Annotated in this window: 181 protein-coding genes, 1 tRNA gene and 4 pseudogenes (1 of these 186 cut by a window edge); 104 read left to right on the top strand and 82 right to left on the bottom strand. The window is 68.6% G+C overall.

The window, feature by feature from the left end; genetic code table 11:
- The first annotated feature begins 123 nt into the window (after positions 1-123).
- Positions 124-1,563, top strand: coding sequence for an HNH endonuclease signature motif containing protein (locus tag C1737_RS07135; protein WP_102417583.1), 1,440 nt, complete (start codon positions 124-126; stop codon positions 1,561-1,563).
- Here C1737_RS07135 and C1737_RS07130 read toward each other — a convergent pair whose 3' ends face one another.
- Positions 1,564-2,250: an MspA family porin gene (locus C1737_RS07130; RefSeq protein WP_102417815.1), complete on the bottom strand. Its 687-nt coding sequence runs from the start codon at positions 2,248-2,250 to the stop codon at positions 1,564-1,566.
- Between the two features lie 210 nt (positions 2,251-2,460).
- Between C1737_RS07130 and C1737_RS07125 the strand changes: the two genes are divergently transcribed.
- The 3 genes from C1737_RS07125 to C1737_RS07115 all read left to right on the top strand — a co-directional run bounded on the left by C1737_RS07125 (position 2,461) and on the right by C1737_RS07115 (position 6,001).
- Positions 2,461-2,706 carry a hypothetical protein gene (locus tag C1737_RS07125; RefSeq protein ID WP_142393434.1) on the top strand — a complete coding sequence of 82 codons (246 nt, stop codon included), beginning with the start codon at positions 2,461-2,463 and terminating at the stop codon, positions 2,704-2,706.
- Positions 2,707-2,805: 99 nt separating this feature from the next.
- Complete coding sequence (locus C1737_RS07120) at positions 2,806-5,793, top strand: acyl-CoA synthetase (RefSeq protein ID WP_233214676.1); 2,988 nt, start codon at positions 2,806-2,808, stop codon at positions 5,791-5,793.
- A complete protein-coding gene (locus C1737_RS07115; RefSeq protein ID WP_067927535.1) occupies positions 5,786-6,001 on the top strand; it encodes a Trm112 family protein in 216 nt (71 codons plus the stop codon). The genes C1737_RS07120 and C1737_RS07115 overlap by 8 nt, the downstream gene beginning before the upstream one ends.
- Here the strand turns inward: C1737_RS07115 and C1737_RS07110 are convergent.
- The 4 genes from C1737_RS07110 to C1737_RS07095 are packed head-to-tail and all read right to left on the bottom strand — an operon-like array spanning position 5,967 to position 9,444.
- A complete protein-coding gene (locus C1737_RS07110; protein ID WP_102417814.1) occupies positions 5,967-6,602 on the bottom strand; it encodes a TetR/AcrR family transcriptional regulator in 636 nt (211 codons plus the stop codon). The genes C1737_RS07115 and C1737_RS07110 overlap by 35 nt on opposite strands.
- Positions 6,603-6,618: 16 nt before the next feature.
- Positions 6,619-7,437, bottom strand: coding sequence for an ABC transporter permease (locus tag C1737_RS07105; RefSeq protein ID WP_102417581.1), 819 nt, complete (start codon positions 7,435-7,437; stop codon positions 6,619-6,621).
- Positions 7,371-8,126, bottom strand: coding sequence for an ABC transporter ATP-binding protein (locus C1737_RS07100; protein ID WP_102417580.1), 756 nt, complete (start codon positions 8,124-8,126; stop codon positions 7,371-7,373). The genes C1737_RS07105 and C1737_RS07100 overlap by 67 nt, the downstream gene beginning before the upstream one ends.
- A 40-nt stretch (positions 8,127-8,166) precedes the next feature.
- Complete coding sequence (locus C1737_RS07095) at positions 8,167-9,444, bottom strand: ammonium transporter (RefSeq protein ID WP_068092864.1); 1,278 nt, start codon at positions 9,442-9,444, stop codon at positions 8,167-8,169.
- A gap of 71 nt (positions 9,445-9,515) precedes the next feature.
- Here C1737_RS07095 and C1737_RS07090 point away from each other — a divergent pair, with 71 nt between their 5' ends.
- Positions 9,516-10,127 (top strand): DNA-3-methyladenine glycosylase, encoded by a 612-nt coding sequence (locus tag C1737_RS07090; RefSeq protein WP_102417579.1) that lies wholly within the window; start codon positions 9,516-9,518, stop codon positions 10,125-10,127.
- On the opposite strand, the gene C1737_RS07085 is transcribed toward C1737_RS07090, so the two are convergent.
- Positions 10,124-11,077, bottom strand: coding sequence for a bile acid:sodium symporter family protein (locus C1737_RS07085; RefSeq protein ID WP_231980248.1), 954 nt, complete (start codon positions 11,075-11,077; stop codon positions 10,124-10,126). The two genes, C1737_RS07090 and C1737_RS07085, sit on opposite strands and share 4 nt — an antisense overlap.
- 52 nt (positions 11,078-11,129) lie before the next feature.
- On the opposite strand from C1737_RS07085, the gene tyrS reads away from it, so the two are divergent.
- A complete protein-coding gene (gene tyrS, locus C1737_RS07080) occupies positions 11,130-12,401 on the top strand; it encodes a tyrosine--tRNA ligase (protein WP_067927554.1) in 1,272 nt (423 codons plus the stop codon).
- A gap of 19 nt (positions 12,402-12,420) precedes the next feature.
- On the opposite strand, the gene C1737_RS07075 is transcribed toward tyrS, so the two are convergent.
- Complete coding sequence (locus C1737_RS07075) at positions 12,421-12,882, bottom strand: PaaI family thioesterase (RefSeq protein WP_102417578.1); 462 nt, start codon at positions 12,880-12,882, stop codon at positions 12,421-12,423.
- Between the two features lie 54 nt (positions 12,883-12,936).
- On the bottom strand, positions 12,937-13,887 hold the full coding sequence (locus C1737_RS07070) for an LLM class flavin-dependent oxidoreductase (protein ID WP_102417577.1): 951 nt from the start codon (positions 13,885-13,887) through the stop codon (positions 12,937-12,939).
- 84 nt (positions 13,888-13,971) lie between these two features.
- Between C1737_RS07070 and C1737_RS07065 the strand changes: the two genes are divergently transcribed.
- From C1737_RS07065 to xerD, 13 genes are all read left to right on the top strand, one after another.
- On the top strand, positions 13,972-14,802 hold the full coding sequence (locus C1737_RS07065; RefSeq protein ID WP_102417576.1) for a helix-turn-helix domain-containing protein: 831 nt from the start codon (positions 13,972-13,974) through the stop codon (positions 14,800-14,802).
- Between the two features lie 75 nt (positions 14,803-14,877).
- The gene (locus C1737_RS07060; RefSeq protein WP_304442219.1) at positions 14,878-15,252 is read left to right on the top strand and encodes a DUF732 domain-containing protein; all 375 of its coding nucleotides are present in this window, start codon (positions 14,878-14,880) and stop codon (positions 15,250-15,252) included.
- 28 nt (positions 15,253-15,280) lie between these two features.
- A complete protein-coding gene (locus C1737_RS07055; protein WP_082975040.1) occupies positions 15,281-16,063 on the top strand; it encodes a tetratricopeptide repeat protein in 783 nt (260 codons plus the stop codon).
- 1 nt (position 16,064) lies between these two features.
- Positions 16,065-17,066 (top strand): HAD-IIA family hydrolase, encoded by a 1,002-nt coding sequence (locus tag C1737_RS07050; protein ID WP_068092883.1) that lies wholly within the window; start codon positions 16,065-16,067, stop codon positions 17,064-17,066.
- Between the two features lie 12 nt (positions 17,067-17,078).
- The gene (locus C1737_RS07045; RefSeq protein ID WP_068092887.1) at positions 17,079-17,264 is read left to right on the top strand and encodes a hypothetical protein; all 186 of its coding nucleotides are present in this window, start codon (positions 17,079-17,081) and stop codon (positions 17,262-17,264) included.
- 8 nt (positions 17,265-17,272) lie between these two features.
- Positions 17,273-18,082, top strand: coding sequence for a TlyA family RNA methyltransferase (locus tag C1737_RS07040; RefSeq protein WP_102417574.1), 810 nt, complete (start codon positions 17,273-17,275; stop codon positions 18,080-18,082).
- Positions 18,079-19,002: an NAD kinase gene (locus C1737_RS07035; protein WP_068092889.1), complete on the top strand. Its 924-nt coding sequence runs from the start codon at positions 18,079-18,081 to the stop codon at positions 19,000-19,002. The genes C1737_RS07040 and C1737_RS07035 overlap by 4 nt, the downstream gene beginning before the upstream one ends.
- Positions 19,003-19,009: 7 nt before the next feature.
- Positions 19,010-20,767 (top strand): DNA repair protein RecN, encoded by a 1,758-nt coding sequence (gene recN, locus C1737_RS07030; protein WP_068092892.1) that lies wholly within the window; start codon positions 19,010-19,012, stop codon positions 20,765-20,767.
- A 183-nt stretch (positions 20,768-20,950) separates the two neighbouring features.
- Positions 20,951-22,132 (top strand): putative cytokinetic ring protein SteA, encoded by a 1,182-nt coding sequence (gene steA / locus C1737_RS07025; RefSeq protein WP_067924739.1) that lies wholly within the window; start codon positions 20,951-20,953, stop codon positions 22,130-22,132.
- 8 nt (positions 22,133-22,140) lie between these two features.
- Positions 22,141-23,085 carry a copper transporter gene (locus tag C1737_RS07020; protein ID WP_068092896.1) on the top strand — a complete coding sequence of 315 codons (945 nt, stop codon included), beginning with the start codon at positions 22,141-22,143 and terminating at the stop codon, positions 23,083-23,085.
- Between the two features lie 122 nt (positions 23,086-23,207).
- The gene (locus C1737_RS07015; RefSeq protein WP_102417573.1) at positions 23,208-24,959 is read left to right on the top strand and encodes a CTP synthase; all 1,752 of its coding nucleotides are present in this window, start codon (positions 23,208-23,210) and stop codon (positions 24,957-24,959) included.
- Positions 24,952-25,575 carry an NUDIX hydrolase gene (locus C1737_RS07010; RefSeq protein ID WP_102417572.1) on the top strand — a complete coding sequence of 208 codons (624 nt, stop codon included), beginning with the start codon at positions 24,952-24,954 and terminating at the stop codon, positions 25,573-25,575. The genes C1737_RS07015 and C1737_RS07010 overlap by 8 nt, the downstream gene beginning before the upstream one ends.
- Positions 25,572-26,516, top strand: a complete 945-nt coding sequence (gene xerD, locus C1737_RS07005) for a site-specific tyrosine recombinase XerD (RefSeq protein ID WP_102417571.1) — start codon at positions 25,572-25,574, stop codon at positions 26,514-26,516. The genes C1737_RS07010 and xerD overlap by 4 nt, the downstream gene beginning before the upstream one ends.
- A 13-nt stretch (positions 26,517-26,529) precedes the next feature.
- Here xerD and C1737_RS07000 read toward each other — a convergent pair whose 3' ends face one another.
- Positions 26,530-27,282: an O-methyltransferase gene (locus C1737_RS07000; protein ID WP_102417570.1), complete on the bottom strand. Its 753-nt coding sequence runs from the start codon at positions 27,280-27,282 to the stop codon at positions 26,530-26,532.
- Positions 27,283-27,605: 323 nt separating this feature from the next.
- Between C1737_RS07000 and C1737_RS06995 the strand changes: the two genes are divergently transcribed.
- Genes C1737_RS06995 through der form a run of 6 tightly spaced genes read left to right on the top strand, consistent with a single transcriptional unit; the run spans position 27,606 to position 32,793 of the window.
- Positions 27,606-28,469 (top strand): ParA family protein, encoded by an 864-nt coding sequence (locus tag C1737_RS06995; protein ID WP_067924742.1) that lies wholly within the window; start codon positions 27,606-27,608, stop codon positions 28,467-28,469.
- Positions 28,466-29,281 carry a segregation/condensation protein A gene (locus C1737_RS06990; RefSeq protein WP_102417568.1) on the top strand — a complete coding sequence of 272 codons (816 nt, stop codon included), beginning with the start codon at positions 28,466-28,468 and terminating at the stop codon, positions 29,279-29,281. The genes C1737_RS06995 and C1737_RS06990 overlap by 4 nt, the downstream gene beginning before the upstream one ends.
- Positions 29,281-29,976 carry an SMC-Scp complex subunit ScpB gene (scpB, locus tag C1737_RS06985; protein ID WP_102417567.1) on the top strand — a complete coding sequence of 232 codons (696 nt, stop codon included), beginning with the start codon at positions 29,281-29,283 and terminating at the stop codon, positions 29,974-29,976. The genes C1737_RS06990 and scpB overlap by 1 nt, the downstream gene beginning before the upstream one ends.
- Positions 29,976-30,719, top strand: coding sequence for a pseudouridine synthase (locus C1737_RS06980; RefSeq protein ID WP_068092906.1), 744 nt, complete (start codon positions 29,976-29,978; stop codon positions 30,717-30,719). Before scpB ends, C1737_RS06980 begins: the two co-directional genes overlap by 1 nt.
- A complete protein-coding gene (gene cmk, locus C1737_RS06975; protein ID WP_067924709.1) occupies positions 30,716-31,396 on the top strand; it encodes a (d)CMP kinase in 681 nt (226 codons plus the stop codon). The genes C1737_RS06980 and cmk overlap by 4 nt, the downstream gene beginning before the upstream one ends.
- Entirely contained in the window at positions 31,393-32,793 is a 1,401-nt protein-coding gene (gene der, locus C1737_RS06970) for a ribosome biogenesis GTPase Der (protein ID WP_102417566.1), read from the top strand. Before cmk ends, der begins: the two co-directional genes overlap by 4 nt.
- A gap of 167 nt (positions 32,794-32,960) precedes the next feature.
- Here der and C1737_RS06965 read toward each other — a convergent pair whose 3' ends face one another.
- The gene (locus C1737_RS06965; RefSeq protein WP_142393433.1) at positions 32,961-33,860 is read right to left on the bottom strand and encodes a sensor domain-containing protein; all 900 of its coding nucleotides are present in this window, start codon (positions 33,858-33,860) and stop codon (positions 32,961-32,963) included.
- Between the two features lie 19 nt (positions 33,861-33,879).
- The gene (locus tag C1737_RS06960; protein WP_102417564.1) at positions 33,880-34,584 is read right to left on the bottom strand and encodes a sensor domain-containing protein; all 705 of its coding nucleotides are present in this window, start codon (positions 34,582-34,584) and stop codon (positions 33,880-33,882) included.
- A gap of 423 nt (positions 34,585-35,007) precedes the next feature.
- On the opposite strand from C1737_RS06960, the gene C1737_RS06955 reads away from it, so the two are divergent.
- Positions 35,008-35,084, top strand: a tRNA-Pro gene (locus C1737_RS06955).
- Positions 35,085-35,180: 96 nt separating this feature from the next.
- Here C1737_RS06955 and C1737_RS06950 read toward each other — a convergent pair.
- Together C1737_RS06950 and C1737_RS26585 are read right to left on the bottom strand one after the other, a co-directional pair.
- Positions 35,181-35,318, bottom strand: coding sequence for a hypothetical protein (locus C1737_RS06950; RefSeq protein WP_233214674.1), 138 nt, complete (start codon positions 35,316-35,318; stop codon positions 35,181-35,183).
- A gap of 292 nt (positions 35,319-35,610) precedes the next feature.
- Entirely contained in the window at positions 35,611-35,895 is a 285-nt protein-coding gene (locus C1737_RS26585) for a hypothetical protein (protein ID WP_142393432.1), read from the bottom strand.
- A 737-nt stretch (positions 35,896-36,632) separates the two neighbouring features.
- Between C1737_RS26585 and C1737_RS26580 the strand changes: the two genes are divergently transcribed.
- The 3 genes from C1737_RS26580 (at position 36,633) to C1737_RS06935 (ending at position 41,648) form a co-directional block, all read left to right on the top strand.
- Complete coding sequence (locus C1737_RS26580) at positions 36,633-39,113, top strand: hypothetical protein (protein ID WP_142393431.1); 2,481 nt, start codon at positions 36,633-36,635, stop codon at positions 39,111-39,113.
- A 59-nt stretch (positions 39,114-39,172) separates the two neighbouring features.
- Positions 39,173-39,670, top strand: coding sequence for a hypothetical protein (locus C1737_RS06940; protein ID WP_102417562.1), 498 nt, complete (start codon positions 39,173-39,175; stop codon positions 39,668-39,670).
- A 571-nt stretch (positions 39,671-40,241) separates the two neighbouring features.
- Positions 40,242-41,648 (top strand): MFS transporter, encoded by a 1,407-nt coding sequence (locus C1737_RS06935; RefSeq protein WP_102417561.1) that lies wholly within the window; start codon positions 40,242-40,244, stop codon positions 41,646-41,648.
- Positions 41,649-41,702: 54 nt separating this feature from the next.
- Here C1737_RS06935 and C1737_RS06930 read toward each other — a convergent pair whose 3' ends face one another.
- A complete protein-coding gene (locus C1737_RS06930) occupies positions 41,703-42,050 on the bottom strand; it encodes a thioesterase family protein (RefSeq protein ID WP_102417560.1) in 348 nt (115 codons plus the stop codon).
- 344 nt (positions 42,051-42,394) lie between these two features.
- On the opposite strand from C1737_RS06930, the gene C1737_RS06925 reads away from it, so the two are divergent.
- Complete coding sequence (locus C1737_RS06925; protein ID WP_067919722.1) at positions 42,395-42,625, top strand: DUF6400 family protein; 231 nt, start codon at positions 42,395-42,397, stop codon at positions 42,623-42,625.
- A gap of 211 nt (positions 42,626-42,836) precedes the next feature.
- Here the strand turns inward: C1737_RS06925 and C1737_RS06915 are convergent, their stop codons facing one another.
- Entirely contained in the window at positions 42,837-43,262 is a 426-nt protein-coding gene (locus C1737_RS06915) for a DUF4189 domain-containing protein (RefSeq protein ID WP_102417558.1), read from the bottom strand.
- A gap of 257 nt (positions 43,263-43,519) precedes the next feature.
- On the opposite strand from C1737_RS06915, the gene C1737_RS06910 reads away from it, so the two are divergent.
- On the top strand, positions 43,520-44,422 hold the full coding sequence (locus C1737_RS06910) for an alpha/beta fold hydrolase (protein WP_102417812.1): 903 nt from the start codon (positions 43,520-43,522) through the stop codon (positions 44,420-44,422).
- 27 nt (positions 44,423-44,449) lie between these two features.
- Here the strand turns inward: C1737_RS06910 and C1737_RS26845 are convergent, their stop codons facing one another.
- Together C1737_RS26845 and C1737_RS06905 are read right to left on the bottom strand one after the other, a co-directional pair.
- Complete coding sequence (locus tag C1737_RS26845) at positions 44,450-44,605, bottom strand: hypothetical protein (protein WP_197509110.1); 156 nt, start codon at positions 44,603-44,605, stop codon at positions 44,450-44,452.
- A 14-nt stretch (positions 44,606-44,619) separates the two neighbouring features.
- The gene (locus C1737_RS06905) at positions 44,620-45,294 is read right to left on the bottom strand and encodes a DUF2510 domain-containing protein (RefSeq protein WP_102417557.1); all 675 of its coding nucleotides are present in this window, start codon (positions 45,292-45,294) and stop codon (positions 44,620-44,622) included.
- 143 nt (positions 45,295-45,437) lie between these two features.
- Between C1737_RS06905 and C1737_RS06900 the strand changes: the two genes are divergently transcribed.
- The 4 genes from C1737_RS06900 (at position 45,438) to C1737_RS06885 (ending at position 48,532) form a co-directional block, all read left to right on the top strand.
- Entirely contained in the window at positions 45,438-45,791 is a 354-nt protein-coding gene (locus tag C1737_RS06900; RefSeq protein ID WP_231980355.1) for a hypothetical protein, read from the top strand.
- Positions 45,792-45,874: 83 nt separating this feature from the next.
- Positions 45,875-46,654: a cutinase family protein gene (locus C1737_RS06895; RefSeq protein ID WP_102417556.1), complete on the top strand. Its 780-nt coding sequence runs from the start codon at positions 45,875-45,877 to the stop codon at positions 46,652-46,654.
- A 126-nt stretch (positions 46,655-46,780) separates the two neighbouring features.
- A complete protein-coding gene (locus C1737_RS06890) occupies positions 46,781-47,608 on the top strand; it encodes an oxaloacetate decarboxylase (protein ID WP_233214672.1) in 828 nt (275 codons plus the stop codon).
- Positions 47,609-47,812: 204 nt separating this feature from the next.
- A complete protein-coding gene (locus C1737_RS06885) occupies positions 47,813-48,532 on the top strand; it encodes a sensor domain-containing protein (protein WP_158243955.1) in 720 nt (239 codons plus the stop codon).
- A 549-nt stretch (positions 48,533-49,081) separates the two neighbouring features.
- Here C1737_RS06885 and C1737_RS06880 read toward each other — a convergent pair.
- The 3 genes from C1737_RS06880 to C1737_RS06870 form a co-directional block, all read right to left on the bottom strand.
- The gene (locus tag C1737_RS06880) at positions 49,082-49,675 is read right to left on the bottom strand and encodes a sensor domain-containing protein (protein ID WP_158243954.1); all 594 of its coding nucleotides are present in this window, start codon (positions 49,673-49,675) and stop codon (positions 49,082-49,084) included.
- A 223-nt stretch (positions 49,676-49,898) separates the two neighbouring features.
- A complete protein-coding gene (locus C1737_RS06875; protein WP_142393430.1) occupies positions 49,899-50,447 on the bottom strand; it encodes a hypothetical protein in 549 nt (182 codons plus the stop codon).
- 128 nt (positions 50,448-50,575) lie between these two features.
- On the bottom strand, positions 50,576-51,010 hold the full coding sequence (locus C1737_RS06870; RefSeq protein WP_067923991.1) for a DUF4383 domain-containing protein: 435 nt from the start codon (positions 51,008-51,010) through the stop codon (positions 50,576-50,578).
- Between the two features lie 520 nt (positions 51,011-51,530).
- On the opposite strand from C1737_RS06870, the gene C1737_RS06865 reads away from it, so the two are divergent.
- Positions 51,531-52,253 carry a sensor domain-containing protein gene (locus tag C1737_RS06865; RefSeq protein WP_158243953.1) on the top strand — a complete coding sequence of 241 codons (723 nt, stop codon included), beginning with the start codon at positions 51,531-51,533 and terminating at the stop codon, positions 52,251-52,253.
- 69 nt (positions 52,254-52,322) lie between these two features.
- Here C1737_RS06865 and C1737_RS06860 read toward each other — a convergent pair whose 3' ends face one another.
- Both C1737_RS06860 and C1737_RS06855 read right to left on the bottom strand, forming a co-directional pair.
- Positions 52,323-53,879, bottom strand: a complete 1,557-nt coding sequence (locus C1737_RS06860) for a succinic semialdehyde dehydrogenase (protein ID WP_102417551.1) — start codon at positions 53,877-53,879, stop codon at positions 52,323-52,325.
- 92 nt (positions 53,880-53,971) lie between these two features.
- Positions 53,972-54,763, bottom strand: a complete 792-nt coding sequence (locus tag C1737_RS06855) for a GAP family protein (RefSeq protein WP_102417550.1) — start codon at positions 54,761-54,763, stop codon at positions 53,972-53,974.
- A gap of 1,069 nt (positions 54,764-55,832) precedes the next feature.
- Here C1737_RS06855 and C1737_RS06850 point away from each other — a divergent pair.
- Together C1737_RS06850 and C1737_RS06845 are read left to right on the top strand one after the other, a co-directional pair.
- Entirely contained in the window at positions 55,833-56,054 is a 222-nt protein-coding gene (locus C1737_RS06850; protein ID WP_067916546.1) for an MbtH family protein, read from the top strand.
- Positions 56,055-56,106: 52 nt separating this feature from the next.
- Positions 56,107-87,374, top strand: a pseudogene (locus C1737_RS06845) (non-ribosomal peptide synthase/polyketide synthase).
- A gap of 18 nt (positions 87,375-87,392) precedes the next feature.
- On the opposite strand, the gene C1737_RS06840 reads toward C1737_RS06845, so the two are convergent.
- Complete coding sequence (locus C1737_RS06840; RefSeq protein WP_068095066.1) at positions 87,393-87,740, bottom strand: DUF732 domain-containing protein; 348 nt, start codon at positions 87,738-87,740, stop codon at positions 87,393-87,395.
- Positions 87,741-88,181: 441 nt separating this feature from the next.
- Between C1737_RS06840 and C1737_RS06835 the strand changes: the two genes are divergently transcribed.
- From C1737_RS06835 to C1737_RS06815, 5 genes are all read left to right on the top strand, one after another.
- Positions 88,182-89,987 (top strand): N-acetylglutaminylglutamine amidotransferase, encoded by a 1,806-nt coding sequence (locus tag C1737_RS06835; protein WP_067924473.1) that lies wholly within the window; start codon positions 88,182-88,184, stop codon positions 89,985-89,987.
- Entirely contained in the window at positions 89,984-91,777 is a 1,794-nt protein-coding gene (gene ngg / locus C1737_RS06830; protein ID WP_067924470.1) for an N-acetylglutaminylglutamine synthetase, read from the top strand. The genes C1737_RS06835 and ngg overlap by 4 nt, the downstream gene beginning before the upstream one ends.
- 55 nt (positions 91,778-91,832) lie before the next feature.
- Positions 91,833-93,317 (top strand): MFS transporter, encoded by a 1,485-nt coding sequence (locus C1737_RS06825; RefSeq protein WP_102417549.1) that lies wholly within the window; start codon positions 91,833-91,835, stop codon positions 93,315-93,317.
- A 113-nt stretch (positions 93,318-93,430) separates the two neighbouring features.
- Positions 93,431-93,925, top strand: a complete 495-nt coding sequence (locus C1737_RS06820; protein WP_102417548.1) for a hypothetical protein — start codon at positions 93,431-93,433, stop codon at positions 93,923-93,925.
- Positions 93,926-94,025: 100 nt separating this feature from the next.
- Positions 94,026-96,203 (top strand): glutamine synthetase III, encoded by a 2,178-nt coding sequence (locus C1737_RS06815; protein ID WP_067924454.1) that lies wholly within the window; start codon positions 94,026-94,028, stop codon positions 96,201-96,203.
- A gap of 3 nt (positions 96,204-96,206) precedes the next feature.
- Here C1737_RS06815 and C1737_RS06810 read toward each other — a convergent pair whose 3' ends face one another.
- Together C1737_RS06810 and C1737_RS06805 are read right to left on the bottom strand one after the other, a co-directional pair.
- Entirely contained in the window at positions 96,207-97,763 is a 1,557-nt protein-coding gene (locus C1737_RS06810; protein WP_102417547.1) for a serine/threonine-protein kinase, read from the bottom strand.
- 246 nt (positions 97,764-98,009) lie between these two features.
- Positions 98,010-99,077 carry an adenylate/guanylate cyclase domain-containing protein gene (locus tag C1737_RS06805; RefSeq protein ID WP_231980320.1) on the bottom strand — a complete coding sequence of 356 codons (1,068 nt, stop codon included), beginning with the start codon at positions 99,075-99,077 and terminating at the stop codon, positions 98,010-98,012.
- 304 nt (positions 99,078-99,381) lie between these two features.
- On the opposite strand from C1737_RS06805, the gene C1737_RS06800 reads away from it, so the two are divergent.
- Entirely contained in the window at positions 99,382-101,121 is a 1,740-nt protein-coding gene (locus tag C1737_RS06800) for a patatin-like phospholipase family protein (RefSeq protein WP_102417546.1), read from the top strand.
- A 4-nt stretch (positions 101,122-101,125) separates the two neighbouring features.
- Here the strand turns inward: C1737_RS06800 and C1737_RS06795 are convergent, their stop codons facing one another.
- On the bottom strand, positions 101,126-102,358 hold the full coding sequence (locus C1737_RS06795) for a sensor histidine kinase (RefSeq protein ID WP_142393429.1): 1,233 nt from the start codon (positions 102,356-102,358) through the stop codon (positions 101,126-101,128).
- 283 nt (positions 102,359-102,641) lie between these two features.
- Here C1737_RS06795 and C1737_RS06790 point away from each other — a divergent pair, with 283 nt between their 5' ends.
- Complete coding sequence (locus C1737_RS06790) at positions 102,642-104,105, top strand: adenylate/guanylate cyclase domain-containing response regulator (RefSeq protein ID WP_067924439.1); 1,464 nt, start codon at positions 102,642-102,644, stop codon at positions 104,103-104,105.
- Between the two features lie 22 nt (positions 104,106-104,127).
- Here the strand turns inward: C1737_RS06790 and C1737_RS06785 are convergent, their stop codons facing one another.
- From C1737_RS06785 to C1737_RS06740, 9 genes and pseudogenes are all read right to left on the bottom strand, one after another.
- On the bottom strand, positions 104,128-105,903 hold the full coding sequence (locus C1737_RS06785) for a serine/threonine protein kinase PknE (protein WP_102417545.1): 1,776 nt from the start codon (positions 105,901-105,903) through the stop codon (positions 104,128-104,130).
- 102 nt (positions 105,904-106,005) lie between these two features.
- Positions 106,006-106,347, bottom strand: coding sequence for a hypothetical protein (locus C1737_RS06780; protein WP_067924436.1), 342 nt, complete (start codon positions 106,345-106,347; stop codon positions 106,006-106,008).
- Positions 106,348-106,490: 143 nt separating this feature from the next.
- Positions 106,491-107,183, bottom strand: coding sequence for a pyrimidine reductase family protein (locus C1737_RS06775; protein ID WP_102417544.1), 693 nt, complete (start codon positions 107,181-107,183; stop codon positions 106,491-106,493).
- A gap of 2 nt (positions 107,184-107,185) precedes the next feature.
- Positions 107,186-107,683 (bottom strand): flavin reductase family protein, encoded by a 498-nt coding sequence (locus tag C1737_RS06770; RefSeq protein ID WP_102417543.1) that lies wholly within the window; start codon positions 107,681-107,683, stop codon positions 107,186-107,188.
- Positions 107,684-107,732: 49 nt separating this feature from the next.
- Positions 107,733-108,140, bottom strand: coding sequence for an ArsI/CadI family heavy metal resistance metalloenzyme (locus tag C1737_RS06765; RefSeq protein WP_067924407.1), 408 nt, complete (start codon positions 108,138-108,140; stop codon positions 107,733-107,735).
- A 26-nt stretch (positions 108,141-108,166) separates the two neighbouring features.
- A pseudogene (gene arsB / locus C1737_RS06755) lies at positions 108,167-109,667 on the bottom strand (ACR3 family arsenite efflux transporter).
- Positions 109,664-109,990 carry a helix-turn-helix transcriptional regulator gene (locus C1737_RS06750; protein WP_067924398.1) on the bottom strand — a complete coding sequence of 109 codons (327 nt, stop codon included), beginning with the start codon at positions 109,988-109,990 and terminating at the stop codon, positions 109,664-109,666. The pseudogene arsB and the gene C1737_RS06750 overlap by 4 nt, the downstream one beginning before the upstream one ends.
- Before the next feature lie 39 nt (positions 109,991-110,029).
- On the bottom strand, positions 110,030-110,524 hold the full coding sequence (locus tag C1737_RS06745; RefSeq protein WP_102417541.1) for a DoxX family protein: 495 nt from the start codon (positions 110,522-110,524) through the stop codon (positions 110,030-110,032).
- Positions 110,517-111,791: an APC family permease gene (locus C1737_RS06740; protein WP_068095106.1), complete on the bottom strand. Its 1,275-nt coding sequence runs from the start codon at positions 111,789-111,791 to the stop codon at positions 110,517-110,519. The genes C1737_RS06745 and C1737_RS06740 overlap by 8 nt, the downstream gene beginning before the upstream one ends.
- A 64-nt stretch (positions 111,792-111,855) precedes the next feature.
- Here C1737_RS06740 and C1737_RS27420 point away from each other — a divergent pair, with 64 nt between their 5' ends.
- Both C1737_RS27420 and C1737_RS06730 read left to right on the top strand, forming a co-directional pair.
- Positions 111,856-112,596, top strand: coding sequence for a metalloregulator ArsR/SmtB family transcription factor (locus C1737_RS27420; RefSeq protein ID WP_102417540.1), 741 nt, complete (start codon positions 111,856-111,858; stop codon positions 112,594-112,596).
- The gene (locus C1737_RS06730) at positions 112,596-114,068 is read left to right on the top strand and encodes a multicopper oxidase domain-containing protein (RefSeq protein ID WP_102417809.1); all 1,473 of its coding nucleotides are present in this window, start codon (positions 112,596-112,598) and stop codon (positions 114,066-114,068) included. The genes C1737_RS27420 and C1737_RS06730 overlap by 1 nt, the downstream gene beginning before the upstream one ends.
- 12 nt (positions 114,069-114,080) lie before the next feature.
- On the opposite strand, the gene C1737_RS06725 is transcribed toward C1737_RS06730, so the two are convergent.
- Positions 114,081-115,205, bottom strand: a complete 1,125-nt coding sequence (locus C1737_RS06725; protein ID WP_102417539.1) for an FAD-dependent oxidoreductase — start codon at positions 115,203-115,205, stop codon at positions 114,081-114,083.
- A 104-nt stretch (positions 115,206-115,309) separates the two neighbouring features.
- Here C1737_RS06725 and C1737_RS06720 point away from each other — a divergent pair, with 104 nt between their 5' ends.
- On the top strand, positions 115,310-116,167 hold the full coding sequence (locus tag C1737_RS06720) for a hypothetical protein (protein ID WP_197516350.1): 858 nt from the start codon (positions 115,310-115,312) through the stop codon (positions 116,165-116,167).
- 16 nt (positions 116,168-116,183) lie between these two features.
- Here the strand turns inward: C1737_RS06720 and C1737_RS06715 are convergent, their stop codons facing one another.
- A complete protein-coding gene (locus C1737_RS06715) occupies positions 116,184-117,887 on the bottom strand; it encodes a 3-ketosteroid-delta-1-dehydrogenase (RefSeq protein WP_199182788.1) in 1,704 nt (567 codons plus the stop codon).
- Positions 117,888-117,978: 91 nt separating this feature from the next.
- Here C1737_RS06715 and C1737_RS06710 point away from each other — a divergent pair, with 91 nt between their 5' ends.
- Together C1737_RS06710 and C1737_RS06705 are read left to right on the top strand one after the other, a co-directional pair.
- Positions 117,979-119,121 (top strand): Rieske 2Fe-2S domain-containing protein, encoded by a 1,143-nt coding sequence (locus tag C1737_RS06710; RefSeq protein ID WP_068098636.1) that lies wholly within the window; start codon positions 117,979-117,981, stop codon positions 119,119-119,121.
- The gene (locus tag C1737_RS06705; RefSeq protein WP_102417537.1) at positions 119,118-119,420 is read left to right on the top strand and encodes a ferredoxin; all 303 of its coding nucleotides are present in this window, start codon (positions 119,118-119,120) and stop codon (positions 119,418-119,420) included. The genes C1737_RS06710 and C1737_RS06705 overlap by 4 nt, the downstream gene beginning before the upstream one ends.
- On the opposite strand, the gene C1737_RS06700 is transcribed toward C1737_RS06705, so the two are convergent.
- The 4 genes from C1737_RS06700 to C1737_RS06685 all read right to left on the bottom strand — a co-directional run bounded on the left by C1737_RS06700 (position 119,404) and on the right by C1737_RS06685 (position 127,754).
- Positions 119,404-123,861 (bottom strand): HAD-IC family P-type ATPase, encoded by a 4,458-nt coding sequence (locus C1737_RS06700; RefSeq protein WP_102417536.1) that lies wholly within the window; start codon positions 123,859-123,861, stop codon positions 119,404-119,406. The genes C1737_RS06705 and C1737_RS06700 overlap by 17 nt on opposite strands.
- A gap of 315 nt (positions 123,862-124,176) precedes the next feature.
- Positions 124,177-125,643: an FAD-dependent oxidoreductase gene (locus C1737_RS06695; RefSeq protein WP_068095218.1), complete on the bottom strand. Its 1,467-nt coding sequence runs from the start codon at positions 125,641-125,643 to the stop codon at positions 124,177-124,179.
- Positions 125,640-126,548 carry a biphenyl-2,3-diol 1,2-dioxygenase gene (gene bphC, locus C1737_RS06690; protein WP_068095215.1) on the bottom strand — a complete coding sequence of 303 codons (909 nt, stop codon included), beginning with the start codon at positions 126,546-126,548 and terminating at the stop codon, positions 125,640-125,642. Before bphC ends, C1737_RS06695 begins: the two co-directional genes overlap by 4 nt.
- A gap of 9 nt (positions 126,549-126,557) precedes the next feature.
- Positions 126,558-127,754: an acyl-CoA dehydrogenase family protein gene (locus tag C1737_RS06685; protein WP_068095213.1), complete on the bottom strand. Its 1,197-nt coding sequence runs from the start codon at positions 127,752-127,754 to the stop codon at positions 126,558-126,560.
- Positions 127,755-127,824: 70 nt separating this feature from the next.
- On the opposite strand from C1737_RS06685, the gene C1737_RS06680 reads away from it, so the two are divergent.
- On the top strand, positions 127,825-128,295 hold the full coding sequence (locus tag C1737_RS06680) for a nuclear transport factor 2 family protein (RefSeq protein ID WP_068095237.1): 471 nt from the start codon (positions 127,825-127,827) through the stop codon (positions 128,293-128,295).
- Positions 128,296-128,431: 136 nt separating this feature from the next.
- Here the strand turns inward: C1737_RS06680 and C1737_RS06675 are convergent, their stop codons facing one another.
- The 4 genes from C1737_RS06675 to C1737_RS26700 form a co-directional block, all read right to left on the bottom strand.
- Complete coding sequence (locus C1737_RS06675) at positions 128,432-129,295, bottom strand: alpha/beta fold hydrolase (RefSeq protein WP_197516351.1); 864 nt, start codon at positions 129,293-129,295, stop codon at positions 128,432-128,434.
- Positions 129,296-129,352: 57 nt separating this feature from the next.
- The gene (locus tag C1737_RS06670; protein WP_067922660.1) at positions 129,353-130,741 is read right to left on the bottom strand and encodes a wax ester/triacylglycerol synthase family O-acyltransferase; all 1,389 of its coding nucleotides are present in this window, start codon (positions 130,739-130,741) and stop codon (positions 129,353-129,355) included.
- A 183-nt stretch (positions 130,742-130,924) separates the two neighbouring features.
- The gene (locus C1737_RS06665) at positions 130,925-131,359 is read right to left on the bottom strand and encodes a nuclear transport factor 2 family protein (protein ID WP_068095211.1); all 435 of its coding nucleotides are present in this window, start codon (positions 131,357-131,359) and stop codon (positions 130,925-130,927) included.
- A gap of 123 nt (positions 131,360-131,482) precedes the next feature.
- Positions 131,483-131,659 (bottom strand): hypothetical protein, encoded by a 177-nt coding sequence (locus C1737_RS26700; RefSeq protein WP_156751832.1) that lies wholly within the window; start codon positions 131,657-131,659, stop codon positions 131,483-131,485.
- 138 nt (positions 131,660-131,797) lie between these two features.
- On the opposite strand from C1737_RS26700, the gene C1737_RS06660 reads away from it, so the two are divergent.
- The 3 genes from C1737_RS06660 (at position 131,798) to C1737_RS06650 (ending at position 135,790) form a co-directional block, all read left to right on the top strand.
- Complete coding sequence (locus tag C1737_RS06660; protein ID WP_102417535.1) at positions 131,798-134,044, top strand: molybdopterin oxidoreductase family protein; 2,247 nt, start codon at positions 131,798-131,800, stop codon at positions 134,042-134,044.
- 124 nt (positions 134,045-134,168) lie between these two features.
- Positions 134,169-135,275, top strand: coding sequence for a type III polyketide synthase (locus tag C1737_RS06655; RefSeq protein ID WP_082972883.1), 1,107 nt, complete (start codon positions 134,169-134,171; stop codon positions 135,273-135,275).
- An 11-nt stretch (positions 135,276-135,286) separates the two neighbouring features.
- Positions 135,287-135,790: an isoprenylcysteine carboxyl methyltransferase family protein gene (locus tag C1737_RS06650; protein ID WP_067922650.1), complete on the top strand. Its 504-nt coding sequence runs from the start codon at positions 135,287-135,289 to the stop codon at positions 135,788-135,790.
- A gap of 12 nt (positions 135,791-135,802) precedes the next feature.
- Here C1737_RS06650 and C1737_RS06645 read toward each other — a convergent pair whose 3' ends face one another.
- Positions 135,803-136,648, bottom strand: coding sequence for an SDR family NAD(P)-dependent oxidoreductase (locus C1737_RS06645; protein ID WP_068095207.1), 846 nt, complete (start codon positions 136,646-136,648; stop codon positions 135,803-135,805).
- A 207-nt stretch (positions 136,649-136,855) separates the two neighbouring features.
- Between C1737_RS06645 and C1737_RS06640 the strand changes: the two genes are divergently transcribed.
- From C1737_RS06640 to C1737_RS06630, 3 genes are all read left to right on the top strand, one after another.
- Complete coding sequence (locus C1737_RS06640) at positions 136,856-137,893, top strand: alpha/beta hydrolase (RefSeq protein ID WP_068095205.1); 1,038 nt, start codon at positions 136,856-136,858, stop codon at positions 137,891-137,893.
- 321 nt (positions 137,894-138,214) lie between these two features.
- A complete protein-coding gene (locus C1737_RS06635; protein WP_082972882.1) occupies positions 138,215-140,908 on the top strand; it encodes an FHA domain-containing protein in 2,694 nt (897 codons plus the stop codon).
- 109 nt (positions 140,909-141,017) lie between these two features.
- Complete coding sequence (locus tag C1737_RS06630; protein WP_082972881.1) at positions 141,018-141,731, top strand: MIP/aquaporin family protein; 714 nt, start codon at positions 141,018-141,020, stop codon at positions 141,729-141,731.
- A 16-nt stretch (positions 141,732-141,747) separates the two neighbouring features.
- Here C1737_RS06630 and C1737_RS26840 read toward each other — a convergent pair whose 3' ends face one another.
- Complete coding sequence (locus C1737_RS26840; protein WP_197509197.1) at positions 141,748-141,912, bottom strand: hypothetical protein; 165 nt, start codon at positions 141,910-141,912, stop codon at positions 141,748-141,750.
- Between the two features lie 255 nt (positions 141,913-142,167).
- On the opposite strand from C1737_RS26840, the gene C1737_RS06625 reads away from it, so the two are divergent.
- The 9 genes and pseudogenes from C1737_RS06625 to fadD1 all read left to right on the top strand — a co-directional run bounded on the left by C1737_RS06625 (position 142,168) and on the right by fadD1 (position 150,955).
- Positions 142,168-143,358, top strand: coding sequence for an acyl-CoA dehydrogenase family protein (locus C1737_RS06625; protein WP_067922637.1), 1,191 nt, complete (start codon positions 142,168-142,170; stop codon positions 143,356-143,358).
- A 3-nt stretch (positions 143,359-143,361) separates the two neighbouring features.
- On the top strand, positions 143,362-144,474 hold the full coding sequence (locus C1737_RS06620; protein WP_068095201.1) for an acyl-CoA dehydrogenase family protein: 1,113 nt from the start codon (positions 143,362-143,364) through the stop codon (positions 144,472-144,474).
- Positions 144,471-144,971, top strand: coding sequence for a MaoC family dehydratase N-terminal domain-containing protein (locus C1737_RS06615; protein WP_068095199.1), 501 nt, complete (start codon positions 144,471-144,473; stop codon positions 144,969-144,971). The genes C1737_RS06620 and C1737_RS06615 overlap by 4 nt, the downstream gene beginning before the upstream one ends.
- 7 nt (positions 144,972-144,978) lie before the next feature.
- A complete protein-coding gene (locus tag C1737_RS06610; protein WP_067917404.1) occupies positions 144,979-145,434 on the top strand; it encodes a MaoC/PaaZ C-terminal domain-containing protein in 456 nt (151 codons plus the stop codon).
- Positions 145,431-146,630 (top strand): thiolase family protein, encoded by a 1,200-nt coding sequence (locus C1737_RS06605; RefSeq protein WP_068095197.1) that lies wholly within the window; start codon positions 145,431-145,433, stop codon positions 146,628-146,630. Before C1737_RS06610 ends, C1737_RS06605 begins: the two co-directional genes overlap by 4 nt.
- 44 nt (positions 146,631-146,674) lie before the next feature.
- Positions 146,675-146,767 (top strand): annotated as a pseudogene (locus C1737_RS06600) (acyl dehydratase); the annotation flags it as partial.
- A 29-nt stretch (positions 146,768-146,796) separates the two neighbouring features.
- Positions 146,797-147,753: an alpha/beta hydrolase gene (locus C1737_RS06595; protein WP_068095195.1), complete on the top strand. Its 957-nt coding sequence runs from the start codon at positions 146,797-146,799 to the stop codon at positions 147,751-147,753.
- A gap of 20 nt (positions 147,754-147,773) precedes the next feature.
- The gene (locus C1737_RS06590) at positions 147,774-149,369 is read left to right on the top strand and encodes an NAD(P)/FAD-dependent oxidoreductase (protein WP_068095229.1); all 1,596 of its coding nucleotides are present in this window, start codon (positions 147,774-147,776) and stop codon (positions 149,367-149,369) included.
- The gene (gene fadD1 / locus C1737_RS06585; protein WP_068095193.1) at positions 149,366-150,955 is read left to right on the top strand and encodes a fatty-acid--CoA ligase FadD1; all 1,590 of its coding nucleotides are present in this window, start codon (positions 149,366-149,368) and stop codon (positions 150,953-150,955) included. Before C1737_RS06590 ends, fadD1 begins: the two co-directional genes overlap by 4 nt.
- Here fadD1 and C1737_RS06580 read toward each other — a convergent pair.
- The gene (locus tag C1737_RS06580) at positions 150,931-151,806 is read right to left on the bottom strand and encodes a DMT family transporter (protein WP_068095191.1); all 876 of its coding nucleotides are present in this window, start codon (positions 151,804-151,806) and stop codon (positions 150,931-150,933) included. The genes fadD1 and C1737_RS06580 overlap by 25 nt on opposite strands.
- Before the next feature lie 263 nt (positions 151,807-152,069).
- Between C1737_RS06580 and C1737_RS06575 the strand changes: the two genes are divergently transcribed.
- The 5 genes from C1737_RS06575 to C1737_RS06555 all read left to right on the top strand — a co-directional run bounded on the left by C1737_RS06575 (position 152,070) and on the right by C1737_RS06555 (position 157,359).
- Positions 152,070-153,167, top strand: a complete 1,098-nt coding sequence (locus tag C1737_RS06575; RefSeq protein ID WP_068095227.1) for a ferredoxin reductase — start codon at positions 152,070-152,072, stop codon at positions 153,165-153,167.
- A 16-nt stretch (positions 153,168-153,183) separates the two neighbouring features.
- On the top strand, positions 153,184-154,590 hold the full coding sequence (locus tag C1737_RS06570; protein WP_068095189.1) for an acyl-CoA desaturase: 1,407 nt from the start codon (positions 153,184-153,186) through the stop codon (positions 154,588-154,590).
- 67 nt (positions 154,591-154,657) lie between these two features.
- A complete protein-coding gene (locus C1737_RS06565) occupies positions 154,658-155,398 on the top strand; it encodes an SDR family oxidoreductase (RefSeq protein ID WP_068095187.1) in 741 nt (246 codons plus the stop codon).
- A gap of 79 nt (positions 155,399-155,477) precedes the next feature.
- Positions 155,478-156,842 carry a molybdopterin-dependent oxidoreductase gene (locus tag C1737_RS06560; protein WP_231980331.1) on the top strand — a complete coding sequence of 455 codons (1,365 nt, stop codon included), beginning with the start codon at positions 155,478-155,480 and terminating at the stop codon, positions 156,840-156,842.
- Positions 156,835-157,359 (top strand): hypothetical protein, encoded by a 525-nt coding sequence (locus tag C1737_RS06555; protein WP_068095185.1) that lies wholly within the window; start codon positions 156,835-156,837, stop codon positions 157,357-157,359. Before C1737_RS06560 ends, C1737_RS06555 begins: the two co-directional genes overlap by 8 nt.
- Here C1737_RS06555 and C1737_RS06550 read toward each other — a convergent pair.
- A complete protein-coding gene (locus C1737_RS06550; protein ID WP_068095183.1) occupies positions 157,336-157,695 on the bottom strand; it encodes an SHOCT domain-containing protein in 360 nt (119 codons plus the stop codon). The genes C1737_RS06555 and C1737_RS06550 overlap by 24 nt on opposite strands.
- Positions 157,696-158,252: 557 nt before the next feature.
- Here C1737_RS06550 and C1737_RS06545 point away from each other — a divergent pair.
- From C1737_RS06545 to C1737_RS06530, 4 genes are read left to right on the top strand one after another with little or no spacing between them, the layout of a single operon-like run.
- Positions 158,253-159,860 carry a class I adenylate-forming enzyme family protein gene (locus C1737_RS06545; protein ID WP_068095179.1) on the top strand — a complete coding sequence of 536 codons (1,608 nt, stop codon included), beginning with the start codon at positions 158,253-158,255 and terminating at the stop codon, positions 159,858-159,860.
- The gene (locus tag C1737_RS06540; RefSeq protein ID WP_068095177.1) at positions 159,847-160,620 is read left to right on the top strand and encodes a class II aldolase/adducin family protein; all 774 of its coding nucleotides are present in this window, start codon (positions 159,847-159,849) and stop codon (positions 160,618-160,620) included. Before C1737_RS06545 ends, C1737_RS06540 begins: the two co-directional genes overlap by 14 nt.
- Positions 160,621-160,661: 41 nt before the next feature.
- Positions 160,662-161,930 carry an amidohydrolase family protein gene (locus C1737_RS06535; RefSeq protein ID WP_068095173.1) on the top strand — a complete coding sequence of 423 codons (1,269 nt, stop codon included), beginning with the start codon at positions 160,662-160,664 and terminating at the stop codon, positions 161,928-161,930.
- Positions 161,931-161,935: 5 nt separating this feature from the next.
- Positions 161,936-162,754: a class I SAM-dependent methyltransferase gene (locus C1737_RS06530; protein ID WP_068095171.1), complete on the top strand. Its 819-nt coding sequence runs from the start codon at positions 161,936-161,938 to the stop codon at positions 162,752-162,754.
- 4 nt (positions 162,755-162,758) lie between these two features.
- On the opposite strand, the gene C1737_RS06525 is transcribed toward C1737_RS06530, so the two are convergent.
- Positions 162,759-163,778, bottom strand: a complete 1,020-nt coding sequence (locus C1737_RS06525; protein ID WP_068095169.1) for a nitronate monooxygenase family protein — start codon at positions 163,776-163,778, stop codon at positions 162,759-162,761.
- Positions 163,779-163,889: 111 nt separating this feature from the next.
- Here C1737_RS06525 and C1737_RS06520 point away from each other — a divergent pair, with 111 nt between their 5' ends.
- Together C1737_RS06520 and C1737_RS06515 are read left to right on the top strand one after the other, a co-directional pair.
- A complete protein-coding gene (locus C1737_RS06520; RefSeq protein WP_068095223.1) occupies positions 163,890-165,491 on the top strand; it encodes an arylsulfatase in 1,602 nt (533 codons plus the stop codon).
- A 13-nt stretch (positions 165,492-165,504) separates the two neighbouring features.
- The gene (locus C1737_RS06515; RefSeq protein ID WP_082972879.1) at positions 165,505-166,788 is read left to right on the top strand and encodes an FAD-dependent oxidoreductase; all 1,284 of its coding nucleotides are present in this window, start codon (positions 165,505-165,507) and stop codon (positions 166,786-166,788) included.
- 469 nt (positions 166,789-167,257) lie between these two features.
- On the opposite strand, the gene C1737_RS06505 is transcribed toward C1737_RS06515, so the two are convergent.
- Positions 167,258-167,842 (bottom strand): preprotein translocase subunit SecD, encoded by a 585-nt coding sequence (locus tag C1737_RS06505; RefSeq protein ID WP_369804392.1) that lies wholly within the window; start codon positions 167,840-167,842, stop codon positions 167,258-167,260.
- Positions 167,843-168,017: 175 nt separating this feature from the next.
- Here C1737_RS06505 and C1737_RS06495 point away from each other — a divergent pair, with 175 nt between their 5' ends.
- From C1737_RS06495 to C1737_RS06465, 7 genes are all read left to right on the top strand, one after another.
- Complete coding sequence (locus C1737_RS06495) at positions 168,018-168,698, top strand: TetR/AcrR family transcriptional regulator (protein ID WP_068095165.1); 681 nt, start codon at positions 168,018-168,020, stop codon at positions 168,696-168,698.
- 205 nt (positions 168,699-168,903) lie between these two features.
- The gene (locus C1737_RS06490) at positions 168,904-170,109 is read left to right on the top strand and encodes a cytochrome P450 (RefSeq protein ID WP_068095163.1); all 1,206 of its coding nucleotides are present in this window, start codon (positions 168,904-168,906) and stop codon (positions 170,107-170,109) included.
- Positions 170,106-170,942, top strand: a complete 837-nt coding sequence (locus tag C1737_RS06485; protein ID WP_068095160.1) for a mycofactocin-coupled SDR family oxidoreductase — start codon at positions 170,106-170,108, stop codon at positions 170,940-170,942. Before C1737_RS06490 ends, C1737_RS06485 begins: the two co-directional genes overlap by 4 nt.
- Before the next feature lie 30 nt (positions 170,943-170,972).
- Positions 170,973-171,941: an enoyl-CoA hydratase/isomerase family protein gene (locus C1737_RS06480; RefSeq protein ID WP_102417807.1), complete on the top strand. Its 969-nt coding sequence runs from the start codon at positions 170,973-170,975 to the stop codon at positions 171,939-171,941.
- 18 nt (positions 171,942-171,959) lie between these two features.
- Positions 171,960-174,293, top strand: coding sequence for a CaiB/BaiF CoA-transferase family protein (locus C1737_RS06475; protein WP_068095158.1), 2,334 nt, complete (start codon positions 171,960-171,962; stop codon positions 174,291-174,293).
- A complete protein-coding gene (locus C1737_RS06470; protein WP_068095155.1) occupies positions 174,290-175,054 on the top strand; it encodes an SDR family NAD(P)-dependent oxidoreductase in 765 nt (254 codons plus the stop codon). Before C1737_RS06475 ends, C1737_RS06470 begins: the two co-directional genes overlap by 4 nt.
- Before the next feature lie 4 nt (positions 175,055-175,058).
- Positions 175,059-176,336, top strand: a complete 1,278-nt coding sequence (locus C1737_RS06465; protein ID WP_068095152.1) for a hypothetical protein — start codon at positions 175,059-175,061, stop codon at positions 176,334-176,336.
- A 1-nt stretch (position 176,337) separates the two neighbouring features.
- Here C1737_RS06465 and C1737_RS06460 read toward each other — a convergent pair.
- From C1737_RS06460 to C1737_RS06425, 8 genes and pseudogenes are all read right to left on the bottom strand, one after another.
- A pseudogene (locus C1737_RS06460) lies at positions 176,338-176,736 on the bottom strand (DUF222 domain-containing protein); the annotation flags it as partial.
- A gap of 83 nt (positions 176,737-176,819) precedes the next feature.
- A complete protein-coding gene (locus C1737_RS06455; RefSeq protein WP_068097618.1) occupies positions 176,820-177,920 on the bottom strand; it encodes an IS110 family transposase in 1,101 nt (366 codons plus the stop codon).
- Positions 177,921-177,975: 55 nt separating this feature from the next.
- Positions 177,976-179,124 carry a 13E12 repeat family protein gene (locus C1737_RS06450; protein ID WP_102417534.1) on the bottom strand — a complete coding sequence of 383 codons (1,149 nt, stop codon included), beginning with the start codon at positions 179,122-179,124 and terminating at the stop codon, positions 177,976-177,978.
- Between the two features lie 105 nt (positions 179,125-179,229).
- Entirely contained in the window at positions 179,230-180,354 is a 1,125-nt protein-coding gene (locus C1737_RS06445; RefSeq protein WP_068099263.1) for a Xaa-Pro peptidase family protein, read from the bottom strand.
- Complete coding sequence (locus tag C1737_RS06440) at positions 180,344-181,579, bottom strand: Xaa-Pro peptidase family protein (RefSeq protein ID WP_068099264.1); 1,236 nt, start codon at positions 181,577-181,579, stop codon at positions 180,344-180,346. The genes C1737_RS06445 and C1737_RS06440 overlap by 11 nt, the downstream gene beginning before the upstream one ends.
- Positions 181,576-182,757: an amidohydrolase family protein gene (locus C1737_RS06435; protein ID WP_068099265.1), complete on the bottom strand. Its 1,182-nt coding sequence runs from the start codon at positions 182,755-182,757 to the stop codon at positions 181,576-181,578. Before C1737_RS06435 ends, C1737_RS06440 begins: the two co-directional genes overlap by 4 nt.
- The gene (locus tag C1737_RS06430) at positions 182,751-183,974 is read right to left on the bottom strand and encodes a cytochrome P450 (RefSeq protein WP_068099266.1); all 1,224 of its coding nucleotides are present in this window, start codon (positions 183,972-183,974) and stop codon (positions 182,751-182,753) included. Before C1737_RS06430 ends, C1737_RS06435 begins: the two co-directional genes overlap by 7 nt.
- 37 nt (positions 183,975-184,011) lie before the next feature.
- The gene (locus C1737_RS06425) at positions 184,012-184,689 is read right to left on the bottom strand and encodes a TetR/AcrR family transcriptional regulator (protein WP_068099267.1); all 678 of its coding nucleotides are present in this window, start codon (positions 184,687-184,689) and stop codon (positions 184,012-184,014) included.
- 146 nt (positions 184,690-184,835) lie between these two features.
- Here C1737_RS06425 and C1737_RS06420 point away from each other — a divergent pair, with 146 nt between their 5' ends.
- Positions 184,836-185,312: a nitroreductase family deazaflavin-dependent oxidoreductase gene (locus C1737_RS06420; RefSeq protein WP_067917367.1), complete on the top strand. Its 477-nt coding sequence runs from the start codon at positions 184,836-184,838 to the stop codon at positions 185,310-185,312.
- 27 nt (positions 185,313-185,339) lie between these two features.
- On the opposite strand, the gene C1737_RS06415 is transcribed toward C1737_RS06420, so the two are convergent.
- From C1737_RS06415 to C1737_RS06405, 3 genes are all read right to left on the bottom strand, one after another.
- Entirely contained in the window at positions 185,340-185,834 is a 495-nt protein-coding gene (locus tag C1737_RS06415) for a DUF2231 domain-containing protein (protein WP_068099268.1), read from the bottom strand.
- A 35-nt stretch (positions 185,835-185,869) separates the two neighbouring features.
- Positions 185,870-186,493, bottom strand: a complete 624-nt coding sequence (locus C1737_RS06410; protein ID WP_102417533.1) for a hypothetical protein — start codon at positions 186,491-186,493, stop codon at positions 185,870-185,872.
- A 119-nt stretch (positions 186,494-186,612) separates the two neighbouring features.
- Entirely contained in the window at positions 186,613-187,437 is an 825-nt protein-coding gene (locus C1737_RS06405; protein ID WP_068095409.1) for a SigB/SigF/SigG family RNA polymerase sigma factor, read from the bottom strand.
- 662 nt (positions 187,438-188,099) lie between these two features.
- On the opposite strand from C1737_RS06405, the gene C1737_RS06400 reads away from it, so the two are divergent.
- The 3 genes from C1737_RS06400 (at position 188,100) to C1737_RS06390 (ending at position 190,369) form a co-directional block, all read left to right on the top strand.
- On the top strand, positions 188,100-188,999 hold the full coding sequence (locus tag C1737_RS06400; RefSeq protein WP_068095407.1) for an SDR family NAD(P)-dependent oxidoreductase: 900 nt from the start codon (positions 188,100-188,102) through the stop codon (positions 188,997-188,999).
- Positions 189,000-189,203: 204 nt separating this feature from the next.
- A complete protein-coding gene (locus C1737_RS06395) occupies positions 189,204-189,989 on the top strand; it encodes a heavy metal-binding domain-containing protein (protein ID WP_067917357.1) in 786 nt (261 codons plus the stop codon).
- A complete protein-coding gene (locus C1737_RS06390; RefSeq protein WP_067917355.1) occupies positions 189,989-190,369 on the top strand; it encodes a DUF5073 family protein in 381 nt (126 codons plus the stop codon). Before C1737_RS06395 ends, C1737_RS06390 begins: the two co-directional genes overlap by 1 nt.
- A gap of 20 nt (positions 190,370-190,389) precedes the next feature.
- On the opposite strand, the gene C1737_RS06385 is transcribed toward C1737_RS06390, so the two are convergent.
- The 3 genes from C1737_RS06385 to C1737_RS06375 form a co-directional block, all read right to left on the bottom strand.
- The gene (locus C1737_RS06385; RefSeq protein WP_369807506.1) at positions 190,390-191,052 is read right to left on the bottom strand and encodes a cutinase family protein; all 663 of its coding nucleotides are present in this window, start codon (positions 191,050-191,052) and stop codon (positions 190,390-190,392) included.
- 61 nt (positions 191,053-191,113) lie between these two features.
- Positions 191,114-191,584 (bottom strand): hypothetical protein, encoded by a 471-nt coding sequence (locus tag C1737_RS06380; protein WP_102417532.1) that lies wholly within the window; start codon positions 191,582-191,584, stop codon positions 191,114-191,116.
- A gap of 43 nt (positions 191,585-191,627) precedes the next feature.
- Positions 191,628-192,299, bottom strand: a complete 672-nt coding sequence (locus C1737_RS06375; protein ID WP_102417531.1) for a TetR/AcrR family transcriptional regulator — start codon at positions 192,297-192,299, stop codon at positions 191,628-191,630.
- Positions 192,300-192,450: 151 nt separating this feature from the next.
- On the opposite strand from C1737_RS06375, the gene C1737_RS06370 reads away from it, so the two are divergent.
- The gene (locus C1737_RS06370) at positions 192,451-194,217 is read left to right on the top strand and encodes an amidohydrolase family protein (RefSeq protein WP_102417530.1); all 1,767 of its coding nucleotides are present in this window, start codon (positions 192,451-192,453) and stop codon (positions 194,215-194,217) included.
- 18 nt (positions 194,218-194,235) lie between these two features.
- Here C1737_RS06370 and C1737_RS06365 read toward each other — a convergent pair whose 3' ends face one another.
- A complete protein-coding gene (locus C1737_RS06365) occupies positions 194,236-194,799 on the bottom strand; it encodes a TetR/AcrR family transcriptional regulator (protein WP_102417529.1) in 564 nt (187 codons plus the stop codon).
- A gap of 64 nt (positions 194,800-194,863) precedes the next feature.
- Between C1737_RS06365 and C1737_RS06360 the strand changes: the two genes are divergently transcribed.
- Positions 194,864-195,424: a bifunctional 2-polyprenyl-6-hydroxyphenol methylase/3-demethylubiquinol 3-O-methyltransferase UbiG gene (locus tag C1737_RS06360; protein ID WP_068095397.1), complete on the top strand. Its 561-nt coding sequence runs from the start codon at positions 194,864-194,866 to the stop codon at positions 195,422-195,424.
- A gap of 90 nt (positions 195,425-195,514) precedes the next feature.
- The gene (locus C1737_RS06355; RefSeq protein WP_102417528.1) at positions 195,515-196,360 is read left to right on the top strand and encodes an enoyl-CoA hydratase-related protein; all 846 of its coding nucleotides are present in this window, start codon (positions 195,515-195,517) and stop codon (positions 196,358-196,360) included.
- Here C1737_RS06355 and C1737_RS06350 read toward each other — a convergent pair.
- From C1737_RS06350 to C1737_RS06315, 8 genes are read right to left on the bottom strand one after another with little or no spacing between them, the layout of a single operon-like run.
- The gene (locus tag C1737_RS06350; RefSeq protein ID WP_102417527.1) at positions 196,357-198,054 is read right to left on the bottom strand and encodes an FAD-binding protein; all 1,698 of its coding nucleotides are present in this window, start codon (positions 198,052-198,054) and stop codon (positions 196,357-196,359) included. The genes C1737_RS06355 and C1737_RS06350 overlap by 4 nt on opposite strands.
- On the bottom strand, positions 198,051-199,403 hold the full coding sequence (locus tag C1737_RS06345; protein ID WP_102417806.1) for an SRPBCC family protein: 1,353 nt from the start codon (positions 199,401-199,403) through the stop codon (positions 198,051-198,053). Before C1737_RS06345 ends, C1737_RS06350 begins: the two co-directional genes overlap by 4 nt.
- Positions 199,404-199,446: 43 nt before the next feature.
- On the bottom strand, positions 199,447-200,985 hold the full coding sequence (locus C1737_RS06340; protein ID WP_102417526.1) for an acyl-CoA synthetase: 1,539 nt from the start codon (positions 200,983-200,985) through the stop codon (positions 199,447-199,449).
- A gap of 19 nt (positions 200,986-201,004) precedes the next feature.
- Positions 201,005-201,877 (bottom strand): enoyl-CoA hydratase/isomerase family protein, encoded by an 873-nt coding sequence (locus tag C1737_RS06335; RefSeq protein ID WP_067917337.1) that lies wholly within the window; start codon positions 201,875-201,877, stop codon positions 201,005-201,007.
- Between the two features lie 20 nt (positions 201,878-201,897).
- Entirely contained in the window at positions 201,898-202,134 is a 237-nt protein-coding gene (locus C1737_RS06330; RefSeq protein WP_102417525.1) for a lipoyl domain-containing protein, read from the bottom strand.
- Positions 202,127-203,125, bottom strand: a complete 999-nt coding sequence (locus C1737_RS06325) for an alpha-ketoacid dehydrogenase subunit beta (protein WP_102417524.1) — start codon at positions 203,123-203,125, stop codon at positions 202,127-202,129. The genes C1737_RS06330 and C1737_RS06325 overlap by 8 nt, the downstream gene beginning before the upstream one ends.
- Positions 203,126-203,127: 2 nt before the next feature.
- Entirely contained in the window at positions 203,128-204,111 is a 984-nt protein-coding gene (locus C1737_RS06320) for a thiamine pyrophosphate-dependent dehydrogenase E1 component subunit alpha (protein ID WP_102417805.1), read from the bottom strand.
- A 4-nt stretch (positions 204,112-204,115) separates the two neighbouring features.
- Positions 204,116-204,988 (bottom strand): mycofactocin-coupled SDR family oxidoreductase, encoded by an 873-nt coding sequence (locus C1737_RS06315; protein WP_067917331.1) that lies wholly within the window; start codon positions 204,986-204,988, stop codon positions 204,116-204,118.
- A 235-nt stretch (positions 204,989-205,223) separates the two neighbouring features.
- Here C1737_RS06315 and C1737_RS06310 point away from each other — a divergent pair, with 235 nt between their 5' ends.
- The 3 genes from C1737_RS06310 to C1737_RS06300 all read left to right on the top strand — a co-directional run bounded on the left by C1737_RS06310 (position 205,224) and on the right by C1737_RS06300 (position 208,469).
- Positions 205,224-206,456 carry a CaiB/BaiF CoA-transferase family protein gene (locus C1737_RS06310; RefSeq protein ID WP_102417523.1) on the top strand — a complete coding sequence of 411 codons (1,233 nt, stop codon included), beginning with the start codon at positions 205,224-205,226 and terminating at the stop codon, positions 206,454-206,456.
- A gap of 116 nt (positions 206,457-206,572) precedes the next feature.
- Positions 206,573-207,937, top strand: coding sequence for a wax ester/triacylglycerol synthase domain-containing protein (locus C1737_RS06305; RefSeq protein WP_102417522.1), 1,365 nt, complete (start codon positions 206,573-206,575; stop codon positions 207,935-207,937).
- 244 nt (positions 207,938-208,181) lie between these two features.
- The gene (locus tag C1737_RS06300; protein WP_102417521.1) at positions 208,182-208,469 is read left to right on the top strand and encodes an ANTAR domain-containing protein; all 288 of its coding nucleotides are present in this window, start codon (positions 208,182-208,184) and stop codon (positions 208,467-208,469) included.
- Between the two features lie 189 nt (positions 208,470-208,658).
- On the opposite strand, the gene C1737_RS06295 is transcribed toward C1737_RS06300, so the two are convergent.
- Positions 208,659-209,420 carry an IclR family transcriptional regulator gene (locus tag C1737_RS06295; RefSeq protein ID WP_102417520.1) on the bottom strand — a complete coding sequence of 254 codons (762 nt, stop codon included), beginning with the start codon at positions 209,418-209,420 and terminating at the stop codon, positions 208,659-208,661.
- 67 nt (positions 209,421-209,487) lie between these two features.
- On the opposite strand from C1737_RS06295, the gene C1737_RS06290 reads away from it, so the two are divergent.
- A complete protein-coding gene (locus tag C1737_RS06290) occupies positions 209,488-210,828 on the top strand; it encodes an FAD-binding oxidoreductase (protein ID WP_102417519.1) in 1,341 nt (446 codons plus the stop codon).
- On the top strand, positions 210,828-211,637 hold the full coding sequence (locus C1737_RS06285; RefSeq protein ID WP_068098804.1) for a DAPG hydrolase family protein: 810 nt from the start codon (positions 210,828-210,830) through the stop codon (positions 211,635-211,637). Before C1737_RS06290 ends, C1737_RS06285 begins: the two co-directional genes overlap by 1 nt.
- 42 nt (positions 211,638-211,679) lie before the next feature.
- On the opposite strand, the gene C1737_RS06280 is transcribed toward C1737_RS06285, so the two are convergent.
- Positions 211,680-213,446 (bottom strand): DUF4407 domain-containing protein, encoded by a 1,767-nt coding sequence (locus C1737_RS06280; RefSeq protein WP_068098812.1) that lies wholly within the window; start codon positions 213,444-213,446, stop codon positions 211,680-211,682.
- 198 nt (positions 213,447-213,644) lie between these two features.
- On the opposite strand from C1737_RS06280, the gene C1737_RS06275 reads away from it, so the two are divergent.
- Together C1737_RS06275 and C1737_RS06270 are read left to right on the top strand one after the other, a co-directional pair.
- A complete protein-coding gene (locus C1737_RS06275; protein ID WP_067917319.1) occupies positions 213,645-214,202 on the top strand; it encodes a hypothetical protein in 558 nt (185 codons plus the stop codon).
- A 120-nt stretch (positions 214,203-214,322) separates the two neighbouring features.
- Positions 214,323-214,751, top strand: coding sequence for an SRPBCC family protein (locus C1737_RS06270; RefSeq protein WP_068098803.1), 429 nt, complete (start codon positions 214,323-214,325; stop codon positions 214,749-214,751).
- Positions 214,752-214,770: 19 nt separating this feature from the next.
- On the opposite strand, the gene C1737_RS06265 is transcribed toward C1737_RS06270, so the two are convergent.
- From C1737_RS06265 to malQ, 5 genes are all read right to left on the bottom strand, one after another.
- Positions 214,771-215,052: a hypothetical protein gene (locus tag C1737_RS06265; RefSeq protein WP_068098811.1), complete on the bottom strand. Its 282-nt coding sequence runs from the start codon at positions 215,050-215,052 to the stop codon at positions 214,771-214,773.
- Positions 215,053-215,162: 110 nt separating this feature from the next.
- The gene (locus tag C1737_RS06260; protein ID WP_102417518.1) at positions 215,163-216,905 is read right to left on the bottom strand and encodes a molybdopterin-dependent oxidoreductase; all 1,743 of its coding nucleotides are present in this window, start codon (positions 216,903-216,905) and stop codon (positions 215,163-215,165) included.
- A 323-nt stretch (positions 216,906-217,228) separates the two neighbouring features.
- Positions 217,229-217,696: a nuclear transport factor 2 family protein gene (locus C1737_RS06255; RefSeq protein WP_067917409.1), complete on the bottom strand. Its 468-nt coding sequence runs from the start codon at positions 217,694-217,696 to the stop codon at positions 217,229-217,231.
- Between the two features lie 5 nt (positions 217,697-217,701).
- Positions 217,702-218,583 (bottom strand): LLM class F420-dependent oxidoreductase, encoded by an 882-nt coding sequence (locus tag C1737_RS06250; RefSeq protein WP_102417517.1) that lies wholly within the window; start codon positions 218,581-218,583, stop codon positions 217,702-217,704.
- A gap of 4 nt (positions 218,584-218,587) precedes the next feature.
- On the bottom strand, positions 218,588-220,750 hold the full coding sequence (gene malQ / locus C1737_RS06245; RefSeq protein ID WP_102417516.1) for a 4-alpha-glucanotransferase: 2,163 nt from the start codon (positions 220,748-220,750) through the stop codon (positions 218,588-218,590).
- Positions 220,751-221,182: 432 nt separating this feature from the next.
- Between malQ and eccB the strand changes: the two genes are divergently transcribed.
- Both eccB and eccCa read left to right on the top strand, forming a co-directional pair.
- Positions 221,183-222,700 carry a type VII secretion protein EccB gene (gene eccB, locus C1737_RS06240; protein WP_067917304.1) on the top strand — a complete coding sequence of 506 codons (1,518 nt, stop codon included), beginning with the start codon at positions 221,183-221,185 and terminating at the stop codon, positions 222,698-222,700.
- A complete protein-coding gene (gene eccCa, locus C1737_RS06235) occupies positions 222,697-226,866 on the top strand; it encodes a type VII secretion protein EccCa (protein ID WP_067917302.1) in 4,170 nt (1,389 codons plus the stop codon). Before eccB ends, eccCa begins: the two co-directional genes overlap by 4 nt.
- Positions 226,867-226,902: 36 nt before the next feature.
- Here eccCa and C1737_RS06230 read toward each other — a convergent pair whose 3' ends face one another.
- Entirely contained in the window at positions 226,903-228,075 is a 1,173-nt protein-coding gene (locus tag C1737_RS06230) for a cytochrome P450 (RefSeq protein WP_067917300.1), read from the bottom strand.
- A 193-nt stretch (positions 228,076-228,268) separates the two neighbouring features.
- Between C1737_RS06230 and C1737_RS06225 the strand changes: the two genes are divergently transcribed.
- The 4 genes from C1737_RS06225 to C1737_RS06210 all read left to right on the top strand — a co-directional run.
- Positions 228,269-228,463, top strand: coding sequence for a ferredoxin (locus C1737_RS06225; protein ID WP_067917298.1), 195 nt, complete (start codon positions 228,269-228,271; stop codon positions 228,461-228,463).
- A gap of 468 nt (positions 228,464-228,931) precedes the next feature.
- Positions 228,932-230,170 carry a PPE family protein gene (locus C1737_RS06220; RefSeq protein ID WP_068094556.1) on the top strand — a complete coding sequence of 413 codons (1,239 nt, stop codon included), beginning with the start codon at positions 228,932-228,934 and terminating at the stop codon, positions 230,168-230,170.
- Between the two features lie 167 nt (positions 230,171-230,337).
- Positions 230,338-230,637 carry a PE family protein gene (locus C1737_RS06215; RefSeq protein ID WP_068051758.1) on the top strand — a complete coding sequence of 100 codons (300 nt, stop codon included), beginning with the start codon at positions 230,338-230,340 and terminating at the stop codon, positions 230,635-230,637.
- 8 nt (positions 230,638-230,645) lie between these two features.
- A protein-coding gene (locus C1737_RS06210; protein WP_068094554.1) for a PPE family protein crosses the window boundary here: on the top strand, positions 230,646-230,686 show its 5' portion. It continues 1,180 nt past the right edge of the window; 41 of the gene's 1,221 nt are visible here — the first part of the coding sequence; its start codon is at positions 230,646-230,648; its stop codon lies off the right edge, out of view.

Raw genomic sequence — 230,686 nt, 5'->3', positions numbered from 1 at the left:
ACCCGGTTTGGTTAGGCGCAAACCGTCCGCGTTGGGCCGGCCTTGCGGCTGCGCAAAGTCCCGACTCGGGGGCCCGGCCGCCGCTCCGGCGACTTGTCACACCCACCCGCTACTATCGAAACTATGTTCGAATATGCCGACGCTTCGCGGTCGACGCCGGAGTCGGCCGCGCTGCTGGCCCGGGTGCGCGACGCGGGCCGCGCGGAGGCGCGGGCCGCCGCGGAACGCCTTGCGGCAGTGGGTGACTTGCTTGTCTTGCGATGCCGGGATTCGGGCGAGCGGCCGGACTGGGCCGCCGATGCGTGGGACGCGGTCGCCGCCCAAGTCGGTGCGGCGCTGGGATGCAGCCTGGCGATGGCGCATAGCTACCTGCACTATGCGATGGCGATGCGCGAGCGGCTACCCGAGGTCGGCAAGGCGTTCCAGGCCGGGGATATCGACTATCGCGCATTTCAGACGATCGTCTACCGCACCGACCTGGTCACCGACCCCGACGTCATGGCGCGCGTGGACGCGCGACTGGCGGCGTTGGTGTCGCGGCGCCCGTCGTTGACCCGACGCGGGCTGAGCGCGGCCGTGGATCGAGTGGTGGTGCTGGTGGACGCCGACGCGGTGCGCCGGGCCAAGGAGGCGGTCGCCGATCGGTTTGTGGATGTGCAAGACAACGAGTCGGGGACGGCGTGGGTGACCGGCAGCCTGTTCGGCGCCGACGGACATGCGCTGGATCGACGCCTCGGGGAAATGGCGCGCAGCGTGTGTGGCGCCGACCCACGCACCCCTCGACAGCGGCGGGCCGATGCGCTGGGCGCGCTGGCCGCCGGTGCGGACCGGTTGGGCTGTCAGTGTGGGACGCCGGAGTGTGCCGGTAGTGGGCGAAATCCGAGCGCGGTGGTGATCCATGTGGTGGCCGAGGCGGCCACGGTCGCCGGACGCGGCGCGGCGCCGGGGGTGTTGCCCGGCGTCGAGGGCCTAGTGCCGGCCGAGGTGGTCGCCGAGCTTGCCGGCTCGGCGAGGCTGGTGCCGGTGAGCGTCCCGACGCAGGCCGAACCGCGCTATACCCCCTCGACCCGGCTGGCGGACTTCGTCCGCTGCCGGGACCTGACGTGCCGGGCGCCGGGGTGCGACCGGCCGGCCGTCGACTGCGACATCGACCATACGATCCCGTACAACGACGGCGGGCCCACTCACGCGTCGAACCTGAAAGCCCTTTGCCGCCAACATCATTTGCTCAAAACGTTTTGGGGCTGGCGCGACGAGCAGTTGCCCGACGGCACCCTCATCTGGCGGCTGCCCGACGGACACACCTACGTCACCGCCCCGGGCAGCGCGCTGCTGTTTCCCAGCCTGTGCGCGCCCACCGGCGACCTGCCGGCCCCCGCCGCCGGCGCCGAGCGCTGCGGCGAGCGCACCGCGATGATGCCGCTGCGTAACAGGACTCGTGCGCAGAACCGGGCCCAGCGCGTCGCCACCGAACGCCACCACAACCGCCGAACCCGCCTGGCGAATCAAACCGCCCAGACCGGCCCGGCGCCACCCGCCGACGACGAACCCCCGCCCTTCTGATCACACGGTTTTGGTGACGCCGACGTAGGACAGCACCACGTCGGATTCGTCGGTCACTTGGGTCAGCGTTGCGTAGGACCGGATGAACGACTGACCCACGCACCCATCGATCTTGACGTGGAATCCGGTGACGATGACCCGCGGATTCGGGCCAGTGAACTCCTTCTTGGCCACCGGTACTTCGACTACGACACCGGGCTTGAGGCCCACGGTGATCAAGCCGTTCATCGGGGTGGTGACCAACGGCACCGGCGTCGGCGCACCGGTAAACACGCCCGCCAAGCCCAAGCCGGGGGTCACGCCGGCGTTGCCCCCGAGGGTGACGCCGTTGGATGTGCTCATGTCGATTCCGCAGCCGATCTCGTAACCCACCTCGAGGACGCCGCGAGGCTGTTCGAGCCCTTCCAGCGAACCGAAGAACGTTCCGCGGGCGAGATATTCGCGAGACGAGAGCGCCGTCGTCAGCGGCGCTATGGGAACTTGCGACTCGTCCTTGGCGCCCAGGGTCAAATCCCAGCCCTCGGGCGTCGTGTAGGTCACCGGATCGGACGACGGCACCCGCCCCTCGTCGGAGGGTCCCGCGGTGGCCGCGGCGTTCTCGGCGTCCAGATCGGCGGCCGCCGGGGGCGCCGAGATCACCGACAAGGCGACGCACAACGCGACGATCGCACCGCGACGGACGACCACGGATACCGGCCACACGTGCGACACCGTACGTACCGCCCGATCGCCGACGCGAAATTTGCTGCACGACTCGTCAAAGTCGTTGTGCGTTCGTAACCGTTATGGGATGCGGGGCTGGTCTGTGGGGCCGGAAATCAGGTACTCAATTCGTTTGCCGGAGCGGTAGAATCGTTGCCCTGGCCAACCCTTCCGGGAGCGACAGTGGGGAAGACGATGAGTAGCCGGGCGCGCGTTCGCGGACTGCTCGCCGCAGCGGCGGCCGGCATGGCGCTCACGGGCGGCGCCGGCATAGCGCATGCGGATTCCGACCCTGCGCTGCCACCGGGGCCGGGCATCATCAATCAACTCATCACGTCGACTCCGGCCCTGGCTCCCGATCCGGCCGACGAAGACGGTCCGTCGATGGGCTCGAACGCCGTCGGCATGTATTGCGAAAACCGATTCGCCCGGTGTCACTAGCCGCACGGTTGACCACCCGCGAGCAAATCACCTGGCCAGGCCCACCGACCCCGCTGGTGTGCCATGATGTCGGAGCTGTCAAGACATAGGGGAGCGGCCGTGGATCTCAACTTGTCGATCGTCACGCGACCGGTGGAGCGCCTGATAGCTACGGCGCAGAACGGGCTGGAAGTCGTCCGGCTGGGGGGCTTGGAGACGGGTAGCGTCCCGTCGCCATCGCAGATCGTCGAGAGCGTGACGATGTACAAGCTGCGGCGTTATTTCCCGCCCGACAACCGGCCGGACAAGCCGCCGGTGGGCCCGCCGGTGCTGATGGTGCACCCGATGATGATGTCGGCGGACATGTGGGACGTCACCCGCGAGGACGGCGCCGTCGGCATCCTGCACGCCAACGGGCTGGACCCCTGGGTCATCGACTTCGGCGAACCGGACAAGGTGGAAGGCGGCATGCGCCGCACCCTGGCCGATCACATCGTCGCGCTCAGCCAGGCCATCGACACCGTCAAGGGCGTCACCGGCCGCGACATCCATCTGGTCGGTTACTCGCAGGGCGGCATGTGGTGCTACCAGGTCGCCGCCTACCGGCGGTCGAAGAGCCTGGCCAGCATCGTCACCTTCGGCTCGCCGGTGGACACCCTGGCCGCCTTGCCGATGGGCATCCCGCCCAACTTCGCCGCGCCGGCCGCCAACTTCATGGCCGACCACGTCTTCAGCCGGCTGGCCATCCCGAGCTGGATGGCGCGCACCGGCTTTCAAATGCTCGATCCGCTCAAGACCGCCAAGGCGCGCGTCGACTTCGTCCGCCAGCTGCACGACCGCGAGGCGCTGCTGCCGCGCGAACAGCAGCGCAGGTTCCTTGAACGCGAGGGCTGGATCGCCTGGTCGGGCCCGGCGATCTCCGAACTGCTCAAGCAGTTCATCGCCCACAACCGCATGATGACGGGCGGCTTCGCCGTCAACGGGCAGATGGTCACGCTCACCGATATCACCTGCCCGGTGCTGGCCTTCGTCGGCGAGGTGGACGACATCGGGCAGCCGGCGTCGGTGCGCGGCATCAGACGCGCGGCGCCGGATGCCGAGGTCTACGAAAAGCGCATCCGCACAGGCCATTTCGGTTTGGTCGTCGGATCCAAGGCCGCGCAGCAGAGCTGGCCGACCGTCGCCGAATGGGTGAAGTGGCTGTCCACCGGCGGCGACAAACCGGACGGCATCGACCTGATGGCCGACCAGCCCGAGAAGCACACTGACAGCGGTGTCGCGTTGAGTTCCCGTCTGGCACACGGCATCGGCGAGGTTTCCGAGGCGGCGCTGGGCGTGGTGCGCGGTGCCGCCAACACGGTGGTCGCGGCCAACAAGTCGATGCGCACCCTGGCCGTCGAAACGGCCCGCACGCTGCCGCGCCTGGTCCGGCTGGGGCAGATCAACGACCACACGCGCATCTCGTTGGGCCGCATCATCGACGAGCAGGCGCACGACGCCCCGCAGGGCGAATTCCTGCTCTTCGACGGGCGCGTGCACACCTACGAGGCCGTCAACCGGCGCATCAACAACGTCGTCCGCGGCCTGATCGAGGTCGGGGTGCGCCAGGGCGACAGGGTCGGTGTCCTGATGGAGACGCGGCCCAGCGCGCTGGTCGCGATCGCCGCGCTGTCCCGGCTCGGTGCCGTCGCCGTGGTGATGCGACCGGACACCGACCTGGCCGCGTCGGTCCGGCTCGGGGGAGTGACCGAACTGCTGACCGACCCCACCAACCTGGAGGCGGTGCTGGCGTCGGACCGCCAGGGGTTGCGGCAGGTGCTGGTGCTGGGCGGCGGCGAGGCGCGGGATCTGCACCTGCCCGACGACAGCGACGTCATCGACATGGAACAGATCGACCCGGACGCCGTCGAGCTGCCCGGCTGGTACCGGCCCAACCCGGGACTGGCCCGCGACCTGGCGTTCATCGCGTTCAGCGCGGCCGGCGGCGAACTGGTGGCCAAGCAGATCACCAACTACCGCTGGGCGGTGTCGGCCTTCGGCACCGCCTCGACGGCCGCCCTGGACCGCCGGGACACCGTCTACTGCCTCACCCCGCTGCACCACGAGTCGGCGCTGCTGGTGAGCCTGGGCGGCGCGGTCGTCGGCGGCACCCGCATCGCGCTGTCCCGCGGCCTGGACCGCGACCGGTTCGTCCAAGAGGTGCGCCAGTACGGCGTCACGGTGGTGTCCTACACCTGGGCCATGCTCCGCGAGATCGTCGACGATCCCGCCTTCGTGCTGCACGGCAACCACCCGGTGCGGCTGTTCATCGGTTCGGGCATGCCGACCGGGCTGTGGGGCCGCGTCGTCGACGCCTTCGCGCCCGCCCACGTCGTCGAGTTCTTCGCCACCACCGACGGACAGGCGGTGCTGGCCAACGTGTCCGGCGCCAAGGTCGGCAGCAAGGGCCGCCCGCTGCCGGGCGCCGGGCGCATCGAGCTGGCCGCCTACGACGTCGAACACGACCTGATCCTGGAGAACGACCGCGGCTTCGTCCAGATCGCCGAGCCGAAACAAGTCGGGGTGCTGCTCGCCGCGTCCAACGGTCCGATCGACCCGACCGCGTCGGTCAAACGGGGCGTCTTCGCCGCCGGCGACACCTGGATCTCGACCGAGTACCTGTTCTACCGCGACGACGACGGCGACTATTGGCTGGCGGGCCGGCGCGGCTCGGTGGTCCACACCGCGCGCGGTCTCGTCTTCGACGAGCCGGTGAACAACGTGCTCGGCTGCGTCACCGGTGTCGATCTCGCGGTGACCTACAACGTGCCCGTGGGCGACCGCCAGGTCGCGGTCTCGGCGGTCACGCTGCTGCCGGGGGCCAGCATCACCGCGGCCGACCTGACCGACGCCGTGGCGAAGATCCCCATCGGCGTCGGCCCCGACATCGTCCAGGTGTGTCCGGAGATGACGTTGAGCGCGACCTATCGTCCGACCGTCAGCGCCCTGCGCGCGGCCGGAATTCCCAAGCCGGGCCGCCAGGTCTGGTACTTCGACGCCGAGGGCAACTTCTTCCGGAAGCTGACCCCGAGCGTGCGGTCCGAGCTGAGCGGGCGCGACCATGATTGACGATTCGCTGCTGGAAATCCTGGTGTGCCCGGCCGACCGTGGCCCGCTGCTGCTCGTGGATGACGAGTTCCTGTACAACCCGCGGCTGCGGCGCGCCTACCGGATCGAGGACGGCATCCCGGTGCTGCTGGTCGACGAGGCCCGCGACGTCGACGACGACGAGCACGCCCGGCTCATGGCACGAGCCCGTCCGGCAGATCCCCGGTGAGATAGCGCTGCAGGTTGGGCGCGATGGTCTGCGCGACCTGCTGGGCCGGCAGCGACGCGAACGGCTCCAGCTGCAGGATGTAGCGGGCCATCACGACGCCGACCAGCTGGGACGCGACGAACTGGACGCGGATGACCCCGCTGCCGGGCGGATTGTCAACGCGCGGGCCGACTTCCACCGCGATCACGTCCTCGATGAACGTGCGGAACAGGTTGACCTCCGAGCCGGCCAGGATGGACCGCAGCGTGGCGATGAACCCCGTGCCCAGGTCGGAATCCCACAGCGGCAACAACATCGACGGCAGCCGGTAACCGACTTCCTCGATCGGCACGTCGCGCAGCGGGCCGATGATGTCCATCGGGTCGATCGGGATGTGCACGGCCGCGGCGAACAGCTTCTCCTTGGTGCCGAAGTAGTGATGCACCAGCGCCGAGTCGACGCCCGCGGCCGCCGCCACCGCGCGGATCGAGGTATTGCCGATTCCATTGGTGGCGAACAATTCTCGGGCGCTGGCCAGGATGCGGTTGCGGGTGTCGGGGCTGCCGGCCGGCCGCCCGGGCCGCCTGCGGCCCTCATTGGCGGGCTTCGCCGCGCTTGCGATCGCCACTAGATCGCCACTACGCGGTCCGTCGCCGCAGCGTCGCGGCCGCCAGGCACAGCGACGCGAGCGCGAAACCCAGCACGACGACGATGTCGCGCACCGCGACGTAGGTCAGCTGCGGGTGCACCCCCACCTGTTGGAGTGCCTCCAGCGCGTAGCTGGCCGGCATCACGTCGCTGACCCACTGCAGCCAGTGCGCCATCAACGCCCGCGGCACGATGATGCCGGCCAGCAACAACTGCGGCACCATCACCAGCGGGATGAACTGCACCGCCTGAAACTCGGTGCGCGCGAAGGCGCTACACAGCAGGCCGAGGCCCACGCCGAGGACGGCGTTGACGATCGCGATCACGAACACCCACGCGGGGCTGCCGGCGGTGTCGAAGCCGAGCAGCCAGAACGACACGATGCACGCCAGGACGGCCTGCGCTGCGGCGGCCGTCGAGAAGGCGGTGCCGTAGGCCATCAGCAGGTCGAACCGGCGCAGGGGAGTGGTCAGGATGCGCTCCAGCGTGCCGGAGGCCCGTTCGCGCTGCATGGTGATCGCCGTGATGATGAACATCACGAACAGCGGGAACAGGCCCAGCAGGATCAGGCAGGCGTTGTTGAAGGGCGTCGGCGTGCCCGGCCGGTGCGGCTCGTTCTGCAGCATGTAGTACATCAGCGTGATCACCAGGACCGGCACGAACAGGATCATCGCGACGCTGCGGTGGTCGGCCGCCAGCTGGCGCAGGATCCTTGTCGTGGTGGCGGTATATCCCTTGAGCCCTAACCGGCCTGGCGCATGATGTTGCGCTTGATGATGGACAGAAACGCGTCCTCCAGTGACGTGCATCCGGTGTCCTCTCGTAGTCGGTCCGGTGTGGTGTGCGCGAGCAGGTGACCGTCCCGCATCAGCAGCAGGTCACCGCAGTGGTCGGCCTCGTCCATGACGTGGCTGGACACCAGCAGCGTGGTTCCGCCGCGGGCGAGGTCGGCGAACTGCTCCCAGAGATCCGCGCGCAGCACGGGGTCCAGGCCCACCGTCGGCTCGTCGAGCACGAGCAGCGCGGGCCGGCAGACCAGCGCGCACGCCAGCGAAACCCGGGTGCGCTGACCGCCGGAAAGGTTGGCGCAGAAGGCGGTTCGGTGATCGGCCAGCCCCACCCGCTCGATCGCCGCGTCGGCGGCCTGGCGGTCGAAACCGTACAGCGAGGCGAAATACCGGACGTTGTCGACCACGCGCAGGTCGTTGTAGATGGTCGGATCCTGCGGCAGGTACCCGACCCGGCGGTGCAGCGACGCCGACCCGGCCGGGTGGCCGAGCACGGTGACGGTTCCCGAGGTGACGATCTGGGTGCCGACGATGGACCGCATCAGGGTGGTCTTGCCGCAGCCGGACGGGCCGAGCAGGCCGGTGACGCTGCCGCGCGCGATCTGCACCGAGAAGTCGTGCAGGGCGGGGCGCTTACCGCGGATCACCCGCAGGTGATCGATGCGGACGGCCGGTTCGCTGATTAATTCATCACGTGATGAAGTCATCATGTGATGAATATTCGTCCTCTACCGAGGGCCTGTCAAGGGGTTACGGGGAGCGACCTTCGGAACCGGGGCGCCGCAGCGGCAGGTGGCCGTGCACGCCCTCGGCGTAGGCGGTCTCGGCGTGCTGCGTGAGGTCCACGCCGGTGGTCTCGTCCTCCGGACTGAGCCGGAATCCCATCACCCGGTCGATCACCTTCGCGAGCACGAACGACACCGTGAACGCATAGAGCGCGACCACGACGATCGCGAGCGCCTGCTTGCCCAGCTGGGAAAAGCCGCCCCCGTAGAACAGGCCCCGCGGGCCCGACGTCATGACCGCCGTAGCGAGTAGCCCGATCAACGACACCCCGACGACGCCGCCGACGAAGTGCACGCCGACCACGTCGAGCGAATCGTCATAGTTGAGGCGGAATTTCGCGCTGACCGCGAACGAGCACACGACGCCCGCCGCCAGCCCGACCACCGCCGCACCCAGCGTGTTGACGGTCCCGCACGACGGCGTGATCGCGACCAGCCCGGCCACCACGCCGGAGGCCGCACCGAACGTCGTGGGCCGGCCGTCGCGGATCTGTTCCACCGACAGCCAGCCCAGCATGCCCAGGCAGCCGGCGACGAGCGTGTTCAGGAAGATGGCCGCGGCGGTGCCGTTGGCCGCCAGGGCCGAGCCGGCGTTGAACCCGAACCAGCCGAACCACAGCAGCCCGACGCCGAGCAACACCAGCGGCAGGTTGTGCGGCCGCATGGCGTCCTTCTTGAAGCCGATGCGGGGCCCGAGCACCAGCGCCAGGGCCAGGGCCGAGGAACCGGACACGATCTCAACGACCAGGCCGCCCGCGTAGTCGAGCACGCCCAGCTTGGCCAGCCAGCCGCCGGGCCCCCACACCCAGTGCGCGACAACCGAATACACGACCACCGTCCACACCGGGACGAACACCATCCACGCGGCGAACTTCGCGCGGTCGGCGATCGCCCCGCTGACCAGGGCGGCCGTGATGATCGCGAACGTGACCTGGAACGTGGCGTACAGCAGCTCGGGAACCGCCCCGTGCGCGGTGTCCGGGGTGATGCCCAGCATCCCGATGTGCCTGAGGTTGCCGAGGAATCCGCTCGCCCCGTCCTCGGAGAACGCGATGGTGTAGCCGACCAGCAGCCACGCCACCGTGACCAGCGGGATGGAGATGAAGCTCATCATGATCATGTTGAGCACCCCGGTGGTGCGGACCATGCCGCCGTAGAAGACGGCCAGGCCGGGAGTCATCAGCAGCACCAGCGCGGTGCTGGCCAGCAGCCAGGCGGTGGCGGCGGGGTCGATCGGATGCATGACGTGTGCTCCTTCGCAGGTCCCAGGACACCGGGATACTGCCATGGCGGCGCGGTCGGTAGGTTCGGTGGGTGGCCGCACGTCAGCTGCTCGTCGACCCCGTCGCTGCTGCCCAACGGCTACTCGGCGCCACCCTCACCGGGCGGGGCGTCAGCGCCGTCATCGTCGAAGTGGAGGCCTACGGCGGCGTTCCCGACGGTCCCTGGCCGGACGCCGCGGCGCACTCCTATCGCGGCATCAGCGGACGCAACGCGGTGATGTTCGGTCCGCCCGGGCGGCTCTACACCTACCGCAGCCACGGGATCCACGTGTGCGCCAACGTCTCCTGCGGGCCGGACGGCACGGCCGCGGCGGTGTTGCTGCGCGCCGCGGCCCTCGAGGAGGGCACCGAGACCGCGCGCGCCCGGCGCGGCGAGCTGGTGCGCGGGGCCGCGCTCGCGCGGGGGCCGGGGAACCTGTGTTCGGCCCTGGGAATCACCATGGACGACAACGGCATCGACCTGTTCAGCCCGGCCAGCCCGGTGACCCTCGAACTCAACGAGCCGCTGACCGCCGCGTCGGGTCCGCGCGTCGGGGTCAGCCAAGCCGCCGACCGGCCGTGGCGATTCTGGCTCGCGGGCCGGCCGGAAGTCTCGGCGTACCGGCGCAGCCCGCGGGCACCCGCCCCCGGGACCAGCGACTAGACCGCGACGCGGACAGCCGTGCGGAAGGCGGGGTCCGCCCGCCGCGCGAGGAACACGAACGTCACGGCCAGCAGGGGCGCGACGGCGCTGTACAACGCGGCCGGCATGGCCATTTCGGTGCTGTTCAGCAACTGTGGGCTCAACGCGATGCCCATCGCCACGACGGCGTTGTGCATCCCGACCTCCAGGCTGACCGCCACGGCCTGGCGGGGAGCCAGCCGCATGAAGCGCGGCGCCAGGTAGCCGACCGTCAGGCTCACGGCGCAGAAGGTCACGACGGCCCCGCTCAGCGCGCCGAAGTGATGCCACAACGTCGTCCGCCCCCCGGCGACCGCGCCGAGCACGGCGACGACCAGCAACGCCAGCGCGATGATGCGGACCGGCCGCTGCAGCCGTTGGGCGAGTTCGGGGAAGCGGTGACGGAAGGCGACCCCGATCGCGATCGGGACGAGCACCAGGCCGAACACCGTGAAGAACTTGTCCACCTGGAGCGGGAGGAACCGGCCTTCGCCGAGGAACCAGGTCATCGACACCGCCAGAATCGCGGGCAGCGCGACGATCGACAGCACGGCGTTGATCGCGGTCAGCGTGAGGTTGAGCGCCAGGTCGCCGTTGAACAGGTGGCTCAGGATGCTCGACATCGTCCCGCCGGGGGTGGCGGCCATCAGCATGAGACCCACGGCCAGATGGGGCTCGAGGTGGAAGGCCTCGGCGATCGCCAGGCACAGGGCCGGCAGCAGCAGCGACTGGCAGATGAGCGCCACCGCGAGCGGTTTGCGCATCGTGGCGGCCCGTTTGAAGTCGGCGACCGTGAGCGTCAGCCCGAGGGCCAGCATCACCACCACGACGACCAGCGGCCAGTATCGGTTGTCCATCACGCTCCACGTCGTCGGTGCGCTCAGCGGGCAGGCGGTGACGCGGCGGTGCGCCGCTCGGTTAGCTTGCCTCATCCCGGTGCGCGTGGGCGAATCGTGGCCGCGGGACCGACTAAAGTCGGCGGCGATGTCTTCCGGGATCCTTGACGAGCTGGGCTGGCGCGGGCTGATCGCGCAGTCCACCGACCTCGACGCGCTGGCGGCCGAGGCGCAGCGCGGGCCGATGACGGTGTACGCCGGCTTCGACCCCACGGCGGCCAGCCTGCATGCGGGGCACCTGGTGCCGTTGCTGGCGCTGCGCCGGTTTCAGCGCGCCGGCCACCGCCCGATCGTGCTGGCCGGCGGGGCCACCGGCATGATCGGTGACCCGCGCGACGTCGGGGAGCGCACCCTCAACGAGGCGGACACCGTCGCCGAATGGACCGAGCGCATCCGGGGCCAGCTGGAGCGTTTCGTCGACTTCGACACGTCGCCGACGGGGGCCGTCGTCGTCAACAACCTGGACTGGACGGCCCCGTTGTCGGCCATCGAGTTCCTGCGCGACCTGGGCAAGCACTTCTCGGTCAACGTCATGCTGGACCGCGACACGATCCGGCGGCGGCTGGAGGGCGAGGGCATCTCCTACACGGAGTTCAGCTACATGCTGCTGCAGGCCAACGACTACGTCGAACTGCATCGCCGCTACGACTGCGCGCTGCAGATCGGCGGCTCCGACCAGTGGGGCAACATCATCGCCGGGGTCCGGCTGGTGCGCCAGAAGCTGGGCGCGACGGTGCACGCGCTCACCGTGCCGCTGGTGACGGCGGCCGACGGCACCAAGTTCGGCAAGTCGACCGGCGGCGGCAGCCTGTGGCTCGACCCGGCGATGACCACCCCGTACGCCTGGTACCAGTACTTCTTCAACACCGCCGACGCCGACGTGATCCGCTACCTGCGGTGGTTCACCTTCCTGTCGGCCGAGGAGTTGGCCGAGCTGGAACAGGCGACGGCCGAGCGCCCGCAGCAGCGGGCCGCACAGCGACGGCTGGCCCGCGAACTGACCGTCCTGGTGCACGGCGAGGCGGCCACCGAGGCGGTCGAGCACGCCAGCCGGGCGCTGTTCGGGCAGGGTGAACTGGACCGGCTGGACGAGGCGACGCTGGCGGCGGCGCTGCGCGAGGCGTCGGTCGCCGAGCTCAAACCCGGCGGCCCGGACGGGATCGTCGACCTGTTGGTGGCCAGCGGCCTGTCCGAGAGCCGCAAAGCCGCGCGCCGCACCCTGGGCGAGGGCGGCGTATCGGTCAACAACGTCCGCATCGACAGCGAGGAATGGGCTCCGCAGCCCTCGGATTTCCTGTACGGCCGGTGGCTGGTGTTGCGCCGCGGAAAGCGCACCGTCGCGGGGATCGAAAAGGCCTGACGCCGCAACGGCGACCGTGTCATGCCGTCGGCGTGATGGGTTGGCCAGGGTGGTCACGGTGACTTCCGCGACACGCCTCTTGATTGCCCAACACGGCCTGGGTCTGGGTGACTTGAGCGACTCGTTTGCCGCGATCGTCGCTCAAGTCGGTCTGGACGACGATGGTGCTGCGGCCGACGTGCAGCGGGTTGCATGTCGCGTGCACGATGCCGCCGCGTACCGCGCGGAAGAAGTTGGTCTTGGATTCGATGGTGGAGGTGCCCGCGCCTCGCGGCAGGTTGGCGACCGCGCACAAGGCGCCCACTGTGTCGGCGAAGGCCATGAGCGCCCCGCCGTGCAGAATGCCACCCGCGGTACACAAATGCTCGGCCCAGGCCATCGTGGCGGTGACTTCCTCGGCGGTCACCTTGCCAATGCCGATCTGAAGGGTGTCAGCGAACGGGAGCTGCGGTATGTCGGCAGTTCGATCCGAAGTGTTCATCCAGTCAGCTTTCACCCGGGCGTGAATGGTGGTCCAGGCGTGCCGGTGTCGCGGTCATCGGAGCGCCTCCTTCACGAACCGCAGCTGCTGCAGCTGCTCGACGAACCCGTCAGGACCGGGGACACCCGGGCGGCAGACGATGTGCCGAGCCCCGGCGTCGATGAAGCTCGCCAGCCGAGCGATGACGGCGTCGGGTGTACCCGCGGCGAAGGTCTGGATCTGCTCGACGATGTCGATGCCGAATCCATATGTGCTGGTGGCGAAGTCGTCCAGAGCGGCCCGACCACCATCGGCATCCTCCGTCACCAGGACGGTGACAAACAGCGCGGGCGTGACGGCGTCGGCCCCGCGGCCGGTGTCTTCGGCGGCGGCGCGCACCTCGCCCAGACCCGACCGATAACTCTCGGACACCGGCGGATAGGGGAGCCACCCGTCGTACATCCTGCCGGCACGGGCCCGGGCGCCCGATGTGTCGCCGGCCAGCCACACGGGCGGGCCGGACCCATCGAACGGCGTGATGCCGGCCGGGATTTCTTCGAGGTGCAGCACGGCACCGTGAAACGAGCTGGGCTCCTTGGTGTTCCAGAGCTGACGCCACAGCGCGACCGTGTCATCGAGGCGTGCGAACCGTCGACTCCACGGCACCTCCGAGGCGGCGTATTCGACCTCTGACAACCCCGGAAAGCCAGCGCCGACCGCCACGGTCAACCGTCCGCCCGACAACCGGTCGATAGAGGCGAGCACCTGCGCGGTCTGCACGGGCCGCCGGAGCGCTGGCTGCAAGGCCGCGGTGCCCAGGGTTATGCGATCGGTGACCGCGGCCGTGGCCGACAGAAACGTCAGCGCTTCGATGCGGGGCCGCACCAACGAGTCGTTTGCCCACACCGAGTCGAACCCCAGATCCTCGATTGCGCGGGCGAAGTCGAGGAGTCGGCGCAGGTCGGCGCCTGCCCAGGGCTCGGCGGCCAGGGGTGGCATGACACCGAACTGGAGTGGCTGACTCATACCGCGATCGTGTCGCCCGTAGGGATGGGCGGCAATTCCCTGCAAGGAATAGCGCCCAGAATCGTTCGCGGGTTGACTGTGTGCATGTCCACTGCGACGCCGGCGGACTTCGGCACGGTGCTCCGCGAATGGCGCAATCGGCGCCGGCTCAGCCAGGTCGACCTGGCGAACGACGCCGGCACCACCCAGCGGCACCTGAGCTTTCTGGAGCAGGGCCGATCGGCGCCCGGGCGCGACATCGTCAGCCGACTGGCCGACTCACTAAAGCTGACGCTGCGGCAACGCAACGCGCTGCTGTCGGCGGCGGGCTTCGCTCCGGCGTACCCGGAGTCACGCCCGGACGCGCCGCTCCTGCGGCCCGTGCGTGAGGCGCTGCAGCATGTTCTCGACGGCCACCTGCCGTATCCGGCGTTGGTGATGGACGGCTTCGGCGAGCTGGTTGCCGCCAACGCTGCTTTGGGGGTGCTGACCGACGGGGTGGCCGGGTCGCTGCTGGAGCCACCGGTCAACGTACTGCGTGTCGCGTTGCACCCGGAGGGTATGGCGCCGCGCATCGTGAATCTCGACGACTGGCGGCGCCACATTCTGCACGGCTTGCGCGAACGCGGCCCGCACCCGCGCATCGACGCGCTGACGGAGGAACTCGAGGGTTACGGCCTGCCGGCGCCGGGCGGGCGGCCGGTCGAATCGCTGGGCTTCGCGGTGCCGCTGCACCTGCGCTGCCCCGACGGTGACGTGCGGCTGGTCGCGACGATCGCGACCTTCGTCACGGCCCTCGACGTCAGCGTGTCGGAGCTGCGTCTGGAAGCGTTTCTGCCCGCCGACCCGCGGACCGCCGCCTCCCTCGCCCGCCGCCACGGCGGCCGTGTCAATCCGACAGCCCGGTCAACCATCGCGGGGATCGAAAAGGTTTAGGAACGCACCCGCAAAACGCGTTGGTGCGCAAATCTTTACCGCACCGTGTTGCGGCTGTGACCCGCATTGGCCAGGGTGGTCACGGTGATGTCCCTCAGGCGTGTGGAACGGGTCCTGCTGCGTGTCCTGGGGGTGGGTGCCTGCGTGGCCGGGATCGCCGCGCCCTTGGCCGCGCCCGTCCGTGCCGACATGCGGGGGAACGCGTTCCTGATGGCCCTGTCCAACGCCGGTATCACCTACCCGCACCCGGAGAGCGCCCTCGCGCTGGGTCAGTCGGTGTGCCCGATGCTGGTCATGCCGGGTCAGTCCTTCGACTCGGTCGCCGATCAGATGGCCAGCCGCAGCGGCCTGGGCTACGAGTCGGCCGGCCTGTTCACCATCGTTGCCGTCGCCAACTACTGCCCGGCGGTGATAGCGCCGTTGCTGCAGAACCGGCTCACGGCGTACTAGCGGTCGGCGCCCCCGTATCCTCGGCTGCGTGGTCGACGACAGGCAGCGGCAGCGGGGCGAACGGCGCCCGCGCCCATCCGGCGCGTGGTCGGGCCCGGGCCGCGCGCGCCCGGCCCAGCCGCAGAAGCCGGACGGCCCTCGCACGCCCGAGCCCGGGCCGCCGATACCGCCCGGCGTGGACGCCCGGCAGCTGGCGCCCGAGATCCGCGGTGAACTGAGCACCCTGGACCGCGCCACGGCCGACGCGGTGGCACGCCACCTGGTTGCCGCCGGCGAGCTCCTCGACGAAGACCCTGAGGCGGCGCTGAGCCACGCCCGCGCCGCCCGCGCCCGCTCCAGCAGGATCGCCGCGATTCGCGAGGCCGTCGGGATCGCCGCTTATCACTGCGGCGACTGGGCGCAGGCGCTGGCCGAATTGCGCGCCGCCCGCAGGATGGGCAGCAAGTCCAACCTGCTCGCGCTGATCGCGGATTGCGAACGCGGACTTGGCCGCCCGGAACGGGCGATCGAACTCGCCCGCGGGCCGGAGGCGGCCCGGCTGGAAGGCGACGACGCCGACGAGTTGCGCATCGTCGCCGCGGGCGCCCGCGCGGACCTCGGCCAGCTGGAGCAGGCGCTGACCGTGCTGTCCACGCCGCAACTGGACCCCACCCGCACGGGCTCGACGGCGGCGCGGCTGTTCTACGCCTACGCCGACACGCTGCTGGCGCTGGGCCGCAACGACGAAGCGCTGCAATGGTTCCTGCGGTCGGCGGCCGCCGATGTCGAAGGTGTCACCGACGCCGAAGACCGGGTCAGCGAGCTGGGCTGAGATGACAAGCGTTGCGCGCCAATACGATTGCCTGCTGCTTGACCTGGATGGGACGTTGTTCCGCGGCCGCCGGCCCACCGAAGGCGCGGTGCAGGCGCTGGCCGAGGTGCCAAGCCGCGCGTTCTTCGTCACCAACAACGCCTCGCGCAGCGCCGCCGAGGTCGCCGCGCACCTGACCGACCTCGGCTTCACCGCCACCGCCGACGACGTCGCCACCAGCGCCCAGAGCGCGGCCCGGCTGCTGGCCGAGCAGCTGCCGGCCGGTGCGCCGGTGCTCATCGTGGGCACCGACGCCCTGGCCGACGAGGTCGCGGCCGTCGGCCTGCGCCCGGTGCGCCGGTTCGACGACGAGCCCGTCGCGGTCGTGCAGGGACTGTCGATGACCATCGGCTGGCCGGACCTGGCCGAGGCCGCGCTGGCCATCCGGTCCGGAGCGCTGTGGGTGGCGGCGAATGTCGACCCCACGCTGCCCACCGAACGTGGCCTGCTGCCCGGCAACGGATCCATGGTCGCCGCGCTGCGCGCGGCCACCGGTGCCGAACCCCAAGTCGCGGGCAAGCCCGCGCCCGGATTGCTCACCGACGCGGCGGCCAGGGGCGACTTCCGCGCGCCGTTGGTGGTCGGCGACCGGTTGGACACCGACATCGAGGGCGCCAACGCGGCCAAGCTGCCCAGCCTGATGGTCCTCACCGGGGTCAGCTCCGCGCGCGACGCCGTATACGCCAAACCCGCCCACCGGCCCACCTACATCGGCCACGACCTGCGGGCGTTGCATCAGGACGGCGCGCGGCTGGCGGTCGGGCCCCAGCCGGGCTGGCGCGTCGACGTCGGCGAACGGGCGGTGACCGTCAGCGGCGACGGGGCCGACGACGGCGACGACCTGGCGGTCGTGCGCGCGGTCGCCGCCGCGGTATGGGCAGCCCCGTCGGACGGGCGGCCGATCGGCGTCGAGGCGGGCGACGCGCGCGCCCGCGAGGCGCTGCAGCGCTGGTCTCTGGACTAGCGTAGGAGCGCAATGACTATCGACCCTGAACAGATTCGCGCGGAGATCGACGCCCTGCTCGCCCGGCTGCCCGAGCCCGGGGGGCCGGAAAACCCCGGCAACGATCCGTCGCTCACCGAGCTCGAAGACATAGCGCGCCGCCTGTCCGAGGCGCACGACGTGCTGCTGGCCGCGCTGGAGTCGGCGGAGAAGGGCTGAGTGCGCGCATGTCTCGCCGCGCCCGCGTCGACGCCGAACTGGTTCGGCGCGGCCTTGCGCGATCGCGGCAACAGGCCGCGGAGTTGATCGGCGCCGGCCGGGTCTGCATCGACGGGCTGCCGGCCCGTAAGCCGGGCACCGCCGTCGCCCTCACCGCGGCCCTGACCGTCACCGACGACGGCGAACGGGGCTGGGTATCCCGCGGCGCGCACAAGCTGATCGGCGCGCTGGACGCCTTCGGGATCGACGTGACCGGCCGCCGCTGCCTGGACGCCGGGGCGTCGACGGGCGGGTTCACCGAGGTCCTGCTGGACCGGGGTGCCGCGGAAGTGGTCGCCGTGGACGTCGGCTACGGCCAGCTGGCGTGGTCGCTGCGGTGCGACCCGCGGGTCGTCGTCGTCGAGCGGACGAACGCCCGTGACCTGTCCCCGGAGGCGATCGGCGGGCCGGTCGACGTGGTCGTGGCCGACCTGTCGTTCATTTCGCTCGCCACCGTGTTGCCCGCGCTGGCTGGATGTGCTTCGGCCACTGCGGATATCGTTCCCATGGTGAAGCCGCAGTTCGAGGTTGGCCGGGGCCAGGTCGGCGCCGGCGGAGTGGTGCACGACGCCAACCTGCGCGCCGACGCCGTCGTGGGCGTGGCGAGGCGTGCCGGCGAGCTGGGCTGGCACACCGTCGGCGTCACCGCAAGCCCGCTGCCCGGCCCGTCGGGCAACGTCGAATACTTCCTTCGGCTGCGCGCCCAGGCCGATCGGGGATTGGCGGATGACGAGTTGGTGGCAGCGGTGCGGCGCGCGGTAGACGAGGGGCCGCAATGACCGAGCAGCGCACGGTGCTGATGGTCGTCCACACCGGCCGCGAAGAAGCCACCGAGACCGCGGCGCGGGTGCAGAAAGTGCTGAGCGACAACGACATTGCTCTTCGCGTCCTGTCCGCCGAGGCGGTCGACCGCGGCTCGCTGCAGGTGGCCCCCGACGACATCCGCGCGATGGGCGTCGAGATCCAGGTGGTCGACGCGGATCCGCACGCCGCCGACGGCTGCGAGCTGGTGCTGGTGCTCGGCGGCGACGGCACGTTCCTGCGCGCGGCCGAACTGGCCCGCAACGCCGGGATCCCGGTGCTGGGCGTCAACCTCGGCCGCATCGGCTTTCTGGCCGAGGCCGAGGCCGAGCACATCGACAGGGTGCTGGACCACGTCGTCGCCAAGGACTACCGGGTGGAGGACCGCCTGACGCTGGACGTGCTCGTGCGCTCGGGCGGTCGCGAGATCGAACACGGTTGGGCGCTCAACGAGGTCAGCCTGGAGAAGGGCCCGCGACTGGGCGTGCTGGGAGTGGTCGTCGAGATCGACGGGCGGCCGGTGTCGGCGTTCGGGTGCGACGGGGTGCTGGTGTCGACGCCCACCGGGTCCACCGCCTACGCCTTCTCCGCGGGCGGCCCGGTGCTGTGGCCGGACCTGGAGGCAATCCTGGTGGTACCCAACAACGCTCACGCGCTGTTCGGCCGGCCGATGGTCACCAGTCCCAACGCCACCATCGCCATCGAGATCGAGGCGGACGGGCACGACGCCCTGGTGTTCTGCGACGGCCGCCGGGAGATGCTGATCCCGGCGGGCAGCCGCATCGAGGTGAGACGCTGCGACACGCCGGTGAAATGGGCACGGCTGGACAGCGCCCCGTTCACCGACCGGCTGGTGCGCAAATTCCGGTTGCCGGTGACGGGTTGGCGCGGGAAGTAAACGGCGGGTGCTCACCGAAATACGCATCGAGTCGCTGGGCGCGATCAGCGCGGCGGTCGGCGAGTTCGACCGTGGCCTGACGGTGCTGACCGGCGAAACGGGCACCGGCAAGACCATGGTGGTGACCGGGCTGCACCTGCTCGGCGGTGCCCGCGCCGACGCCACCCGGGTGCGGTCGGGCGCCGACCGCGCGGTGGTCGAAGGCCGCTTCACCACAATGGATCTCGAGGATGCCGTGGTGGCGCAGCTGGACGAGATGCTGGACGCGTCGGGCGCGGAGCGCGACGAGGACGGCAGCGTGATCGCGCTGCGCTCGGTCAGCCGCGACGGGCCGTCGCGGGCCTATCTCGGCGGCCGCAGCGTGCCCGCCAAGTCGCTGGGCGACTTCACCACCGAGCTGCTCACCCTGCACGGGCAGAACGACCAGCTGCGCCTGATGCGGCCCGAGGAGCAGCGCGGCGCCCTGGACCGGTTCGCGAAGGCCGCCCCCGCGCTCGAGCGCTACCGCAAATTGCGCGACGCCTGGCTCACCGCGCGGAACGACCTCGCCGACCGCCGCAACCGCATGCGCGAACTCGCGCTGGAGTCCGACCGGCTCACCTTCGCGCTCAACGAGATTGACGCCGTCGACCCGCAACCGGGCGAGGACGACGCGTTGGTCGCCGACATCGTGCGGCTCTCCGAACTGGACACCCTGCGGGAGGCGGCGATCACCGCGCACGCCGCGCTCTCCGGGGCGCCCGACGACGCGGAGGCGTCCGGGCACAGCGCCGCCGACGGCCTGGGGCGCGCGAAGGCCGCCCTGGAGTCCACCGACGACGCAAAGCTGCGGGCGCTGGCCGGGCAGGTCGGCGAGGCGCTGACGGTGGTCGCCGACGCGGCCGGCGAACTGAGCGGCTTTCTGGACGAGCTGCCGGTCGACGCCAGCGCGCTGGAGGCCAAGCTGACCCGGCAAGCCGAACTGCGCACGCTGACCCGCAAGTACGCCGCGGACGTCGACGGGGTGCTCCAGTGGGCCCAGGAATCAAGGCAACGGCTGGCCCAACTCGACGTCTCCGAGGAGGGGCTGACGGCGCTGGCCGCCCGGGTCGACGAGCTCGCGCGTGAATTGGCCCAGGCCGCAGTCGATCTCAGCGGTATCCGGCGCAAGGCGGCCAAGCGACTGGCCAAGGAGGTCACCGCCGAGCTGTCCGGGCTGGCGATGGCCGACGCGCAGTTCAGCATCGACGTGCGCGACGACGTGGTCACCGACAAAGAGGATCCGGCGGCGCTCGCGCTGCCGACCGGCGAGTTGGCCCGGGCCGGCGCGGACGGCGTCGACCAGGTCGAATTCGGTTTCGCCGCGCACCGCGGGATGGACCAGCTGCCGCTGGCCAAGAGCGCCTCCGGCGGCGAGCTGTCCCGGGTGATGCTGGCGCTGGAGGTGGTGCTGGCGGCCTCGGCAGCGGGCACCACCATGGTGTTCGACGAGGTCGACGCCGGCGTCGGTGGCCGGGCCGCGGTGCAGATCGGGCGGCGGCTGGCGCGGTTGGCGCGCACGCATCAGGTCATCGTGGTCACGCACCTGCCGCAGGTCGCGGCGTACGCCGATGTGCATCTGGTGGTGCACGGCGCCGGCCCGAAGGGGACCAGCGTGGTGCGCCGGGTCATCGACGACGAGCGGGTCGCCGAATTGGCGCGCATGATGGCCGGCCTGGGCGAGTCCGACAGCGGTCGCGCCCATGCCCGCGAACTGCTCGACGCGGCCCAGCGCGACGAGATCTGATTCGAAGCGCCCGGGCCGAGCGTCGACTTGTCGTGGGCAGAACGGCTCATTTCGCACAACAAGTCGACATTCGAGACCATCTCGGCATCAGCTTGTGACTAATGGGACTCTAGATAACTTCTGAGGCTGATGTTACGGCGCGCCTCCACGCCTCATCCGGGCATCCCCGACAGAATCGCCCCCATGAAGATGTCAGGGCTGCTTACCCGTAACACCGCCCGGCCGGGCCTCGTCGGCACCGCGCGGGTGGACCGGAACATCGACCGTCTGCTGCGCAGGGTGTGCCCCGGCGACATCGTGGTGCTCGACGTCCTGGATCTGGACCGCATCACGGCGGACGCCCTGGTGGAGGCCGACATCGCCGCTGTCGTCAACGCCTCGCCCTCGGTGTCGGGCCGCTATCCCAACATGGGGCCGGAGGTGCTGGTCAACAACGGGGTCACCCTGATCGACGAGACCGGGCCCGACATCTTCAAGAAGGTCAAGGACGGCGCCAAGATCCGGCTCTACGAAGGCGGGGTGTACTCCGGCGACCGCAGGCTGGTCCGCGGCACCGAGCGCACCGACCACGACATCGCCGACTTGATGCGGGAAGCCAAGAGCGGGCTGTCCGCCCACCTGGAGGCCTTCGCGGGCAACACGATTGAGTTCATCAAGAGCGAGAGCCCGTTGTTGATCGACGGCATCGGCATCCCCGACATCGACGTCGACCTGCGCCGCCGGCACGTGGTCATCGTCGCCGACGAGCCGAGCGCCGAAGAGGACCTGAAGTCGCTCAAGCCGTTCATCAAGGAGTACCAACCGGTGCTGATCGGCGTCGACACCGGCGCGGATGTGTTGCGCAAGGCCGGGTATCGGCCCCAGATCATCGTCGGCGATCCCGACCAGATCAGTGCCGACGCCCTCAAGTGCGGCGCCCAGGTCGTGCTGCCCGCCGACGCCGACGGCCACGCACCCGGTTTGGAACGCATCCAGGACCTCGGCGTCGGGGCCATGACGTTCCCGGCCGCGGGCTCGGCGATCGACCTGGCCCTGCTGCTGGCCGATCATCACGGCGCCGCGTTGCTGGTGACCGCGGGCCACACCGCCAACATCGAGACGTTCTTCGACCGGACCCGCGCGCACAGCAACCCCTCGACGTTCTTGACCAGGCTTCGGGTGGGGGAGAAGGTGGTGGACGCCAAGGCCGTGGCCACCCTGTACCGCAACCACATCTCGGCGGGGGCCATCGCCCTGCTGGCGCTGACGATGCTGATCGCCGTCATCGTCGCGCTGTGGGTGTCACGCACCGATGGCGTGGTGCTGCACTGGATCACCGAGTACTGGAACCACTTTTCCCTCTGGGTCGCCCACCTAGTGTCCTAGGGTCGAAGATGATCTCGCTTCGCCAACACGCGTTATCGCTGGCCGCCGTCTTCCTGGCGTTGGCCGTGGGAGTCGTGCTCGGTTCCGGCTTCCTGTCCGACACCCTGCTGTCCAGCCTGCGTGACGAGAAGCGGGACCTGCACACCCAGATCAACGGGCTCAACGACCAGAAGAACGTGCTGAACGAAAAGCTCAGTGCCGCAAATAACTTCGACACACAACTGGTCGGCCGGATCGTGCATGACACGCTCGGCGGCAAGTCGGTGGTGCTGTTTCGCACCCCGGACGCCAAGGACGACGACGTGGCCGCGGTGTCGAAGTTCATCGGTCAGGCCGGCGGCGCGGTGACCGGAACCGTGTCGTTGACGAGTGAATTCGTCGAGGCCAACTCCGCGGAGAAGCTGCAGACCGTGGTGAACTCGTCGATCCTGCCGGCCGGCCAGCAGCTGAGCACCAAGCTCGTCGACCAGGGCTCGCAGGCCGGTGACCTGATGGGCATCGCCCTGCTCATCAACGCCAACCCCGCGGTCCCCCCCGTCGAGGAGGCCCAGCGCGACACCGTGCTGGCGGCGCTGCGCGACACGGGGTTCATCACGTATCAGCCGAGCGAGCACATGGGCGCGGCGAACGCCGCGCTGCTCGTCACCGGCGGCGCTCTGCCGCAGGACGCCGGTAATCGGGGTGTCAGCGTCGCCCGGTTCGCCGCCGCGTTGGCGCCGCACGGGTCGGGCACCCTGCTCGCCGGGCGGGACGGGTCGGCGACCGGCGGCGCGGCCGTCGCGGTGACGCGCGCCGACGCTCAGATGAACTCCGCGGTCAGCACCGTCGACAACGTCGACACCGCGCCGGGCCGCATCACCGCGGTGCTCGGTCTGCACGACCTGATCAACGGCGGTCATGCCGGGCAGTACGGCACCGGTCACGGCGCGACGTCGATCACGGTGCCCCAGTAGCGGGCGTGTTCGACGCGACACTCCGGTCGTGGGTGTTAGGGTGGGTTTCCGTGGGTCGGCAGGCCCTACTAGTTATTCGCTAGCAAAATTCGACGCCCTGCCCGTCTTCACGGAGGTCGCCTGTGCGAAAGCACCCGCAATCCGCCACCAAGCACCTCTTCGTCAGCGGGGGCGTCGCATCCTCGCTGGGCAAGGGTCTTACCGCGAGCAGCCTCGGTCAGCTGCTGACGGCCCGCGGGTTGTACGTGACGATGCAAAAGCTCGATCCGTACCTCAATGTGGACCCGGGCACGATGAACCCGTTCCAGCACGGCGAGGTGTTCGTCACCGAGGACGGTGCCGAGACCGACCTCGATGTCGGTCACTATGAACGGTTCCTGGATCGCGACCTGTCCGGCTCGGCGAATGTCACGACGGGACAAGTGTATTCGACCGTCATCGCCAAGGAGCGGCGCGGAGAATACCTCGGCGACACCGTGCAGGTGATCCCGCACATCACCGATGAGATCAAGCGCCGGATCATGGCGATGGCGCAGCCGGACGCCCAGGGCAACCGTCCCGACGTGGTGATCACCGAAATCGGCGGCACGGTCGGCGATATCGAGTCGCAGCCGTTCCTGGAGGCCGCGCGCCAGGTCCGCCACGACCTGGGGCGCGAGAACGTCTTCTTCCTGCACGTCTCGCTGGTGCCGTACCTGGCGCCCTCGGGTGAACTCAAGACCAAGCCCACCCAGCACTCGGTGGCCGCGCTGCGCAGCATCGGTATCACGCCGGACGCGCTGATCCTGCGCTGCGACCGGGACGTCCCCGAGGCGCTGAAGAACAAGATCGCGCTGATGTGTGACGTGGACATCGACGGCGTCATCTCCACGCCGGACGCGCCATCGATCTACGACATCCCGAAGCGGCTGCACCGCGAGGAACTCGACGCGTTCGTGGTGCGCCGGCTCAACCTGCCGTTCCGCGACGTCGACTGGACCGAGTGGGACGACCTGCTGCGCAGGGTGCACGAGCCGCACGAGACCGTGCGAATCGCCTTGGTGGGCAAGTATGTCGAGCTTTCCGACGCCTACCTTTCGGTCACCGAGGCGTTGCGCGCCGGCGGCTTCAAACACCACGCCAAAGTGGAGATGCAGTGGGTGGCGTCCGACGACTGCGAGACCGGGGCGGGCGCGGCGGCGGCGCTGGGCGACGTGCACGGGGTGCTGATCCCGGGCGGCTTCGGTATCCGCGGGATCGAGGGCAAGATCGGCGCCATCCGGTACGCGCGGGCGCGCGGGCTGCCGGTGCTGGGTCTGTGCCTCGGACTGCAATGCATCGTGATCGAGGCGGCGCGTTCGGCCGGGCTCACGCAGGCCAACTCCGCCGAATTCGACCCCGACACACCGGATCCCGTCATCTCCACGATGGCCGACCAGGTCGAGGCCGTGTCCGGTCAGGCAGACCTGGGTGGCACCATGCGGCTGGGCGCGTATCCCGCCGTGTTGCAAACGGATTCGGTCGTCGCACAGGCCTACGGCACCACCCAGGTGTCCGAGCGCCACCGGCACCGCTACGAGGTCAACAACAGCTATCGCGACAAGATCGCCGAGAGCGGGCTGCGGTTCTCCGGCACCTCGCCCGACGGGCATCTGGTGGAGTTCGTCGAATATCCGCCGGAGGTGCACCCGTTCATCGTCGGCACCCAGGCCCACCCCGAACTGAAGAGCCGGCCCACCCGGCCGCACCCGCTGTTCGTCGCGTTTGTCGGGGCGGCCATCGACTACCAGTCGGGCGAGCTGCTGCCGGTGGAGATCCCCGAGCACGCCTCCAACGGCAACCCGCAGCGGGACGGCGTCAGCCAGTCGCTACCCGAACCCGCGACCCGTGGCTGAGCACGTCTTCGAGACGGCGTCATCCGAAACGCTGTACACCGGAAAGATTTTCGCGCTGCGCAGTGATCGGGTGCGGATGCCCGGCGGTGCCACCGCGATTCGCGAAGTCGTCGAGCACTACGGGGCCGTTGCCATCGTGGCGTTGAACTCCGACAACGAAATCGCGATGGTCTACCAATACCGCCACGCCTTCGGCCGGCGGTTGTGGGAGCTTCCGGCCGGGCTGCTCGATGTGGTGGGGGAGCCGCCGCAGGAGACCGCGGTCCGTGAGCTCCAGGAGGAGGTCGGCCTGCAGGCCGGAACCTGGCAGGTGCTGGTCGACCTGAATTCCGCGCCGGGCTTCAGCGACGAGTCGGTACGGGTGTACCTGGCGACCGAGCTGACGGAGGCACCCCGGCCCGAGGCGCATCACGAGGAAGCCGACATGACGATGGGCTGGTTCTCCCTCGCCGACGCGGTGTGCGGGGTATTCAGTGGCGAGATCGTGAATTCCATTGCCATTGCCGGGATTCTGGCCGCCCACGCGGTGACCGAAGGCATCGCCGAGCCGCGGCCGGTGGACAGCCCGTGGCCCGACAAACCGACGGCGTTCGTCGCGCGAAAGGCCGCCCGATGACAACGGCGTTGACGCTCGACACCCAGCTGCAGGGCTACCTCGACCACCTCACCATCGAGCGGGGTGTCGCCGCCAACACGCTCAGCTCGTATCGCCGCGACCTGCGCCGCTACAGCAAGCACCTGTCGGACCGTGGAATTCACGACCTGGCCAAGGTCGGCGAGGACGACGTCAGCGAGTTCCTGGTCGCGTTGCGCCGCGGCGACCCGGACTCGGGGACCGCGGCGCTCTCGGCGGTGTCGGCGGCGCGGGCGCTGATCGCGGTGCGCGGCCTGCACCGGTTCGCCGCCGCCGAGGGGCTCGCCGAGCTGGACGTGGCGCGGGCGGTGCGCCCGCCGACGCCGGGACGCCGGCTCCCCAAGAGCCTGACCATCGACCAGGTGCTGGCGCTGCTGGAGGGCGCGGGCGGCGACAGCGCGTCCGACGGCCCGCTCACGCTGCGCAACCGGGCGCTGCTGGAGCTGCTGTACTCGACCGGGGCGCGCATCTCGGAGGCCGTCGGACTCGACGTGGACGACATCGACACCCGGGCCAGGTCGGTGCTGCTGCGTGGCAAGGGCGGCAAGCAGCGGCTGGTGCCCATCGGGCGGCCGGCCGTGCAGGCGCTGGACGCCTATCTGGTGCGCGGCCGCCCGGAGCTGGCCCGCCGCGGACGCGGGACGCCGGCCATCTTTCTCAACGTGCGCGGCGGGCGGTTGTCGCGGCAAAGCGCGTGGCAGGTGCTGCAGGACGCCGCCGAGCGCGCCGGGATCACGTCGGGGGTGTCGCCGCACATGCTGCGGCACTCGTTCGCGACGCACCTGCTCGAGGGCGGTGCCGACGTGCGGGTGGTGCAGGAGTTGCTGGGACACGCCTCGGTGACGACGACGCAGATCTACACGATGGTCACCGTGCACGCGCTGCGCGAGGTGTGGGCCGGCGCCCACCCGCGGGCCCGGTAGGGCGCGGCGGCCGTCAGCCCAGGTACTCGGACTCCAGCACCAGGTCGGACACCAGCGACTGGTACTCGAGGTGCGTCTTGTGCTCGACGGTGTTCCATTGCTTGCCCTGCTCGCGGCGCATGTACTCGCGGTACTTCGGGGCGCCGGGCACCCGCACGTTGTCGGCGACCACGACCGCGCCCGGGCGCAGCCAGCCGCGCGCCATGATGCTGTGCAGGTCGTCCAGGTAGGCGTCCTTGTCGTGGTCGAGGAACGCGAACTCGAGGGCACCGGAGGCGAACCCGTGTTCGTCGGCCAGCGCGTCCAGCGTGCGCCCGCCGTCACCGACCGTGCCGACCACGCAGGTCACGCGGTCGGCTACGCCGGCGTGCGCCCAGATCCGTCGCGCGTTGGCGGCGTTGGCCTCGGCGAGTTCGACGGAATACACCTTCGCGTTCGGGGCCGCCCGCGCGATGCGCAACGCGCCGTATCCCACGTAGGTGCCCAGCTCCAGCGCCACCGCCGGATTGGCGCGCCGCACCGCCGCGTCGAGGATCTGGCCCTTCTCGTCGCCGACGTTGATCAGCATCGACTTCTGGTAGGCGAACTTGTCGATGGTGGCCAGCACGTCGTCGATGTCGCCGGCCCTCGCGTTGCGCAGGACGTAGTCCACCGCGGCGGCCTCGCGCCCGTCGCCGATCTGGCCCGTCGTGGTGATGTTGCGCGCGCCCGTCGCCATCCGCCAGACCGACCATCGCAGCAGGGGAATCCGTCGCTTGAGGTCCATGACGACACAGTAGTTCGGACGGCCGACGGGTGGCGGCGCCGAGATTGCCACCACGGCCGTCGCGGCGCCGGAATCGCAACCCTCACGGCAATCTCGCTGCCACACCGCCGCCGCGATATCGCCCGCGATATCAAGTTTGAAACCCGCCCACCACCTCCCCGGTGATGCTGGTGTGACTGCTGTTAACGATCATCGTCGCCAAGCGCGCTACCAGCGCAAATCCGGCGAAATTGGCTGGTGAATTGCCTGCGGGTCGCCCGGCTTACGCCCGCGAACCCGTTAGACTTTCGGTCGATGTTCACCTCCCGAACACCCCCGCCATGATGACCGAGCAGCCGGATAGCGGCGTCGAGCTCGGTCTGACCGGGCGGCCGCCGCGGGCGATCCCGGAACCGCAGCCGCGCACCTCGCACGGCCCGGCCAAGGTCGTCGCGATGTGCAACCAGAAGGGTGGTGTCGGGAAGACCACGTCGACCATCAACCTGGGCGCCGCGCTCGCCGAATACGGCCGGCGGGTGCTGCTGGTGGACATGGATCCGCAGGGTGCGCTGTCCGCCGGGCTCGGCGTCCCGCACTACGAGCTGGAGAAGACCATCCACAACGTGCTGGTCGAGCCGCGGGTGTCGATCGACGACGTGCTGCTGCAGACCCGGGTCAAGTACATGGACCTGGTGCCCAGCAACATCGACCTGTCCGCCGCCGAAATCCAGCTGGTCAACGAGGTGGGCCGCGAACAGACCCTGGGCCGGGCGCTCCATCCCGTGCTGGATCGCTACGACTACGTCCTGATCGACTGCCAGCCGTCGCTCGGGTTGCTCACCGTGAACGGGCTGGCCTGCGCGGACGGCGTGGTCATCCCCACCGAATGCGAGTTCTTCTCGCTGCGTGGCCTGGCGCTGCTCACCGACACCGTCGACAAGGTGCGCGACCGGCTCAATCCGAAGCTGGAGATCAGCGGCATCCTGCTCACCCGGTACGACCCGCGCACGGTCAACTCCCGCGAGGTGATGGCCCGGGTGGTGGAACGGTTCGGCGACCTGGTGTTCGACACCGTGATCACCCGAACGGTCCGGTTCCCGGAGACCAGCGTGGCCGGCGAACCCATCACGACCTGGGCCCCGCGCTCGACGGGCGCCATCGCCTACCGCGCCCTGGCCCGCGAGTTCATCGACCGATTCGGCGCGTGACGGCCAGCGCAAACGGTGAGGCGCCACCCAAGAACGGTTTTCAAGTCCGCCTGACCAATTTCGAGGGTCCGTTCGATCTGCTGCTGCAGCTGATCTTCGCCCACCGCCTCGACGTCACCGAGGTCGCGCTGCATCAGGTCACCGACGACTTCATCGCCTACACCCGCGCGATCGGCTCCCAGCTGGACCTCGAGGAGACCACCGCGTTCCTGGTGGTCGCCGCGACCCTGCTCGACCTCAAGGCCGCCCGGCTGCTGCCGGCCGGACAGATCGACGACGAAGAGGACCTGGCGCTGCTGGAGGTGCGCGACCTGCTGTTCGCCCGGCTGCTGCAGTACCGCGCGTTCAAGCACGTCGCGGAGATGTTCGCCGAGCTGGAGGCCACCGCGCTGCGCAGCTACCCGCGCTCCGTATCGCTGGAGGACCGGTTCACCGAACTGCTGCCGGAGGTGATGCTGGGCGTCGACGCCGACCGGTTCGCCCAGATTGCCGCGATCGCGTTCAGCCCGCGCCCCGTGCCGACGGTGGCCCTCGGGCACCTGCACGAGGTGGCAGTCTCGGTGCCCGAGCAGGCCAAGAAGCTGCTGGCGATCCTCGAGGCGCGCGGCAGCGGCCGGTGGGCCACGTTCTCCGAGCTGGTCGCCGACTGCGAGGCGCCGATGGAGGTGGTCGGGCGCTTCCTGGCGTTGCTCGAGCTGTATCGGAGCCGGGCGGTAGCATTCGACCAGTCGGAGCCGCTTGGTGTGCTCCAGATTTCATGGACCGGGGAACGTCCGGCCAGCGAAGCCTTGCTAGAAGTGCGGGACGAATGATGAGCGAATCTGAGGCCGACGTCGATCTCGACGTGGGCATTCCGGACATCGCCGAGGCGGCGCCCATGGACGCCGCGGAACTCGGCTCCGTGCTGGAGGCCCTGCTGCTGGTGGTCGACAGCCCCGTCACCGCCGAGGCGCTGGGCGCGGCCACCGGGCAACCCGTCTACCGGGTCGCCTCCCGGCTGCAGCAGATGGCCGACGAACTCACCGAGCGCGACAGCGGGATCGACCTGCGCCAGACCAGCGAGGGCTGGCGGATGTACACCCGGGCGCGGTTCGCGCCGTACGTGGAGAAGCTGCTGCTGGACGGCGCGCGATCCAAGCTGACCCGCGCCGCGCTGGAGACCCTGGCCGTGGTGGCCTACCGCCAGCCGGTGACCCGGGCGCGGGTGAGCGCGGTCCGCGGCGTCAACGTGGACGCCGTGATGCGGACGCTGTTGGCCCGCGGCCTGATCACCGAGGCCGGGGTGGACGACGACACCGGCGCCGTGACCTTCGCGACCACCGACCTGTTCCTGGAGCGGTTGGGGCTGACGTCGCTGGCCGACCTGCCCGACATCGCCCCGCTGCTTCCCGACGTCGACACGATCGAGGACCTCAGCGAATCCCTGGACAGCGAGCCGCGTTTCATCAAACTCGCCGGCGGTCAGGCGCCCGACCAGGCGCTGACGTTCGACGTGGACCACGATTGATGGTCGAGACCGAGGGGATCCGCCTGCAAAAGGTGTTGTCGCAGGCCGGAATTGCGTCGCGGCGCGCCGCCGAGAAGATGATCATCGACGGCCGCGTCGAGGTCGACGGGCAGGTGGTGACCGAGTTGGGCACCCGCGTGGACCCCGATGCGTCGGAGATCCGGGTCGACGGCGCCCGGGTGGTGCTCGACGAGTCGCTGGTGTACCTGGCGCTGAACAAGCCGCGGGGCATGCACTCCACCATGTCGGACGACCGGGGCCGCCCGTGCATCGGCGACCTGGTGGAACGCAAGGTGCGCGGCAACAAGAACCTGTTCCATGTCGGGCGGCTGGACGCCGACACCGAGGGGCTCATCCTGCTGACCAACGATGGCGAACTGGCGCACCGGTTGATGCATCCCTCCCACGAGGTGCCCAAGACATACCTGGCAACGGTGACCGGGACGGTGCCGCGCGGCGTGGGAAAGACACTGAAGGCGGGAATCGAATTGGACGACGGCCCGGCGCGCGTCGACGAATTCGCCGTGGTGGACGCCATTCCGGGCAAGACGCTGGTGCGGGTGGTGTTGCACGAAGGGCGCAACCGCATCGTGCGCCGGCTGCTGGGCGCCGCCGGCTTCCCCGTGGAGTCGCTGGTGCGCACGGACATCGGGCCCGTGTCGCTCGGCAAGCAGCGGCCGGGCAGCATCCGCGCGCTGAGCCAGGGCGAGGTCGGGCAGCTCTACCGGGCGGTGGGCCTGTGAACGTCGTCGTCGCCATCGACGGGCCCGCTGGGACCGGGAAGTCCTCGGTGTCAAGGGGATTGGCGCGCGCGCTGGGTGCTCGCTACCTGGACACCGGGGCGATGTACCGGATGGTGACCCTGGCGGTGCTGCGCGCGGGCATCAGCCCGACAGACGACGAGGCCGTCGGCCGCATCGGGTCGACGGCGCAGCTGTCGGTGGACTATCACACCGATGGCGACCGTTACTTCCTTGCGGGGGAGGATGTTTCGGCCGAGATCCGCGGCGACGAGGTGACCCGTGCGGTCTCGGCGGTGTCGTCGGTCCCCGCCGTGCGCGCCCGCCTGGTCGGGCTGCAGCGTGAGATGGCCGAGGGGCCCGGCAGCGTCGTCGTCGAGGGTCGCGACATCGGCACCGTCGTTTTGCCCGACGCCCCCGTGAAGATCTTCCTGACCGCGTCGGCCGAAACCCGCGCGCGGCGCCGCAACGACCAGAACGTCGCGGCCGGCCTGACCGATGACTACGACGCGGTGCTGGCCGACGTCCGGCGCCGCGATCATCTGGACTCCACCCGGGCGGTGTCGCCACTGCGCGCCGCCGACGACGCGGTGGTTGTCGACACCAGCGAGATGACCGAGGCGCAGGTGATCGATCACCTGCTGGAACTGGTCGAGCAGCGAAGCGGGGCGGTGCGGTGACTTCCGACGGCACCTGGACCGACGAAAGCGATTGGGAATCGGTCGAATCCGAGCTCGACGAGCAGGCCGAGGCGGGCCCCGCGCCCGTCGTGGCGATCGTCGGGCGGCCCAACGTCGGCAAGTCGACGTTGGTGAACCGGATCCTGGGCCGGCGCGAGGCGGTGGTGCAGGACATTCCCGGCGTGACCCGCGACCGCGTGTCCTACGACGCGCTGTGGACCGGCCGCCGGTTCGTCGTGCAGGACACCGGGGGGTGGGAGCCCGACGCCAAGGGCCTGCAGCAGCTGGTGGCCGAGCAGGCGTCGGTGGCCATGCGCACCGCCGACGCGGTGATCCTGGTGGTCGACGCCACGGTCGGCGCCACCGCGGCCGACGAGGCCGCCGCCCGGATCCTGTTGCGCTCGGGCAAGCCGGTCTTCTTGGCCGCCAACAAGGTTGACAGCGAGAAGGGTGAGGCGGACGCGGCGGCGTTGTGGTCGCTGGGGCTCGGCGAGCCGCACGCCATCAGCGCGATCCACGGCCGCGGCGTCGCCGACCTGCTCGACGAGGTGCTGGCCGCGCTGCCGGAGGTGTCCGAAGCCGCGCCCACGCCGGGCGGCCCCCGGCGGGTGGCGCTGGTGGGCAAGCCGAACGTGGGCAAGAGCTCGCTGCTGAACAAGCTGGCCGGGGACGAGCGCTCGGTGGTGCACGACGTCGCCGGCACCACCGTGGACCCGGTGGACTCGCTCATCGAACTCGGCGGGAAGGTATGGCGGTTCGTCGATACCGCGGGTCTGCGCCGCAAGGTCGGTCAGGCCAGCGGGCACGAGTTCTATGCCTCGGTGCGCACGCACTCGGCGATCGACGCGGCCGAGGTGGTGGTGGTGCTGATCGACGCCTCCGAGCCGCTGACCGAACAGGACCAGCGCGTGCTGTCGATGGTCATCGAGGCTGGGCGGGCGCTGGTGCTGGCCTTCAACAAGTGGGATCTGGTGGACGAGGATCGGCGCGAGCTGCTGGAGCGCGAGATCGACCGCGAGCTGGTGCAGTTGCGCTGGGCGCAACGGGTCAACATCTCCGCCCGGACCGGTCGCGCTGTGCAGAAGCTGGTGCCCGCGATGGAGACTGCGTTGGCGTCGTGGGACACACGCATCCCGACGGGCCCGCTCAACGCGTGGCTGAAAGAGGTGGTGGCCGCGACGCCGCCGCCGGTCCGCGGGGGCAAGCAGCCGCGCATCCTGTTCGCCACCCAGGCCACCGCCCGGCCGCCCACGTTCGTGCTGTTCACCACCGGGTTCCTGGAGGCCGGCTACCGGCGCTTTCTGGAGCGGCGGCTGCGGGAGGCCTTCGGTTTCGAGGGTTCGCCGATCCGCATCAACGTGCGGGTGCGCGAAAAGCGTGGGGCTAAGCGGCGCTGAGCCTCCTGGCTTGGGCCTCCTCGGAACCAATCGGCGATTCACAAACTTGATAGCGCCGGCGATATCACTTCACCTCGGGCACGAGATCCCTAAGCGTGGGCGCCGCCGCTCGCTGCTCGGTGTTGGCACACCCGCGACCGCCGGTGCGGTCAATGCCGCTACGACGCCTACGAGGCCCGGGCGTCGATTTTCTTGTCGACTGCGTTCACGAACTGTGGAACCGCCGACCCCGACACGCTTCGTCCGCAGAGATCAAGGTCGATGACGACGTTGTTCCGGGCGCTGAGGGCGCGCTGGCAGTTCCAGCCCTGAGCCTCTTGAACCCCGTCCATCGCGAGGATGCCGCCGGCCCGCGACACCGATCCCGTCTTCCAAAACACGTTGCGGGGATCATCCTTGTTGACGTTTCGGGTGTTGAGCTCGCGATCGGCGCACCTCTGCCAGTCCGTCGCGGCGTTGCCGACGAAGTTGTTCGCAGAGTCCGCGTCCGGGAAGGACACGACCGCTTGAATTAACCGCCATCCCTTGGCGGGAGCGTCGCCAAGCTCCTGCGTCCGAACCGCAGTCCAACCGGTCTTCCCGTACGCCTTCTGCTCGGCCGCTTTCAACACACCCACGCAGTCCTCGTCAACGATGGGTGTGTCGGCCAGCTTGTCTTGAACCGGTTCGCCCGACAACGTTTCGGCGCCGACAGCGTGGGCGGCTTCCTCCGCAGTCAGCAGCACATCCGGGAGTGCGGAGGCGGCCACGGTGCCGCCGCCCGGGTGGGCCGGCTGGTACACGATGACCGCGACCAATAGCCCGACCGTCAGCATCGCGGCGGCGCCCGTCAGCCACCACCACCGGGCGACCGGCTCACCGAAACGGCGCGGGGTCGCCGCCTGGTTCGGCCAGACGGCGCCGGGGCCGGGCGGAGGCAGGTGTCCGGGCGCGCCCTGGTAACCGAATGGTGGCGCAAATCCCGGGCTTCCCGGTGGCGACGGTGGGGGACCGGCATAGGCCGGGGCGCCGGAAGTGCCTTCTTGCCTGCCTCCGGGGCCGCTGCCCCGGTCGCCCGGAACGCTCACGCCTTACCTCCTGGGCTGTTCACGAGGTGGGGATCCGGGAGGCGACTTTGTTGACGAGTTCGGGAGCTTGATCGCTGCCGCGGTAGTCGCACACCCTCATGTCGATCACCACGTTGCTGCGCGGCATCAAGGCACGCTGGCAGCCCCACCCCGTTCCTCCGGTCTTCTCCCAGGAGACCATCAGCGTGTTGTCGACGACCCTGGGGTCGGCGACGGCGATGGTGCCACCCTCGTGGCGGTTCACCAAAACCTCGGTTCGGGCGCAGTGATCCCACTTCCTCGTGAGGTCCTCGAAGACGGCGCCGGCGTCTTTCGCGGTCGGAAAGGCCACCAGCGACTGCAGGGTCAGCTTCACGTACACGTCACCCGGTCCGTGAAGTTCGGCCGACTGCGCGTCGATGAAGCGGGTGTCGCGATAGACCTGAGCCATGCCCGGGGCCCAGATGCCGGCACAGTCGGGCGGGTCGGCGGTATCCATGAACAGGCCATTGTTGCTCTGGTAGAGCGTCATTCCCTGCACGTGCAGGATGTCGCCGGCCTCGGCGGGACTCAACAGAAGGTTCTTCAGATCTTCCGGGTGGACCAGCCCCGGTGTCGTGGGCACCGAGAGCCCGGGCGGCTCGCGGTGTGATGCCGCCGCCGATGCACCCGAGGTCATCACACGGCTGATGAGGATGACGCCCAACACGGCCGAGGTGACCGTGAGAATGACCGTCGTGAGCATCAACCAGCGTTTGGCGCCAGGGGGCGGGGCTGGCCGCGGGCTTGGAGGCCACGGAGGCGGTGTGCCGGCCGCGCCCGGCTGGAAGCCGCTCCATGCGATCGGCTGTCCCGGCGCATAGGGAGCGCCGGGTGGGCCGACATGGTAGCCGCCCGGGGGCGGGAGCGGGGCATTCCCCTGATTCGCCGGCGGTTCACTCCCAGCCACGCGCCGGACCGTTCGCCATCATTGCGGTCGTCCCCCGAAAGTTTGTGGCGAGCACAGCCGCCCGCCTGCGTTCGTGAGCAGGATTCTAGATGGCGACGGGGATTGGCGTTTGCGGTTTCCTGCCCGGCAGGTATCGCCGGGTTGGTCGGAGGCCGCTTCGCTGTGTTCCGGGCTGTCTGCGGTAGGCTGTCGACCTGCTGCCGCCGATTCGGGCGGCACCGGGCTGTGGCGCAGTTTGGTAGCGCACTTGACTGGGGGTCAAGTGGTCGCAGGTTCAAATCCTGTCAGCCCGACCAGAGGAGTAGCAGGTGAGAGGCGGTTCGGGAGTGATCCGAGCCACCTTATTCATACCAGACGGGGGTATGGATAGCACCGCGGATAGCAACGACTGCTCAGTCCAGCAGACCGAGTCGACCGGCCAAGCCCTCGACTGCTGCCCGTGCGGTGTCATCGCTGGTGTGCCCGTAGATGTCGCCAGTAATCGCGACGGAGGAGTGTCCCAGCAGATCGGCCACTGCCTTGATGTGCATCCCGGACCCAAGTCAGACGACAGCCGCACTATTGACCCTGTTTGGTGAATACGGGTCACGCGGCTTGTGCCATCCAAGTGAGTCGGTGTTGGAAAGTCGACCGCTGAGATCATACCCGTAGCCGAGTAATGTCGGCGTCGGTTATAGAGCCCCGTTCGATCCACTCGACAACTGCGCGCTTGACAGCCGCCGGCTTGCGTCCAAACTCGAATTTAGTTAGTGAGACCGGATTGTCGCTGCAGTCCATATTCCTTTGAATTAGCCTTCAAAAGGCTATGCACTCAAAGGTTCGCTATGCTTCTGCTTCTCCTTCCCCTTCTCCTTCCTCGTCTTCTTCCCCTTCTCCCGGTTTAATTTCTTCGGGAATATCATCATGCGGACGTTCAGGGCCATCATCGGAAGGCCAAGAAGTCTGCTGGTTTGACGGTTCATACGGGTAAATTCCTGGCTCAGGCTCTGAGGGTGGGGAGATAGGCGGCTCGTACGGGACATGCGCTGTGGCAGGTTCGTTGCCGGAATCGACATCAAAATCTGATTCAGGTTCTGGAATTGGGGGGAATGGGGGTTCAAAAGCCATTTTGTGCTCCTTTCTGCGTTTAAGATAGCGCGTTGGCAGGGCGCGGCGCTACGGTCCAGAATCACACTGTCGATGAACAGCGCGCGGTCGAGACTCTGTCCGAAAAAAGAGATCACTGACACCTGTGCCACCGTTGTTGGTTGCCGTAGGCAAGGCTGCCGTCGGGGTTGACCGCTACGCTGCTCGGGGGAGCGTGGTTCAAAGGCGGCCGGGCACTTCGCTTCAAGAGGTGTCAACTATGTCCCGAGACAACTGCCAACTACGTCGTGAAGCCAGACACTGTCAGCCCGACAGATGAAAGGCCGCTTGACGTGCCGGTTTCTAGTTTTTCGACGGCATCGGTGCCGCCATCAAACCCGATGGGCATGCAGATGCGTCAGCGCGGCGCGAGTGTGCCGTGCGTCGTACGGCCGTAACTGCGGCACGCCGAGTTCTTGATCGCCGCCTGCCACATGATGAAGGGCGTTGACGGGTAATAGGGTTCGCCGGCCTCATTGCAGACCACCTCATTGCAGACCACGTAGCCAAGGCCCGCATAGTCGCCGCCCAAGGCTAGCTGTTCTCTGTGGCCGGACGCGTCTCGGCGGTGGTGTTCGCTCAGCAGCGCATCAGGTATGGACTTTTGGCACTAGCTGGCTGTTTTGTGGGCGGCGTAGCGTCGAATCAGGTTTTCTGCGTGACAGCAGGGCAATCCGAGCGAATGGGGGAAGTTAATGTCTACCAGGGATTACGCTAACTTGGATGACGATGTTTTGAAGGATCCTTTTCCCGATGAGTTTAATGCCCTTCGCATTGGCACGGCGATAAATGCAGATATGAATGAGCTCCTGCTCGACAGCGACGCGTTCGATATGGAAAAGCTGGCTCAAAATGGGTTCTTATTGTATGGCCCGAGTAAGTTAAAGAGTGAAGTACAAGGGGGCGGTGTCACCCAGGAGTCGCAAGACGCATGGGGGTGGAGTACGGCTGCGTCGCTTGGACTGAATCTCGGGATTGTCGGTGCCTCGGCGTCGTTTTACGTTAAACAGACTATGAACGCATGCAGGCGTTCGTCGGAAGTGACGATTGTCGGAAACCATAGCTATTCGCTCTCCATAGCGCTGAAACAAAAATATATTACCCCGAACGAATATCTTGCTTGTGCAACACAAGCGTTCCAGGACGCGATCAATAAAGTCTACGCCGCCGCCAAGACTCTGAAACCTGATGATCCTGATAGTTTCTCGGCGCTGGTTGCTGCGCTGACCGAGTTTTACGATCGTTTCGGCACGGGCTTCGTTGACGAGCTCGATCTGGCAGCCAGCGGGGTTTTCGAAGGTTCTTTGGTCAGGAGCAGTGATTACAAGGAGAGCAATTTCGATGTCGGTGGCGGTGTCGCGGTTTCCCTTCCTTTAATCAGTGGGGGGGCTGCCGCAGAGTTCTGCAGGACCCAAATGACTGCAATGGCCGCGGCGGATTTCGTATCGCGGGCTTATGGCCGTCCCGCAGAATGCGGGCCTGCAACATGGGCACAGCGAATGGCAGACGCCTTCACGACCGACGGCCTTCAAAAATGCGTCGACCCCGAGGTTTGGAACATACCCTGGGACAAACCGGTGGATGTGCCGAAGGTGCCGGAGAATGCCCCTATAGATATTTCTTCCCTTCGTTCTTCACTTTCCTTTGCTTCTTCGATGCCAGATTTACCGAAGATCCCCGAGGGGGTACTGGACAGTGCGATTAAAGAAATGCAGTACAGCAAGCTCGCGCCTGAGTACAAGACGCACCCAAATCCAGATGACAAAGAGAAGGAACAGGAATGTCAGGCCGAACTTGACACGCTGAAAAACTGGGCGAAGCTCACCGAGAAACAGATCAATGATCTGGCCGCACAACCTATTCCACTAAATCAGGCAGCGCCGCCGACCGTTCCGGCCGCCCGCGCGGTCCGCGCGAGTGTTATGGAGGAGAAACTCTTCGGTGATTATGCGCCCAGTGGCTACTCGTACAAGCCTTGGGGGGCTATTTTCCCCGAGCTGGAGCGCATAAGCAAGCTGTGTACAACCTCCCAAGTCGTGTTCGGCCACTCCCTGGTGTGGTTTTCGATCAGAGGTGTCTTCGCCCAGTACCTCGAGTACTGCGTCAACTACCCTGATGTGGTCGGAGACGGCCTGCATATCCGTGTCGCGGCTAATGTGTTCCGGCTCGCGCTGAACGCGGTGAGTGAATTTCTGACCGACTCGCTGAGAAATCGTCAAAATCCTCCTGATCTCACCTTCCTCCAACGCTTGGAAGGCACTCTGAAAAAGGAGCTCGATGATCGCGACTTCGGGATGTACGACCATTACCGGTTCTGGATCGATAATTACGAATGGCTCAAGAAAGTTCCCTTCGGCGTGGTGGCTGTCGTCGAGCGCGGCGGGCAGCACTTCTATCAGGAAAATCCCTGTCCGGGCTGTCCATTGGGCAAGGATGGAAGTGGATTCACTCCGACGGACAGCATTGCGCCAGCGGACTTGATAGATGGTAACGCCTATCGGCTGTATCCGATTATATCAACAGACTTTCACAGGAAACCGTACTTCGTTTGGGTCGGGGTGCCGTCCCGGCTCAAGGGCGACCATGGCCAAGCACTCACAAGGTCTAGTGAGAGATTGACTCTGGGTTTTCCCGCATGGCACAAGGATATTCCTGAGGATGAGGTCTTTGAAGAGACGGTCTTGCCCATGCTGATTCATCAGAGCAACGAGGGTGCCGAAGAGATCGCCAGGGCCGAGAATGATTTTCGTTTTTTCCCGCAGTTTTTGACAGAAAGATGGGAAAATCGCAAATCGCTCTATGGGATGAATCTCTATCCCCGCCTCGGTTCAGATGAAAATCTGCTACAGGAAGCGGGACGACTTGCGCACGAGGCAAGCCAATACGGCACTGTTCTGCCCGACAAGGATGAAACAACCGGTGAATACGGAAAGGTCTGGCGTTTACGTAAGCCGGAAGGGGCTTGGGCGGCTTATTTCCCCCCGCACGACGCGATGTTTTTCTGGGGACCCGCGGATGGGGCGGGGTGGGATCTCTTCGAGCGCTGCGAAATTCGCCTGGTCCCCATCAACTATGACGCAGTGAGGAATGCCGGGGTTGTTCAGTCCAGCGGGTTTGTTAAGTCCGGCGGAAGACCAATGTGGCTGGAGCCCCGGACCGACGAGTTATTGAACCGGTTGCACGCGCTCGCCGCGACATAAAGCCGCTGTTCTGGTTCGTATCTTATGCCGCGCGCTGAAATGCGAGAGGGAGATTAGTTATGGCCGACGTAGTTGCCCACGCCGCCTCCGACGGCGAGGCGGGGCCTCGTTTCGCGCGATGGGGCGCCGCCATGCTGGTGGTCGTAGATGTCGTAGTTGCGGCCGGCGCTCCACTGTGGGATCAATACTTCACGAAATCTGACGCGGCGCTGCAGGTTGGCGCTGCGGTTATTGCGGTCGCCACCTTCCTGGGCGTTTGGCTTCTGCAGCGCCACGCGGGAGCGGGCCGTAGTGATAGGAACTCGATGCGCGATGGCATTGCTGCCGCCTTCGTTGTCACCTATCTCGTCATTGCCGGTTGGGCCGCGTTCTTGATCACCTCGGAGGGCAGACATTTGTCGGCGTTGGCCGAAAACGTGGTCCCAAACTTCACGGTACTGACCGGCATCGTCATTGGCGGTTACTTCGGAGCAGACGCCGTTAAACAGGTCACCCTGATAAATGCACAGCGCCGCGACCAGGCGAGCGAAGTCGGCCGAGATAGCTCATCCGCCTGACCTATCGAATGCACCAACTGCCGTTCAGCGGTGGATCCAACGCAACAAAACCGTGCAAACGCTCACCATGTGGTTCGCGGTGCCGCGAGTTCGCCGTGTGGACGGTCTCTGTGCCGGCATCGAGCGGCATTGTGGCCGGCGAGGCCCACCACCGCGCTGGACGGGCTGGGCTTTCCTCGCTCGACGACCATCATGGCGGCCGACGCTGCGCTCCGCCGTCGTCAACGATCGCGTGCCAACGTCAGCGTGACCCGCTTGCGGATCAAGGCCCATACGCGGGAAAGGCCGGCCGCTCGTGAAAGCAACCCTCATCGTCGCGTGCCTTCCTGACCGCCGACCGACCGTATGGAACGACTCGCTCGGGCTTCTACACGAACGTAACGCGTTGCTGATTAACAAGTTTGGCTTATGGAAAAAGAATTGTCTTGTATCAATGGCGATTTCACCTGGGTTGTTGCGCCTGATGGGCTGAATTGGTTGTCAACTCACAGCTACTCGTGCGTCATCTCGGAGCTTTCGTGCTTAGCGTCGTCGTCGGCCGCTTTGATCACGGAATTTTGGGGGACTGTCGATGACCCGGGCGCAACGCATTTCGAATTGGGATCCCGAGGATCTCGCGGCTTGGGAGGCCGGCAATAAGAAGGTCGCTCGGCGGAACCTGATCTGGTCTGTGTTCGCGATGCACGTCGGCTACTCGGTCTGGTCGATCTGGTCGGTGATGGTGTTGTTCATGCCCAGCTCTGTGTACGGCCTTTCGCCGGCCGACAAGCTTCTGCTGGGTGCCACCGCAACGCTCGTCGGTGGCTGTCTGCGCATCCCGTACGCGGCGGGGGTGGCCAAGTTCGGCGGGCGCAACTGGATGGTGTGCTCTTCGCTGGTGCTGTTGATCCCGACGGTTGGCACGATTCTGTTGCTGGCCAACCCCGGTCGGCCGCTATGGATGTATCTGGTGTGTGCGGCGCTAACTGGCATGGGCGGCGGCAATTTCTCCGCGGCGATCGCCAACGTCAACGTCTTCTACCCCCAGCGACTCAAAGGCGCGGCACTGGGCATTGCCGGTGGCGGTGGGAACATCGGGGTGCCGATGATCCAGGTCATAGGTCTGGTAGTGCTCGCGACCGCCGGCAACCGGCAGCCCTATTGGGTATGCGCGATCTATTTGGTGCTGTTGTCACTGGCCGCCCTCGGGTCGGCACTGTTCCTGGACAACGTGGAGCTGCCCCGCGGTGAGCACAAACCCATGCGGGCGGCTCTGGTGCAGCGTGACACCTGGATCCTGGCGATGCTCTACGTCGCGACCTACGGCTCATTCATCGGATTTTCGTTCGCCTTCGGCCAGGTGCTGCAAATGAACTACATGGCCACCGGGCAAGGTGCGCTGCAGGCGTCATTGCATGCCGCCCGCGTCGCCTTTCTCGGACCGCTGCTCGCGTCGCTGGCCCGAATGTACGGCGGCAGGCTCTCCGACCGCCTCGGCGGAGGCGCCGTCACCCTGGGAGCCCTGTTTGCCATGATCGCTGCCATCGGCGCGCTGATCGAGGTCAGCGCGCACGCCGACAGTCGCTCCGGGCCCTTGAGCGTGGCCGCCATGACCGGTTACATCGTCGGGTTTATGGCACTTTTCGTCCTGTGCGGGATCGGCAACGGAGCCGTGTACAAGATGATCCCGGCGGTCTTCGAATCACGCAGCCACTCCATGAACGGCGCCGAGGCCGAACGTCGCCACTGGGCCCGTGCGATGTCCGGCGCCGCGATCGGAATCGTCTCCGCGGTCGGCACGCTCGGCGGTGTATTGATCAATCTGGCGCTCCGACAGTCCTATCTGACCACCGGTTCAGAAACGACGGCGTTCTGCTTTTTCTTGTTGTGCTATCTCGTTGGGTCAGTGCTGACGTGGTGGGTCTACGTGCGGCGCCCGTCTGCTGAGGCGAAACCGGAATTGTGCGAATTGTCGCTTGCCGAAACCGGTGGTTCTTAACTGCCGCGCGCGGTCACGGTCACTGACGCGTCGCGCTGGTGCGCGGCATCTCGGTCACCGGCCGAGAAACTTTTCCCGGTCAACTATTACGCGATCGATTTCACCTCGGGCGACAACCTGTCCTGAATCGTCAATCGCCTCCACTTCGAACGTCAGACGTCGCCCGTCGACCGGCGATACCGGCTCGGCGGTGACCTCTACGGTGCCGCCTACGTGGGTCGCGCGCCGGTGCTCGATGCGCACCGCGGTGCCAACGGTCGTCTGGCCGGGACCGGTGAACGGCGCAGCGGCCTGCACTGTGGCCGCTTCCAGCCACGCAATGAGCCGTGGTGTCGCGAGCACGGGCACATCGCCGCTGCCGACCTGCTCGGCGGTGTCGGCGTCGGTCACTTGGTAGCGCATCACTACACGCTAACGCGCCCGGGAATATCCCTTAATCCCCGGCATCCAACCCGGGTGGCCATCTCGACGATTGTCCGGGCGAAGCGCGTAAACATCGGTGCGAGAACGGAACAACTCGAAGATTGCGCAGGCATGCCGTGATCTGGAACCGGTCGCAGCGCAACGGGACAGCGCGTCATCGCCGCAACGCGTATGTCGGGAACGCAGCGCCGTAACCGGTGAGCCGGCACTCGGTCGAATGTGACGAACGTCAACGGGCCATAGTGATGGCCGTCATAGCTTGATCAGCGTAAATGAGGTCATCCTAACCAATCGTTTGTTTATCTAACGGCTGGGAGAGCGTGATGGCCGACCTTGAGTTTGCTCATGACCTGACCCTCGACGAGGCGCGTCGACGCAGCGCAGTGCTCGACGCGATAGGTGACGACTGGGACCCCGTCGCCGTGCTCGCCGAGGAACAGAAGGCCTACGACATGCTGTACTCCGACCTGGACGCCGAGCAGCAGCGGATCTACGACCAGCTGGTCCGCGCTGGCGTCCTCCCCCCACGGACGGTGGATCGTGTTACCGATTGATCCGACCGCCGACCGTAGCTGCCGCGCATGGCTGCCCTGCCCGCGCTGCGACCACCGCGCGGAATGTGGCGATTGCCGAAGCACGCGAAACTGCGACACGCACTGGCAATACCTGCTCAGCAACAAGGGGACGCTGGTGCACCTGCAGTGCTCCGATTGCGGCCATCTCTGGTCGACAGATACCCATCGCCGCACCGCCTGAGCGGCGTCGCTATTGCGTGGCCACGAACGAGAAGTTGCGAGCAGTCGCGACGAGCTCCGGGTCAACGACGCAGCGAGTGCCATCGACATTTGCCTGCCCTGACACCACCTTGGCCGCCGCCGCGGCACCGGCGGCATTGCGGGTGGGACCCCAGCCGCCGACCAAGCCCTGACCGTTATCCGACAGGGCGACACAGCCACCCCGACCCTCGGCGAGAACGCGGCAGTCGCTTGCGCCGTGCCTCTCGGCGCAATGACTGACCGCGTACGCCTCGACGTCACTCAGACTGGCGGCGCCGCCGCCGACCGTCACTTCGACGGCATGGGTGGAATCTGAACCCGCGATCACGATGTAGCCGCCCTGGGCTTGTGCCGGTGCGGCCAGTCCGACAGCACAGGCGGCAAGGATCACTGCGGACGCGAGAGGCTTGAACACATACTTCCTTTCACAGCGCGCTCGGGCAGAAGTGGCGCGGTACTCCTACGGTGCTCGCTCCCCGGGAGATCGGCTCACCGCTTAACAAAGCCTTGACACGCGTGTAGCAAATCTTCACCTTTGTGGCCCGCGGCCTATGGGGCGTGATGCGGCGCCACTCACCAATGGGTTCCGCCGATGTTTTGCTCTGGTGCATTCCCGGCCGTAAACGAGGCACCGTCGGGCGAACGCCCGCATCGCGAAGGATGATGAGCGTCATGGACGCTGAACTGAAACGCTGGCTGGACTCCGGCGAGCACTTCGACTACCTAGGCTTCGACATCTTCTACCGCGTGGAGGGCAGCGGCCCTCCGCTGTTGCTGATCCACGGGTATCCCTTCAATTCGTTTGACTGGGCGCGGATCTGGCCCACGCTGTCGCAACGGTTCACCGTCATTGCACCGGACATGATCGGCATGGGATTCTCCGAAAAACCGCTGGCCTACCAGTACTCGGTGGGTGACCACGCCGACATGCACGAAGCTTTGCTGGCCCACCTGAACATCTCCAACGCACACATCCTGGCCCACGACATAGGTGATTCGGTGGGCCAGGAATTGTTGGCTCGTCATGTGTTCGGTCAGCAAAGCTATGGCGCGCTGCGCATCGACTCGATCACCTGGCTCAACGGCGGAATGTTCGTCGAGGCCTACAAACCCAGGACGGCGCAGAAGCTGATGTCCGGCACCCCGTTGGGCGACGTCTTCAGCCATGTACAGAACAGCCCGGTGTCCCGTCGGCTGCTCGAGCCGACACTGCGCGAGATGTTCGGCCCGAACACCAAGCCGACCCGGCACATGATGGAGGTCTTCAATCAGATCTTGGACTACAACGACGGCCGCCGGGTGCTGCACAAGGTCGGCCGGTTCATCAACGATCGCTATACACACCGAAACCGGTGGGTGCGAGCCATGCGACAGACCGCGGTTCCCATGCGGTTGATCGACGGGCCGGTCGACCCCAACTCCGGTGCCCACATGGCGCGCCGCTATGCGGAGGTGATCCCCGAGCCGGACGTCGTCATGCTCGGCGACGACATCGGGCACTGGCCACAAATTGAGGCGCCCGACGCGGTGTTGACCCACTTCCTCAACCACATCGACCGCATCGGCACCAGCTGACCGACCGGTCGTCCGGCCGGTGGCGGGCTAGCCGTGATGCGGCGGTCGCTCCTCGCGCAGCCGACCCTCGTCCGACGCCGAGCGCATCTGCTCCTCGTCACCGAACCGCTCCACGTCCTCAGGCGTGATGCGTACCCGCGACGGCTTCGGCGCGGCCGGTGGGTGCTGCGGTTCGGTGGGCACGACGCGATTATGACCTACTGCTGAAAAGCCGGTAGGACGGTGCCGGAGTCGCGAATCTCCCAGATGCTGGCTTTGGTGATGCCGTCGAAGTTGATCTTGTTCAACGTTGCTCGCGAATACGTGAGGTCGATGGCGACGTGAGTCGCGGTGTTGCCGTACGGGTCGGTCATCGGGAACGTGCCCTGCACGTTCACTGCGGACGCGTCAGGATAGGTCGCTCTCGCGTACCTGAGGATGTCGATGGTGTCCATCCGGGCGCCGTCTCTGATCATCTGCTCGGTGTAGTTGTCGCGAATGGCGAATCGTGCGTCGACCACGTCGCCGTTCGGTCCCGGGGCAGTGGTGAAGGTGACTCCGTCCGGCTTCTTGGGGGCGGGCGGTGTCGAGGGTGGCGCCGCGGTCGGTGCCGACGATTCCGCCGTGACCGAATTGTTCGACGTGGCGTCTTTCGTGTGGTCGAAAGCCCAGGTCTTGCCAACGATGGCGAGCAGAACCATCGCGCTCAGCGCCGCCAGGGCCAGGGCCGCCTTTCCTTGCGGGCCCTTCTTCGGCGGTTCGGTGGAGAAGGCATACTCGCTGGTCCAGTTGAGACCATCGAAGTACCGTTGCAGCCCGTGGCCGACCCCGGACGGGTCGGGGTACCAGCCCGGCGCCGATTTAGGCGGCGGCGGCGCCTGTTCAGGTGGCATCAACCCATTTTCGTCGCGAACCAGACATCCCGGCTACCCGCAGTGCTGACCGCTCGAAACGGATCCCGTCCGGTGCGCCGTCATGCCCTCACCCTTTCAGTGCTCGCGATGAACGTGAGGTGGCTTTGGCGTGACGGTTGGGCGTGACGCCGGGCATTCGACGCGCCGGGGCGTCCGGTAACCGCTATGAAATTACGGTGAGCAACCACCACGTGAACCTGACCCAGCAGGAAAGCTCGTTGATCGGCGAGAGTCATCCCGAGGCGCTCGCTCGCATGGACGAGCAGTCGCTGAAGCAATTACAGAGCCGGCTCAGGCAAGCGCGCGAGAAGAACTTCAGCCTGTTGCGGCGTCAGGGCGCGGCTCGGGTGGAGGCCGAAGGCGCCCGCGGCTCCGCCCAGCCGGCCAACGAAAAGCGTGGCGAAAAGGTGGAAATCTTCGACGAGGCACTGGCTCGGGTGGGCGAGCGCCTCGGCGCCATCGGCGGCGATCAGTAGCAAACACGGAGCGACGGTCGATGCCGTCGTAAAATCACGAAAATTCGTGGTTTAGTAATGGCATGTGTTGGGCACACAGCGCCATGACCGCGCATCGTCATGTCCTCCTTTTCCTTGCTCCCGCGGTCGTCGGGGTGTCGGGCGTCAGCGCCTCGGTCTTCACTTCCACGATCCCGTTTGCCTCTGCCGCTCCGTGTCCGGACGTCCAGGTGGTGTTCGCCCGCGGCACCGATGACCCGCCGGGCCTTGGTCCGACCGGACAGGCGTTCATCGATTCCCTGCGGCCTCGCGTCGGCGCAAAATCGCTCGACGTATATCCGGTCGACTACCCCGCCACCCACGACTGGACGAACGCGGGCGAGGCGGGCGTCAGGGACGCGGGCGCTCATGTCGTTTCAATGGCGCACGACTGCCCCAATACCAAGATGGTGCTCGCCGGCTATTCCCAGGGTGCGGCCGTGATGGGCTTCGTCACCTCAGCTGCCGTACCGGCCGGGATCGATCCGGCGAGCGTGCCCAAACCGATGGATCCTGAGGTGGCCAACCACGTCTCGTCTGTCGTGCTCTTCGCATTGCCGAGTGACAAGGCGATGAACTTCTTTGGCGAGCCGCCGGTCGTCATCGGTCCGCTCTATCAGCCGAAGACCCTTCAGGTATGCGCCTCCGGGGACCCGATCTGCTCCGACGGGATGAATTTCGCCGCCCATGACACGTACTCGAGCAACACGGCAGCGATCGATCAGGGCGCGGCGTTCGCGGCCAGTCGTCTTGGTGGAGATTCCGGCGGGCCGGCGGGTGCCGGTCCGGGAGAGCCGACGACGACCGTCGGGTTCCCGTCTCCAAACGGAGGCTCTGCCGGTTAATCGGAGCTTGGCAACACCGCACGACCACGTGTCGTTCGAAAGCGTAGTAGCGCAAGGCATTTCGCATCGCGGATCGATCCGACGGCGACATGGCGAGCTGTTGGGCGGTGCGAGCATAATCGGTTTGTGGACTCAGACGGCGGTATCGGAGCACAGTTTCGCCGGCTACATCAAGAGGGGTGCTTTCTCATCCCGAACCCGTGGGACGCGGGATCCGCGATCGCTCTCGCAAATCTCGGCTTCCCGGCGCTGGCCACCACGAGCGCCGGGCTGTGCTTCGCGCGCGGTCTGCCGGACACGGTGACCGCGCTCTCCGTCGACGCGGCGCTGCAGAACATCGCCGAAATAGTCGCCGCGGTCAGCGTGCCCGTCAACGCGGACTTCCAGGCCGGCTATGCCGGCGGCGCCGACGACCTCGCGCGGAATGTGGCGCGCTGCGTGGACACCGGCGTGGCCGGGCTCTCCATCGAAGACGGCACGGGGATCGCCGAAGCGCCGCTCTTCGAGCTGGCCGAGGCCACCGATCGCGTCCGCGCCGCACGTTCGGCGATCGACGGCTCGGGGACCGACGTCGTGTTGACCGGCCGCGCCGAATGCTTCCTTTACGGCCACCCCGAGCCGCTCGCCGAGGCCATCACGCGGCTACAGGCTTACGCCGAGGCGGGAGCCGAGGTGCTGTTCGCTCCGGGGGTCCGTACCAAAGCGGACATCGCCACTCTCGTCGACGCCGTGCGGCCGTATCCGGTCAACGTACTGATGTCGGCGAACACTGGGATTACGGTGGCCGACCTCGCACAGCTGGGGGTGCGGCGGATCAGCGTCGGCTCGGCCTTCAGCCGGGTCGCGTGGGGTGCTTTCTTAGGCGCCGCGCGGAAATTGAAGGACGACGGGTCATTCGAGGGACTCGCCGGTGCCGCGAGCTTCGACGAGCTGAATGCGTTGTTCACCAAGTAGTGCGGTGCGATGCGCTAATTCATGACCGGCTGCTGGATGGCGGACGGCTCATCCAGTGCGCTATGCGGATCCGAGACGCGCGATCGTCGACTCGAGACAGACGCCAAGCAGCAAGCAAGTTGGGGAAATCGATCCGCGTTTCTCGCACTGCTCCTATTCTTCGACCAACAGATACGGATCTCGCCCTTTTGGCAAGGAGACGAAATGAGGATTCGTTTCATTGTTTCGGCGCTCGGGGCTGTAGTGGTCGCGTTGGCGGTTGGGTGCGGCGGCGGGCAGGGCGGCGGCCACAGCGCCACTTCGGTGGCACCCTCGCCGACACCCACAGTCGGGCCGACGCTGGCGCTCAATCGCATCGACGAGCTGCTCGTGCCGCCGGAAGTGGTCAGCGACATCGTCGGCTCCAAACTCAACTGGACGGGCACACCCCCGCCTGGCTGGACCAGGCCTCCATCACCCCCTGTCATCGACGAGGGCAACCCCGACTGTGCGGCGCTGTTCGGGCTGGACACCAACACGGTTGGCGTGGCCTACACCGCATGGCGAAGCAACCAATACAGGGAGGAAAAGGACACATCAGGTCATGCGGTCTATCTGGCTGTTGCGACGGTAGCCGACGCGAAAACAGCGACTCAGTTGCTCGACAATGCGCTCGCGAAGGCCGTAAATTCGTGCGACAACGCCGTTTTGCACCGCAAAGACGACATATCGAAATGGAGATTCCAAAAGACCGACGCCGCCGGCAAGGATCTGACGTGGACGGCGACGGAACTGCAGGACGGGAAGCCCACCGGGTGGATCTGCCCCAACCAGGCACGCGCAAAGAACAATGTGATCCTCACCGCGCAGGTATGCCAATACGGCAACGGCGCTCCGGCCACCGCGACAATTCTGGACAAGATGTCGGAGAAGATACCCGGATAGACCCGGGAGAACCACAATACTTTGTGCAAGGTCCTGGAGGAGTACCATCACAGTAATGCTGAGGTTTTGAGAACGGTACCTCGTTGCCTATTTAGGACCTCGTCCCTTATCGGTTCAGCTCGATTGGAATCTCACTCATGGCGAAATTGACACGTTTGGCCGCGGGAGCAGCAATCGCCGGCGCGCTCACCGCGGTATCCGGCGGCCTGGGCGACACGGTGGCGCGCTCCGATCCGTCTCTTCCTTGTCCGCAGGTCGCGCGTTGCGACCCCGGCTGGGGCGGAGAACCGCTGGCCACCCCCGATGCTCCCGCAGCTGTCGGCTCGCCCTCGGGCAGCCAACCGATGGTCACCCCCGCTAGCCCCGAAGCCGTCAGCGTCCTCTCGGGTAGCCAACCGCTGAGCACCCCGGATAGCCCCGGAGTCGTCCGCGGTTTTTCGGGTAGCCAACCGCTGAGCACCCCGGATAGCCAGCATCGCGCACAAGCCCCGAAGCCGTAACGCCGCGCACATTGTGCGGCCCCGGGCCGGGCAGGAGTCGTGAAAAGCTCTATCCCGGTATCTTCGCCGAGATTTTGTCGAGGATCGCCGTTGCGGCCGGAGCGCCGTTGCCCCATTGGCACACCTGCGCATAGATGACCACATTGTTCTTTGCCCGCGCCTCGCTGGCGCAGACCCAGCCGGTGATCTGGCCGTCTTCCAGTTCTGTTCCCGTCCACCGCACTCCCGTATCGGTCGCGTCGGTCTTCTGGAATCTCCATCGGTATTTGCCGCTCAGGTGGATGACGGCATTGCTGCAGGAATCAAGACGCTTGGCAAAAGCGTTGCCAAGCAACACCGTTGCCGCTTTGGGATCGGCGACCGTCGCAACGGCTTGACGGACCGCGTGATCGTAAGTGTCCTTGTCCTCTTTGTAGAGATTGCTCCGCCATGCGGTGTAAGCCACCCCCACCGAGTACGTGTCCGGCGCGATCAGCGGCTCGCACTGCGGGTTACCCTCGTCGACGAAGGCGGCCACTGGCGGGGAGGTCGCGCCGGGCGGAGGTTTGGACGCCCAGTTGAGTTTCGCACCGACGATCTCGCTAATCAGGTCCGGCGCCAAGATCAGCGAGTCGACGGCATCGGGCGCCAGGGTGGGGGCCACTGTGGTTGTCACCGTAGGCGGCGCCGGCGTTGTGCTGTGGCCGCCACCCTGCCCGCCGCCACACCCAACCGCTAACGCCACGACACCCGCCCCGAGTGCCGAAACAATGAAACGACTCCTCATTTCGTCTCCTCGCAGAAGGGGCGAAGTCGGTAACTGGTTGATCGAAGCGGTATGAGCAGCGCTGGCGGGGCGATAACGATTGCCGCCCGCTCGAAGTCGCCTACAGGCAGGACCCGGCCGAACTGAGCGGCAGGTCCGCGATGGAGATCGTGGGCTCTTTGATGACCTTGCTTTCGGGATTGCTCACGTCGACATTCAATGCCCTGTTGCCGTCGGACCACCGCCATTCCGTCAAGTTCTCGTTGTGCCACGGAGGGGGGATCAGGGCAGGATCAGGAGCGACGCGGCCATGGCATGGCCGAAGCTTGCCCTTATACCATCCGTTCGGGGATAGGTTCTGGGACAACTGCTTTCCGACGAAGTCCACGGCGACGTCGTAGGGCACCGTGTAGGAGTAGAACTCCTGTGTTATCGGTTGCCCGGCCTTGTCGACATTGTTGAGTGTCTTCGTGAGAACCGATCCGGGTGGCAAATCGATGTCGGCCGCCGCGGAATGCGGACCGGGCGGGACGGTCGTGGTCGGCGGCGTGGTTGACGACGTTGGCGTGGTGGTCTGCGTAGTCGTTGGTGAGCCGGTTGTTTGCGACGGCGGTGGCGGTGCGCGATGGGTGCATGCAGTGTTCGCCAGCACCGCTGTGATGGCGAGCAAGCCCCCAACCTTGCAGGTAATGAGGTGTGTCATAAGTGGGAGCTTTGAATATGTACGGCATAGCGGCTAGGGACCTACGTCACTCGTAGACGGGCGGAAGTCCACAGTGCTCGCCGTATCCCGTATGGCTAACGCGCTTTCCGGAGATCGGCGAGCGAGTTTCGCAGCCCGCCGTCCATCCCGATCTGCACTCCCGCCACCGCGACCATCACCGTGGCGGTCACCAAATGCACGATTCCGTCGGTGACGTTGTTGGGAAAGGTAAAGACGAAGGCGACCTGATGCGAGAAAAACGCCCAAATGCCCGGCAGCGCACCGGCTATCGCGGCGAGGAGCAGATATAGCACGGCCCACGACTTGCGCACGGCGAACACCAGGCCCGGAGCGAAGAGGGCGAGACCGGCGACGGCGTGCCAGCCGTTGTAGTCCATTCCGAGCAATTGCACGGTTGGCGCCCCCGGCCCGGTCGCGAAGCTCGGATTCATGATGAAGCCGATCACCGCCTGCGCGACATGGAAAGCGCAAATGATCAGCAGCCCGATCTGGGCGAAACTCCACCTCACGTTGCACCCCCTTGTGCACGGTGGGATAGCCCGAATACTACGCGCGGTAGTAGACCAGGGTCAACGGTGCGGCGCATCGGCCGACCGAGAAATCGGCGTCAGTTCCGCTCCCGGACGAGCGCGCCCGCATCGTGACGCCACTCGAGCTGTTGTCGACCTGACCTTGGCACCGGGTCAGGTCTGAATGCCGCGGCCTACTTCCTCGATCACCGCTCCCAGCTCGACTCGGCGCAGACGGTGCTGGCGGTGGGGATGCCGGTAGGCGCCTACATCGTCGGGATCTTCGCGTTGTACGCATACCTGGTCCGTAACAATGGGTGGCGACGTTCGATCGTCGGTAACGGGAAGAGCTGCGAAGCCGTGGAGTGTTGCAGGTCCTTCCAAGGATGCCGGCCACGACGATCGCGAACTGGTGACGGCGGCCAGCAAGTTGATGGAAAGTCGATCCGCGCTGCCAGCCGGGCTCATATTCTTTCAGCAAACAAGATTTGGCTTTCGCCCCTTTCAGCAAGGAGACGAAATGAGGATTCGTTTCATCGTTTCGGCACTCGGGGCTGGAGTGGTCGCGTTGGCGGTTGCGTGTGGCGGTGGTCAGGGGGGAGGCCACGGCACCACGCCGGGCGTGCCCACGTCGACGTCTACAGTGGCGCCCACGCTGGCACTGAATCGCATCGATGAGCTGATCTTGGCGCCGGACGTGGTTAGCGATATCGTCGGGGCGAAACTCAACTGGGCTTTTCAGCCTCCTCCGGGCGCGACCAGGCCTCAGCCTCCCATCGCGATCGATGAGGGTAATCCCGAATGCGTCGCGTTGTTTGGGCCGGCCGCCGATACGGTTGGCGTGGTGTATACCGCATGGCGGAGCAATCAATACAGGGACAACGACAAGGACACTTTCGAGCATGCGGTCTACCAGGCTGTTGCGACGGTTCCCGACTCGAAAGCAGCGGCCCAATTGCTCGACACCGCGTTTATCAAGCCCGTGAATTCCTGCAACAATGCAGTGCTCCACCGGAAAGACGACAAAGCGCAATGGCGATATCAAAAGTCTGACACCACCGGCACGGATGCGCGGTGGACGGCGACACAACTGCAGGACGGCCGGGTCGTCGGCTGGGTCTGCGCCAATGAGGCCCGGGCGAAGAATAACGTGGTCGTATATGTGCAGGTGTGCCAGTACGGCAATGGCGCCCCGGCCGCGACCACAATCGTGGACAAGATCTCGGAGAAGGTACCCGGATAGACCCGGCAGGGTCTCGAGGAGTCGTGCAGGTGTTTGGGCTGAAGTCTTAGGGTTGCGCAGGTCCCGTCGTCAGTTCCGCCCGGGCAGTTTCATCACCGTGCGCACGATGGGCAGTAGCGACTTCTGCCAGAGGGTCGCCGGAATACCAAGGGGCGGATCGAGATTGAACACGCGGGCCGTCGCGATCGTCTGTGACTCGGTGTACTTCAGCAGACCCTCGGGCCCGTGCCGGCGACCGACGCCGGACTGGCCCATCCCGCCCATCGGCGCGCTCAGGCTGCCCCACGCGAACGCGTAGCCCTCGTTGACGTTCACGGTCCCCGACCGCAACCGCGCGGCGATCTGCTCGCCCTCCGCGGAGGAGCCGGCCCACACGCTGGCGTTGAGCCCGTACTCGGTGTCGTTGGCCTTCTCGACGGCTTCCTCCACGCCGGCGACAGGGTAGATCGAGACGACCGGCCCGAACGTCTCGTTGGCCGCGCACTCCATCTCCGGCGTGACGTCGGTCAGCACCGTGGGCTCATAGAACAGCGGCCCGATGTCGGGTCGCGCCTTGCCGCCCGCAATCACCGTGGCGCCCTTGGCTTTCGCGTCGTCGACGTGGTCGGTGACCGTGTCCAGCTGGCCCGCGGAGATCAGGCTGCCCATCTCGACGGTGAAGTCATAGGCGGTGCCCAGCTTCATATTCCGCACCGCGGCACCGAACTTGCCGATGAACTCGTCGGCGATGTCCTTGTCGACGTAGATCCGCTCGATGGAGATACACAGCTGGCCCGCGTTGGAGAAGCACGCGCGGGTGGCGGCCTTGGCCGCCTTGTCCAGGTTGGCGCCCCGCGTGACGATCATCGCGTTCTTGCCGCCAAGTTCGGCCGAGAAACCGATCAGTCGGCGGCCGCAATGCTCTGCGAGCTGTCTACCCGTGGCGGTCGAGCCGGTGAACATCAAGTAGTCGCAGTTGTCGATGATGGCGGTGCCGACCACCGAGCCCGGTCCGGGCACGATCGCGTACAACGCCCGCGGCAGACCGGCCCGGTACAACAGCTCGGCACACGCCAGCGCGCAGTACGGCGTCTGGCTGTCCGGCTTGAGCACCACCGCGTTGCCGGCCAGCAGCGCCGGCACGGAGTCGGACGCCGTCAGCGTCATCGGGTAGTTCCACGGTGAAATCACCCCGACCACGCCCTTGGGCTGGTAACCGACCGTGGTCTTGCCGATCCCCGGCAGCAGCGACTGCACCGTGCGAGGCTTCAGCAGGTCCGCCGCCACGCGCGCGTAGTAATTCGCGTTCGCCATCAGGTCGACGATTTCCTCCTGCGCGGCCCATCGGGCCTTGCCCGCCTCGGCTTGCAGGAGGTCCATCAGGAACTCGCGGTTGTCCACGACGAGGTCGCGATAGCGGCCGATCACCTCGATCCGCTCGGTCACCGGCCGCTTCGCCCACTCGACCTGGGCCGCGCGCGCCTCGGCGAACGCCGCCGCGACGTCTTCGGCCGTGCCGATGGGTATCGTGGCCAGCGGTCTGCCGGTGAAGACCTCGTCGATCGTCTTGGTCTCGCGGGCGGTGACGTCTTTGATCGCGGCCAGCTGACGCAAACGGTCGAAGACTTCGGCTGACGGTGCAGGCATATCGCTTCCTCTCGCAGAAGCACGGGCGGTCAGAACACCAGGCTATGCCGTGCGGTGTCGGGCGGACCAGAAAGCTCAGCCCGGCGGATGGCTCAGAGGATGTGCATGCCCTGGGCCAACTGGGTCACCCCGACCACCGTGAAGACGGTCACCAGGATCTGCCGGTGGTACGCCCGCACCCAGTCGTGCAGCTGCCGCAATACCGCGTGGGTTCGGGCCGGTGCGGCCACATAGCCCACCAAGATCATCTCGACGACGGAATACATCAGCAGGACGAACGCGATCGAGGCGCTGACCTGCGTGGCGACCGCAGCCCTCGACGCCACGATGATGGCGAGGATGAAGAGCACCCCGTCGACCGGAACCGATGCCAGCCCGATGACCCACGCGATCCACAACGACCCCTTCTCCCACGCGCGGTGGGCGCGGTGGAGCAGGCGCCGGATTCCGGAACGGTCCTCGGGGGAAAGGTCCTGTGCGCGGCTGAGGAATCGTGGAACGGCGATCGGCGCCCCCGGAGCCGGCGTCGGCGTCGGGTTCCCGTCGCTCGATGCGTGCGCCTGCGCGCGCCGACGCGTCGAGAAGCGCACCGCCATCAGCGCGGCGATCGACAACCCGAGCACGCCCAGCCCGATTTGGATGTGGGGGAGGGTGGAGCTCGCGGCCGGGCCGGCCGAGCCGTGCCGGAATGTGCCGAACGCGGAGGTGAAGTTCAGCAGCATCAGCGGGGCGAGCAGCTCGGGCACACACACGGTCAGGCCACCGACCCAGTAGGCGAGCAGGTTCGGTCCGGGGCGCGGCCGGGAGATCATCAGGAGGGCGAGGCCCAGGCGCACCGGATTGAGCGCCGCCAGAATTCCCAGCCCCAGCACTGACCCCCACATTGGCGCAGCTCTACCCGCGCCCCGGGGTGCCTAAACACCGGCACCAGCCAATTGCGCCCGGGATCATGAATGCAAAACTGTGGGCTGCCGGGTTGGCTCGGCGACACCGAACTTCGCACTCGCGCAATGCGGTTCGCGAATCACTCTCGGCTCGGTAAGCAGATGAACGCCCCGCTATACGCGCGTGAACGCCACCGCAGCAACCGTCGTGAGATCAATCACAAGAATGCCGGTGCGGCTGCGCCTGTCCGCCCGTCTGCAGCTAAGCGCTGCGCCGGCTGGCATCGTGCGCAGCCGCCACAGGCCTCTGCTGTAGCAAGCTCCCGTTGTGGTTACGCCCCTCAAAGCATCGTGGCTTTCGGGCAAGGCCGACAAACCGCGCCCGCTTGTCGCGATCAGGAATTACGATGCACGAATGTCGGGCCTTCCTCCCGCCATGTCGCGGCTGAAAGCTTGCTGCCCTGGGGTGAACCGGAACGTGACCGCAAAAGGTGTGCGGTCGTTCCGGCAATGTGTCCACGGCATGACAGCAAACCGCGGCCATTGCGTTCGGAGGGCGCCGGAATCGCGCGGCCACCTCTCCGTGTCCGATGATGACGAAGCTGGCGGGGACAAAGTTTTGTTCTTGCTGGATGACGCGACACGCGTCGAACAAACCGGGGGTGCGAATCTCTTATGCAAGAACGAAATTCATAGGTTTGACGGCGGGTGTCGGCGGGTAACCGGCGAGCCGTGGAGCGCGACGTCCAAAGTCGTAGTGCCAGCATGTTAGTGGTCCGCTGTAGCACCGACGGAAAGCCCCCGCGGAGAAGCTTCCGCGATTTTGGGGTTACTGTTGATGTTGCGGACGGTATTGCGATTCGGGCCGGGGAAGAACTGGGGCCCGAACTGCAGCCAGTCACATCACGACGGGGATTTCCGCAATCAAGCCCACCGGCACCGGCTTCGTGCCCGCGGGCAGATCGGCACACTGGTCGAAAGTAACGGCCAATCCTGAAGCGCGGCACATAGTTTTGTGCTGCGCGCGGGACCGTCATGCAATTTTCACCTTGGCAGAGGAGGTCGTCCGTTGCAGAGCAATCCCTTTGATGACGACAGTGGCAAATTTTTCGTCCTGGTCAATAATGAGGAACAGCACAGCCTTTGGCCGGTCTTCACGGATGTCCCGGCCGGCTGGCGGGTGGTGTACGGAGAGGCCGACCGGGCCGCCTGCCTCGACTACATCGAACAGAATTGGCCGGACATCCGTCCGAAAAGCCTGCGTGACAGGCTGTCCGCTCCTGGTTTGTGATGCGTAGACAGTCTAGGTATGAAGGAGTCGGAAAAGCTTTCGGGGGGAATTTGTGGAACGCAGTGACCGTGCATTGCCGCTGACGCGGGCGCAGCTGGACATCTGGCTCGCGCAGCAAACGGGTCACTTCGATGTGGCATGGCAGCTCGGGGTGCTGGTGCGGATCGAGGGCGCGGTTGACCGCGCGTTGTTCGAGCAGGCGATGCGTCACGTGGTGGGCGAGGCCGAAAGCATCCGGGCGTGCTTCTTCGAGGTAGACGGCGAAGTCTTCCAGACCGCGATCGAGGACCCCGATATCGAACTGGCCTTCTACGACGTGAGCGGTTCGCCCGATCCCGAGCGCGAGGTCCGGGAGAGGGCGTCGGCCATCCAACGGACGCCGATCCCGCTCACCGGCCCGATGATCAACTTCTACCTCTTCCAGACGGCGCCCGATGAGTACTACTGGTTCACCTGCTGCCATCACATCGCCATCGACGGGTTGGGCATCGCGCTACTCGGCCGCCGGATTGCGGCCGTCTATTCCGCACTCGCCACCGGCGCCGCGATATCGCCGGCCTTCTTCGGTTCGTTGCGTGACCTTGTCGACAGCGAGGCGGAGTATGCGGCTTCCGCCGATTACGCCGAGGACCAGACCTATTGGGCCCAACACCTTCCTTCGGCAAGCGAGCCCGACTATCGGTTGACCCAAACCGGCGGCGAGCGCGATCCCTACGCACCCTCCCCACCGGTCCAATTGGACTCGTCGGTGGTCGCCCTGATCAAACAGTTGTCCAAAGCGCTGGGCATCCGCCGGTCGTCGGTGCTCACCGCCGCGTGCGCGCTGTTGGTGCGCGGGTTCCGTACCGACAATTCCGACGAGGTGGTGCTCGACTTCCCGGTCAGCCGCCGGACGGATCCCGAATCGAAGACCCATCCCGGCATGCTCGCCGGGGTCGTGCCCCTTGTCTTGAACGCGTCGCCGCACGGGACAGTCGCCGACTTCCTCCAGCAGGTCGACACCCGCTCGCGAGAAGCGCTGCGGCATCAGCGATTTCCAGTCCACATGCTTGGCGGCGACGGCGGGTTCCGTGGCGCCCCGCAGGCGTCCAACCGGGTCGTCGTCAACTTCGTTCCGGCCAGACTCACCCTCAGCCTCGCCGGTGTCCCGGCGACCGCCACATACACCACCTTCGGCCCGGTCGGTCACTTCGGACTGTTCTTCCTCGGCTTCGGGGACCAGCAATTCCTGAGCACCGTCGGTGTCGGGCAACCGTTCTCGAACTTCGACGTCTCGGATTTGGCGGGACGTCTGCAGCGGGTGTTGGTGGCGATGGCGGGTGATTTGTCGCGGGTGTTGTCGTCGGTGGATCTGGTCGGCGATGCAGAGCGCGCGCGTCTGGAAGGGCTTGGTAATACGGCGGTTTTGGCGGGGCGGGCGGCTTTGCCGGTGTCGGTGCCTTCGTTGTTCGCCGCGCAGGTGGCGCGTGCGCCGGGGGCGGTGGCGTTGGTGTGCGCGGGCGGGTCGGTGTCGTATCGGGAGCTGGATGAGGCGTCGAATCGGTTGGCGCGTTGTTTGGTGGCCGAGGGTGCGGGCCCGGGGCGGGTTGTGGCGCTGGTGTTTTCGCGGTCGGCGGAGGCGGTCGTGGCGATGCTGGCGGTGCTCAAGTCCGGGGCGGCGTATCTGCCGATCGATCCTTCCTCCCCGGATGCGCGGATCGGGTTCATGTTGGCTGACGCCGCGCCGGTGGCGGTGGTGACTACGGCGGATCTGGCGGTGCGTCTTGAGGGTCGCGGGGTCAGCGTGATCGATGTCGATGATCGGCGCATCGACGCCGAGCCGCACACGGCCCTGCCCGAGCCGGATGCCGATGGGGTGGCGTATGTGATTTACACCTCGGGTACCACGGGTGTGCCTAAAGGTGTTGCGGTGACGCATCGTAACGTGACGCAGTTGATCGGGTCGCTGGACGCTGGTTTGCCGGCGCCGGGGGTGTGGTCGCATGCGCATTCGCTGGCGTTCGATGTGTCGGTGTGGGAGGTCTTCGTCCCGCTGTTGCGCGGTGGGCAGGTGGTGGTCGTCGATGAGGACACCGCGCGTTCGCCCGAGGATCTGCATGAGGTGTTGATCGCCGGGGGCGTGACGGTGCTGACGCAGACGCCGTCGGCGGTGGCGATGCTGGATCCGGCCGGTCTGGACGGGGTGGCGTTGGTGATGGCGGGGGAGGCCTGCCCGCCTGAGGTGGTGGATCGGTGGGCGCCGGGTCGGGTGATGGTCAACGCCTATGGGCCGACCGAGACGACGATGTGCGTGGCCATCAGCGCTCCGCTGGAGGCGGGCTTGGGCGTGCCGCCGATCGGGTCGCCGGTGCCGGGGGCGGCGCTGTTGGTGCTTGATGGCTGGTTGCGGCCGGTGCCGCCGGGGGTGGTGGGCGAGTTGTATGTCGCCGGGGCCGGGGTGGCCACCGGTTATGTGGGTCGGGCGGGGTTGACCGGGTCGCGGTTTGTGGCTTGTCCGTTCGGCGGGGCCGGTAGGCGGATGTATCGCACCGGGGACCTGGCGTGCTGGGGTGCTGATGGGCAGTTGCGTTATCTGGGCCGCGCCGATGAGCAGGTCAAGATCCGCGGGTATCGCATCGAGTTGGGCGAGATCCAGGCGGCGTTGGGCGCACTCGAGGGCGTGGGGCAGGCGGTGGTGGTGGCCCGCGAGGATCGCCCTGGTGACAAGCGTCTGGTCGGTTATGTCACCGGTGCCGCCGATCCGGCTCAGCTGCGGACCGCTTTGGCGCAGCGGTTGCCGGCGTTTATGGTGCCCGCGGCGATCGTGGGACTGGAAGCGCTGCCGCTGACCGCCAACGGCAAACTGGATACCCGCGCGCTGCCCACCCCCGAGTACGCCGCCGGTGACTACCGCGCTCCGCAGAACCCGACCGAGGAAATCCTGGCGAGCATCTACGCCGAGGTCCTTGGCGTCGACCGCGTGGGCACCGACGACTCCTTCTTCGAACTCGGCGGCGACAGCATCCTGGCGCTGCAGGTGGTGTCGCGGGCGCGGGCCGCCGGCCTGAGCTGCCGGCCCCGCGACGTCTTCGTCGAGCAGACCGTTGCCCGCCTGGCCAGCGTGGCCGCGATGACCGGCGGCCAAACCGAGGTGATCGACGAGGGTCTCGGTCCGGTGCAGGCCACCCCGATCATGCGGTGGTTGCACGGCGTGAACGGCCCGACCGACCAGTTCAACCAAACGATGCTGCTGCAGGCGCCCGCAGGGGTGACCGAGGCCGACGTGGCGATTGTGTTGCAGGCCTTGCTGGATCGGCACGCCATGCTGCGGCTGCGCGTCGAGGGCGACGGTGCCGACGGATGGGCGCTGTGGGTGCCCGAGGCGGGTTCCGTGGATGCGACCGGCTGCCTGCGGTCGGTGGATGTTCTCTCGGACGAGGCGCTGGCGGCGGCCCGGTCGCGGCTGGACCCCGCCGCCGGAACGATGCTGAGCGCGGTGTGGGCCGGCCCCACCGGCCAGCTGGCGTTGATCGTCCACCACCTCGCCGTCGACGGGGTGTCCTGGCGAGTCCTGTTGGAGGACTTGAACATCGCATGGGCCCAGCACCGCGGCGGGCAGCCGGTGGCGCTGCCCGGAGGCGGGACGTCGTTCGCCCGCTGGGCGTCGCTGCTGGGCGAGCACGCGCGTCGCCCGGAAGTCATCGAGCAAGCCGGGGCCTGGAAGCGGATCGCGGCGACCCCGCCCGCACTGCCGGCGGTGCGCCCCGAGGCCGACACCTACGCCGCCGCCGGGCACCTGTCGGTGTCATTGGAGGTCGAGGTCACCCGCACGCTCATCGGCGAGGCGCCGGCGGCGTTTCATGCCGGCGTGCAAGACATTCTGCTGATCGCCTTCGGGCTGGCGTGGACGGAGTTCCTGGGCGGCGAGGCCTCGATCGGCATCGACGTCGAAGGCCACGGCCGTCACGAGGAACTCGCGCCTGACGTGGACCTGTCGCGCACCGTCGGCTGGTTCACCACCAAATACCCGGTGTCCTTGACCGTGAGCGGGGCGTCCTGGGCCCAGGTGGTGGCCGGCGAGCGGGAGCTGGGAACGCTGATCAAGGAAGCCAAGGAACAGCTTCGCGCCGTGCCGCACCCGCTGACCTACGGTGCGCTGCGCTACCTCAACGGCGACGCGAAGATCGACGGGGCCGACCCGCCGATCGGGTTCAACTACCTCGGTCGCCTGGTCACGGGAACCGAGCTGCCCGATGAGCTGTGGCGGCTGCACCCGGAGAGCCTCTCGTTGAGCGGCGCCGCCGCGGCGATCCCGATGCCGTTGGCACACACTGTCGAACTCAACGCCGGCACCGTCGACACCGACGCCGGTCCGCAACTGCGCGCCAACTGGACGTGGGCGCCGTCGGCCCTCGACGAAGCGCAGATCGGCCGGTTGAGCCAATTGTGGTTCGACGCTTTGTCCGGCATCTGCGCGCACGTGCGGGCCGGTGGCGGCGGGCTCACGCCCTCGGACATCGCGCCCGCCCGGCTGAGCCAACCGCAGATCGACGAGCTGCAACGGCGATACGACCTCGCCGACATCCTGCCGCTGACCCCGCTGCAGCAGGGTCTGCTCTTCCATTCGAGCACCGCGCACGGCAGCGACGACATGTATGCGGTGCAACTGGATTTCACGCTCACCGGCCCGCTGGACCCCGACCGCCTGCACGATGCGGTACACACGGTCATCAACCGGCATCCGCACCTGGCGGCCCGATTCTACGAACGGTTCGACGAACCGGTGCAGATCATCCCGGCCCGCCCGGCGGTGGCATGGCGGTACACCGACCTCGACACCGAGCGGCAGATCGAAGAGCTCTGCGCCGCCGAACGCGCCGCCGTCGGCGACCTGGCCGACCAGCCGCCCTTCCGGGTCGCGGTGATCCGTACCGGAGAGGACCGGCACCGGCTGGTGCTGACCAACCACCACATCGTGCTCGACGGGTGGTCGTTGCCCATCCTGCTGCGCGAAATCTTCACCAGCTACTACGGTGAACCGCTGCCCGCCGCCGCCCCCTACCGCAGCTTCGTCACCTGGCTGGCCGATCGCGACGTCGATGCCGCCCGCGCGGCCTGGGCTGAGGTGCTCGCCGACTTCGAGGCGCCGACGCTCGTCGGCCCGAAAGATCGCCTGGGCCAAGGGCGGCGCGGTGCGGCATCCTTCCGCGTGGCCGAGGAGACCACGAGTGCGGTCACTGAACTGGCACGCTCCTGCCAGACCACCGTCAGCACCGTCCTGCACGGCGCCTGGGCGTTGCTGCTGACCTCGCTGACCGGTCAGCACGACGTCGTCTTCGGCACCCCGCGGTCTCGCGTGGGCCAACTGGACGTGGCCGGCGCGGAATCGATGGTGGGGCTGTTGATCAACACCGTGCCGGTGCGCGCCAACATCGGCGCGACCACCACCGCCGCGGACCTCCTGCGTCAGCTGCAGGACACCAACAACGACACGCTTGAACATCAGCACCTGGCGCTCAACGACATTCATCGCATCACCGGCCACGAGCAGCTCTTCGACACCCTGTTCGTCTACGAGAACTACCCGATCGGCGACGGCATGCAGTTGGGCCCCGACGGGCTGGCGATCGCCGGGTTCACCAACCGTGAATACAACCACTACCCACTGACGATGGAGGCGCTCCCGGGCCGTGAACTCGGCCTGCACGTCGAGTTCGACGCCGACGTGTTCGACACCGAGAGCGTCGAAGCGCTCGTCGAGCGGTTCCAGCGGGTGTTGGTGGCGATGACGTCCGGTCCCGGACGGCGCCTGTCCGGGGTCCAGCTGCTCGGCCGCGACGAGCGCGACCTGGTGCTGGCGAAGCTGTCCGGCGCCGGTACGGCCGCGCCGGTGGGCGTTGCCCCGGAGTTGCTGGCGGCGACCGTCGCGGCCGACCCGGACGCCGTCGCCGTGGTCGACGGCGAGCGGCGGCTGTCTTACCGTCAGCTCGACGAATGGTCGACCCGCCTGGCCCGCAAGCTGATCGACGCCGGCGTGGGTCCCGAGCGCGCCGTGGGCGTGGCGATGGATCGCTGCCTCGAGTTGGTGGTCGCGTGGTGGGCGGTGATCAAGGCCGGCGGCGTGCACGCGCCGGTGGATCTGGACCACCCGGTCGAGCGGATCACCACGGTACTCGAAACGGCGGGCGCGGGCTGCGTATTGACCTGCGCCACCGATGAAGTGGCCGCGGCCGGACCGCGCCCGGTTATCCGGATCGATGGGCTGGACCTGTCGGGGGTCAGCGCGAACCCGATCACCGACGCCGATCGGCTGGCCCCACTGACGGCCCATGACGCCGCCTACGTGATCTTCACCTCGGGGTCGACCGGTGTCCCCAAAGGCGTGGTGGTGGGCCACGAGGGGCTGCTGGGATGGGCTGCCGCGCAACGCAAGTCGTGCGGGCTGAGCGCGGACACGCGGGTGCTGATGGTGGCCGCGCCGACCTTCGACGCGTCGGTCGGCGAGATGCTGTTGGCGGCGGTGTCGGGGGCGGCGCTGGTGGTGGCCCCTCCCGGGGTGTATGCGGGGGAGCCGCTGACCGCGTTGCTGCAAAGCCAACGCGTCAACGCGGCCTTCCTGACCCCGACGGTGCTGTCGTCGCTGGATCGTTCGCGGCTGCCCGAATTCGACAGATTGATGGTCGGCGGCGAGGCGTGTCCGGCGGAGTTGGTGGCCGCGTGGGCGCCGGGCCGGCGCATGTTCAACGTGTACGGCCCGACCGAAACCACTATCTGGGTCACCATGAGTGCACCCCTGCCGGCCGAGGGGCCGGTTCGGATCGGCACCCCGATCGCGGGCGTCTGCGCCATGGTGCTCGACGGCTGGCTGAACCCGGCGCCCATCGGGGTGGTGGGTGAGCTGTACGTGAGCGGGCCCGCGCTGGCGCACGGCTACATGGGGCGCGTGGACCTGACGGCGGAACGGTTCGTGGCCAACCCATTTGGCGGCGCCGGCTCGCGCATGTACCGCACCGGCGACCTGGTGCGCTGGACCCGCGACGGCACCCTGGATTTCGTGGGTCGCGCCGACAAGCAGATCAAACTGCGCGGCCAGCGCATCGAATTGGGTGAGATCGAGAACACGCTGCTGGCGTGCTCGCATGTCACCCAGGCCGCCGTCACCGTGCGTGACGGCGCCGCCGGCTCTCATCTGGTCGCCTACGTCACCCTCGACCACAACACCAACGCCGATCACGACGTGGAAGACGTCGAAGAGTGGCAACACCTCTACGACGACCTGTACGGCGCCGATCTCGGATCCGGATTCGGCATGGACTTCCGCGGCTGGAACAGCAGCTACACCGGCGAGCCGATCCCGCTCGACGAGATGATCGAATGGCGTGCCGCCACGGTGGATCGGATCATGGCCCTGCGGCCGCGGCGCGTCCTCGAGATCGGCGCCGGTTCGGGTTTGCTGCTGTCGCAGATCGCGCCGGAGTGCGATCAGTATGTCGCGACCGACTTCTCGCCCGTGGCCATCGAAAACCTGGCCCGCTCACTGGAGCAGTCGCAGTTCGGATGGCGGGACCGGGTCGAGTTGCTCACCCAGCCCGCCCACGTCACGGACCGGTTGCCGCGCGGCCATTTCGACACCGTCATCGTCAACTCGGTCGTCCAGTACTTCCCGAACGCGGGATATCTGGCCGAGGTCATCGACAACGCGATGGAGCTGCTGGCCCCCGGCGGCGCGCTGTTCATCGGTGACGTCCGTAACCACGCACTGCAGGGCGCGTTCCAGACCGGGATAGCCCTGTCCCGCAGCGCCGAAGCCGCCGACGCCGACGAGATCCGCAAGCGGGTCAGCCACGCCATGCTCGGTGAAACCGAATTGCTCCTGGCCCCGGACTTTTTCACCACCTGGGCCGTCAACCGCCCGTCGGCGGGCGGATTGGAAATCCAACTCAAACGCGGCTTGTCCGACAACGAGCTGAACAGGTACCGCTACGACGTCGTCATCCACAAGGCACCCGCGCCCGTGCGGTCGGTGGCCACCGCGCCCACCTGGTCGTGGGCCGACCGCGCGGGCCTCGATGGACTTCGTGACGACCTGGTGTCGCTGCGTCCTGCCGTCGTCCGCCTCATCGACATCCCCCAGGCCGGAGTGATCGCCGACGTCCGCGTCCAGAGTGCGCTCGCCGCGGGCTTATCCGTCGAGGACGCGCTCGCCCAAGCCAGTCCCGAGGTCGCCGTCACCGTCGCCGAAGAGCTGCATCGCGTAGGCGACTCCGCCGGCTATCGTGTCGCCGTTACCTGGGGTGCCCAACCCGGCACTCTCAGTGCGGTTTTCGTCGACGCCGACCACCAGCCGGCCGCGGCCCTGACCGATCTGTACCTGCCCCCGGCGGGGGTGCGGCAGCGCACCAGCCACGCCAACGACCCCCGCACCAACACCAAGATCGGTGAGGTGCGCGAGCAGCTGAACGCGTGGTTGCCCGAGTACATGGTGCCGACACACATCGTGGCGCTCGAGGAATTCCCGATGACCTCCTCGGGCAAGCTCGATCGCAGGGCCCTGCCCGAACCGGAGTACCAGGACGTGGATCACTACCGCGCCCCGTCTACTCCCGCCGAGGAGATCCTGGTCGGGATCTACGGACAGGTGCTGGGGCTGGAGCGGGTCGGCGTCGACGACTCGTTCTTCGACCTGGGCGGGGACTCGCTGTCGGCGATGCGCCTGATCGCGGCGGTCAACGCGAGCATGAACGCGAACCTCGGGGTGCGGGCCGTCTTCGAGGCGCCCACCGTCGCCGAGTTGGTGCTTCTCGTCGGTGACGAAGCCAACCGGCCGGAGCCCCTGGTGGCGCGGGACCGCCCGGCGGTGATTCCGCTGTCGTTCGCCCAGACCCGGCTGTGGTTCATCGACCAGTTCCAGGGCCCCTCACCGATTTACAACGTCACCGTGGCGTTGCGGTTGCGCGGGTACCTGAACGCGGACGCGCTCGGTGCGGCGCTGGCCGACGTCGTGGCCCGGCACGAAAGCCTGCGCACCGTGTTTGCGGCCGCCGACGGGATCCCGCAGCAGGTGGTGATTCCCGCCGAGCGGATCGGCTTCGCCTGCGAGGTCGTCGACGCCCGCGGGTGGCCGGAAGACCGGCTGCGTGAGCGCATGGCCGCGGCGGCCCGCTACACCTTCGATCTGGCGAGCGAAAGCCCGCTGCACACCGAGCTTTTCACCCTCGGCGACGACGCGCACATCCTGCTGGTCGCGGTGCACCACATCGCCGCCGACGGCTGGTCGATCACCCCGTTCGCGCGTGACCTCGGGGTGGCGTATGCCAGCCGGTGTGCGGGGCATGCCCCCGACTGGGCGCCGTTGGCGGTGCAGTACGTCGACTACACCCTGTGGCAGCGCGCGCATCTCGGTGACGTCGATGATGCCGACAGCCGCATCTCGGCCCAGCTGAACTTCTGGGCCGACGCCCTGGCCGGGCTGCCGGAACGCCTGCAGCTGCCGACGGATCGGCCCTACCCGCAGGTCGCCGACCACCGCGGCGCCCGTCTGGCGGTCGACTGGCCGGCGGAGCTGCAGCAGCAGATTCGCCGGGCGGCGCGCGAGCACAACGCGACCAGCTTCATGGTGATCCAGGCCGCGTTCGCCGCGCTGCTCTCCAAGATCAGCGCGAGCGATGACGTGGCGGTGGGCTTCCCGATCGCCGGGCGAACCGAGCCGGCGCTCGACGAGTTGATCGGCTTCTTCGTCAACACCCTGGTGCTGCGGGTCGACCTGAAAGAGCTAGGCGGGGATCCCACGTTCGCCGACCTGCTGGCGCAGGTGCGACGGCGCAGCCTGGCCGCCTTCGAACACCAGGACGTGCCCTTCGAACTGCTGGTGGAACGGCTCAATCCTACCCGGAGCATGAGCCATCATCCGCTGATCCAGGTGTTGTTGGGCTGGGAGAACTTCCCCGGGGAGGTCACTGCCCCGGCGGGCGGATTGGCCCTGGGCGATCTGCAGGTCACGCCGATGCCCGTGCACACCGACACCGCTCGCATGGATTTGACGTTCTCCCTTGCCGAGCGCTTCACCGAGTCGGGGGCGCGCGCCGGCATTGTCGTGACGGCCGAATACCGCACCGACGTGTTCGATGCCCACACGGTCGAGCAATTGATCGAGCGGTTGCAGCGGCTGCTGACGGCGGTCACCGCCGAACCTGAGCGACGGCTGTCGTCGATCGACCTGCTCGATGCCGGTGAGCACGCCCGGCTGGAGAGGTGGGGCAACAGGGGAGTGCTGACCCGGCCGGCAATGCCGGTGACGGTTCCGGCGTTGTTCGCCGCGCAGGCGGCCCGCACCCCCGACGCGGTGGCCCTGGTCTGCGACGGCACATCCATGACGTACCGGGAGCTGGACGAGGCCGCCAACCGGCTGGCGCACCTGCTGATCGAGAACGGCGCCCGCCCGGGCGAACGGGTGGCGCTGCTGTTCTCGCGTTCGGCCGAGGCGATCGTGGCGATCCTGGCCGCGCTCAAGTCCGGGGCCGCCTACCTGCCGATCGACCCCGCGCTGCCGGCGGCCCGGATGGAGTTCATGCTCACCGACGCCGCGCCGATCGCCGCGGTCACCACGGCCGCCCTGGCCGACCGGCTGGACGGGTTCGACCTGGCGGTCGTCGACGTGAACCACCCCGACCTGGCCGGCCGGCCAGGCACGCCGCCCCCGCCCCCCGCGCCCGACGACCTCGCCCACATCATCTACACGTCCGGCACCACCGGCGTGCCCAACGCCCACATCATCTACACGTCCGGCACCACCGGCGTGCCCAAAGGCGTTGCGGTAACCCAGCACAACGTCGCGCAGCTATTCGACGCCCTGCAGATCGGCATCGCGCTATCGCCGGATCAGGTGTGGACCCAGTTCCACTCCTACGCCTTCGACTTCTCGGTGTGGGAGATCTGGGGGGCGCTGCTGCACGGCGGGCGCCTGGTGGTGGTGCCCGAGTCGGTGTCCCGCTCGCCGGAGGAATTCCACGCCCTGCTGGTGGGCGAGGGGGTCACCGTGCTCACCCAGACCCCGTCCGCCGTCGGGTTGCTCCCGACCGACGGGCTGGACGGGACCGCACTGGTGATCGGCGCGGAGCCCTGCCCGCCCGAGCTGGTGGACCGTTGGGCACCCGGACGGGTGATGGTGAACGTCTACGGCCCCACCGAAACCACGATGTGGGCGTCCAAGAGCGCGCCGTTGCAAGCGGGTTCGGGTTTCCCGCCGATCGGGTCCCCGGTCACGCGGGCGGCCTTCTTCGTGCTCGACGAATGGCTGCGGCCCGTGCCGGCCGGCGTGGTCGGCGAGCTGTATCTGGCCGGCGACGGCGTCGGCGTCGGGTACTGGCGGCGCTCGGAGTTGACCGCCTCGCGCTTCATGGCCTGCCCGTTCGGCGCGCCCGGGACTCGCATGTACCGCACCGGCGACCTGGTGTGCTGGGGTCCCGACGGGCAACTGCGCTACCTGGGCCGCGCCGACGAGCAGGTCAAGATCCGCGGCTACCGCATCGAGCTCGGCGAAATCCAGTCGGCGCTGGGCGCTTTGGACGGGGTGGAGCAGGCGGTGGTGGTCGCGCGCGAGGACCGGCCCGGTGACAAGCGCCTGGGGGGGTACGTCACCGGGACGGCGGACGCGGGCAGGGCCCGGGCCGCGCTCGCCGAGCGCCTCCCCGCCTACATGGTCCCGGCGGCCGTGGTCGTACTCCCTGCCCTGCCCATGACGGTCAACGGCAAACTCGACACCCGCGCACTGCCCGCACCCGACTATCGAGACGTCGACAATTACCGCGCCCCTACCACCGCGACCGAGGAGATCCTGGCCGGCATCTACGCCGAGGTGCTCGGCGTCGAACGCGTCGGTGTCGACGACTCGTTCTTCGATCTCGGCGGCGACTCGCTATCCACGATGCGGCTGATCTCTGCGGTCAATTCGTCGCTGGACACCGACCTCCCGGTGCGCGTCGTGTTCGAGGCGCCGACGGTCGCGCAGTTGGCGCCCCGCATCGACGAGGGGGCGGGCCGGCTGGCGCCGCTGGTGGCCGGTGAACGCCCGCCGGTGATCCCGTTGTCCTTTGCCCAGAGCCGGTTGTGGTTCATCCAGCAGTTGCAGGGGCCGTCGCCCATCTACAACATGGCGGCCGCGTTGCGGCTGAGCGGGTGCCTCGATGCCGACGCGCTGCGCGCGGCCCTGGCCGATGTGGTGGGGCGCCACGAAAGCCTGCGCACCCGATTCCCCGCCCGCGGCGGAACGCCCCAGCAGGTGGTGGTCCCGGCCGAGGACGTCGACTTCGGCTGGGACGTCGTTGATTCCACCGGACGGGCGGACGGCGAACTGGACCGGGCCATCGCAGCGGCGACCCGCTACACGTTCGATCTGGCCAACGAAACCCCGCTGCGCGCAAAGCTTTTCGCCCTGGGCGAGCGGGAGCACCTGTTGGTGATCGTGGTGCACCACATCGCCGCGGACGGGTTGTCGCTCACGCCGTTGGCCGCCGACCTGAGTGTGGCGTACGCCAGCCGGTCCGCGGGGCAGGCGCCGGGCTGGGCCGACCTTCCCGTGCAGTACGTCGACTACACGCTGTGGCAGCGGGCGCAATTCGGCGAACTCGACGACAGCGACAGCGCGATCGCGGCCCAGCTGTCCTACTGGCAGGACGCCCTGGCAGGCATGCCCGAACGGTTGCAGCTGCCCACCGACCGGCCCTCCCCGCCGGTCGCCGATCAGCGCGGGTCCAGCGTGGTCGTCGACTGGCCGGCGGAGCTGCAGCAGCAGGTCCGCCGGGTGGCCCGCGAGCACAACGCGACCACCTTCATGGTGGTGCAGGCCGCGCTCGCGGTGCTGCTGTCCAAGCTCAGTGCGAGTTCCGATGTGGCGGTGGGCTTCCCGATCGCTGGGCGCCGCGACCGCGCGCTCGACCAGCTCGTCGGTTTCTTCGTCAACACGCTGGTGCTGCGGGTCGACCTCGCCGGTGACCCCAGCTTCACCGAACTGTTGACGCGGGTTCAGGAACGCAGTCTGGCAGCCTTCGAAAACCAGGACGTGCCGTTCGAGCTGCTGGTGGAGCGGCTCAACCCGGCCCGAAGCCTGACCCACCACCCGCTGGTGCAGGTGATGCTGGCCTGGCAGAACTTCGCCGGAAACGACGAACCCGCCACCGGTCTGACGCTGGGCGAGCTCGAGGTCACCTCCGTGCCGGTCGACACCGAGTCGGCGCGAATGGATTTGGTGTTCTCCCTGGCCGAGCGCTGGACCGAGACGGGCGAGGCCGCGGGGATCGCCGGTCGGGTGGAATTCCGCACCGACGTATTCGACGCGCGGAGCATCGAGACGCTGATCGAACGTCTGCAGCGGGTGTTGGTGGCGATGGCGGGTGATCCTTCGCGGGTGTTGTCGTCGGTGGACCTGCTCGACGCCACCGAGCACGCGCGTCTGGAACAGCTTGGCAATACGGCGGTTTTGGCGGGGCCGGTGGATCCGCCGGTGTCGATGCCGGAGTTGTTCGCCGCACAGGTGGCCGGCGCCCCGGAGGCGGTGGCGCTGGTGTGCGAGGGCGTGTCCGCGACCTACCGGGAGCTGGACGAGGCGTCGAATCGGTTGGCGCATCTGTTGGTGGCCGAGGGTGCGGGTCCGGGTCGGGTTGTGGCGCTGCTCTTTTCGCGGTCGGCGGAGGCGGTCGCGGCGATGCTGGCGGTGCTCAAGACGGGGGCGGCCTATCTGCCGATCGACCCTTCCTCCCCGGATGCCCGGATCGAGTTCATGCTGGGCGACGCCACGCCGGTGGCCGCGGTCAGCACCGCTGATCTGGCCGGGCGACTCGAGGGGCACGGCGTGCCCGTCATCGACGTCGGCGATCGGCGCCTGGACACCTTGCCCGCGACGGGCCTTGCGCTGCCGGATGCCGAGGGTGTGGCGTATGTGATTTACACCTCGGGTACTACGGGTGTGCCCAAAGGTGTTGCGGTGACTCATCGTAACGTGACGCAGTTGATCAGGTCGCTGGATGCCGGTTTGCCGGTGCCCGGGGTGTGGTCGCATGCGCATTCGCTGGCGTTCGACGTGTCGGTGTGGGAGATTTTTGCGCCGCTGCTGCGTGGTGGGCGGGTGGTGGTCGTTGATGAGGACACCGCGCGTTCGCCTGAGGACTTCCACGCGGTGGTGGTCGCCAAGGGCGTGAGCGTGTTGACGCAGACACCGTCGGCGGTGGCGATGCTGGATCCGGCGGGCCTGGATGGGGTGGCGTTGGTGACGGCTGGGGAGGCCTGCCCGGCCGAGGTGGTGGATCGGTGGGCGCGGGGTCGGGTGATGGTCAACGCCTATGGCCCGACCGAGACCACGATGTGCGTGGCGATCAGCGCCCCGCTGGCGGCCGGGTCGGGCGTACCGCCGATCGGTTCCCCGGTGCCCGGGGCGGCGCTGTTCGTGCTTGACGAGTCGTTGCGTCCCGTGCCCGAGGGCGTGGTCGGCGAGTTGTATGTCGCCGGATCCGGCGTCGCCGCCGGATATCTCGGCCGGCCCGGGCTGACCGGGTCGCGGTTTGTGGCCTGCCCGTTCGGCGGGGCCGGAACGCGGATGTATCGCACCGGGGACCTGGCGTGCTGGAACACCGACGGGCAACTGCAGTACTTCGGGCGCGCCGATGAGCAGGTCAAGATCCGCGGGTATCGCATCGAGCTGGGCGAGATCCAGGCCGCGTTGAGCGGGCTTGAGGGTGTGGAGCAGGCGGTGGTGGTCGCCCGTGAGGATCGCCCCGGTGACAAGCGCCTGGTCGGCTATGTCACCGGCGCCGCCGATCCGGCTCAGCTGCGGACCGCCTTGGCGCAGCGGTTGCCGGCGTTCATGGTGCCCGCGGCGATCGTGGGGCTAGAGGCGCTGCCGCTGACCGCCAACGGCAAACTGGACACCCGCGCGCTGCCCACCCCCGAATACGCCGCCGGTGACTACCGCGCCCCCCAAAATCCCACCCCCGAATACGCCGCCGGTGACTACCGCGCCCCCCAAAATCCCACCGAAGAAATCCTGGCCACCATCTACGCCGAGGTCCTTGGCGTCGACCGCGTCGGCACCGACGACTCCTTCTTCGAACTCGGCGGCGACAGCATCTCGGCGATGGGCCTGATCGCCGCGATCAACGGCGCGCTGGGGGTCGGCCTTGCCGTGCGCGTCGTGTTCGAGGCGCCCACCGTCGCCCAGCTTGCGCTGCGGATCGGTGAGGGCACTGCCGGCCTCGAGCCCCTGGTGGCCGCGGAGCGGCCCCCGGTGATCCCGTTGTCGTTCGCGCAGAACCGGCTGTGGTTCCTCGATCAATTGCAGGGCCCGTCACCGGTTTACAACATGGCGGCCGCCCTGCGGCTCAGCGGGCCGCTCGACGCCGACGCGCTCGGTGCGGCGCTGGCCGACGTCGTGGCCCGCCACGAAAGCCTGCGCACCCTGATCGCCGCGCCCGAGGGCACACCCCAGCAGCTGGTGACCCCCGTCGAGCAGGCCGATTTCGGGTGGGAGGTCATCGACGCAAGCGGCTGGTCAGCGGGCCAGCTCGACGAGGCCATCGGCGACACGGCGCGCTACACGTTCGACCTGGCCGCCGAAATCCCGCTGCGGGCAGAGCTTTTCCGCATCGGAGACGACGAGCACGTGCTGGCGGCCGTGGTCCACCACATCGCCGCCGACGGCATGTCGATCACCCCACTGGTGCGTGACCTGGGCACGGCGTATGCCAGCCGGTGCGCCGGGCAGGCCCCCGGGTGGGCGCCGTTGGCCGTGCAATACGTCGACTACACGCTGTGGCAGCGCGCGCAGCTGGGTGACCTCGACGACCGTCAGAGCCCCATCGCCGCCCAGCTGGGGTACTGGGAAGAGGCCCTCGCCGGGATGCCCGACCGGGTGCAGCTGCCCACCGATCGGCCCTACCCGCTGGTGGCCGACCAGCGCGGCGCCACCGTCGAAATCGATTGGCCGACAGAGCTTCAGCAGCAAGTCGGCGCGGTGGCCCGCAAGCACAACGCGACCAGCTTCATGGTGGTCCAGACGGCCCTGGCGGTACTGCTGTCGAAGCTCAGCGCGAACCCCGATGTGGCGGTGGGCTTCCCGATCGCAGGGCGGCGCGACCCCGCCCTCGACGAATTGGTCGGATTCTTCGTCAACACCCTGGTGCTCCGAGTCGACCTGAACGAGCTAGGCGGCGACCCCACGTTCACCGACCTGCTGTCGCAGGTGCGCCAGCGCAGCCTGGCCGCCTACGAACACCAGGACGTGCCGTTCGAGGTGCTGGTCGAACGGCTCAACCCCGCCCGAAGCCTGACCCACCACCCCTTGGTCCAGGTCATGTTGGCCTGGCAGAACTTCGCCGGTCAGGATGGCGGCGGCCCGGCCGCGGGGCTGTCCCTGGGCGATGTCGAGATCACGCCGATGCCGGTGGACACCCAAACCGCCCGCATGGACCTGACCTTCTCGCTGGCCGAGCGCTGGGACGCCGCCGGAGAGCCCGCCGGTATCGGCGGGACGGGGGGGTTCCGCACCGACGTGTTCGACCCGGGAAGCATCCAGACGCTCGTCGGACGGGTGCAGCGGGGGTTGACGGCCATGACCGTCGATCCCCCCCCGGCGTTGTCGTCGCTGGGTCTGCTCGACGAGGCCGAGCACGCCCGCCTCGACGAGATGGGGAACCGTGCGGTGCTGACCGTGCCGGTGGCGGCGCCGGTGTCCCTTCCGGCCCTGTTCGCCTCGCAGGTGGCCCGCACACCGGAGTCGGTGGCTCTGGTGTGCGCCGGCCGGTCCATGACCTACCGCGAGCTGGACGAGGCCGCGCACCGGTTGGCGCTCGTGCTGGCCGGCCGCGGCGCCGGCCCGGGACAGTCTGTCGCCCTGCTGTTTTCGCGTTCGGCCGACGCGATCGTGGCGATCCTGGCGGTGCTCAAGGCCGGGGCGGCCTATCTGCCGATCGACCCGGCGCTGCCCGAGTCGCGCATCGCGTTCGTGTTCTCCGACGCCGCGCCCATGGCCGTCATCACCACCGCCGACCTGGCCGACCGGCTCATCGGCACCGAGGTACCGGTCATCGACGTCGATCAGCGCGAGCCCGCCCGACCCGGTGCGACGCTGACCGCGCCGGGGCCGGAAGACCTTGCCTACCTCATCTACACCTCCGGCACGACCGGTGTCCCCAAGGGCGTCGCGGTCACCCACCAGAACGCGACCCAGCTGCTGGCGCGCATGGACGCCGGTCTACCGCGCGCCGGGGTGTGGTCGCAGTGGCATTCGCTGGCCTTCGACGTGTCGGTCCACGAGATCTTCGGCGCGCTGCTGCACGGCGGCCGGCTCGTCGTGGTGCCCGAGTCCGTGGCGCGCTCACCCGAAGACTTCCACGCGTTGCTGGTTGCCGAACGGGTCAGCGTGTTGAGCCAGACCCCGTCGGCGGCCGCGATGCTCTCGCCCGAGGGGCTGGAATCGGCCGCCCTGGTGGTGGCCGGCGAGGCGTGCCCGGCCGAGCTGGTGGACAAGTGGGGCGCGGGCCGGGCGATAATCAACGCCTACGGACCGACCGAGGCCACGGTGTATGCGGCGGTCAGCCGACCCCTGGATTCGGCGTCCGTCGAATCCGGAGTGGTGCCGATCGGCTCGCCGGTGCCCGGGGGAGCGTTGTTCGTGCTCGACGGGCGGTTACGGCCGGTGCCCGTCGGCGTGGTCGGCGAGTTGTACGTCGCCGGTGCCGGCGTGGCGTGCGGGTATTGGCATCGGGCGCCCCTGACGGCGTCGCGGTTCGTGGCCTGCCCGTTCGGCGGAGCCGGCACCCGCATGTACCGCACCGGGGACCTGGTGCGTTGGCGCGTCGACGGTCAGCTGGACTACCTGGGCCGCGCCGACGAGCAGGTCAAGATCCGCGGGTACCGCATCGAACTCGGCGAGGTGCGCGCCGCGCTGGCCTGGCTGGACGGCGTCGAGCAGGCGGTGGTCGTCGCCCGCGAGGACCGGCCCGGCGGTAAGCGGTTGGTCGCTTACATCACCGGAACGGCCGACCCGGCGGGCGTGCGCGCCGCGCTGGCCGAGCGGTTGCCGGCATACATGATCCCGTCCGCCGTGGTGGTGCTCGACGCGCTGCCGCTGACCCCCAACGGCAAGCTCGACACCCGAGCCCTGCCCGCACCGGAATACTCCGACGCCGACCGGTATCGCGCCCCGGACAATGCCGTCGAGGAAATCCTGGCCGGCATCTACGCCCAGGTGCTGGGGCTGGACCGGGTCGGGGTCGACGACTCCTTCTTCGACCTGGGCGGCGACAGCATCTCGTCGATGCAGGTGGTGACGCGGGCCCGCGCCGCCGGCCTGATCTGCCGGACCCGCGACATCTTCGTCGAGCAGACCGTCGCCCGGCTGGCCCGGGTGGCCGAGGTGGCCGACGCCCGCGCCGACGTGGCCGACGAGGGCGTGGGCGCGGTGCCGGCCACCCCGATCATCCGCTGGCTGCAGGGCGTGCAGGGCCCGGTGGACCAGTTCAACCAGGCGATGCTGGTCCAGGCCCCCGCCGGGGTCGAGGTGCCCGACGTGCTGGTGGTGCTGCAGGCGCTGCTCGATCGGCACGCCATGCTGCGGCTGCGGGTCGACGACGGATGGTCGCTGACGGTGCCCGAGCCGGGCGCGGTGGACTCCGCCGACTGCCTGCACACCGTGGAGGCGTTGTCCGACGCGGCGCTGGTCGAGGCGCGGTCGCGGCTGAACCCGGCCGAAGGGGTCATGCTGAGCGCGCTGTGGGTCACCTCCACCGCCCAGCTGGTGGTGATCATCCACCACCTGGCCGTCGACGGCGTGTCCTGGCGAATCCTGTTGGAGGACTTGAACATCGCCTGGGCGCAGCGTCGCGGCGGCCAGCCGGTGGCGTTGCCGCCGGGTGGCACGTCGTTCGCCCGTTGGGCGGCGCAGCTGGCCGAGCGCGCCAACGACCCGGACGTCGTGGACCAGCTGGACACCTGGCGGCAGGTGGCGGCGACGCCCGCGGCGCTGCCCGCGGTGCGGCCCGAGACGGACACCTTCGCCGCCGCGGGGCAGCTCTCGGTGGAGCTGGACCCCGAGACCACCGGCATGCTGCTCGGTGAGGTGCCCGCGGCGTTCCACGCCGGCGTGCAGGACATCCTGCTGATCTCGTTCGCCCTGGCGCTGGTCGAATCCCTGGGCCCCGAAGGCGGGGCGCCGATCGGCATCGACGTCGAAGGCCACGGCCGCCACGAGGAGCTGGGCCGCGACGTCGACCTGTCACGCACCGTGGGGTGGTTCACCGCCAAGTACCCGGTGTCCTTGATCACGGGTGGATTGCCCTGGGCGCAAGTCATTTCCGGCGGCCCGTCGTTGGGCGCGGCGATCAAGGACGCCAAGGAACAGCTGCGCGCCCTGCCCGATTCACTGACCTACGGGCTGCTGCGCTACCTGAACACCGATGCCGGCCTGGACGCATCCGACCCGCCGATCGGATTCAACTACCTGGGGCGGCAGGGCGGCGCCGGTGAGCTCACCGACGAGATGTGGCGCCCCATGCCGGGCTCGGTCACCGGCGCGGCCGCGGCCATCCCGATGCCGCTGATGCACACCCTGGAGCTCAACGCGGCCACCGTCGACACCGAGGCCGGCCCGCGCCTGCGGGCGCATTGGACGTGGGCGCCATCGGCGCTGGAGGACGGGCAGGTCAGCCGGCTGAGCCGGTTGTGGTTCGAGGCCCTGGCCGGGATCTGCGCCCACGTGCGATCCGGGGGTGGCGGGTTGACGCCGTCGGACATCACGCCCGCCCGCCTCAGCCAGAAGCAGATCGACCAGCTGCAACGGCAATGCCACATCGCCGACGTGCTGCCGCTGACCCCGGTGCAGCAGGGCCTGCTCTTCCACGCCAACACCATGCGGGGCGCCGGCCAGGATGCCGGCGACCTGTACGCCGGCCAGCTCGACATCAGCATCACCGGCCCGCTCAACCCCGACCGCCTGCGCGATGCCGTGCACTCGGTGGTCCGGCGGCATCCGAACCTGGTGTCCCGATTCTTCGACCAGTTCGACGAGCCGGTGCAGGTCATCGTGACCGAGCCCGCGCCGGCCTGGCAGTACCTGGAGCTGGGCGCCGACGTGGACGTCGACGCGCACGTCGAGCGGCTTTGCGCCGCCGAACGCGCCGCCGTCTGCGACCTGGTCAACCAGTCGCCCTTCCGGGTGGCCTTGATCCGCACCGCCGTTGACCGGCACCGGCTGGTACTGACCAACCACCACATCGTGCTCGACGGCTGGTCGATGCCGATCCTGCTCGGTGACATCTTCGCCGGCTACTACGGCCAGCGCCTGCCCGCCGCGGCGCCCTACCGCGACTTCGTCGGCTGGCTGGCCGCTCGCGACCGCGACGCCGCCCGCGCCGCCTGGGGCGAAGTGTTCGCCGGCTTCGACGCCCCGACCCTGGTCGGCCGACAAGACCGGCTGCAGCCGGGCACGCAAGGCGTCCACACGCTCAGCCTGCCCGCCGATCTCACCCGCGCCGTCGGTGAACTCGCGCGCTCCTGCCACACGACCGTCAACACGGTGCTGCAGGCCGCCTACGCGCAACTGCTGTGCTGGCTGACCGGCCAGCATGACGTCGCCTTCGGGACCACGGTCTCGGGCAGACCGGCTGAACTCCTCGGCGCGGAATCGATGGTCGGGCTGATGATCAACACCGTGCCGGTGCGCGCGAAGATCAGCCCGACGACCACCGCCGCCGACCTGCTCGAGCAGCTGCAGGGCGCCAACAACCACACATTCGACCATCAGCACTTGGCGCTCAACGACATTCACCGCATCGTCGGACACGACAAGCTTTTCGACACCCTGTTCGCCTACGAAAACTATCCGATCGACGCCGCCGCCTTGTCGGGCGATCAGGAGTTGTCCATCACCGACATCGCCAGCCGGGAATCCACCCACTACCCGCTGACCATTCAGGCCCAGCCGGGACACGAACTGCGCCTACGTGTCGAATACGACACCGACGTCTTCGACGCGGACGCCGTAGAGACGCTGATCGAGCGGCTGCGGCGGGTGCTGCTGGCCATGACGACCGAACCCGGGCGGCCGTTGTCGGCGACCGACGCGCTCGACGCCGATGAACACCGCAGGCTGGACGAGTTCGGCAACCGGTCGGTGCTGACCGCGGCGTGGAGTCCCGCGTCGATTCCGGCGTTGTTCGCCGCGCAGGTGGCCCGCAACCCCAAGGCGCCGGCGGTGACCTTCGGCGGCCGGTCGATGACCTACCGTGATCTCGACGAAGCGGCGAACCGACTGGCGCACTGGCTGATCGGACGCGGGGCCGGTCCGGGTGAGGTTGTGGCCTTGGTGTTCGACCGGTCGGCCGACGCGATCGTGGCGATTGTGGGGGTGCTGAAGTCTGGGGCGGCGTATCTGCCGATCGATCCGGCGCTGCCGGCGGCGCGGATTGAGTTCATGCTCGCCGATACCGCGCCGGTGGCCGCGGTGACCACCGCGGCGCTGGCCGAGAAGCTGGCCGGTCACGTGTTGCCGATCATCGACGTGCACAGCCCGGCCCTGCAGACCCAGCCCGCGTCGGCGCCACCGGGCCCCGAGCCCGATGACGTGGCGCACATCATCTATACCTCGGGCACGACCGGGACGCCCAAGGGCGTGGCGGTGAGCCACGCCAATGTGACCCGGCTGTTCGACGCGCCGGCCGTCGGCGTGCCGTTGACGTCGGATCAGGTGTGGACCCAATTCCATTCGTATGCCTTCGATTATTCGGTGTGGGAGATCTGGGGCGCGCTGCTGCACGGCGGTCGGCTCGTCGTGGTGCCCGACTCGGTGGCCCGCTCGCCCAAGGACTTCCATGCCTTGCTGGTCGCCGAGAAGGTCACGGTCCTGAGCCAGACGCCGGCGGCAGTTCGCATGCTGTCACCGGAGGGCCTGGACTCGGCGGCGCTGGTCATCGGCGCGGAGCCGGTGCCCCCGGAGCTGGTGGACCGCTGGGCGCCCGGCCGGGCGATGATGAACGTCTACGGGCCGACCGAGGGCACGATATTCGCGTCCATGAGTGTCCCACTGGCCGCGAAGTCCGGTGCGCCGCCGATCGGTTCGGCGGTGCCGGGGACGGGACTGTTCGTGCTGGACGGCTGGCTGCGGCCGGTACCGGTCGGGGTAGTCGGGGAGCTATATGTGGCCGGGCCGTTGTATGTGGCCGGTCGCGGGGTGGGGCTGGGGTATGTGCGCCGGGCCGGGCTGAGTGCGTCGCGGTTTGTGGCGTGCCCGTTCGGCGCGCCGGGGCAGCGGATGTACCGGACCGGGGATTTGGTGTGCTGGGGCCCGGATGGGCAGCTGCGCTATGTGGGGCGTGCTGATGAGCAGGTCAAGATCCGCGGGTATCGCATCGAGGTCGGCGAAATCCGTTCGGCGCTGGCCGCTCTGGACGGGGTTGAGGATGCGGTGGTGGTGGTGCGCGAGGACCGCCCCGGCGACAAGCGCCTGGTCGGCTACCTGACCGGTACCGCTGAGCCCGCCGCGCTGCGCGCCGCGCTGGCCGAGCGGCTGCCCGGCTACATGGTCCCGGCCGCCCTCGTCACCCTCGACACCCTGCCCGTCACCCTCAACGGCAAACTCGACACCCGCGCCCTGCCCGCACCCGAATACACCAACTCCGGCTACCGCGCCCCGACCAATCCCACCGAGGAGATCCTGGCCGGCATCTACGGACAGGTGCTCGGCGTCGAGCGGGTCGGCATCGACCAATCGTTCTTCGACCTCGGCGGAGACAGCATTTCGGCGATGCGCGTGATCGCCGCGGTCAACACCGACCTCGACGAGTACCTGTCGGTGCGCGCGATCTTCGAAGCGCCCACCATCGCGCAACTGGCACCCCGGGTCGGTGAGGGCGCGGGCCGGCTGGAGCCGCTGGTGGCCGGTCCGCGGCCGGCGGTGGTTCCGCTGTCGTTCGCCCAAAGCCGGTTGTGGTTCCTCGACCAATTGCAAGGCCCGTCACCGGTTTACAACATGGCCGCCGCCATGCGCCTGCGCGGCCCGCTCGACGCGCAGGCGCTCGGGGCGGCGCTGGCCGACGTGGTGGCCCGCCACGAGAGCCTGCGGACCGTGTTCGCCGCACCCGAGGGCACGCCGCAGCAGGTGGTCATCCCGGCCGAGCGGGCCGATTTCGGCTGGCGGGTCATCGACGCGGCGGACTGGTCGAAGAGCCGACTGGACAAGGCCGTCAAGGCCGCGGCCCGCGAGACCTTCGACCTGGCCACCGATATCCCGTTGCGCGCCTGGCTTTTCCGCGTGGCCGACGATGACCACGTGTTGGTGGCCGTCGTCCACCACATCGCCGCCGACGGTTGGTCGTTGCGGCCGCTGGCCGCCGATCTGGGTGTCGCGTACGCCGCCCGCCGCGCGGGGGATCCCCCGCAGTGGCCCGAATTGCCGGTCCAATACGTGGATTACACGCTGTGGCAGCGCGCGCAATTCGGCGACCTGAAGGACCGCGACAGCCGCATCGCCAAGCAGCTGGCCTATTGGGAAGAAGCCCTGGCCGGCATGCCGGAGCGGTTGCAGCTGCCCACCGACCGGCCCTACCCGCAGGTCGCCGACCAGCGTGGGGCCGCGGTGGCGATCGACTGGCCCGCCGACTTGCAGCAGCAGGTCACCGCGGTCGCCCGCGAGCACAATGCGACCAGCTTCATGGTGGTGCAGGCCGCGCTGGCGGTGCTGCTGTCCAAGGTCGGCGCGAGCAGCGATGTGGCGGTGGGCTTCCCGATCGCCGGACGCCGCGACCCCGCGCTCGACGACTTGGTCGGGTTCTTCGTCAACACCCTGGTGCTGCGGGTCGACCTGAAAGAGCTGGGCGGCGATCCCACCTTCGCCGACCTGTTGGACCGGGTGCGCACCCGTAGCCTGGAGGCCTTCGAACATCAGGACGTGCCGTTCGAGGTGCTGGTGGAGCGGGTCAACCCGACCCGGAGCCTGACCCATCACCCGCTGATCCAGGTGATGCTGGCCTGGCAGAACTTCGGTGGGCAGGACAACGACCCCGCGACCGGACTGGCGCTGGGCGACGTTCGGGTCAGCTCGATGCCGCTGGACACTCAGGTCGCCCGCATGGACCTGACGTTCTCGCTGGCCGAGCGCTGGACCGAGGCCAACGAGCCCGCCGGAATCGGCGGGCGGGTGGAGTTCCGCACCGACGTGTTCGACGCGGAGAGCATCGAGACACTGGTCGGACGGTTGCAGCGGGTGCTGGCGACGATGACCACGGATCCCGGCCGCTCCGTCTCGTCGGTCGACCTGCTCGACGCGGCCGAGCATGCCCGCCTCGACGAGATCGGCAACCGGGCGGCGCTGACCGCACCAGTTACCGCGCCGATGTCGATTCCCGAAGCGTTCGCCGCGCAGGTGGCGCGCACGCCGGATACGCCGGCGCTCGGTTGCGGTCAGTGGTCGTGGACGTATCGGGAGCTGGACGAGGCGTCGAACCGGTTGGCGCATGCGTTGATCGGCACCGGTGCGGGCCCGGGCGAGGTTGTGGCACTGATGTTTTCGCGTTCGGCCGAGGCGATCGTGGCGATCCTCGCCGTGCTCAAGACCGGCGCGGCCTACCTGCCCATCGACCCCGCCCACCCGGCGGCCCGCATCGGCTTCAGCCGTGGCCGTCCAGCCGGGGGGCCGGGTCGGCGGTGGCCACCACCGCCGACCTGGCCCACCGGCTGGACGGCCACGACGTGGCGGTCATCGACGTGGACGATCCCGCCGTCGAGGCCCAGCCCGCCACCGCCCTGCCCGGGCCCAGCGCGGAGGACATCGCCTACCTCATCTACACCTCGGGGACGACCGGACTGCCCAAGGGCGTGGCGGTGAGCCACCGCAACGTGACGCAGCTGATGGCGTCGGCGGACGCCAGCCTGCCGGACGCCGGGGTGTGGTCGCAGTGGCACTCCTACGGCTTCGACGTGTCGGTCTGGGAGATCTTCGGCGCGCTGCTGCGCGGGGGGCGCCTGGTGGTGGTCCCCGACGCGGTGGTCCGGTCCCCGGAGGACCTGCACGCCCTGCTGATCGCGGAGCGCGTCACCGTCCTGAGCCAAACCCCTTCTGCCGCAGCCATGTTGGACCCGCGGGGCTTGGAGTCGGCCGCCCTGGTCGTCGCCGGCGAGGCCTGCCCGACGGACCTGGTCGACCGGTGGGCGCCCGGCCACCTGATGATCAACGCCTACGGCCCCACCGAGACCACGGTGTACGCGGCGATCAGCGCAGCCCTCGACCCCGGTTCCCCGGTGGTGCCGATCGGCTCCCCGGTGGCCGGCGCGGCGTTGTTCGTCCTCGACGAGTCCCTGCGGCCGGTGCCGCCCGGGGTGGTCGGCGAGCTGTACGTGGCCGGGGCCGGACTGGCGCGCGGGTACTGGCGGCGCGCAGCGCTGACGGCGTCGCGGTTCGTGGCCTGCCCGTTCGGCGGGCCGGGGGCACGGATGTATCGCACCGGCGACCTGGTCTGCTGGGGCGCCGACGGGCAGCTGCAGTACCTGGGCCGCGCCGATGACCAGGTCAAGATCCGCGGCTACCGCATCGAACTCGGCGAGATCCAGGCGGCGCTGGCCGAGCTCCGCGGGGTGCGTCAGGCGGCCGTCGTCGCCCGTGAGGACCGGCCCGGCGAGAAGCGCCTGGTCGGCTACGTCACCGGGTCGGCGGACCTGGCCGAGCTCCGTACCGCCCTGTCCGAACGGCTGCCCGCGTACATGGTGCCGGCCGCCGTGGTTGCGCTCGACGCGCTGCCGCTGACAGCCAACGGCAAGCTCGACGTCCGCGCCCTGCCCGCGCCGGAGTACTCCGACGCCGATCGCTATCGCGCCCCGGGCAATCCCGTCGAGGAGATCCTGACCGGGATCTACGCCCAGGTGCTCGGTATCGAGCGGGTGGGCGTCGACGACTCCTTCTTCGACCTGGGCGGCGACAGCATCTCCTCGATGCAGGTGGTGACGCGGGCCCGCGCCGCCGGCCTGACGTGCCGGACCCGCGACATCTTCGTCGAGCAGACCGTCGCCCGACTGGCCCGCGTGGTCGGAACGGCCGACGGCGACGACGGCGTGACCGACGAGGGCACCGGAGAACTGCCCGCAACGCCGATCATCCGGTGGTTGCAGGGCGTGCAGGGTCCGGTCGACCAGTTCAACCAGACCATGGTCGTGGAGGCGCCCGCGGGGACCGACGAGGCCGACGTGCTGGCGGTGTTGCAGGCCGTGCTGGATCGGCACGCCATGCTGCGGCTGCGTGTCGAGGACGGGTGGTCGCTGACGGTGCCCGAGCCGGGTGCGGTGGACGCCGCCGACTGCCTGCACACCGTGGAGGTGTTGTCCGACGCGGCGGTGCTCGAGGCGCGGTCGCGGCTGAAGCCGGCCGAAGGAGCGATGCTGAGCGCGCTATGGGCGGCCTCCACCCGCCAACTGGTGCTGATCATCCACCACCTGGCCGTCGACGGCGTGTCCTGGCGAATCCTGTTGGAGGACTTGAACATCGCCTGGGCGCAGCATCGGGGCGACCAGCCGGTGGCGTTGCCGCCGGGTGGAACGTCGTTCGCCCGCTGGGCCGCACTGCTCAGCGAGCACGCGCACACCCCGGCGGTGGTCGAGCGGGCCGACGCCTGGAGGCGGATAGCGGCCACCCCGCCCGCGCTGCCGGCCGTGCGCCCCGAGACCGACACGTACGAGACCGCCGAGCACCTCTCGGTGCAGCTCGACGCGGAGACCACCCGCACGCTGCTCGGGGAGGCGCCAGCGGCGTTCCATGCCGGCGTCAACGACATCCTGTTGATCGGTTACGCCCTGGCCTGGGCGGAGTTCCTGGGCCCCAACCCTGCCCAAGTCGCGCCGATCGGCATCGATGTCGAGGGCCACGGCCGCCACGAGGAACTCGCGCCCGGAGTCGACCTGTCGCGCACCGTCGGCTGGTTCACCACCAAATACCCGGTCTCCTTGACGGTGGGCGAATTGCCTTGGGAGCGTGTGCTTTCCGGTGACCCGGCGTTGAGCGCGGTGCTCAAGGACGCCAAGGAACAGCTCCGGGCGCTGCCCGACCCGTTGACCTACGGGCTGCTGCGCTACCTGAACACCGAGGCCGGCCTGGACGGCCCCGACCCGACGATCGGCTTCAACTACCTGGGCCGGTTGGGCGGCGCCGCGGCCGAGCTGTCGGACGAGTTGTGGCGGATCTCCCGGGACGGCTCCTCGGTGACCGGCACCAGCACGGCGGTGCCCATGCCGCTGATGCACACCGTGGACCTCAACGCGGGCACCGCCGACACCGAGGACGGCCCGCAGCTGCACGCCAACTGGACGTGGGCTCCGTCGGTGCTGGACCGCACGCAGGTGAGCCGGCTGAGCCGGCTCTGGTTCGAGGCGCTGACCGGCATCTGCGCCCTCGTGCGATCCGGCGGGGGCGGGCTGACCCCGTCGGACATTCTGCCGGCCCGGTTGACCCAGCAGCAGATCGACGAGCTCGAGCGGCAAGCCCCGATCGCCGACGTGCTACCGCTGACACCGTTGCAGCAGGGACTGCTCTTCCACGCCACCACCACGCGGGGCGGCCAGGATTCCGGCGACCTGTATGTGGTGCAGCTGGACATCGGCGTCGTCGGCCCGCTCGATCGTGACCGGCTGCGCGATGCCGTGCAGACCGTGGTGAACCGGCATCCGCACCTGGTCGCCCGGTTCTGGGACCGGCCCGACGAACCGGTGCAGATCGTCCCCGCGAACCCGGCGATGGCATGGCGGTACGTCGAACTCGCCGAAGGCGGGGGCGACGGCGAGGGCCAGGACGACCGCCTCCGGGACCTGTGCGCCGCCGAACGCGCCGCGGTCTACGACGTCGCCCATCAACCCGCCTTCCGGGTCGCCATGATCCGCACCGCGGCCAACCGGCACCGGCTGGTGCTCACCATTCACCACATCGTGCTGGACGGCTGGTCGGTGCCGATCCTGGTGAACGAGACCTTCGCCAGCCTCACCGGGCAGCGGTTGGCCCCGCCGCCGCCGTATCGCGGATTCGTCACGTGGCTGGCCGAACGCGACCTGGACGCCGCGCGGTCCGCGTGGGGCGAGGTGCTCGCCGGCTTCGACACCCCGACGCTCGTCGCGCCGCCGCACCACCTGGAGCCCGGCGCCCGGGGCCTCGAGACGTTCGCGGTCTCGGCCGACACCACCCGGGCGATCGCCGAGCTGGCCCGCTCCCGCCAGACCACGGTCAGCACCGTGCTGCAAGCCGCGTGGGCGCAGCTGCTGATCTGGCTGACGGGCAATCACGACGTCGCGTTCGGCACCACGGTCTCGGGCCGGCCGGCCGAGGTGGCCGGGGCCGAGTCGATGGTGGGCCTGCTGATCAACACGATCCCGGTGCGCGCGCACATCACCCCGGCAACAACCACGGCGGACCTGCTGGACCAGCTTCAGGGCGCGCACACCGACACCCTCGAGCACGAGCACCTGTCGCTCAGCGAAATCCACCGGCTGACCGGCCACGAGAAGCTGTTCGACACGCTGTTCGCCTACGAGAACTACCCGTTGGAAACGTCCGCGATGGCGGTCAACCACGAGCTGTCCATCACCGACTTCGACGTCTTCGAGCGCAACCACTACCCGCTGACGATGCAAGCCGCCCTGTCCGGCGACCGGCTCGGCCTCCGCGTGGAATACGACGCGGACGTGTTCGACCGGCGCACCATCGGGGCGCTGACCGACCGGCTGGAGCGGGTGCTGGTGGCGATGACCACCGACCCGGCCCGGCGGCTCTCCTCGGTCGACCTGCTCGACGGGCCCGAACACGCCCGGCTGGACGCGATCGGCAATCGGGCGGCGCTGACCCGGCCGGAGCCGGCGCCGGCGTCGATCGTGGACCTGTTCGCCGCGCAGGTCGCGCACCGCCCGGACGCGGTGGCGATCAGCTGGACCGGCGTGTCCATGACCTACCGGGAGTTGGACGAGGCGGCGAACCGATTGGCCCATCTGCTGGCCGCGGAGGGCGCCGGCCCCGGGCAGTCTGTGGCGCTGCTGTTTTCGCGTTCGGCGCAGGCGATCGTGGCCATCCTCGCGGTGCTCAAGACGGGAGCGGCGTACCTGCCGGTCGACCCGGCCGCCCCGGTCGCCCGCATCGGCTTCATGGTCGGGGATGCCGTGCCGGTCGCCGCGGTCACCACCGGGGGATTGCGGTCGCGGCTGGACGGGTGCGACGTCCGGGTCATCGACATCGAAGACCCGCGAATCGGCGGCTGCCCGGACACCGCGTTGCCGGTGCCGGCGGCGGACGGTGTCGCCTACCTCATCTACACGTCGGGCACCACCGGCGTGCCCAAGGGCGTGGCGGTCACCCATCAGAACGTGACCCGGCTGATCGGCTCGCTCGACGCCGGCCTGCCCGCCCCCGGTGTCTGGACCCAATGCCACTCGTATGCCTTCGACGTGTCGGTGTGGGAGATCTTCGCCCCGCTGCTGCGCGGCGGGCGCGTCGTGGTGGTGCCCGAGGCGGTGGTGCGCTCACCGCGGGACTTCGGCGCCCTGCTGGTCGATGAAGGGGTCAGCGTGTTGACCCAGACCCCGTCGGCGGTGGCGATGCTGGACCCGGCCGGCCTCGAGGGCGTGGCACTGGTGATGGCGGGGGAGGCCTGCCCCGCCGAAGTGGTCGATCGCTGGGCGCCGGGCCGGGTGATGGTCAACGCCTACGGCCCCACCGAGACCACGATGTGCGTGGCGATCAGCGCCCCGCTCAACGCGGGGTCGGGGGCGCCACCGATCGGCTCGCCGGTGGCCGGCGCCGGGTTGTTCGTGCTCGACGCCTGGTTGCGGCCGGTGCCGCCCGGGGTGGTCGGCGAGTTGTACGCGGCGGGCACCGGGGTGGCCACCGGCTACCTGGGGCGGCCCGGGCTGACCGGGTCGCGGTTCGTGGCCTGCCCGTTCGGCGAACCCGGCACACGGATGTATCGCACCGGTGACCTGGTGCGATGGGGCGCCGACGGGCAGCTGGTCTACGTGGGCCGCGCCGACGAGCAGGTCAAGATCCGCGGCTACCGCATCGAACTGGGTGAGGTCCAGGCCGCCCTGGTCCGGCTGGACGGCGTCGACCAGGCGGTGGTGATCGCCCGCGAGGACCGCCCCGGCGACAAGCGGCTGGTCGGCTACATCACCGGGACCGCCGACCCCGCCGAGGCGCGCACCACGCTGGCCGGACGCCTACCGGTCTACATGGTGCCCAGCGCCGTGCTGGGGCTCGACGCGCTGCCGCTGACACCGAACGGCAAACTCGACACCCGCGCACTGCCGGCACCGGAATACACCGGCGGCGCGTACCGGGCCCCGTCGAACGCCACCGAGGAGATCCTGACCGGCGTCTTCGCCCGGGTGCTCGGCGTCGAGCGGGTGGGCGTCGACGACTCCTTCTTCGACCTGGGCGGCGACAGCATCTCCGCGATGCGGTTGATCGCCACCATCAACGCCGACCTGTCGGTCGACCTCGCGGTGCGCACCCTGTTCGACGCGCCCTCGGTGCGAAGCCTGAGCCGGCGACTGGCCACGGACACCTCGTCCGGCCAGGACGTCGTTCCGGTGCAGACGCTCAAGCGGGGCGCGGGCATCCCGGTGTTCTGCATCCACCCCGCGGGCGGTGTGAGCTGGCCGTACCAGGTGCTCGGCACCTACCTGGACTGCTCGATCATCGGGATTCAACAGGTGCGTGCGGGCGCCGAACGCGAACCGCGGTCGATCCGGGAGATGGCGGAGGTCTACGCCGACAGGCTGCAGGAGGCCTACCCGTCCGGGCCCTACAACCTGCTCGGCTGGTCGTTCGGCGGGGTCGTCGCACACGCAGTGGCGGTCGAGCTGCAGCGGCGCGGGTGCGTGGTCGCCCGGCTGATCCTGCTCGACGCCCAACCCACCATGGACGACGGAGCGGCCCCGCCGGAAGAGGCCCTCGGTGCGGGCCAGCTGCCGGAGGCCTCCCGATCCGGGCGGCTGTTCGACCTCCTCGCCGACAACCTCCGCAAGAACGTCGAACGCTACCGAGCTCACCGGCCCGGCGTGTTCACCGGGGACATCACCGTCTTCTCCGCCGCGCAGGACGGGGGCGACCGCAGCGCCTTCCTGTCGCGGTCCTGGCGGCCGCACGTGTCCGGCGAGATCCTCATGTACTCGGTCGAGTGCGGGCATGACGACATGTTGACCAGCGAGTCGGTGGGTCTGTACGGACAGCGGCTCAGGCGTTTGCTGGTGCTCGCCGAGCGCCGGCTCGAGCTGGCCCAGGATGCTCAGCGCGCGGCGGCGTCGCGGGAGGACAAGGTGTCCGGGGAGCGCGCCGGTTAGCGAATTCGACGCGGTGGCTCAGGAGGACGACGCGCCGACGCTGGCCTTGTGCTGGGGGCAATAGGACGCCACCGAGGCGCCGAGCAGGAAGGCGGCTTCGTGGGCCGACAGATCCGTGGCCCTGGCGACGCCCATCACCAGCGAGCTCGGCGTCCTGCCCTTGTCGAGTCCGGCGCACATGTTGTGTCCGGCGGCGATCGCGGCGCCCCGGTCGGTGACGACGACTCCGTGTCGCTGAATCTCCGCGATGAACGAATCGTCGTTCGGATCGGCGGACGCCGGCGCGGCGAAAAGCACCGCGGCGGATGCGAGGGCGACCGCGCCGAGCGCCGGCCAAGTCCCGCGATGCGCATTCTTTCGCGTCAAGGTCTTCCTCAATCTGCGGCCGGGCCGTGGTTGCCAGTGGTGGCTGAACGTTAACCAGAACCGAGGCGTGTTTCTCGCCGGAGCTAACCGCGCAGCTCACACAATTCGTCTCGCACCGCGGGGTCGGTTGGCGGTTCAAGGCCGGGTGCGCCGGACGGCCGCCTCAGGATGGGGATCGGAACCTGTTGCACGGCAGTCGGTTTCATCAGGAGGCGGCGGTCCGGGGGCCGGCCCACGGGCGGAACCCGCGGGGGCGGACGTCGCGACCGGCCCGGGAGCGTTCCGACGGCGAGAACACACCGCAACCAAGATTTAACCGTCGCGGGGCTCACCGCGCCCCAAATCCGATCCCGCGGGTGGCAAATCCCGGGCGGACGCCGCCGATCCATTTCACAGTGGCCGTACGGGCGCGCCGCGACCGCCTTCGGTATGGTCCAAGGAGTGTGCGGAGTCACCGGGGAGGTACGGCTCGACGGGCGGGTCCCCGATGTAGCAGCGGTGTCGGCAATGGCCGCCGTGATGACCCCAAGGGGCCCGGACGCGTCCGGTGCCTGGTCACAGGGCCGTGTCGCGCTCGGACATCGTCGCCTCAAAATCATCGACCTCAGCGAGGCCGGCGCCCAGCCGATGGTCGACTCGGAGCTGGGTCTGTCCATCGCCTTCAACGGCTGCGTTTACAACTACAAGGAGCTGCGCAGCGAACTCACCGGGCACGGCTACCGGTTCTTCTCGCACAGTGACACTGAGGTCCTGCTCAAGGCCTACCACCGGTGGGGCGACGACTTCGTCAGCCACCTGCACGGCATGTTCGCGTTTGCCATCGTCGAGCGCGACAGCGGCCGGGTGCTGCTCGGTCGCGACCGGCTGGGGATCAAGCCGCTCTACCTGACGGAGGACGCCCACCGGATCCGGTTCGCCTCGGCCCTGCCGGCGCTGTTGGCGGGCGGCGGCGTGGACACCCGCATCGACCCCATCGCGCTGCACCACTACATGACGTTCCACTCGGTGGTGCCCGCGCCGCTGACCATCCTGCGGGGGGTCCGCAAGGTGCCGCCGGCGTCGCTGATCGCCATCGAGCCCGACGGCCGGCGCACCACCACCACGTACTGGACCCCGGACTTCACCCGGCACGACGACCGCGCCGGCTGGTCGGAAACCGACTGGGAAGAGGCGGTGCTCGACGCGCTCCGCGTCGCCGTCAAGCGCCGGCTGGTCGCCGACGTGCCGGTCGGCTGCCTGTTGTCCGGCGGGGTCGACTCCAGCCTGATCGTCGGCCTCCTCGCCGAGGCGGGCCAGCACGGCCTGATGACGTTCTCCATCGGCTTCGAGGCGGCCGGTGGCGTCGAGGGCGACGAGTTCCAATGGTCGGACATCATCGCGAAGCGCTTCGAAACCGACCACCATCAGATCCGCATCGGAACCGACCGGATGCTGCCCGCGCTCGACGGCGCGATCGGCGCGATGAGCGAGCCGATGGTCAGCCACGACTGCGTCGCCTTCTATCTGCTCAGTCAGGAAGTGGCCCGCCACGTGAAGGTCGTGCAGTCGGGCCAGGGGGCCGACGAGGTGTTCGCCGGCTACCACTGGTACCCGCCGATGGGCTCACCGGCCGCGGCGTCGCTGGAAGGGGCGGTCGCCGAGTATCGCGGCGCCTTCTTCGACCGCGACCCGGCGGAGCTGGCGGGCCTGCTGGGGCCGGGCATCATGGCCCCGGGCGACCCCAGCGAGCGCTTCGTCACCGAGCACTTCGCGCGCGCCGGTGCCGAGACCGGCGTCGATCGCGCGCTGCGGCTCGACACCACCGTGATGTTGGTGGACGACCCGGTGAAACGGGTCGACAACATGACCATGGCCTGGGGTCTGGAGGGCAGGGTGCCGTTCCTCGACCACGAGCTCGTCGAGCTGGCGGCGACCTGCCCGCCGGAGCTGAAGATCGCGCACGAGGGCAAGGGCGTCCTCAAACAGGCCGCGCGGCGGGTGATTCCCTCGGCGGTCATCGACCGGCCCAAGGGTTACTTCCCGGTCCCGGCGCTGACCCACCTGGAGGGGCCCTACCTCGACATGGTGCGCGACGCGCTGTATGCGCCGGTGGCCAAGGAGCGCGGCCTGTTCCGTACCGAGGCCGTCGACGCCCTGCTGGCCGACCCCAACAGTAAGCTGACCCCGCTGCGCGGCAATGAACTGTGGCAGATCGCCCTGCTCGAACTCTGGCTGCAACGGCATGGCATCACGGGTCCGGTGGCATGACCGTGGCCGATCCCCCCGGCGACCACACCGAGGCGATCACGATGGGCCTGCACGACGCCTCGCCGCCGGAGCTGGTGGAGGCGATGGCCAAGGATGTCGAGCTCGAGTTGGGCTGGGGCCGGCTCATCTTCGGCCAGACGTTCGCTGACTCCCAGCAGCTGGTGGAGGCGCTGCGCCGGGAGGGCCCCGGGCGCCGCGACATCTGTATCTACGCCCGCGAATCCCACGTGGTGGTGGCCGAGGCGCCGACGGAGCTCTTCATCGACCCCAGTCACACCTATCGCCTGCGTTTCGCCGACACCGCGCCGGAAGACCTGTCGGCGCCGCCGTTGGGCATCACCGTGCGGACACTGAACGACCCGGTCGACGCCGACGCGATGAACCGGGTCTACGTGCGCTGCGGCATGGTGCCCGCCGGTGTCGACGTCATCTGGAACAACCACCTGAACGTGCCGGCCGTGACTTATCTGCTGGCGGTGCGGGACGCGGACGGCGCCGTGGTGGGCACCGTCACCGGCGTCGACCACGAGTTGCTGTTCTCCGATCCCGAGCAGGGGTCGAGCCTGTGGACCCTGGCCGTCGACCCCGCGGCCGGGCTGCCCGGGATCGGCGCGGCCCTCACCCGGGCGCTGGCCGAGCGCTTCCGCAACGCGGGCCGCGCCTACATGGACCTGTCGGTCGCGCACGACAACGTCGCCGCCATCGGCCTGTACGAGAAGCTCGGCTTCCGCCGCGTCCCGGTGCTGGCGATCAAGCGCAAGAACGCGATCAACGAACCGCTGTTCAGCCCGCCGCCTGAGACGATCGACGACCTCAACCCCTACGCGCGGATCATCGCCGACGAGGCGCTGCGCCGCGGCATCTGGGTCGAGGTGCTCGACGCCGAGACCGGCGAGATGCGACTCACCCACGGCGGCCGCAGCGTGGTGACCCGCGAATCGCTGTCCGAGTACACCTCGGCGGTCGCCATGTGCCGCTGCGACGACAAGCGCCGGACGCGCCGCCTCGTCTCCGAGGCGGGCATCACGGTGCCGCGCGCCCGCCTGGCCACGTTCGACGAAGGCGACTACAACTTCCTCACCGAGGTCGGCGAGGTGGTCGTCAAACCGACCCGCGGCGAACAGGGGAAGGGCATCACCGTCGGCGTGACCGCCGAGAACGGTCCGCAAGACCTCGCCGACGCCCTGGCCCGCGCGCGTGAGCAATACCCGGACGTGCTGATAGAGCAGCGGGTGCAGGGCGACGACCTTCGGCTGGTGGTGATCGACGGCCGGGTGGTCGCCGCCGCGCTGCGGATGCCACCGGAGATCATCGGGACGGGGGAGCACAGCATCCGGGACCTGATCGCGGCCGAAAGCCGGCGGCGCTCCGCGGCCACCGGCGGCGAGTCCCGCATCCCGCTCGACGACCTCACCGAGGCGACGGTCGCCGAGGCGGGCTGGGCGCTGGACGACGTGCTGCCCCAGGGCAGCCGCCTTCGCGTGCGCCGCACCGCCAACCTGCACCAGGGCGGCACCATCCACGACGTCACCGCCGTGGTGAATCCCGAACTGTGCCGCGTCGCGGTGACGGCGGCCGAGGCAATCGGCATTCCCGTGACGGGCATCGACCTGCTGGTGCCCGACGTCACCGGCGCCGAGTACGCCTTCATCGAAGCCAACGAACGGCCGGGGCTGGCCAACCACGAACCGCAGCCCACGGCCGCGGCTTTCATCGACTTCCTGTTCCCCGGCCACCCGGGTCAGCCGGCGGCCTGGACACCCGAGGAGTCGCGCGCCGACCGCGGCTGAGGCTTGCCATCTGCTTCGCTTGGGTAATTCTGAAGATCACTCAGAGAGGAGCCAGATGAGCGGAAGCGTGCAAACCGGGACCATCACCACGCACGTGCCGGCGCGGCTGGACAGGCTGCCCTGGTCGCGATTCCACTGGCGCGTCGTGATCGGGCTGGGCGGGGTGTGGATCCTGGACGGGCTCGAGGTCACGATGGTGGGCAACGTGTCCGCCCGCCTGACCGAAAAGGGCAGCGGCATCGACTTGAACGCCGCGCAGATCGGCCTCGCGGCCGCGTTCTACATCGCGGGCGCCTGCCTGGGCGCGCTGTTCTTCGGGCACCTGACGGACCGGTTCGGCCGGCGCAACCTGTTCATGCTGACCCTGGCGGTGTACCTGGTGGCCACCGTCGCGACCGCCTTCGCTTTCGCCCCCTGGTATTTCTTCGTCGCGCGGTTCTTCACCGGCGCCGGCATCGGCGGCGAATACGCCGCGATCAACTCGGCCATCGACGAGCTGATCCCCGCCCGCCTGCGCGGCCGCGTCGACCTGATCATCAACGGCACGTACTGGCTGGGCTCCGCCGCGGGCGCGGCCGGTGCGCTCGTGTTGCTCGACACGTCGCACTTCGCGCCCAACATCGGCTGGCGGCTCGCGTTCGGCGTCGGCGCCATCTTCGGCATCTTCGTGCTGCTCGTGCGGCGCAACGTCCCGGAGAGCCCGCGCTGGTTGTTCATCCACGGTCGCGACGAAGAGGCCGAACGGGTCGTCGGCGAGATCGAGGAGGCGGTGCGGCAGGAAACTGGCGAGCCGCTGCCCGAGCCGCAGGGCCGCAAGCTGAAGATCCGCCAGCGCGAGGCGATCTCGTTCCGCGAGATCGCTCGGGTGGCGTTCAAGCTCTATCCACGGCGCGCGATCCTCGGGCTGGCGCTGTTCACCGGGCAGGCCTTCCTCTACAACGGTGTGACGTTCAACCTCGGCACGCTGTTGAGCGGGTTCTACGGGGTGCCGTCGGGGAAGGTGCCACTGTTCTTCATCCTTTGGGCCCTGAGCAACTTCGTCGGGCCGCTGGCGCTCGGGCACCTGTTCGACAGCATCGGGCGCAAGCCGATGATCACCGCCACCTACCTCGGCTCCGCGGTGGTCGCGGTCGTGCTCGCGATCCTGTTCGTGACCCAGCTCGGCGGCGTCTGGGCGTTCATGGGCGTCCTCGCGGTCGCGTTCTTCCTGGCCTCGGCGGGCGCCAGCGCGGCCTACCTGACGGTCAGCGAGATCTTCCCGATGGAGACCAGGGCGCTGGCGATCGCGTTCTTCTACGCGGTGGGCACTGCGATCGGCGGCATCACCGGCCCGTTGCTGTTCGGGCAGCTGATCAATTCCGGGGAGCGCGGCCAGGTGGTGTGGTCGTTTGTGACGGGCGCGGCGGTCATGGCGATCGCGGGTCTGGTCGAATTGCGGCTGGGCATCGCGGCCGAACGGCGCCCGCTCGAAGAGCTGGCGTTGCCGCTGACGGTCGAGGACGCCGACCACCGCGAGGACCGCGACGGTGGGCGCGACTGACGGCCCCGGCGTAAAGACGTCGTAAGGGACCCGGTCGGGATGTCCGGTCCGGTTGGGATGATCGCGGGTGTGCTCCGTGCCCCGCGCGTGAGAGATCCTCGGAGTAACGGGTGATGCGGTCCCGCCGTTCGGTGCAGATCCGCCGGCTGCGTGAGTGGCTCGCGCTGTGTGCCGCTCTCGCGCTGATCCCGTGGACGGTTTTCCTGGGAGTGACGTTGCCGCAGAGCTACACCGCCCAGCATTGGCAGGTGACCTGGGTCGGATTCGACCTGTTCCTGCTCGCGTTCATGGTCACCACCGCCGTCCTTGGTTTCACGAATCACCCCCTGTTGACGTTGTTCGCGTTCGCGACGGGCGTGCTGCTGATGTGCGACGCCTGGTTCGATGTGCTCACCGCCGAACCCGGCGACATCGTCGTCGCGGTCCTGGCCGCCGGGGTGGGCGAGCTGCCGCTCGCGGCCGTCCTCATCGCCGGCGCGCTGCGCATCGCCCGTCTGCAGGGTGGGCCCTCCGGGCGTTCGTGGGCGTTCGCCCTGCGGCCGCGCGGGTCCCGCCCGACAGCGGCGGGTCGCGACTCACGATCGAAACCATCGCGGCGATACCGGTGACGCGGGTGTAACAAATTCGCCATCGAGAGTTCCTAAAGTGAGCCGGTCCAGCCGTCCGTCGAGGACAAGCGGTGGGCCCCCTTGAGCGATAGGAATTCCATTGAGCGGCAACGCAGTCCGCCTGCAGGCGATCAACAACGTCGAGGCATACGTCCCTCCTGCCATCAGCTTCGTCCCGGGTGAACTGCCGGGCGAGATCTTCGGCTCCAACGTCTTCACCAAGGCCGAGATGCAGGCGCGGCTGCCCAAGGCGGTGTACAAGTCGGTCGTGGCGACCATCGACAAGGGCGCCAAGCTCGACCCGGCTGTCGCCGATGCCGTCGCGGTCGCCATGAAGGATTGGGCGTTGGAGAAGGGCGCCACCCACTACGCGCACGTCTTCTATCCGATGACCGGGCTGACCGCCGAAAAGCACGACAGCTTCCTGGAACCCGTCTCCGACGGGCAGACGCTCGCCGAATTCGCCGGCAAGACCCTGATCCAGGGCGAGCCCGACGCCTCCAGCTTTCCCTCGGGCGGGCTGCGCAGCACCTTCGAGGCGCGCGGCTACACCGGTTGGGACGTGACCAGCCCCGCCTACGTGCTGGAGAACCCGAACGGCAATACGCTATGCATCCCAACGGTTTTCGTGTCGATGACCGGCGAGGCGCTCGACTACAAGACACCGCTGCTGCGCAGCCAGCAGGCCATGGGTGTCCACGCCGAGCGCATCCTGAAGCTGTTCGGTCACCAGGACCTGAACAAGGTGGTGTCCTTCTGCGGGCCGGAGCAGGAGTACTTCCTCGTCGACCGCCACTTCTTCCTGGCACGGCCGGACCTGATCAACGCGGGGCGCACCGTGTTCGGCGCCAAGCCGCCCAAGGGCCAGGAATTCGACGACCATTACTTCGGCTCGGTGCCCGAGCGGGTGCTCGGCTTCATGATGGACACCGAGCGGGAGCTGTTCAAGCTCGGCATCCCGGCCAAGACCCGGCACAACGAGGTCGCCCCCGGCCAGTTCGAGGTGGCGCCGATGTTCGAGCGGGCCAACATCGCCTCGGACCACCAGCAGCTGCTGATGACCGTGTTCAAGACGCTGGCCAAGAAGCACGGCATGGAGTGCCTGTTCCACGAGAAGCCGTTCGCCGGTGTCAACGGCTCGGGCAAGCACGTCAACTTCTCGGTGGGCAACGCGGAGCTGGGTTCGCTGCTGGTGCCCGGCGACACCCCGCACGAGAACGCCCAGTTCCTGGTGTTCTGCGCGGCGGTGATCCGCGCGGTGCACAAGTTCGCCGGGCTGCTGCGCGTCTCGGTCGCGTCGGCCACCAACGATCACCGGCTGGGCGCCAACGAGGCGCCGCCGGCGATCATCTCGATCTTCCTCGGTGAGCAGCTGGCCGACGTGTTCGAGCAGATCGCCAAGGGCGCGGCGACGTCGTCGAAGGGTAAGGGCACCATGATCATCGGCGTCGACACCCTGCCGCCGCTGCCGACCGATCCCGGTGATCGCAACCGGACCAGCCCGTTCGCGTTCACCGGCAACCGATTCGAGTTCCGGGCGCCCGGTTCGGGGCAGACGGTCGCCGTCCCGATGATCGTCCTGAACACCATCATGGCCGACTCGTTCGACTACATCGCAACGATTTTGGAGAAGGCCGTCGAAAGCGGCGAGGACTTCGACGCGGCGGTGCAGAAGCTGCTCACCGAGATCATCACCGATCACGGCGCGGTGGTGTTCAACGGGGACGGGTATTCGGAGAACTGGCAGATCGAGGCGGCCGAGCGCGGCCTGCCCAACCTCAAGACCACGCTGGACGCCATTCCCGAACTCATCAAGCCCGAATCGGTCGAAGTCTTCGAGAAGTACGGCGTTTTCAACGAACGCGAGCTGCACAGCCGCTACGAGGTGCGGCTGGAGCAGTACGCGCTGACCATCGGGGTCGAGGCGAAGCTGGCCCTCGAGATCGGGACGACCGTGATCCTGCCGGCGGCCCTGCGCTACCAGACCGAGCTCGCCCAGAACGTCGCGACGCTGAAGGCCGCCGGGGTGGAGCCCAACACGGCGGCGCTGGAAGCGGTTTCGGCCCCGCTGTCCGACCTCACCGCCGCGCTGGCGGCGCTGCGCTCGGCGCTGTCGGACCACTCGGCGTCCTCGGCGCTCGAGGAGGCCACCCACGCGCAGGAGGCGCTGCTGCCGGCGATGGAAGCGGTGCGCGCGGCCGCCGATGCGCTGGAAGGCGTTGTGGCCGACGACTTGTGGCCGTTGCCGACCTACCAGGAGATGCTCTACATCCTGTGAGGGTCAGCCGTACGCGTCCCACCACGTATGCAGGTCCTCGACGGTGGCCGGGTCGCCGGAGACGTCGCTGAGCATGAGCTTCTCGTCGTTGGTCCAGATGACGTTCGGGTGGTTGTTGTAGGTGCCGCAGGCGATCAGGCCGGCCGTGTCGTTGGGCGTCTGGTCGTAGTGCCAGCTGATCGGTGAGCGTCCCTCGCCGGGGCAGTTCACCAGGCTGACGTTGCCGATGTCGTCGGTGAAGGCCCTCTTGAGCCGGTCGGGCGTGGGGAACAACCCGTAGGTGGCGTGGCTGGGGCCGCCGGGTTGGGTGTTCGGCCCGCACGTCACCATCGCCACCGCGTGCACCCAGATGCTGCCCGACTCCGGGGTCGCGGGCACGCACGTTCCCGCGAGGTAGCCGGGCGGCAGCAGGCTCATCAGCCGCGCCTGGTCGTCGTTGGGGGCGGCGCTGGACGGCGGCGGGGTTTTCGCGACCGTCGACTTGGCGTGCCGCTGTCCGCCGGGTTGCAGCAGCAGCCAGCCACCGACGGCGCAGGCCGCCAGGACGGCCACCGCCGCGGCCGCCACGATCGGCCAACGGTTGCGCTTGCGCGGCGCGGCGGCGGCCGATGGCGGCGGCGCCTGTGGCAGCGGCGGGTCCGCCGACGTCTCGGTGTGGAAGCTGGTGGGCGGCGCACCGGCGGTTTCACCGCGCCGCAGGATCGTGTCGGCGCGCTCGCGTTCGGGGCTGCTGAGCGCCTTGTGTGCGGCATCGGCCAGGGCCCCGGCGGTGGGATAGCGTTCGATCGGATCCTTGGCCATGCCGCCGGCGATCACCGCGTCGAAGGCCGGGCTCACCCCGGATCCCTGCTCGCTGGGTTTCGGGATGGGCTGCATCATGTGCCCGGCGATCAACACGCCCGTGCTCTCGGCGGGATACGGCGGCGTCGCGGTCAGGCATTCGTAGAGCACGCAGGCCAGCGCGTAGACGTCGGCGCGAGGGGTCACCTCGTCGCTTGAAAACCGTTCCGGCGCCATGTATTTCAACGTTCCCACGGCGGTGCCCAGCTGGGTGAGCTTCTCGTCGGTTTTTGCGCTGGCGATGCCGAAGTCGACGAGATAGGCGAAGTCCTCGCCGGTGATGAGGATGTTCTGCGGTTTGACGTCGCGGTGCATCACCCCGGCCGCGTGGGCGGCATCGAGGGCCGACGCGACCTGGCGCACGATGGCCACGGCTCGCGGGGCGGGGAGCGGTCCGTGCCGTTCGAGCAGGCTGCCCAGGTCGACGCCCTCGATGAGCCGCATCTCCAGATACAGTTGCCCGTCGATCTCGCCGTAATCGTGGATGGGGACCACGTGCGGTTCCAACAACCGGCCGGTGATGCGGGCCTCGCGCTCCATCCGCTTGCGGAAAACCGGGTCCTGGCTGAACGTGTGCGACATCAGCTTGAGCGCCACCGTCCACTGCTTGACGGTGTGCTCGGCTTCGTACACCTCGCCCATTCCGCCGCGGCCGAGGAGTCGCTTGAGGTGGTAGGGGCCGAACATCGTCCCCACCCGCGACCCCTGCGCGCCGGTCATCGAGTGACTCCCATCGACTCACAACACCCTCGGGGGGCGCTCGTGCGGCCCACCCATCTCATCGCACGAAAAGTACAGCATCACCGTTCGGCATGCGATCGCGTCGGTCACCAGGCGGTATGGCCGGCTCGGCCCGCGCGGCGCGCGGCGTCCCAGGGCGGCGAATCATGATGTGCGGTAACGCCTGTCACGCCGGCCCGCCACCGATTCCTCGATCGGCCCCGTGGGGCCGCGCGGCGTGACGGCTCAGTCGGTTTGCACGGGCGTTTCCGCGGTCGTGTGACCGTCCCCCTCGGCGGTGGGGGGTCCGGCGAGGTCCATGCCGGGAACGGTTGTGGTTCCCGCGGTCCGGCGAGCGATGACGGGGAAGACGGTTTCCCGCCCACGCCGGCCCTTCAACTCCACCTTTTCGCCTTCGCCCCAGGTGAAGTGGCCGTCCACCGTGCTCCGGACGCCGCTCGTCACGATCACCGCGGCCCGGCCCTGGCGGCCCGCCAACCCGGCCAATCGGAACGCCACGTTGGTCGAATCGCCGATCACCGCCTCCACCGAACGTGTCATGGCCGCCAGCGCCACCGTGCCCACCACCACCCCCCACCCCATGCGGATCGGCGAGTCGTCGGGGCCACGCAACGGCAGTCCCGGCCCGAGTTCCTGGACGAGCCCGTTGGCGGCGAGTGCGAAATCTATTGCCCGCTCGGCGGCGTCGGCGAATTTGCTCGCCTCCCAGATCGCGAATATCGCATCGCCCGCGTAGTGGTTGAGCGTGCCCTGGTGGGCGCGCAGCACAGCGCCCACCTCGTTCCAGAGCGTGTGCAGGCTCCTGGCGACGACGCTCTCCTCCGTCACTTGGGAGATCGTCGAGTAGTTGATGATGTCACCGACCACCATCACCAAGGCGGCTTGGCTGATCCGGGTGCGTGTCAGGCCGTGGGGCATGGCGGCAGCGGCGGCGTTGAACCGTTGCGAGCGGAAGATCAGGGCCACGTCGCCGATTCGGATCTCGTCACCCGGGCGGATCGGCCGTGGCACCGCGCGCTCCAGGCGCATCCCGTTGACCATCGTGCCGTTGGTGCTGGTGTCGATGGCGAAAGCCTGGTCGGCGGCGGCGTCCAACCGGATCTCGAGATGGGTGCGCGAGATCTCCGGATCGCGAATCATCAGCCTGCGTGGTTCGCTGATCCCCGCGCATTCGCGGCCGATGAACAGCTGATCGAAAATGGGCACGCTGCGTTCGGAACCACCGTCGTTGACGACCAGGTAGCCGAGCGGCTCACCCGGCCCCCCACCGGGCATCTCGATCGCTGAAGTCATGGTTGCCTCGCCGCGTCTCATCACCTCGTGCCGGCGGTTTGCTGCGGACAATACCGCAAGGCGCCGCGGTGATCGCGGGAACCGAAGGCGTCCAAGCGGTGTGGCACCCCGTGGGTGAATACGGCGTGAACCGCAGGCGGCGTTCAACCCGGGGTTTGGCGACTAACGAGCGGCGTCTCGATGTTTCGACGGCTCAGTGCCACAACGACTTTCGATTGCCGCGGACGGCGACGCGGTCTGCCGATAAGCTCCCACTACACCTTTCCGTGATCGGTCGGAGGAGCGATGATGCGTCCGGCGGCTTATGAGCGCTAACCAGCAGTGGCATGCGGCCGACGCGCGGACCGCTTTGCGCAAGGTTCCGATACTGGCGGACATCGACGACGAACAACTCGACCGGCTCTGCGCCGCCGTGGAGCGCCGGCATGTTCCCGCCGGCGAGTGGCTCTTCCGGCTGGGCGACCCATCGGATGCCATCTTCGTGATCGACTCGGGCCGATTCGCGGCCTTCGGCGCCGACGGCAGTCTCCTGCGCGAGATGGCCTCGGGTGACTCGATCGGGGACCTGGGTTTGATCGCCGGGGCCGCTCGGTCGGCAGGAGTGCGCGCCATCCGGGACGGCGTCGTGTGGAGGATCGCCGCCGACGTGTTCACCGCGGTGCTCGAGAAGGCGCCGCGACTGCAGTTCGCGATGCTCCGGGCGATGGCACGGATGCTCCGCGAGTCGCGTTCCGTGCACGGTTCGCTGCGTCCCCGCGTGATCGGGGTGTTGGCCACCGGGGAGGTCGGCGCCGGGCCGACGGTCGACGCGCTCGTGGCCCGGCTGACCTGTTACGGCCGGGTTGACGCGCTCGCGCCACCGCCCGAGACGACGGCCCCGGCGGGCGGCGGCGGCGCCTTCGTCGAGGCGTTCAGCGAGGTGCTCGACCGGGCCGAGCGCGGCAACGACTGGGTGCTGCTGGTGGCCGACCGCGGTTCCGGCGAGCAATGGCGACGATACGTTGTCTCGCAATGCGATCGGGTCGTCGTTTTGGTGGATCCCACCCGTCCGCCAACCGACCTCGATCGACCCGACACAGGGCGGCCGATCCACTTGATCACCACGGCCGAACCCGACCCCCGCTGGTGGGACGCCTTGCATCCGGTGTCGCATCATCCGGACAGCGACGACGGCATCGCAGCCCTCGCCCGCAGGATCGCGGGCCGCTCCCTCGGCTTGGTGTTGGCCGGCGGTGGGGCGCGCGGGCTCGCGCACTTCGGGGTGTACGAGGAACTCACCCGGGCGGGGATCGCCATCGATCGGTTCGGCGGGACGAGCGCCGGCGCCATCGCGTCCGCCGCGTTCGCGTTGGGCCTGCCCCCAACGGAGGCGACCGCCGCGGCGCGCAAGTTCATCGCCCAGACCAGCCCCCTGAGCGACTACACCCTCCCCGCGGTGGCGCTGACCAGGGGAGCCCGTGTCGATCGGTTGCTGCGCGAGTTCTTCGGAAGCGCGTTGATCGAGCATCTGCCCAAGGAGTTCTTCTCCGTCTCGGCGGACATGATCACCGGGAACCAGATCGTGCACCGGCGCGGGCCGCTGTCGACGGCGGTGCGCGCATCGATTTCGATCCCTGGCCTCCTGCCGCCGGTGCCACGCGGCGAGCAGCTCCTCGTGGACGGGGGACTGCTGAACAACCTTCCGGCCGACGTGATGTGCGCCGATCAGGACGGTGAGGTCATCTGTGTCGACTTGCGTCGAAAGTTCGTGCCGTCCAACGGTTTCGGCTTGCTTCCGGCGGTCCTTCAGCCACCGCGCCTCGTTCGGCATCTGCTCACCGGGACCGACGCCGCCGTGCCGCCACTACAGGAGACCCTGCTTCGCGCCGTCGACCTGGCGGCCTCGCGCGGGGATCTGCGCGCACTTCCGCGGGTCGCGGCCGTCATCGAGCCCGACATCTCCGCCATCGGGCCGTTGGACTTCAAGAAGATCGATGCGGCACTGGAGGCCGGGCGGGCCGCCACCCGCGCGGCCCTCGAAGCCCAGCCGCACCTCGTCGCGTGACGGCCTAGGCGGGCGTCGCGGCCGCCGCGGGCACGGACTCCAGCGGAAGTCGGACGACGAAGCGGGCGCCGGAACCGGGCTGGCTGCTGACATCAAGCTGCCCATGGTGACGGTTGTCGATGATGTTCTTGCTGATCGACAGCCCGAGTCCAGTGCCGCCGCTGCCGTGTTTGGTGGTGAAAAACGGCTCGAAGATGTGGGGTAGTGCTTCCGGATCGATGCCGGGCCCGTTGTCGGCGACGACGACGGTCGCCCAGCCGTCCTCGTGTTGCACCGAAACCCGCACCTCGCCCACGCGATCCGTGACCGAAGCGGCGGCCTCGAGCCCGTTCATCACCAGGTTGATCATCACCTGGACGAGGTCGCCTTCGACGCCGCGTACCACCGGGTCGGCGTCGTCGAGTTCGACGTGAATCGCGCATCGCGCACCCTGGTGGCCGGCTCTCCAGGAATGCTCGGCGAGCGCGGCGCTCTGCTCGACGATCTGGTCGAGACGACACGAATGGGCGTCGCCGGCAGCCGATCGACCGACCTGAAGCATCGTCGCCATGACGGCCAGCGCCCGTTCGGCGTGGTGGAGGATCTTGGTGGAGTTCGCCTGGAGATCCGACAGGAGATCCGACACCGGCTCGTCACCGTCGCCGGTCGTGATCTCGCGGAGTTCGTCGCACAGCTCGAGGTTCAACTCGGCGAAATTCACGACGAAGTTGAGCGGGTTCTTCGTCTCGTGAGCGACGCCGGCGGTGAGTGTCCCCAGGGCGGCGAGCTTGGCCTGTTCGACCAGGCTCAGGCGGAGTTCGCGTTCGGCCGCCCGGCTCCAATCGATGGAACTCAGCAGATAGTTGAAGCACGCCGCGGTCCGGCCGAAGTCGTCCTGGCTGTAGACGGGCAACCCGTAACGGTCCGCCAAGGGCTGCCACGAATCGGTTCCCACGCTGTCGGCGATGTCCCGGCGGGCCGCCGACAGCCGTGTGGAGACCGCATGTAACCGGTGGCCGACGACGCGGCTGACGATGAGGAAGTTCACCAGGCCGACCAGAATGCCGGCGCCCGTGGCGACGGCGAACGGGAACGGTCGCATCGCATGGGCGGCGGGCACGCCGTCCGCCACGGCGATGAACGGATCCCACACGCCGATGGCCAAACCGAAACCGATCATCGCCGCGGCGAGGTTCCAGAAAATCCTCCTGGTCGGCCAGGGGCGCCGCACCTGCGGGACACTGGTTTCTGGTTCCACGTCGCCTCACCGAGTCAGCGTTATTCATGCGCAGTGTAGGACATTTCGCCTGGGGGGCCACGGCACAAAGTGAAGAATTGATGACCGCCGAGTGGCCGGATGCGGTACGTTGAGGGGCGAATCCGGTTGCCGCAGAAAGGGTGTGGTGGAGGGTCGGCGTGGCCTGCCGGACACCGAGCGTTCACATTCGAGATGTGTTGCGGCGGTTAGCCATTCCGCATGTGCGGATGCTTTGACTCGGTTACGATACGCGGGACCTTTGACACCCGGACCAGGAGGTGTGATGCAGGCGCACGAACCGCACCGCGGGCTGGGGGTTGAATTGGCAGAGAAGTCACAACCGGTGCGCCTGTTGGTCGTCGACGACGAAGAGGACGTTCAGGCGCTCTTTCGGGGGCGTTTTCGCAAGGAGCTGCAGCGGGGGGAGTACACCCTCAGCTTCACCACGGACCCGCTGCAGGCCCTGAAGATGGTCGACGAGAGCCCCGACCTGGAAGTTCTGATCACCGATCTCAACATGCCCGCGATGAACGGGCTTGAATTGCTGGCCGAAGTCGCAAAGCTGCGCCGGCCCCTCAAGACCATCGTGCTCACCGCCTACAACGACGCCAGGAACATCCGGGGCGCGATGATGCGCGGCGCCTTCGATTTCCAGGTGAAGCCGCTTGACCTGGAGGACCTCCGAGCCACCATCGCCAAGGCCGTCACGATCGTGCGGGAACTCCAGGCCGGCGAGGAGGCCCGCCGCCGCACCGTCGAGCTGGTGGAGCAGAAGCGCCGCGTCGAGGAGATCTTCGGGCGGTACGTGTGCGAGGAGGTGAAGGCCCAGCTGCTGGCCTGCCCCGAGGGACACCTGGGTAGTGAACGCCGCACGCTGACCGTGTTGATGGCTGACATCCGCGGATTCACCGGACTGTCCGAAGTCCTCCCGCCCGAGCAGGTCGTGCAGGTGCTGAACGGATATCTCGAACGCGCGACCGAGGTCATGTTCCGCCGGAACGGCACGATCAACGAAATCCTCGGAGACGGGATGCTCGTGTTCTTCGGCGCGCCGATCAGCGACGACGACGCCACCGCGAACGCCGTCGCGGCCGCCCTCGAACTGCAGCTGGCCATGAATGACCTCAACGCCACCCATCGGCGCGAAGGGCTTCCCGAACTCGCGCTCGGCATCGGCGTACACACCGGGGAGGCCGTCGTCGGCACCATCGGGTCACGGCGGCGGCAGAAGTACACCGCGATCGGCAAAACGGTCAACCTGGTCGCCCGAATCGAATCGCACTCCGTCGGTGGTCAGGTCCTGGTGTCCGACTGGGCATATCGCGAGATCCGTGATGTGGCATCCACGTTGGCGTCGTTCCAGGTGCGTGTCAAAGGCATCACCGAGCCGGTCACGGTACACGACGTCCGAGGGCTGGCCGGCGAATACAACCTCCAGCTACCCACCGTCGAACGCGCCCTGACCCGCCTGCCGGCACCCATATCCATCGGTGTGGCGGTCATCAAGGACAAGGTCATCGGCGACCCGTTTCCCGCCGAGCTGATCGCGAGCGGTGCGGAAGCGGTCCGGGTCCGCTCGCAACGGGTGATCCCCCCGTTCGACGACCTCATGCTCGACGTCGCGGGCGCGACGATCTTCGCCAAGGTCGTCGAAAGCGATAGTCAGCAAGGGTTTTGCGACGTGCTCGCCGTATACACCTCGGTCGCCGACGATGCCCGGCGGGCACTGGCCGCCCTCGGGTCGTAGTGGTTCGGCTCCCGCGACGCGATCACCCGAGCAGCTTGGTCAGCCAGGTCGGGTCGGAATAGTTCACCGACGCGGTGCCGTCCCACACGAACGGGGTGGAATTGGCGTTCAGCCCCGACAGCGTCGCATACCCGTTGGCGGACTTCGCCTTTCCCGTGCCGACATCGTCACCGGATTTGATGCAGGTCATGACGTCGGCATCCGCGCCGACGGACTTGGCCAGCGAAGCGAGCTCCCCGTCGGTGCGGTCCTCGGCGGCGTCCTCGGCCGGCTGGAAGCTGCTGGCGAACAAGCCCGAATAGAAAGCGGTGTACAGCTTGGGATCGTTCTGCGCGGCCACGCAGTACGACGCCGCGACTGCCCGGGTCGAGTAGTTCTTGCTGTGCGACTTGTCGTCGAGGAAGTCCAGCAGGTGGTAGCGCACCGCGAGCTTCTTGTTGTTGACCGCGGTGTCGATGTCGCCCGCGTTCGACCGGATGAAACTGCCGCACGGCGGGCAGATGGGTTCGTTGAAGATGTCGATTGTCATCGGCGCCGCCGAGCTGCCCACGTACACGCCGTCGTCGAGCACCCGCAGCGCGACGGCGTCCGGCGGCGGCGGTTGCGAGGTCGGCGCGGTCGGGGACGACGACTCCCACGGCCGGACGATGGCGAGGACCAGACCCACGACGGCCAGCACGGCGACGCCGGCGATGCCCACCCACAGCCACGGTTTCCGGCGCGGGCGCGGCGGTTGGCCCCAGGGCGGCGCCCCGACGGGGCCGGCGGATCCCCATGCGGGGGCCCCCGCCCAGCCCGTCGGCTGGGGGACCGGGGCCGGCGGCGCCGCCCACATCGGGCCGGACGCCGGGGCGTGCGCCGGGGGTGCCTGGGCGACTCCGGCGGCTTGCTGGCTGGCGAGCGCGGCCGGTATCCGCGCCACCTGGCTGCGCTGCAAGATGTCGGTGGCGCGGTCCCGGTCGGGTTCGGCCAGCGCCGCGTAGGCGGCCACGGACAGGTCACCGCAGGTGGCGTAGCGGTCCGCGGGATCCTTGGCCATCCCGCGCGCGATCACCGCGTCGAACGCGGCCGGGATGCCGGGCCGCGCGGCGCTGGGCTGGGGGATCGCCTGGTGCAGGTGGGCGCCCATCACGCTGACCTGGTCGCCGGTGTACGGCGGGGATCCGGTCAAGCACTCGTAGAGCACGCAGGCCAGGGCGTAGATGTCGGCCCGATGGGTGATCTCGGCGTCGCTGAACCGCTCGGGGGCCATGTACTTGACGGTTCCCACCGTGGTGCCGAATTGCGTCAGCTTCTCGTCGGACGTGGCGCTGGCGATCCCGAAGTCGACGAGGTAGGCGAAGTCGTCGCCGCTCACCAGGATGTTCTCCGGCTTGACGTCGCGGTGCAGCACCCCGGCGGCGTGCGCGGCGTCGAGCGCCGAGCCGATCTGGCGCACGATGGCCACCGCCCGCGGCGGGGACAGCGGCCCGTACCGGCTCAGCATGGTGCCCAGGTCCTTGCCGTCGATCAGCCGCATGTCGACATAGAGCTGACCGTCGATCTCGCCGAAATCATGAATCGGGACGACGTGCGGTTCCTGCAGCCGGCCCGCGGTGCGCGCCTCGCGCTGCATGCGGGAGCGGAAGACGGGGTCGTTGGACAGCGTCTGCGACATCAACTTCAGCGCCACGATGCGCTCCCGGACCGTGTCCTCGGCCTCGTAGACGTCACCCATGCCGCCGCGGCCGACCAGCCGCCGCAGCCGATACGGACCGAACTGCGAGCCCTCCCGCGAATCCGCGGTCGTGTCACCCATCCCGACTCCTCAGCCACCGACCGTGCGCAGGCATAAGGCTAAGGTCTCACCGGCCGCCAAGCACGGCGAATAGCGAAAGCCAGCTAATTCGACGGTGCGCAGTCAACGGGGTTCGTCGTCACCGCCGCTGCGTTCGGTGAGCCCCTCGCGGGACAGCGCCCGGACGAATCCGAAGGCCTGCATCCCGGCGGGGCCGGGGTTTTCGGTGATCCAGTTGTTGATCTTGCCCAGCGCGTTGGCCAGGTCGTCGCGCCGGACGCGGATCAGGTACGTCAGGCGGTCGTCGTCCGGATCGTCGATGGACTCGGCGACGGCGACGGGATTCTTGAAGGCGTACGCGATCCCGTGCACGGAGTCATGGTTCAGCGCCCACTGAAGTTCGCTGGGCCGCAGCCGGTTCACCGCCAGGTTGCGGTAGTCGTGATCGTCTTTTGAGCTGCTCACCTGGCCGATGGTCCTCCTCTGTGTGGCTCGAGAAAGTGGACGGCGAGGGACTGAAAACGATGCCGCGCAGGCGATTCGATGTGAGGGTGAAACCGGGCATTTCCATCATAGGAAGCGAGCGCATTCGCTGCATTTCGAGCGGATCAGCGGCGGTACCTCAGGAACAGGTAGTCCTCCAAGACCAGCGCGTGTTCGAGGCGCATCGCGACCGGGGTGCGCAACGGCGACGGCATCAGGCGGTGGCCCACCGGCTGGCCGGCCGCGAGCTTGGGGGCCAGCGTCACGCAGATCTCGTCGACCAGGCCGGCCTCCACCAGCTCGTCGAGCACAGTCGGGCCGCCCTCGCACAGGATGCGGTGCATGCCCCGCTCGCGCAGCAGCGCGACGGCGCGCGCCACGTCCACGGAGTCCTCGCCGGCCAGCAGCACCTGCCGCCCGCCGTCGTCGCCGGGGTGGTCGCGCGCCGCCGCGGCCTGCGCGCAGGTCACCACGATCGGTGGCCGGTCGGGGTCCGCCAACAGCCTCGACGGCAGTTGGCCGCTGCGGCTGATCACCGCGACCGGGGGCGGCGCGGTCCGCCCCGGCTCGGTGAGCCGCACCGGGCCGTAGTTCTCGGTGCGCGCGGTCCCGGCGCCCACCAGGACGACGTCGGCGAAGCCGCGCAGGATTTTCAGCAGCTGCTGATCGGCGGGACACGACAGCGGGCCGGCCCGGCCGCCGAACGCGGCGGCCCCGTCGGCGCTGAAGATCATGTTGGCCCGCACCCCGTGCGGGGGATCGGCGTAGAACGACGCGAGTTCGGTGACGCCGGCGACGGTGCCCACCCGGGGAGCCACGGCTACGCCTCGTGGCCGGGTTCCAGGTGGCGGACGTCGCCGAAGGACACCCAGCGTTCGAGCTCTTCCGGCGGGCGGCCGTCCACCGGCGCGAGCAGGTGCCCGACGTGGTCGCCCAGCGAGAACCTGTCGAGAATCTCGCCGACGAACCATGCGGCGGCGTCGTCGAGAATGGGCACCCCCGCCGGGCCGGTGTGCCAGGAGCAGCGGTCGAACTTGTTGACCGTGTCGCCGGTCTGGCTGCCGAACAGCTCCACGACGTCGAGGTGGTCGTGGTCGAACAGGTGCACCGCCAGGTGAGTCGCCTCGGTGGCGACCCGGAACGTGTGGTTCTTCTTGGACAGGCCGACCAGGAATCGGGGCGGGTGGATGCTGGTCTGGCTGGCGAACCCGACCAGACAGCCCGCCGAGACGTCGTCGGCCCGCGTGGTCACCACGTACATCGGGTAATTCAGCAGGCCGACCAGTTTCTCGAACGCGTCTTCTCCCGGGTTGGTCATCCGGTCAGTCTTCCCAATCGAACCGAGGGGCAACCACCCGGCGGTGCCCCTAGGCCTGGCAGCAGGGCTCGTCGGCGGTGTCTCCGAAGGTCTCCGAGTCGGCGATGACGGTGTAGACCTCCCACCGTTCCCCGCCGGGACCGCTGACCCACACCTTGTCCTGCGTGGCGAAGCAGCAGGTGGTGTCGAGCTGCTCGTCGGTGACCAGCCCCCGGTCGCCGAGCCGGGCGATTTCGGCGTGCACGGTCTCACTGGAGCCGACTTCCACGCCGAGATGGTTGAGGCTGCCGCCGTGGCCGGGGTTCTCGAGCAGCACCAGCTTGAGCGGGGGTTCGGCGATCGCGAAGTTGGCGTAGCCGGGTTTGACCTTGGCCGGTGCGGTGTCGAACAGCTTGGAGTAGAACGCGATCGCCTCCTCGAGGTCGTCGACGTTGAGGGCGAGTTGCACGCGAGACATGAGGTGTCCTTTCTTTCGGGTGCGGGCTAGGGGGTGGGGGCGGGCAGGAGTTCGGCGATCAACGCCGCCACACGCTGGGCGATGTCGTCGCGGATGGCGCGCACGGTGGCCAGCGGTTGGCCGGCGGGGTCGGGCACTGTCCAGTCGCGGTAGGACACCCCCGGAAAGTAGGGGCAGGTGTCGCCGCAGCCCATGGTGATCACCACGTCGCTGGTCTGCACGTCGTCGCCGGTGAGGACCCTCGGGCTGGCGGCCGTGATGTCGATGCCCCGCTCGGCCATGGCGGCGATCGCAACGGGGTTGATCTCGTCGGCGGGCTGGGTTCCGGCCGAACGGACTTCGATGCGATCGTCGGACATCTGGCTCAGCAAGGCGGCGGCCATCTGTGAGCGGCCGGCGTTGTGCACGCAGACGAATAGGACGCTGGGCTTACCGGTCATCGGGGGCTCCTTGGGTTGAATCGGCCCGGAACAGCCGGGGGCGCAGCGCGAGCGAAACGTAGACCAGCCCGACCAGGACGGGCACCTCGATCAGCGGGCCGACCACCCCGGCGAGGGCCTGCCCGGACGTGACGCCGTAGGTCGCGATGGCCACCGCGATGGCCAGTTCGAAGTTGTTGCCGGCGGCGGTGAACGCCAGGGTGGTCGTGCGGGCGTAGCCGAGGCGCAACAGGAGTCCCAGCGCATACCCGCCCGCCCACATGATCGCGAAGTAGGCCAGCAGCGGGATGGCGATCCGGGCCACGTCCCATGGCCGGGAAGTGATCTCGTGGCCCTGCAGGGCGAACAGGATCACGATGGTGAACAGCAGCCCGTACAGGGCCCACGGCCCGATGCGGGGGAGGAACCGCGTCTCATACCAGTCGCGGCCCCGGAATCGTTCGCCCAGCCGGCGCGAGAGGTATCCGGCCAGCAGCGGGATGCCGAGGAAGATGAGCACGGCCTTGGCGATCTGCCAGGGCGAGACGTGGATGCCGGTTTGGGGCAGGCCCAGCCAGCCGGGCAGCACCGACAGGTAGAACCAGCCCAGCGCGGCGAACATGACCACCTGGAACAGCGAATTCAGCGCGACCAGCACGGCGGCGGCCTCGCGGTCCCCGCAGGCCAGGTCGTTCCAGATGATGACCATGGCGATGCAGCGGGCCAGCCCGACGATGATCAAGCCGGTGCGGTACTCGGGCAGGTCGCCCAGCAGGGACCAGGCCAACGTGAACATCACCGCGGGACCGACCACCCAGTTGAGCAACACGGACGACACGATCAGCTTCCGGTCGGCGGTGACCTCGTCGAGCCGGTCGTAGCGGACCTTGGCCAGCACCGGATACATCATGACCAACAGCCCGAGCGCGATCGGCAGCGAAATGCCCTGAATGGCAACGGCGCTCAGGGCCGAACCGAGGCCCGGAACGACTCGGCCGAGCAACAGGCCGGCGGCCATCGCCGCGCCGATCCATAACGGCAGCAGCCGGTCCAGCGTGGGGAGGCGGGTCGCCGCCGTGGTGGGCGCCGGGGCGCGGGTGTCGGTCATGGCCGCAGCACCGACGAAAGCCGCTGCAGCGCAGCGGGAATCACCCAGTAGTACACCCAGGTGCCGCGCCGCTCGCAGTCCAGCAGCCCGGCTGAACGCAGCAGCTTGAGGTGATGGGAAATTGTTGGCTGCGACAGATCGAAGGTCGCCGATATCTCGCAGACGCAGGCCTCGCCGCCGGGGTGGCTGGCGATCAGGCTCAACAACCTCAGGCGTACCGGATCGCCCAGCGCCTTGAACATGCCCGCCAGTTCGGACGCCTGCGACTCATCCATGGCGGCCGACCCCAGCGTCGCACAGCACGTCTGCGCTTGATTCGACATTCTTCTATATAAACACTTCTCGAATCAGCGCGCAAACCCTTAGGTGGTCGTCGGTGGCGACCGCAGCGCCGACCCGGCGAGCCGGGCGTCCAGCGAAAAGGCGCCGGCCCCTGCGAACAGCAGGAACAGGCTGCCGCACAGCTGGGCCAGGTCGACGCGGGATTCGTGGATGAAGTCCCACCACCCGTGTTCGCCGCCGAAGAGCGGGGCCTGGCACCAGAAGAGGGGCAGCTTGGTGATGAACAACGCCCCGAGCATGTCGACGATCATCGGCACGGTGGCCAGCCGGGTCAGCAGCCCGAGGAGGATCAGCGTGCCGCAGCCGATCTCGAAAGCTCCGTCCAGGGTGGCAAAGAACGCAGGCGCCGGGATGCCCGCCTTCTCGAACCTGCCGGTGCCCAGTGCGGCCGGTCGAAGAAACTTCAGAACGCCCTCGCAAGCGAACACCAGTCCCACATAGAAACGAATCAGCACCACCGCGGCCGGGGCGCGCGTCGAGAGCACCGGTGTGAGTCGGGATCCGGGGCTAATCATGTGCGGCCTCCTGGTGATCGGAATCCCTTAAGGCCCGCCGAATCGCGTAGGCGGCGACGCCGACGGCGAGCACCACGAGGCCGGAGAGCACCGACGACAGCGGCATCGCGAACGCCAGAACGACACATCCGAGAAGCCCGATCGCGGGGATCGCGCGGACCGGACGGCCCTCGTCCGGCCGGAGGGTGAACGCGGAGGCGTTGGCGACCGCGTAATAGATCAACACGGCGAACGAGGAGAAGCCGATCGCGCCCCTGAGGTCGACGGCGGCGGCCAACACCGCCACGACGGCGCCGATCAGCAACTCGGCGCGGTGCGGCACCCGGAAACTGGGGTGCACGGCGGTCAGCCCGTGGGGGAGGTGGTGGTCGCGGGCCATGGCCAAGGTGGTGCGCGAGACGCCGAGGATCAATGCCAGCAGCGAGCCCAGCGCCGCGACCGCCGCGCCCACCTGCACGACGGGAACGAGCCAGCCGGTCCCGGCCGCCCGCACGGTGTCAACCAGTGGCGCCGTCGCCTGGCCGAGCCGGCGGGGCCCCAGCATCGAGACCGCGGCCACCGCCACCAGGGCGTAGACGGCCAGGGCGATGCCGAGCGCCAGCGGGATCGCCCGCGGAATGGTGTGCGCCGGGTCGCGCACCTCCTCGCCCAGGGTCGCGATGCGCGCGTAGCCGGCGAAGGCGAAGAACAGCAGCCCGGCGGCCTGAACCACCCCACCGATCGTGGTACCGAACGGGCGAAGTTGTTCGGCGTCGGCCGTTCCCGACGCGAATGAGGCGACGATCACCGCGGCCAGCACGGCCAACACCAGCGCGACGATGACGCGAGTCAGCCACGCCGACTTCTGCACCCCGGCATAGTTCACCGCCGTCAGCGCGACCACCGAGGCGACCGCCACCGCGTGCGCCTGCGACGGCCACGCGTAAGAGCCGACGGTCAGGGCCATCGCCGCGCACGACGCGGTCTTGCCGACGACAAAACCCCAACCCGCCAGATATCCCCAGAAGTCGCCCAACCGCTCGCGGCCGTACACGTAAGTGCCGCCGGAGGCGGGGTAGCGAGCGGCCAGCCGGGCCGAGGAGGTGGCGTTGCAATAGGCCACCAACGCCGCCAACGCCAGGCCCAGCAGCAGGCCGGATCCCGCGGCGCGGGCGGCCGGGCCGAGAGCGGCGAAGATCCCGGCGCCGACCATGGACCCCAGCCCGATCACTACCGCGTCGAACACACCCAGGCTTCGGCGAAGCTCGCCGGTGTCGTTGTCGCCCAATCGGTCTCCTCCCCGCGCACGCAGCGTCTAACCTATCAAATCAACTTGATGTATTGTCCGAGGGGTGCCGGCGACCGATCGGGCTGTGGTTCCCCAGCTGATGCAGATGGCGTCGCACCCGGTGCGCTGGGCGCTGCTGACCGAACTCGCGGGCGGCGACCACCGGGTGCGGGAATTGGCCGCCGCCGTGGGCGAGCCGCAAAATCTCGTCTCGTATCACCTGCGGCTACTGCGCTCGGCCGGCCTGGTCGACGCGCGGCGCAGCAGTTTCGACGGCCGAGACACCTACTACCGCCTGAACCTGGCAGGGTGCGCGGGGGCGTTCCGCGACGCGGCCGCGGCGCTGCATCCCGCCCTGGCGGCCGCGCCGCTCGCCCCGCCGGCGGGACGGTCGGTGCTGTTCCTGTGCACCGGCAACAGCGCGCGCTCACCCATGGCCGAGGCGCTGCTCGAGAGGCGAGGGCAGGGCCGCATTCGCGCCGCGAGCGCGGGCAGCCATCCCAAGCCGCACCTGCACCCGAACGCGGTACGCGTCATGCGTGACAGGTACGGCATCGACCTCGCCGGGCGCCGGCCCCGCCCGTTGACCGCGGTCGCCCGGCGCAGCTTCGATTGCGTGATCACCCTCTGCGACAAGGTCCGCGAGTACGCGCACGACCATGGCCTGGACACGACGACGCACTGGAGCCTGCCCGACCCCTCGGCCGACGGCGCTGGGTACCCGGAATTCGACCGGGTGGCAAGCGAATTGGACGACCGCATCGCATTCCTGCTGCCCGCCCTCGACGCTTCTCCGCGAAGGTGATCACCGTGCCCCTCGATCGGCGTGACTTCTTGAAGTGGGGCGGCCTGGCCGCGCTGGCCGCAAGCGGAAGCACCGGCGCCGTGGCCGCGTGCGCGCCGCCCGCACCGCCCGGCGGCAAGCCCGATTACACGCTGCGGATCGGCACCGCCGCCGTGGAATTGGCCCCGGGTCACGTCGTGTCGACCGTGACCTACAACGGCCAGTTCCCGGGCCCGCTGCTGCGGTTCACCGAGGGCCGTCGAACCACGGTGGAGATCTTCAACGACACGGATTCACCCGAGCAGTTGCACTGGCACGGCCAGCACGTCGGCGTCGACGTCGACGGCTCCGCCGAGGAGGGAACGCCCTACATCCCCGCACACGGCACGCGGCGGGTTTCCTTCGTGCCGGGCCCGGCGGGTTTCCGCTTCTACCACACCCATGTGGTGCCGCGCGCCGACCTGTCCCGCGGCCAATACAGCGGTCTGGTCGGCCCCGTCTACATCGAGCCCCGGCAGAACGTCGGCGCCTACGACCAAGAGATCTTCCTGACGCTCAAGGAATTCGAGCCCAGTCTCACCCGCGGGGGCGACATGGCCGCCGACTTCCTGGCCGGCGACCAGGAGCCGGACCTGAAAGACAAAGGCGAGTCGTCGATGGCGGCGTCGCTGGCCCGCGGCGACCCGCGTGGCTACGAGGTCGGTTACGGGGCGTTCGCCGTCAACGGGCGGATGCTGGGCCACGGCGAGCCGATCTGGGTGCGCACCGGTCAGCGGGTGCTGCTGCACGTGCTGAACGGCAGCGCCACGGAAACCCGGAGCCTGGCGCTGCCGGGCCACACTTTCACCGTGGTCGCGCTGGACGGAAACCCGGTACCCAACGCCGCGTCGGTGCCGGTGCTGTGGCTCGGTGCGGCCGAACGGATTTCGGCCCTGGTCACCATGACCAACCCGGGCGTGTGGGTGCTGGGGGACGTGTCCGACGACGACCGAAACCACGGGATGGGCGTCGTCGTGGAATATGCCGGGCGGGGCGGGGATCCGCAGTGGGCGCCGCCGCCGTCGTTCAAGTGGGATTACCGGCTGTTCGCGCAGCCCGCCCCCCTCCCGCCGCCCGAGCGCACGATCGAGCTGCTGATCGAGAAGCGCAATGCCGCCGACAACGGGTTCAACGTCTGGACCTTCAACGGCACGCCGTTTTCCATGGACACCAATCGGCCGGTGCTCGACGTGCAACGCGGCAAGCGCTACCGGCTGCGCTTCCGCAATGCCAGCGACGACATGCACCCCATGCACCTGCACCGGCACACGTTCGAGATCACCCGAATCGCCGGCACGCCAACGGCCGGCGTGCGCAAGGACGTCGCGATGCTCGGCGGCTACCAGAGCATGGACGTCGACTTCGTCGCCGACCAGCCCGGCCTGTCACTGCTGCATTGCCACCAGCAGATCCACATGGACTACGGGCTCATGCTGCTGCTCAACGGCGGCTGATCCGGCCACTCCTCACGCCAGCGGATTGTTCTCCCGCACACCGCGATACATGCCCCACCTCACGATCCACGGCATCACGACGCGCTCGACCGACCACGACGGGAACCGGAACGCGTGGCCGGTGGGCAGAAAGACCTCCAACCCGTCGGGTTGTATCCCCACCAGCGAGCCCCATCGCCGCGCCGGCGCCCGGTAGGCCCCCAGCCGCCCGCCGCTGAGCTCGGCGCGCACGTTGCGGGCCACCAGCGCGTCGCCGCGGTTGCGGGCCGAGCTGCGCAGGGGATCGGTCGCCGCGACGTCGCCGACCGCGAAGACGCTTCGGTGACCGGGCACTCGCAGCTCCGGCGTCACGCGCACGAAGCCGCGCTCGTCGAGCAGGTCAGGCGGCAGCCAACCGGTGTTGGGCCGCACCCGCCCGATCGCCCACAGCACCGCGTCGGCGCACGCCGGGGGCTGCCCGGTGATCCAGCGCACCGGTTCGCCGGTGATCTCGTCGCCCGCGAACCCGTCGGGCAGTACCGCGCGGTGCCCCGGATGGATGCCCACGCCCAGGCCGCCGAGCCGTCCGCGAAGCCGGCGCCAAATCCGGGGATGGTGCCCCTCCAGCGCGCCTTCCCCGGGGAAGTACAGGTCGATCCGCTTGCCCGGCCAGGTGGTGGCCATGTTGAGCGCGCTGCTCACCGCGGCCGCGCCGCCGCCCACGACGATGATCGAACCGGCGGCCGCCAGCCGGTCATGCGCGATGCGCAGCTCCGCGCCGACCTCGGCGGCCGACTGCAGCGTCGGGCGGCGCCAGAAGCCGTTGCTCACCCCGGTCGAGATGATCAACGCGTCGTACTCCTCGGCCAGGGTCGAGCCGTCGGTGCGTTTGCCAAAGACGGTGCGGGCGGCCAGGTCCACCCCGTTAAGCTCCGCCTGCACCGTCCGCACCCGGTCCAGGCGCCGGAACCGGTCGAACGGAATCCAGTAGTCGCGAGCCCAGTCGTGCGGGCGGGACAGCCGGACGCCGAGTTCCTGACCGCTGACCAGCGCGGGTTTGACGGAAATGCCGACGACATCGGCGTACCCGGAGAGCCGGATCGCGGCCAAGACACCCGCATCTCCGAGCCCGGCAATGACGACGCGCTTGCGGTTCATGCCGTTATCCTGCCTGGGATGGACTTCGGGCCCGCCCGCCGCTCGACCGATTGCCAGGAGCACACCACTTGATCACCTCGCCCAGGAGTGGTCACGCCGAACGCATGACCGACTTGCCGTCGTCGATGCACCCGCGCGCGCGTGCCGCGCTGCGCGCCGCCGTGCGCGCGTCCGCCCCCCGCCCGGCCGCCGCGCGGCGGGCCGCCGGGGGCTTGCAGACGCCGGGCTTGCGGGCGGCGGTGGCGGCGGAGATCCGGTGGGCCTTCACGCCGCCCCGAACCTGGTTGATGGGCGTGGTCGCCAACGTCGTGTTCGCCGCGGCGTGGCTGCTGGTGCAGCCGCTGACGATCGGCCTCCACCACACCGACTGGGTCATCCTGGTGGGCACCTACTTCTCGTCGTGGGTGCTGGCCGACGTCACCACCACCAACCTGCTCGGCGCCGATCACTACCGCGTCCGGCAGGCCCTGGCCGACGGCGTGCCCGTCGGGCGGATCCTGCTGGTCAAGAACCTTGCCCTGCTCGCCATCGTGGGGCTGCCCACCTTGGTGACCGCAATGGTGTTGACGCTCTACCTGGAAACACCGGCACGGCTGGGGATCACGATCCCCACCGTTGCCGTGCCCATCCTGTCCTGGCTCGGGTTGGGCAACCTCATCTCGGTGCTGCACCCGGTCGGCGTCGAGCCGCTGATCCGGCGGTGGCGCCAGCGCGGCGACCGGCGCCGCATCGGCGGCTGGCTGGCGGCCCTGACGCTGCCGTACCTGGTGTACTACGTCGCCGACCCGATGAACGGGGTTGAGCACAAAGTGCTCTGGACCCAGGTGCCGTCGTTGATCTGGCCGGTGTTCGGGCGCGACACCAAGAGCTTCGTGCACCTGGCCATCGCCGTGGCCATCTGGGTCGCCGGAACGGTCGCCGCGCTGGCGTGGGTGCGCAGGCGCGGGGTGACGATCAGGTGATCGGTCACGGCCGGGGCTACCCGGGGCTCGCCGCGTCGCGGGCCGCGATGTAGCCGTAGACCAAGCCCTGCGCGATCGTCGCGCCCGCGCCCGGGTAAGTCGTGCCGAACGCGTTGGCGGCGGCGTTGCCGATCGCGTACAGCCCGGGGATCGCGGTGCCGTCCTCGCGCAGCACCCGCGCTCGTTCGTCGGCCGTCAGCCCACCGCAGGTGCCCAGGTCGCTGAGGGCCATCTTCACCGCATAGAACGGCCCGTTGAGCAGCGGACGCAGGTTGGGGTTCGGCGTGACGGTGGGATCGCCGTAGTACCGGTCGTAGGCGCTGCGGCCCCGGCCGAAATCGGGATCCTGCCCGGCGGAGGCGCTTTCGTTGAACCGGGTCATCGTCGCGACGAACTCGTGGACACCAACGCCGATGCGCGCGGCCAGCTCGGGGAAGCCCTCGGCGCGCACCGCGATGCCCGCGTCGTACCAGGACCGGGGAATCCGCATGCGCGGAAACAGTTCGGCGCCGAACACATAGCTGTTGCGGTACTGCTGATCGAAGACGATCCACATCGCCTCGACGGGGCTGCCCGATCGCTCCAGCTCCAGCAACCGTTGACCGAACGACATGTAGTCGCAGGACTCGTTGGCGAATCGGCGGCCGTTCTGGTCCACGATCAGGCAGCCCGGCAGCGACCGTTCGGCCAGCATCACCCCCGGCGGCCTGCCGGGCAGCGGCGCGATGGCGGGGAACCACCACGCCTGATCCATCAGGCCGAGGCCGGCGCCGACGTCCTGCGCCGCGCGGATCCCCTCCCCGGTGTTGGTCTCGGCGCCCAGGCTGAGGTTGGCCTCCAGCGACTCGGTCTGGAACTTCCGCCGCATCTCCATGTTGTGGTCGAACCCGCCGGTGGCCAGCACCACGCCGCGCCGGGCGGTGATCGTCACCCCGCGGCCGTCATGGCCGACGACCGCGCCGGTCACGCGGTGGGCGTCGGCGGTCAGGCGTAGCAGCGGGGTGTCGGTCCACACCGGGATGCCGGCGCGCAGCACGCCGGCGAACAGGCCGGCCGCCAGCGCCTGCCCGCCCGCCGCGTAGCGGCGGCCCAGCAGCCGCCCGCCGAGTCCTTGGGCCACCCGCTTGGCGAACGTCGGGACGCCGCGGCGCGGCACCCGCGCGACCAGGTTCATCCACCGGTAGTCGGCGCCCGTCGTCGGTATCGAGAAGCCGGCCTCCAGCACGCCCGGCCGCAGCTGGGTGCGGTGGTTGCCGAGGATCGACGTGTCCAGCGGATAAGACTCGCAGGTGCGGCCCGCGGCGCTGCCGCCCGGCTCCTCGGGGTGGTAGTCGGAGTAGTCGCGCGCCCAGAACAGGCGCAGGGGAGTCGTGCGGCGCAGCATGTCGACCGTCGCGGGCACATGTGCCAGGAACGCGGCCGACCGTTGCCCGGGCGCCGACCCGGCGACCACCGCTTCCAGGTAGGCGGCCGCGCGTTCGGCGGTGTCGTTGGCGCCGGCGTCGCGCAGCACGGGGCAGGCGGGTAGCCACAGCGCGCCGCCGGAGCGGGCCGTCGAGCCACCGACGTACGGCGACTTCTCCACGATCAGCACCGAGAGCCCGTCCTCGTGGGCGGCCAGCGCGGCGGCCATGCCGGTGCCCGAGCCGACCACCATCAGGTCGACCGTCGTATCGGTCACCGGCAGGCCGGCCGGGATGGTCGCGCTGCGCTGGCTCACGGTGTGAACGGTATGCCGGGGCGGGGTGGCAGAGGAAGAGGCGGGAACAAGTGGCCCCACAAGGCGGGCCGCAGGCGTTAAATCAAGGGTTATGACGTCGCAGTCGGAGGCCGACGAGGTTCGGCTCATCGAAGCGCAGCCCGCCCCCGCCCGGTTTGCCCGCGGTTGGCACTGTCTGGGCCTGATCCGGGACTTCGGTGACGGCAAACCCCACCCCATCAACGCCTTCGGCCAGAAGCTGGTCGTGTTCCGCAGCGGGGACGGCGAGATCAACGTGCTCGACGGCTACTGCCGGCACATGGGCGGTGACCTGTCGCGGGGCGAGGTCAAAGGCAACGAGATCGCCTGCCCCTTCCACGACTGGCGCTGGGGCGGCGACGGCCGATGCAAGCAGGTGCCCTACGCCAGGCGCACCCCGCGGCTGGCCCGCACGCGGGCCTGGACCACCCTGCAGCAGGACGGCATGTTGTTCCTGTGGAACGACCCCGAGGGCAACCCGCCGCCGCCCGGGGTCACGATCCCGCGCATCGAGGGTGCGACCAGCGACGACTGGACCGACTGGCACTGGTACACCACCGTGGTGGGCAGCAACTGCCGCGAAATCATCGACAACGTCGTGGACATGGCGCACTTCTTCTACATCCACGGCTCGCTGCCCACGTATTTCAAGAACATCTTCGAAGGCCACGTGGCGACCCAGTACATGAACGGCGAGGGCCGTCCCGACCTCGGCGGCACGGTGGGCGCCGAGATGCTGGGCACCACGTCGGTCGCGTCCTACTACGGCCCGTCCTTCATGATCGACGACCTCACCTACCACTACCGGACCGGTGACGCGCAATCGATTCTGATCAATTGCCACTACCCGATCGACGCGAATTCCTTTGTGCTGCAGTACGGCATCATCGTGAAGAAGTCGGACGCCATGCCCGCCGACCAGGCCATGCAGACCGCGATCAAACTCGGCGACTACATCAAGCTGGGGTTCGAACAGGACGTGCAGATCTGGCGGCACAAGGTGCGCATCGACAATCCGCTGCTGGTCGAGGAGGACGGCCCGGTGTACCAGCTCCGGCGCTGGTATCAGCAGTTCTACGTCGACGCCGCCGACGTGGCGCCGGACATGGTGGATCGCTTCGAATTCGAGCTCGACACCACCCGGCCGTACGAGGCGTGGATGAAAGAGGTTGAGGACAACATGGCGGCCCAGGCGGGCGCCGCGGGTCCGCGATGACGCTGGAGTCGTCCGTCCGGACGGACAACCGGCTCGACGAGATGCCGATGGTCCCGGTGGCGTGCCGTGACTGCGGCGCCCGCGTGCTGGCGCGCAAGAGCACCTGGAACCAGACCAGCGTGCAGTGGAACGCCGACGCGACGGCCCGGTGCGCCGAGCTCGCCGAGGCGCGCAAGATCTCCGTGCACGCCGGCCGCGGTGTGTTCCTGGCGTGCTCGGCGTTGAGCGAATCGATCCTGGACGCCGTGCGCCGGGGCGCCCTGGCGATCGTCGACGAGCGGCTCATGGACGATCGCTGACGGCCTCCCCGGAGGCCCGATGCTGGTGCTGGTCCACCAGTTTCAGCGCGGGCGCGGTCCTCGCGGGTCCGGCCAGGGCCGCGGTATGCGGCGCGCGGCCCCGCTTGTCCCGGGGCGGTTCCTCGGGCGAGCCGGGTAGCTGCCCGCCGGGCGCCGGGTCGTCATTCGTGAGCGGTGACTCCGGGTCCCGGCTGCCCGAGCGCAAGCGATTGGTGGCGGCGACGGCGAGGACCGCGGCCGCGGAGGTGCCGAGCCCCTGCGCCCAGCCCACCGGGCCGACCGGTGTGCAGCCCAGCAGTTGGCTGATCCCCGGTGTGGTGATCATCGCGGCGAATGCGGCGAACGAGCCGGCCGCGGTGAGCAGCACCAGGGGCGCATGCGAGTCGACCACGGTCTGGCCGAGCTCGACGGCGACCAGTGAGATCAGCGCGACGGTGGACGCCCGCCGGGGCAGGCCGGTGACCGACGCCATCGCCCAGGCCGCCGTGGCAGCGGTCGCGGTGAGGGCCCCGCGCGCGGCCACGGTGCGCCGCAGCGCCCGCTCGTCGATGCCGCGCCCGACGCGTTGCACCGGCCCGGCGGGCGTGCTGACCGCGACCGCGGTCGCAGGCAACGCGTCGGTGAGCATGTTGATCAGCAGCAGTTGGCGAGTGTTCAGCGGCGAGGTCCCCGTTATCGCCGTGCCGATCACCGAGAAGATCACCTCGCCGGCGTTGCCGCCGAGCAGGCCGGCCACGGCCGCCTGCACACCGCGCCACAGCCGGCGGCCCTCGTCGACGGCGGCCACCAGCGTCTCGATGCGCCCGTCGGTCAGCACCACGTCGGCGGTGGTGTGGGCGGAGTCGCTGCCGCGTGCGACCACACCGACCCCCACGCTCGCCGCCCGGATCGCGGCGGCGTCGTTGGCGCCGTCACCCACCATGGCGCACACCCGCCCGGCGCGCTCGAGGGTCTGGACCACCTGCACCTTGTTCTCCGGCGACATCCGGGCAAAGATCACCCGTTCGGACACCGCGCGCAGCTGATCGTGGCGTGACAGGGCGTTCCACTCGGCCCCGGTGATCACCTGGTCGCCGCTCACCGGCACGCCCAGCTCGCGGGCGATGGCGGCGGCGGTGACGGGATGGTCGCCGGTGATCAGGCGGATGGCCACGCCCCGGTCGGCCAGGTCGGCCAGCAACTGAGGCGCCTGGGCGCGCGGGGTATCCGAGAGGCCCAGAAATCCCGTCAGCGTCAACCCCGCGCCGCACACCTCGGTGAGGCCGTCGGGGTCTTCCCGCAGCGACCGCGCCTGCTGAGCGCTCAGGCGGCGTTGGGCCACGGCGATCACCCGAAGACCTGCGGTCGTCAGCGCGGCAACCGCGTCCTCCGCCTCCGCGCCCACCTCCCGGCACGCCGCCAGGACCACTTCCGGTGCGCCTTTGACCGTCACGTGCGTGCCGGTCGCCGAGGCGGAGAATGCCCTGCCGGACCGGAACGGCAGATGCGCGTCCGGCGTGGGTCGCGCGCCGGAGGCCGCCGCGTCCGCCGCCTTGATGATGGCTTCGTCGGTGGCGTGGACGTGCGGATTGCCGTCGTCCGCCGGCGCGGCCTGCGCGGCGCACCGCAAGACGTCGTCGCGCGAATGCCCGCCGGCCGGATGCACCTCGACCACCCGAAGGCGGTTCTCGCTCAGCGTCCCGGTCTTGTCGAAGCAGACCACCTCGACGCGGCCGAGCGCCTCGGCCGCTCGCGGGACTCGCACCAGCGCGCCGGCTTCGCCCAGCCGCTGCGCCGACGCGGACTGCGCGAGGGTCGCCATCAAGGGCATGCCCTCCGGGATGGCCGCCACCGAGACCGCGATGGCGCTGCTCAGCGCTTGGCGCAGGCCGCCGGCGCGCAGCAGGCCGAGGGCGCCGACAGCGACGCCGCCGCCCGCGCTGAAGGGGAACGCGCGGCTCATCAGCTGGCTGAGTTGATGATGCAGGCCGACGGTGGGCAGGTCCCCGGAGGCCAGTTCGGCGGCGCGACGCGTCTGGGTGTCCGCGCCGACGGCGGTGACCACCGCGACTGCGGTGCCCGCCACCACGGTGGTTCCGGCGTAGATCATGCAGCGACGTTCGGCCAGTTCGGCCCCCGGTGTGGCCTCGACCTGCTTCTGGACCGAGAGGGACTCGCCGGTGAGCGACGATTCGTCGACCTCGAGGTCGTGCGCCTCGATCACCCGGGCGTCCGCGGGCACCACCTCGTCGCTGCGCACCTCGATCACGTCGCCGGGCCGCAACTGCTCGACCACGACGTCACGGTAGCCGCGCTCGGCGGTGACCAACCGCGCCGGCGGCGCCTGCTGAGCCAGCAGGCGGGTCAGCCGGTTTTCGGCCTGCAGCTGTTGGTAGGTCGACAGCATCGCGTTCCCGGTCAGCACGGTGCCGACCAGTAGCGCGTCGGCCGGTGACCCCAACACCGCGGTCGCGGTCGAACACAACGCGAGGACCGGGGTCAACGGGTCGCCGGTCAGCTCGGCGCCGGCGGCTTTGACGAAATCCCATGCCGCGCCGGGGAACCGTGCGCCGCGTGGCTCGGATTCCGTCGCGGCAGAACACTCGTCGGAGTCGCGCAGCGTCGCCAATACGTCGCGGACCCGCTCGGCGGACATCGCATGCCATTCGTGGGCCGGCGCGGGCCGGGGGATCGGGGTGCCGATCGTGCGGCGCGCCAGCAGATATCCCGACAGGATCCCCGCGACGGCTCCGACGGTCACCGGGCCCGGTCCCCGCAACCTGCGCACCCCGGGCACCATGAACAGCGCGCCCAGCGCCGACGCGCCCACCGATATCGCGATGCCCTGCTGGCTCGCCCTGCGCGCCGCGGGCAACGCATGCAACACCCGCCAGGCCGCCGCGAGGTCCTCCATCATCAGGTCCGCGTGCCAGGGCGGCGGCCCATCGGCGTCGGGCTTGATCCCCAGCGCCAGGTCGGCGGCCGAAAGGGCTTGTGCGGCAGCCGAGGACAGCACGGCGACCGTGCGCCCTCCCCGTTGCAGCTCGGCCACCGCATCGGTGAGCGCGTCGTCGATGCGGCCATCGCCGACCGGCCGGATGTCATCGAACGCCTGCCGCAAGTCGCCGAGCAGGTCGGTGTCGACCGACACCAGCCGAGCGCCGGAGTCGCGCGCCTGGGTCATCATCGCGGAGGCCAGCGGGTGAGCGGCCGGGGCGATCAGCGCCTCGACCGCGCCGTTGCCGTCGATCGCATGGATCGGGTGCCAGCCCGCGGCCGCGCCGTCGTCGAGGAGTCCCTGCGCGCGGGTCCACGCGCTGAGCAACTCGTCGTCGCCGGCGCCGCGGACGCGCACCACCCGCATCTGAGCGCCACACAACACGCGCGGATCGATCAGTAGCGCATCGACCTTGTGGAGCCGGCGCAAACCCTCCGGGCGCAGCGCCAGCACCGCGTGCCGGTCCGCCAAGCCCCGCCCGAGGGTGGTCGCGAACGCCTCATGCGTGGTGCGCATCGCCTTCGGGGAAGCCGCCAGGGCCGCATTGGAGGCCATCGTGACGTTGCGGGTGAGGGCCCCGGTCAGGCCGACACCGATCAGCTGCCCCCACGCCGCGCGCGTGCCGTGCCGCTCGATCGGCCCAGCCGGTGCCCGGACCGGGCGCGGTGCGCGGTGCACCCCCGAATCCTGGGCGTGCCGGGCCAACTCCGGCTCGTAGCGGTCCCATGCCCGCGCCGCCGCGCGGCACTCGGCGGCCTTGAAGGCCTGCATCGTCAGGTCCACCGACAGTTTCGCCGGCGACAGCGTGACCACGTGCGCGACCATGCCGGTGACCGACAACGCCCTGTCCGTCGCGCCGGGTCCGATCCCGGCCTCGAGCGCACGGCGCACCCACGGTTGATGATTCGCGATCGCGGACACCGCCTCGACAGCGATCGGCGCCGCCGGCAACCGCAACGCCCGCCCCGCGAGGGCGACCGTGAACGCGGCGGCATTGGCGGCCACCATCGCGCCACGTGCCGCCAGCAGCAGACCGTCACCGGGCAGACTCTCCCCGCGGGTGAATCCCGTTGCACCGCAATCTGATTCGACTTCATCGAGCGCAGAGCAGAGGTCGTTCAGCGACGCTCCGTCGGGGTCGGTCTCGACGACCACCCGCGACAGCGGGAGATTCAGGCTGGCGTTCGCGACGCCGGGCTGTGCCCGCAGCGCATCAACGACGGCTCGGGCCCGCGCCGCGCCGTCGATTCCGCGGACCTCGATCCACATGCGACCGTCACCGCGCCCGGTACGCCGGGTCAGCGTGGAGCGGGAAACCTCACCCGAGAGCAGCTTTGCGCCCACCCGGACCGGCAGGGCGGCAACATCGAGGCCGGCGGCGGCGAGTCTGCCGGCCGCATCGCCAACCCCCGCGGCGGCGCCGAGCGCGGTCGACGCCACCCGCAACGGCGAAAGTTGTCGCACACGCAACCCCTTTCACACGACGAATGGTTGGTTCGCGGCTATCCGCGGGGAGGCCGCCGATCGACGCTGGCCGGGGCTGCAAACCCGACCAACCTAACCCGCGGTTAAGGGGCCAGCAACTTGAGGCGAATCCGAGTAAAGAACATGTAAAAAGTGATCGATGCTGTTGGGGGCATTCGATCAAATTGTTCGGGTCGCCTGATTCATATTTAGAGCAAACCCTCAGAGGCTGTCGCTGTCACCGTACCGCGGCGTAGCGTCATCGCGACCCATCGCGCCGCGTTTCGCCGTGGGAGATCGCGCTCGCGACGGGGGTCAACCCCGGGCGGCCGATCGGCCCGCGCGGCGGCCGTAGAAGCTGCCGTCGCCGAGTGAGATGCCGCTGGCGTAGCCCCAGGCGGCGAGCCCGGCGGTGCAACGGCCGGCGGCGAAGAGGCCGGGGATGGGTTGGCCGCTGACGTGGAGCACTTCGGCGTCGAGCGTGGTGGCCAGCCCGCCGAGGGTGAAGCCGCCGGTGTTCTCGCGCAGGTCGATGGCGCCGACCGGGGAGCTGATGGGCTTGAGCCATTCGGGTTTCTTGTGCAGCAGGGGGTCCTCGCCGTGGGCGGCGCCCGCGTTGTAGGCGGCCACGGTCGCCTGCAGGCAACCGGGCGCCAGGCCCATGTCGCGTTCGAGGTCGGCGACGGTGTCGGCCACCCAGGTCGCCTCGCGAAGCATGAATTTCGGAGACCACGAGGCCTTGGCCTCTTGTTGGGCGTCGTCGTCGATGATCAGGTAGGCGGTGTTGTCCTGCTGGTAGAGCGTGAGTTGGCCGATGCGGCCGGGGTAGGTGTCCTCGGCGACGTAGCGCTGGCCGCGGCCGTTGACCAGGATGCCGCGCACCAGCTGCTGCGGGTCGATGAAGATCGCGACCTCGGTGGCGTCCATGTGCGCCAGGTCGGCGCCCAGCGCCTGGGCCATCCGGATCGCCTGGCCGTCGTGCTGCTCGATGGAGGCGGCCGGGCGACCCGCGATTCGCGGCGCGTAGCGGGCGACCATCGCGTCGTTGTAGGCGAAGCTGCCCGTCGCGAGCACGACGCCGCGACGCGCGCGAAACGACATCTCGCTGCCGTACCGGCGCGCGCGGATGCCGACCACCCGACCGTCGGCTTCGACGATGAGGCGCTGCACCCGCACGTCGTAGACCGCACGCGCGCCGGCCGCGGTGGCGGTCTCGACGAGCGGCTTCATCAGCATGTAGCCGGCGCTGGCCTCGCCCTGCTTCTTGTTGGACATCTGCGGGACGTGCCCACGCGGGGCGGGGGAGGCGACGGTGTTGAAGGGGTAGGCGTTTTCCCCGCCGCTGTACATCAGGCCCTGGTCGCCCATCGGTTCCCAGCCGGGTTCGGCGAAGAACTCGGCCTTGAACGGCACGCCGCAGCCGACGAGCCACTCGTAGTGGGCGACGCTGCCGGCGCAGTAGTCGGCGATGCGGTTCGCGTCTGCGCCGGGTCCCATCGCGACGTTGAGGAACGCCGCCATGTTGTCCACGGAATCCTCGAAGCCGCAGGCCTTTTGCAGCGGGGTGCCGCCGCCGAGGTAGATGAACCCGCCGGCCATCGCCGCCGCGCCGCCCCAGGATCCCGTGCGTTCCAGTACCAGCACGTCGGCGCCGCCACGCGCCGCCTCCACCGCCGCGGCGGCCCCGGCCACGCCGTAGCCGGCGACGACCACGTCGGCCTCGTCATCCCACGACGTGATCGAGGAGGCCGGGATCGGGGTGACCTCGGTATCGGGCGTCATAACCGCATGGCCGCGGGCATGTCGCCGATCCACTGGTGGCCCCAGTAGCTGTCGGCGGTGATTTCCTCTGCGGTGTAATAGCTTTCGTCGACGCGCATGCCGTCGGTGCCGAATTCGATGTCCCAGTCACCGGGCGCGCGGACGTAGAACGACACCATCTTGTCGTTGGTGTGCCGGCCCAGGGTGGAGGACAGCTGGAAGCCGTCGGCGTTGACCCGGTCCAGGGCCTGCCCGACGGCGTCGAGGCTGTCGACCTCGACCATGATGTGCACCACGCGCGGGTCGCGCTGGTGTGCGGCCGGCACGATCGCCAGGCTGTGGTGTCGCTCGTTGATGCCCAGGAACCGAACCCGCACGGGCCCAAACTCTTTCGGCAGCGGCACCCGGAACGCGCCGCGGGACCGGAAACCCAGCACCTCGGTGTAGAAGTCGAACAGCGCGCCGGGGTCGGTGGCGGGTATGACCACGTGGCCCATGCCCTGGTCGCCGGTGACGAATCTCGCGCCGAACGGGGTGACGACCGGGCTGTGGTCGAGCACCGCACCGTGGAACACCTCGAGCGTGGTGCCGGCCGGGTCCTCGAAGGTGATCACCTCTTCCACCCGGCGTTGCTCGGCCTCGTCGGTGGACAGCTGCTTGAACGGGGTCCCGGCGGTGTCCAGGGTGGCCTTCACCCGTTGCAGGGCAGCGCGGTCGCGCACCTCCCAGCCGACGGTGAGCACCCGGTCGCTGTCGCCGGGCACCACGATCAGCCGGGCTGCGCGCTCGTCCATCCGCAGATACAGCGCGTCGGGGTCGGGGCCCTTGCCCTCGGCGAAACCCAGCACGCCGAAGGCGAAGTGCCGCCAACGGTCGACGTCGTTCGTCGAAACGGTGATGTAGCCCAGGCTTTTCAGATCGGTCAACGCGCTCTCCTAGATCAAAGCCCGCAGGGGGCCCTCGGGCGGATCGATACCCAGCGAACTCAGCGCCGACGCGTGATAGGCGGTGCCGGGGACGTGGATGGCGTGCAGGTGGCCGACGTGCACGTCGCGCCAATACCGTTGCAGCGGCTTGTCCATGCGTGCCGCGTTGCCGCCCGAGCGGGCGAAGATCTCGTCGACCGCCGCCACCGCGCGCCACACCGCGCGGATCTGGGTGCGCCGCCCGGCCGCGCGGTCGGCGAACGACACCTCCTTGCCGGCGGCGACCATGTCGTAGATGCGGTCGGCGTTGGCCAGCAGTTCCTGGCGGGCGGCGTTGATGTCGGCGGCGGCCTCGCCGATCGCGTGCATCACGTAGGGGTCGTCCTTGATCGCGGTTCCGGTGGCGCCGACGCGCCCGCGCTGGTAATCCAGGTGCGCGGCCAGCGCGCCCTCGGCGATGCCGATGGTCGCCGCGGAGATGCCCAGGGGGAACATCGTCGACCACGGCATCAGGTACAGCGGTTCGGTCATGCCGGCCTCACGCTGGGCGGTGCCGTCCATCACCTTGGTCGCGTCCATCGTCCGGTAGGACGGGACGAACGCGTCGGAGACGATGACGTCCTTGGAGCCGGTTCCCCGCAGCCCCACCACGTTCCACGAGTCCTCGACGATCTCGTAGTCCTTGCGCGGCAGGATCATGTGCAACATCTGCGGCGGCATGATCGGAATGCCCTTGTCGTCGCCCAGCATCGCGCCCAGGATGATCCAGTCGCAGTGGTCGGTGCCCGAGCTGAACTGCCATCGGCCGTTGAACAAATAGCCGCCGTCGACCGGCCTGGCCACCCCCTGCGGCGCGTAGGGGGAGGCCATCCACGTGTCGACGTCGTCGGCCCAGATCTCGGCGGCCACCTTCGGATCCGCGTAGGCCAACTGGTAGGGGTGCACGCCCACCACGCCGACGATCCAGCCGGCGGCCGGGTCCAGCGCCGCGGTCGCCATCGTCGTCTCGGCGAACTCGCGCGGGTGGACCTCGAAGCCTTGATACTGCTTGGTCTGCAGCATCCGGATCAGGCCCGCGCCCTTCATCAGCTTGACCGTGTCGTCGGTGAGCCGGCCGATCCGCTCGGCTTCGGCGGCCTGGTCGCGCAGCTGGTCGCCTAGTTCAATGACCCGGTCGATTACCCGGTTCGGAACCCGCTCGCTCATGCAGTTCGTCCTAACGTGTGAGGGCTTAGTAATGGTCTACCGCAGTAACCCCGACGATGAGGAGAAAACCATGACCGATGTCGACGACATCGCGGCACGGCTGCGCCGACTCGAGGACGAACGCGACATCGCCCGCCTCATCGCCTCCTACGGCCCGGCGGTGGATGCGGGGGACGCCGAAGCGGCCGCGCGTTTGTGGACGCGCGACGGCAGCTACGACGTCGACGGCTGGCGCATGGAGGGCCGCGCGGAGGTGCGCGCCATGGTGCAGTCGCCGGCCCACCAGAACCTGGTGGCCAAGGGGTGCTGTCACTTCCTCGGACCGTGCGTCGTCACCGTGAGCGGCGACTCAGCGGTGGCGGTGTGCGAGTCGTTGGTGCTGGTCCGAGACGGCGACGGCTATCGGGTATGGCGTTGCGCGGCAAACCATTTCACGCTGCTGCGGATCGACGGCGAGTGGCGGATCGGCGTCCGCACCACCCGTGTCCTGGACGGCAATCCGGACGCGCGCGCGTTGCTGACCCAAGGCCTCGCCGGCTAGGCCGTCGAAATCGACGTTAGCGCCAACTCTTCTCACACTTTTCCGCGCTGGCGTCGATTTCGAGGGGAGACACGGGCGTCGGCGTGTAGATGGCATCGACCCGCTTCGCCCGGCTTCGCCGCGCTGGCCGTCGCCGCTAGCCCCGCGAGAGGAACGCCAGCACGACGCTCTCGAACGCCTCCCGGGCCTCGATCATCGCCCAGTGCCCGGAATTGGGGAAGATGTGCAGCTCCGCGTTGGGGATGGTGCGCATCGGGATGAGGGCCATGTCCGGCGGGCTCACCCGGTCGTCGCGTCCCCACGTCAGCAGGGTGGGCGCGGTCAGCTTGTGCATGACGGCCCACGGCATCGGGCGGTCGGAGGCGGCCATCGCGGCGTTCATCGCGGCGAAGGCCGCCTTCCCGTACATGCGGCGCGCCGCGGCCAGCGTGTCCGGGTCGGTGGCCAGCTCCCAGCGTTCCGCGATCAGCTCCTCGGTGATCAGCGCCTGGTCGTAGACCATCGACTTGAGCCAGTCGACCAGCCGCTGCCGGGTGGGGTCCTCGACGAACTCCTGCAGCAGCCGGATGCCCTCGCTCGGGCTCGGGCTGAAGATGTTGGTCCCGATGCCGCCGATGGTCACCAATCGGTCGACGCGGTCGGGGTTGTGGGTGGCGAAGTTGATGCCGACCCCGCCGCCCATCGAATTGCCGACGATGTGCACCTTCCGGACCTCGAGCGCGTCCAGGAAGGGCGACACGGTCCCGAACGCGGTGACCATCGGGTGGCCGCCGAAGTCGTCGCTGACACCGAAGCCGGGAAACTCCAGGATCAGGCAGCGGAACCGCTCGGCGAACGCGGGCAGGATGCCGCGAAAGTTGCGCCATCCGGTGACGCCCGGGCCGGAGCCGTGCAGGAACAGCAGCACCGGGGCGGATTCCGGGCCGGTGTCGTAGTAACGCAAAGCGCCCTTGGGAGTGCTGATTTCACGCAGGTCATGTTGCGCAACGGTGTGTGCCACGGAAGTCACCTTGCCATGCCACGGCCGCGTGGTCCGACGGGGCTGCGCGGGCCGGGTTTAATCGTGGCTGGGTTCGCTGCAATTCAGCAGCTCTTTGAGCGCGGCGGGGAAGGCGTCGGCGACGTCCCACAGGTCGGCGACCAGGTCGGGGCAGGCGATGAGGCCGATGCCGAGCCGCCCGTTGAGCGACATCACGGTGATGTTGAGTCCGGCGCCGGCGATGATCGGGCCGAGCGGGTACATGGCGTCGAGCCGGCAGCCCAGGAAGTAGAGCTGTTCCTGCGGGCCGGGCACGTTGGACATCACCAGGTTGTGCGGCGGCTTCTCAGGCAGGGGTATGCGCGGCAGCAGCTTCATCGCGGCGCCGAACATCGTCTGTCCGGCCACCTGCGTCCAGTCCTGCAGCAGGCTGGGACCGAGGGCGGCGGCGTGCTCCTTGGCGGCGGTGTTGCCTTCGGCGATGCTGCGCAGTCGTTGCGCCGGGTCGTCGATGTGGGTTTCCAGCCGGCACAGCATCCAGGTGGTCTGGTTGCGGCCCGGCCGGTCCGATTTGCCCCGGACCGAAACCGGCACACTGGCCACCAGCGGCCTGTCGGTCAGTTCGCCCCGCTCCAGCAAGAACTGCCGCAGCGCCCCCGCGCACAGCGCGGTGACCACGTCGTTGACGGTGACGCCGAACCTGTTCTTGACCTTCTTGACGTCTTCAAGGTCCAGGCTGGCCAAGGCGACGTTGCGGCGTTTGGTGAAGCGGCCGCTGAAAGGCGTCGGCGGCCCGGCGAAGGGGGCCGCCATGGTGTGTCCACCGCCGCGGGCGCGCAGCACCGTCTGGGCCAGCGTCAGCGCGGTCGTCGGCAACACCTTGGCCAGGCGCCACGGCCGCAGCCCGGCGGCGACCAGCCCGGAGGCGGCGATCAGCAGGGGATTCGCCGCGCCGACGCGGGTGGCGGGTTCCGGCGCCGGGGCGTCGGGCGCGCTGCTGCACAACTGGGCCAACAGGTTGGCCCCACCCACCCCGTCCACCACCGCGTGGTGAACCTTGAGGACGACGGCCAGCGCCTCGTTGCCGTGCAGGCCCTCGATCACCCACATCTCCCACAGCGGTCGATCGCGATCGAGTGGGAGCCCGGCGACGTGACCACAGATCTCCGCTAACTCCCGGGGCCCGCCGGGCGCCGGGACCGCAGCACGGTGCAGATGCCGCCCGAGGTCGAAATCATCGTCGTCGGTCCACACCGGATGGTCGAGGTTCAGTTGGCTGTCGGCCAGCTTGAGACGGAATTCCGGCACCGCGTCCAGCCGCGCCGACAGCGCTTCATGCAACCGGCCGAATGTGTAGCCACCCGGCATGGTCGACGGGTCCAACTCCAGCACGCAGCAAACGTTCAAGGGCTGCGTCGGTGATTCCATGTACAGGAAGAACGCGTCAAAACCGCTCAGTCGTTCCATATCCGCTCGTCTCGTCGGTGCGGCTATGACCGCTGGTCACACAGCGTGCGCTCAGTCCCGGGGCCCACCGGCGAACGCAATCAGGATCAACCGCAATGTCTAGGTGTGATTTCTATCTGTAGCCGTTGAGCGGTCCGCGGCAAACATCGTCGGCCAGACATTCAACGGAATCGCCACCGACGTTCATCTGCGGTGAGCCATGGCGGAGTCCGGGGCCACCCAGTCGGTCGACACCTTTCGATGGCTGATGAGCCAGGTGCCGCCGTCGGGCACCAAGGTGTCGCGGTAGCGGCCGGCATGGTCGAGGCCGACGTGGGTGACCACGGTGAAGTACGACGAGACGTGCGCCGTGTCGTGGCTGAGCCCGGTGAACAGCACGTTGGTGACGATGTGCCGGACGATCGGCTTGACGTCTGCTTCCCGGGTGACGGCCACACCGCGCAGAAACGCGGCGATCGCCGATCGTCCCCGCAGCGGCTCGCGGCCGCGGATTTCCAGGACGCCGTCCACGCAGAACGTCGCGGCCAGGCCGTCCGCATCGCCGGCGTCTCCGGCCCAGTTGTAGCGGGCGATCGTGTCGCGGATCCGCTCACGCGCGGACAGTTCCCACATCTCCACCGCGGTGGCTCCGTTCTCCCGCCGGGTTGCCGGGCTTTCCCGGAGCCTAATACGCGGACGTTGCCCCGTCACCGAGGCGTCGTGGAAAGCGCTCTGCCAGTGCCGTTTTCGCGCTTGCGACGGCTACTTCACGATGTGCGGCCGGAAGGCGCGGGGGGTGGCCGGGACCACGCCGTTCAGGTCGAAGACCGCGATCAGGGCCCGCAGCAGGGCGGGGGACCAGTCCTCGAAGGGCTGGGCGTCTATCCGGTCGATGACTTCAGCGCGCAGGTATTCGATGGCGGTGGCGTGATCGCTCACGGCGTCGACGCTAAGTTCGGCGACTCGCCCTTGTACAGCGCACCGACCCGATTCAAATGTCTCTCAAGGAATTCGTCGGCCGCCGGTTGCCGCATTTTGCCACTTCCGCGACGGTCGGTAGCGGAATACAGTGGGTGGGTGACAACGGGCGAAGACGGCAGGCACCTGCGCACCTGCCCCCTCTGTGAAGCCATGTGCGGCTTGGAGATTCGGGTCGACGGCGGCAAGGTCACCGGCATCCGGGGAAACCGCGACGACGTGTGGAGCCGCGGACACATCTGCCCGAAGGGTGTCTCACTTGCGGCGCTGCACGACGACCCGGATCGCATCCGCCGGCCCATGATCAAGGTCGACGGCCAATGGCGCGAGGTCAGCTGGGACGCGGCCTTCCGCCGCTGCACCGAATTGCTGACGCCGGTGATCGAGAAATACGGGATCGGCGCGGTCACCGCCTACACGGGCAACCCGCTGGCGCACTCGTTTTCGCTGGCCCGGTACGCCGGTGTGCTGATGGGTATGTCCGGCATGCCGGTGACGTATTCGCCGGGAACGGTCGACCAATGGCCGAAGAACCTGTCCTCACACCTGATGTACGGCCTCTGGTGGAACTTCCCGGTGCCCGACATCGAACGCACCGACCTGATGGTCATCATGGGGGCCAACCCCGCCGCGTCGCAGGGGTCGCTGGTGGCCGCGCCCAACGTGATGGGCCTGATCGAGGCGATCCGCAAGCGAGGCAAGGTGATCGTGATCGACCCGGTGCGCACGCAGACGGCGGACCGCGCCGACGAATGGCTTCCCATCGTGCCCGGCACCGACGCCGCGCTGCTGCTGGCCGTGGCGCACACGCTGTTCGACGAAGACCTGATCAATCCAGGGCCGCACGTCGACGGTGTCGACACCATGCGCCGGGTGGCCGCGGAGTGGCCGCCGAAACGGGTCAGCGCGGTCACCGGCATCGACGGGCACCGCATCCGGCTTCTGGCCCGGGAGCTCGCCGGCACCGAGAGATCCGTGGTGTACGGGCGAATTGGTTTGTGCAACCAAGAGTTCGGCAGCCTGGCCAGCTGGCTGGTGGACGTGATCAACATCCTGACCGGCCACTTCGACGTGCCCGGGGGAGCGATGTTTCCGAAGCCGGCGGCGTGGTCGATCACCACGCAGCCGCTGCCCGGCCTGGAGGGCGGCCTGCCCGAATTCGGCCGCTGGCACACCCGGGTGCGCGGGGCGAAGGAAGTGCTGGGCCAGGCGCCGGTGTCCTGCATGGCCGAGGAGATCGCCACCCCAGGCGAGGGCCAGCTCAAGGCGCTGATCACCGTCGCAGGCAATCCGGTCCTGTCCACCCCGGGCGGCGACAAGCTCGACGAGGTGTTGCCGACGCTGGAAGCGATGATCTCCGTTGACCTTTGGCTCAACGAGACGACGCGGCACGCCGATGTGATCCTGCCGGGCCTGTCCCCGCTGGAGCAGCCGCACCACGACGACCTGATCCTGCTTTTCGCGATCCGCAGCATCGCGAACTACTCCGCGCCGGTGTTTGATCCGGGCGACCGCCCGCACGAGTGGGAGATCCTGATCCGGCTGACCGGCCTATGCACCGGGACACCGGCCGAGGACGTCGACGTCGCGGCGATCGACGACGGCTTCTTCGACTACCTCGCCTTCACCCGGGGCCTCGACGGCGCGGAGATCCGCAAGCTGTATGACGAAGCCGGTTTGAAAGGTGGCCCCGAGCGCATGCTGGACCTCACGCTGCGCACCGGGCCGTTCGGGGACCAGTACGGCAAGAACCCGGGCGGGCTCACCCTGGACATGCTCAAGGCCAACCCGAACGGCATAGACTTCGGCCCGATGGTGCCGCAGCTGCCCGAGATCTTGGGCACCCTCGACAAGAAGATCCATCTCGCCCCGCAATACCTGCTGGATGACCTGCCGAGGCTCACGGCGCGGCTGGAGCGGCCCGCCGAGCCGCTGGTCCTGGTCAGTCGCAGGCACCTGCGCTCGAACAACACCTGGCTGCACAACGTGCCGGCGCTGATGAAGGGAAAGGACCGCTGCACGTTGCTGATTCATCCCGACGACGCGGCGCGCTGCGGTGTCGCCGACGACGACGTCGTCACCGTGAAGTCGGCGGCCGGCGAGATCAAGGTGCCCGTGGAGATCACCGACGCAATCAAACCGGGCGTGGTGTCGATGCCTCACGGATGGGGGCACGGCAAGCCGGGCACTCGACTGTCGGTCGCCAACAGTTCACCGGGGGTCAACACGAATGTGCTTTCCCCACCGACGTTTATCGACGAGCCGTCCGGAAACGGTGCGCTCAACGGCATACCGGTCACGGTCATCGACGACCAGGCACGGTTCCGCCCTGCGCAGACACCCTGACTCGCGTCGCGCTACTTCCCCTGCCATCCCCTCGGTTGGTTAACGGCAAGCGCCGCCGTGTGGTTCATCTCACCCGCGAGTCATTCGGATGAACCGTGCGGCGCGGCCCGTCGTCGGCATAGGCATGACCGCAACAACGCATCTCACATCGCCGCGCCGGGCCGCTCACCGCGAGCAGGGCGCACCGCACATCGCCGGGGCGGCGGTGGCCTTCACCCCGCACCGGTACAACCAAGACGAAGTCGCCCGCGAGCTCACCGAATTCACCGATCCGCGGTTCCTGCGTTTCGCCGAGACGACGGGGGTAGACCACCGCAGCCTCGCGCTGCCGCTGTCACGCTACCCACAGCTGAGCGGCTTCACCGAAGCCAACGACGCCTATCTCGAGGTCGCCGTCGATCTCGGCGAACGGGCGATACGTTCGGCGCTGGAGGAGGCCGGCATCGCGGCACACGAGGTGGACACCATCGTGATGGTCTCCAGCACAGGCGTCGCGGTGCCGACCATCGACGCGCGGCTGATGACCCGAATCGGCCTGCGGCCCAACATCAAGCGCGTTCCGCTGTTCGGCCTCGGCTGTGTGGCCGGCGCCGCCGGGATGGCGCGCGTGCACGACTATCTGCATGGCTACTCGGGGGATGTGGCCGTGCTCCTGTCGGTCGAGTTGTGCTCCCTCACGCTGCAGCGCGACGACACCTCGATCCCCGCCCTGATCGGGGTGTCCCTGTTCGGTGACGGCGCCGCCGCCGTGGTCGCCACCGGAGCCGACCGAATCCCCCCCGCCCACAACGGACGTCGTGCGCCCCGGCTCTTGGGGACGCGCAGCTGTGTGGTGCCCGAGACCGTTGACGTCATGGGGTGGAACGTGGGATCCAGCGGGTTCCAGCTGGTGATGTCGCGCGACGTGCCCAAGATGGCCGATGCCTACCTGCGGGACGAGGTCGACGGTTTCCTGGCCGACCACGGCCTGTCCCTGGCCGACGTCTCGGCGTGGGTGTGTCATCCCGGCGGCCCGAAAGTCCTCGACTCGATCGAGGATGCGCTTGAACTCCCGCCGGAGGCGTTGGTGCACAGCCGAAACTCGATGCGGGACAACGGCAACATCTCCTCGGCGTCCGTGCTCGACGTCCTGCGCCGAACCGTCGCCCAACCGCCCGCCGAAGGGGCCTTCGGGGTGATGCTGGCGATGGGGCCGGGCTTCAGCTTCGAGCTGCTCCTGCTGCAGTGGTGAGGGACGAGGCCATGTACTACTACCTGTTCATTCTGGCCATCGGCGTCGAGCGCCTGGTGGAGCTGGCGGTCTCACAACGGAACACCAAATGGTCACTCGCGCACGGCGGCAAGGAATTCGGCCGTGACCACTACCCGGCCATGGTCAGTATGCATGCCCTGCTGCTGGTTTCATGCGTCGTGGAAACCTGGGTGTTCGCACGGCCGTTCATCGGATGGCTGGGCTGGCCGATGCTCGCGGTGGTGGCGCTGAGCACCGCGGTGCGCTGGCGCTGCGTGAGCGTGCTCGGCAGGCGCTGGAATCCACGGCTCATCGTCATCCCGGGCGCGCCGTTGGTGCGCGACGGACTCTACCGATGGGTACGCCACCCGAATTACGCCGCCGTCACGGCGGAGGTGGCCGCGCTGCCGCTGGTGCACTCGGCGTGGCTGACGGCGATCGCATTCAGCATCGCGAACGCACTGGTGCTCAACGTCCGGATCCGGGCGGAGAACGCCGCGTTGGGGCTGGTCTGAGGGCCCGGACGATCACGGCGCGATCGGCCGATTCGTCCATTCGCGGTCGGGCCGGCGCGACGAGCGGAACCAGCCGCCCGCCGCGCCGGTTCCGCCGTCGGTCGGGATGGTGTGGCCGGTGACGAACGCCGACAAGTCCGACGCCAGAAACAGGATCACGTCGGCCTGATCCTCGGGCACCCCCATCCGGCCGACCGGAACCCATTGCGGCCACTGCGCCTGCTCTTCGGGCGACAGCCATTGCGAGTAGGGCACCTGCAGCGATTCCGTCACGTCGGGGGCGATCGCGTTGACCCGCACCCCGTGCCGGCCCACCTGCACGGCGAGGCTGCGGGTGAACTGGATGACGGCGGCCTTGAAGGCGGCATAGACCGGGTCCTCCGGATAGCCGCGCAACCCCTCCACGGAGGAGACATTGACGATCGCGCCGGCCCGCCGGGCGGTCATCGCCGGCAGGAAAGCCCGGGTGACCAGGAAGACGTGGTGCAGGTTGATCCGGTAGAGCTCGTCCCAGAATTGCGCGTCGGTGTCGACGAAGTCGCCCGGATGCCGCAGCCAGTGGCCCACATTGTTGACCAGGACGTCGGCCCGACCGTAGCGATCCAGCACCGACCGCGCCAAGTCGTCGACCGCATCCGCGTCCCGGACGTCGCTGACCACGGCCACGGCCGATCCACCCGCGGCCGCGATGTCGTCGACCGTCCCTGCGGCTAGCGCGGCATCCACGTCGACGATCACCACGTGGGCTCCGTGCGCCGCGAACACCCTGGCGGTGGCCGCGCCGATGCCGCCGCCACCGCCGGTCACCACCGCCACCCGGCCACTCAACAGCGGGTCGGCCCGCATCTCGGGTTTCATGGCTCATATCCTGGGCCACCGGGCCAGATTCGCGAGGCCCGGGCCCCTGGAGCTCTCTAGAAGAGCCCTTCATCAAGAGCCGGAAAGTTCACCTATACCCACCGGCCACCGGCGGTAAACCGTGATGTACCCAACATTCGCGACACCTTCACCCGCAGTTTTTCCCGGCCTCGCGCGGGTATCCCCTGCCCACTTAGGAGGGATTGCATGGTTAGCACCACCGATCCACATCGCGTATTGCCAAGTGGCGCAATGAAGCGGCGGGTCCACCGGCGCCACAGCCCGCAATCGGTCGCGGTCTCCTTGGCCAGCCGATTGATCGTGAAAAACACAGTGCGCGCCTGGGCCGTTACTCCCAACTTGCACTGGCCATTCGAGTACGTCGACGGGCTCGCGGGATTGGTGCCGCGCGTGGGCATCTCCGCCGAAATCGAACCGGTGCGACTGGAAAACTGTGCGGCCGAGTGGGTTTGCGCCCCCGGCGCGTCGACCGACCGGGCGATCCTCTATTTGCACGGCGGCGCCTTCCTCACCTGCGGTCTCAACACGCACCGCTCGGTGGTCACCCGCTTGTCGAAGGCGGCGGATGCGGCGGTGCTCACCGTGGGATACCGAAAGCTGCCCTCGCATCACATCACCGACGCGATCGACGACGGGATCAGCGGGCTTCGCTGGCTGCAGGATCGTGGTTTCGACGGTGACCAGGTGGTCGTCGCCGGCGACTCGGCCGGCGGATATCTCGCGTTCATGACCACGCTGTTGGCCATTCGCAACGAAGTGATGCGGCCGGCGGGAATTGCGACCATCTCACCGTTCACCGATGCCGACCCGGCGCGAAAGCTGCGGCACCCCAACGCGCGGAAGTGCTCGATGTTCACGCGCGGGGCGTTGTCGATGTTCGCCCAATACCTGAGTCAGGCACAGGTTGTGGAGGGGCGCCGCGACTCCGCCGTGGCTTCGCCGGTGGACGCCGACCTGTCCGCGCTGCCGCCCGTTACCATCCACGCCAGCTCCGATGAACTGCTGCTCCCGGATGCCGAGCTGATGGCAAAGCGCTTGGAAGCCAGCGGCATTGCGTGTGATCTACACCTGTGGGACGGGCAGATCCACGATTTTCCGTTGGCGGCGGACATCCTGCCGGAGGGCAGGCGCGCCATCCGCCATATCGGGGATTTCGTCAAGGACGTCACCGCCGAGGCTCCACCGTGGCGGCGCGGCCTGCACACCACCGCGGCAGCCGGCTAACTTAACTACGAAAGTGGCAGGGCAGCAAGCCTATCCGGCCATGATCGGTAACCGCCACTGCCCGTCACCGTCCTCGACTGTGGGCGTCGCCGGCACCGTGCGCCGCCGCTCCGCCCAGTCGGACCCTGACCGCCCGAGGGGAACTCCGAGGCGGGCCCCGGCACGCCGCTTCTTCGCGGCATCGGCGACGGGAACGTCGTCGGGAAAACCGTCGTCCCCCTCAGGCAGGGACGGCGGGCCGGCCGGCGCCGGGGCGCGGGGAGCCCACCCGGTCGAGATTCCACGACCCGATTCCCGGCGCTGCCGATACAGTTGGTCGTAATGAGCCGATCAGCCCCACCTGTATTGACCGTGCGGTACGAAGGATCCGAGCGCACGTTCGCCGCAGGCAACGATGTCGCGATCGGGCGTGACCTCCGCGCCGACGTCCGCGTGGCACATCCCTTGATCTCCCGCACGCACCTCATCGTCCGATTCGACCAGGGCCGATGGATAGCCATCGACAACGGCAGCCTCAACGGGCTGTTCGTCAATCACCATCGCGTGCCCATGGTCGATATCCAGGACGGCATGCGCGTCAACATCGGCAATCCGGACGGGCCGGCGCTGACCTTCGAGGTCGGCCGCCACCAGGGCTCGGCCGGGCGACCCCCGCTGACGACGTCGATCCCGATCGTCAGCCCGGCCGCCGCGGCGAACTCCCGCGTGACCCAGTCCCAACCGTCCGGCGCGCACTGGCCCGGCCAGCCGCACCAACCGGCGTCGGCCTCGTTCCGGCAGCCCACGCATCAGCCGAGTGGGCCGCAGCCCGTCCACCCGCCCAGCGGGCCGCAGCCCGTGCATCCGCCGAGCGGATCGATGCCGAGCCACCCCTCGGCCCCGCAGCCGCGGTACCCGACCGGCGCGCACCCGGCGGCGCCGCCCAGCGGGGCGCAACACGCGCCGCAGATCTACCGCCCGCAGCCAGTGAACGTGCCCCCGGCCCCCGCCGGGCAGCCGGCGGGATTGGAGACCGGGCGGGTCGGCGGCGACGCGTCCAACATCGCGACATCGATGATGAAGATCCTGCGGCCGGGCAAGGCCGCGGAATCGGTCCCGGGCGCGATCAAGATCGGTCGGGCCAACGACAACGACATCGTCATTCCCGAAGTGCTGGCGTCGCGCCATCACGCCACCTTGGTCCCGACGCCGCACGGCACCGAGATCCACGACAACCGCAGCATCAACGGCACCTTCGTCAACGGCGCCCGGGTCGACTCGGCGGTGCTACACGACGGCGACGTCGTCACGATCGGCAACATCGACCTCGTCTTCGCCGGCGGCACGCTGGCCCGGCGCGACGAGAGCGCGACCGCGACCCCCACGGGTGGGCTGGACGTGCGCGGCGTGACGTGGACGATCGAGAACAACAAGACGCTGCTGGACGACATCTCGTTGGGTGCGCAGCCCGGGACGCTGACGGCCGTCATCGGGCCGTCGGGGGCGGGCAAGTCGACGTTCGCCCGGCTGGTCGCGGGGTACACGCACCCGACCAGGGGCACCGTCGCGTTCGAGGGCCACAACGTGCACGCCGAGTACGCCTCGCTGCGCAGCAGGATCGGCATGGTGCCCCAGGACGACGTGGTGCACGGGCAGCTGACGGTGCAGCAGGCGCTGATGTACGCCGCCGAGCTGCGGCTGCCGCCGGACACCACCAAGGACGACCGGGCCCAGGTGGTCGCCCGGGTGCTCGAGGAACTCGAGATGACCCAGCACCTGCACACCCGGGTCGACAAGCTCTCCGGCGGCCAGCGCAAGCGCGCCTCGGTCGCCCTGGAGTTGCTGACCGGGCCGTCGCTGCTGATCCTCGACGAGCCGACCTCCGGCCTGGACCCCGCGCTGGACCGCCAGGTGATGACCATGCTGCGGCAGCTGGCCGACGCCGGCCGCGTGGTGCTCGTGGTCACCCACTCGCTGACCTACCTGGACGTCTGCGATCAGGTCCTGCTGCTGGCCCCCGGCGGCAAGACCGCCTTCTGTGGGCCGCCCAGCCAGATCGGGGCGGCCATGGGGACCACGAACTGGGCCGACATTTTCAGCAGCGTCGCGGGCGATCCCGACGGGGCGAAGGCCCGCTACCTGGCCCGCACCGGCCCGACACCGCCGCCGCCGCCCGCGCAGCAGCCCGCCGACCTGGGCGACCCGTCGCACACCAGCCTCGTCCGGCAGTTCTCCACGATCGCGCGGCGGCAGGTCCGGCTGATCTTCTCCGACCGGGGCTACTTCGTGTTCCTGGCGGTGCTGCCGTTCATCATGGGTTCGCTGTCCATGTCGGTGCCCGGCAACGTCGGGTTCGGCATCCCCAACCCGTACGGCGCCGCGCCCAACGAACCCGGGCAGATCCTGGTGCTGCTCAACGTCGGTGCGGTGTTCATGGGAACTGCGCTGACCATCCGTGACCTGATCGGTGAACGCCCGATCTTTTTGCGCGAACAGGCGGTCGGGCTGTCCACCAGCGCCTACCTGCTGGCCAAGGTCTGCGTCTACACGGTTTTCGCGGTCATCCAGTCGGCGATCGTGACCATCATCGTGCTGATCGGCAAGGGCGGTCCGACCCAGGGTGCGGTGGCCCTCGGCCGGCCCGGTCTCGAACTGTTCGCCGACGTCGCGCTGACGTGCGTGGCGTCGGCCATGCTCGGGTTGGCGCTGTCGGCCATCGCCAAGTCGAACGAACAGATCATGCCGCTGCTGGTGGTGGCCGTGATGTCGCAGCTGGTGTTCTCCGGCGGCATGATCCCGGTGACGGGCCGGCTCGGGCTGGACCAGATGTCCTGGGCCACTCCGGCGCGCTGGGGCTTCGCGGCGTCGGCCTCCACCGCGGACCTGTCCAAATTGGTTCCCGGCCCGCTCAGCCCGAAGGACTCGCACTGGCGGCACACGCCGGCCGCGTGGTGGTTCGACATCGGCATGCTGGTGGTGATCAGCGTCTTCTACCTGAGCTTCGTCCGCTGGAAGATCCGGCTCAAGGGCGGCTGAGCGGGCAGGCGGTTGCGGCTGGCAGGAATCGCGAAACTGACGCCAGCCGGGGGCGTCGACGGGCGGCAGCACCGACGACGCCGCCCCCATCCCGGGCGATGGTGGTGTCATGCAACGAATCACCCAGCTCGAGGGCAAGGACACCACTGTCGAAGCGGACCCCGCCGCCGGCCGCTCACGTACCGCAGCGAAGTGCGTGGTCGAGGCGATCGGCACCTTTTTCTTGGTGTTCACCTGCGGTGCCGCGGCCGGCAGCGGAAACCCGCTGGCGCCGTTGGCGATCGGTGCGGTACTGATGGTGATGGTGTACGCGGGCGGCCACATCTCCGGGGGCCACTACAACCCGGCGGTCACGCTGGCCGTGCTGGTGCGGCGGCGGATATCGGCGGCGGAGGCCGCCTGGTACTGGGCCGCGCAATTGGGCGCCGGGCTGATCGCGGCGGCGGTGGTGCACTGGGTCGTCGACCCCGCGCACGCCGGGAGGCCGGCGACGCTGGTGCTGCCGACCGACAGACTGGTCGCCGTGTTCGTCGTGGAGTTCCTGTTCACCTTCGCCCTGTGCTACGTCGTGCTCAACGTCGCCACGAGCAGCGCGCACCCCGACAACTCGTACTACGGCCTGGCCATCGGATTCACCGTGGTGGCAGGGGCTTTCGCGGTCGGCTCCGTCTCCGGTGGCGCGTTCAACCCGTCGGTCGCAGTGGGTGCCGCGCTCGATGGTCTGTTCGCGTGGCCGACGTTATGGATCTATCTGGTCGCGCAGGCCATAGCCGCCGTCGCCGCAGGACTGACGTTTGCCGGTCTGAACCCGGACGACGCGTAAGCGCGTCGGATCGCGGTCAGGCTCCCTTGCGCATGGCCTGCTCGGCGGCGGCGCGCATGCGGTCGGACAACTGCAAGAGCGCGTGCTCGCCCACACCGAGCGGAAGGGTGTATGCCAGTTGCCGCAATTCGACGGCATAGTTGCGTAAGTCTTCGCGGAGGCGTGTCTCAACGGTGGGCATGACATCTCCCTCGGGCTCCCTCGGGCAGGTCCTGGTCCGCGTCGACCAGCCGATTCACAAATTTTGGCAGCCGTGCCACCGATCTGCGAGAGCGCCGATGCGAATTAACGGGAGTTTGACAGCGTATTTACAGTCGGCGCCCACGAATCACCGGCGCCGGGCCTGACGTTGCGGCGAAATTCCGGGCGCACGATCGCCGTAGCGTTACGCTGACGCTGCTTGGTGTAAGGCTGGCAGAAAGGCACAGGCGCCCGCATGGATTTCGAACTCGACGCCGGGCAGCGCGCGTGGCTGGCCGAGGTCCGCGAGTTCCTCCACGACAACGTCACCGCGGAGCTGCGCGCCGAGCTCGCCCAGCACGACCTGGAATTCCCGGACGGAGAGGTGGCGCGGTTCCGTCGCAAGATCGGGCAGAAGGGCTGGTTCGGGCTGAACTGGCCACCCGAGTACGGCGGCCTTGCCGACAAAGAGGGCCTGGGTGCCATGCACCTGCACCTGTTGATGAGCGAATTCGAGTACTGGGGCGTGCCCGGGCCCGATCTGACGGTCACCTCGGTGGCGCCCATGATCATGCGGCACGGCACCGAACGGAACAGAGCCGAATGGCTACCCCTGATTGCCAGGGGCGAAATGATCTGCGCCGTCGGATATTCCGAGCCCGACGCGGGCACCGACCTGGCCAACCTGCGCACCAGTGCGGTCCGCGACGGCGACGAGTGGGTGATCAACGGCACCAAGATCTGGAACAGCGGCGCGCAGCGTGCCACCCACGAGTGGCTCTGCGTGCGCACCGATCCCGCGGCCGCCCGCCATCGGGGCATCTCGGTCATCGTCGTCGGAATCGACAGTCCCGGCGTGACGGTCCGCCCGCTCTACGCGTGGTCGGGCTACCGCACCAACGAGGTGCATTTTCGCGACGTGCGGGTGCCGGTCACCAACCTGGTGGGCGAAGTCAACCGCGGCTGGACCTACATCACCGGCGCGCTGGATCTGGAACGCGGTGCGCTGACCAACGCGGGCGACCTGCGGCGCGCCGTGGACGAGTTGCGGGAGCTCGCGCGGCGGCCGCGACGCGATGGCACCGTGCCGGCCGCAAGCCCGTCGCTGCGGCGCAGGCTCGCGCAGGCCGAGGCGGACGTGGCGGTCGCCACCCTGATGGGCTACGAGGCCGCGTCCATCCTCGACGGCGGAGTGATCCCCTCGGTGGAGGTCAGCGTCGAAAAGGTGTTCACCAGCGAGCTGCGCCAGCGCATCGCCGTCCTCGCGCTCGATCTGCTCGGCCCGGACGGCTTGCTGGCGCACCGCAGCCCTGCCGCGCCGCTGGCCGGCACGTTCGAGCGGCTCTACCGGGCGGCGCCCCTGATGCGATTCGGCGGCGGCACCAACGAGGTGCTCCGCGACATCATCGCCCAGCGCGGGCACAACATGCCCAGCTACGGGCGCTGACGCATGAAGGTGATACCCACCGCCGAACAGCGCGCGTTCGCGTCGTCGCTGCGCGCCCTGCTGGCCGCCGAGTGCCCGGTGCCCCTGGTGCGCGCGCTGACCGAACCGGGCGCCGACCGGCGTACCCCAGCGCTGTGGAAGGCGCTGACCGAGGCGGGTGTGCTCGGGCTGGTCATCGGCGAGGAGTACGGCGGCTCCGGCGGCACGCTGGACGACCTCGCCGTTTTCTCCATCGAGGCCGGACGCGCGCTGTGCCCGACGACGATCGCCAGCAGCATCCACGCGGCGCTGGCGATCGATCAACTCGGCTCCCCGGTGGCCAAGCGGAGCTTGCTGCCGGGCCTTGTGTCGGGCGCGATCCGCGGCACCACCGCGCTGTGGAGCCCACGCGACGCCGCCGTGGTGTCGGCCGAGCTGCGGGCCGATCCCGTTGCCGCGGGTTGGCGGCTGAGCGGCACCGCGGACTACATTGCCGACGTCGACGTCGCCGATGTCATCGTGATATCGGCTGCGGTGCAAGACGATACGTTGGTGTTCGTCGTCGACCCCGACGCCCCCGGTGTGTCCGTGGAGCCGCTCGCCATGGCGGGCGGGCACCGGGCGTTCACGGCCCGCTTCGACGACGTCATGGTCGGCGCCGACGCGCTGGTGGGCGACGCCACCGCCACGGCGTTGCGGCGCGTGGCCAACGCCGCGGTCGCCCTGGGGTCGCTCGACTTGGTGGGCGTCGGGCAGGCCGTGATCGACCGCACCGTCGACTACACCACGCTGCGTCACCAATTCGGCCGGCCCATCGCGTCGTTCCAGGCCGCCCAGCACCTCGTCGCCGACATGCACATCGCCCTGTCGGCGGCCCGGCTGGCCGCGCATGCGGCGGTCTTCTGGATCGCGCGCGGCCGCATGGCGACCCGGGAGACCGCCATCGCGCGCATGCACGCCGCCACCGCTTCCCGGTTGATCACGTTGGACGCCCACCAATTGCACGGCGGCATGGGGTACGTCACCGAGACCGATTTGCACCTGTGGTCCGAGCGGGCACGGTTGGGCTCGACGTGGGGCGGCGGGGCGGACGTCGCCGCATCGTGGCTGGAGGAAACCTTGGACGAGACCGAATGAACGACGACAGCTTGATCGACCCCGAATCGGCGTCGCGCGTCGGCACGGTCGCCGCCACGGCGACCGGTGAGGTGAACCGGCGGGACTGGCAACGGTGGGCGGCGGCGATCGGGGACCACAACCCGCTGTGGTTCGATCCGGACTACGCCAGGGCAAACGGCTTTCGCGACATCGTCTGCCCCCCGCTTTTCCTGCAGTACGCCGTGCTCGGTGTCACGCACCTCGAGGCGCTGCGGCCCGACGGTTCCTCTGGCGCTGTCTCGGGCAGCCTCGCGTTTCCGCGCGCCCCCAAGCGGATGGCCGGCGGGGAAAGCTTCGCCTTCCACCTGCCGGCGTATCACCGCGACGAAGTCGAGATGGTGCGCACCATCGCCTCCATCGTCGAAAAGCAGGGCCGCTCCGGCAAATTCGTCTTGGTCACCTGGCACACGGTGTACCGCAACCAGCACCAGGACCTGCTCGCCGAAGCGTCGACGTCCATGATCGCCCGCCCCTAGGAGCCCGATGACCGGCCAAGTCTTCTACGAGGACGTCGAGGTGGGCCACCAGATGCCCGAACTCACCTTGACCGTCGACGAAACGCAGTTGTTCTTTTTCAGCGCCGCCACCTACAACGGCCACCGCATCCACTACGACAAAGACTGGGCGCGCACGGTCGAAGGCTACGACGACGTACTGGTCCACGGACCCCTGCAGGCCGCGCTGCTCGGCCGGGCCATCGGGGACTGGATCGGCGGGCGTGGCCGGCTGGTGTCCTTTTCCGTCCAGAACCGCGCGGTCGCCCATCCCGGCCAGCCGCTGAGCTTCGGCGGCACGATCACCGGCATGCGCCTCTCCGGCGAGGGCGCCGGCCTGGTGGATCTCGACATCGCCGGCCGCCGCGAGCAGACGGTGCTGATGCCCGGAACCGCGACCGTCGAGCTGCCCCGGCGCGGAACGCCTCGGCAGGCCGATCAGTGACCGGGCTGCGCGGCGAGGCGGCGATCGTCGGCATCGCCGAACTGCCGGCGCAGCGGCGTCCCACTCGACCGCTGTTCACGCTCGACCAGTACGCGGTGCTGGCGAAATTGGTGATCGACGACGCGGGCGTCGACGCCTCCTGCGTCAACGGTTTGCTGACCCACGGCATCGCCGAGTCGGCGATGTTCGCGCCAGCCACCCTGTGCGAGTACCTCGGCCTGCCCCTGGACTTCGGTGAGCGGGTCGACCTGGGCGGGGCCACCGCGGCGGGCATGATCTGGCGGGCGGCGGCCGCGGTGGAGCTGGGCATCTGCGATGCCGTCCTGGCCGTCGTGCCGGGCTCGGCGTCGCAGCCGCAGTCCGAGAAGCGGCCCCCGCCGGACCCGAATTGGTATGGGGCGTCGTCGAACAACTACGGGTCGCCGCAGGCGGAATTCGAGATCCCGTACGGCAACGTGGGCCAGAACGCGCCGTACGCGCAGATCGCCCAGCGTTACGCCGCCGAATTCGGTTACGACCCTGCCGCGGTCGCCAAGATCGCCGTCGATCAGCGGACCAACGCGTGCGCCCACCCCGGCGCGGTGTTCCACGGCACCCCGATCACGGTGGACGACGTGCTCGCCAGCCCGATGATCGCCGATCCCATTCACATGCTCGAGACCGTGATGCGGGTGCACGGGGGAGCGGGCGTGCTGATCGCCAACGCCGACATCGCCCGCACCGCCCGCCACCGACCGGTGTGGATCAAGGGTTTTGGCGAGCACATCGCCTTCAAGACCCCGACCTACGCCGAGGACCTGCTGCGCACCCCGATCGCCCGCGCCGCCGACAGGGCATTCGCCATGGCCGGTCTGCACCGCTCCGACGTGGACGTGGCGTCGATCTACGACTGCTACACCATCACCGTGCTGATGAGCCTCGAAGACGCCGGCTTCTGCGACAAGGGCCACGGGATGTCCTGGATCATCCGCCACGACCTGACCTACCGCGGCGATTTTCCGCTCAACACCGCCGGCGGGCAGCTGTCCTTCGGGCAGGCCGGGATGGCCGGCGGCATGCACCACGTCGTCGACGGCGCCCGGCAGGTCATGGGCCGGGCGGGTGACGCGCAGGTGAGCGACTGCCACACGGCGTTCGTCACCGGCAACGGCGGCATCATGAGCGAGCAGGTCGCGCTGCTGATGCGGGGGGACTAGCGATGCGCCTCCCAGTTCCCGAGCCGACGCCGGTGTCGCGGACCCCGGGCGACATCGGAATCGGTATCCGGGTCGAGCCGGTGTTCTACGATCTGCCCGAAGCCGGAATCACCCTCTTGAAATACCGGCCGGCGTGACCGGCTCAACGACGAGCTCGGAGGTGTAGATGGACGACCCCTTTGGCGGCGTCCGGGCGCTGTTGCGCGAGTTGGACGCGGGATTCCCGCGTATCGAGACCATGACCGCCGTGCAGGCTCGCGCGGCCGTCGCCGAGCGGCGCAGGCCCGTCGACAACATCGACGACGTCCGCCGCACCGAAGACCGGTCGATTCCCGGGCCCGCCGGGGACATCCCCGCGCGGATCTACTACCCGCACGGCGAACCGCAGGCTGACCGCGCCGCGGTCGTCTTCTACCATGGCGGCGGATTCGTGTTGTGCGACATCGAGTCTCACGACGGCTTCTGTCGCGCACTGTCCCGCGGTGTGCAGGCGGTCGTGGTGTCGATCGGCTACCGCCTCGCGCCCGAACACCCGGCGCCCGCGGCCGCGCTGGACGCCTTCGCCGCGTTCCGCTGGGTGGTCGACCACGCGCCCGAACTCGGCATCGACCCGGCACGCACGGCCATCGCCGGTGACAGCGCCGGCGGCAACCTCGCCGCGGTGACCGCCATCCGCTGCCGCGAACGCCGGGTCCCCGGGCCGGCCGCGCAACTCCTTATCTATCCGGTCATCGACCCGTCGTTCGACACCGACAGCTACCGGCGCTGCGCCACCGGCTACTTCCTCACCAGCGCAGCCATGCAATGGTACTGGCGCCAGTACCTCGGTGGCGAAACAGCCTCGGGCCAAACCGATTTGGTGGCGCCGGCTCGCGCCGACTCGCACGCCGGCCTCCCTCCGGCCGTGGTCGTCACCGCCGGCCTCGATCCGCTGCACAGCGAGGGCTGCGACTATGCGCGCCGATTACGCAACGCGGGGGTGCCCGCGGTGCACCGCGATTTCCCGGACCTGTTTCACGGCTTCCTGACCATCCCGGCCTTTCCCCCTGCGGTCTCGGCGCTTGACCTGATCTGCGCCGACCTGCGGGGGTTGCTCCGGACGACCCTTCGTGAGGCGACATGACCGATAACGATGTGAAAGACATGACCGACGTGATCGACGTGATCGTTATAGGCGCGGGGTTCGCCGGGCTCTACGCCGTGCACCGCGCCGCGTCGGCGGGACTGTCGGTGCTCGGCATCGAGGCGGCACCCGATGTGGGCGGCACCTGGTACTGGAACCGCTACCCGGGCGCGCGGTGCGACGTCGAAAGTGTCGACTATTCCTACTCATTCGATGAGGAGCTCCAGCAGGGCTGGACGTGGACCGAACGTTTCGCGGCCCAACCGGAAATCCTTGCCTACCTGGGCCACGTTGCCGACCGGTTCGATCTGCGCCGCCACTACAGGTTCGGGGTCGACGTCGTCGGCGCCACGTTCGCCCAAGGCCGATGGCGGGTCCGCACCCGCGACCACCAGACCTATGCCGCCCGGTTCCTCATCTGCGCGACGGGTTGCCTGTCGGCGGTCAACCGCCCGGACATCCCCGGCGCCGACGATTTCGCGGGCGAGGTCTACTTCACCGCCGCATGGCCGCGCGAGGACCCTGACCTGCGCGGCAAGCGGGTCGGCCTGATCGGCACGGGATCCTCCGGCATTCAAGCGGTTCCGATCGTCGCCGCGCAGGCGGACCGGCTGGTGGTGTTCCAGCGATCGGCGAACTACAGCATCCCGATGCCCAACCGGCCCTGGACGCCGGAGGAACAACGACAGATCCGGGAGCAGTACCCCGAGCGCCGTCGCGCCTCGGCCTACGCGGCCTCGGGCACGCCGCACGGCACGTACCACAAGAACGCGATCGATACCGATCCAGCGGAACGCGCCGAGGCGCTGTGGCGGCGCTGGCGCGAGGGCGGGGTGCTGTTCGCCAAGACGTTCCCCGACCAGAACTCCGACCTCGCGGCCAACCACATCGCGCGGGAGTTCGCCGAGGAGCGGATCCGCGAAATCGTGGCCGACCCCCTCGTCGCCCACGACCTCATCCCCGTCGACCACCCGATCGGGACGAAGCGAATCTGCACCGACGGTGGCTATTACGCCGCGTTCAACCGGGACAACGTCCACCTGGTCAACCTGCGCCGCGAGCCCATCGAGACCATCACCGCCGACGGCGTGCGAACCACCGCCGCGACCTACCCGTGCGACGTGCTGATCTTCGCCACCGGCTTCGACGCGCTCACCGGAGCGCTGACCCGCATCGACCCGCAGGGGCCCGGGGGAGCGCGGCTGCGCGACCTCTGGGCCGACGGCCCCCTGACCTTCCTCGGCCTGATGGTGCCCGGCCTGCCCAACATGTTCACCATCAGCGGCCCGGGCAGCCCCTCGGTGCTGGCCAACATGGTGCTGCACGCCGAGGTGCAGGTCGACTGGGTGATCGAGCTGCTGGTGACGATGCGCCGCCTCGGGGTGACGGAGGTGGAGCCGCGCCGCGACGCCGCCGAGGCCTGGACGGAGCATGTCGCGACGGCGGCCGAGCAGACGCTGTTCCCGAAAGCCGCCTCGTCGTGGTACCTCGGCGCCAACATCGAGGGCAAGAAGCGGGTCTTCATGCCCTACGCCGGGGGATTCGGCACCTACCGACGCCACTGCGACGACGTCGCGCGCCGGCACTATGCCGGGCTGGTGCTGACCACCCGATGATCGAAACGGTGCAGCAACTGCTGCGGCAACGCCGGGACGACGACACCCCGGCGCTCGCCCACGGCGAACGCGTCTGGACCTGGAGAGAACACCTCACGGAGGCCGAGGCGGAGGCCGCCGCCCTGATCGGTCTCGCCGACCCGGCCCGTCCGCTGCACGTCGGGGCCCTGCTGCCCAACTCCCCGGCGATGCTGCGCGCCATGGCCGCGGCCGCGCTGGGCGGCTACGTGCTGTGCGGGATCAACACGACCCGGCGCGGGGACGGCCTGCTGGCCGACATCCGGCGCTCCGACTGCCAGTTGCTGCTCGTCGACCCCGAACACCGTGAGCTGTTGGACGGCGTGGATCTCAGCGGAGTCGAGGTGCTCGACGTGACCGGCCGGCGCTACGCCGAACTGGTGGCCGCCGCGCCGGCCCTGGTGCCGCACCGTGAGGTCGCCGGCGGTGACACCCTGATGATGATCTTCACCTCCGGGACCAGCGGCGACCCGAAGGTCGTCCGGCTCGCCCACGCGATGGCGATCATGTGCGGCGCCAGCCTGATCTTCCAGTACGACGTCACCGCCGCCGACGTGTGCTACCTGTCGATGCCGCTCTTTCACTCCAACGGCGTCGCCGCCGGGTGGGCGGTCGCCATCGGCGCGGGCGCCACCATGGTCCCGGCCCGGTTCTCGCCGTCGCGGTTCCTCGACGACGTGCGCCGCTACGGCGTGACGTATCTCAACTATGTGGGCAAGCCGCTCGCGTTGATCCTGTCCACCCCTGAGCTGCCCGACGACGCGGACAACACGCTGCGGGTGGCGTTCGGCAACGAGGCCACCGACCGCGACATCGCCGAATTCGCCAGGCGTTTCGGTTGCCGGGTGGTGGACAGCTTCGGTTCCAGCGAGTTCGCGGTCATCGTCGTCCGCGAGGATGGCACCCCGCCGGGGTCGATCGGCAAGCCGTATCCGGGGGTCGGCATCTACAACCCGGCGACGGTGCGGGAGTGCGCCGTCGCGGAATTCGACGAGCACGGGGCGCTGACCAACTTCGACGACGCGGTCGGCGAACTCGTCAATACCCAGGGCGCGGGCCCCTTCGCCGGCTACTACAACGACCCGGCCGCCACCGCGGAGCGGATGCGGCACGGCATGTACTGGTCGGGCGACCTCGCCTACCGCGACGCCGACGGCTGGATCTACCTGGCCGGCCGCACCGCCGACTGGATGCGGGTGGACGGCGAGAACCTGGCCGCGGGGCCGATCGAGCGGATCCTGGGACGCCTGCCCGAGATCAGCCAGGCCGCGGTCTACGCGGTGCCCGACGACCGGGTCGGCGATCAGGTGATGGCCGCGCTGGTAGTGCGCGCGGGCGCGCGGCTCGGCCCGGACGACTTCGCGAATTTCCTTGCCGCGCAACCGGACCTGTCGCCCAAAGCGTGGCCCCGGTACGTGCGCATCAACGAAGACCTGCCGACGACGGCGACGAACAAGGTCCTCAAGCGCGCGCTGATGGCGGCCGGCGTCACCGCGGAGGGCGGTGTCCTGTGGACGCGCCCGCAGCGCGGTACCACCTACAGTCAGCTGACGGGTTCGCCGGCCTGAGCCGATTCGGAAAGGTCCTCGGGAGCTTCCCCGAACCGCGCCAGCACCAGCGTTGCCGACACGGCCACGGCGAAGCCCGCGATGACCAGCCAGCCGAGCCCGTCGCGCGCGCTGTCGCCCAGCCACACCACGCCGACGAACGCGGGGGCGATGGTTTCACCGACGACCATCCCGGCGACGGCCGTGGTCACCGAACCGCGATGCAGCGCGGAGGTCAGCAGCAGGAAACCGGCCGCCCCGCCCGCGGCCGCCGCGTACAGCGCCGGATTGGTGTAGAAGGCGCGTCGGGTCGGATCGAGCACCTCGATCAGCCGCACGCCGACCTCGATCGCGCCGAAGCCGGTTCCGGCCGCCAGCCCCAGCGCCAGCGCGCGCGGCCGGTCCGGCAGCCGGCCCGCCACGGCGCCGGCGACGAAGATCGCGGCCACCACCCCCAGCAGTGCCCAACCCAGTCCGGCGGGCGCATGCCGGAAGTGCCCGGGCCCGGCGGCGAGTGCGAGCACCACCAGGCTCGCGCACACGATGCCCACCGCGCTCCATTCGGCGGGCGACAACCGCACCGACAGCACCCATGCGGACACGATGCCGGTGACCGCGATCGAGGCGGCCAGCGCGGCGGCGACCACATAGATGGGCACCAGGCGCAACGCCGCGACTTGAAGGATGAAACCGAGCCCGTCGAGACCAACGCCGAGGACGTAGCGCCACTGCCGAGCCGCGCGCCACAGCAGCACGGTGTCGACACCACTGCCGCTGCCGGCCTCCACGGAGCGGGTGGCCGCCGCCTGCAACACCGACGCCGTGCCGTAACAGACGGAGCAGCCCAGCGCGAGCAGGAATCCGATCAGCACACGTCGAACAATAGGCGGAACAATAGGCGCCTGCGACGGGCGGCGCGGGCGGCGCCTGAGAGTTCTCTGAACAAATGTTTGGGCGAGGGGGAGTCCGGGCACGTCACAAGTACGCGTGGCTGGGGGGCTGGTCAAAACCCATATCAACGGGCGAACAGTCATGCGCCGTTACTGTCGTCATTGATGGTCTGCCAAAGCAAAGCGCCACAAGCTAATTCGAAATCGACGTTTGAACTCAGTGTACACCTGTGTACTCTGACGACATGGCAGAACGCGGCGCCCAGCCCCAGGTCCCATGGGGACGGCGGTTGTTCCTGCGGGCGGTGCGGCGGTTGTTCAGCCCGCTGCAGCCGGATGACTACCTCGAGATGATCAACCCGCTGTGGACCACCAAGGAGCTACGCGGAAAGGTCGACGGCATCGAGCAGCAGGGCTCGGAAGCGGCCAGCATTCTCATCCGGCCCGGCTACGAATGGCCCGGCCACAAGCCCGGTCAGTACGTGCGCCTCGGTGTGGTCATCGACGGCGTCTACCACTGGCGCGCCTACTCGCTCACGTCGGATCCCAGGCCCGAAGACGGGCTGATCAGCGTCACGCCGAAGCGGGTCGACGGCGGCGTGGTGTCGCCGTATCTCGTGCACAAGATCCAGCCGGGGGACCTGGTGCGGCTGGGCGAGATCGAAGGCGTCTTCACGCTGCCCGAGCCGCTGCCGGACAAGCTGTTGTTCATCAGCGCCGGAAGCGGCATCACACCGATCATCAGCATGCTGCGCGACCTGGACCATCGCGGGCAATTGCGCGACGCGGTGGTCCTGCATTCCGCGCGAACCCGCGAACAGGCGATGTTCCTGCCCGCCTTGGAAGAGCTCGAAAAGCGGCACCCGGGAATGCGGCTGGACCTGCGCCTCACCTCCGAACAGGGCAGACTTTCGCCCGCCGACCTGGACGACGTGTGCCCGGACTGGCGTCAGCGCGAGGCCTTCTGCTCGGGGCCCGGCGAGATGCTCGACGCGCTGATCGAGCACTGGGAGGACAACGGCGATCGGGACCGCCTGCACTTCGAGCGGTTCCAACCGAAGATCGGCGGCGACGCCAACGCCGGCGAGGGCGGCACCGTCTGCTTCCTCGACAGTGACAAGGAAGTCGAATGTGACGGTGGGACATCGATTCTCGAGGCGGGCGAGAAGGCGGGTCTCAACCTCGCCTACGGCTGTCGCATCGGAATCTGCCATACCTGCGTCGGGACGCTGAAATCGGGCAAGCTGCGCGACCTGCGCTCGGGTGACGTGATCGAACCGATCGAGCAGGACGTCCGGATCTGCATCAACACCGCCGAGGGCGACGTCGAACTCGAACTCTGATCGAAAGGAGCGGCTTATGACGACTGCCGTGAAAAAGACTGTGGAATCACCGCTTTCCCGCCTTGGGGAACAAGAACTCGAAAAGCTCGCGAAGGAATTCGACGCCATCCACGACGAGGTGTTCGCCGACCTCGGCGACCGCGACCGGCGCTACATCAAGAACGTCATCTCGGCGCAGCGACAGATCGTGGTGGCCGGCCGGGTGCTGTTGCTGGCGTCGCGCTCGAAGACCGCGTGGCTGCTCGGCACCGCCTGTCTGTCCATGGCCAAGATCCTGGAGAACATGGAGATCGGCCACAACGTCATGCACGGGCAATGGGATTGGATGAACGACCCCGACATCCACTCCTCGGTCTGGGACTGGGACACGGCGTCGACCGCGGAGTCGTGGAAGCACTCGCACAACTACATTCACCACACCTTCACCAACATTCTCGGCAAGGACAAGGACCTCGGGTACGAGATCATGCGGATCGACCCGAACCAGAAATGGGAGCCCCGGTTCCTGTTCCAGCCGATCTACAACCTGCTGCTCACCCTCCTGTTCGAGTGGGGAGTGGCCGTCCACGACATGGACATCGAGGCCATCCGCAAGCGCGAGAAGCCGTGGTCGGAGGTGCGCAAGGACCTGAAAGGCATCGGGGTCAAGGCGCGGGCGCAGATCTACAAGGACTACCTCGGCTGGCCGCTGATCAGTGCCGGGGCATTCGGGCTCGCGCAGTTGGCGTTGCGCGGCCGACTCGGCCAGCCGGCCGAGTCGCGCCTGGGCAGGAGGCTCCGCAAGGTGTCGACCCGCGGCCGGGTCGGCGCGGCGGCCGCCTTCCTCGACAAGGTGTTGCCCGGCGTGGAAAGCACCTACCTGCGCACGCTGGGCGCCGACGCGGTCGCCAACCTGATCCGCAACGTGTGGGCGCACGCGATCATTTTCTGCGGCCACTTCCCGGACCAGACCTACACGTTCACGCAGGAGGAAGTCGAGAACGAGACGCGCGGCGGTTGGTATGTACGCCAATTGCTCGGCGCCGCGAACATCGACGGCAGCCCGCTGTTCCACATCATCAGCGGCAATCTCGGTTACCAGGTCGAGCACCACCTCTACCCGGACATGCCGAGCAGCCGATACTCGGAGATCGCGCCGCAGGTCAAGGACATCTGCGAACGCTACGAACTGCCCTACAACTCCGGCCGGTTCGGCAAGCAGTGGTTGATGGTGCACCGCAGCATCTTCCGGCTGGCCTTCCCGGGCGGAAGGTCCCGGCCGAAGCCGGGTCCCTACCGCGGCAACGTCCACCGGCCGGATCCGGGGCGGCCCAGTGAGGGCACGCGGTTCCGCGACCGCGTCCCGGCCGAGCACCCGGCGGCGGGTCCCGAACACGAGGCCACCGGTGTCGAGGTGGAGCCGCCACCGCGCGGCGAGGACTGACGCGACGGCCGGGCGCCCCGAGTAGCCTTAACCCGCAACGGGATTCGGACACGACTCAGGGAGCGCAATGGCGGGGATCGACGGGCAGGTCGTGGCCATCACCGGCGCAAGCAGTGGCATCGGGGAGGCGACCGCCCTCCTGCTCGCCGAGCGCGGAGCGCGGGTGGCCCTGGGCGCTCGGCGGGTCGAGCGCCTCGACGACACCGCACGACGGATACGCGACCGCGGCGGACAAGCCATCGCCTGCGAGACCGACGTCTCGCGGCGCGAAGACCTCGAGCGACTGGTCGCCGCGGCAACCGGCGAGTTCGGCCGGCTCGACGTCCTGGTGAGCAACGCCGGCATCAGCAAGATCGGGCCGATGTCCGATCTCGACGTCGACGGATGGTCGGCGATGATCGACGTCAACCTGCGGGGCGTCCTGCACGGGATCGCGGCGGCGCTGCCGGTGTTTCGGCGCCAGGGACGCGGCCACTTCGTCACGACGGTGTCGACCGCGGGGCTGAAGATCGTCCCCACCATGGCGGTGTACGCCGCCACGAAGAACGCCGTTCGCACGTTGATGGAGGGCCTGCGCCAGGAATCGACCGACGGTGTCATCCGGACCACGTCGATCTCACCGGGATTCGTCGACACCCAACTCGACAGCTCCATTGACGACGCGGAGGTGCGCGCGCAGATCCGCCGCAACATGACCGACTTCGGCCTCCCGCCAGCGGCGGTGGCGCGGGCCATCGCCTTCGCGATCGAACAACCGCACGACGTCGAGATCGGCGACATCACCATTCGGCCCACCGTTCAGGGCTAGCCAGCGCCAGACTGCCACCGTGTGAACAGGCGCCGGATCTGAACCCTTTTCGCCGCCCGGTCGTGGATGATCATCGATGATGCACCGCAGCCGCAGGTCCGACACCCGGGACACCGGGCCGACAGATGATTCCCGGGGCTACGGGTTTCCGTCGCGCCTGTGGCGTCTGCTGGACGAACACCCGCCCCCGGGGGTCGGGCGTGCGCAGCGGTGGCGCAGCCCGCTGCGGGGACCGTGGCTGACTTCCGTGTTCGGTTCGGTGCTGCTGGTGACGCTGCCGATCGTTATCATCACCGGCCTGCTGTCGTACATCGCCTACGGGCCGCGGTTCGGCCAGGCCATCCCCGGCGACGTGGGGTGGTTGAAGCTGCCGACGTTCGATTGGCCCACCAACCCGCCCTGGCTGTACCGGCTGACCCAGGGCCTGCATGTCGGACTCGGGCTGGTTCTGATCCCGGTGGTGCTGGCCAAACTCTGGTCGGTGATACCGAGGTTGTTCGCGTGGCCGCCCGCCCGATCGATCGCCCAACTGCTGGAACGGGTTTCGCTGCTGATGCTGGTCGGCGGCGTCCTGTTCGAGATCGTCACGGGCGTGCTGAACATTCAATACGACTACATCTTCGGCTTCAGCTTCTACACGGCGCACTACTTCGGCGCGTGGGTGTTCATCGCCGGTTTCGTCGTGCATATCGCGATCAAGATCCCGGCCATGTGGGCGGGCCTCCGCTCGATCTCACCGCGGGACGTCCTGCGCACGGGGCGTGCCGAGACGACGGCGCAGGCGCGGGATCCGGACGGATTGGTCGCCGCCGACCCGCACCCCGCGACGGTCAGCCGCCGGGGCGCCCTGGCGCTGGTGGGCGGCGGAGCGCTGTTCATGGCGGTCATCACGGCGGGCCAGACGCTGGGTGGCTACGCGCGGCCCGCCGCGCTGCTGCTGCCGCGCGGGCGCAGCCGCGGTGACGGGCCCAACGACTTCGAGGTCAATCGCACCGCCACCGTGGCCGGGATTTCCGCCGCGAACGCCGGCGAGCGGTGGCGGCTGACCCTGCGCGGGGGCGCGGCCCCCGTCACGCTGGACCGCTCCGCGCTGCTCGCCATGCCGCAGCACACCGCCGTGCTGCCGATCGCCTGCGTGGAAGGCTGGTCCACCACCCAAACCTGGACCGGGGTGCGACTGGCGGACCTGGCCCGCCTCGCCGGCGTGTCCGCCCCGGAAGCGGCGCACGTCTCCTCGCTGGAGCGCTCCGGGGCGTTCGGCCGCGCCACACTGCAGGGGAGCCAGGTGCTGCACCCCGACGCGCTGCTGGCGTTGCGTGTCAACGGAACGGATCTGTCCCCGGATCACGGCTTCCCGGCGCGCGTCATCGTGCCGGCGCTGCCCGGGGTGCACAACACCAAGTGGGTGGAGTCCATCGCCTTCCGGGCGGCCGCGAATGGGTAGCGCCCGAACCCATTTCGTCAGGCTCTACGGATCGCGCCCGCTGCACCTGCTGATCCTGGTCGCCGGGTTCGCGCTCTTGGGCTACGTGGTGGCCACCGTGGGGCCGGCCGCGCTGTGGAACCCGCAGGTGTGGTGGCAGTCGATCATCGTGTGGTTCGCCGCGGCGATCGTCGCCCACGACCTGGTGCTGTTCCCGGTCTATGCGCTGCTCGACGGGCTGCTGTCGCGGACCGTCGCGCGGCTCGCGCCGCCTCGCGTCCCGGTGGTCAACCACATCCGGGTGCCGGCATTGGGCGCCGTTCTGACGCTGCTGGTGTTCCTGCCCGGCATCATCAGACAGGGCGCCGCGACCTATTCGGCGGCGACCGGTCAGACCCAGGACCCCTTTCTGGGCCGCTGGTTGCTGTTGACCGCGGCGATGTTCGGGGTCAGCGCCGCCGTCTACGCGGTCCGGCTGGCAACGGCGGGCACGCGGCCGGGGCGGGTGCCCGGGCTACATGTTGGCGATGATCTGTAGGCGCTGCGCGCTGTACTCGGTGTCGGAGATCGCGCCCCGGGCGTGCAGCTGCTCCAATTGTCTGAGGCGTTCGGGAGCCGGCGGCTCCGACAGCGGGAGCGCGGCCGGGCGGGCGTGCAGCCCGCCGTGGTGCTGCACGGTGCCGCCCTTGGTGGTCCATCCAGCGCCCAGGTCGATGAGCCGCAGGGCGAACAGCACGCCGGCGCCCGTGATCGGCAGGCCGAGGTAGAGCATCCACTCCAGCGGCATGCCGGCTCGGCTCAGCGCGAAATAGCGCGTCAGCAGAACCAGCGCGAGCAGCCCGCCGGCCAGCAGCACGACGACCTTTGTTTTCATCCGCGGTGTACCTCCGTGTAGTTCGCCGCCGTCGGCGGCAGCGTCTTGTGGCAAGTGCAAACCACCCCCGGCGCTACCGATCCCAAGGGCGCCGGGCTGCTTCACCGTGAGCGGCTGCCCTTGGCGGATCCTTGACGAGTTCTTGGAGTGTCCTTTGAAGTGCGCGCGTGTTCTGCGCGTGGCGACGCGAGTTACTAGAGTGGTCAGGCGTGGGGAACGGGCGAAGCAGGACGGCCATGGCGCTGTGCGCCTGCGGGGCCGCGCTGGTCGTGGCGTTCGGTTGGTCGGCCGGCGACGTGGCCGTGGCGGCCGCTTCTTCGTCGAGCGTGACCCCGCCCCCGCCTGCCCCGGGCGGCGCCCTGCCGGTCCAACCCGCCGGCGGGGGCGGCTGCATCATCGGCCTCAACTGCGGTTGCACGCGCAACTGCCATAAGCCGCGCCCCCGTCCTCCGGGCCCCGTTAGCGACCCGCAACACGACGCGGCCGCGCCGGCCCCGGAGAACCCCTAGGGGGCCGTTACCCGACGAGGCCGCCGGCCGCTTTCCTATCATCGGCTGATGGAGATCGAGTCCTCGCCGGCGTTCAGTGCCGAGGACTCGGCCCGGTTTCGGGCTGCCGGATGGTGGTCTGACACGACATTGTCGGACACGGTGCGTTCCAACGCCGAACGGTTCCCGGATCGCCCCGCCTACGTCGACCACCCCGGGGCATCGTTGACGTGGCGCGAATTCGACAGCATTGCGACCGATTTGGCCGAAAGCCTGGCCGGCGCGGGCGCGGCTCCCGGCGACCGGGTCGCGGTGTGGCACGGCGACTCCGCTGCCCTGCACGTGCTGTTCGTGGCGATCGAGCGCTGCGGGGCCGTCGTCGTCGGCATCGGCGCGCGCGCCGGAGCCCGTGAGGTCGCGGCGATACTGCGCAGCGCCCAGCCGCACATCCTGATCAGCGACCCGCAGCGCGGCGATACCGCGGCGGCCGTCGCCGGCGAGCTTGCGCTCCCCACGCTGATGTTGAGCACGGACGCCGGCGCGCCACGACTCGACGTGCGGGTGGCGCCCAAGGCGCTTGGCGCCGAATCCCGGCTCGGGCCCGACGATGTCTTCCTCATCAACTCCACCTCGGGGACCACCGGCCAGCCCAAGTGCGTGGTGCACACCCAGAACCGTTGGTATTACTTCCACCAGAAGGCCGTCGCCAACGGGCTGCTGACGCCGGAAGACGTTTTCCTGCCGGTCATCCCGATGCCGTTCGGCTTCGGGTTGTGGACCAGCCACACCACGCCTATCTATCTGGGCGCCACCGCGGTCATTCTGGGACGGTTCAGCACGGGGGCGGCCTGCGAGGCGATATCCCGGCACCGGGCCACCGTATTGTGCTGTGTCAGTACGCAGTTGACCATGCTGATGGCGGATCCCGCGACCCGCGACCATGACCTGAGCTCGCTGCGCGTCGTGTTCACCGGCGGCGAGGCGCTGCCGTACCGGCCGGCCGCCGAGTTCGAGGAGCTCACCGGCGCCAAGATCCTGCAGTTCTACGGCTCGAACGAAACCGGGATGCTGAGCGCCACCAGCCTCGACGACACGCGAGAACGCCGACTGCGCACCGGCGGCCGGATCGTGCCCGAAATGGCGGTCCGGCTCTTCGACGGGGACAGGGACGTGACCGCGACGGGCAAAGGTCAGCCGGCCTGCCGCGGCCCGGCGACCAGCCTCGGCTATCTCGGCGGGACCGATCACGACAAGTTGTTCACCCGAGACGGCTGGATGCGCATGGGGGACCTCTGCGAAATCGACGCGGATGGGTATCTGACCGTCACCGGGCGAACCTCCGACTTCATCCTGCGCGGGGGGAAGAACATCAGCGCAACGCAGGTCGAGGACGCCGTCACCACCCACCCCGCCATCGCGGTGGCGGCGGCGGTCGCGATGCCCGATCCGGTGTTCGGCGAAAGGGTCTGCCTCTACGCCGAACTCGTCGATTCGGCGACGATCGACCTGCCCGAGCTGGTCGAACACCTGCTGGCGCTGGGAGTGTCCAAGGAGCTGTTGCCCGAGCGGCTCATCGTGGTCGACGACCTCCCGCGCTCGTCGGGCGGGAAGGTTGCCAAAGGCCGGCTCCGCGAGGATATTCGAGCCAGAACGGAGGCCGATCATGAATGCTCCTAACGCGCGCCGGGGCGGCCTGGAGGTCTGGGCACCGTCGGTGGTTCCCCCGATCGGGGTCGACCTGTCCGACGAGCAGGCGCTCGCGGTGGCCTTCCGCCACCTGGCCGCCATCGGGTTCGCCGAGAACATGGCCGGACACATCACCTGGCAACCCGACGGCCAGACGGACATGTTGGTCAATCCGTGGGGGCTGTGGTGGCAGGAGATCACGGCGTCCGACATCTGTGTGGTCGACGCCGACGCCCGGGTGCTGCGCGGCCGCTGGGACGTCACCCCGGCGATCCACATCCACACCGAGCTGCACCGCGTCCGCGACGACGCCCGGGTGGTCATCCACAACCACCCCTACTACGTCTGCGTACTCGCCGCGCTGGGCCGGCTGCCCGAATTGGTGCACCAGACCGGTTCGCTCTTTCTCGACGACCTGTGCCTGGTGGACACCTACGACGGCGAGGTCGACAGCCCGGCGCGCGCCGCCGACCTGGCCGCCCGCATCGGCGCCGCCAACCTGACCATCCTGGCCAACCACGGCGTCATCGCGACCGGGCGCACCCTGCCCGAGGCCGTCTACCGCGCCGCGTCCATCGAACGGGTCTGCAAGCTGGCCTACGACGTGCTGCTCACCGGCATCCAGCCGGTGGCCATGGACTGGTCGGACATGGTGGGCATGCAGCGGTCGCTCGTCGAACGGGCCGCCGACGTGTACTGGGCGGGCGCCGCCAGGATGACCATCAAGGCCGATCCCGACGTGCTCACGTGAAGCGCACACTCAACGACGCTGTCGGGCAAGGAGATTGACGAGTGAAATCGATCGACGAGCTGGCCGCCGACCTCAGCTTCACCACCGCCAAGACCGGTGAGCAGCGTTCGGTCACCTTCCTGCCGGACCCGCCCCGGGCGCCGCGGCGCTACACGGTGATCTCGGTTGACGATCACATCGTCGAACCGCCGGACACCTTCACCGGACGGTTGCCGCGCAAATTCGCCGACCGTGCACCCAAAGTGGTGGAAACCGACATCGGGGGACAGACCTGGGTCTACGACGGCCGGGAACTGCCCAACGTCGGGTTCAACGCGGTCGTGGGCCGGCCGGTGGCCGAATACGGCTTCGAACCGGTGCGGTTCGACGAAATGCGCCGGGGCGCCTGGGATATTCACGAGCGCGTCAAGGACATGGACCTCAACGGCATCTACGCCTCGCTCAACTTCCCGTCCTTTCTCCCCGGATTCGCCGGCCAGCGGCTGCAGCAGGTCACCGGCGACCGCGAGCTGGCGCTGGCGTCGGTGCGCGCGTGGAACGACTGGCACCTGGAGGTGTGGGCGGGCTCGTATCCCGAACGCATCATTCCGTGCCAGCTGCCCTGGCTGCTGGACCCCGAGCTCGGCGCCAAGATGATCTACGAGAACGCCGAGCGTGGGTTCCACGCGGTGACGTTCAGCGAGAACCCGGCGATGCTGGGCCTGCCGAGCATTCACTCCGGGCACTGGGACCCGATGATGGCGGCGTGCGCCGAGACGGACACGGTGGTGAACCTGCACATCGGCTCGTCGGGGTCGTCGCCGTCCACCACCGCCGACGCGCCGCCGGACGTGCAGGGCGTGTTGTTCTTCGCCTACGCGATCTCCGCGGCCGTCGACTGGTTGTATTCCGGCCTGCCCAGCCGGTTCCCCAACCTGAAGATCTGCCTGTCGGAGGGCGGAATCGGTTGGGTCGCCGGGCTGCTGGATCGGCTCGACCACATGCTCAGCTATCACGCGATGTACGGCACCTGGCAGGCCCTGGGCGAAAGCCTCACTCCGGCGGAGGTTTTCACGCGGAACTTCTGGTTCTGCGCCGTGGAGGACAAATCGTCGTTCGTCCAGCGCGACCGGATCGGTGTCGACAACATCATGCTGGAAGCCGACTACCCGCACTGCGACTCCACGTGGCCGCACACCCAGCAGACCATCCACGAACAAGTCGGCGACCTGCCCCCGGACGTGATTCGCAAGTTCACCTGGGAGAACGCGTCCCGCCTGTACCGGCATCCCGTGCCGGTGGCAGTGCAGCGCGATCCCGACGCGTTCTGACCGACATGGCCACCGCCAGAGTCGACTTCAGCTCCGTGTCCTGGGGCTCGGTGGAGTGGACGAACCTCGTCACGCTCTACCTGCGCGCGTGCGAAAGCCGTTCCCGCCGGCCCATTCTGAATGACAAGACCGCCGCGGAAGCGGTGGACCGCATCGACTACGACTTCAAGCGAATCCACCGCAGCTCGCTGCCGGCGTCCAACCAGTACCTGGTCGCCCTGCGGGCCAAGACGCTCGACGACTGGTGCGCGGCGTTCCTGCGGCGTCACCCCGACGCGGTGGTGCTGCATCTGGGGTGCGGCCTCGACGGCCGGGCGTTCCGGCTGCCGGTGCCGTCGTCGGTTTCGTGGTTCGACGTCGATCAGCCCGCCGTGATCGAGCTGAGGCGGCGGCTCTACGACGACACGGAGCGCTACCGGATGATCGGCTCGTCGGTGACCGATCCGCGGTGGCTGGATCAGGTCCCGGCCGGGCGCCCCACGCTGGTGGTCGCCGAGGGCCTGCTGATGTATTTGACCGAGCAGCAGGTGCGGCAGCTGCTACAGCGGTTGACCGACCGATTCGACTGTGGGGAAATGCATTTCGACACGCTGTCGGCGCTGGCGCCGCTGCTGTCGAAGCTGTTCACCAGGGGGATCATCAAGTGGGGTATCCGCGACGCGCGGGAGCTGCAGGCGTGGAACCCCAGGCTGCGGTTGCTCGAACAGACGTCGACCCTGGCGGGCTACCAGCGGATCGACTCGACGGCGGTGCGGACCATCTACCGGGTGATGTGGTTTGCGGGCGCCCGCAACTACGACGTGCTGAACCGCTTCGAGTTCTAAGCCATCACAGGTCGGAAGCCAGCCGCCGCAGGATGTCGGCCGCCGGTTCGGCGGTGGCGTTGCGGTACCCGGTGCCCGCCCAGAGGTGGACGAAGTCGGGTTTGCCCGCCGCGGCCGCGGCCTTGCGCAGCGGGCTGGTGAGGTGGTGGAGGGCGGGATAGCCCAGCGGCGCCTGGGCCTCGTGGGCGTCGATGAACGCATTGCGCAGCCCGCGGGCGGGGCGGCCGGTGAAGGCGTGCGTGAGCACCGTCTCGGTGTACCTGGGATCGGTCAGGGCCGCCCGGTGGGTGGCCGAGGCGCCGCTTTCGTCGGCGCGCAACAGAACCGTCCCGACGGCGGCCGCCGCCGCCCCGGCGCGGATCACCTCGGCCACGGCGGCGGGGGTGGCGAGCCCGCCGGCCGCCATCACCGGCAGCGGCACCGCCGCGACGACCCGTGCGACGAGCTCGGCGATCGGTACCGGCGTCAACGGCTTCCGGGGCGAGAGCGTGCCGGAGTGACCACCTGCGGCGACGGCCTGCACGGCGAGCATGTCGACCCCGGCGTCACGCGCCTGCACCGCCTCCTCGGGCGTGGTCACCGTCTGGACCACCACGCTCTGGGCTTTCTGCAGCGCGGAGATCACACCGCGCGGCGGGATGCCGAACGTGAACGACACCATCGGAACCGGGTCGTCGAGCAACAGCGCGATCTTCTCGTCGAATTTGTCGGTGTCCTCGACGGGTTCCGGGGGCAGCGTCAAGCCGAACTGGTCGGCGTCGCGCTGAACGATCGCGGCATACGCCCGGTAACTCCCGGTATCGACTGGTAGGGGATTGGGTGCAAACAGATTGATGCCGAACGGGATGCCTTCGGCCCGAACCTCTTTCAGTTCCGCTTCGACGGCCTCCACGGTCTTGTAACCCGCGGCCAGCAGGCCGAGGGCGCCGGCGCGGTTCGCGGCCGACACCATCGCGGGCGTGGTCGGGCCGCCCGACATCGGGGCGGCGACCAGCGGAATGGACATCCCGAACTGTGTCAGCATCTTCAAGGGCCCTTCCCGTCTCGCGGGCGCGCATGGCGCCGCTCTGACAATAACGACGTGCCGTCGCGGCGGCATTCCGCACCGCGGCCGGACCTGGCAGGATGCTTCAGCGTGAAGAGGCCCAACTTCCTCGTGATCGTTGCGGACGACCTCGGGTTTTCCGATATCGGCGCCTTCGGCGGAGAAATCGAGACACCCAACCTGGATCGGCTCGCCCACGCCGGCCTCCGGTTCACCGACTTCCATTCCGCGCCGGCCTGCTCGCCCACCCGGGCGATGCTGCTGACCGGAACGGACCACCACGTTGCGGGGATCGGCACGATGCTGGAGGTCGCGGGCCCCGGCTTCCGCGGCGCCCCGGGGTACGAGGGCTACCTCAACGACAGGGTGGTGGCCTTGCCTGAACTGCTGCGCGACGCCGGATACCTGACGTTGATGTCCGGCAAGTGGCATCTGGGCGCCACCATCGAGACATCGCCCTGGGCACGCGGATTCGAACGGTCGTTCGCGCTGCTGCCGGCCGGGGCCAGCCACTTCGGCGGCGGCGGGGCCCGGAGTTTCTCGCCGGTGCCTACGCTTTACACCGAGGACGACCGGTTCGTCACCGTCGGGGACGACTTCTATTCGTCGGACTCCTACACCGACAAGCTGTTGCAGTACCTGGGGGAACGCGCACCAGGCGACGACCGGCCGTTCTTCGCGTACCTGCCCTTCCAGGCGCCCCACTGGCCGCTGCAGGCCCCGGACGAATCGATCGCGAAGTACCGCGGCCGCTACGACGCCGGCCCCGACGCGCTGCGCGAGGAACGCCTGGCGGCCCTCAAGGGGCTGGGCCTGTGCCCTCCGGACGTCGAGCCGCACCCGGTCGTCGCCGACGGCGCCCCGGAGTGGGCCGACATGACCGACGAACAGCGTGCGGTGTCGGCCCGCAGCATGGAGGTCTACGCCGCCATGGTCGACCGGATGGACTGGAATATCGGCCGGGTGATCGACTTCCTCTCGGAGACCGGCGAACTCGACGACACGGTCGTGATCTTCCTGTCCGACAACGGTGCCGAGGGCGCAATCGTCGAAGCGATGCCGCTGGTCGGTCCCCGCATCGCCGAGCAGATCGAAAAGCATTGCGACAACAGCGTCGACAACCTCGGCCGGCCCTCCTCGTTCATCTGGTACGGGCCGCGGTGGGCGCAAGCCGCCACGGCGCCGTCGCGGCTGCACAAGGCGTTCACCACCGAGGGCGGGATCCGGGTGGTCGGTTTCATCACCTGGCCCGGATTCGACCGGCAAGCACAGATCGGCACCGCGTTCAGCACCGTGATGGACATCGCGCCGACGGTGCTCGAACTGGCGGGCGCCACGCATCCCGGGGCGGCGTATCGCGGGCGCGAAGTGGCACCGATGCGCGGCCGCTCTTTGGTGGGATACCTGTCGGGCGGCGCGGAAACGGTGCACGGCGCCGATACCGGCACGGGCTGGGAGTTGTTCGGACGCCGCGCCATTCGGCAGGGGGACTGGAAGGCGCTGCACCTGCCGGCACCGTACGGCCCGGGCAGTTGGCAGCTCTACGATCTGGCCTCGGATCCCGGAGAAATCCACGACCTGGCGGACTCCCACCCCGACAAGCTGGCCGACCTGCTGGCGTTGTGGGATCGCTACGTCGAGGAAAACGGCGTGATCCTCGACCCCGTCTCGGTGTTCGACCTCGAGCTGTGACGGGTGAGTTCTGATGGCTGAGACGACAGCTGAGACGACAGCTGAGACGACAGTTGAGACGACAGCTGAGACGACGACGTGCGCGATCGTCGGTGGCGGCCCGGCCGGCATGGTGCTGGGGCTGTTACTGGCCCGGGCGGGTGTCCAGGTGACCCTGATGGAGAAGCACGGCGACTTCCTGCGGGACTTCCGCGGCGACACCGTCCACCCGACCACCATGCGACTGCTCGACGAGCTGGGGCTGTGGGAACCCTTCGCGGCGTTGCCTTTCACCGAGGTCCGCACCGCGAAGCTCGAATCCGACGGGCGGTCGGTGACCTACGTCGACTTCGAGCGGTTGCGCCAGCCGCATCCCTTCGTCGCGATGGTGCCGCAGTGGGACCTGCTCAACCTGCTGGCCGATGCGGCACAGGCGGAGCCGAGCTTCTCGCTGCGGATGAACACCGAAGTCACCGGGCTCCTGTGGGACGACGGCAGGGTTGCCGGAGTGCGCTACCGCGGTCCCGACGGTCCGGGCGAACTGCGGGCGGAGTTGACCGTGGCCTGCGACGGCCGCTGGTCGGTCGCGCGCCGGGCGGCGGGGCTTGAGGCGCGCGAATACCCGGTGAAGTTCGACGTGTGGTGGTTTCGGTTGCCGCACAAGGAAGACACCGAATATTCGTTCCTGCCACGGTTGGGCCCGGGCAAGGGGCTCGCCGTGATCCCGCGCGAGGGCTATTTCCAGATCGCGTATCTCGGGCCGAAGGGCACCGACGCCCAGCTGCGGGCGCGCGGCATCGAGGCGTTCCGGCGCGACGTCCAAGAGCTGCTTCCCGATATGCCCGAATCGGTGGCGGCGCTGCAATCCATGGACGACGTCAAACACCTGGACGTGCACGTGAATCGGCTCCGTCGCTGGCACACTCGGGGGCTGCTGTGCATCGGCGATGCGGCGCACGCGATGTCGCCGCTGGGCGGCGTCGGCATCAACCTCGCCGTCCAGGATGCCGTCGCCGCCGCGACGGTGCTGGCTGAACCGCTGCGGCGGCACCGGGTCGGCCGGCGCGAACTCGCCGCGGTGCACCGCAGGCGCGTGTTCCCCACGGTGGTGACGCAACTGGTCCAGCAGGTGCTGCACCGGATGTTGCTCGGGCCGTTGCTGCGCGGTGCGGATCCCACGCCGCCGGCGGCGCTGCTCGGCCTGATGCAGCGGCTGCCGTGGCTGTCGGCCGTACCGGCCTACTTCGTCGGCGTCGGCGTGCGGCCCGAGCATGCCCCCGCGTTCGCGCGCCGCCCCGCCGCCGACCGCGATGGCTGAGTCGGCTCCCCGAGAGGTTTGCTACTTAGCGACCTGGGGTAACCCTCTCGTGACAATTTGAGGTCGGGAAATCGGTCCTATCCGCGCAGCGCGGACGCCGCCTCTGGCGAGCCCTGGACCGAGAGGGGGCCAGAAATGGTGAATCTCAAGAAAATCGCAGGTCAAGCCGCCGTCGCCGGCGCGTTGAGCGCGGCGGCACTCGGTCTCGGTACCGGCGTGGCGCAGGCCCACCCGGGACCGTGGCCTCCGCCGGTCCCACCGGGTCCGCACGTGGTCGACGATGGTCACTGGAATCCGCTGCCGCCTGGGCAGGTCAAGCAGATTTGTCCCTGGCAGGCCCCGCCCGGCCATTGGATCGGCGGCCCGCACGGGGTTCCCTGCACCTGATCCCGGGGTAGCCGGCCTCGGGGCTGATCTCCGCAAGAATTCCCCTGGCGGAGACCCGAATACGCGGACGCCGGGCGCCGTGTCAGGTGGGCCGACCGGCCAGCTGGGCCAGTTGTGCGGCCCCCTCGGCCGTTTGGGTGGTCAGCGCGATGCGTCCGGAAGTGACCTGTTCTTCGATGATCGGCGCCTCGATGACGAGATTGTCGCGGACGAAGGCCACGTGGTCCTGCAGGTGGGCGCCGGTGTATGACGCCCATGCGGCCGCCGACGAGGGATCCAGGCTCAGGGTCACGTCGTAAAAACCCGCGGTCAGCGACCTCGGCGGGTCGACGTGCAGCAGCCCGAGTTGCATGGTCTCCGGGCCGAGCATGTACAACGTTGTTCGCCCGATGTCGCACGTGGTGAGCGGATCGGTCGGCGCCACGCCGTGATTCGGGTCGGCGGCCGGGCACTTCTGCGGGCTGGTCGGCTGCGACTTGTTGACCGGGCGAACCGGCAGCGGCGCGATTTTCACGATGGGTGCGGCCGGCGTGACCGGCGCGGTTGTCGTGGGTGCCGGGGTAGTGGTCGACGTGGTGGGCGCCGCCTGGTGCCGCGTCGCGTGGCAGGCGCACGTCAGCGCGCCGAGCAAGCCACTGCACGCCAGCCAGGCGGCCGTGACGCGCAATCGGCCACGCGTGGGCCGGTGCGTCACCGCGTCCACCGGGTCACCGGTCCGGCGTCGAATCATCCGGCCATTCTTCCAGCCGGAACCGCACCGCAAATGAGCCCGGCACAAAAGGGGGCGGCACGCTTTACCGGCACTACGAATATAGAGTAGCGTCTCGAGCGGAGAGGACGCCATGGAGCAACGTCGCAAGCCTAATCCCGGTGCGCGCCGCCGCGACCTTTGCGATGCGGCGATTCAGTTGTTGGCCGACGACGGGGCCAAGGGGCTGAGCCATCTCAAGGTGGACCGCAAGGCCGAGGTGCCCGACGGGACGACGTCGTTCTATTTCCGCACCCGCTCGGCGTTGCTGCGCGCCGTGGCCGAACGCCTCGCCGAGCTGGACCTCGCCGACCTGCAGTCCGTCGCCGACGACTCCGACGGCCGGGGAGGCAACCCGTCGCCCTCGCGGCTGTCGCAGGTGGTCATCCGATCCGGCGACGAGCCGCAATTGTCCAGGACCAGGGCCCGCTACGAGCTGACCATGCAGGCCGCCCGCGACCCGTCGCTGGCCGCCATCCTGCAGCGCGCCACCGACGAGTTCACCAAGCTGCATCGCGAGATCCTGGTTCAGCTCATGCCGCACGGCGCGGACCTGGATCCCGCGGTGGTCGAGGATCTGAGCAACGTGACGCTGACGTTCATCAACGGCCTGCTGCTGCGGTTCGCACACGGCGACCGGATCGTCGACACCCCCGAGCGGCTCGACGGGATCCTTTCGGCCATCGCGGCCGGCATTCTGCGCAGCCCCCACCGGGGCCGGCTGACCGAGTCCGCAGGACGGCGCCCGGTGCGGCGCGCCACGGCGACTGGGTGAGCACGGCATGGGGTCTTGCCAGACCATTCCCCGTATGGTTCTCTACGAGAATAGAGTTAAGCCACGCTGAGGGGCGGATTTCGACCCAGCCCATGCGCAAGTCGCAGCAAATGCAATTAAGCGGAGTGTATAAATTGCCCGATCCGGATCCGGCGCTGCCAGGTGGCGGGGATGCCCGGTAAAAGGCTCCCGTAGGAGGGATTTCGTGACGACGAGCACCGAGAGCCATGTGCGATTCGACCCGTACGACGTCGAGCTGATCGCCGACCCGTATCCGATGTTCGCGCGGCTGCGCGAAGAGGCGCCGCTTTACTACAACGCCGAATACGACTTTTTCGCGGTGAGCCGATATGCCGACGTGAACAAAGCGCTGGTCGACCACGCGACTTTCAGTTCCGCCCGGGGCGCCATTTTGGAATTGATCAAGGCGAACCTCGAGATTCCCTCGGGGATGCTCATCTTCGAAGACCCGCCGATTCACGACGTGCACCGCAAGCTGTTGTCGCGGATGTTCACCCCACGACGGATCGCGGCGCTCGAGCCGATGATCCGCGACTACTGCGCCCAACTGCTGGACCCGCTGATCGGCTCGGGGCACTTCGACTTCGTCGCCGACCTCGGCGCACAGATGCCGATGAAGGTCATCAGCTCGCTGCTCGGCATCCCGGAGGACGACCAGGTGTACATCCGGGACCGCGGCAACGCGCAGCTGCGCACCGAGGCGGGCAAGCCGATGGCCGCGGCCGAGCACGGGCTGTCGGTGGGCGAGCAGTTCGAGGCCTACATCGACTGGCGCGCCGACCATCCGTCGGATGACATCATGACCGAGCTGCTCAACGTCGAATTCGTCGACGAGGCCGGCACCACGCGGCGGCTCACCCGCGACGAGATCCTGGTCTACCTCAACGTCGTGGCCGGCGCGGGCAACGAGACCACGACCAGGCTGATCGGTTGGGCCGGAAAGGTTCTCGCCGAGCACCCCGACCAGCGTCGCGACCTTGCCGCGCATCCCGAGCTGATCCCGCAGGCGATCGAGGAGTTGCTGCGCTACGAGCCGCCCGCCCCCCACGTTTCGCGGTATGTGACCCGCGACGTCGAGCTCTATGGCCGGACGGTGCCCGAGGGCAGTGTCCTGATGATGCTCATCGGTGCGGCCTGCCGCGACGAACGCCAATTCGGGCCCGACGCCGGCGAATTCAACATCCACCGGACCGTCCGCCCCCACCTCACCTTCAGTGTGGGCACCCACTTCTGCCTGGGATCGGCGCTCGCGCGCCTGGAGGGCCGGGTCGCGTTGGAGGAGATCTTGAAGCGATTCCCGGAGTGGGAGATCGACCTGGCCAATGCCACGCTGAGCCCGACGTCGACGGTGCGCGGCTGGGAGTGCATGCCTGCCCTGGTGCCCAGATGACCGGCCGCGTCGAGGGCAAGGTCGCGTTCGTCAGCGGCGCCGCCCGGGGCCAGGGCCGCAGCCATGCGGTGCGCCTGGCGCAGGAGGGCGCCGACATCATCGCGATCGACGTCTGCGGGCCGATCGAAAACCTGGCCTATCCCCACTCGACGCCGCAAGACCTGGCCGAGACGGCCGACTTGGTGAAAGCCCAGGACCGTCGCGTCGTCACCGCGCAGGTGGACGTCCGCGACTACGAGGGGCTCAAATCCGCGGTGGACGGGGGTGTGGAACAGCTCGGGCGGCTCGACATCATCGTCGCGAACGCGGGCGTGGGCACCGACGGCAGGAAGCTGCACAAGATTCGGGAGAACGTCTGGCAGGACATGATCGACATCAACCTGACCGGCGTCTGGCACACGGTCAAAGCCGGCGTCCCGCACGTACTCGCGGGCGGCCGGGGCGGATCGATCGTGCTGACCAGCTCGGTCGGCGGGCTCAAGGCCTATCCGAACACCGGCCACTACGTCGCGGCCAAACACGGCGTCATCGGCCTGATGCGTGCCTTCGCCGTGGAGCTGGGCCCGCACATGATCCGCGTCAACGCGGTGCTACCCAGCCAGGTCAGCACCACAATGGTGATGAACGACAATACGTTTCGACTGTTCCGCCCCGACCTGGAAAACCCGGGACCGGACGCCTTCGCCCCCATTTCCCAGATGATGCACACCCTGCCCGTGCCGTGGATGGAACCCGCTGACATCAGCAACGCGGTCCTGTTCCTCGCCTCTGACGAATCGCGTTATGTCACCGGCGTTTCGCTTCCCGTCGACGCGGGCAGCTTGCTCAAATAGGCGCACGTTCAAGAGAAGGTGGAGAAGACCATGCCCGAGTACGACTACGAAGAAATGAAGAAGGAAGCCGAGCGGTTCATCAAGTTCGAGAAGGACAAGAAGAACCGGATCGCCTACATCACCTTCAACCGACCCGAGGAGTTGAATTCCACCACCCTGGGCATGCGGCAGAACTACGCCGACCTGATCCACAAGTGCAACGTCGACGACGACGTCAAGGTCGTCGTGATCCGCGGCGAGGGTGAGGATTTCGGGAGCGGTGGCGATCTGCCCGAACAGCGGGGAATGCTGGAGAACCCCGGGATGCCGCTGCTGCACGAGCTGGCGATCAACGACGACGACGTCAAGTACCCGCCCGGCGGGTCCTACCGCTACCTGTCGACGGTCACCGACTTCTACGCCAAGGCCCGCGCCGGAAACCGCCCGCTTCAGGAGCTGCGCAAGATCAGCATCATCGAGGCCAAGGGCTATTGCTACGGCTGGCATTTCTACCAGGCCGGCGACGCGGACCTGGTGGTGTCCTCCGACGACGCCCTGTTCGGGCACCCGGCCTTCCGCTACGTGGGCTGGGGCCCGCGGCTGTGGTGGTGGGCCGAGACGATGGGCCTGCGCAAGTTCTCCGAAATGCTGTTCACCGGGCGCCCGTTCACCGCCAAAGAGATGTACGAATGCGGCTTCATCAACAGCGTGGTGCCCCGGGAGAAGCTGGAAGAAGAGACGCTGAAGTACGCGATGGCGTGTTCGCGCTCCCGGCCGACCGACACGGTCGCGGTGCAGAAGACCTTCCTGGAGCTCTACAAACAGCACAAAGGCGAATACTTCGGCAGCCTGCTCACCGGCATGGTCGAGGGCATGCTCCCGATGATCACCAACGACGCAGAAGAGGTCGACCTGACCGCGGGCACCTTCGAGAAGGGCCTGAACAATGTGGTCAAGGACAACGACCTGAACTTCCCGCCGGAGTGGCGGCTGAGCCGCTCCGGGCGCGCGAAGCCCTGACCCATTGGACGGGCTGGCATGTCGGCGCTGACGGGGTTCCGGGTCGTTGAGCTGGCCGGCTCCGTCGCGGGAGAGTACTGCGGAAAGCTGTTGGCGGACTTCGGCGCCGAGGTCACCAAGGTCGAGGCGCCGGGGTGCGGCAGCCCGACGCGGGCGATGGCACCCATCGTGGCCGACGGGTGTGACGGGAGCGGGCTGTTCGCGTACCTCAACACCAACAAACAGTCGGTCGTGCTGGATCTGGGTTCCGACGGCGACGTCGAGACCGTCCACCGGCTCATCGACAGCGCCGACGCGGTCATCAGCGACGGGGCCACCGACTGGTCGCAGCGCCATCCGGCCGTGGTGTTCTGCTCGATCACACCGTTCGGGCGCGACGCCCCCCGCGAGTTCGCCAATGCGAAGAGCATCAACGTTTTCCACGCCAGCGGCTGGGGCTACCACACACCCAGCCATGCCGACCCCGCCAGGCCGCCGCTGCAGGGGCCCGGCCGGTTCCTGGCCGACTACGAAGCGGGGCTGGAGGCCGCGCTCTGCGTGACGGCAGCACTGTTCGGGCGCCTGCACAGCGGTCACGGCGACTCCATCGACATCTCCGCGCACGGCGTGCTGGTTTCCCGCGCCGACTGCATCCTCGGCCGGTTCATCACGGGCGAGGTCATGGCCGAAGGCCACCGCGGCGATTACGACCAGGCCGGTCCGGCAGCGTTTTTCGCGTGCGCCGACGGGTTCGTGTACCTCTACATGACCAGCCGCGCCCACTGGCGGGGCCTCAAAGAGCTGATGGGTCAACCGGACTGGCTGGATGCGTTCGACGACGACTGGCTGGAGTTCTCCGTCACCGCGGAAAGGGTTGCCGCATTCCGGCGGGGCTTCGCGGCGTGGGTCCGCGACCGTGCCAAGGAGGCGACGTCCGAGGACGCTCAGCGCCTGGGCGTGCCGCTGGTTCCGGTGAACGGCGCCGCCGACCTGCACGAGTCGCCGCAATACCGCCACCGCGGCTTCTTCCAGCACGTCCGGCACCCGCTGCTCGGCGACGCCGCGTATCCCACGGTGCCGTACGCGTTCAGCGCTTCCCCGGCCCGGATCACCTCCGCCGCACCCATGCTCGGCCAGCACACCGGGCGGGTTCTGGAAGGCATCGGCTCGCCCCGCCCGCGGCCGCAGGTCGTTTCCGCGCAACTCAAGCCGCCCAGGGAATCGCGCGGTGGGCCGCTGGAAGGGGTCCGGGTCGTCGAGCTCACCAAGGTGTGGGCCGGCCCCTACGCGGGCAAGCTGCTGGCGATGCTGGGCGCCGAGGTCATCAAGATCGAGACGGCGGGCAGCCCGGAGGAGATGCGGGCCTACGGCGGCACCGACATCGACCACGCGCCCTACTTCCTGAGCATCAACCCCGAAATCCTCAGTGTGGATCTCGATATCAAGTCCACTGAGGGCATGGCGCGGTTGCGTGACCTCATCGCCCACAGCGACATCGTGATCAACAACCTGCGCCCAGGCGCGATGGAACGGCAGGGCCTGGGCTATGAACACCTGAGGAAGATCAAGGCGGACATCATCTCGGTGTCGATCAAGATGTGGGGCAACGACGGACCGCTGGGCCATCAAACCGGTTACGCGCCAAGCTTCGCCGCGCTGGCCGGGCTCGCGTCACTGGTCGGCTACCGGGGTGGGCCACCCTTGGGGACGAGCATGCGCTACGGCGATTCGACCGTCGGCGCGGCCGCCGCCTACGCCGCCGTGGTGGCGTTGCTGCATCGCGAACTCACCGGAGCCGGTCAGTTCGTCGACCTGTCGGCGGTGGAAACCCTGTCGACGATGATTGGCGACAGCCTGCTCCAGGAAGCGTTGACCGGGCGTCGCCTCGAGCCCAACGGTAACGACCACCCCGACCTGTGCCCGCATGGCTGCTATCCGTGCGCGGACGGCGCCTGGGTCGCGGTGGCCGTCGAGTGCGACGCGCAGTGGCGGGCCATGTGCGACGTGCTCGGTGCGGGACCGTTGGCCCGGGAGCCGCGCTGCGCCACCATGGCCGAGCGGCGGCGCCACGCCGCAACGCTCGCCGCCGACCTGGCGCAACTCACGGCACGCCACGATGCCGAGCACCTCGCGCATCGCCTGCGCGCGGCCGGGGTCCCGGCGGTCAAGAGCGCCACGGCCCTCGACGTGATCGGCGACCAACGACTCTGGGACCGCGAACTGTTCCGATTCGTCAGCGACCACCGTGAGGGCCAGCGGCCCATCGTCGGCCCGTCCTGGCGGATGGCGCGCGGTCAGGCGCGCATCGCCCGTGGCGCCCCGGATCTGGGCGAGGACTCCGAGTACGTCGTCCACGGGATACTGGGCGCATGACGGGGACGCTTGCACACACCGCGGCGCTGGTCACCGGCGCCAGCAGCGGTATCGGGGCCGCGACGGCCAAAGCACTGGCCGCCGAAGGCGCGGCGGTGGCCCTGCTCGCGCGCCGCGCCGAGCGGCTCGCCGATCTGAAAGCCGAGATCGAGTCCGCCGGTGGCACGGCGCTGGCCGTGCCGGCCGACGTCACCGACGCCGAGCAGGTGTCGGAGGCTGTGCGGCGCGCCGTCGCGGAGTTCGGCCGGCTCGACACCGTGGTGAACAACGCGGGACTCATGCAATCCGGACCAGCGGTTGAGGCCTCGCTGCGGGATTGGGACGCGATGGTGACGGTCAACGTGCAGGGCGTGCTGTATGTCACCCGTGCGGCGCTGCCGCACCTGATCGACGCCGCCGCCGACTCGCCGCGTGGCGTCGCCGATCTGGTCACCATCAGTTCCACCGCCGGGTGGGTGGCCCGGCCCAACACGGCCGTCTACTCGCTGACCAAATTCGGGGTCAACGCGTTCAGCGAGGGCGTTCGCCAGGAGGTGCTCGGGAAGCGGGTCCGCGTCGGCGTGGTGGGCCCCGGAACCGTCGACACCGAGATCTTCAGCCACCTCGCCGAGTCGTCGCGGGAAGCGGTCGAGCGCCAGACCGCCGGCATGGTCAAGCTGCGCCCGGAAGACATCGCCGACGCGGTGCTGTTCATGGTGACCCGCGACCGTCGGGTGGCCGTCAACCACATGCTGGTGCGCGCGGCCGAACAAACCTGGTAATCAATTGAGTTCGCATTGGGCCGTCGGCGACCGTTATGGGCTGGCGTTCCCCGCCGACGCGGCGGCGCTGCACAGCGGCGGTGCGCGCTTTCTCACCGAGGCCTTACTCGCATCCGGAGCATTGCGGGACAACAGCGTTACTCGGGTGACCGGGTTCCGTGAGGTCGCCGGCGGCAGCACCGGGCGCAAGGTCGCTCTCACAGTCGAATACGCCGGACCCGCACCCGGTCTGCCCACGGACTTGTTCGTCAAGTTCTCGCGCGACTTTGACGACCCGGCGCGGGACCGCGGAAAGGCGCAGATGGAGCCGGAGGTGCGGTTCGCGGCGCTGTCCCGCGCGCAGGGGTTTCCCATCGCGGTACCGAAGCCGCAATTCGCCGACTACCACGGCGAGACCGGCACCGGGATCCTGATCACCGAACGGATCCGTTTCGGCCAGAACGGAATCGAACCGCAGTATCACAAGTGCCTCGACTACGAGATGCAGCAGCCCGTGGAGCATTACCGCGCGCTGCTCACCGCGCTGGCCCGGCTTGCCGGCACCCACCGGTCCGGGAGGTTGCCGGAGTTGACCGCGGCGTTCCCGTTGGACGTGGCGGCCGCGACGGTGGGGGAGCGTGCGCCGCTGTCGACGGACAAGCTGGTTCGCCGAGTGGACCAACTGGCCGCGTTCACCCAGGCTCATGACGGATTGCTGCCAGGCGGTTCGCCGGCGTTGATGGCCCGCCTGCGTGCAGAAGTGCCGCGGCTCGCGCACCACGAGCACGCGATCACCGGCCTCCTGGCCGAAGACTCCGACTATGTCGCGCTGTGCCATTGGAACGCCAACATCGACAACGCGTGGTTCTGGCGCGACACCGGCGGCGCTCTGTGCTGCGGCCTGATGGACTGGGGGTGCGTCGGCCAGATGAACCTGGGCATGGCGATCTGGGGCGCCATGTCGGGCGCCGAGACCGATTTGTGGGACGCCCATCTCGATGAATTGCTGCAGCTGTTTGCGACCGAGTTCCATCGTTACGGCGGGCCGAAACTCGATCCGGTTCGGTTGCGCCGGGACACCTTGCTTTACGCGGCGGCAATGGGGGTCACCTGGCTCCTGGGCGTGCCCGCGATGATCCGCAAGCGGTTCGAGGCCATCCCAGACAGCCGCACGCACCCGCTCATTCGCGACGACGAGAGCGTGCGAGCGCCGCTGCAGATGCTGTCGAATCTGCTGTTCCTGTGGGACCGGCATGGTGTTGGCGAGCTGCTGGACGCCGCTTTGACGGAGTGGCCCCGCTGAGCTAAGCCGCGTCGTCGTCGTCGTCGTCATCGTCATCGTCGCGCAGCAGCTTCTCCGGATGGTGAAAAGTGTTGGTGCGTGGCCGGTCCCTGTCCAGGCGGGGCGGCGGTACCCATTCGGTGTCGCCCCTGGCGTTCTTGCGGGTTGTCCAACCGCCGGGTTTGAGCATGCGGTGGTGAGCGCCGCAGGCGAAGGTGAGGCCGTCAATGTCGGTGCGGCGGCACTTGACCCAGTCGGTGACGTGATGGACCTCGGAGAGATAGCCAGGCACGGTGCAGCCGGGTGCCGAGCAACCACGGTCCTTGGCATACAACATGATCCGCTGGCCGCGCGAGGCGAGCCGCTTGGTGTGGTACAGCGCCAACGCTTTGCCCTCGTCGAAGACGGCCAAGTAGTGACGCCTCTCTGTGTCAAGGGTGTTGGTTGTAGCGTGTGATTGCGGGCCCGGGAAGTGACTTGTCTGAAGTGTCGGTGTACGGGGTATTAGCCGATCGCGCGAGACAACAGAGTCGCCCCCGAGTGTCCTCCCGGGTCCGCCTCGTCTGGGTGGGCATCGCGGGTTAGTTGTCGGTAGACGGCGTCGGAGAGGCGTCGTTTGAGGCAGCGCATGGCCTCGCGTTTGCTCTTCCCTTCGGATCGTTTGCGCTGGTAGTAGGTCCGGCCGGGGGTGTCGGAGCGGATCTGGGTGAGCGCCATGACGTGCAGACAGGCGTTGAGCTGGCGGTCACCTGCGCGGGAGAGCCGGTGGCGGACGACGTCGCCGGAGGACACCTCGATGGGGGCGGTGCCGGTGTAGGTGGCGAAGGCGGCTGCTGAGCGGAATCGGTGGACGTGTCCGACGCGGCTGATGATCTTGGCGGCCGAGACTGTTCCGATGCCGTGCAGCTCGGTGAGGGTGGTGCCCGAGGTGGTGACCGCGGACTGGATGTCGCCAGCGGCCTTGGCAATGCGGCGGTCGAGGTGACGGACTTCGGCCACCATGTCGACGGCCAAGGCGCGCAATGCCTTAGCGGCGGCATCTCGGGGACGGATCGCGCCTAGCAGCGTAGCGGCACGTTCGGCGGTCAAAGTGCCCGATGCTCCGCCGGGGCTCAGCTTGGTGAGCAGGACGTGCAGCCGGTTGATGGTTTGAGTGCGGGTCTTCACCAGATCCTCGCGGTGTTCGACTATTGCTCGTAGCGCGGTCGCGGCGTCATCGACGGTGACCGTCGTGAGGTGGGCGGCGTTGAGAGCGGCGATCCCGACCGACACGGCGTCGGCGTCGTCGTTCTTACGACCGTGCCCGGTGGACAGAAGCCGTACGCGGGCAGCGAGTTTGGCGGGAACGTCCATGACGTCCACTCCATCGTGGACCAGCTGGGCGGTCAACGGAGCGCCCATTCCGTGCGCCCCCTCGATGGCCCACATGCTGGCGTGCCAGGCGCGCGCGAAGCGGCGCAGTGACCGGTAGCCGTCCCGGCTGACCGATACCCGCAAGGTGGCCAAGGGCTGCAGAGACTCGCCGACTGCGACGGCGGTCCACGACGCTTTGTGGGGGTCGATGGCGATCACCACCCGTCGGTCGATGGTTAATACCGCTGACATGTCTCACTCCTCACTTCGATATGTTGAAAGCGAGGAGGGCACATCAACTTTCGGCTTAGCAGGCCTCTCTCAAGCCACTCCTCGTTTGCGGCGATGACCGGACGCAGGTCACTACTAAGTCAACCCCTACCGGTGACAGGTGCGCGTCGAGCGGAGCCGGCCACCGCCTAGAGAAGCATGGCTGCAGGCCACGCTCTCTTGCTCCCAATTCAACAAGTTGGTGCGCGTGGCGGGCCAGCCGGATGACATCGCTCATCGGCAGGGTGGTGCCGCCGCCGGTCAGGCCGCGCCCGGCGGCCGACTCGAGCTCTTGCAGCGTCGTGGTGACGACGATGGAGGCCGGCAACCCGTTGTGCTGACCCAGCTTTCCCGAGGCCAGCAACGCACGTGACGCCGCCAGCAGCGCGTCATGGTTGCGTTGGGCGGCACTACGGGCGTCGCGGTCGATCGCCTCTTGCGTCGGTGTCCCGTCGACGCAGGGCGTGTCATCCAGCGGGCTACACATGCCGGGTGCCGCGAGTTTGGCCAGCACCGCTTCCAGGGTGGCGCGCAGCTCGGGGGACAGCATGCCGCGCAGCTCGGACATACCGTCGGGGCCCTGCTTGCCCAGCGCGAGACCGCGCCGCCGGGCGCGGTCTTCGTCGGTGTAGGTGCCGTCGGGGTTCAGGCAGTCGGCGATATGGTCGGCCAGCTCGGCCAGCTGTTCGGGGCGATACTGCGTGCCGTGCGTGGCCAGGTCTGCCTCGATGGCCTGGCGGGTGGCGAAGTCCACCCATCCCGGCAGATGATGGAAAAACCTGCGGATCACGGCCACTTGCCCGGCGCCCAGCTTTCCTTCGCGTTGGGCGGCAGCCGTCGCCGGCAACAGCGGCTCCAGAGGCTCGCCGGTCAGGCCGGAACGCGGCCCGAGGTCGGTCGCCTCCTTGATGCGCCTCGACGCTTCGGCGCGGCTGATCAACACCGATTCGGCGATCGCATGGGACAGCTTTCCGCCGAGTTCTTCGGGAGTGGCCCGGCGTGCCAGGCTATTGATCAGCGGGTGCTCGATGGCCGGTAGTTGTCGGCGTGCCCCTTCACTGCGTTCCAGCATTGCCAGCTGCTGCGAGACGGTCATCGCGTCCACGGGCAACGCGCGGGCGCGAGCCAAGGCTGCATCAAGGTCGTCGAACACCGCGTCGACATCTGGATGACTGCTTGGACTCATATCGCCAAACTAGCCACCCCTACCGACAAAAATGGCCTCGCAGAGGCCACTGAAGCCAAAGTGACACAAGTGATTTCAGCGGTCCGGCGGAGGGCTGGGGAGTGATCAGGTGCCGTCCCACACCGGGCTGGTCGTCATCACCTCTGCGCCGCCCTCGGTGATATGGACCGTATCCCGCCGGAATACCGCCCCGACGCTCTCCTGCCAGACGTACGCGGTGATCGCCAGCACCATGCCCGCCTCCAGCTGGTCCCGTTCGCCGGCGGCCATCAGTGTTTGCGACACCACGGGTGGATCGAACCCCAGCCCCAGGCCGTGTGCGATCGGCATCGGTGGAATCGGTTCGCCGGCCGCCTGATAGGCCGTCACCAAGTCGGAGGTGGGCGCGCCGGGTTGACAGGCCGCAAGCATGTTGTCGTACAACACATCCGAACGGCCAAATAACTTGCGGATAGAGCTGTCGACGGTATCGCCCGCGGGCCAGGTTCGACCCACCTCCGCGACGTAGCCATTGGCCAGCGCCCCGGCCGCGAACGCGACCAGGTCACCCGGCCGCACCTCCCCCGAATCGGCGCGCCGCCACGGGTGCTCCTTTGACGTGACCCAGGCGGCGTCCTGGGTGGCCGGTGTGCTGACGCCGCCCGCGGCCATGGCCTCCATCATCGCCGCGGCCAGCGTCCGCTCCGGCACTCCGGGCCCGAATTCGCCGAGGGCCGCGGCCAATCCGCGTTCGGAGATGCGCAGCGCGGTGGTCATCGCCACGATCTCGTCGGCCGTCTTGACCCGCCGCGCCGCCCGCATGGCCGGTTCGCCGTCGACGATGTCGGCGTTGGGAAAGGCTTCGGGCAGCAACGCGGCGAAAGTCGGTGTGATCGCGTCGGTTCCGACGCGCCGTGCCGTGTCGGTGCCGTCGATCTTCTTCAGCACGTCGATCAGGGTCATCGGGTTCCACGCCAATCCGTAAAGGTGATCGTGCCCGATCTCTTCCGGGACGCCCGCGTCGTCGGTGCTGTTGAGGTAGATGTCCGCGGTGGCGCGCACCAGCACGCACATCGGACCGAACGGCCGCGTCCCGGCGATCCACAGCTGCGGGGCGCCGGTGACGTAACGAATGTTGGCCTGCCGCCCGAGCACCAGGATGTCGAGTCCGTGTGCATCCATTTGGGCCAGCGCGCGTTCCCGACGGCCCGTCCGCAGCGCGTACGCGTCGGGTAGCAGGTCAGTCGCCATAGGGGGAGTAGGGGTAGTCGGTGATCGGCTGGTAGCCGTCTTCGGTGATCACCACGATCTCCTCACTGCGATAGCCGCCCGTGCCGTCCTCCCACACCACGGGCTCCAGAACCAGAACCATCCCGGGCGGGAAGACGAAGTGGTCGTCGAACTCTTCACCGAGATCCGTTCCGATCATGGGAGCTTCGGCGGGATAGGTGCCGATGCCGTGCCCCAGGTAGAAGTGCGGCAACCACGGTTTGCGGCCGCCATTGGCGGCGATCGCCGCCCGCGCCAGATCACCCGACGTGACGCCGGCTTTGGTCACCGCGAGCACCGCGTCCAGGATGGTCCGCCATTGCCGGAACTGGTCCTGCTGTCGCGGCGTGGGCCGTTCGCCGACCACCCAGGTCCGGCCGAAGTCCGAGCAATAGCCGAGGTAGGTGATGCTGATATCGGTCCACAGCACGTCACCGGCGGTGAGCTCACGATCGGTGGGCAGCAGCGGCAGCGCAAGGTCGCCATGCGTCGTCCACACCCCGGCTTCCCGCGAACTCGGCATCACCTGCCAGATGGCCTCCAGCATGTTCGTGGTGGCTCCCAGCTCGAATGCGCGACGGACCAGCGTGGCCGAGAGGTCGGTCTGCCGCACCCCCGGCACCAGGGCCCGCTGCACGTCCACGATGGCTTGTTCGGTGATGCGGGCCGCGCGGCGAAGGCACGACAGCTCGTCACGCGTCTTCACCAGTTGCGCGTCGGCGAGCACGATCGCCGCGTCCGTCGGCGCGCCCGCGGGGAACAGCGCGCGGCCGGCCCTGCGCATCGCCCCGGTCAGCTCGTCCACGGCGACGTTCGCGGCCGGCGGGATCAGCCCGGCCAACTCGCGCGCGAACTGTTCGACACCGTGGTCGAATTCGAGGTAGACGGGACCGTGCAGATGGTCGTCGGGTACCGGTGACTCCGCGGACGCCCCACCGCGGAACGGCATGAACAGGTGCGGGTATTCGTCGTCGGCGAGCACCACGGCGACCGGGCGCTCCACGTGTGACAGGCCGGCGTCGAGCAGCGGCCAGCTGGCGCCGGTCGCGTACCCCACATACCCGTTCATCAACAGGATCAACGCGTCGACGCCGTGGTCGGCCATCGCGGACCGCAGCCGCGCCCCGATCTCGGCCCGCATGCGGACCCGGTCCGGTTCGTCGGGAATATCGATCACGGAGCCGCGAGCGGCGAGCGAATCGGTCATGAGAGCCCCAGGAAGTTTCTGATGTTCCCGCTGACGACGCGAACCGCGTCCTCCGGCCCGACGGCGTCAACGACCGCGGCCAGCGACCGCTCCGAGTATCCGTAGGTGCTTTCGTTGTGCGGGTAGTCCGAGGACCACATCACCTTGTCGATCCCGATCTCGTCGACCTGGGCGAGCCCGAGGCCGTCCACCATGAACGACGCGCACATGTGGGCGTCCCAATACTGACGCACGTCATGCTCGGGCTGGTGTGCGAGCATGTGCCGATAGGAGGCCAGCACGTGCTCGGCGTCTTGCAGAGCCGGTGGGATCCAGGCGATGCCGCCCTCGAACCAGCCGACCCGCAGCCCCGGGTGGCGGTCCAGGATGCCGCCGAAGACGTACTTGGAGAACATCTCCCGGAAAGAGTCGATGTTCACCATCATGGCCACCGCGACGCTGTTGACCTCGCTCGGCACCTTCGGCTGGCTCTCGCCGATGTGATGGGCGACGGGCAGGGCCGCGTCCTCGATCTCGTCCCACACCGCGCTCATCGCGGTGCTCGAAAAGTCGATCGCGTGGCCGTTGTCGTCGATGCCGGGACTGATCGGCATCAGAAACGTCTTGAGCCCCAGTGCCTTCAGTTCCGAGAGCGTGCGCCGGGTGCCGCGCGGATCCCACCAGTTGATCAAACCGACGCCGTAGCAATGGCCGCCGGAGCGTTCCTGCACGGCGGCAATGTGTTCGTTGTAGATACGAAAGATGCGCTCCCGCAGGTCCTTGTCGGGGTAGTGGAACAGCGCCAGGACCGCGTTGGGAAAAACGAGTTCCTTGTCGACGCCGTCCTCGGCGAGTTCACGCACGCGGGCATCGATGTTGTTGCTCACCGCGCCGGCCAGATCGTCGTATTGCATCAGCACCGCGCTGAAATCGCCGACCACCATCGACTGCCCCGGTCGGCCGAGCAGGTACGCGCCGTCCTCGTACCAGATTCTCGGCGCGTAATCCTTCAGGTCGTCGGGGAAGTGCTCGTAGAAGATGTCGTCGGCCACCGAGATGTGGTTGTCGGCGGAGAACACCTCGGTGCCGGGGGGCAGCCCCGTGCTGGCACCGGTGGCGTGGCCGCGGCGGTGTTTGGGCGCACCGATCACACCCTCCGGGTAGAGGGTTCGCGGGCGAAGCCGACCGGGCTTCACCATGCGACCGGAAGCTCATAAAGGCCGTACGCCAGCGCGTCGTGTTTGAACGGCAGCTCTTCCAGCGGCACCGCGAGCCGCAGCGTCGGGACGCGGCGCAGCAGGGTGGGCAGGACGATCTGCAGCTCCATCCGGGCCAGTTGCTGCCCGACGCACTGGTGGCGGCCGTAGCCGAAACCGACGTGCGGGCCGTCCTCGCGGAGCAGGTCAAGCCGCTCCGGGTCGGGGAATTGCCGGGCATCCCAGTTCGCCGGCGCGACATCGAGGATGATGCCCTCGCCCGCGCGGATCGTCTCGCCGGCCACCTCGATGTCCTCGACGGCGATGCGGCGCTGACCGGTCTGGATGATGCTGAGGTAACGCATCAATTCCTCGACCGCGACCGCGATCGCCTTCGGGTCGTCGGCGTCGCGCAGCAGCGCCAGCTGGTCGGGGTGGTCGAGTAAGGCCGCGATGCTCAGGCTGATCATGTTGGCGGTGGTCTCATGGCCGGCGATGAGCACACCCGTGGCCAACTGCGCGGCTTCCCGCACGCTGAGCTCCTCGGCGTTGACCCGCTCGGCGAGGTCGGACACCAAGTCCTCGGAGGGGCTTTCCATTTTGGTCCGCACCAGGTTCGCCAGGTACTTCGCCAACGATGCCGCGCCCTGTGCGGTGTCCTCCTCGGTGGCGTACCGGCCCATGCCCCGTTGGGCCTGGGTCTGGAAGAAATCCGCGTCTTCGTACGGCACACCCAACAACTGGCTGATCACCAGAGAGGGGACGGGCAGTGCCAACGTGCTGACCAGGTCTCCGGGCTTGGGGCCGGCCAGCAACGCGTCGATGTGGTCGTCGGTGATGCTCTGCACCGCCGGCCGGAGCGCCTCAACGCGCTTGAAGGTGAATGGTTTCGACAGCATCCGGCGGAATCGGGTGTGCTCCTCGGCGTCGGAGGTGAACACCGACCGCGGTCGCTTGTGCACGGTCGCCAGCATTCCCTCGTTCCAATGCGGATATCCCGGCAGCCGGTCGTCGACGCTGGCGCGCGAATCGGTGAACAACGCCCGGATCGCCTCGTAGCCGTGGATCAGCCACGGCGTGCTGTCGTCCCAGATCCGGACGCGACTCAGCTGGGTGCCGGCGTTGAGCTCCAACACCTTTGGCGGCGGGGCGAACGGACAACCCGGCGCCCGCGACATCGGGAACTCCGGAATATCGGTGGCGGTCGAGGCGTCTGTCATCGCTCTCCTGGGATCTGGGGGTTCTCGGGTTCGAGGACTAGCCGCCCGCGGCGGCCACGTGGACGGGTGCGCGCCACAGGCCGACGATCGCGTCGATCAGCCCTTCGCCGGCGACCGGCCATGCCGAACGTGAACGCGGTCCGTGTTCGGCGAGCGCGCCCTCGTGCTCCGCGCAGGTGTGCATGAGCAGGTTGCGCACCATGACCATTCGTTCCGAGCGCACCCGACGGGGCAGATCGGGAAGGCACCGGTTGATGCCGTCGATGGTCCGTACGAGCAGTGGCGAGGCGAGCGCATCCCTGGTGACGACGTGACGGTACGTGGGATCGGCCATCGCCTGGGCGGCGAACCGGGCGTACCAGCTGGGCGTGCCCAGCGCGTGCAGGTGATCGGTGAGTGGCCGCACCAGCGCGCCCACCCAGTCGCGCAGTACGGCCGAATCGCCGATGGCGCTCAGCATCTGGGCCCGCAATTCCTCGATCGGCTCCCGATGCTTGCCTTCGATCGCGCGGAGCAGGTCGGTCCTGGTTCCGAAGTGGTAGCAAGCGGCGGCGTTGTTGCCTTGCCCGGCCGCCTCGCTGATCTGCCGGTTCGACACGGCATACATGCCGCGTTCGGCGAACAGCACTTCCGCGGCCGACAAGATCGCCTCGCGGGTACCCGTCGACCTGTCGGAGCGAGCGATCCGCTCGGCGGTCATCGCCTCAGTGAACACCGCGAGGCCGATTAAATCAAGCAATTTATTTAACGGGCGTGGCGGCCGTCGCGCTATGAAGCGTCCGGATCCCCAATCCCCGGCACTTCAAGGCGATTTCATTGCTCCGACGCCCGGGCGGGGCCGCGCGGGAATACAGTCTTCGTATGAATCCGCTCCAGCGGGTGGCTCGCAATCCGGCGGCCTACCGCAGGCTCGTCCTGAATGGCCGGCCGGTCGCTGAAGGGCTCGAGGCACTGCTGCGGTTCGCGACCAACGGGCGGCTCGGCGTTCTGGATCTCGCCGGTGTGCCCAACGTTCAGGTCACGACGTCGGGTCGCAAAACCGGGCTGGCGCGCACGGCGACGGTGCAGTACGTGCCCGTCGAGAACGGGTTGTTGGTGGTCGGCTCCAACTGGGGCCGGGATCGCCACCCGTCGTGGTCGGCGAATCTGAAGGCCACGCAACGGGTTACCGTCCGCAGGCGCGGTCAGCGTTTCGTCGCGACGGTGCGGTTGCTCACCGGCGAGGAGCGCGACGAGGCGTGGTCGACCGTGCTGGCGCACTGGCCGAACTATCAAGTCGCCCAGGATCGCGCGGGTGGGCGGCAATTCCGGCTGTTCCTGCTCACGCCCACGGCATAGGCGCCCGCCTAGGTGTACTGGCGACCGCTACCCCGCGTGATGGGATTGTTGCAGGCGGGCGATTTCGCCACCCCAAACCGATTGGGCGCCAGCATCACCCACGCGGTAAATCTGGACCATCGATGAGATGGCGACGGCGAGCACCAGTATCGCGATCGTCGCCCGGACGACCACGCGGCTCTTGTCCGAGCGGCGTTCGATCAGCCGCATCACCACCAGCACCAGCGCGGCCGCCAGCAGCGCGGCCGAGAAGTAGGTCATCGTGGCGCCCAGGGTGGCATGCTTCTGCAGGATGGCGCTGGGTTTGGCCCTCAGGTCGTAAAGCCATTCCCCGGCGTCAACCGTGATCGGCGTCAACACCATGGTGGCGACAGCCGATATCAATGCGAGCCACAACAGTGGGCCCCGGCGCGCCGTCGGCCAGAACACGCACACGATCTCCAGCACGGCGGTCAGCGGTACCAGCACCACCACGAAGTGCAGCAGCAGGGCATGGGCGGGCAGGCCGTTGATGACGGTCATCGGGCTCCTCGGTGCGTTGGGCGATCAACCGGCGCTCAGCCGCCGAGCCCCTTCTTGATGGCCGCGTCTTGTTTCTGGCCCACGTCGTTGACGAAGTCGGCGGGGGCAAGCGTGTCGGGCGGCCCGTCGAATTCCAGCGTGACGAACGCCTTGCCCTCGGTGAACAGCAGTATCGTCACGCCCTTGCTCTTGTCCGGGGAATTGCCCATCAACGTCGTTCCACCCGTGCCCACGTTGGCGGCTTGGGTAGTCGGGTTCTTGATCACGTCACCCTGCGCGCCCTTGGCCGTGTTCAACGCGTTCGTGGCGGCGTCGGGGTCCGCGAGCACCTGGATCGTGTCCTTGATGACGTGGCTGCCGTCCTCGTCTTTGAACGTCGTCGCGACGCCGGGTTGACCGTTCGGGTTGCTCGTCGGCGGGGTGGCGGTGAACGGGATTGGCGCGTTGATGTCGCTCGCCTGGATCAACAGCCCGACGTACTGGTTCGCCTGCGCGGATGCCGACGACGTCGGTGTAGAACTGGGTGCGCTGGTGGCCGAGCTGGACGCCCCCGACTTCGACGGCGTTGACGTCGTCGAATCCTTGCCGCACCCTGCTATCGCCACTGCCAGCGCCGCCGCCGCCGCGACACCCGCGGTCGCCGTCCGTGAAGTCGTCATCGCTCGAGCTCCCTTCCAGGCCGCCTCCGGCGCCACCGTCGAGTTCGTTCCCGAATCGCACAGTACATTGCGGCGCGGCACCACCGTGGCGCCGAAGGCCCCTGGGGGAGGTGAAGGCGCTAATCCAGTTGGTCGCGCAAGCAGCGCAGGGTGCTGGCCAGGATGCGGGAGACCTGCATCTGCGAGACCCCGATGCGCTCGGCGATCTGGCTCTGCGTCATTGATTCGAAGAATCTCATGCGCAAGACCTCGCGTTCGCGCTCGGGGAGCGCGGCAACCAGGACGCGCAGCGCTTCCCGGTTGGTGATGTGTTCGATCTGCGGGTCGATGCCGCCGACCGCGTCCGCGACCAGTCGCGGCGTGCCCGAGCTGTCGGTGCCCACCGGCGCGTCCAGGGAATCCAGGCGGTAGGCGTCGCCCGCCACGAGGCACTCGACGATCTCCTCGCGGGGGACCTCCAGCGCTTGCGACAGCTCGCCCGCGGTGGGCGCGCGCCCCAGCTTCTGGGCCAGATCGCCGGTCGTCCTGCTGATCTGCACGTGCAGTTCACGCAGCCTCCGCGGTACCCGCATGCCCCAGCTGTAGTCGCGGAAGTACCGGCGAACCTCGCCCATCATGGTCGGGACCGCGAAGCCGATGAAGCTGGGCCCCTTGTCGGGATCGAACCTGTTGATGGCGTTCATCAGCCCCAGTCGCGCCACCTGGATGAGGTCGTCGAGCCCCTCGCCGCGGCGCGCGAAATGGCTGGCCACGTGGTCGGCCAAGGGCAGGCATCGGGTCACGATCCGTTCGCGCTGGCGACGATATTCGTGCGACTCGGCCGGCATCTGGCGCAGCAGGACGAACATCTCGACCACGTCGTCGTAGGAGTCGTCGGCTTTCTTGTCACGGCACGGAGCCGCTGCGGTGGAAGCGGGACGGTCGGGAGCAATCACATTGGTCATCGGCGCACGCGCCCGTTCTCGGCGCGGCTGATCCTGAAAGCTTTGGTACACAAACATTTCTGCATTACTGACTCACTCCTCTGAGTCGTGTGCAGCGAGACTGGCAGCTATGCGCACAGTCGCCTCACTGCACCTGTATCCGCAGGACTGGTCGTTCATCGAACGCGCGGGGTTACCGACGGGAGATGACTCGGGTGTTGATCGCCGGAGCCATGTCAAGCTCAGTAGCCGTGCGGCTGACTGGCCGCTTTGAGCTAAACGGCGACACGTCCATAACGGACTTCATTTGCGACTATACGCCCCATCGCATGGGCCCGCGATCGCTTACCGCATGGGCGGCCCGGGCTCGTTCGCAACCGATTCCACCGCGACGTCGGCCGCATGGGAGCGATTGCCGACGTATGCGCAGGCCAGAGGCCGGACTGGTGGTCCGGCGCACATCGCGGCGATGCCCGGGCGGATGGCCGGCCATGATGTTTGCGGTGGGCACACCCGGTGCCGCTTGCCCACGTTGGCGGGGTTCGCCCGGCAGCAAAGTGCTGACCGTGGTTCTCATTTGTGTCCCGGCTGGGTACTGTTCGCCTAATGTTCGTGACCGAGCCCGCGCGACCGGCACTCGATCTTTACCGAGAGCGCTTATCGCGCAACGTATTACGACGCCCATGGAGGTGAGCGGCGACGGGCGCCTGCTGGATGGGCGGGGCGTGGTGGTGGCGGGCGGCAGCCGTGGGATCGGCCGCGCGGTCGCCGAACTGCTCTGCGACCTGGGGGCCGGCGTGGTCGTCAACGGGCGCGACGGGCACGCGGTCGAGGAGACGGTCGCCGCGATCACGGCGGCGGGCGGACATGCCAGCGCGGTGGTCGGACCCGCCGACGAGGAGCGCATCGCCGCTACCCTCGTCGACGACTGCGTGCGCACCCATGGGCGGCTGGACGCCATGATCAACTGCGTCGGGATCGCCGAACCGCCCGGCTCCTCGATCCTGAACATCTCGCCCGAAGACTTCGATCGCCTGGTCAGCGCCCACCTCGGTTCGGCGTTCCACACGTCGCGGGCGGCGGCACGCGTCATGGCGGCGCAGGGACACGGTGCCATCGTCAACACGAGCTCGGTGGCGTTCTTGGGCGACTACGGCGGCACCGGCTACCCCGCGGGCAAAGGCGGGGTGAACGCGCTGACCATGGCCGTCGCCGCCGAGTTGAAGGCGCACGGCGTGCGGGCCAACGTCGTGTGTCCCGGCGCCCGCACGCGCCTGTCGACGGGCGCCGAGTACGAGGAGCACATCGAGGACCTGTACCGCCGCGGCTTGCTGGACGACATGACCATGCGGGCCTCGTTGGACAGCGCCCCGCCGGCCTTCGTGGCCCCGCTGTATGCCTACCTCGCGAGTGACCTCGCGCAGGCCGTGACGGGCCAGATCTTCGTCGCCGCAGGCGGATTCGTCGGTCGCTTCGACCGGCCGACCCCGCGGGTGCTCGGTTACCGCGACCACCATGACGCCGGCCCCTGGGCGGTCGGCGATGTGCACGAGATGATCGCCGCCGCCCAAGCCGCGCCCTGAGGCGCGGGGCGACAAGGGCGGCCGGACGCCACGGCGGCAGCAAAGTGCATCGGGTCACCGCACGGCCCGGCGTGCGCGAGCCGGGTCCGGCGCTCGGGCCACCCATATTTCGCCACGGCTCCACCGGAAAGTCGCACGTTATGGGTGTGCGCGGCGGCCCGGCCGCCTACGCTGTCCTGCGAACCGCAGGAGGGCGTCTTGACAATGCAACCGAACCCGCTCGACCCCGTCGCCAGCGAACGGCTCTCGCACGCAGGTAAAGTGTTCACATCCGATCTGTCGATCAACGAATTCGCCTTGCTGCATGGGGCCGGGTTCGAACCGATCGAACTCGTGATGGGCGTCTCGGTCTACCACGTCGGCTATCAGTTCACCGGCATCCGCCAACAATCCGAACTGCCGGTCCTCACCGACGCGACCTACCGGGCGCGCTGGAATGCCATGTCGCGGATGCAGGCGGAGGCGGACTCACTGGGCGCCGACGGTGTGGTCGGCGTCCGCCTCGAATGGCGGCATCAGGGGGAGGGCGAGCACCTGGAGTTCATCGCGGTCGGAACCGCGGTGCGATACACGCCGCAGCCGGGCGCCTATCGGCGCCCCAACGGTCAGGCGTTCACCAGTCACCTGTCCGGCCAGGACCTGACGACCCTGCTGCGATCGGGGTTCGCCCCCGTCGCGTTCGTGATGGGCAACTGCGTGTTTCACGTTGCGGTACAAGGCTTCCTGCGCACGCTCAGCCAGGTCGGACGCAATGCCGAGATGCCGCAATGGACGCAGGGCAGCTACCAGGCCCGCGAGCTGGCGATGTCACGCATGCAGAGTGAGGCCGAGCGCGACGGCGCAAGCGGTGTCGTCGGAGTGCATTTCGCGATCTCGAACTACGCGTGGGGTCACCACACCGTCGAGTTCTACGTGGCCGGCACCGCGGTGCGCCGCGGCGGTGAGGCGCAAACGCTGACACCGTCGTTCGTCCTGCCCATGAGCGATTGATGACGGGCCTCGATCACGATCGGGTCGGCCGGGTCGTCGGAACGGCCCTGGCCGGACCGGGGGGAGTCGGGCTGGTGCTCAAGGTGTTTTCCGGGGTTCCGGGCGTGATCCTCGTTCCCGCGCGGCGCGGCTTCTTCCGGTCGCAGCCGGAGCGGGTGCAGATCGGCGACTGGCGGTACGAGGTGACGGCCGACGGTCGCGTGAGCGCCGCGCATGTGGTGAACGGCATCGTCCTGGCCGAGGAGGTCCTGGCCGCCGGCGCCGTCGGACCGCATATCGCCCGCGCGCTCGGGCAGTTGGTGAGAAATTACGGTCCGACGGTCATCCCGAACATCGACGCCGCGCTCGAGGTCCTCGATGCCGGGTCCGGGCCGCGCTGACCCCGCAGTCCAGGGCCGGGCTAGAGGCGGCCGGCGGCGAAATCCGCCGCCTGGTCGACCATGCCCGCTTCGACGTACTGCCGGTGTGCCGCGGGGTTGACGGCGTCCGAGCAGACCGGGTCGCCTGGCACGCACAGTTCGATGGTCTTGGCCGCATACGGCGGGCCGATCGTCACGGGCGGTTCGTTGATGATGCTCATGAACTGGTTCGACGGCGTTCCGAAGAGCGCCACCGCGGCCACGTGGTTGGCCACCTCGGCCGGCATCGGCTGCAGCGCCTGGACCAGGTGCACGCCGTCCGGGACCGCGCTTTCGGTGACGAAACCCATCACGGCCGCACCCTGGGAGTATCCGCCCAGCACCATCCTGGTCCTCGGGCACGAGACCGCCATGTGCTCGACGTGGGCGCCCGCGTCGCTGATGCCGTCCACGGCCCTGGGGAAGTCGGTGGTCGCCGGGTAGTCGACGGGATACACGCCCAGGGACCTACCGCCCACGTGTGAGCGCAGAGAGTCGACGAAACTCTGGCCGATACGGCCGACGCCGGGCGGCTCGTTGGTACCCCGGGCGAACACCACCTCGACATCGGGGCATGGCTCGGCGACCCCGATCGGTGCCACCGGCAGCGACCAAAAAGGCGCCAGCGCAGCACAAATCAGACCGCAGAGGGTATGCGCCTTCACAGCGTGATCTTGTCACAGGGTGCCAAAACGCGCGCGTTATGTGGTCGCCGGCGGCGCCGGGCTACCGCGGCGCGTCCGTCCCGGAGGAATGGGGCCCTCGGGGCGTCAACGACCGGGCGGCCCGCAGCAGGCCGCGAAACGCATAGGCGGCGCTCACCACGGTCAGGATGATCAGGAGGATGAACATCGGCAGCCAGTTGCCCCTGCTGTGGTCGACGTCCCACCAGATGATGGTGAACAACACCACGCACACCACGAGCACGATGTCGCGCCAGTTCCCCTGGTAAGACAACGCCGCCTTGCGCAGCGCCCTACTCCGGTCCGTCGTCTCGATGAGGTCGTCGATGCGGGCGTCGATGGTGCGTTGCAGTTCGGTGCGCCTGGCGCCGGGCTCGAGCCGGTCCAACAAATCCATGTCGTCTTTGATCAGCCCCCGGAAATCCGGCGCCCGGAACTGGCCGGCGGCGACCGCCAGCATCGCCCCACCGAAGACGGGCGCACTGTTGAGCGCAATCTGTCCGAGGCCCGTCATGCCCGCTCCTTGTGGTTGTCGTCGACGCCGCCCGATGGCCGGGTCAGGATGCCTTGGAAGGCCGCCGCCGCGTTCGCTGCGGCTCGGGGCTCTGCAGTGCATCCATCGCGCGCCGCAGCTGCGGATAGGCGATCGCCGGGCCCAGCCAACGGGTGAGGTAGCGCCGCAGATCGGCACCGCTGCGCGCCGGACGCCCCGGGTCGGCGAGGAACGAGTGCAGCACCCGCAGGCTGAATTCGTTCAGTTCGTCCAGGCCGTCCTCATCGAAACCGTAACTCTCCCAGGCGATGTCGTAACGGTGCAGCATGGACCGTCCGAACGCCAGGGCGGTATCGGAAATGATCGACACCTTCTGGCCGCCCCGGTGGCGTTGGTTGAGCACGAATTCCACTTGGTTGTCCGAGGCCAGCTCCTCGATGGCGAATGCCATACCTTCGGTCATCGCCACGACCGGGTCGGTGACACCGTCGAGGTGGGCGGCCATCCGGTCGAGGAACCCGTCTGCCGACCGCATCGCCGACGCCACCAACAGCGCCTGCGTCCCCGGGAAGTACCGGTACACGGTCTGCCGGGTGACCCCGAGAGCCCGGGCCACGTCGGCGATCCGCATCGCCGAGCCGCGCTCCTCGATGATCCTGTCGGCGGCATCCAGGATGCGCTCGATAGCCTCCTCGTCGGAGGCGGGCGTGTTGCCGGCCCAACCGTGACTGCGCATCAGCGAGCGGCAAACCGGTAGTCGGTGATCCCCACAGCTGGATCATAGCCGCTGGGGGCACACGACCCCTGCTGGTTAACATGGCTAGACACTTCGGACATTATGTATGCTCGCATCGGATCGTCAGCGTCGGGCGGCAGAAAGGCCGAACATGCACTACGACACGGTGATCACCAACGGTCGCTGGTTCGATGGAACGGGTGCGCCGTCGGTGTGCAGAAACATCGGGGTGCGCGACGGCCGGGTCGCCACCATCACCTCCGAACCGCTCGACACGGCGGGCGCCGATGTCATCGACGCGACGGGCCAGTGGGTCATCCCCGGCATCATCGACATCCACACCCATTACGACGTCGAAATACTCTGTGAGCCGGAGCTTTCCGAATCGCTGCGGCACGGCGTGACCACCGTGATGCTGGGCTCTTGTTCGTTGTCCACGGTCTATCTGGACAACGTGGACGCGGGCGACATCTTCGGCCGGGTGGAAGCGATTCCCCGGCGTTACGTCATCGAGCACCTGGACGCGGCCCGTTCGTGGACCAATCCCGCGGAGTACGTTGCCGAACTCGACCGGCGGAACCTGGGCCCCAACGTCGCGGCGTTCATGGGCCACTCCGACATGCGCGCGGCGACGATGGGACTGGACCGCGCGACACGCAAGGACGTCCGGCCGTCGGCGGCGGAACTGGCGCGGATGGAGTCGATGCTCAACGAGGCGCTGGACGAAGGCTTCGTCGGGATGTCGTCGCAGCAATTGCTGTTCGACAAACTCGACGGCGAGGTTTGCCGGTCGCGCACCCTGCCGTCGACATACGCCAAGCCCCGGGAGCTGCGCCGGCTGAACGCTATCCTGCGGCGGCGCAACAAGATCCTGCAGTCGGGACCCGATATCACGAACCCGCTGTCGGTGGTGTCGCAGTTGGCGACGTCGCTGGGGTTCGGCCGTCCCCGGCTGAAGACCAGCCTGCTCTCGGCGGCCGACATCAAGGCCATCCCGCCGGTGATCCACCTCATGGACACCCTTGCCCGGGTCGTGAACGGCCTCGGCGGCGACTTCCGGTGGCAGCACCTGCCGGTGCCATTCGAGGTCTACGCCGACGGCATCTCGCTGGTGGTGTTCGAGGAGTTCGGCGCCGGCGCCGCGGCGCTGCACCTGCAGGGTGAGATCGAGCGCAACCAGCTCATGCGCGACGAGGACTATCGCCGCTGGTTTCGCGAGGACTACGACAAGAGGTTCGGCCCCCGGGTGTGGCACCGCGACTTCTTCGATGCCGAGATCGTGTCCTGCCCGGACCCGTCGGTGGTGGGCAAGTCATTCGGGCGGGTGGGGCTGGACCGCGGTGGGCTGCATCCGGTGGACGCGTTCCTCGACCTGGTGGTGGAGCACGGCGAAAAGCTGCGCTGGCGCACCACGATCTCCAACCATCGTCCCGAGGTGCTCAAGAAGCTGGCGCGGAGCAAGACCGTACAGATGGGGTTCTCCGACGCCGGCGCACACCTGCGCAACATGGCGTTCTACAACTCGGGGCTTCGGCTGCTGCGGCACGTGCACGAGGCGGACAAGCACGGCACGCCGTTCATGTCGGTCGAGCGTGCCGTGCACCGGCTCACCGGCGAACTCGGGGCGTGGTACGGAATCGACGCCGGCACGCTGCGCGTAGGGGATCGCGCCGACGTCGTGGTGATCGACCCGGACAAGCTCGACGCTTCGCTCGACCGATATGCCGAGCATCCGGTGGCCTCCTACGGTGGGTTGTCCCGGATGGTCAACCGCAACGACGACACCGTCAGCGCCGTGCTCGTGGCGGGGCGGTTCGCGTTCGGTGCCGGACGGGCCGCACCCGCGTTGGGCAAGCAGAAGTTCGGCCGCTTCCTGCGGGCCGGCCAGACGTCAGACACGTTGACAACAGTGGCATAATGGTTGCCGCGCAACGGATTACGCCACGTGGGCACCCAGGATCAGGTCGACGGCCTCGTCGAGTTGGCCCTCGATCTCGTCGAAGCTGACGAACCGGGCGGTCATCAGGGCGCCGGAGAAGGTCAGCTGCAGCGTGGATTTCACGGCGCGGGGCCAATCCGGGCCCAGGGCGGCGCCGATGCGGGTCGCGACCTCGTGGCCGATCTGCTCACGAATCGGCGTGACCGCCGGGTCGTCGGCCATCAGGGCCGCGCCGCAGGCGGCGGTCAGCTCCGGCTCGTCGGCGACCACGACGGCCATGTCGCGCAGGGTGGCACTGACCCGCGTCTTGGTCGCGTCGTTGACGTCGGTGCGCAGCGGCAGTTCGCGAAGAAACCGCAGATATACCGCCGCCACCAGCGCGCTCTTGGAGGGAAAGTAGGTGTAGGCGCTGGCCGGCGACACCCCCGCGCGGGTCGCCACCGAGCGCATCGTCAGGTTCGCATACGACGACTCGCGCAGTTCCTGAAGGCCGGCATCGAGGACTTTGCGGATCGTCTGTCCCGGCCGGCGATCCGACCGGCGAACCGCATCTTTGGACACTCGTCCAGTGTAGGAAGGCGCTGAGAGCGCCTACAACGTCCTACCGGGTTCTACAGTTACGGCTATGGCCGAGGCGGACCGGCAGCGTTGGGACGAGCGGTACCAGGCCATGGCGCCACCGTCGGAAGACGCCGCGGGGCCGCCCGGCTTCCTGGCGCCCCACGCGGATGTAGTTCCCACTGCCGGAAGGGCTCTCGATCTCGCGTGCGGCCCCGGCCTCGCCGCGGTGTGGCTCGCGAAGCGCGGACTTCGGGTCGAGGGATTCGACGTATCCCCGGTGGCGGTGGTCCAGGCGCGCGAGCTGGCCGAGCGGGCGGGGGTGAGCGATCGGTGTCGCTTCGAGGTCGTCGACCTGGACGACGGGCTGCCGCCCGGGCCGCCCGCGGACGTCATCCTCTGCCACAGATTCCGGGACCGCCGCCTCGACCGGGCGATCATCGAACGCCTGGCGCCCGGCGGTCTACTGGCGATCGCGGTGCTGAGCGAAGTCGGGGCCGCCCCGGGGCCGTTTCGCGCGGCTGCCGGTGAGCTGCCCGCCGCGTTCGGCGATCTCGACTTGCTCGCCTCCGGGGAGGGTGACGGCCAGGCTTGGCTGCTGGCGCGTGCGGCGCGCGAAGGCCGCTGAGCGGCAAGCGTTTTCGCCCCGCCGATCGACCCTCGCGGAAATGGCATTTGACGGTGCCATTTCGGCTCCCGGCCGGGTAATGTCACGCAGATGGAGCGGCGCGTCCTTGAAGCGATCATCTACGAGCGCGAACCGCCGATCGCGCGGATCATCCTGAACCGGGTCGACAAGGCCAACACCAAAGATGCGGTTCTGGTCACCGAAGTCGACGAATGCCTGCACGCAGCCGACCGCGACAAAGAGATCAAGGTCGTCATCCTCAAGGCCAACGGAAAAGGGTTCTGCGGCGGACACGTTGCCCGCTGGGGTCCCGACGAGAATCCCTATCCGGATTTCGGCGAAACATTCGAGGACCTGTACAAGGGCACCGCGGACCTGTTTCTGTGGCCGACGTTGTACCTGTGGGAGTTTCCGAAGCCGACCATCTCCGCGATTCACGGTTATTGCGTGGGCGGCGGGATCTATCTCGGCCTGCTGACCGACTTCTGCGTGGCGTCCGACGACGCGTATTTCCAAATGCCGCTTGCCCAAAGCCTCGGTGAACCCGGCGGCCACACCATGATCGAGCCGTGGTTGCTGATGAACTGGCATCGCACCATGGACTGGCTGCTGCTTGCCCCGACCCTCTCCGCGCAGCAAGCCCTCGACTGGGGGCTGCTGAACAGGGTGGTGCCGCGCGAAGACCTCGAGGGCGTCGTCGAGGAGATGGCCCACAAGATCGCCCAAATCCCGTTGACCACGCTGATGGCGGTGAAGAACAACGTGAAGCGGGCGTGGGAGTTGATGGGTATGCGGGTGCATCTGCAGGTCAGCCACATCCTGACCAACATGGTCGGCGCCGCCTCCGACGTCCAGGCACGGCGGGCCGAGCTGAAGCAGTCGGGCATGAAACCGCGCGAGTTCGTCGGCCGCGACGACAAGGACGCCGAGGGCTAGCGGCTCGGATCGCCGGAAAGCCTGCGGCCGGCGGCATGGCGGGCCGCGACGTAGCCGAAGACCATTGTGTAGGCGATGCTTCCACCGGCGCCCAAGTAGTTCCGGCCCATCACCGTCGCCGTGATGTTGCCCGTCGCGTAGAGTCCGTCGATCACGCGGTCGTCCTCGTCGATGACCCGTGCGTGCTCGTCGGTGATCACCCCGCCGCACGTGCCGACGTCGGCAGGGACGACCTTGGTGGCGTAGTAGGGTGACCGCTCGAGCGGACCGAGCGCGGCGTTGGGACGATACCCGGGATCGCCCAGGCAGTCGTTGTACGCCGACTGGCCGCGCCCGAAGTCCGGGTCGAGACCCTTGGCCGCAAAACCGTTGAACCGCTTGATCGTCCGCTTCAGCGCGTCGGCCGGAACACCCATCTGGCGCGCGAGGTCGCCGACGGTCTCACCCCGCAACACCGCACCCCGGGTGATGAGTTCCTCCGGGAGCCGACGCCGCTTGAACGGGTTTGCCCCCGACACGTATCGGCCGACGTAGCCCCGGTCGAACACCATCCAGCAGGGCACCGCCTTGTTCGCGTACATGGCCTTGCCGACCTCGACGTACGAGTTGGACTCGTTGCAGAACCGCCGGCCGGTTCCGTCGACATAGATGGCGCCGGGTCGCTGGCGACCGCTGCCCAGCGCCCTTGCGGCGTCACCGCCGTCGGCGATGAAAACCGATGGCAGCCACCAGGCCTCGTCCATCAGGTCCGTCTTCGCGCCCAGCCGGATCGCGGTCTGCAACACCTCGCCGGTGTCGCCGGCGTTCGCGATCGACCAGAGCCCCTCGTTGGGCTGCTCGCCGCTATAGCGCCGGCGCATGTCCGCGTTACGGCTGAACCCCCCGGCGGCCAGCAGGACGCCCTTGCGCGCCTCGACGTTGACCGGGGTGCCGTCACGCACCACGCGTGCGCCGACCACGCGGCCGTTCTCGACGATCAGGTCCTCCATCGCGGTCCCGGTCCAGATCGGTGGTTCGGCGCGCAGGTCGATCAGCGCCTTGAGCATCTGGCCGATGAGCGATGCGCCGTTGGTGAGCATCTCCCGGTGGCGCAGCCTCGCCACCCTGGTGCGGGCGAACACCCGCATCGCGACGGCGAAGGCGCGCGGCGACCGGTTGAAATACTGCACCGAGCGCAGTTCGTTCGTCTTCAGGACGAACCCGCCATAGGCCTTGGCCATCGAGGGTTGGACCTTGTCGCTCCACTTCCCCAGAGCGGCCGCGTCGTAGGGGACGCACTCGATCGCGCGACCGGCTTCGTTACCGCCCTTGTGGTTCGGGTAGTAATCGCTCCAGCCCGGGCACCGCACGAACCGAACGCCCCTGCGGGTCAAGAAATCGATCATCTCGTAGCCGGCGGTGAGGAACGTCTCGCGCCGCGCGGGCGATGACGCCGCGCCGATGTCACCGACGACGTCGTCGAAATAGGCCAGCCCCTCCTCGTGCGAATCCGGGATGCCGCCGGCCCGCATCAGCGGGTTGTTCGGCAGCCACACCATGCCACCGGAAAGCCCGGTCGAACCGCCCACCAGGGGCTGCTTCTCGATCACCAGGGGTTCGATCCCCGAGTCGAGCGCCGCCAGCGCGGCGACCATGCCGCCGCCCCCGCTGCCCGCGATCAGCAGATCCACGGAGCGGTCCCACCGGGTGGTCATCGGGCCCCCGCGCGCAAGCCCAGGTCGGCGACCGGCACGTCGATGGTGGTGTTGGTCTTTTGGATCGCGGGTACCAGCGCGTCGTACGGCAGGCCGGCCAGGAAGCCGTCTATCACGCGTTCGAAGTTGGAGATCAGGCCCTCGATGCGGCTGGACAACCTCATGTACTCAAATCCCTTGGAGTGCAGGCCCTTTTGTTGCCTGGGCAGATTAGAGAAATCCTGGGCTGGAATCGGTGGCCAACGTGGGTCGTCAGGTGGCATGGGGACGGGTGGCGTCGGCTTGGCCGTGCACTGGTCCGGCGGGATGCGGGTGAGCGACCAGATCTCGAACAGGGTTTCCTCCGGGCCCAGCGGCCGGATCCGGTACGACGAGGCGCTGCTGTACTGGGGCAGCAGAAAGTAGTGCGGGAAGGCGAAATTGATCGCTTCGTCGATGCCGCGCCGCTGCAAGTCGTTGAGGTCGGGAATGTCGCAGCCCCGGGCGCGATGCCAGTGCACGATGGCGTCGTTGAGCGCGCTGCGCCACACGGCCATCGCCTCGACCGGGTCCGCCGGCAATTCCATGTTCTGCAGGCCCTCGGCGACGCGGACATCGTTCTCATGTGTCATGCCGGCCATGCCTTGGCCCAAGGTCCGCATGAAATACAGGTTGGTCTGGGCAAGTCCGGGTGGCTTGGCGGGGTCGGGCTGCTTCGGCATGCTCGACGGGAGCAGTTGCGGGTGGGTCTGCGGGACGTGATAGCCCTCCATGAATGCGGCGGTCGCCAGTTTCCAGTTCACCGGCAGCCGGCACGACTGCCACCACTCGACGCGCAGCGACTCCACTTTCCATGCGTCGTAGATCGACGCGAAGGGCTCCAGGCAGTCACGCAGCGCGGGTGCGTCGTCGTCCAGGTTGATCCACGCGCATCCGCCCCAGAGCTCGCATCGAACCGGGACCAGCCGAAGATCCTCCGGGTTCAGGTTCTGCTCGTCGAACTCCTCGGGCCGCAGCACGAAGGTGTTGCGTCCGTCGATGCCCCAACACCATCCGTGGAACGGACATACGAAGGTGCGCCGGTTTCCGTTGCCCTCCACCAGCTTTACCCCGCGGTGGCGACACGCGTTGTGGTAAGCGCGCACGCTTTCCCTGTCCAGGCGGACCACGATGATCGACTCATCGAGGATCTCGTACTCGACGTAGTCGCCGGGCTTGGGAATCTCTTCCAGGCGGCAGGCCATCTGCCACACGCGCGGCCAGAGCATTTCGGTTTCGAGCGCGTAGAACTCCGGGTCGTAGTAGCGCTGCTTGGGGATGCGATCGACGGCCTGGACCGCCCACGGCACCGGAAGCGGGGTCTGGCTCATTCGGCTGTTGTGGGTGCTCTGGGTGGTGACCATTTTCATCCCCTCATAGGATCCGCGATGCCCGCCCCTGCCAGTAACGCTCGCGGATGCGCCTCTTGTACAGCTTTCCGTTCGGGTCGCGGGGCAATTCGGCAACGAACTCGACGCTGCGCGGGCACTTGTAGCCGGCCAGGTGCGCGCGGCAGTGCTCGATCAGCTCGGCCTCGAGGTCGGGCCCCGGCGCGATGCCGTCGACCGGCTGCACGACGGCCTTGACCTCCTCGCCGAACTCGTCGTTGGGCACGCCGAAGACGGCGGCGTCGACGAGCTTGGGGTGCATGATCAGCAGGTTCTCGACTTCCTGGGGGTAGATGTTCACCCCGCCGGAGACGATCATGAACGTGGACCGGTCGGTGAGGTAGAGGTAGCCGTCCTCGTCGACGTAGCCCATGTCGCCCAGGGTGCGCCAGCCGCGGTCGTTGGACACCGACGCGGTCTTGGCGGGGTCCTTGAAGTATTCGAAATCGGGGCCGCCCTCGAAGAACAGCTCGCCGGCTTGTCCGGTGGGAAGCTCGACGCCGTCGTCTCCGATGACGTGCACCGGGGACATGGGCTTGCCCACCGAGCCGGGATGGGCGAGCCATTCTTCGGGACCGATCGTCGTACCCGCGAATCCCTCGGTGCCGCCGTAGTATTCGTGGATGATCGGCCCGAACCACTTCATCATCTGTTGCTTGACGTCGACCGGGCAGGGCGCTGCCGCGTGGATGACGCAGCGCAGGCTCGACACGTCATACTTTTCCCGAACCGACCTGGGCAGCTTGAGCATTCGCACGAACATGGTGGGCACGAACTGGGCGTGCGTCACGCGGTGCGTCTCGATCAACCGCAGGACGGTCTCGGCGTCGAACTTTCGCATGAGGATTGCCGCGGCGCCGACGCGATTGACCGCCATGGTGTAGTTCACCCCGGCGGCGTGATAGAGCGGTGCGGGGGAGAGGTACACGCTGGACCGGCTCATCCCGTACTTGTGGGTGAGCGCGAGCTCCAGCACCGCCTGAGCCCATGAGCCGTTGCCGTCGGCCGGCAGGGGCCGGCGGACGGCCTTGGGGCGGCCCGTGGTGCCCGACGAGTACAGCATCTCCGAGCCGTCCTTGACCGGCGGCGCGTCACCGGCGGCCGCCAGCGCATCGTCGTATGCGCCCCAGCCGGGCAGGGGCCCGCCCACCGCGAAATGCGCGGCCACCGCGCTGTTGGCCGCGCGGACGTGGGCGGCGAGGTCGGGCATGCCGGCGTCGACGAACACCGCCCGCGCACCCGAGTCGTCGATGACGTAGGCGACCTCGTCCGGGGTGAAGTGGGTGTTGACCGCGGTGTAGTAGAGCCCGGAAAGCTGGCAGGCCCAGGTGATTTCGAGGAACTCGGATCGGTTCGGCAGGATGAGCGCCACACCGTCGCCCCGGCGCAGCCCCGCGCCATGCAGCATTGCGGCGACGCGTTGGCTGCGGGCGTACAGCTCGGCGTGGGAGATCGTGCCACCGCCGCCCGCGACGATGAGGGCCGGCGCCTGTCCGGCCTTCGTGGCGTGGTCGGCGATGTTCACCGGCGGTCCCTGCGTAAACCTAAGTGGCCGTGGCGCCGTCGGTCGATGCGGCGGCGGCGGCCTGGCGTCGCGCATGCTCGGACGGCAGCACCTTGTCGCGGAACACAGTCTGAATCAGCTCCTGGACGTCCCTGCTGAGGGAGGCCAGAGCAACGAGGTCGTTGGAGCTCTGCCAGTGCACCCGCATGCCCATCAGCTCCCAGGCCCGCTTCAGGTTGGCCTTGGTCGCCAGCAGCGTGGTCATCGGCGCTTGCGCGATGTGGCGGGCGATGGCCTCCACCCGGTCGCCCAGCTGCTCGCGCGGGACCACCTCGTTCACCAGGCCGTACTCCAGCGCCTTGCGCGCGTCGACGACCTCGGCGGTGTACAGGTAGTACGCCGCGCGCCGCCAGTTCATGAAAACCCAGGGCTCGATGGAGCATTCGCCCGACGGCATCCCGAATCCCTGCAGCGGCGGGTAGGAGAAGTAGGCGTCTTCCGACGCGATGACGATGTCGGTGGTGAGCCCGTAGTGCGTGCCCCCGCCGACGCAGTACCCGTGCACCTGCGCGATGGTCGGCTTGGAGAACTCCCACAGGTTCAGCACCGGCTTCACGAACAGGTCGGTCTGCGGCTTCCACGGCGTGCCCATGACTTTCGCGCCCTCGACGAAGGCCGGGTAATCCACCGCGTTGTTGCCGATGGCGTGTCCCGAGCAGAAACCCTTGCCGTTGGCCTTGAGCACGAGCACCTTGATGTCGTAGTCGCGGTCCGCGTCCAGCAGCGCGGCGTCGACCTCTTCGGCCAGCTTCTGGTCCTGGGCGTTCGCCTTTTCCGGCCAGTTCAGGGTGACCCGGGCGATGGGCCCCTCCTTCTGGTAGATGATCCTCTCGCGAGTCTCGTTGAGATCCATGCGTGCTCACCTTTCCTGGTTCACGAAGTGATGACTCCGATTGCGGCGCCGATGTCATAGGTGGTCCCGACCTGGCCGGTCCAGTGCACGGTGCCCGACGCTCCGGCTTCGATCTCCTGTTCCACCTTCTCGGTGGCGATCACGTAGATGGGTGTGCCCGCTTCCACGCGCTGGCCGGCGTCGACGAGCAGGCCGGTGAGCTCGGCCTCCGACACGGCCACCGAGACGCGCGGGATGCGGATGACGAAGTCAGCCATGCACTCTCGCCCCCGCGAGGGTCTTCTGCGCGGCCGCGACGATCCGCGCCGGGGAGGGATACACCTGCGCCTCGAGCGCCGCCGCGGCCGGGTTGGGGACGAATCGGGCGGCCACCCGCTCGACGGGCGCGGCCAGCTCGGAGAACAACTGCGAGTGCAGGATCGCGGCGACTTCGGCTCCTGGACCGGCGAATTGGACGGCGTCGTGGACGATCACGGCTCGGCGGGTACCGCGTACGGAGGCGACGAGGGTCTCGACGTCGAGCGGCACCAGCGTGCGCAGATCGACGACCTCGGCGCTGATGCCCTGTTCGTGCAGCGTGGCCGCGGCGGCGAGCGCGTCGTGCACGCAGCGTCCGTAGCCGATCAGGCTCACGTCGGTGCCGGGCCGCTTGACGTCGGCCTGGCCCAACGGGATTGAGAATCCGGCATCGACGGGGACGGGCCCCTTCTTGCCCTGCAGCCGGATCGTCTCGACGAACAGGCAGGGATCGGGGTCGAAGATCGCCGCCGTCAGCAGACCCTTCCCGTCCCGCGGCGTGGACGGCACGATCACCTTCATGCCCGGGATGTGCATGAACCACGCCTCCAGGCTCTGCGAATGCGTGGCGCCGGTGGCCAGCCCGGCGTAGACCTGGGTGCGAACGGTGAGCGGCGCGGTCGTGCGCCCGGCGGTCATGAACCTCAGCTTCGCCGCGTTGTTGATCAGCTGGTCGGCGGCGATGCCGATGAAATCCATGATCATGATCTCGGCCACCGGCAGCAGCCCGTCGATGGCCGCGCCGACGGCCGCGCCGACGATCGCCGCCTCCGAGATCGGGGTGTCCAGGACGCGGTCGTGGCCGTATTTCGTCGACAGGCCCGCGGTCGGTCCCGACGCGCCGGGGTCGGCGATGTCCTCACCGAGCAGGAACACCCTGTCGTCGGCGGCGAGCGCCTGGTCCAGGGCGAGGTTGAGCGCCTCGCGCATCGTCATCTCTTGTTCTTGCATGCTCACACCGGGAACTTGATCGCGGTCGCGTACACGTCTCGGTCCAGCTCGTCGATCGACGGGGCCTCCGCGCGCATGACGTTTTGCAGCGCCGTCTCCACCGCGGCCAGCGCCTCCTCTTCGATGCGGTCGAGTTCGTCCCGATCGCAGATGCCGGCCTCGACCAGCTGGTCGCGGAGGCGGGGCACCGGGTCGGCTTCGATCGCGGCGGCCAGCTGATCCTTGGGGATGTAGGGCATCCGGTCACCGAAGTAATGGCCGCGGAAGCGGAACGTCACGCATTCGACGAAGGTGGGGCCGCCGCCGGCGCGGGCTCGCCGCAGCGCGTCATCGAGTGTCGATTTGATCGCCAGCGGATCGTTCCCGTCGACACGCACTCCCGGCATGCCGTAGCCGGCCGCCCGGTCCGCGACACATTCGAGCTTCATCGTGTCGGCGGTCGGCGTCATCTCGGCGTAGAGGTTGTTCTGGCAGACGAACACCATCGGCAGGTCCCAGAGCGCCGCCATGTTCGCCGCCTCGTGAAAAGACCCGGTGTTGGTGGCGCCGTCGCCGAAGCTCACCGCGGTGACGCGATCGAGGCCTTTGCGTTTCGCGGCCAGCGCCAATCCCACCGCCACCGGCGGGCCCGCCCCGACGATCCCGGTCGAAAGCATCACGCCCCGAGCGGGATTCGCGATGTGCATGGTGCCGCCCTTGCCGCGCCCGGCGCCCACGGTGCGGCCCATCATCTCGCCGTAGATCTCTTCCAGCGGGACGCCCTTGCCGATGAGGTCGTGCAGCCCGCGGTAGGTGGTCACCAACTGGTCGTCGGGCCGCAGCGCGAGACCCATCGCGGCGGCGATGGCCTCCTGCCCGCGCGAGGGCCAGTAGACGCACATGAACTCGCCGGTGCCGATGCCTTTGGACAGCCGGTCGTCGGCCGCCTTCATGAGCACCATCAGCTCGTACAGGCGGCGTTGGACGCCCGTTGTCCCGTCGCTCATGCGATCACGCACCGGACCACGGCTTGACCTTCAGGAAGCCGCCCCCGTCGACACGGAGTTGCTGCCCGGTGATGTAGCGGGCCGCGTCGGACGCGAGGAAGAGCACCGCCTCGCTGATGTCCTCGGGTTCGACATAGGGGATCGGCATCGCCTGCACGAGCGGGAAAACCGGCTCCGCGTCCTCGCGGGTCGGATCCTTCAGGTCCGGCCGGAAGGCCCGATACATCGGCGGGCTGTGCAGCATGTCGGTGTTGACATTGGTCGGGTGCACCGCGTTCATCCGGATGGAGAACTTGGCGAGCGCAAGGGCGAAGTCGTTGACGTAATGCGCCGCAGCCAGTTTCGCGAAGGCGTATCCGGCCCCGCCGGGGCCGCCGATCCCACTCTCACCGCCGGAGGTGCTCAGAGACGACATGAACGCCGCGTTGGAACCGATCACGATGATCGACGCGCCGGCATGCAGATGCTTGAGGCTTGCGTGCACCAGGTTCAGCACGCCGACCAGGTCCACGTCCACGGCGTCGGCGAAGGCCTGCGGCGGCAGGCCCGCCGTCAGCGGGCAGATGCCCGCGTTGGCGACGACGACGTCAAGATGCCCGAACTCGGCCACGCCCTCGTCGATCGCTGCGGCCAGCGCCACCCGATCGCGGACGTCGGCGACCGCGGTGAACGCGCGCTGCCCCTCCTTCTCGACCAGCCGGGCGGTCTCCTCGAGGTCCTCGCGCCGCGCCAGGGGGTACTCGTTGGTCTCGATGTCGGCGCACAGGTCCACCGCGATGATGTCGGCGCCTTCGGCGGCGAGCATCCGCGCGTGCGAGCGGCCCTGACCGCGCGCGGCGCCACTGATCACGGCCACCTTGCCCGTTACCCTGCCCATGCCAGTCCTTCGTCCGTGGTCATCGCGATTCCCTTTGGGGCCCAACGGCGTTCGCCAGTGTCGACGCCGCGCACACGGCGCGCGGTCACGGGTATCGGATTCGGGCCACCGGTCGAATCCATCGCATCTCTTCCCCGAAAAACTGCGCTGACCTGCAGCTGGGCTACCACTACGCCCTAGACTAGCTAGAATATCTAAAATAGCAAGGAATGGCGGTCGACCGAGGGAGTTGGCGATGTCTGGTGTCCGCGGGGGCGTCCTCGAAGGCGTGCGGGTAGTCGAGCTGGCGTCGTGGACCTACGTGCCTTCGGCCGGTGCGGCCCTGGCGGACTGGGGCGCCGACGTGATCAAGGTGGAAGGCGTCGCATCGGGCGATCCCGGGCGCGCACTGGTCGTCGGCGGGTTCACCCGGCAGGCGGCCAGACCGGACGCCGACTTCATCCTCGAGTTGGGCAACCGCGGTAAGCGCAGCATCGCCATCGACATCAAATCCGAGACCGGTCGCGAGCTGTTCGGCCGCCTGCTGGCGAGTGCCGACGTGTTCCTCACCAATTGGCTGCCGGGCGCGCTCGAACGGGCGCGGCTGACAGTCGACGACATCAGCGCGTTCAACCCGAAGATCATCATCGCGCGCGGCACCGGGCTGGGGGTGCGGGGTCCGGACCGCGACCGCGGCGGGTTCGACGCCGCCACCTACCTCGCGCGCGGCGGCGTCGCCTACACGCTCACGCCGTTCGGCACGGACACCCCCGCCGTCCAGGGGCCCGGGTTCGGTGACCTGCAGGGCGGGGCGACCCTCGCCGGGGGAGTATGCGCCGCGTTGTTCCACCGCGAACGCACCGGTGAACCGGCGATCGTCGACTCCTCGCTGTTGGCGCAGGCGATGTGGGCGATCGCACCGTCCATCTCGGCGGCCGATTTCTTCGACATCGACGGGATTCCGGGTGCACCGCCCGGATTGGCCATCAACCCGCTTGTCAACCGGTACAAGACCCGGGATGGCCGGTGGATCCAGTTGGTGTTCCTGCAACCGGACAAGTTCTGGGCGGGGTTCTGCGAGCGGATGGGCCTGGGCGAACTGGCCACCGACGAACGCTTCGTGCCGTCGGCCAACCTGATCGCCAACGCCGCGGCGGCCACCGAGATCCTGGACGAGGTGTTCGCCCGCCACGACCTGGCCCACTGGCAGAAGGCGCTCGAGGACGAACCGGGCGTGTGGGGCGCCCTGGCGACGCCGCGGGAAACGCTCAACGATCCGCAGGTCGAGCCCAACGGATACGTGGTGACCAACGTCGACGACCATGGCGAGAAGTACCGGATCGTCGCCGCGCCCGTGCAGTTCGACGAGACCCCGCCGGCGCCCGCGCGCGCTCCCGAACACGGCCAGCACACCGAGGAAATCCTGCTGGAACTCGACGTCGACTGGGACGACATCGCCAGGGCCAAGGACCTCAACGCCATTCTGTAGTGGCCGCACGGGCGGTCGACCAAAGCCGCTATCTGTGGGGACCAAAGTCATCGGCTGCCGATAACCCGATGACCTGGGCCGCCGGCAGTCGTACGTTCTGTGCGAGGAGCACAAAGATGACTGCATTTATGCGCGCCAGTGACGCCTTCACCTGGGCAATGGAAAGCGATCCCCGGCTGCGGTCGACCGTGGTCAGTGTCGTTCTTCTGGACCGGTCGCCGGACTGGGACGAAGTGCGCAAACGCTTCGACCTGATCAGTCGCACGCTGCCCATGTTCCGGCAGCGGGTGGTGCAGTCACCTGCGCCCGCCCCGCCGCGGTGGGAGCATTACCGGGATTTCGACCTGGATTACCACCTGCGGCGGGCGACCATCTCCGGCCCAGGGACCCTCGACGACGTCCTCGAGCTGGCGCGGGTGGCCGAGATGCAGGATTTCGATCGGGCCCGCGCGCTGTGGGAGACCACGTTCATCGACGGTCTGGAAAACGGCGGCGCAGCCGTGATCTGCAAGTTCCACCACGCGCTCACCGACGGGGTCGGTGGGGTCCAGATCGCGATGCACCTGTTCGACCTCTCCGAAGACCTCTATCCCGTCGACCCGATGCCTCCGGAGCCGGCCGTCGCGGGGCCGGCGCTGCTGGGCGGCTACCCCGATGCCGTGCGCTATGACGCCGGCCTGCTCAACTCGGCCCTGGCGGGGGTGGCCAACCGGCTGCCACGGTTGATGTACGACGGGGTTCGGCGGCCCGTCAGCACCCTCCGGTCCGCGGCGACCACCGCGGCATCCGTCTACCGAACCGTCCGCCCGATCAACCGACCCGGGTCGTCGTTGGCGACGGACCGCGGCCTGATCCGTCATCTCGCGGTGCATCAAGTGCCGACGCGGCCGCTGCGGGAAGCCGCACACCGTTGCGGTGGGGCGCTGAACGACGCCTTTGTCGCGGGGGTCGCCGGTGGACTGCGCCTCTACCACGAAAAGCACGGTGTGCCGGTGGGCGACCTACACATCACGATGCCGATCAGCCTGCGGACCCAAGCGGACGGCATCGGCGGGAACCGGATCACGCTGATGCGCTTCGACGTACCCGTCGGCGAGATCGACCCGGCAAAACGCATCAGGGCGATCCGGCAGCGCACCGCGGCGGTACGCAACGAAAAATCACTGCCATACACGCAATTGATTGCCGGAGTTCTCAATCTGGCGCCCCGGTGGTACATCGGCTCGGTCCTGCGCCACGTGGATTTCGTGGCCAGCGATGTGCCGGGCGTCCCGGTGCCGGTTTTCCTCGGCGGCGCCCCGGTGCGCGCGCAATACGCCTTCGGGCCCACCATCGGTGCGGCCGTGAATGTCACGCTTCTGACCTATGTCGACACCTGCGGGCTCGGCATGAACATCGACACCACCGCAATTCCCGATTACGACGTGTTCCACGACGCCATCGCCGGCGGCTTCGACGAAATCCTGTCGCTGGCAGGCTAATTCGAATCCGTCGGATTTCCATTCCCGTCGGTATGTAATGGGAGTCGTTGATTAGCAGCCGATCCCGAAACGGTCACGGGCGGGTATCAATCACGGCAGTAGACTGGCACAACGCGCTCAATCGACAAATCATGGCACAGGGCGCTTTTGAGGTTTGCGGCCGCGACGATGCGTAGCGCAGGAATTCCTCGTCCGCTATCGCCAGTGGCGGGTTCGTGACGGCGCCGCAGGAGGTATCCACAACATGACGACGAACTGGGTTCCCGCCCAGACTTCGTGTGGCCCGCATTCCGGTCGCATCCTCGACACCGCTCGGGGCATTCTCATCGGCCTTCGCCGGTGCCCGTCGGAGGCCGCCCTGGACGAATTGCACAGCGCGGCCTTGCGGCACAAGGTGCCGGTGTTCGCGATGGCCTGGGCGCTGGTACACCTGGCCGGCGACGGCGAGAAGACGCCGAGTTTCACCGATGCGCAATCCGCGGCCCGGCACGAATGGGGGCCGCTGTTCTCCTCCGCTGCAGTGTCCTGTTGAGCGGGGCTCACGACGTTGGGGCGGCCGAGCTTTCGAGGGGTAACCCGGCCGCCTCCAACTCCAGCCTGACCGATGCCGGCGCCCGCTCGGAGGGCCTGCCGCTGCGGTGGCCGACTCGGGGGCGGGGTGTCCGGCGCGTCCGGAGGGGCGGAGCGCCGACCCTTCCGGGGCCCGAAGGCGACTACGGGATCAACCTGGTCCGCTGACATACCCCCAGGCCGGCGATTCCGCCGCGGCGCGCAGTGCGGCGACGATGCGCGGTTCCTTCTCCAGGAAACGCTCCGTCGGCGCCGGCACCGAGATGGCGATCACGTTGTCGCCCGCGGCGCGGCGCGCGATCGCCGCCGCCGAGATTCCCCGGGTGTGTTCGTCGCGATCGAAAGCCACTCCGGTGCGCCGGATCTCGGCGGCCTCGGCGCGAAGCCGGTCGGCGACATCGGGATCGCAGCTGGCGATCACCGCCTCGGCATCGACATCGTCGAGGGTCGCGAGGGCCGCCTTGCCGTTGGCAGTCGACTCCATCGGGAACCGGACGCCGACGGCCGAGACGGCGCGCAGACGATGCGACGATTCGATCTGGTCGACGAACCACATGCGCTGGCCCCGCAATATCGAGAGGTCGACCGTCTCCCCGTCGATCGCGCGCGCCACCCGCTCGATGGTTGGCCGGAAGATCGCCGCGATCTGCGCCCCGTCCGAAGTGCCGAATCCGAGCAGGCGGTCGCCCAGGGAGAACCGGCCCTGTGAATCGACGCTGGCCAGCCCCACCTCGACGAGGCCCACCAGCAGCCGGCGCGCCGTCGACTTGGCCAGGCCGAGCCGCTCACCCAGGTCGACCAGGCGTAACCGGCCGGGCTCGGCGGCGATCTCGTCCAGCGCGGCGGCGGCGCGGCGCAACACCTGTATTCCTTCGTCGCGACCAGGCGAGAGATTTTCCCCCGAACTCGGCATCGGCCCACTATATTGGTCCGCATTGCGAATCGCAAAGATCCGAATAGTGAATCGAGGGAGGTTCGAGATGAGCGGGCTACCGGCGGGGCGGCACCACTTCCGCGGCGACGACGGCTACGAGGCGGCCCGCCGTGGCACCGTGTGGCACCAACGGGTGCCGCAGCGCTATCCCGAAGTCATCGTGCAGGCCGCCGATGCCGATGACATCGTCGCCGGCATCCGCTACGCCGCGGCGCACGGCCTGAAGGTCAGCGTCGTTTCCGGGGGGCACAGCTTCTCGGCCAGCCACCTGCGTGACGGCTCCGTTCTGCTCGACGTCAGCCGCCTCGACCACGCCGTCATCGACGCCGACAAGCGGCTCGCCCAAGTGGGTCCGGGCAAGGGCGGCAGCCTGCTCATGGCCGATCTCGAGGCGCAGGGCCTGTTCTTCCCCGGTGGTCACTGCAAGGGCGTCTGCCTGGGCGGCTACCTGCTGCAGGGTGGGTACGGCTGGAACAGCCGCATCTACGGCCCGGCCTGCGAGAGCGTCGTCGGCCTGGACGTCGTCACCGCCGAGGGCGAACAGATCCACTGCGACGCCAGCAACAACGCCGACCTCTACTGGGCCGCCCGCGGCGCCGGCCCCGGCTTCTTCGCCGTGGTCACGTCGTTCTACCTGAAGCTCTATCCCCGCCCCGGCGCCTGCGGCACCAGCGTCTACGTCTATCCATTCGAGCTTGGCGACGAGGTTTTCACGTGGGCGCGGGCGGTCAGCGCCGACGTCGACCCTCGCGTCGAGCTGCAGGCCGTGGCCTCGCGCGGCGAGCCGAACATGGGCATCGACACCCCGGTCATCTCGCTGGCGTCGCCCGCCTTCGCGGACACCGACGAGGAGGCCGAGAAGGCCCTCGCCCTGTTCGGCACCTGCCCGGTCGCCGCTCAGGCGCTCGTCAAGATTCCCTATATGCCAACCGATTTGCCGACCTGGTATGACGTGGCGATGAGCCACTACCTGTCCGATCACCACTACGCGGTCGACAACATGTGGACGTCGGCGTCGGCTGAAGACCTGCTGCCGGGCATCCGGACGATCCTGGACACGATGCCGCCGCCTCCCGCCCACTTCCTCTGGCTGAACTGGGGCCCGTGCTCTCCCCGCCAGGACATGGCCTACAGCATCGAGGGCGACATCTACCTCGCGCTCTACGGTTCGTGGAAGGACCCGGCCGACGAGGCGAAGTATGCCGACTGGGCGCGGTCCAACATGGCCGCGATGTCCGAATACGCGATCGGCATTCAGCTGGCCGACGAGAACCTCGGCCAGCGTCCCGCGCGGTTCGCCAGCGACGCCGCCATGGCCAAGCTCGACCGCGTGCGCGCCGAATACGACCCCGACGGCCTGTTCAACAGCTGGATGGGGCGACTCTGATGGCCGGCGAGCTGTATCTGGGCTACCGCGGCGACGACGCGAACACCCCGTTCGGCAAGTTCTTCGCGCCCGAGATGGCCCCGCTGCCACGCCATGTCGTCGAGGCCCTGGAACACGGGCCGCAGGGCGCCACGGCGCTGTTGGCGTTCGACGACGCCGCGCGCGTCGCCGACGACGGATACCAGCAGACCGAGAACGGCTATGGCGTCCTGGAGGACGGCGGGTATCAGGTGTCGGTGCGCACCGACATGCCGGGGGTCATCCCGGCCATGTGGTCCTGGTGGTTCGGCTGGCACGGCTGCGACACCCGCCGCTACAAGCTGTGGCATCCGCGCGCCCACCTGCACGCTGCCTGGAAGGACTGTGACGACGCGGGCCGCGCCGGCGCCCGGCGCTACATCGGCCGCTGGTCGTTGATCAGCGAGTACATCGGCTCGACGATGCTCAACGGCGCAATCCAATTCGTCGATCCTGTCACGATGGGCTGCCCGCCCGACAGCGACGGCGCGGTGGCGATCTGTGCCCGGCTGGGGTCCAGCGAGGCCCCGGTAGACGTCGGATGGTTCATTCACCACGTCCGCTCGACCGCGAACGGGGCCGAGATGCGGTCGCGCTTCTGGATGGGCGGCAAGCACATCGCGGTCCGCAACGTGCCCGGCGTCGCGTCGCGGGCGGTGCGCCCGATCGTCTCGCGGGTGCTGGGCAACGCGGAGACCAGCGCTCGCAACCTGATGGTGCATTGCGCCCAGGAGATGAATCACCTGGCCGGATTCCTACCGGACCTCTACCAAGCCTTCGGCGACGAATAGGGGCCGGGCGCCGGCGTCGCGCACCAGGGACGGCGGACCTCGCTAGGCGGGGGGAAGTTGCCGCGGCCCCCGCGGTGAATCGAGCTCGGCCGGTCCGTCCCGCTTCGTCAATTCCGGATCGCCGCCACGCTCCGACGCGCCCAGCGAGGGGGCGCTTCGCTCTCGGCCGCCCGGCCGCCGTTGGGTCACCGCGGTGCGATCCACGCGCGACGAGTCGATGAATCCCCTTGTGGGCGAGGCCTGCTCACTCGCCGCGCCCGGCGGCATGGGCCGCTCGCCGGCGTCGGAGCTTTCGGAGTCCATCGTGACGCGGTGGGTGCGCCGCAGCGCGAAGGTGATCTCCTCGAACTCCTCGAACACCTGGCGTGCGGTGCGCAGCGGCGCGGTCGTGGTGTCGAGCACCCGCGCGACGAAAGGCGGCATCAGCGGGCGAATCCACCGCGCCGCGGCCTTGGTGGCGTCTGGAATTGACGGGATGAGCGACGTGCCACCGTCTGCACCGTCTTCGCGCGGCGCATCGTCGCGTCCGGCGGGCGCCGGCAGGTTCTCCGCGCCGGTGGTCTGCGCGGGGGCGGGCAGCCCTACCAGCGCTCGGCTGGCGGCCTCGGCCTCCGCGGCAATAGGCAGGTAGATGTCTTCGTCGGCGGGTTCGAGTGGGCGATGCGACGCCGCCCGCACCGGGGGCTCGAAGGCCTCCTCGATTCGTCGGCGCTGCTGCTCGCGGTCGATTTCGGTCTGCGCCTCGATCGCCAGCCGGGCCTGGGTGAGTTGGTGCTCGGCCCACATCATCTCGGCCTCGCGGCGGACCTCGGCCCGCTTGATCGCGATGGCGGTGTCCGCCTCGAGTTCCGCGCGTTCCCGCTCCGCGCGGGCCGTGGCATGGCGATCGTGGGTGGTCTCGCCGCGCCACCGTCCCAGGATCAGCGGCAGCAGGTAGAGCAGCACGCAGAACGCGATCGCCATGAGCCGCAGCATCAGCGCGCCGAAGTCGGACGACGTCAGGTCGTTCATGGCGACCCAGCGCGCGCCGAGGCCACGATCGGCGTCCGCGACCACGCCGCGGCGAGCGTCGTCGAGCGCTTGCTGCTGGCGCGAGATGGTGGCGTCCAACTCGGGCGCTTGGCGGTCACGAGCGGCCAGCGCGTTGTCGAGTTCGTGCTGGGCGTCCGCCAAAAGCTCGTTGGCGGTTCGTGTCTCGGGTCCCGCGCCGGGGTCACCGGTGATCCGGGTTTGCGGGCAGCCCGGGGTGGGGTGGTATTCGCAGCGCGCGACGACCAGGGCCTGATCCTGCTGCTGGTGAGCCCGGTCGACGGCGCCGTCGAGCGCGGCGCGCGCATCCCGGGTTTGTTGCAGCGACGCCGACGCCTGCGCCACGGCCGGCGCCGAGCCGGCGTTGCGCAGGGCGCGTTCGTCGAGGCGGTGGTCGATCGAGCCGGACAGCAGGACGATCGCGGCCAGTTCGCCGACGACGGCGCCGAGCGCGACCGCGACGGCCGCGCGGGCCGCCACCCCGGCCCGGCCTTGGCGCGAACCGGCCGTGGTGGCGCGGGTGACCGCGCCGACCAGCAGGCCGAACACCAGGGTCAGCGGCAGGACGGAAAGGACCGACCAGCGAGCCGACTCGCTCACCGCCAGGGTCGCCACCAGCCAGGCCAGCACCGCCCCGAACAGCACCACCGCGCCGGATACGGCATGCGTGGACCGCTCGTGGCGCTCATCCAGCTCCCGCCACTGCCCGCCGCCAAGCCAGGTGAGCAGGCCCGCGGGCGAGAAGTCCGAGCGCCGCTCGGCAGCTTTGTGGGCGCACATGGAAAACACCTCCCAACTCAACAAGCCTCCCAGGCCACCACCGGCCGAATCGAATTGAAGCCCCCCGTGTGTGGCGCGCCTCACAACCTGTCCTGGGTCAACGGCGGTCCCGGCGAAGGAGCCACGGCCGCGCCGATTTCCGGCGACGCGTGCAGATCAGCGACGGTTCCGACGGCCGGCGTGAGACGGTATAAGTCTATGGAGACTCACGATTATGTCACCTACGAAGAGTTCGGACGAAGATTCTTCGAGGTCGCCGTCACCCCCGAGCGTGTCGCCGCCGCCTTCGCCGACATCGCCGGCAACGAGTTCGCCATGGAGCCCATCGCGCAGGGGCCGGGCGGGATCGCCAAGGTCAGCGCCAACGTCAAGATTCACGAGCCCAAGGTCACGCGCCGCCTGGGCGACAGCATCACGTTCGTCATCCACATCCCGTTGTCGATCGATCTGCTGCTCGATCTTCGGCTCGACAAGCAGCGGTTCGTGGTCTCGGGGGACATCGCCCTGCGGGCCACCGCGCGAGCCGCCGAGCCGCTGCTGCTGATCGTCGACGTCGCGAAGCCGCGGCCGTCCGACATCACCGTCAACGTCTCTTCGAAGTCCTTCCGCGGCGAGGTGTTGCGCATTCTCGCCGGCGTCGACGGCGAGATCCGCCGATTCGTCGCCCAGTACGTCGCCGAGGAGATCGACGCGCCGCAGTCACAAGCCGCGCAGGTCATTGACGTTGCCCAGCAATTGGAGCAGACCTGGCCCTAGGCGCCCGGTCCACGCGTAGGCCCTGCCGTCCCCGGGTACCCCATTCACGTTGCGCGCCGGGCGCCTGTGTAGCGGTGCCGGCGCCGATCGCGATCATCGTCTGGGGAGGAGCGAGAAGACTTGGCACGAGTAGATGTTTCGGTGACGTCGCAGGTGGATCCGGAGGCCGCCTGGAAGCTGGCGTCCGACCTGAGCCGATTCGACGAGTGGATGACCATTTTCGCCGGGTGGCGCGGGCCCGTTCCGGAATCGATCGAGGAGGGCACCTGCGTGTCCTCCTGCGTGAAGGTCAAGGGGTTTCGCAACGTCGTCCACTGGACGGTCACCCGCTACGACGAGCCGAAATCCATTGAGCTGCAAGGTCGCGGCCGCGGTGGGATACGCCTCGGGGTGGCGATGACCATCACGGACCAGCAATCCGGAACCGACTTTCACCTCACCGCGGACCTCAGGGGCGGATTGCTCAGCGGTCCGGTCGGGGGGTTGGTCGCGCGAGTGCTCCGCTCCGATGTGGAGAAGTCCGTGCACAACCTCGTCGCGCTGCAGTAGCGGTCGCGCTGCAGTAGCGCTAGCGCGCCGCGTGGCCCATCGGCAATTCCCGCTCAGTCTGGCGAATTCGCCTGCGGTCCATCGTGAGCCAGGCCAGGCCGGCGCCGAATCCGAGCAGGGCGACGATCGCGGCGGCTACGCCCGCACCCGCGTCTCCCAGCGCGAACGTCGCCACGCATATCACAAATGCCAGGGCCGCAGCCCCGACGACGATGAGGCCGGGCGTGTGTTCGAGGTCGCGCCCCGGCTCGGCGTCATGTCGCTCAGTGGTCCGATCATGGTCGACAGGGCTGTGCCTCATGGGCGTCTCCTCTGCTGTCACTTCCGTTCGGCCGCTTCCGTTGTGCTACCCGGATTGCCGTCGGGACAAACGACGTGAGAGTGCGACGCCCGAGGGTTCTGCGCTGCGCCCTACAGCGTCTGGTGCCGCCCGAAGTACTTGTGGTCCTCGCTGTAACCGCCGTAGCCGCTGCCGATGTCGCGGTAGTCGGCGACGAACTCGATTCCCTTGATCCACTTGACGAGTTTGAAGCCGTGCTGCAGTTCGTTGCGCAGCCGCAGCGGCCTGCCGTGCATGTAGGGGAGCGGCTGGTCGTTCATCTTGTAGGCGAGCATGGTCATGTGGTGGTCCATCTGCCCGATGTGGTGGGCGTTGTAATAGATGCCGCCGGTCGCGCCGAGGCCCATCGAATAGAACACCGCCCATTTGGCTTCCGGCAGCGGCTTGACGATGTCCATGATCGTCTTCATCTGCACGCCACCCCATTTGGCGACGCCCGACCACGCCTGGATGCAGAAGTGCTGGCTGATCTGCTCGTGGTAGGGCAGGGCCATCAAGTCCTCGAGCGAGAACTCCATCGGGTGTTCGACCAGGCCGTAGACCTTGAGCCGCCAGTCCCTGAAGTCGTTGGCTTCCAGCTCTTTGTACTCGACGGTCTCCGGCAGCCGGCCGTTGCGCCAGTGGTGTGGTGAGATGTCCTTCTCGGTGAAGGCGCCCGGCTTGGGGTCGAGTTGTTCGAGCATGCGCTGGAAGGGGCCGACGAGCGCGTACCCGACCCGCTGGATCACCCGCGGATGGCGAATGGTGAACGGAGTGGCCCAAACCCACGCGATCGCCGTCAGCACCATGGCCGCGGCAAAGATCCCGAAGCCGACCCAGCTGTTGTCGTCGCGGGAGGCGAACATGTGGTTGAGGTTTCGCAGCGCGCTGGTCGTCAACACCATCGTGACGTGAACCAGGATGAAGAACAGGAAGTACACCAGCACCACGAAATGCAGCGACCGAGCGTGCTGGATGCTCAGGCGCTTGCTCAGCCAGTGAACGCGTTGCGACAGCGCGGGCGACATACCCAGGCCGGTGATGAGCGCGGCGGGTGCGGCGATGAAGACCGTGGTGAAGTAGGACAACAACTGCAGGCCGTTGTAGGCGACCCACCCATTGTCGGTCGGCCAGTCCAGGGACAGGTACTGAACCGCCACCGAGGCCGCGTTGGGGAAGACGTCCCAGCTGGTCGGGACGATGTGCCGCCACTGGCCCGTGACGAACAGCAGCACATAGAAGACGGCGCCGTTGACGAGCCACAGCACGTCCACCCCGAGGTGCCACCAGCGGGCCAGCCCGATCGAGTGCCGGAACCCCGGCAGACCGAATTGTGGTGGCAGGGCGACGGTGTCGGCGTTAGCCGTCCACAGCTCGTCGTCCGGCACCGGCGGGCCCACCCGCAGCCATTCGTCCTTGCCCGGGGTCGCGTTGCGGCTGAAGTAGAGCCGGGGATGGTCGCAGAGGATCTGGATCCCCGTCCTGATGATGAACATCATCATGAAGAGGTTGAAGAAATGGGTCCAACCGATCCACGCCGGGAGGCCGGGTGTCACACCGGAACTGTCCGTCCCGGGATAACGCTGGATGAAGGACTGCACCGCCGGCATGTTGTGCAGGCCTTTGCCGACGGCCACCCCGGCGACCAGCAGGGCAAACCCGATGGGGATCAGCCAGAGCAGGTTGAACCAGCGGTCGCGGCCGATGCGCAGCTTCGGAGCGGTCGCGCGCCTGGTGAGGTCGAAACCGCCGCCATAGGTCTCGACGTCGATGATGTCTTCGGCGGTGTGAATCTCGCTGCGGTAGTCCGGCGGGGACTCCAGCGGCGTGCCCACTGCCAGTGTCGATACATTGCCGTTCGGTGCTGCCCGCCCCCCGGTGAGTCCGGCGGAAGCGACGCCCGGGTTCCGATGTTCGGTGTTCGTCACGCGGCCGAAAATACACGGACCGACTTGTATAAATTGGACACGATCAGGAAGAACTGCTGCGTCCGCGGGCTCGCCGGGACCTACGGCCGCCGGCCCCGGGCCGACGTGGGCAAAATTCGCCCCGACGCTGGCCTAGATAACCGCAATCGCTCAACAAACACGACGTTACTTCCGCAGATTCGGATCATGGACGGCCGCTGTGAGTTTGCGCAAAGTCTTCTGCAAGCTCGCTAGATCAGGTCGTGTCGGCGTACCCGGCGGACCACACGGGTCTCAATCGCGTTGATGGTCAACGCCCGGCGGGCGATCCGCCAGCGGTCGGTCAGCTCGTATTCGTCGTCGTAGCGCAGATGCCAGACCACGTCGACAAGCTCGTCACCACGCTGGTCCCAATGGTGCGCGATGCACGCGACGCGTCCGCGCGCGGTGCCCGGCCGGGCGGCCTGGTCGTACACCTCGCCGATGATGGCGTGCTCGGTCCGAATGAGCGCCGCGACGGCGGCGACCGCGCCGGCGATGGCGTCTCGACCCCGGTGCGAACGGACCGGCTCCAGCGCCTTCGGCGGGTCGGCCACCACCAGCACGGCTGCGTCGGTGAACAGCGCTGCAGCGGAGTCGAATTGGCGCTCGTCGACGTGCGCGGCGTATCGGTGCACCACGTCGCTCAGGGCGGCTCGGTCATCGGTCGACAGCGGCATCGGGGTCATGCAATCAGTGACAGGCGTTGCGCACATGCCGACAGCAGATCCTTGGCCTGCTCGATGTCGGTGGTCGGCGGCATGGCCAGCACAAGCCGGTCGGCGCCCTGCTCGACGAGTCCGCCGGCGCGGTCGGCGTCGATCTTGTTGACCGCGTGGCCCAATGACACTTCGAGGGTAGCCGGATCGCGGCCGGCCGACGACGCCTCGTCGCGCATGACCGCGATCAACGACGCCAGGGCGGGTCCGGTCACGCCGAGCGGCTGAAGGCCGTCACCGAGCCGGCCCGCGCGGCGCGCCGCCGCTCGGCTGTGCCCGCCGATATGGATCGGGAGGCGGGGACCCGCAACGGGTTTGGGGTAGCACATGACGTTGTTGAAGCTGAAGAACTCGCCGTGGTGAGAGGCCCCGTGCGGGTGGTCGGCCCAGAGCGCCCGCAAGACGGCCAGCTGCTCGTCGGCTCGGCGGCCGCGGTCCTCGAAATCGGCACCGCACGTCTCGAGCTCCTCCCTGAGCCATCCCACGCCCACGCACAGTCGTAGCCGCCCGCCCGATAACGCGTCCACGGTGGCGGCCCGCTTGGCCAGGACCACCGGGTGATGGTTCGGCAGCACCAACACGCCGGTGGCCAGCCCCAGGGTGGTGGTGCGGCCGGCCAGGAAGGCCAGCAGGTCCAGCGGGTCGGGGATGGGGCAGTCGGCGGCCAAGCCGACGCGCCCGGATCTGTCATAGGGATAGACGCTGTCGTAGCGGGTGACCAGCACCGTGTGCTCCACGACGACGATCGACTCGAAACCGCATCGCTCCAGGTGACCCGCGAAGGCCGCCATCCATTCCGGATCCGCGGTGACGCCGTCGGCGACCGGGGCCACCACTGAGACCTTCATGGCCTCAGAAGCTAACAGGCGCGCTTTCGGCCGCCGCGGGCGCGATTGCGTGGCGCACGGCCTCGGCCAGGGTGGCCGCCCGGGCATCGGTGAACACGTCCTCGAGCATCATCGGGCGGCCGTCCGTGCCGGTCAGCGGAATCCGCCAGTTGGGGTATTCGTCGGTGGTGCCGGGCTGATTCTGGGTCCGGCGGTCGCCCACCGCGTCGGTCAGCGCCACGCCCACCAGGCGCGACGGTGTCCGTCCCAGGTACCGATACAGGGCAAGGACGACGCTGTCCGCGTCGGTCTCGCCGTCATCGAGCAACCCCACCCGGCGCAATTCGGCCATCCAGGCTGCCAATTGGGCCCGGTCGGAGGCGAGTTCGTCCTCGGCGGGGCGGGGGGGCAATCCGAGGCTTTCGCGTAACCGCACGTGGTCACCCGCCAGGTAGCCGGCGGTCGGCGGCAGATCGTGGGTGGTCACCGAGGACAGGCAGTACTCCCGCCAGCGCTCGGCCGGCAGGGGACCGCCGTTACCGTCGCGGTCCAACTCGAACCACAGGATCGACGTGCCGAGCAGTCCGCGCAACAACAGATAGTCACGCACCCAGGGCTCGACGGTGCCGAGGTCCTCGCCGACCACCAGCGCCCCGGCGCGGTGTGCTTCCAGGGCGACGATGCCGATCATCGCTTCGTGGTCGTAACGCACGTAGGTGCCCTCCGTGGGCGGCGCCCCTTCCGGGATCCACCACAGGCGGAACAACCCGATGATGTGGTCGATGCGCACGCCGCCGGCATGCCGCAGCACCGCACGGATCAGCGCCCGAAAAGGGCGGTACTCCTCCTCATCCAGCCGATCGGGCCGCCACGGCGGCTGAGACCAGTCCTGGCCGAGCTGATTGAACTCGTCCGGCGGCGCGCCGGCGGTGACGCCCAGCGCCAACACGTCTTGCAGCGCCCACGCGTCGGCCCCGTGGGGATGCACGCCGACCGCCAGGTCGTGCATCACGCCCAGCGCCATTCCGGCCCGGACGGCCCGCGACTGCGCCGAGGCCAGTTGCTCGTCGAGTTGCCACTGCAGCCACCGATGGAAATCGACTGTGCCCGAATGCTTTTCGGCGAACGCGGCGACGCCGGGCGCGTGCGGATGCTGCAGCGATTGCGGCCAGGAGTGCCAGTCGGCACCGTGCTTCTCGGCCAGGGCACACCAGATGGCGAAGTCGTCGAGCGCGCCGCCCTCGCGGGCCCGGAAGGCTTGGTAGGACAACTCACGGCCCGCCGACCGCGGCACCCGGTGCAACAGCTCGAGCGCGGCGCGCTTCGCCGCCCACGCGCCGTCGCGGTCGATGGCGTCGAGTCGAGCGGCTCGCTGTTGCGCCTCGGAGCGCAGCCGCCGCACCCGGCTGCGCTTGGGCAGCTCGGCGAACTCGGGAATCGCCTCGACGTGCAGATAAATCGGGTTGATGAAGCGCCGCGACGTCGGCAGATAGGGCGACGGTTCCATGGGGCGCGTCGGGGCGGCCGCGTGCAGGGGATTGACCAACAAATAGTCGGCGCCGTGCCGCGACGCCGACCACACCGCCAGGTCGGCCAGATCGGTCAGATCGCCGACGCCCCACGACTGTTTGGAGCGCACGCTGTAGAGCTGGGCGGCCATCCCCCAGGCTCGGCGGGCGCCGAGCCGCTCGGGCAGCCCGAGCCAGTCCGGCGTCACGATCAGCGCGGTGCTGGTCTCCCCGTCGGAGGAACGCAGATGCACCCGGTGATAGCCCAGCGGCAGGTCGGCCGGCAGCACGAAGCTGGCCTCACCGACCCAGCGGTCGCCCAGGTCGAACGGCGGGGTGAAGTTGTCGACCTGCTGGATCTCGCCGCGCACCGTGCCGTCCTCGAGCTGCAACCAGACCTCGGCGGGATCGCCGTGGGTCACGTGCACCCAGAACCGCGTCTGCTCACCGGTGCGGCCGACGATCGTGGCCGGCAACCGCCGCGTCCAGTGCGACCGCAGCTTGGCGGCCAGGGCCACGTTGCGCTCCTGCTCGGTGGCGGCCGGCACGCCCAGCGCGGCCAACACCGCCACCAGCGTGGATGCCGGAACCGGCACCCGCCGCCCGGTCCAGTCGTCGTACTCGGTCGCGATGCCGTATCTCCTGGCAAGTTCGACCAGCGACGGCGCGAGCTCACTCATACCGCACATCTTGCTGCCAGAATTCGCCGCCCGACCAATCGGGGAGAGGCGCCCACCGGCCGGCGTGCGCCCCCCCCCCGTTTTGCCGGCCCCTGCCGCGCCCGTTCGTTCGCGTCGGCGTGCACGCTCAACAGGACGAGCCGGGCATCCGCCATTACGATGCCCTGAGGAGACATGAGGAGTCCGGGCGGGGATCGGCGGGGGAATCCGATAGTGCCAGTTCAGCGGCGCCTGGCGCGGTGCGGGCCCGGCGCGATCCGGCAAACCGCGCACGACCGGACACCTACAGATAAAGGGATGTGGCAGCGAACGCCATCGGCGCCGCGTGGCGAGGCCCGTACGGGTGCCTTACGGTTGTCGATGTAATTCGCGCAGCGGATATTTACGACGGACAATATCCAGGCGTTCTAGCAGACCGGATGGTGAATTAACGTGGCGGAAGAGAGTCGCGGACAACGCGGGTCGGGGTACGGCCTCGGGTTGTCGACGCGGACGCAGGTGACCGGCTACCAGTTCCTCGCTCGTCGCACCGCAATGGCCCTCACCCGGTGGCGTGTCCGCATGGAGGTCGAGCCGGGCCGGCGGCAGACGCTGGCCGTGGTGGCCTCGGTCTCGGCGGCGCTGGTGATCTGCCTGGGCGCTCTGCTCTACTCGTTCCTCAGCCCGGCGGGCCAGGTCGGGGATTCGCCGATCATCGCCGACCGCGACTCCGGGGCGCTCTACGTCCGCGTGGGCGACAAGCTGTACCCGGCGCTGAACCTGGCTTCGGCGCGGTTGATCACCGGTCGCCCGGACAACCCGCACCTGGTCAAGTCCAACCAGATCGCGAGCCTGCCGCGCGGTCCGCTGGTCGGCATCCCCGGCGCGCCGTCGAACTTCCACCCCACGGCCCCGTCCACGTCGTCGTGGCTGGTGTGCGACACCGTCGCTACCTCGACCGGTGTCAGCGCGCCGTCCGGCGTGACGGTGACCGTGATCGACGGGAACCCCGACCTCAGCAACCACCGGCACGTCCTCAACGGGACGGACGCCGTGGTGCTGAGCTACGGCGGGGACGCCTGGGTGATCCGGGAGGGCCGCCGGTCCCGGATCGACGCGACGAACCGATCGGTGCTGTTGCCGCTGGGCCTGACGCCGGAGCAGGTCGGCCAGGCGAAGCCCATGAGCCGCGCGTTGTTCGACGCGCTGCCGGTGGGCCCGGAGCTGACCGTGCCCCAGGTGCAGAACGCCGGCGCGGCCGCGTCGTTCCCGGGTGCGCCCGGCCCGATCGGCACCGTGATCGTCACGCCGCAAATCAGTGGGCCGCAACAGTATTCACTGGTGCTGGCCGACGGCGTGCAGACACTGCCGCCGCTGGTGGCTCAGATCCTGCAGAACGCCGGGCCGGGCAACACCAAGCCGGTGACCGTGGAACCGTCCGCCCTGGCGAAGATGCCCGTGGTCAACAAGCTGGACCTGTCCTCCTACCCGGACGCCCCGCTCAACGTGGCGGACATCCGCGAGAACCCGGCGACCTGCTGGTGGTGGCAGAAGACCTCGGGGGAGAACCGGGCCCGCATCCAGGTCATCTCCGGCGCGACCATCCCGGTCGCCGCGAAGGACGAGAGCAAGGTGGTGTCCCTGGTCAAGGCCGACACCACCGGCCGCGAGGCCGACCAGGTCTTCTTCGGGCCCGACTACGGCAACTTCGTGGCCGTCACCGGCAACGACCCCGGCGCCAAGACGACGGAATCGCTGTGGTGGCTGACGGACGCGGGGGCCCGGTTCGGCGTCGACGACACCCGGGACGTCCGCGAGGCGTTGGGCCTCAAGACGAAACCGAGCCTGGCGCCCTGGGTGGCGCTCCGACTGCTCCCGCAAGGGCCGACCTTGTCGCGGGCGGACGCGCTCGTGGAGCACGACACCCTACCGATGGATATGTCCCCAGCAGAATTGGCGGTACCTAAGTGAAACGCGGGTTTGCCCGGCCGACGCCGGAGAAGCCTCCGGTCATCAAGCCGGAGAACATCGTCCTCCCGACACCCCTGAGCATTCCGCCTCCGGAGGGCAAGCCCTGGTGGCTCGTGGTGGTCGGCGTGTTGGTGGTCGGCCTGCTGATCGGCATGGTCGGCATGACCTTCGCCAGCGGCTCGCACGTGTTCGGCGGCGCCGGCGCCATCTTCCCGATCTTCATGATCGGCGGCGTCGCGATGATGATGTTCGGCGGCCGGTTCGGCGGTCAGCAGCAGATGAGCCGGCCCAAGCTGGACGCGATGCGCGCCCAGTTCATGCTGATGCTGGACATGCTGCGCGAGACCGCCCACGAGTCCGCGGACAGCATGGACGCCAACTACCGGTGGTTCCACCCGGCGCCGACCACCCTGACCGCCGCGGTGGGCACGTCGCGGATGTGGGAGCGCAAGCCCGACGGCAAGGACCTCAACTTCGGTGTGGTGCGGGTCGGCGTCGGCATGACGCGGCCCGAGGTGACCTGGGGTGAGCCGCAGAACATGCCCACCGACATCGAGCTGGAGCCGGTGACCGGTAAGGCGCTGCAGGAATTCGGTCGCTACCAGAGCGTCGTCTACAACCTGCCCAAGATGATCTCGTTGCTGGTCGAGCCCTGGTATTCGCTCGACGGTGAGCGGGAGCAGGTCCTGGGGCTCATGCGGGCGATCGTCTGCCAACTGGCGTTCTCGCACGGCCCCGACCACGTGCGGATGGTCGTCGTCAGCTCGGATCTGGACGAATGGGACTGGGTCAAGTGGCTGCCGCACTTCGGTGACCCGCGCCGCCAGGACGCCGCCGGCAACGCGCGGATGGTCTACGCGTCGGTGCGCGAGTTCGCCGCCGAACAGGCCGAATTGTTCGCCGGCCGCGGCTCTTTCACGCCCCGGCACGCGAGCTCGTCGGCGCAGACCCCGACGCCCCACACGGTGATCGTCGCCGACGTCGTCGACCCGCAGTGGGAGTTCGTGATCAGCGCCGAAGGCATCGACGGGGTGACGTTCTTCGACCTGACCGGGGCGTCGATGTGGACAGCGGTCCCCGAGCGCACCCTGCGGTTCGACGACAAGGGCGTGATCGAGGCGCTGCCCCGCGACCGCGACACCTGGATGGTGATCGACGAGAAGCCGTGGTTCTTCGCGCTCACCGACCACATCAGTGTCGCGGAGGCGGAGGAGTTCTCCCAGGCGCTGGCCCACTGGCGGCTCGCCGAGGCCTACGAAGAGATCGGCCAGCGGGTCACCCACATCGGCGCCCGCGACATCCTGTCTTACTACGGGATCGACGACCCGGGCCGCATCGACTTCCACGCGCTCTGGGGCGCCCGGACCGACACGATGGGCCGGTCGCGCCTGCGGGCGCCGTTCGGTAACCGCTCCGACAACGGCGAGCTGCTGTTCTTGGACATGAAGTCGCTGGACGAGGGCGGTGACGGTCCGCACGGCGTCATGTCCGGAACGACCGGTTCGGGTAAATCGACCCTGGTGCGGACCGTGATCGAGTCGCTGATGCTCAGCCACCCGCCGGAGGAGCTGCAGTTCGTGCTGGCCGACCTCAAGGGTGGGTCGGCGGTCAAGCCGTTCGCCGGCGTCCCGCACGTGTCGCGGATCATCACCGACCTGGAAGAAGACCAGGCGCTGATGGAGCGCTTCCTGGACGCCCTGTGGGGCGAGATCGCCCGCCGCAAGGCGATCTGCGACAGCGCCGGTGTCGACGACGCCAAGGAGTACAACTCCGTCCGGCTCAGGATGCAAGCACGCGGCCAGGACATGCCGCCACTGCCGATGCTCGTGGTCGTCATCGACGAGTTCTACGAGTGGTTCCGCATCATGCCGACGGCGGTCGACGTGCTCGACTCGATCGGCCGGCAGGGTCGCGCATACTGGATCCACCTGATGATGGCGTCGCAGACCATCGAGAGCCGGGCCGAAAAGCTCATGGAGAACATGGGTTACCGGCTGGTGCTGAAGGCGCGCACCGCCGGTGCGGCGCAGGCGGCGGGTGTGCCGAACGCGGTGAACCTGCCGGCGCAGGCGGGTCTGGGCTACTTCCGGCGCAGCCTGGAGGACATCGTCCGGTTCCAGGCGGAGTTCCTGTGGCGGGACTACTTCGCGCGCGGACTCACCGACGACGGCGACGAGGCGCCCGCGCTGGTGCACAGCATCGACTACGTGCGCCCGCAGCTGTTCACCAACTCGTTCACCCCGCTCGAGGTCAGCGTGGGCGGACCGGAACTCACCCCGGCCGCGATCACCAACGGCGAGACGCTGGAAGCCGACGGCGCGGCGGGTGAGGACGAGGACGTCGAGGGCATCAGGGTCCCCAAGGTCGGCACGGTGATCATCGATCAGCTGCGCAAGATCGACTTCGAGCCCTACCGGTTGTGGCAACCGCCGCTGAACCAACCCGTGCCCATCGACGAGTTGGTCAACCGGTTCCTCGGTCACCCGTGGCAAGAGAACTACGGTTCCGCCAAGGATCTGGTCTTCCCGATCGGGATCATCGACCGGCCCTTCAAGCACGACCAGCCGCCGTGGACTGTCGACACCTCGGGGCCGGGCGCCAACGTCCTGATCCTGGGCGCCGGCGGTTCGGGCAAGACGACGGCCCTGCAGACGCTGATCTGCTCGGCCGCGCTGACCCACACCCCCGAGCAGGTCCAGTTCTACTGCCTGGCCTACAGCAGCACCGCGCTGACCACGGTCGCCCGGCTGCCGCACGTGGGCGAGGTGGCCGGCCCGACCGACCCGTACGGTGTGCGCCGCACGGTGGCCGAGCTGCTGGCCTTGGTGCGCCAGCGCAAGAGCACGTTCCTCGAGTACGGCATCGCCTCGATGGAGGTCTTCCGGCGCCGTAAGTTCGGCGGCGAGCCCGGCCCGGTGCCCAACGACGGGTTCGGCGACGTCTACCTGGTGGTGGACAACTACCGGGCGCTGGCCGAAGAGAACGAGGTGCTGATCGAGCAGGTGAACGTGATCATCAACCAGGGCCCCTCGTTCGGGGTGCACGTGGTGGTCACCGCCGATCGCGAGTCCGAGCTGCGGCCGCCGGTGCGCAGCGGGTTCGGGTCCCGGGTCGAATTGCGGCTGGCCGCGGTGGAAGACGCCAAGCTGGTGCGTTCGCGATTCGCCAAGGACGTCCCGGTCAAGCCGGGCCGCGGCATGGTCGCGGTCAACTACGTCCGGCTGGACTCCGACCCGCAGGCCGGTCTGCACACGTTGGTGGCCCGCCCCGCGCTCGCGACCACGCCCGACTACGTGTTCGAGTCCGACAGCGTGATCGACGCGGTCGGTCGCCTCACCAGCGCCCAGGCCCCGCCGGTGCGCCGCCTCCCGGCGCGGTTCGACCTCGAGCAGCTGCGGGAGCTGGCCGCGCGAGACACCCGTCAAGGTGTCGGCGCGGGCGGAATCGCTTGGGCCATCTCCGAATTGGATCTGGCGCCGGTCTACCTCAACTTCGCCGAGAACGCGCACCTGATGGTGACCGGGCGACGCGAATGTGGGCGCACGACCACGCTGGCCACCATCATGCGAGAAATCGGCAGGCTGTACGCACCCGGGGCGAGCAGCGCGCCGCCGCCGCCGGCTGGCCAGCCGTCGGCGCAGGTGTGGCTGGTGGACCCACGACGTCAGCTGCTGACCACACTGGGTTCGGACTACGTCGAGAAGTTCGCCTACAACCTGGACGGCGTCCAGGCGATGATGGGCGAATTGGCGGCGGTCCTGGCCGGGCGCGAACCGCCGCCCGGGCTGTCCGCGGAGGAGTTGTTGTCGCGGTCGTGGTGGAGCGGCCCGGAGATCTTCCTGATCGTCGACGACATCCAGCAGCTGCCGGCAGGGTTCGATTCGCCGCTGCACAAGGCCGCGCCGTGGGTGACCAGGGCCGCCGATGTCGGGCTGCACGTGCTCGTCACGCGCACCTTCGGTGGCTGGTCGTCGGCGGGCAGCGACCCCATGCTGCGCGCACTGGCCCAGGCCAACGCGCCGCTGCTGGTGATGGACGCCGATCCGGACGAGGGCTTCATCCGCGGCAAGATGAAGGGTGGCCCGCTGCCCCGCGGCCGAGGCCTGCTGATGGCCGAGGACACCGGTGTGTTCGTACAGGTCGCGTCGACCGAATTGCGCAAATAGGCGCCGACGGATACCGCTGCGCTGGGGTTGGCTGGATCAGCCCCAGCGCAGCGGTAGTTCCTTGAGCGCGAAACTCTTTGACGGGAAAGTGATTTCGGGGACGTAGTCCGCCGGCACGTCGAAGTCGGGGATCTGCCTGAGCCATTCGCCGACGATCACCGTCAGCTCGATCCGGCCGAGGTGGGAGCCCAGGCAGCGGTGCGGCCCGCCACCGAAGCCCCAGTGGCGGTGCACCTTTCCGTCCATGACGAGCTCATTGACCGACGTGGCGTCGCTGTCGTCGCGGTTGACCGCCGCCATGCACAACCGCACCGACGTGCCGGGTGGCAACGTCATGCCGCCGATCTCGACGTATTGGGTGGTGATCCGCGGCGCCACCGGCGCCGACGGTTCCAGTCGCACGATCTCCTCGATGAAGACCCGGATCTGCTTCGGGTCGTCGCGAAGCAACTCGCGCAGCTGGGGGCGCCGGGCCAACTCGAGCAGGCAGAATCCGATCGCCGCCGTCACCGTGTCCAGACCCGCCAGGATCAGCAGGTGGCTCATGCCCAGCAGTTCCAGGTCGCTGAAATCGCCGTCACTGGCCATGACGCGCGACAGCATGTCGGACCCCGGATTGTGCCGGCGTTGCTGGATAGCGTCGACCAGGTAGGCCAGCAGGTGCCGGCCCTGCTCGAGGTCGCCCGGGGTGAGATACGGCTTATCCGCGACGACCGCGTCCTTCCAGGCGATCAGGCGGTCGCGGTCCTCCAACGGCAGACCGTAGAGGTCCATGAAGACCTGAAACGGGTACAGGCGCGCGAAATCCGCCATCACCTCGCACTTGCCCTCGCCGGCGAACGCAGCGATCATCTCGGCGGCGTGCCGCTCGAGCGCCGGCCGCGACGCGCTCAGTCCGTGCGGGCTGAAGAACGGCTGCAGGATTTTCCGGTAGCGGGTGTGCTGCGGGGGGTCAAAGGCCAACGGCAGCACCGGCAATGGGTGGCCGGGAGGCTGAAGTATCGTCGACGAAAAGACCTTCGGGTTGCGCAGCGCCGCCAGCACGTCCTCGCGGCGCGTGATGTAGTAGTGGCCGTTCATGAACACCACCGGCCCGGCGTCGCGCAGCACCTTCCACCCCACACCTCGATCCGCCGCCATCGGTAGCTTCTCGTAATCGAGCCGGGGGAGGTGGAACGTGCCTTGCTGGCCCTGGCCAGGAGTGGTCATGCGCCCAGTCTCCGCTTGTCTTTAAGTTCTGCTGGCACATCAATATCGCATGTGCGGCAAAGGGACACGAATCCGCGTGCGGGGCGAATACACGGTCCACTGCGGCCGGCGATGGCCGCACCGTGTCGCGGGCTACACCGAGCGACTACTCTACGACTCGATTCCTTAAATGCGTCGTCCGGGGAGGGAGCCGGTGAGGGTTCGTCTCGACAAGTCGAAATGCGTGGGCCACGCGCAGTGCTATGCCGTCGATCCGGATCTGTTCCCGATAGACGATTCGGGTTATTCGACGCTCGAAGAACACGAGGTGAGGCCCGAGGACGAGCAGCTGACGCGCGACGGCGTCGCCTCCTGTCCCGAGATGGCCCTGGTGCTCGAAGAGGACTGACCGCCGGCGTGCGGGCGAGGGAAACCGCGGATGAACAATCGGTTGCCGGACATGAACGTGAGTCGACAGGGAGTGAACATTGGCTGGCCTGGAATGAACAGTTGGCTTCGCGTATCGGAGCACTCGCGGTAACAAACTAATCTCATTGGCGAGCGACAGTTCGGACACACGCGGGCTGTCGCTCGGTTGCTGACAACGGGGATCAATCGAGGCTTCAAGGTGCACGTTGTTCTTGACCGGACGTCCGAAACGCGTGGTGATAGACCACATTTGGGCGCCGTGTCCGGGATCGGCAGGACGCGCCGGCGAGCCCGCCGACTGGGGTGGTGGACCGCGAGGTCTGAGTCGGCGATCCCCACGTCAGCAGCCGGGGGGTGGCGTTTGCTTACGAAGCCGTGACTACGGCCACCACTGATTCCGATACGACGGTCGCGATCGCGAGAGGTCGCGACCAACTGAGGAGAACAGGTGTTTGACTTCGGGGCGTTACCGCCGGAGATTAACTCCGGTCGGATGTATGCAGGACCAGGCTCGGGGCCGATGATGGTCGCGTCGGCCGCCTGGGATGTGCTTGCAGCCGAATTGGGCACGGCGGCAAGCGCTTACAACTCGATCATCGACGAGCTGACGAACGGGCCCTGGGTGGGCCCCGCCTCGACGTCGATGGTGGCGGCCATCACGCCCTACGTGACCTGGCTGGGTGCCGTCGGCGGTCAGGCCGAGGAGACCGCCAGTCAAGCGCGGGCTGCCGCCGCCGCATTCGAGGCCGCGTTCGCGATGACCGTCCCGCCGCCGGTGATAGCCGCCAACCGCGTCTTGTTGGCGACGCTGATTGCGACCAACTTCCTGGGTCAGAACTTCCCCGCCATCGCGGCCACCGAGGCCCAATACATGGAGATGTGGGCCCAGGACGCAGCGGCGATGTACACCTACGCCGCCGCCTCGACCACCGCCTCGCAGATGACGCCGTTCGCGGCGGCGCCGCAGACCACCACGCCGGACGGCGAATCCCAACAGTTCGCCGCTGTCTCGCAGGCCACCACGCAGCAGGCCGGCAACACCGCGCAAACCGTCGCCCACACGTCGTCGCAGATGGCGACGCCGCAGGCGTTGTCGGCCACCACCACCTCGCAGGCGACGCAGCAGGCCACTGCCGCGGCCACCACGGGGACGACCACCGGGACCTCGGTGCAGGACATCTTGCCTACCCCGAATACCTGGTGGTGGCAGATGGGCCCCGGTGATTACACCGCGATCATCAAACAGACGCTGCAGGCGTACTTCGGGGTGGGTATCGGAAACTTCGGCTGGTCGATAGGCCAGCAGCTCACCTTCGGTCCCGGCGGTGCGACGGCGGGTGCCGGTGGTGCCTGGTTCCCGACACCGGCGTTCGCTCAGTTGGGCCTCGGCAACCTGGGCAACGCCGCCGGCGCGGTGACCGCGAGTACCGGACAGGCGGCTCAGGTCGGCGGGCTCTCGGTGCCCCAGCAGTGGGCCACGTTGGCTTCCACGGTGAGCTCGGCCGATGCCGCCGAGGCGGAGGCCGCTCCGATTCAGACCGTTTCGGCGACCAACCCACCCGGCAACGCCCTGCTGCGCGGTATGCCGACCGGCGCGGTGGGCCGGCGGGCCGGCGCCGCCGCCGGCTATTCCCACAAATATGGCTTCCGCTACAGCGTCCTGACCCGCCCGCCATCGGCCGGATAGGGAACGTCCAAGTGAACGGAAGTTGTCCAGTTATGAACAGTCGGCACTAGGGAGGCAAGGCACCGCGTGACCCATCTAATCTCACGAGTAAGCCAAGCCCCCGGTGGGCCCGAAGGCAAACAGATCCTCGAGAGCCGGCGAGCCGGGAAAGTAGGGAGGGACTTCAGATGTCTTTTGTGACGACGCAGCCGGAGGCGCTCGCAGCGGCGGCGGGCAGCCTGCAAAGCATCGGCTCGGCGCTCAACGCGCAGAACGCAGCCGCGGCGGCCCCCACCACCGGAGTGGTCCCGGCCGCGGCCGACGAAGTGTCAGCGCTGACAGCGGCGCAGTTCGCCGCGCATGCCCAGATGTACCAAGCCGTCAGCGCTCAGGCGGCGGCGGTTCACGAAATGTTCGTCAACACTCTCAGCATGAGCTCGGGGTCGTATGCCGTGACTGAGGCGGCCAACGCGGCCGCGACGGGTTAAAGGAGTCAATGATGTTGGATTTCGGGGCGTTACCGCCGGAGGTCAATTC

This window comes from Mycobacterium sp. 4858 (assembly GCF_900240975.1).
Classification (GTDB): Bacteria; Actinomycetota; Actinomycetes; order Mycobacteriales; family Mycobacteriaceae; genus Mycobacterium.
The sequence above is the reverse complement of the archived record's forward strand: the minus strand, read 5'-3'. Positions and strand labels throughout refer to the sequence as shown.

Coding starts and splice junctions, on each gene's coding strand:
- C1737_RS07135 (WP_102417583.1), top strand. CDS start 124: ATGTTCGAATATGCCGACGCTTCGCGGTCGACGCCGGAGTCGGCCGCG.
- C1737_RS07125 (WP_142393434.1), top strand. CDS start 2,461: ATGAGTAGCCGGGCGCGCGTTCGCGGACTGCTCGCCGCAGCGGCGGCC.
- C1737_RS07115 (WP_067927535.1), top strand. CDS start 5,786: ATGATTGACGATTCGCTGCTGGAAATCCTGGTGTGCCCGGCCGACCGT.
- C1737_RS07105 (WP_102417581.1), bottom strand. CDS start 7,437: ATGCACGTCACTGGAGGACGCGTTTCTGTCCATCATCAAGCGCAACAT.
- C1737_RS07100 (WP_102417580.1), bottom strand. CDS start 8,126: ATGATGACTTCATCACGTGATGAATTAATCAGCGAACCGGCCGTCCGC.
- C1737_RS07095 (WP_068092864.1), bottom strand. CDS start 9,444: ATGCATCCGATCGACCCCGCCGCCACCGCCTGGCTGCTGGCCAGCACC.
- C1737_RS07085 (WP_231980248.1), bottom strand. CDS start 11,077: ATGAGGCAAGCTAACCGAGCGGCGCACCGCCGCGTCACCGCCTGCCCG.
- tyrS (WP_067927554.1), top strand. CDS start 11,130: ATGTCTTCCGGGATCCTTGACGAGCTGGGCTGGCGCGGGCTGATCGCG.
- C1737_RS07075 (WP_102417578.1), bottom strand. CDS start 12,882: ATGAACACTTCGGATCGAACTGCCGACATACCGCAGCTCCCGTTCGCT.
- C1737_RS07070 (WP_102417577.1), bottom strand. CDS start 13,887: ATGAGTCAGCCACTCCAGTTCGGTGTCATGCCACCCCTGGCCGCCGAG.
- C1737_RS07065 (WP_102417576.1), top strand. CDS start 13,972: ATGTCCACTGCGACGCCGGCGGACTTCGGCACGGTGCTCCGCGAATGG.
- C1737_RS07050 (WP_068092883.1), top strand. CDS start 16,065: ATGACAAGCGTTGCGCGCCAATACGATTGCCTGCTGCTTGACCTGGAT.
- C1737_RS07045 (WP_068092887.1), top strand. CDS start 17,079: ATGACTATCGACCCTGAACAGATTCGCGCGGAGATCGACGCCCTGCTC.
- C1737_RS07040 (WP_102417574.1), top strand. CDS start 17,273: ATGTCTCGCCGCGCCCGCGTCGACGCCGAACTGGTTCGGCGCGGCCTT.
- C1737_RS07035 (WP_068092889.1), top strand. CDS start 18,079: ATGACCGAGCAGCGCACGGTGCTGATGGTCGTCCACACCGGCCGCGAA.
- steA (WP_067924739.1), top strand. CDS start 20,951: ATGAAGATGTCAGGGCTGCTTACCCGTAACACCGCCCGGCCGGGCCTC.
- C1737_RS07020 (WP_068092896.1), top strand. CDS start 22,141: ATGATCTCGCTTCGCCAACACGCGTTATCGCTGGCCGCCGTCTTCCTG.
- xerD (WP_102417571.1), top strand. CDS start 25,572: ATGACAACGGCGTTGACGCTCGACACCCAGCTGCAGGGCTACCTCGAC.
- C1737_RS07000 (WP_102417570.1), bottom strand. CDS start 27,282: ATGGACCTCAAGCGACGGATTCCCCTGCTGCGATGGTCGGTCTGGCGG.
- C1737_RS06995 (WP_067924742.1), top strand. CDS start 27,606: ATGACCGAGCAGCCGGATAGCGGCGTCGAGCTCGGTCTGACCGGGCGG.
- scpB (WP_102417567.1), top strand. CDS start 29,281: ATGAGCGAATCTGAGGCCGACGTCGATCTCGACGTGGGCATTCCGGAC.
- C1737_RS06980 (WP_068092906.1), top strand. CDS start 29,976: ATGGTCGAGACCGAGGGGATCCGCCTGCAAAAGGTGTTGTCGCAGGCC.
- C1737_RS06960 (WP_102417564.1), bottom strand. CDS start 34,584: ATGCTCACGACGGTCATTCTCACGGTCACCTCGGCCGTGTTGGGCGTC.
- C1737_RS06950 (WP_233214674.1), bottom strand. CDS start 35,318: ATGCACATCAAGGCAGTGGCCGATCTGCTGGGACACTCCTCCGTCGCG.
- C1737_RS26585 (WP_142393432.1), bottom strand. CDS start 35,895: ATGGCTTTTGAACCCCCATTCCCCCCAATTCCAGAACCTGAATCAGAT.
- C1737_RS06940 (WP_102417562.1), top strand. CDS start 39,173: ATGGCCGACGTAGTTGCCCACGCCGCCTCCGACGGCGAGGCGGGGCCT.
- C1737_RS06935 (WP_102417561.1), top strand. CDS start 40,242: ATGACCCGGGCGCAACGCATTTCGAATTGGGATCCCGAGGATCTCGCG.
- C1737_RS06930 (WP_102417560.1), bottom strand. CDS start 42,050: ATGCGCTACCAAGTGACCGACGCCGACACCGCCGAGCAGGTCGGCAGC.
- C1737_RS06925 (WP_067919722.1), top strand. CDS start 42,395: ATGGCCGACCTTGAGTTTGCTCATGACCTGACCCTCGACGAGGCGCGT.
- C1737_RS06910 (WP_102417812.1), top strand. CDS start 43,520: ATGGACGCTGAACTGAAACGCTGGCTGGACTCCGGCGAGCACTTCGAC.
- C1737_RS06905 (WP_102417557.1), bottom strand. CDS start 45,294: ATGCCACCTGAACAGGCGCCGCCGCCGCCTAAATCGGCGCCGGGCTGG.
- C1737_RS06895 (WP_102417556.1), top strand. CDS start 45,875: ATGACCGCGCATCGTCATGTCCTCCTTTTCCTTGCTCCCGCGGTCGTC.
- C1737_RS06885 (WP_158243955.1), top strand. CDS start 47,813: ATGAGGATTCGTTTCATTGTTTCGGCGCTCGGGGCTGTAGTGGTCGCG.
- C1737_RS06865 (WP_158243953.1), top strand. CDS start 51,531: ATGAGGATTCGTTTCATCGTTTCGGCACTCGGGGCTGGAGTGGTCGCG.
- C1737_RS06860 (WP_102417551.1), bottom strand. CDS start 53,879: ATGCCTGCACCGTCAGCCGAAGTCTTCGACCGTTTGCGTCAGCTGGCC.
- C1737_RS06855 (WP_102417550.1), bottom strand. CDS start 54,763: ATGTGGGGGTCAGTGCTGGGGCTGGGAATTCTGGCGGCGCTCAATCCG.
- ngg (WP_067924470.1), top strand. CDS start 89,984: ATGACCGTGGCCGATCCCCCCGGCGACCACACCGAGGCGATCACGATG.
- C1737_RS06825 (WP_102417549.1), top strand. CDS start 91,833: ATGAGCGGAAGCGTGCAAACCGGGACCATCACCACGCACGTGCCGGCG.
- C1737_RS06820 (WP_102417548.1), top strand. CDS start 93,431: ATGCGGTCCCGCCGTTCGGTGCAGATCCGCCGGCTGCGTGAGTGGCTC.
- C1737_RS06810 (WP_102417547.1), bottom strand. CDS start 97,763: ATGACCGGCGCGCAGGGGTCGCGGGTGGGGACGATGTTCGGCCCCTAC.
- C1737_RS06805 (WP_231980320.1), bottom strand. CDS start 99,077: ATGACTTCAGCGATCGAGATGCCCGGTGGGGGGCCGGGTGAGCCGCTC.
- C1737_RS06800 (WP_102417546.1), top strand. CDS start 99,382: ATGAGCGCTAACCAGCAGTGGCATGCGGCCGACGCGCGGACCGCTTTG.
- C1737_RS06790 (WP_067924439.1), top strand. CDS start 102,642: ATGCAGGCGCACGAACCGCACCGCGGGCTGGGGGTTGAATTGGCAGAG.
- C1737_RS06785 (WP_102417545.1), bottom strand. CDS start 105,903: ATGGGTGACACGACCGCGGATTCGCGGGAGGGCTCGCAGTTCGGTCCG.
- C1737_RS06770 (WP_102417543.1), bottom strand. CDS start 107,683: ATGACCAACCCGGGAGAAGACGCGTTCGAGAAACTGGTCGGCCTGCTG.
- C1737_RS06765 (WP_067924407.1), bottom strand. CDS start 108,140: ATGTCTCGCGTGCAACTCGCCCTCAACGTCGACGACCTCGAGGAGGCG.
- C1737_RS06750 (WP_067924398.1), bottom strand. CDS start 109,990: ATGTCGAATCAAGCGCAGACGTGCTGTGCGACGCTGGGGTCGGCCGCC.
- C1737_RS06745 (WP_102417541.1), bottom strand. CDS start 110,524: ATGATTAGCCCCGGATCCCGACTCACACCGGTGCTCTCGACGCGCGCC.
- C1737_RS06725 (WP_102417539.1), bottom strand. CDS start 115,205: ATGAACCGCAAGCGCGTCGTCATTGCCGGGCTCGGAGATGCGGGTGTC.
- C1737_RS06720 (WP_197516350.1), top strand. CDS start 115,310: ATGACCGACTTGCCGTCGTCGATGCACCCGCGCGCGCGTGCCGCGCTG.
- C1737_RS06710 (WP_068098636.1), top strand. CDS start 117,979: ATGACGTCGCAGTCGGAGGCCGACGAGGTTCGGCTCATCGAAGCGCAG.
- C1737_RS06705 (WP_102417537.1), top strand. CDS start 119,118: ATGACGCTGGAGTCGTCCGTCCGGACGGACAACCGGCTCGACGAGATG.
- C1737_RS06695 (WP_068095218.1), bottom strand. CDS start 125,643: ATGACGCCCGATACCGAGGTCACCCCGATCCCGGCCTCCTCGATCACG.
- C1737_RS06685 (WP_068095213.1), bottom strand. CDS start 127,754: ATGAGCGAGCGGGTTCCGAACCGGGTAATCGACCGGGTCATTGAACTA.
- C1737_RS06680 (WP_068095237.1), top strand. CDS start 127,825: ATGACCGATGTCGACGACATCGCGGCACGGCTGCGCCGACTCGAGGAC.
- C1737_RS06670 (WP_067922660.1), bottom strand. CDS start 130,741: ATGGAACGACTGAGCGGTTTTGACGCGTTCTTCCTGTACATGGAATCA.
- C1737_RS06655 (WP_082972883.1), top strand. CDS start 134,169: ATGACCGCAACAACGCATCTCACATCGCCGCGCCGGGCCGCTCACCGC.
- C1737_RS06650 (WP_067922650.1), top strand. CDS start 135,287: ATGTACTACTACCTGTTCATTCTGGCCATCGGCGTCGAGCGCCTGGTG.
- C1737_RS06645 (WP_068095207.1), bottom strand. CDS start 136,648: ATGAAACCCGAGATGCGGGCCGACCCGCTGTTGAGTGGCCGGGTGGCG.
- C1737_RS06640 (WP_068095205.1), top strand. CDS start 136,856: ATGGTTAGCACCACCGATCCACATCGCGTATTGCCAAGTGGCGCAATG.
- C1737_RS06635 (WP_082972882.1), top strand. CDS start 138,215: ATGAGCCGATCAGCCCCACCTGTATTGACCGTGCGGTACGAAGGATCC.
- C1737_RS06630 (WP_082972881.1), top strand. CDS start 141,018: ATGCAACGAATCACCCAGCTCGAGGGCAAGGACACCACTGTCGAAGCG.
- C1737_RS26840 (WP_197509197.1), bottom strand. CDS start 141,912: ATGCCCACCGTTGAGACACGCCTCCGCGAAGACTTACGCAACTATGCC.
- C1737_RS06625 (WP_067922637.1), top strand. CDS start 142,168: ATGGATTTCGAACTCGACGCCGGGCAGCGCGCGTGGCTGGCCGAGGTC.
- C1737_RS06620 (WP_068095201.1), top strand. CDS start 143,362: ATGAAGGTGATACCCACCGCCGAACAGCGCGCGTTCGCGTCGTCGCTG.
- C1737_RS06615 (WP_068095199.1), top strand. CDS start 144,471: ATGAACGACGACAGCTTGATCGACCCCGAATCGGCGTCGCGCGTCGGC.
- C1737_RS06610 (WP_067917404.1), top strand. CDS start 144,979: ATGACCGGCCAAGTCTTCTACGAGGACGTCGAGGTGGGCCACCAGATG.
- C1737_RS06595 (WP_068095195.1), top strand. CDS start 146,797: ATGGACGACCCCTTTGGCGGCGTCCGGGCGCTGTTGCGCGAGTTGGAC.
- C1737_RS06590 (WP_068095229.1), top strand. CDS start 147,774: ATGACCGACGTGATCGACGTGATCGTTATAGGCGCGGGGTTCGCCGGG.
- fadD1 (WP_068095193.1), top strand. CDS start 149,366: ATGATCGAAACGGTGCAGCAACTGCTGCGGCAACGCCGGGACGACGAC.
- C1737_RS06575 (WP_068095227.1), top strand. CDS start 152,070: ATGGCAGAACGCGGCGCCCAGCCCCAGGTCCCATGGGGACGGCGGTTG.
- C1737_RS06570 (WP_068095189.1), top strand. CDS start 153,184: ATGACGACTGCCGTGAAAAAGACTGTGGAATCACCGCTTTCCCGCCTT.
- C1737_RS06565 (WP_068095187.1), top strand. CDS start 154,658: ATGGCGGGGATCGACGGGCAGGTCGTGGCCATCACCGGCGCAAGCAGT.
- C1737_RS06560 (WP_231980331.1), top strand. CDS start 155,478: ATGCACCGCAGCCGCAGGTCCGACACCCGGGACACCGGGCCGACAGAT.
- C1737_RS06555 (WP_068095185.1), top strand. CDS start 156,835: ATGGGTAGCGCCCGAACCCATTTCGTCAGGCTCTACGGATCGCGCCCG.
- C1737_RS06550 (WP_068095183.1), bottom strand. CDS start 157,695: ATGAAAACAAAGGTCGTCGTGCTGCTGGCCGGCGGGCTGCTCGCGCTG.
- C1737_RS06545 (WP_068095179.1), top strand. CDS start 158,253: ATGGAGATCGAGTCCTCGCCGGCGTTCAGTGCCGAGGACTCGGCCCGG.
- C1737_RS06540 (WP_068095177.1), top strand. CDS start 159,847: ATGAATGCTCCTAACGCGCGCCGGGGCGGCCTGGAGGTCTGGGCACCG.
- C1737_RS06530 (WP_068095171.1), top strand. CDS start 161,936: ATGGCCACCGCCAGAGTCGACTTCAGCTCCGTGTCCTGGGGCTCGGTG.
- C1737_RS06525 (WP_068095169.1), bottom strand. CDS start 163,778: ATGCTGACACAGTTCGGGATGTCCATTCCGCTGGTCGCCGCCCCGATG.
- C1737_RS06515 (WP_082972879.1), top strand. CDS start 165,505: ATGGCTGAGACGACAGCTGAGACGACAGCTGAGACGACAGTTGAGACG.
- C1737_RS06495 (WP_068095165.1), top strand. CDS start 168,018: ATGGAGCAACGTCGCAAGCCTAATCCCGGTGCGCGCCGCCGCGACCTT.
- C1737_RS06485 (WP_068095160.1), top strand. CDS start 170,106: ATGACCGGCCGCGTCGAGGGCAAGGTCGCGTTCGTCAGCGGCGCCGCC.
- C1737_RS06480 (WP_102417807.1), top strand. CDS start 170,973: ATGCCCGAGTACGACTACGAAGAAATGAAGAAGGAAGCCGAGCGGTTC.
- C1737_RS06475 (WP_068095158.1), top strand. CDS start 171,960: ATGTCGGCGCTGACGGGGTTCCGGGTCGTTGAGCTGGCCGGCTCCGTC.
- C1737_RS06470 (WP_068095155.1), top strand. CDS start 174,290: ATGACGGGGACGCTTGCACACACCGCGGCGCTGGTCACCGGCGCCAGC.
- C1737_RS06455 (WP_068097618.1), bottom strand. CDS start 177,920: ATGTCAGCGGTATTAACCATCGACCGACGGGTGGTGATCGCCATCGAC.
- C1737_RS06450 (WP_102417534.1), bottom strand. CDS start 179,124: ATGAGTCCAAGCAGTCATCCAGATGTCGACGCGGTGTTCGACGACCTT.
- C1737_RS06445 (WP_068099263.1), bottom strand. CDS start 180,354: ATGGCGACTGACCTGCTACCCGACGCGTACGCGCTGCGGACGGGCCGT.
- C1737_RS06440 (WP_068099264.1), bottom strand. CDS start 181,579: ATGACCGATTCGCTCGCCGCTCGCGGCTCCGTGATCGATATTCCCGAC.
- C1737_RS06435 (WP_068099265.1), bottom strand. CDS start 182,757: ATGGTGAAGCCCGGTCGGCTTCGCCCGCGAACCCTCTACCCGGAGGGT.
- C1737_RS06430 (WP_068099266.1), bottom strand. CDS start 183,974: ATGACAGACGCCTCGACCGCCACCGATATTCCGGAGTTCCCGATGTCG.
- C1737_RS06420 (WP_067917367.1), top strand. CDS start 184,836: ATGAATCCGCTCCAGCGGGTGGCTCGCAATCCGGCGGCCTACCGCAGG.
- C1737_RS06415 (WP_068099268.1), bottom strand. CDS start 185,834: ATGACCGTCATCAACGGCCTGCCCGCCCATGCCCTGCTGCTGCACTTC.
- C1737_RS06410 (WP_102417533.1), bottom strand. CDS start 186,493: ATGACGACTTCACGGACGGCGACCGCGGGTGTCGCGGCGGCGGCGGCG.
- C1737_RS06405 (WP_068095409.1), bottom strand. CDS start 187,437: ATGACCAATGTGATTGCTCCCGACCGTCCCGCTTCCACCGCAGCGGCT.
- C1737_RS06400 (WP_068095407.1), top strand. CDS start 188,100: ATGGAGGTGAGCGGCGACGGGCGCCTGCTGGATGGGCGGGGCGTGGTG.
- C1737_RS06395 (WP_067917357.1), top strand. CDS start 189,204: ATGCAACCGAACCCGCTCGACCCCGTCGCCAGCGAACGGCTCTCGCAC.
- C1737_RS06390 (WP_067917355.1), top strand. CDS start 189,989: ATGACGGGCCTCGATCACGATCGGGTCGGCCGGGTCGTCGGAACGGCC.
- C1737_RS06380 (WP_102417532.1), bottom strand. CDS start 191,584: ATGACGGGCCTCGGACAGATTGCGCTCAACAGTGCGCCCGTCTTCGGT.
- C1737_RS06375 (WP_102417531.1), bottom strand. CDS start 192,299: ATGCGCAGTCACGGTTGGGCCGGCAACACGCCCGCCTCCGACGAGGAG.
- C1737_RS06370 (WP_102417530.1), top strand. CDS start 192,451: ATGCACTACGACACGGTGATCACCAACGGTCGCTGGTTCGATGGAACG.
- C1737_RS06360 (WP_068095397.1), top strand. CDS start 194,864: ATGGCCGAGGCGGACCGGCAGCGTTGGGACGAGCGGTACCAGGCCATG.
- C1737_RS06355 (WP_102417528.1), top strand. CDS start 195,515: ATGGAGCGGCGCGTCCTTGAAGCGATCATCTACGAGCGCGAACCGCCG.
- C1737_RS06350 (WP_102417527.1), bottom strand. CDS start 198,054: ATGACCACCCGGTGGGACCGCTCCGTGGATCTGCTGATCGCGGGCAGC.
- C1737_RS06345 (WP_102417806.1), bottom strand. CDS start 199,403: ATGAGCCAGACCCCGCTTCCGGTGCCGTGGGCGGTCCAGGCCGTCGAT.
- C1737_RS06335 (WP_067917337.1), bottom strand. CDS start 201,877: ATGGATCTCAACGAGACTCGCGAGAGGATCATCTACCAGAAGGAGGGG.
- C1737_RS06330 (WP_102417525.1), bottom strand. CDS start 202,134: ATGGCTGACTTCGTCATCCGCATCCCGCGCGTCTCGGTGGCCGTGTCG.
- C1737_RS06325 (WP_102417524.1), bottom strand. CDS start 203,125: ATGCAAGAACAAGAGATGACGATGCGCGAGGCGCTCAACCTCGCCCTG.
- C1737_RS06320 (WP_102417805.1), bottom strand. CDS start 204,111: ATGAGCGACGGGACAACGGGCGTCCAACGCCGCCTGTACGAGCTGATG.
- C1737_RS06315 (WP_067917331.1), bottom strand. CDS start 204,988: ATGGGCAGGGTAACGGGCAAGGTGGCCGTGATCAGTGGCGCCGCGCGC.
- C1737_RS06310 (WP_102417523.1), top strand. CDS start 205,224: ATGTCTGGTGTCCGCGGGGGCGTCCTCGAAGGCGTGCGGGTAGTCGAG.
- C1737_RS06305 (WP_102417522.1), top strand. CDS start 206,573: ATGACTGCATTTATGCGCGCCAGTGACGCCTTCACCTGGGCAATGGAA.
- C1737_RS06300 (WP_102417521.1), top strand. CDS start 208,182: ATGACGACGAACTGGGTTCCCGCCCAGACTTCGTGTGGCCCGCATTCC.
- C1737_RS06295 (WP_102417520.1), bottom strand. CDS start 209,420: ATGCCGAGTTCGGGGGAAAATCTCTCGCCTGGTCGCGACGAAGGAATA.
- C1737_RS06290 (WP_102417519.1), top strand. CDS start 209,488: ATGAGCGGGCTACCGGCGGGGCGGCACCACTTCCGCGGCGACGACGGC.
- C1737_RS06285 (WP_068098804.1), top strand. CDS start 210,828: ATGGCCGGCGAGCTGTATCTGGGCTACCGCGGCGACGACGCGAACACC.
- C1737_RS06280 (WP_068098812.1), bottom strand. CDS start 213,446: ATGTGCGCCCACAAAGCTGCCGAGCGGCGCTCGGACTTCTCGCCCGCG.
- C1737_RS06275 (WP_067917319.1), top strand. CDS start 213,645: ATGGAGACTCACGATTATGTCACCTACGAAGAGTTCGGACGAAGATTC.
- C1737_RS06265 (WP_068098811.1), bottom strand. CDS start 215,052: ATGAGGCACAGCCCTGTCGACCATGATCGGACCACTGAGCGACATGAC.
- C1737_RS06255 (WP_067917409.1), bottom strand. CDS start 217,696: ATGCCGCTGTCGACCGATGACCGAGCCGCCCTGAGCGACGTGGTGCAC.
- C1737_RS06250 (WP_102417517.1), bottom strand. CDS start 218,583: ATGAAGGTCTCAGTGGTGGCCCCGGTCGCCGACGGCGTCACCGCGGAT.
- malQ (WP_102417516.1), bottom strand. CDS start 220,750: ATGAGTGAGCTCGCGCCGTCGCTGGTCGAACTTGCCAGGAGATACGGC.
- C1737_RS06230 (WP_067917300.1), bottom strand. CDS start 228,075: ATGACCACTCCTGGCCAGGGCCAGCAAGGCACGTTCCACCTCCCCCGG.
- C1737_RS06215 (WP_068051758.1), top strand. CDS start 230,338: ATGTCTTTTGTGACGACGCAGCCGGAGGCGCTCGCAGCGGCGGCGGGC.